The organism is Mobilisporobacter senegalensis (genome assembly GCF_003752155.1).
Lineage (GTDB): Bacteria > Bacillota > Clostridia > Lachnospirales > Lachnospiraceae > Mobilisporobacter > Mobilisporobacter senegalensis.
This window is the reverse complement of record NZ_RJVG01000002.1, coordinates 1-230686: the sequence shown is the minus strand read 5'-3', so window position 1 is coordinate 230686 and position 230686 is coordinate 1. Positions and strand designations below refer to the sequence as shown.

Genomic DNA, 230686 nt, shown 5'->3' with positions numbered 1-230686 from the left:
AAATCCATAAGTTAGAAATGAGAAATGAAGAAATTGACGAATTACTAACGCATGAGGATATTTATACCAATGTTTCTAAGCTCATGGAATTAAATAATGAGAAGAAATCCATAGAATCAAAACTGGAAGAACTATTTGAACTTTGGGAAAGTCTGGTGGAATAATTCCTGGTCTTCAAGTATGACGCCTTGCATATCATTCTATAGGAATAGAGTGGATAAGTATCTTTTTATGTCACACTTAAGGATTCTAGTGTTGCTAATACTTTTCGGCTTGCTTAATACTCTTTAGGGCATCCATTTGCAACTGTCATAGTTGTAGCTATGACGGTTGCAATTGCTACAATGGCTCCTACTCCGGAAGCTATGGCAACTACTGCTCCTACTACCTCTAATGTAACTAAGGCTACAGTAAGTACATCATCTATGATATATTTACCACCTTCGTATTTATACCAGTCTTTTATATTCTCAATTCCATCTGTAACTGCCACTTCTATGGTATCCCCGATATCTTTCAGGTATCTTCCAAGTGCACTTGAATTCCCGATTTCCGTTCCTATATAGTTAAACCACTTTGTTACTATATTTTCTTTGATTCCATATGTATTTTTAAAGTCTCCTGACAGAGACTCAATTGCGGTCTTTACATTATTGTCAGCTGTGACGCAACTGTTCTTAAAGATTTCAATATTAGCTGCCAATGTTTCAAAATCTGTTTGTTTCTGTCTTAACTGTACTAACTTATCTCTCATTAACTGAAATTAATGGAGAAATTATTATGAATATAAAAGGAGCCTCCTGGTAAAATAATTATTACGTTATCATAATAATTATTTTACCAGGAGACCCTGAAATATTTAAGGCAAAGCGCCTTATATCAATTACCCCTTAACTGCCCCGGCTGCAATACCGTTAATAAATTGCTTCTGTAATATGGCAAACAGTATAATTAAAGGAATCGCACATAGAATACAGGAAGCAAACAGGATATTCCACTGGGCCGGATTTTCTTTATCTCCCAGGAACTGCAGCATACCTACCGGTAAAGAATACTGGTTGGATTTTGAGATAAATACCATTGGGAAGAAATAATCATTCCAAATCCATAGGCCCTGAGTTATGACAACAGATACAGTTGCTGGTTTTAATAGTGGAAATACCATATTGAAATATCTTCTAAGCAATCCTGCACCATCAATGTATGCTGCCTCTTCAATTTCTACGGGTATGCTTTTCATAAATCCAGTATATAAGAATACTGAAAAAGGCAAACTACAAGTAATAAACATAATCATTGGTGTAAATCTCGTATTTGGAATATTTAAAGTTCGAAACATCTGGGCAATAGGAACGATTACCATCTGGGCCGGAATTACCAGACCAGAGATAAAGAAATAATATAATCCTTTACTGAATGGAGCTTTAATTCTTGAAATAGGATAAGCCGCCATTGTTGCTATGAATACTACTGCCAATACGGACCCGCCAGTAGTCATAATACTATTTAGCAGCAGATGAGGATAATTCATTTTGCTAAATGCTGTGGTGTAACTTTCTAATGTAAATTGATCAAATAATACCAAAGGGGATTTCATATTCCCAGGAGATCGAAATGAACTTGATAAAATGATTACAAGTGGTGCTACCATAATGATAACAAATGCTATCAATGCGGCATACAATAATAACTTTTTAAAGGAGAATTTATTCATGCCCTTTTTCATTATAAATCAACCTCCTTTTTATTTAAAAATATTAGCATAAAGATCGTAATTAAAATGATCACAAAAAATGACGCAACACTAAACGCACTTGCTTTACCCATCATCTGATCAGTAAATGCAATTCGATATATTGTAAACATTAATGTATTTGTCGATTTACCCGGACCACCATTTGTCATGATAAATGAATAATCAAAAGCCTTCAATCCGGCGATTACATTTAATATTACATTAATTGTTATTGTCGAAGTTATAAGTGGTAATTTTACTTTCCTTAGTAATTGCCAATCAGAACAGCCATCTATTCTTCCTGCTTCTAATAAACTTGTATCAATTGTTTGTAAACCGGCAAGATAAATGATCATTGTAGTACCGACATTTTTCCAGATATCCACGAAGGAAATTCCATATAATGCAGTCTTATAATTTCCTAACAAATTAAATTTGGAGCCATCCAGTCCAATGAAATTAAGTAATGTGGCTATCATACCTGATTCCGGCATATATACATAGGACCAGATAAAACCAACTACGATTGCACTAAAAAGTGCAGGTATGAAGGTCGCTGTCCTGAAAAAAGTTTTTCCTTTAATTTTTACATCTAGAGCCATGGCCATGGCAAGACCAATAATATTACTTCCAATTACTATGATTATTGCATAAACTAAAGTATTTTTAATTGAATTTGCTAAAGTGCCTTCTTTAAATAAACGGATATAATTGTCAAGCCCAACAAAATCATAATTATAATTAATTCCATTAAAATTCGTTATACTGTAATAAAACAATTGCAATACTGGAAATATCCAGAATATGAGGAATAATGCTATTGCAGGTACAATAAAAAAATACATTCTTTTAGGCATTACCAGGGAAATATCATTACCACCGCTTTTTTTCTTAATTCTACTCAACTTCCTATCTCCCTTCTCTGTCTCACTTTGAAGGTAATCGTAAAATTCATTCAATCTCTGAATTCCTCACTTACCTGTTTTGAAAAGCAATAGCATACAAGAATAATCATGCATGCTATTACTTATTAATTCATATTATTCTGTGTATAATTCTTCAAACTTCATTTGCATGCCATTTGTAATATCTGTTACTTTTGTTCCCTGGCCACCAATCATTTCACTAAATAATGCCTGCATTTCCGTTTCTACACCTGCTGGCCAAGCCTGGTTACACCAGTAGAAAGCTTTACCTTCGTTATATAGATCTAAGAAAGATGTAAATAATGGATTGTTTTTATCAGTGCCATAACCATAAGTCACAACAACTCTGCCAGAATCAGCATATGCTTTATAAAGGTCTGATTCTCCATCATACCAATAGTCTAAAATTGCTTTTACTTCATCAGGATATTTTGTTCCTGAATAAATTGCCGGACCGGCTCCTGGTGCTACAGATGCATAAACATCTTCTCCTGCAGCATTTCCTGGTAGTGGAAAGTATCCTCTTTCAAAGTCAATAGCACCTTTTGCAGTAATTGCATTTACATTAAAGCTTCCATCAAAAGTCATGGCAGCTTCTCCATCGACAAATTTTTGAATTGCCTGAGTTGCACCTAATCCTAGAGAAGATTCTATAATATAACCCTTTTCATATAAGGTGTTATACATTTCTAAGACTTTGTCCCAAGTCCCTTCATCTGTAAATTTTGTCTCTCCTTCACCTAATTGATCATCGTAAGATGAATTCTTTGGATATACTACATTTGCCGCAAGCTGGTATAGACCAAATTGTAATACATAGGAGTCTTTATCTCCCATGACGATAGGTTGGATTCCTGCATTTTTTAAAACTTCACAAACATTTAAGAATTCATCCCAATTTGTAGGTACTTCTAAGTTGTTTGCTGCAAAAATATCTTTATTATAATATGTTCCAAGCATTGTAGCACCACTGGCGATACCGTATACCTTACCGTCATAGCTAAATGATTCTGAAGCTGAATCTCCGGCAAGTTTAATAGCATTCATATCGCTAAGATCAAGTAAGTAACCTGCTTTTGCTAAACCAATTACTGAATTTGAACCTGCATTCTTAGGTTGTACAAGAATAATGTCAGGAGCTTCTCCAGATGCCAATTTTGTTTTCAAAGCGGTATAATATTGATCATCTGGTAATTTCGTCACTTCTAAAGTAATGTTAGGAAACTTCTCTTTTACCAGTTTCGGTAATACTTCTGTTTCAAAATCATTCTCCGTCTGTACTCCGGAATACATCATCGTTAATGTAATATTCTCCTCTGTTACCTTCCCATCTTCTTTTGTCCCACTCTTATCTGCAGTTGATCCATTTGACTTTGAACCACAACCTGTAAAAGCCGATACAGTTAACGTTAGAACTAATGCTAATGCTAAAAATTTCTTTCGTTTCATTACCCTACCTCCATTAAATAAAATTTATATAGCCATTAACTATGGTCTAATAATAACATAAAAAAAGTATACTTTAATTGGCTCTTATGGTATATTATTATTAGATTTTTACTGTTGTTTTAGCAATTTTTTAGAATTATTTAAGGTGGTATCATATTGAGTTTAAAAAGTAGATTTCAAATAATCTTTCTTGCTATATCTATTATCCCGGTCATTCTGCTTACTGTTTTTATGTATTATCGGTATTCCATGCTGATCAATGAACAGATGACTGATGTCGTTAATAATGTCAATGAAAATGCTGTTAATTATACCAATGAAATGTTAGTAGAAATTGATAATATGACCGAATCTTTCGTTCTGCTTACAGAAGGACAATCTTCTATATTAGACGATATTAAAAAATTTTCATCCAAAGAAAAAGACTATACTACTTATGATTTGTGGAAGACCCGTAACAATATGAAATCCATCTGTCAACAATTAATCTATTCCAATGATTTTGTAAATGGTATTTTTATATTTTTACCAAATGGAGAAAATATCGGTTACGGTTATGGTAATGGAATTGATATTAAAGTTGGTTATACTCCCGCCCATGATTCATGGTATGAGAAGACTTTGCAAAAACAAGGAGGTATTTATATCAGCAATATCTCCGAGAAAGACTTTATCCTTCATACAAAGCCTTCCATCTCTTTTTCAAGGGCATTATATGATATTTATACTGGTGAATTTTTAGGGGTATTGTATATTGACTGCAGCCCGAAGGTATTCGACTTAAGCAGTTCAAATACCTTACCCAACACTGCTCTTTTATCTGTTACCAATGAAGAGAATATGCTGCTTTATTCAAATATTAATGATATTTCTTATAAATTTACAATGCAAAATTCGAAAGATGTGAAAGTATTTAAGGAGACAAATGATAAATATAATGTGACAGTTACTTGTGCTATTAACTTATCCAAATTATCAGAACAATTTACATTTACTAAAATGTATTTAATACTTTTTGCGCTGTTTTGTGGTGTGACTGTTTTAATTATTACAATAATCCTATCCCATTATTTAACTTCTCCTATCACAGCATTAAGCCGATTTATGGGGAATCATAAGAATCATAAATTAATAACCACAGAAAAATACTTGAACCGCAATGATGAAATTGGTATTCTATATAACGAATATAACAACATGATCGAAGAGATCAATCTGCGTATTAAAAATGAATACCAAAATAAATTAATTACTTTAGATTCCCAGATGAAATCACTGGAAGCCCAGATTAATTCCCACTTTCTATTTAATACCTTAGAATCAATTAATAGTATTGCAGAAATTGAAGAGGTTCCAAGAATCTCTACCATGTCACTCGCTCTTGGAAATATGTTCCGATATAGTATTAAAACTGATAGTGAGCTCGTTTCATTAAGAGATGAAATTCATCATATCAATGACTATCTATCCATTCAAAAAATACGTTATCCAGATCGATTCGATGTGAACTATCATATACCTGATGATTTAAAAAACAAAAAAGTATTAAAGTTAATTCTTCAACCTCTCGTTGAAAATGCATTAAATCATGGCTTTAATAGATGCTCTGTTACAGGTACGATAGATATCTACGGGTATACAAAGGAAAATAATATTATCATAGAAGTTATTGACAATGGACTCGGAATGGATAGTGACAACTTAAAGAATATACAGACCCTTCTGGCAAAACCAATAGAATTTACAGAAATGGGGCGTAGGGATAAACAAAGTATCGGTATTAAAAATATTCATTCAAGAATTCAGTTATATTATGGCATTGGATATGGTTTAACCATAGAAAGTGAAGAAAATAAAGGAACAACAATAAGAATACAGATCCCAATGATAGAAAAGGATGATATCAATGTATAGATATATAATAATAGATGATGAAGTTTTAACACGTGAGGGTACTAAGAAAAAAATCGGCACTTTGGATGGAAAAGTAACGTGTATCGGGGAAGCCTCCAATGGATTAGAAGGCTTAAAGCTTTTAGATGAGCTAAATCCGGATATTATTATTACTGATATGTATATGCCCGTTCTTGATGGCAGCACATTTTTAGTAAGGGCCAGAGAAAAATATCCTGATACTCCCATTATAGTAATTAGCGGCTATAAAGACTTTGAATATGCAAGACAATCTATCTCTTCTAACGTATTAAACTATATACTAAAACCGTTTTCAAAAGAAGATATCATAAATGCAATGGAAGAAGCAATTAAAAACATTGAAAATAGCCGGAAGACTACTGAACAAATCAACGATATGCGAAAGGAAAAAGAATATATTCAATATGATTATGATTTACAAATGTTAAAGTCCCTGATCCTTGGCTATCAGGCAAATGATGCAAAACTCTCTTCTGAAAAGATTAGATTTTTATTGGATAATCATAATTTTATTCTTTTTACAATTACATCAAATACGCCTTTAGATGAAATATATTTAAGCAATTATGCTAAAGAGAACGGATATGGTGATTTGGGATTATATCTTAATCATCTCCATGATAAAAATATAGGATTTTATATCTTGTGCTTTCCAGATAAATCACCATTACAGCTATCCAATACAATTCATCAGATAAGCACTCAGTTTATAGGACGTCTGTCAGAATCAGGACATAATATTGCAATCGGTATTTCTACCTTAACCAATGACATCTTACAGCTGCATCAGGCCTATAAAGAAACCATAGATGCCTTAAATAGCAGTAAGATAACAGATAGCAATATGTACTATATCTTCAATAAAGATATAAATAAATTACAAACAGTTCTTTGGTCAGGGGTCGATGAATTATATTTTAGAGTGGAATCAGGTGAATCTGATAAAGTTCTTGATTTGTTAAACGATCTGTATTCTTATTGCTTAAATAAGAATGACCTCACTTTGTATGACATAAAATATTATTTTTCAGAATTAATTCAGAATCTGAAAGGAATCCTTAATAATTATTTCGGTTCAGACCTAAAAACTAATTCAAGCAGTTTACAAAATATTTTTAACTCCATTTTTTCTTTCGAAGATTTAAAATCATATATGCTTCAATTTTTACTGAATATCACAAATAATATGAAAGGAAACAATGTATATAATATTGATGATGTAATAGAAAAAATAAAAATTTATGTCCAAAGAAACTATAGCAATAATTTATCTCTGGATTTTATAGCATCCCTTTTCTACATGAATCGAAGCTATATCAGCTATTTATTCAAAGAAAAAACCGGTGAAAAATTTATCGATTATGTAACTCATACCCGGATTGAAAAAGCAAAGCAGCTTTTAGAAAATTCAGATAAAAAAATGTATCAGATTGCTAAAATATCAGGTTATGACAATGTAAAATATTTCTTTCGTATCTTTAAAAAAGAAGTGGGATTATCCCCTGAACAATATAGGATCAAGTATCAGTCCGGGCACAAAGGATATTAAATACCAGGAATATAATATAAAAACCTTCAAATATTTTGATTCATATTTGAAGGTTTTTTACTTATTAATGACTTTTTATATCATTTGATTCACACTTATATACTAATTTTTTACTGTAATAATTTCTTATAGTCTACTTCTATCCCGACGAATTTCATTAATGAACGAAGCACGATACTTCCAAATAATGATTCTTCACTTTTTAATTCTTTCACATCAAGCCCTCTGTCATTGAGTCCTTTAATAACTAATTGGTATACTTCACTTGAAGGATCTCCATTTAAGAGAATCTCACGTACTGTTGTATTCTCTGTGATCTTTTTAGGTATATCTACAGTTCCCTTTACGGTGATTTGTGTTTTCAATCTGATATCATCAGAAGAAGAACCTATGAGTATTTGAAAAGCTCCTGTTTCTACATGCCAGTCACTTATCTGGCGGTTATAATAAGCAAATGATCTTTTATCAAGAGTAAATTTAACTTCTTTTACTTCATCCGGCTCTAATTCAATTTTTTCAAAACCTTTAAGTTCTTTTTCCGGACGTATAACACTGCTTTCCATATCCCTGACATAAAGCTGAATAACTTCTTTCCCTTTTACTTTCCCTGTATTCTTAACTTTTAATGTTACCGCCAGTTCTTCTGTGTCCAGGATTTCATTCTTACTAACTGTAATATCCGAATATTCAAAAGTAGTATAGCTCAGACCATAACCAAATGGATATGCAGGAGCTATTTCCTTTTTGTTGTAATAACGATACCCAACAAATAATCCTTCTGCATAAACTACTCTGTCTTCTTCTCCTGGAAAATTAAGATACGATGGATTATCACTTAATTTTTCCGGAAATGTCTCAGCTAATTTACCACTAGGATTTATGCCCCCAAATAAAATCTCTGAAATAGCGCCAAATAGAGCCTGTCCTCCTAAATATCCTTCCAGAATTCCTTTTACATATTGTCTCCAAGGCATTTCAATAGGAGCTCCATTGCATAATACAGCAACAATATTGTTTTGTACTTTGGAAACTTCTTTAAGGAGCTCTACCTGATTGTGGGGAATCCTCATATGTTTACGGTCATATCCTTCTGATTCATAGCGTTCAGGTAACCCAATAAATATCACTGCGACATCACAATCTTTTGCTTTATTTACTGCTTCCTCCATTAGTTTATTATCGATCTCATCGGATTCCAAATCAAATCCCGGCGCAAATTCTATTTTGGATCCTGGCGCCACAGCTTTTATTTGATATAATAGCTCGTCTACTTTATAGGCATTTACATGGGAACTTCCACCCCCTTGAAAACGTGGATTTTCAGCAAATTCACCAAGTACTGCTACTTTCATATCCTTTTTAAGGGGAAGAATGCCATCTTCATTCTTTAATAGTACCATGGATTCTTCTGCCGCATGCTTTGCGATTTCGTGATGATACTCAAGTGAAACTGCTGTTTCTTTTTTAGTTTCTATCGCCTGATATATAATATTCAAAAGCCTCTCTGCTGTTGTATCAACAACTTCTTCCGGAAGTTCACCATTTTTCACAGCACTTACGATCTCTTTATCGGAAATCCCAAAACAGCTTGGCATTTCAAGGTCAAGTCCGGCTTTCATCCCTTTTACCCTATCATTTACGGCACCCCAGTCAGATATCACAATTCCTTCGTAGCCCCATTCATCTCTAAGGACTTTAGTCAATAAATAATCATTTTCACTTGCAAAATCCCCGTTTACTTGGTTATATGAACACATAACAGTCCAGGGCTTTCCTTGTTTTATTGCTTCTTCAAAACTTGCAAGATAGATTTCCCTTAACGTTCTCTCATCTACAATCGTATCAATAGACATTCTGTTATATTCCTGGTTATTGGCCGCAAAATGCTTTACTGAAGTTCCCACTCCTTCACTCTGTACACCTTTAATATAATTAACAGCCAACTGACTGGATAGATAAGGATCTTCCGACAGATATTCAAAATTTCTGCCGCAGAGCGGAGAACGTTTAATATTAATTGCAGGCCCAAGAAGTATATTTACTCCATGGTCTTTACTTTCTTTTCCTAAGGTTCTTCCAACTTTATTCATAAGATCCCGATCCCAGGAACAAGCCAGGGTAGCGCCGGATGGAAAACATGTAGCAGGTACGCTGTCATTGATGCCAAAATTATCTGCCTCTTCATCTTGATAGCGTAATCCATGAGGTCCATCCGACATGTTTATATTTGGTATGTTTAATCGATCAACAGGCTTTGTGCTCCAAAAATCCAGCCCTGAACACAGGCTTGCTTTTTCTTCCAATGTCATTTCATTGATTAAATTTCTTATTTTTTCTTTCATATAGGACCTCCATTTTTAATCTCAAAACATTATAGAATATACTAAACTTACATCAATCGAAACCTAATTCTGATGGGTTTTGGACCCTGTCTGATTTTTAGGATGAATACTTATTATAATTTACATACAACAAAATAAGTCCTATTCTTTGGTATCGTTACTTTAATTTCATACCCACCATCTAATTTCTCATATTCTTTACTGCTAATAATTTCTCCAGTTTCAGGGATATAAATCTCCGGTATATCTACAGACTCCACAAAAATTTTCAAATCTTCCTCTTTCTCATTATAGTTGGTGAAATTTAATATTCTGAATCCGTCTTTTAAATATCTGGTGACCCCAATTCCATAAAGGGTTTCACCGTCATGAATATATGGGTCAATTAGTCTTGCCGGATAGCTTGATTTTGTATGGACAACTTCGTCTACTCCACAGGTTATTTCAAATGGCAGATGTATTGAATTTTTGCATTCCTCCACAATATCCCCAATTTTCTTTGCAATAGTGATCTTAGAGGCATCTAATTTTGGCAGCTCTTCTTTTGTCATATGCTTACCATTTTTATTTACCACATATTTTACATCACTATAATAAGAAATGACTTTACCTCCTGCTGCAGTAAATTCATTTAAAAAGGCAACCATCTTATCGGTTAGAACTTCCACTAAAGGTAATACAAAAACAGTAAACGTCTCACCATTTAATCGATTCAGGATTTTGCCGTCTTTCACTTCAAAATTGTCAATGGCATCAGAGCCTAAGATGTTAAAATCATAATTCTTATCTACTAATTTGTTGCATACAAGCTGGAACTGATTATCAATAAATTTAGCTTTTTCATCTGTAATAAATGGCCCTTCTTCCCAGAATCCAGTCTTAATATCCAAATCCGGTTCGAAATAATTCCAGAAAGTTTCCATTGGACTATATACTAAAATCTCTGCTTCACTGCACCCATTGCTTAGCATTTCACTCATTCTGGCTGCCATTTTTGCATACATCGGCATATGATCCCAATATTTCCACTGGTAAAAATAAGATGGTGGAAAATCTTCACTTCTCTCATCCCTGATGGAATAATAGAACCCATGCATCCAAATCAGATTAATTCCCTGTTGGAATAACCAGTTAGATATTTTAACCATGGATTCAAAATCCATATCCCAGCCCGAAGCACCAAAGGCTTCACAACTGATTCTTGACCTGCCATAATTATGGCTTGCACTAACTGCAAATTTACCATCTAAACTTCCTATTCCATTTCCAAGATGATCAATCGCCGGTACATGTAAATATTTATACCCACGGACCATATCTCCTCCAAAATAGGATTGTGTAGCTAATGTTTCCTCTCCTAAAAAGTGTGCAGTTGTCATAAGATCATGAGCTTCACACCAGTCATATATTTGTTTAAAAGTAGCCTCTGTATACATATCAGAAATTACATCATAATAATCATAACGTACATAAACAGATTGTTCTGTGTTATGAATTAGCAATGGAAGGTATGGAATGATATCATATCCTTTCCGTTTCCTGAATTCTTCCGGCAGAGTTTTGGTCCATACAAAAGCATTACAAAATCTGGTCTCATCCATAAAAATACCCGTTATGATTTTGCCAAATTCACCTTTAAAATGATCCGCATATTTCTCATGGGTCGTCTCAATAAATTTGCCGATTGCCTCTTTGCTTAAATAATCTACACATAATTTACCTATTGGTTCATACTCATCCACTGCAATGTAAACTGCATAGATAACAACCGTTTCCTTTGAAATGTATTCAATTTTATCATAATGAGAACTTAGTAAATCGATTTTCCTCCCATTAGGATCGTAAGCAGTCACATTAATATATTGTTTCCTGGTCAGGTCCAAACTATATTTTTTACCTGCTTCTAATTCCTGCTTCTCAAATTGGAGGAAATGTTCTCTATACTCTTCATCCATAGTAATAGTCCAGTTACAGTTTCCACTTGGCCAATTGTTTTCATCATAAAGCCATATTCTCATATTTTTCTTGCGGCATTCATTTATCGTATGATCAATGCGATCAAACCAGTCCTCACTTAAATATTCATTTTGCAGCCCGAATCTGGCATGAAGAACAGGCTGGTCCGCATGGATGCCATTCATCATATTCAACTGTTCCGTCGTTTTATTATCGGTTATAATATCATTCCAAAACCAAAAACCCCCAATGGTATAGTCCGGATCTCCTGTTGGATCTCTAAAAAATTCTTTATTCATGAGTTCTCACCTTTCCTAATGTTAATGCAATACTTCATGTATTTACTGATTCCTATATCAAGATAAATATACGTTATCATACTCTTAGTACACATTTGTTGCATTTTAAAGTATATTTTTGTTTGATATCGCTATAAATGTAATAATATGTAGGTTTATAGTCTGATATCCCTATTGTATTTAAAGGGGTTTTCCACTATAATTTTATGTAAATAATTACTATGTTTAGTATTATTTGTATAATAGTGAAAGGGAGAGAAATATGCACAAATTCAAATTATTCCTAGGAATTTTAGCTGCTTGTTTTTGTATTAATGTTTTACCACAAAATGTAACAGCTGCAGAAGTTCCAGCTTCAACCCCTCAAGAGAATACTGCTATCCAGCCTGTATCACTCGTAACCGGTGAAGAAGACACAACAACTTTTCAAAGCTACGATCTTGTAGTACCTGTATCTACAAAAACATTAGTCGTACCAATTAACATGGACTATAAAGGATTATTAAGTATTAAATTAACAGGTAAGGTAATCCCAAGCGGCTTAGATATCGGTCTGTATAGTGATGAAGCTTGTACAAGCATTGTCGGATATGCAAGATATTTAAGCAGTTCTTCAATGGAAGGTGACCTTGAAGCAAAAGTTCCGGCAAAAGGAACCTATTATTTAAAGCTCTCATTATCCAGTTATGCTGAAGCAGATGCTTCACTTACAATTACTCCATATTCTTTTAGCAGTGAGACTAAAACATTAAAGAACAAAGAATGGATTGGCAGTTACCCAATGTCTTATGATAGTCAGATCAGTCATAAGATAACTATTAGTAAACCTGGGTATATTATGGTGGAAGGTGCTTCTTTAGGAGAATATTCATCCTCCATTTCTGTAACCTTATTAAACAGCAAGAAAGCGAAATTATCCGATCTTGAGTACTTAAGTAAGACCCAGGGATATGCCACTTATTTCGCTGTTAAAAAAGGAACTTACTACATTAATGCCAAATCATCTGATGTTTACAAATTACGCTATTCATTTGTTGCGGTTGCAGAAAAACCAGGTTCAACCAAAGCCAAGGCAGTCACTATCGGCAAAGGAAAAACAGTAAAAGGTCTGGTTCAGGCAACAGATAGTACTACAAAAGCAGATTGGTATAAAGTAAAATTAACAAGTAAAAGAAAATTAGCATTTGACATTTATGCCAAATCAAATGAATCTATTACATTTGAGATTATTCCTGCCAGCAAAAATGTAATATTGTGGGGAAGCACGATTACATTATACGATTTTGAAGGTGGAGAGTATTCTACCAAAGAAACTATGCCTGTTGGAACTTATTATATTAAAGTTATAAAAAGAGCCAAAACATCTTCAGGATACTACACAATTAAATTTAGATAATAAGACAGCATAAATAATTAATTTCATATAAGGGAAAAGAGAGCATTTTCTATATGCTCTCTTTTCAGCTTAAATTCAAGGATTAACTACTATAAAAATTTTTAATGTTTTATTATTTCAGCTTCATACTTTGTAATAAATCTTTCAGGATATCTGCCTGAGCCGTAAGCTGTTCACTTGCTGCCGCACTCTCCTGTGCTGTGGCTGAATTTCCATGAATAATATCTAACATCTCTTTAATATCAGTTGAGACATGCTCAATAGCTTGTTGCTGGTCTTTTGTTTTTTCCAGTATCCTATGTACGACATTAGCAACAACATCAATTTCTTTTACTGCCTCTCTTAAGACTTCTTTTGTTTCTTTTGCTTCTATATTACCTCTTTGTACTGCTTCCAAAGTCGCTTTTATCATCATCTCAGACTCTTTTGATGCCATAGAGCATCGATCTGCCAAATGGGCAACTTCATTGGCAACAACAACAAAACCTTTTCCTGCTTCTCCTGCTCTGGCTGCTTCAATTTGTGCGTTAAGTGCTAATAAATTAGTCTGTTCAGCAATATCATTAATACTTTGCAAAATGGTGGAAATTTTATTGCTGGTTTCATTCATTGATTCCATTGCCAGCACCATATTGTTCATTCTATTCATACCAGTTTCAGCACTTTGTTTTGTAGATTGAGAAAGTTTATCTGCTTCTGCACATAATTCTTCATTTGCTTTTGCATTACCCGTGACACTAATTAGTTCTTGTGATATTTCTTCAATTGCAAAATATTGCTTTCCTGTACCTTCTGCAAGATTCACGGCACTCTCTGCTACCTGGCCTGCGCCGGCAAATACTTCTACAGATGCTGCTCCAATCTGTCGAAAGACATCATTTAAGAAGTTAAAAATTTTATTTAGTGATTTCTGAATTGGTTTAAAATCACCATAATATTCCTGATCCATTTCAACAGTTAAATTATTCTCTGCTATACTATGTAATTTATTAGATATATCCACAATGTAATTATTTAGTGAATCCACTGTATTCATAAGGCTTTTTGCCAATTGGCCTATTTCATTATCACCTATTGCCTGGATATCTATATGCAGATTTCCTTTTGCTATCTCCTTGGAATCAGCCGTCAATTGTCCCAATGGTGTACAAATGCCGGCAATTGTTTTATTCACTCTTTTAAAGGCCATCCATATTATAAATATACCAAGAATAAGAGAAATTATAGTTATCAAAATACTTATTACTAACACCTGATTACTTAATATTGACCCCTTACTGCTCATATACGTATATAATTCCCGAATAGATATATCCATATTTTCTGCTATCTGTACTGCTTCATCATTATATAATTTCTTAGAATTATATTTACTTTGATTCTTTTCATATTGAAGTATGTTGTCCTTTATACTCATATATTCTTCTAATAATTTTGTTATTTGTCCATAACTTTCTTTACTTTCCCGATTGATCATAATCGTTTCCAAAGCATTAGAATCCTCAATTAAATCAGTTGACATATTCTCAATTTCATATATAACATCCGATTGATTATCTGAACCGGATTCATAAACTAAAAATCTTAGTTGTGAATGCAAGGCATTAAATTCAAGCTCAAGACTACCTACCGCTCCCTGTCCTGATCCATACACTTTAAAAACCGACTTATTAATAAATGTTATGGTCAATATAAGTATAAGAAGCAGACATAGAAGAATTATGAATGAACCTAATGATTTTTGAAATGTATCTTTTAGTTCTATACTTACACTACGAGACTTCAAACGTTTTTTTATCATATTTTCCTCCCATTATAGAAATGAGTACTTTATCATTCGTTCATAATCCGGTATATAATATCTGCTATCGCATCTTCATCATTGCTGGCACTTATGTGATCTGCCATATCTTTTAAACATGAGAGTGCATTCTCTGTTGCAATACCTACATCTGCCAGCTGAATCATCTCAATATCATTATTATAGTCACCAACTGCGTAAATTTTATAGTCATCACCTATAGTTTTCTTCAGGTTCTTTAACATACTGCCTTTTGAGACTCCCAAAGGTAATATTTCTAAATAGATATCACTTGTAAATACCCTGCTTACCTTATCTGCAATATCAAATTGAAACATCATTTTTTCTACCAGTTTTAAATCTTTTTCACTTCCGCTGAATAAAATCTTAATCCATGGCTCATGAATTATATCTTCTATTTGTATAAATTGACCAGGTTGATGTCCTGCAACAACTTCAGGATCAGCCAATGCTTCCTTAGATACAAAATAGCACATATCGGTGCTATATATTTGCACCATCACATTCTGTACCTCTCTTATACAATATTGAAGAAAATTTATCAGAACCCGTTCGGGTAATAGATTTAATGCTATAAAGTTATTAGCCGTAAAATCATATAATGCTCCACCATTATACAAAATACAAGGAGCGCTAATTGGAACTTCATCCAGAAAATTTACAGAGTTCAATTGACTTCTACCTGTTGCTATCCCAAATTTTCCACCGTTATTCACAAAAAATTTTATGGCTTCTTTATTCTTTGATGATACTCTGCTATTGGAATCCAATAAAGTTCCATCCATATCACTTAATAATATCCTATTTGTGTATTTCATAATATTACCTGCCTTTTTACACTTTTATTATCTTCTTTTCTTTATAAAGCATGTTGGTGACATCAATGTATATCTTTTGAAAACCGTACAAAAATGTTTATAATCACTAAACCCCACCATGTCAGATATTTCATATACACGGTACTTACCGGTGTTTAATAATTTAATAGCTTGTTGTACTCTATAGCTATTTAACAAATCTAAAAAAGTATGCTCCGTTATATCTTTAAATTTACGACTTAAATAACTTGAGCTTACACCAAGTTCAGCGGCGATTGATTCAATACTTATTTTATCAGCATAATTTTCTTTTATTTTTTGTATTGCCTGAGCCACATAGCAGTTTTCTGAATTGTCCAGCGTAATGTAATAATTAAGATCCATACAACTTCCATTTTTTGAAGTTTCCAATACAAACTCCACCTCTTTATGATTATCTATTTCATCATGAAGAGCTTCCATTATGTTCTTGATTTTTATTTCATCCACTGGTTTAACTAAATAGTCATATGCTTTTAATTCTATTGCTTTTTTTGCATAGTCAAATTCAGTATAACTGGTCAGAATAATACTCTTAAATTTTGCATGACATCTGGCCTGGCGAATCATCTCTATCCCATCTAACTTTGGCATTTTAATATCCGTTATAACTACATCCGGTTGAAATTCAATTATTTTTTCCAAACCCTCTTGTCCATCAGAAGCCTCAGCAACAATGATGCAATCCATACTCAGCCAGTCGATGGTAAATACTAATCCCTTTCGAATAATATCTTCATCTTCAACTATGATAATTTTCAACATCAAGGCCACCCCTATTATCCTCATATTTTATTGGCATTACAACTTTTAAATATGTGCCAGTTCCTTGTTTGCTTTCAATCTGGATACCATATTCGTCACCATATTTAAGCTGTACTCTTCTATGAATATTAAATAAACCAAAATGATTGCTTTTGTTAGTTTTTTGTAAAAGTAATTGCTTCATTTCCTCCAATTCCTTTTCACTCATTCCGGACCCATCATCCCAACATGTCATTATCAAATTATTTCCTTCCATATATGCACTGATTTTTACTGTTAGTTGTTCCTTTCCCTCGAAACCGTATTTGATAGAATTCTCAATTAAAGGCTGTAAAATAAGTTTCGGAATGATACAGGACATAACATCTGATGGAATATCCATCGTATAATGAAAACGGCGGTTAAATCGATACTTTAAAATACTCATATAGTTTTCAGTATAATGAACATCTTCTTTCACTGTAACTTCTTCTCTCGTATTGCTTATACTATAGCGTAACAAAGTTGACAGACTGAATATCATATCGCTTGCCAGAGTAGAATCCAGTTTGCACATAAATCTGATATTCTCCAGAGTATTATATAGAAAATGAGGATTAAATTGGGATTCCAGCTGTTTTGACTGGGAAGAGCTTACCAGTTTCCCCATTTCCTTGTTATTCTCGATTTGTTCTTTCAAACTATCAAGCATCAGATTATAAGATTCCCCTATTATTTTAAATTCATCATTGCCTGAGATTTCTATATAAGTGTCCAGGTTACCTTCTTTTACTTTCTCAAATGCCCTGATGATCTTATATAGATCTTTCGTTTTGGAAGCCGCCATCTTTTTTGTACTTATGAATACCAGCAGGGTTATCATAACAAATACAAATATCAGTATAACTATTATATATTTAAAAATAGAAGCTATATTACTTCTAGAGGAAATACTATAAATATGGATCCTGTTATCTAAGATAGAATTTGAAGTAATGAAATATTTACCAACCTCATTTTCAATATTTCCGTTTGCTTTTTGTCCTCTTAAATCAAATCTCTGCAGAGTATTTAAAAAATCATAATTATTAGAAACATAAACCCACCCGTATTCATCTGTAATCACTGTTTGGGATCCAAATTTCGATAATTTGATGGCAAATTGTTTACTATCCAGCACAAAGACTACATATCCTTTAATGGTATTTTTTCTTATAATTGGTTTACCTATTACTAATTGCACAGAATCAGATGCGGTATCTTCTACTAGTTTAAGGGCCACTCTATCCGGATTCTGATTCATATTTCGAAATACGCCCCAGTTAATAAAATAATCTCCATCAAGAAATTCCGGAAGGTCTTTTGTAGCAGATATTATTGAATTCAGATTGCGGTCAAAGATATATAAATTAGCTTTTCGATCTAATTTGTTTGAGATTCCATAGATTCTTTCAAAAATCTGGACTCTGGAACTAACATCAATTTTACCGTCAATAATATTTTCTTGTTGTATTAATTCGTCAATCACTTCTGTATAAGCCAGAATCGTTGTCTCCAGATCAGTTATTATATCTTTATTATTCGTTTTATTTGTTTTTTCCATGGAATAATGCCAAGTTTCCCAAAATATCACAACACAGACTAAAGATAAAAGAAAAACGGGGATAATCGCATAAAGGAAAAGCATTTTACGTATATCATCTTTAAAGTAACTATGCTTATTATTCTTCATATAATTATCCCTCCCTTTTCATCGTGTCATTATTCTATCTGTCTTTTCCTATAAACTAATTTCTTTTTTCCCTGATAACTTAAAGAATATCAGTAATGAGGCTATCGTAGTCAGAGTCAGTATACTTGCTAAAGCTGCCGCTGTACCATAACTTGCCCTGATAACTTCTGTATATATGGAAACTGACATTGTCCTTGTATCACCTGTATAAAGGATAACGGATGCACTCAATTCATTAATTATGGTAATCCAGCTTAGAATTGCACCAGATAAAACTCCCGGCAGCATCATAATTGCTGTTACCTTAAAAAATGTTTTTAAGGGAGAATCACCAAGGCTGATCGCTGCTTCTTCCATACTTGGACTTATTTGATACAATATGGCTGCACTGGATCTTAATGTATAAGGCAGACGTCTTACTACAAAAGCTACTATTATGATAACAGCAGTACCGCTTAATAACAACGGCTTTTTATTAAATGCCAGCAGCAGCGTAATACCTAATACTGAGCCTGGAATGATATATGGAAACATAGTCATTGAATCAATCATACCTGTAAGGGGGCTTTTTTTTCTCGTAGTAATATAGGCAATGAACATTGCTAAAAGTACAATTATAATAATTGCAGTGAAACCAAACTTATATGTATTCAAAATAGGTTTTCCTAAATTATGAAAAATCGATTTATAACTTTCGAGAGAAAAACCGTCCGTAAACATTGCACCATTCGTTGCTTTAAAAGAAGTGTAGAATACGATTGCCTGAGGTATAATGGATAAGAATACAATGAAATAGATTGGTATGTGTAATAGCAGATTCTTTCCTCCATGTAATTGTTTTGCCTGGATTGGCCTGAGTGAACTCATTGTAAATGATTTTTTATTAACAACATATTTCTGGCCTAAGAACATAAATCCTGTGATAATAACCAGTATAACAGCAAGGGCTGCTGCAAAATTGGCTTGACCTCCCATTTCACTAATAAACTCATTGTAGATTAGAACCGGCATTACAGTATATCCTTCCCCAATTAACATAGGGGTACCAAAATCAGCCAACGCATTCATAAATACTAATAATGATCCAGCCAATATAGTCGGTGTGATCAATGGTAATATTACTGTTGTTACTTTTCTTATAGGATTGCATCCAAGACTCTCTGCAGCTTCGCTTAAAGAGGAGTCTACTTTCTTTAAAGCACCTGTCGTATATAAATAGATATATGGATACAGTTTTAATGTTAACACAAGTAAGATACCCCCAAAACCATAGATGGACGGAGTTTCAATACCGAACACACTGGCAAAGAACTTAGTAATAACACCGCTTCGCCCTCCAAGGATTATCCACGAATATGCCCCGATGAAAGGTGGGGATAGCATGGATATAATGATCAAAATATCTATAAGACCTTTGCACTTTACTTTATAAACTGTCGTCAGATATGCCAGGGGGGCTCCAATAGCCACTGCCAATAATGTGGTACAGGTTGTTACAAGAAAGCTGTGGCCCAGAGTGCGATAATAATATTTTTTCTGAAAGAATTTAAGGAAATTATTCAAAGTAAAATTTTGCGTACCCGGATCTTTAAATCCACTTAAAAATAAGGAGAATAAAGGATACACTAAAAAAATCGCAAAAACAATTACAATGATCAAAGTAATGATCGACCAAAAATCCAGTTTAAAGTGTCTCTTTTTATTCATTTTATATCACATCCTTTATTAAGCTTTTCTTGCCATCCTGAGTAAAAACGTTAATCTTAAGAACATTTGGTTTTAATATTATTGTTTCACCCACTTCATAGATTCTGTTTGATTGGCCTAGATCTTGTGAATATTCAATGGATGCCTGACCTTCCATTATCATAGAAGTATTAAGTTCAAGTTCGTAGTTTGTATGTTTTCCAAGAAAAGTCCGGTTCTTTATCTTTACCTTTAATCCCTCATTACCTGCTAAGAATTCTTCAGGACGTACTGAAACAAGGACTTCCATTCCTTCCACACATTCATCTTTTAAATGATCCATATAAAGTTTATAGCCATCTTTAAACTCTATAAATTTTCCCTGATTATCTTTATGTACAATGGCCAGGAATAGATTAGAGTGACCGATGAAAGTCGAAACAAAAACATTATTGGGGCGGGTATAAATTGATTCTGGTGTTCCTATTTGCTGAATGATACCTTCGTTCATAACCGCAATTCGATCTGAAATTGCAAGGGCTTCTTCCTGATCATGTGTTACATATACCGTAGTGATTCCTACCTGTTTCTGAATATCCCGAATAGCGCTTCTCATCTCAATCCTTAATTTGGCATCCAGATTGGAAAGTGGCTCATCCATCAAAAGTACACTTGGGTGAATTACGATTGCTCTGGCAAGAGCCACTCTTTGCTGCTGTCCACCGGATAACCTCTCTGGAAGCCGGTCCTGATAATCCCTGATTTTTACTACTTCCAACATATGGTCCACTTTTTCTTTCATTTGGACCTTATTCATTTTTCTTAATTTTAGCCCGTATTCAACATTCTGCCTTACCGTTAAATGCGGAAAAATTGCATAATTTTGAAATACCATACCTATATTCCTTTTATGTGCAGAAATGTCATTAATCACTTTTTCATCAAATTTTATCTGTCCGCCTTCAATACTATTGAATCCTGCAATCATACGCAGTAAAGTTGTTTTACCACAGCCAGATGGTCCTAATAGTGTAAAGAATTCTCCATTTTTAATTTGAACTGAAAGATCTGGGATGATGGTCACAGCCCCATATCTCTTCACAACATTCTCAATATTAATTGAATTACTCATAATATTTCTCCTTTATTCAGGGATTCGTTGAAAGAAGAAGCCCACAACAGAGTTGTGAGCTTTATCCTTAATCTGTTTGTCTATGTCAGCCTTAATATTATTAGTGATATTTATATTAGTAGCTTGTAAAGATATCGTTGAATTTTTCTAACCATTCTTCTTTCTTTTCAACTACTAATTCTTCATCATCATAAATAATATTCATTTCATCCTTTTGTAATAAATAACCCGGCGCAGGTACATCGGTCCTAACGGAACGACGATTTAACTGTTCCACAATAATAGTCTGTGCATCTTTCCCTGTAATGAAATCAATGAATTTTTTAGCATTATCCATATTTTTGGCGTTCTTAATAATGTAAACACCATCCGGTTTAGAGATAACCCCTTCTTCCATATAGACTAATTTAACCGGTGCTCCATCGGCAACATACTTTGCTCCACCTTCTTCAAAAGTAAGTCCAACTACATATTCACCATCCGCAACACCTTTGTATACTGCAGAAGAGCCACTTAATAATTTACCGTCAAGATTCTCACATAACTTTCCAACATAATCCCATCCCCCATCCGGGTCGCCTTTTCCCATTGCATAAAGCATATTAATAAGATGTTCATAAGAAGATGATGATTTGGAAGGATCTGCATGTGCAATTTTCCCTTTCAATGCAGGATTTAATAAATCTTCATAACCATTCACTTCAATGTCTCCAATTAAATCTGTGTTTATCATCAATACACTTGGAATGTCAGTAAATCTGGTAAGTGGTCCTTCTACATTCTTCATGCCATCCTGAATATATTCTTCATTCACGGATTGATATGATTCAAAAAGATTCATTTGAGGTTTCATCGTTGATAAGGAACCGCCCCAGAAGATATCGCCTAATGGATTCTCTTGTTCTGACTCCACTCTTTTTAAAAGTTCGCCAGTACCCGCTGCAATTACTTCTACTTTAATACCTGACTGTGATTCAAATTCACTTACCAGCGGATTAATAAATTCTAAAGGATGAGGGCAATAAATTACTAAAGAACCGGATGCTGCCGCATCAGCTTTTGTCTCCTCTTTCGAGGTATCCGTTTCACCTTTTGCCTCTGTTGTTTCACTCTTCGCTGCCTCTTTTTTGGTTTCGGATTTACCGCAGGCAGCCAAGCTAAGTAACATACATAGTACCAAACAAATTGATATAATTTTTTTCATTTTTTGAATCCCCCTTCGTTTTTGTTTGTACCATTATCTTAATCCAAATATAATTTTGAAGAAACCTAATTTTTAGTACAATTGTCTTAAAAAATGAACTAATAGCAAAGTTATTTGTATATTCCATACAAAACCTTTTTAAAAGAGGTGAGGCAAAACCTGACCTGTTTTGCAACACCCCTATAATTTCCACTGTCTTGATTCTTATTCTCCACTTAAACTTTCAAAAGTACCATAAATATTGACCATTCCATATCCCCACTCCCGATTGGGATATTTTAAAGATGGATTTCTGGACACTCCACGGATTAAATACTTTTTAATCTGATAAGTATCCATGGATCGGTCATTTCCGTTTACAATTCCCCATTCCAGCACCATAGCGGTAACACCTGTGATCAATGCGGCAGCAGTACTGGTACCTGAGGCTGATCCATATTTCCCATCCGGTAAAGGAGAATAGATATCCACACCGGGTGCCGCCAGATCAGGACTAATTATGTCGTACCGGGTGTAGCCTCTGCTTGCATTAATATAAAGACTTTGATCTTTAGGATTATATGCTGTGGCTGTAATGGCATACACGTTATTTCCCGGTTCCGTTATTGTGGTATATTGATTTGGAAACAGAAATACGGTTTCTTCTGAAATAAATCCCCGCACAGGCAGCCATATATGGAATCCAGAAGTGATCTTTGATCCATAGACCCGGAATTTCCATATCCCTGGAGCCGGATTTCTAAAACGAATCAGAATCAGTTCATCACCAGTCTGAGCTTCCACAATAACATAATCAACATATATAGTGGTTAATTCAAAAATAAAACTTATATTTCTAAATTCACCTATCTTGGCAGGGATACGGGAGATATATTCTCCTGAGGGCGATATGATGTCAATAGAATAGGTGCCGGGAATATTCCCCCACAATTCCATGGAAAAATCCCCTTGATCTGCCCCAACCTTCAATTCTACCAGTGTATAGCCGATTGCATTATTAATTTCTCCATAAAAATGATGCCTGGCATTGCCTTCATTACCAGCAGCAATGACAATGGCAATACCCGCCTGATTCGAATACGTCGATATGAGATCATTTAAGGGACCCAATCCCTCATGGCTGCCCTGATTACTTCCTAATCCAATACATATGGCAATGGGGCGGTTCATTTTTCTGGCTGTATTTACTAAATATGCAAGTCCAAACATAATATCGCTTTCCGCATAGCAAATTGCATCATCAGGTACACCAAAATAATTTTTCAAATCTGCTTTAGCCCTTTTTAATTTTACAATAACATATTCCGATAATGGGGCCACTCCTGAAAATTCTCTCGATTCATTTGGCATTCCGCCTGCAAGCCCTGCTAAAGTTGTTCCATGTCCTAAATCATCCGTACTTGGAACGATATCAAATGGATTTTCATTTCTAAGGGCAAGATTGATCTGCTCCCTGGAATATTCCGTACCATAATAGAAGATATCGGGGGAAGCCTGCATATTTTCTATTGTCTGGTCCCATAAAGAGACAATTCTGGTAGTTTTGTCCCCATACTGGAACAAAGGATTTGTATAATCTATTCCCGTATCAATGAATCCTAATAATACTCCATTCCCCTGGAGAGATAAATAAGGTATTCTCTGGAGTTTTATTACGCCCATTTGTTCAAGACTGGAGGTATCTAACAAAGAATACAGCTTTGGTATGACTGAATAAGCAACGGAACCAATTAGTCTGTCAGGTACCCGTATACGAGGAGCATAGATCACCGCATATTTATCGTTGATATAATTAATGGTTTCCCCTGCATATCTTGCAAATTCTTCTGAGCTGATAGCATATTCCACAATGCCATCTGCATAATCACCACTGATTATTTTTCTTCTTTCTTCTTCATTCATTCTTAAATAACTCCCAGATATAATTTAAGATTTATTTTAATATATGAAAAGAAATAAAAAAAGAGCGCATTACGTCCTAACTCTAAAAAGTTGATTTTGTAATACGCCCTTACTTTCAATGATACACTATGAAATATTATCTTTATTGTCCGGTAATATACTAATGATGTTCTCTAAACCTTTTTCGCTTATATTCTTTATGGTATTCATCATATGTTCATGTGCTAAAAATTCAGCTCTGTCCTGATCTTTCTGCTTTAATGCTTCTACAATTGCCATATGCTCTGCATTAGAGTTTATCGCTCTCTCCATTGAAGAAAGCGTAACCTTTCGAACTCTTTGCACATAATGATGAAAGTCCGATAATACATGATCTAATATTTTGCTGTTAGACGCTTCATACAAGATTTCATGAAATCGATTATCTAATTCTAAGAGTTGATCACGGTGCTCCTTTTTTACGTGGAACTCAGATAAATATATGATTTCCTCCAACTCTTCTAACTGGTGCTTAGTAATATGTTCACAAGCCCATCTTGCACATAATCCCTCTAAATAGGAACGGATCATATAAATGTCCTGGATATCCTTCGTTGATATCCCGGTAACATATGCACCTTTGTTGGGGATGATATTAACCAGGCCTTCTAATTCAAGTTGTCTTAATGCTTCTCTCACAGGGGTGCGGCTGACTCCTAATTCATTACCTATTGAAGTCTCTTTTAACTCTTCGTTCTGATGATATTTACCTGATAGAATATCCTCACGAATCTTATTAAACACACGCCCCCTAAGGGAATATTTATCTGTGACTTCTTTTCCTACATCGAAACTTTCCAAGGATAATCCTCCTAGTTCATATTCTCGATAGTTTCCATAATATAGTCAGCAAATGCAGCACTTGTTGCACCTGTATCCCTGCCTGTAATAACTAATTTCTTCTCCGTTATAGTACAAATATCGAGTGCTTTATATAATTTGTCAGCTTCCTCATTGTGTCCAATATGTGCAAGTAACATCGCACCGGCACGAATTACACTGCAAGGATCTGCATAAATGTCTCTGCCTTCCGTCACCATACGTGGTGCTGAACCATGAATTGCTTCAAACATAGAATATCTCTTACCCAGATTCGCACTACCTGCAGTCCCAACACCACCCTGGAATTCAGCGGCTTCATCTGTAAGAATATCACCATATAAGTTTGGAAGAACCAGAACTTCAAAGTCTCTTCTTCTCTTCTCATCCACTAATTTAGCTGTCATAATGTCAATATACCAATCATCGGCAATAATATCCGGATATTCTTTCCCAATTTCTTTAAAGGTATCCAGGAATTTACCATCTGTTGTTTTAATAATATTGGCTTTCGTTACAGCAGTAACCCTCTTTTTACCATTTGATTTGGCAAACTCAAATGCTGCACGGATAATTCTTTCACAACCCTGGGTCGTAACAACAGTAAAGTCAACTCCAAGATTTTCATCCACATGAACACCTTTACTGCCGACTGCATATGCACCTTCTGTATTCTCTCTAAAGAAGGTCCAGTCAATTCCTTGTTCCGGAATTCGGACAGGTCTGACATTGGCAAATAAATCAAGCTCTTTTCTCATTGCTACATTAGCACTCTCTACATTAGGCCATTCATCACCTTTTCTTGGAGTTGTAGTAGGCCCTTTAAGAATAACATGGCATTCTTTAAGCTCATTAAGAACTGCAGGAGGAATTGCAGCCATTTCTGCTGCTCTTCTTTCAATTGTCAATCCATCAATTACTCTAAATTCAACTTTTCCTGAATCTACTTCCTTTTTCAATAAATATTCAAGAACTCTCTGGGCCTGACCTGTGATAGCCGGACCGATTCCATCTCCACCACATACACCGATGATAATTTTATCTAATTTTGTATAATCAATAAAATCACCTTGTGCTTTCATAGCTTCAACCCTGGCAAGCTGCTCTTCTAATAATTTGCCGAATTTCTCTTTTGCTGCTTCAATATTCTGCTTGTTCATTCTTATTCTCCTTACTGTAATGATTGATTTTTCTATTCATAAGATAGTTTATCATAAACATACATCTATTTCCATAGGATAAGCTATTAAAATCTTTTACCATAAAGAAATTTCAAGTTCATCGCACGCTCTTTGAATTATTTCAATTAATTCTTTATCTGTAATTACCGTCACACGTCCGCCTTCATATTCTTTATCAACCCATTCTTTTACTCTGTATACCACTGGACTATTCTTATCCACCGCTTTTTCATCTTTTAATTTGAAATAAGTATTGATCCAGTGTGCAATTCCTGCAAGTCCTGAAGTATTTGATACTGCTACTAATACCGGACGGTTTAAGAATTTTTCCGTATCAAAGATATTATAGATCTCTTCATTTTTAAGTAGTCCGTCAGCATGTATTCCTGCACGGGTAACATTAAAGTTCTTTCCAACAAATGGAGTTCTCGACGGAAGTTTATATCCTATTTCGTCTTTAAAATAATCTGCTAATTCAGTTATTACAGTAGTATCCATTCCATCTAATGTACCTTTTAATTGTGCATATTCAAAGACCATAGCTTCCAGAGGAGTGTTTCCTGTTCTTTCTCCGATACCGAATAAAGAACAGTTTACTGCAGAGGCACCATAGAGCCATGCAGTGGTGGAATTAGATACGGCTTTATAGAAATCATTATGTCCATGCCATTCTAACATTTCCGATGGTACACCGGCATGAGTAATAAGTCCATATATGATTCCCTGTACAGAACGTGGTATTACTGCTCCGGCGAAGTTGACCCCGTATCCCATAGTATCACATGCCCTGATCTTAACAGGCATGCCATATTCATCCCCTAATTTCATTAATTCTAAACAAAATGGAATTACAAATCCATAAATATCTGAGCGGGTAATATCTTCAAGATGGCATCTTGGTGCAACACCTGTTTCCAGACATTCACGGACAACACTCAGATAATGGTTCATTGCCTCTCTTCTTGTCATTTTCATCTTGTAGAAAATATGATAGTCAGAGCAGCTTACCAGAATTCCCGTTTCTTTCATACCTATTTCTTTTACTAATTCGAAATCTTTTTTACTTGCACGGATCCAGGAGGTGACTTCCGGAAATTCATATCCTCTTTCCATACATTTATATACGGCATCCCTGTCCTTTTTACTATATAAGAAAAATTCACTTTGCCTTATAAGTCCTTTAGGTCCGCCTAATTTATGTAAATAATCATATATTGTTACAATCTGTTCTGTGGTGTATGGCTCTCTGGATTGTTGTCCATCACGAAAAGTTGTATCTGTAATCCAAATTTCATCTGGAAAATTATGAGGTACAATTCTATCATTAAATGCAATTTTTGGCACTTCATCATATGGGAACAGATTCCGGAATACATTTGGTTTTTCCACATCTGCAAGAGGATACATATGTTCCTCTAACTCTAGTAAATTATTGTGCAAATTCTTAAAAACTCTACGATTTTCCATATTTCATTCTCCTTAACATGATTATTACGTATTATTATTCTTTTTTTATGTTTAAATATATAATTTCTTAGATTGTATACAATAATACTATCCTTGTCAAGTTGATTGCCATAAATAAAAATTTTTTTTATAAAAGCTTCAGGTACAGTGATACCATACCTGAAGCTCGTTCTATTTTATTATTTTTGAAATTGCCTTAAACGTTTCATTCCCAGCTTCTCTTGTTAATTCAAATAAAATGGATTCATAGGTTGCAAAAATTACTCCTTCCCCGGCAAATCTTTTCAGGGCGATCTCTTTATCATGAATCTTTCTGGAAGTTATACAATCTTCAACTATGATCACATTATAACCTGCCGCTACAAGATCGATTACTGTTTGCAGAACACAAACATGTGCCTCAATTCCACATACAACTATATTCTTTTTATTATAACTTTTAATTTGATCAGAGATCTCTGTATTATCCAGACAACTAAATGTTAATTTATCATAATATGAACACTCTTCACTAAGTGCATCTTTGATTGATTCTATAGTGTCACCAAGTCCCTTTGTATATTGCTGGGATACGACTAATGGAATTTGTAAAGTTTTAAGTCCCTTGATTAATTTAATGGTATTATAGATCAGCTCTTCTCTTTTATCCATAACCGGTATAATCCGGTCTTGATAGTCAATGATTAAACCGATTGTATCTTCTGCTAATATCCTCATAATTTTTCCTCCAATTAAAATTATTACTCAATATTCGATGTACAATAAGGGCATCGATTTGCCTTTGCTGCTATTTCGCTCTGACAGAATGGGCATTTTTTAGTTCCCTGAGCTTCTGCAACTTCTTCCTTTTTACTACTTAAAGTCATCTTATTTATTCCCTTTACCATGATAAAAATTACAAAAGCTACAATAAGGAAATCAATGATTGTACCAATAAATGAACCATAATTAAATGTTGTTACTCCTAATTTCTGTGCTATATCAATTGATGTTACTGCAGTTCTGTCAACATTCTCAGGAATCTTTAAGATCAAAAATTGTTCATTAAAATTTTCCCCGCCGGTAATCAGCCCAATAATTGGCATGATTAAGTCATTCACGAAAGACGTTACTATTTTTTGAAAAGCTGCGCCTATAATCACACCAACTGCAAGATCAATTACATTACCTCTCATTGCAAAAGTCTTGAATTCCTGTATGAATCCTTTTTTATTATGGGACATCTGCTCACTTCTTTCTCATGATAATATTCAGGCATTTTCCAAACTCCTGACTGTGGTTATGATTGTTCCAACACAGAAAAGGGTTCCCAATTACCCGGATAATAATATTATATAACATCATATCTGCCTAAAAGCAAGATTTTATTTCAATTATCCATAGTATATCCTGTCTAAATATATAGTAAATAAAGTCTTTTATATTACTAAATCCTCATCCACAGGGAAGTCACTTCTCATATATTGATAAATCCCTGCAATTTTAGTTTTATTGCAGAACTTACCAATATTATCTTTTTTTTAATATATTATTCCAATTTTCTTGCTGGAATGCTATAATTATACATATTGCTTAAGGGAGGGACTAAAAATTAATGAAAAAGATACATTTAATAAACGTTATAACAACATGGATTTGTTCTGTGTTACTACTTTGTATCACTCTTGGTGTCCGAGGGTTTAATTACAATTCCATAATCATTGGAGCATCTATGTTTTCTGCTTCGATTATTTCGACTATCCTTCTGTTTACAAAAATCAATGATACAATCAAAGGATCAAGTATCATAACCATAATAGGAATGGCAATACTTCTTTCTTCAATATTATTGGGAGGTTCCAATAGAACTTTTATTGTTAGTTTTTTAATTCTGGCAATGGCTACCCTGTATTTTAAATCAGCTATTATTATCTTCTACTCTGCTATTTATCTCATTGCCTGCGTTATTGCCCTATTTATAAATCCTGCCTACTTAGGTGGACAAGATTATGATATGGGAGGTATTATTATTGGATTATTTATTTATGCCGCCATGGCAGTTATGCTATATGTTGCAACGAAACGTGGAGAAACTTTATTACATAACAGTGAAGAAGCCTTAGATAAAGTTCAAAGTCAGCATGAGGAATTGGCTGCTACATCAGAAAAAATTCAAAATACAGTAAAAAATCTCCATGATGCTATATTAGTTAGTGAGAATTCCATTGCAGATATTGCGGCTTTATCAGATTCCATCTCTGAATCTTCCAGCCAGATGAACCACGTCGTGGAAGAATCAACCCAGGCTACAATTTTAATAAATGATAAGTTTGTTTATGCCAATAAGCAAATAGATAAAAATTATAAATATGCACATCAACTGGATGAGAGTTTTTCTAAAGTCATCCGCTCTGTGAGCGAAGGAAATAGCGGCATTAAGAATCTGAAGAATTCTATGGAAGATGTAGAATCGACGGTGACTTCTGCAAAAACAGCTACTGAATATCTCTTAAAGCAAATGGGACAAATTAATGTTATATTAGAGGAAATTGCATCAATAGCTGAACAAACCAATCTTTTATCTTTGAATGCATCAATTGAAGCAGCAAGGGCAGGAGAACATGGAAAAGGCTTTGCTGTTGTTGCGGATGAAATACGTAATTTAGCAAATCAAAGCAGCACTGCTTCTTCAAATATTCAGGATATCTTAAATAATCTTTCAGATACGACAATAGATGTATCAACAAAGATAGGCTCTGGATCAGAATCAGTAAATTTAGGGATGACAGAAGTTTCTAAATTAATAGCTTTCTTCCATGAAATAGATTCTTCCTCAAAGGAATCCAATACCCTGGTGCAGAAAGAATATACTGCTATTGAGAAGGTAAAGACTTCTTTCGATATTATTCAAGGTGAATTAGAAACAATTGTTGCAACTTCTGAAGAGAATTCTGCTATGATTGAAAATATATCTAATTCTCTTTACGAACAGAATCATTCGATTAAGGAATTGAATGGGAAATTACAGGAGATCGGTAAATTGTCTACTTCACTTGTGGAGTAGGGGTGGCCATAGCTATGACCCGCCAGATTACTAGCCTAAGACCGCCATAGAAAAAGGGAACATCCTTCGGATAAATCCGGGGATGTTCCCTTTTTCTATGGCGGTCTTAGGTCCAGTGAAACAGAACAGTCATAAATTACTTTTATTGCAGGGATAGACTTCGTCTACCCTACACTTCACAAAAGAGGCAGCTTGGTAAGCAAGCTACCAACTGCCTCTTTGTACGTTGCAGGCAAGCCTGCCTGCAGTAAAAATAATTTATTCTTATTGTCTCCTAAGCTGTTTTCTCCCATTGTGAATTATAGAGTTTTTCGTAAAAGCCCTTAGCAGCTAATAATTCTTCATGATTACCCTGTTCAATGATATCTCCGTCTTTCATTACCAGGATCAGGTCTGCATCTCTGATTGTTGAAAGTCTATGGGCAATGACAAAACTTGTTCTGCCCTTCATAAGGTTATCCATTGCTTTCTGGATTCTTATTTCAGTTCTGGTGTCTACAGAACTTGTGGCTTCATCCAGAATCAGAATCTTAGGATCTGCCAGGATAGCTCTTGCAATGGTTAATAATTGTTTCTGTCCTTGGGATACATTACTTGCTTCTTCATTTAGAATCATATTATATCCATCTGGCAATGTCTGTACAAAATGATGTACATGAGCCGCTTTTGCTGCCTCTATTACTTCTTCATCGGTAGCATTTAAGCGTCCGTATCTAATATTCTCCTTTATACTTCCATTGAATAACCAGGTATCCTGTAATACCATACCAAACATTTCACGAAGTTCATTACGATTAAAGTCCCTTATATCATGACCATCAATAAGAATCGCCCCTTCATTCACATCATAGAATCTCATAAGAAGTTTAATCATCGTAGTCTTACCGGCACCTGTAGGTCCAACAATGGCAACTTTTTGTCCAGGCTTTATTTTAGCACTAAAATCATTGATGATCGTATTGTCCGGGTTATAACCAAAGTGTACATTTCTAAATTCTACACTTCCTTCCAATCCTTCTATAGATACAGGATTCTCTACAATCTGATCTTCCTCTTCTTCACCTAAAAATTCAAAAACTCTCTCAGCAGCTGCTGCCATGGATTGAAATTGATTTGATATTTGTGCTATTTGTGATAAAGGCTGGTTAAAACTTCTTACATATTGGATAAATGACTGGATATCACCAACTTCAATTGTCTTCTTAATAGCTAAATAACCACCAAGAATGGATACAATCACATACCCGATATTTCCTATGAATCCCATGATAGGCTGCATTAAACCTGATAAAAATTGAGATTTCCAAGCGGAATTAAAAAGGCTCTCATTTGCTTTATCAAATTCTTTAATGACCTCTTCTTCCCCATTAAATACTTTCACAATATTCTGGCCTGAGTAGACCTCTTCTACCTGACCGTTGACTTTGCCAAGATATTCTTGTTGTGATACAAAGTATTTCTGGGATTTCTTAACGATAAACATAATCAAAAATGTAGATAGTGGCAAAGTCAGAATTGCCGTAATAGTCATCATGGCACTTATAGAAATCATCATATATAATACACCAATTACAGTTGTTATGGATGTAATCGTCTGTGTTATTGTTTGATTTAAACCTTGACTTAAAGTATCCACATCATTGGTTACTCTTGATAATACCTCACCATGGGTTTTGGAATCGAAGTATTTCATTGGCATGCGCTGAATCTTTTCAGACAGTTGATTTCTTAACTTATAAATTACTTTCTGTGCAATACCTGTCATAATAAATCCTTGTATCAGTGAAAATAATGTACTTACACCATATAAACCTAATAATATTAATAATGTATTTTTTATTCCATCAAAATCAATGGAGCCCGTACCGGATACTTTTGCCATTAAACCATTAAATAATTCTGTTGTAGCTGTACCTAATATTTTGGGTCCAATAATTCCAAAGACTGTACTTCCAATGGAAAAGACCAATACAAAAAATAATCCTAATTTATATTGTCCCATATAGGAACTAAGTTTTTTTATGGAACCTTTGAAATCTTTTGCTTTTTCCGCCGGGCCCATTCCACCGGGACCCATAGGTCCGCCTCCCTTAGGACGATGCTGTCTCTCATTACTCATTCTCTAGTTCCTCCTTTGATAATTGTGATAATGCAATCTGTTTATATACTTCACAAGTATTAAGAAGTTCCTTGTGTGTTCCCTTTCCTACAATTCTGCCTTCATCTAATACAAGGATCTGGTCTGCATTTAAAATCGTACTAATTCTTTGAGCTACGATAATTACTGTAGCGTCTTTTATTTCTTCTTTTAACGCTTTTCTAAGGGTAATATCTGTTTTATAGTCTAATGCTGAGAAGCTGTCATCAAAAATATAGATATCCGGATCCTTGGCAATGGCTCTGGCAATAGATAACCTTTGTTTTTGACCGCCTGATACATTTGTTCCTCCTTGGGAAATACTTTCATTATATTTTTCCGGTTTTTCGTCTATGAATTGGGCAGCCTGGGCAATTCTTGCAGCCTTTTCCAAATCTTGTTCTGTAGCATCCTGTTTTCCATAACGGATATTAGAATCAATGGTCCCGGAGAATAAAACACCTTTTTGGGGAACATAGCCTAATTTATCCCTTAAATCATGTAATGTAATATTTCGGATGTCTACACCCTCTACTTTTATCTCTCCATCGGTAACATCATAAAATCTCGGGATTAAATTAATTAAAGTACTTTTACCGCTTCCTGTACTTCCAATGATTGCTGTAGTTTCTCCAGGTTTTGCCGTAAAGGTAATATCTGACAGAACATCTTCCTCTGCATTAGGATATCGAAAATGTACATGATCAAATTCTACTACACCTTTTTTATCCATTACCGTTGGCTGTGTGCTCGTTGGGTCTTCAATGGTAGCTTTCATATCCAGTACTTCAACAATACGTACCGCAGAAACTGAAGCTCTAGGCAGCATAATTGAAACCATGGAAATCATAAAGAATGACATAATGATCTGCATAGTATACTGAATAAATGCCATAAGATCCCCAACCTGCATATTACCTGCATCCACACCATGTGCACCCTTCCACATAATAAGAACTGTAATTATATTCATAATCAACATCATAAGGGGCATCATAAATGTCATGGTTCGAAAGACGAATAAATTCGTTTTATTAAGATTTTTATTTGCTTCATCAAAACGGTTCACTTCATGTTTTTGTGTACTAAATGCCCGAATTACAGGCAATCCGGTCAGAATCTCACGTGTTACTAAGTTTAACTTATCTAGTAAATCCTGCATTTTTTTAAATTTTGGCATTGCAACTGCAAAAATCACAAGCACCAAAGTTAAAATAGACATAACAGCAACTGCGATAATCCACGCCATGGAGGTATTTGTATTTAGTGCTTTAATAATTCCGCCAACTCCCAGGATAGGTGCATAGAATATAATTCTGAGTAAAAATACCATCAATGTCTGAATCTGTTGGATATCATTTGTACTTCTGGTAATCAATGATGCCGTCGAGAAATGATCAAATTCATTATTTGAAAATGATACTACTTTGCGGAATACACGGCTTCTTAAATTTCTTCCTAAATTAGCCGCTACCCTTGCTGCAAAATATCCAACAATAACGGTTGCAATCATAGATAATAAAGCAAGGCCTAACATCTTTCCACCAGCTACCAGTATGAAATTCATCTGAAGTTTATCCATGTCAATTCCAATTGCAATGTATTCATTTTTCACTGCGGTAATTGCCATCTGATCCATAATAGAATCCGGCATTTGTTTAAACTGTTCTTCAAATTTATCTAATATACTATCTAACTGCTCCCCTGGCATCTGTGAAAGTATAACGAATATGTCCTGATCTGCCATCTCTTTTGGCAATCCTGCCTTAAAGCTTTCCTGAACTTTTATTGCTTGTTCACTATCCCCTTCAAAAAGTGAAAGTGGTAAATATGCTTTACTGATAATTTCTTTTAAATGATCGATGGTCTCATTATTTTTTGTGTTTAAAAGATATAAATCTTCCTTTTCTAGTGCGCTATATGATTTTAAATAAGATTTATAATCTTTGTCATTTAAAGTATCTTTACTTATACGTTTATAATTATCCTTCACGAAATCTTTGTCATTATCATCTACAAATAATAACAATTTATCTAATTGTGAGGCTCTAATAGCAGTTGGCAATGCCTGCTCAACGCCGCCTTGCTGTATACCTACATTTACTATTTTTGATGTGTATTCAGGCAATGACAAGTCACAATAAGATTGTAATACTAACAATACAATGATAATTAAGACCTGTATTGCAGATTGTTTCAAATATTTTAACAATTTTAGCATTTTTATGTCCCTTTCTATTTTGTATACTCTTCGCTTAAAATTTGATAAAGTTTATTAAAGATTCGTATTAATTCTGTGGCATCTTTCTCTCCCAGTTTTAAAAATATATTCTCTGCAAATTGGCCAAACTGAGCTTTCGTTTCCTCCAAAACCCTTGAACCTTCCTCCGTCATCCTTATATAAACCACTCTTTTATCCTTTTTAAACACTGTTCTTTGAATATAATTTTTGTCCTCTAAGCTGTTAAGCATTTTAGATGTGGCTGGTCTGGATGCTTTTGATAATTTATTAATCTGGGTCACACTTACGCCTAGAGCCATATCTTTTTCTTTTTTTTGTTTTTCCATAATCATTTCTATATGGGTCAACATCATAAATTCACCCTTGGAAATTTTTAGAACAGGTTTAGCCAGGTGTGTAATTCTATGGATCTTACCCATTATCTCAAAAACTTGTTTCCCATAATCTTCAGTCATGGTCGTCTCCTTTCTTGAATATCATTTTACACAAACCCACATATGCAGTTCCATCTCGTTCTTTCAACCAAATAAAAATAGTTAACCTGTTTAATATTTAACTTGGTTAACTATTTTCTATCATACACTATTATATTCTTTCATTCAGATTTGTCAATTATAAAATCAAATTTTATAATTATTTTATATTCATTATATTATTTTTATTTATCTGACGACTGCCAGCTCTATGCTCTTAAATAAGTAAAATTTAATTCACTACATTAATTGGATTTCCATTGATAAAATGTTTTATATTATCTGCTACAATTGTAATCAGCCTTTCCCTTGTCTGCTTTGGCGCCCATGCAATATGTGGCGTGATTACACAATTCTTTGCTGATTTTAACGGATTGTCATCTCTCATAGGTTCCCTTGATAATACATCAAGTCCTGCACCAGCTATAATATTATTATTGAGGGCATCCGTTAAGTCCTGTTCATTTATAATTGGTCCTCTTGCTGTATTGATCAGTATAGCGCTTGGTTTCATCATTTTTAATTTATCTTCATTAACAAGATTTCTTGTGGCATCTGTAAGTGGACAATGAATGCTTAATATGTCGCTGCGTTGAAACAATTCCTCTTCCGTCACAAATTCAATCCCTTCAAAATCTTTTAAGGTTCTTGTACAAACAATAATATTCATTCCAAATGCTTTTCCAATACTGGCAACTTTTTGCCCAATGCTGCCAAATCCCATGATACCCATAGTCATTCCTGATATTTCTGAGATTGGATATGGAAAATAAGAAAATGTTTCTGAGTTAATCCATCTTCCCTCATGAACAGATTCATTATAGGTACCTACTTTATTTACTAAATGTAATAATAATGCGAAGGTATGTTGTGCCACTGCATCTGTAGAATATGCAGGAGCATTGCAAACTGCAATTCCTTTCTTCTTTGCTGCTTCCAAGTCAATATTGTTATAACCTGTTGCAAATAATCCAATATATTTAAGATTCTTACACTGCTCAATAACCTCTGCATTTATAGGAACTTTATTGCATAAAACTATTTCAGCCTCTCCTATATGTTCTACGATTTCCTCTCTGGCTGTTAAATTGTAGGATTGTACTTCTCCCAGATCTTCTATCTCTTTTAATGAGATATCTCCTTCTGTCACTGTTTTCTTATCCAAAATTACAATCTTCATAATTTCCTCCCTATAGCTTAAATATATATTAATATTAGTATTGTTATTTTTAAATGTGATATACTACCATAATAAGAAGATTAATCCTCCCGTTGCATATGCAACATACTTTTTTGTCCAAAGATAATATAATAAGATAAAATAAAATTATAATTTACAAACGAAAGAAGGTATATTATGAGCAAAACTATTCTTAAAAACATTGAATTATCCACTGTATTACCATTACAGAACTTAGTTTCCTATCAGGATGGACAAATTGTAAGTAAAACCTTAGTTCAAAACTCAAATGTAAGTTTAACACTCTTTGCATTTGATAAGGGAGAAGAGATCAGTTCCCATTCTTCTAACGGTGATGCTATGATTTATGTTATAGATGGAACCGGTCAGATTACCATTGGTGATGAGACTTATATGGTTACTTCTGGTGAAACCATCGTAATGCCGGCAGGCATCCCACATGCAGTTTATGCTGCAGAGAAATTCAAAATGTTTCTAATCGTTGTATTTTAATTTATCTATTGTAATCCTTGTTACTATTCAGCCATGGAGAAAAAGCTATTTCTCCGTGGCTGAATAGTAACATTCTATCTATCTGCCGGAAAATGAATTCCTGTTTGTTCTCTTACTTCATCCATAATATTTAATTCAATCAAAGAATATTTGTTATAATCTTTTTCATAATTGGGATTCTCAATTAGACGTACCATCTCCATAGCTTCATAATACATATTGTTCTGTTTCTTATCTACCGAAATATTTTCTTTTCGTCCGTCCCTATAATATATTGTAATATCTTTTGGTTCACTTATCATATCAATGACCATTGTACCATCTTCTCCCTGAATTTCACTTGGAATATAGGAATCCGCAATTTTAGAATACATTAAATCTGCCTGCATTTCATCATATTTTGCAATGATAGTACCTGCTCCATCAATACCATTCTCTAATATTATACTTTGGGCTTTTACCTCATTAGGGGCCCCGAATAATCTGGCCAGAGCATGCACGCAGTAAACACCAATATCCATCAGGGCTCCATTAGATAATTCCGGTTTAAAAGCATTCTCTATGACTCCCTTTTTAAAATTATCATATCTTGAAGAATATTTACAATAATAAAAATTCGCTCTACGAATTTTGCCAAGCTTATTGAGATTTTTCTCAATTTCAAGAAATCCCGGGTCATAAACGGTCCTCATTGCTTCTAAAAGAATAGTATTATTATCAGATGCAGCTTTGATCATTTTCTTTAATTCTTTACTATTAGAAGCAATGGGCTTTTCACATAATACATGTTTTTTAGATTTAAGCATTAAAATACTTTGACTGCAATGAAAGCTATTCGGGCTCGCAATGTATACCATATCAATTTCATCACACTCAGCCAGATCATTTAGCTGATCAAAAACTAACTTAGCTCCGTTTTTATCCCCATATTCCCTGGCTCTATTAATATCTCTGGAATAGACACCGTGAAATTTAATATCATCACACTCTTTTGTAGCTTCAATAAATCTATCCGTTATAAAATTAGTCCCTATGACTGCATATCTTATCATATCATTGTCTCCTATTTTGACAGTTTATCCATAATAGCCATGATTTCCTGCATTTTTTCTGTTGCATCATTATTTTCCAGTGCTTCTTTTACGCAGCATTCTAAATGTCCATGAAGGACTTCTTTATTTACTTTTCGTAAAATAGCCTCTGTTGCCATCAGTTGGTTGGATATATCAATACAATATCTATCTTCTTCTACCATTTTAAGAAGGCCGTCTAATTGCCCCCTTGCCGTCTTTAAAAGACGGGTTACTTTTACTTTATCTGCGTGCATACTCTTCCTCCATTATCTTAGGCGGTTACATTCAAATCGATTTAATGTTAATAAACTATCTCTTAATATCTGATATCGTTCTTCTAAAGTTCCCTCTTCCAAAGTAATATCCATTGAAATGGCTATATCCTCTAAAAGCCTGTCATCCAATTTATTCTTAAGGCTTACTAAAACATTTAATTTGTCCTGATAAGTTCTGGCATCTAAAAAAGATATTAAATTAGGATTGAAACCAGATTCCTGATCCTCTGAATTTTTATGGATGACCGGACTGTTAATATCAACTTCTTCTCCATCAGTCTTTTCTAAATTATCTGCCTCTTTATTCATTTGAACATTATTCTGTTTTCCTGTCACTGACTCATGATCAGCCTTATCCTCATGGATATTCCCTGGCTCCATTATATATAATTCAAATCTATATTCCTGGGTGACGAATGGATATTTTTCCCGGTCCACCTTGCTGATAAACATCTCCAAGGGTCTGCAGTACGTCTTAAAGTCCCCATACAATGCCTGATAAACTACCATTGCTTCTCCAGTTTCAGAATGAATGGCAACTGTAATAATCTGATATAAATTACCTTTAAAATGCTTATAAAATTCACCTGGTCTTGGAATTCTTTCCTGTTCCATCTCTTTACCTCCAGTATTATGAATGAATGGAAACTCTTATCTACTTTTCATAATGACATTGTAACATACTAAGTATTTTATTTTCAATCACTGAACTTCTTTATTTATAAAAGAAATAATTAATGATATACTATCAGGGAGGTGATTTTGTGGAAATGAAGAAAAGGATAATATTTCATATTGATGTAAATAGCGCATTTTTATCCTGGGAAGCAATCTATCGGATAAAGGAATTAAAAGAAACCTTAGATCTTAGAACCATTCCTTCTGCTGTTGGAGGAGACATAGCAAAAAGGCGCGGTATTATTCTTGCAAAAAGTATCCCCGCCAAACAATTTAATATTAATACTGGCGAGCCCGTTGCTCAGGCTTTAAAGAAATGTCCTAATCTTACACTGGTACCACCTCGGTTTGATTATTTTGTGAAATGTTCCAATTCTATGATGAAAATATTTCAAGATTATACTCCTGATATTGAGAAATTTAGTATCGATGAAGCTTTTTTAGATATGACTGAAACGATACATCTTTTTGGATCTCCTGTTGATATTGCTGACCAGATACGGGAACGGATTTATAATGAATTAGGCTTTACTGTAAATATAGGAATTTCCACCAATAAATTATTAGCAAAGATGGCATCTGATTTTCGTAAACCAAACCTATGCCATACTTTATTTCCGGAAGAAATAGCAGAAAAGATGTGGCCATTACCGATCAGGGAACTTTACTTCGTGGGAAAAATGGCTGCACAGAAATGCCAGCAATTAGGAATTCAGACCATTGGTGATATTGCTAACTGTGATTTAGCTGTCTTACAATCCCATCTTGGTCAAAAATACGGAAAATTAATACATGACTATGCCAATGGTATTGATAGTTCTCCTGTTGGAGAAACAGATTCTCCCAATAAAGGGTATGGTAATAGTATTACCCTATCTAAAGATATTTCTGATTATGATTCAGCCAATCAGGTCCTTTTATCCCTTAGCGAAACCGTTGGCAGCAGGCTTAGGGATGCCAAAGTAAAATGCAATTGCATCACTGTTGAGATCAGAGATTATAATTTCAACCAAAAATCCCATCAGATTACTCTTGATACTCCTACAGATATTACTTCTGTTATTTATGAAACCTCTTGCAGACTTTTAAAAGAAATCTGGGATAATACTCCTCTGCGTCTTATGGGAATCCGGACCACTAAAATTACTGATGATGATTTTACCCAATTAAGTATATTTAATTCAGAAAAAAATGAAAAATTAGAAAAATTAGATGTAGCTGTAGATAAAATCCGTGATCGTTATGGCACCGATTCTATAAAAAGAGCCAGTTTCTTAACCCCCGAATCAATCTGTGAACATTCTGTCAATCGTCATAAAACACAAAAACCGTAAAAGTCTATTTTAAGACTTATTACGGTTTTATCTATAGGAAGCAAAGATTTACCAATTAAATCAGGATAGATAACAGTGGTATTGTTACCGTAGATAAAAGAGAGGTTAAAAAGATACCTTTACTTACAAACCCACTGTCTCCTCCATATTCATTACAAGCCATTACCACATTAGCTGCAATTGGCATACCGGAAAGTAATACAGCGACTCCAAGTAAAGTATCATTGGCAATGAAATTTTTTAGTAATAACCATATGATTACCGGATAAGCAATTAATCGAAGGAATGTAATAAGGTATATTTTCTTCTCTAAAAAAACTTCTTTCATTGGTACATTTGCGATCGTAGAGCCGATTACCAGCATGGCAAGTGGGGTTGTCACATCCCCTATCATACCAATGCTTCTGGAGAGAAGTGCCGGAAATGGAATCTCGAACACAAAGATAAAAACTGCCAGGATAGCAGATATTACTCCCGGATTAATAAGATTTTTAGGGTTAAATTTATCACCGTCATGCTTGCTTAAGGTTGCTATTCCATATGAGAAGAATGCAACATTAAAAACCAGCATGAATATGGATACATAAAAAATTGCATCGGAACCATAAATTCCTCCGATTACAGGTATTCCCATAAATCCCATATTAGGGAATACCAGCATGATCTCCAGTGCCCCTTTCGTCTTTTCCGGTACTTTTATTATCTTTACCATAAGCTTTGAAAGGAGCGGAAATAAAATGAAGGGAAGGATTGCCAGTAAAAATACAACAATAACTTCTAATTTATTTTCAATCTTATTACCTATGACCGAATCTATAACAATGGCCGGAGAAGTGATGTTAATTACCAGTTTTGAAATTTTCTTGTTGCTTTCTTCATCCATAATGTTTGTTCTATTTGCTATATAGCCGACCGCCATTAAAATAAAGAGCAAAAGCATCTGTTGCAGTATATTGTTCATTTTTGTTCTCTCTTTCTTAAAAAGCGGCTAGATAATATTTCTATTATTCTAGCCTCATAAGTATATTTTATTTATAAATCATAATATAGAATTCCCAAAGTATTTGGTCCACAATGACATGAAATAGTACATCCCGCTTTTGTAACAATGATTTCTTGAAAATATTCTTTTTGTTCTATAGCATTTTTCACCATTTCAACCATTTCATCACTGCAGCTGCTATGGGTAATAAATATTCTCTTTGGATGGATCTTATTTAAATCTGCCAGTTTATCATCTATATAAGATTTTAGAGTTCTTTCCAAATTACCACGATATTTCTTTGCTACTTTCATTTCCCCATCCACTACTTCAATACAGGGCTTTAATTGCAGTAAATTGGCGCCAAGTGCTGCAACAGAAGAACAGCGGCCTCCTTTATGTAGATAATTTAAAGTATCAATGACAAAACTTGCCTTCACCTTTGGAATGAAGTGAGATAGTTCTGTTAGAATTTCTTCCGGGCTCTTCCCGTCTCTTGCCATCTCCGCAGCTAACATGACCGTATGACCATAACCTGTAGATAAATTACCAGAATCAACCACCCTGACGTGTTCAAGCATATTAGATGCATTCACGGCTCCCTGATACGTAGAAGAAAATTTCGAACCTAAACTAATATGAACAATTTCATAGTTCTGTTCAATATATTTTTCAAAAAAGAGCTTATAGTCATATACAGGAATTGCAGATGTTTTTGCTAAAATTCCTTTTGTTTCAAAAGTAGTGAAAATTACATCTGGTTGAATATTTACTCCATCTTTATAGGATACCTCTTCAATATTAACATACATAGGGATAATTGGTATATTTAATCCCTGTAATATATCTGCCGTCAGATCACAAGTACTTTCTGCTGTTATAATTACTTTTCTATCCATACTTTCCATCACCTTAATCGCTTTTTTAATCCATACTATACATTATACACATTCTAAATAAAAAATCCATTTTTATCTTTGAAATAAAAAATCATTTACTAATATAGATAGATTCATAAATATGACAGCATTGAATAATTAATGATTGTCAATCTCTTTTATTAAATTGATCATCTCAATTGCAGAAAGAGCACAATCATATCCTTTGTTACCTGCTTTTGTTCCTGCCCTCTCGATTGCCTGTTCAATATTTTCAGTAGTAACAATACCGAAAAGTACAGGAATATTGCTATTTAAGGATACATGGGCAATTCCTTTGGATACCTCATTACATACATAATCATAGTGGCTGGTAGAACCACGAATTACAACACCAAGGCAGATTACTGCATCATATTTTCCTCCATTTGCCATCTTACTTGCAATTAATGGGATTTCAAATGCACCAGGTACCCAGGCAACATCGATTTCATTTTCATTAACTCCGTGTCTCTTCAATCCATCCATTGCACCACTTAATAATTTGGATGTAATAAATTCATTAAATCTGGATGCTATGATCCCTATTCTTATATTCTTTGCTACTAAATTTCCTTCATATACTTTCATACTTTATCCTCCTGATTATCCATTACTTTAATATTTTTAAAATATGCCCCATCTTTTCTTTTTTAATATGCATATAATGTTCTGATTCTTTTTTGTAGTCTGTTTCTATTGGAACTCTTTCAACAATTTTTAATCCAAATTTTTCAATACCAGATATCTTCTCCGGATTATTGGTCAGTAACCTTATTTCACTTATATTAAGGTCTTGTAATATTTCTGCACCAACAGTATAATCCCTAAGATCTGGAGAAAACCCCAATGCTACATTGGCCTCAACTGTATCCATACCTTTATCTTGAAGTGCATATGCTTTTATTTTATTGATTAATCCAATCCCCCTTCCCTCCTGCCTAAGGTAGACAAGCACACCTCTTCCTTCTTTTGCGATTGCATTCAATGATACTTCTAATTGATCTCCACAATCACATTTTGCAGATCCAAATACATCACCGGTAAGACACTCTGAATGAACTCTCACCAATACTGGCTTACCATCACCTACATTACCCATTACTAAAGCCACATGATGCTCACCATTATTCTTATTTACATAACCATGGATAATGAAATCACCATATTTTGTTGGTAAGTCCGCTTTTATTTCATGTTTCATAATCACATTATTTTTCATATAATGACCTCCTATTTTATTACAAGCTATTCACTTGTCTATATGTAACCAAATCTTTAATTGTTATAAATGTAAGACCATGCTCCTTAGCAAATAATTTTAATTCACTTGTCTGCATCATAGTCCCATCTTCTCTCATGATCTCACAACATATTCCGATTTCTTTAAGTCCTGCAAGTCTTACTAAATCTACAGTTGCTTCCGTATGTCCATTTCTTTCAAGTACACCATTTTCTTTCGCCTCCAATGGAAACATATGCCCTGGTCTTCTAAAATCTTCTGCTTTCACATTATCCCCTGCACTTTTCATTGCCGTAATGGATCGTTCTAATGCTGAGATGCCCGTTGCTGTGTCAACATGATCAATAGATACGGTAAATGCCGTAGAATGGTTATCTGAATTCTTCTCTACCATCTGAGGTAACTGTAACTTTTTAGTCATCTCTTTGCTCATTGGCATACATATTAAACCTTTTCCATAACTGGCCATAAAATTGATTACCCCTGGCGTTGCAAATTGGGCCCCACAGACTAAGTCTCCCTCATTCTCTCTATCCGGATCATCTGTTACAACAACCATTTTCCCTTTTTTAATATCTAATATTGCCTGTTCGATAATATTTTTATTATTCATTTTCATCCTCCTTAATAAAAACCATGCTCTGTCAAAAAATCTAAATTAATATTGCTTTTTTCTTTCTTTTCTTCCATTGGTTGTAATAACTTCTCAATATATTTTCCAACCATATCACACTCAAGATTTACTTTGCTCCCTACGGACTTTTTAAGTAGTGTGGTTTCATTTCCAGTATGGGGAATTAGTGAAACTTTGAAAATTTCGTTATCCACATATATTACTGTAAGGCTGATACCATCTATGGTTATGGAGCCTTTCTCAATAATGTAGCGAAGAATCTTTAAAGATGATCTTATTGATATTACTACTGCATTATTTTCCTTTTCTATAGAATCAATTTTACCCGTTCCATCGATATGACCCGATACAATATGACCTCCAAATCGTCCATTCATACTCATTGCCCGTTCCAGATTAACTTCATTCCCTATCTTTAATGCTCCAAGAGAGCTTCTTTTTAACGTTTCAGGCATAACCTCCGCTGAGAATGTAGTTTTAGTAATACTATTTGCTGTAAGACATACACCATTTACTGAAATACTATCTCCAATCTGGATATCATCCATAATCTTTTTTCCCTGAAAGGTGAGTAAATATGACTTATCTCCTTTTGAAATATTTGTTAATACTCCTATTTCTTCTACTAATCCTGTAAACATTTTTTTACCTCCACATCATATTGTAAGAGAATATCATCTCCAATCACTGAAATCTTATTACGCGTCAATAAATAGGCCTCCTCTATCTCTGATATTCCAGTTCCCTCAATTGGCGAAGGGCTGATTGTACCACCGAATATTTTAGGTGCAATGTAAACGTTTAAACGATTTACAATTCCACTGGAAAGTGCACTCTCATTTAATGTAGCTCCTCCTTCAAGCAATATGCTGTCAATTCCCATTGTCCCTAATTGTATCAACAGGTCATTCAAATCTATTCTTCCATTGGATTCCCTTACAGGAAGGACTTTTATATTAAAACCTTCTAAAATTTTTCTTTTATCATAATCTTTTGAGATGGTGGCCACTATCGTAGGGATATCCTTTGCTGTTTTTACTATCTTTGAATACAATGGGATTCGTAAATGACTATCACAGATAATTCTGATTGGATTTCTGCCTTCAGGAATTCTGCAGGTAAGCAATGGATCATCTGTTAACACAGTTTTTATTCCTACCATTATTCCAGATAGTTCATTTCTTAATTCATGAACATGTCTTCTTGCTTCTTCTCCTGTGATCCATTTTGAGTTACCAGTATTGGTCCCTATTTTTCCATCCACTGTCATTGCATATTTCATTAAGACGAATGGTGTTTTGGTCAATATGTAATGAAAAAATTTTTTATTTAACTCTAAGCACTCCTTTCCCAGAACACCAGTATCGACCTGTATCCCGTGACTTTTAAGAATTTCTATTCCTTTTCCTGACACCAATTCATTGGGATCTTTTATACCAATCACAACTCTTTTTATCTTACTTTTTATAATTGCGTCTGTACAAGGAGGCGTTTTCCCAAAGTGGCAGCAAGGTTCCAAAGTAACATATAAAGTAGAATCTTTTGGATCTTCATTACATTTATCCAGTGCCATTCTTTCTGCGTGTAAACAACCATATTTTTCGTGATAACCCTCTCCAATAATAACTCCATGTTTTACGATGACAGCTCCAACCATTGGATTGGGATTCACTTTTCCAATACCTTTCTTTGCTAATTCAATCGCTTTCTCCATGTAATATTGATCATTTTCCATTGTTAAGTTCCTTTCATAATTTAAACAGCAAAAAGCCCTAAGGAATCCTTAGGGCTTAAAATACAGCAGTAACGCAATAGTACCTTATTGATGTATCAAAAAAGCTCTGAAATACGTAAGTATCTCAGAGCCAATGATAGCAAAATAAGTATATAAATATACTGCAAATTTCTTCTTTCATCCAGACTTTACTGTCGGCCTCGGAATTACACCGAATCATGCCTTGCGGCTCGTGGGCTATACCACCGGTGGGGAATTGCACCCCGCCCTGAAGACTATTATTTAATTTATCATAGTATATCACCGGGTTGAACTACTGTCAACCAGTGAAAAATAATATTATAACCATTTCTATTTAATCTTGCATTTTTCCAGAAAAACCTCAATATTTTCCTTTTCTGTTTTTGGATCCGGATTTCCTCTTCCCATCCGATCACACCATCCAAGTAAGCCAATATCTTCAATATCCACTTCTTTTTTCATATCTTTTACCTGGGCAAACGGAAGATTATTTACTACAAATAATATCTGCATATGCCATCTGACTAATGCTGCCACTTCTTTGATGAACTCTTCATCTGATACAAATTCACCCAAAAAATCTTTTGCTATATCCGCTCCAACTTTCTCGTGATCATAGGATGTGATCTTACCTTTTCTTTCTCTTGTTGTATCAGGTTTCCCAATATCATGAAGAAGGGCTGCCCACATAAATGATCTTGGATTACTGCTTCTGTTTTTTACTTTAGCGGCTTCATCCAAAACCATCATCGTATGATTCCAAACATCTCCTTCCGGGTGATATTTGGGAGATTGTTTTATTCCCTTCAATTTTAGTAATAATTTAAAAGGATATTCTGTAAAAAATGGTTCTGACGTAATCTTATTGATATATCTTGATGGAACTTCATCCTCCATAAGATGCTTTTCCAGAGTTTGAAATATTTCTTTGTCCATCATTTTGGGTGTCCTGGTATTACCTTTGCTTTTTCATGTCCATTTTTTGCTTTTCCCTGGATTTCCGGAACAGGGCGCTGATCATTTTTCTTATGATGGGTTTTATGATTGCTTTCAGTTCCGTGTGGTTCACTGGGATCTGGTCTTCTCATACCTGCTTTTGCCATAATCTATCTCCTTTTTACATTTATTCCATAGATAATCCAGTATTCCAAATTGTATCATTAAAATAACAATTTGAATATCTAAATTATATAGAGATTAGTATAGCTTTGAATGATTTATATTATTCTTCTACAGACAAATCAAACAGAATTTGTAAAAGACCATAGCGATTTCGTATTTCTTTCCCATATTGGATACTATTAGCAAGCATTTCTGTTGTAATGCCAATTTGTTCAGGTTTCGTAGGTGCATTCATACTTTCCATAAGGTCAATTAATTCTTTGGATGAAGGTAAGTATCTACCTATTGTTCTTTGGATTTCTTCCCAATTCTTCTCTAAGAAATCAATTCTTTTTAAGACTTTTTCCCTTTTATTTTTTTGTACTTGTTCTTCAAATAAAATAATATCCTCACTTACCACCGGATATATACTTCTGATTTCTTTTTTCCATTCTTCTTCATTAAATTGTAATATCTTATCTTTCGCCTGATTGAAATCTATCGCCACTGTCCTTAATTTTTCATAGAGTTTTATTGCAACGATAGTTCCCACACCAACTTTGATTCCATGCAGAACTGGTTTCTTTCCTTCAAACAGGAACATCATCTCCCAAAAATGAGATAAATGATGTTCACTTCCAGACGCAGGTCTTGAATTACCTGCATAACTCATAGCTATTCCGGAAAGTACCAGACCTTCCATAATATATTTTATCGTTTCCGGATCACGGTCTTTTATTTTCTTTCCATTGGAAACAACGATCTGTAAAGATTTTCGTATCATTTCCTCTATATAGGAACAATGATATTCCCCTTCAACCATAGAAGCTATCTTCCAATCCAGAAGGCATACATATTTCCCAAGAATATCCCCTGCTCCTGCAATTATCATATCCATAGGAGCGTCCTTTAAAATATTAATGTCTCCTATGATTGCTTGTGGTACATGAGCTTCATAGGTAGTCTTTAGTTGGTTTATAATGAGAGCTGAAACATTAGAAGCAAACCCATCCATGGATGGAGCCGTTGCAACTGCAAAATATTCAATCTGTAACTTATAACTAATATATTTACATATATCATTTATGGTACCGGAACCAACAGCTATGATCAGATCACAATCTGGTTCTATTCCCACGATAACGTTGCCTAATGCTGTTTCATCAGGAACCAGATCATCTTGCCTTAATACAATACTGCAATTTTCAATATGTTCGGTTTTTAAGATGCTGATTACTTTCTTACCAGCTGCCTTGTATGTATTTTTGTCAGATATAACACATACATTTTTATAGTTATATTTAAAAATCAATTCTGGCAGTCTCTCTAATGCTCCTTCGGAAATTTCGATTTCTTTCAAGTTTGTTGAATGAATCTTATCACAGGAACATTTTAATTCATTATTTAAATAATTATGTAAGCTTAATTCTTCCATTATGATTTCTCCCAACTATAGATTTCTATTTATTTTTTATGTATAAATTATATTATATTCCCTTAACATAATAAATCAATATGCACAGATGAATTTATCAAAATTACCAAAAAAGCACAATTCTACTTTATAGAATTGTGCCCTTTACTTAAAAATAGTAACTTCTTTTGTCTTCTCTGTTTATTAATTTTGTCCGTAGTATGCGTTTTCTCCGTGCTTACGAAAGAAATGTTTGTTGGCAATATCCTTTGGTGCCGGTTTTACATTGGAATTGATACTTTCAGTATAATAAGCCATCTTTGCAACTTCTTCCAGAACTACTGAATTATGTACTGCTTCCAATGGTTCTTTTCCCCATGTAAATGCGCCATGATTGGTGCAAAGGATACCTGGCGTATACAAAGGATTCATTCCTTTTTTCCCCAGTGTTTCAATGATTGCCAGCCCCGTATTTTTTTCATACTCATTATTAATTTCATCATGAGTCAAGCTTCTTACACAAGGTATTTCACCGTAGAAATAATCTGCATGAGTAGTTCCATATAGTGGGATATCCCTTCCTGCCTGAGCCCATGAAGTTGCGAAAGAAGAATGAGTATGTACAATCCCACCGATGTCAGGATATTTCTTATAAAGTTCTATATGTGTCGGAGTATCAGAAGACGGTTTGTATTTTCCCTCTACTTTTTCTCCATTCAAATTCATCACTACCATATCTTCAGGCATCATGGAATCATAGTCAATACCACTTGGCTTTATTACAAAATATCCACTTTCTTTGTCAAAACCACTCACATTTCCCCAAGTATAAGTAATCAGTCCCCTTTTGGGAAGTTCCATATTGGCTTCATATACAATTTCTTTTAGTTCTTCTAACATGGCAGCTCCTTTCTTATTCGCTAATGAATATAATTGGGCATTTAATAATCACTCTTTCTGCCTGTTCTTTCATCCTGCTGAATTACTTGATGATTTCCTTACAATTGCTTTCATCTCTTTTAGACGCTTCATCACATCATTTTCTCCACGTCCAAAATAATCATGGAGCTTTTTATATTCAGTATATAACTGCTTATAAGCTGCAACATTTTCTGGAATTGGTATATATACTTTATCCTTTACTTTTCCCATAACCTTTGCTGCATCAAATATGGTTTCATATCCACCCTTTTCTTTTCCTGCTGCTACAGCACCAAACATAGCTGCACCAAGTGCCGGTGTCTGTTCAGATGCGGATATTTTAATTGGTCTATTCGTTACATCTGCATATATTTGCATCATCATTTTGTTCTTCCATGAGATACCCCCACATGCATACAATTCATTGATGGGAATTCCTGCCTCTTCAAAAGTTTCAATAATCATATTTTTCCCATATGCAGTCGCTTCAATTAATGCACGATATATTTCATGGGGTTTGGTAGTCAGAGTGATTCCCAAAATCATACCGGTCAAATCCACATCTACTAATACTGAACGGTTGCCATTCCACCAGTCAAGAGCAATTAATCCACTTTCTCCCACTTTTAACCGGGAAGCTTCCTCTGTTAAATACTGATGTATTCCCACACCTGTTTTTTCTGCTTCCTCATAGACATATTTAGGCAGACATTGTTCCACGAACCACTCAAAATGGTCACCTACACAGGACTGACCTGCCTCGTACCCATAAAATCCCGGCATGACTCCATCTTCTACTACTCCACACATGCCGGGAACTATTTTTTCTTCCGTTCCCAGTAAAATGTCACAAGTAGAAGTACCAATAATCATAAGCATCTTTCCTGCTTCTGTGATACCAACAGCAGGAACTGCTACATGAGCATCTACATTGGCAATACCCACTGCTGTTCCAGGCATAAGGCCAGTCATTTCAGCCATAGTTTCTGTCAATTCTCCAGCCTTTTGTCCCAATGGATAAATATCCTTACTTAACTTATCTTCTACCAGATTTTCAAGTCTTGAATCCAGGGCTTTAAAGAACTCCTTGGACGGATACCCCTTTTGTTTATGCCAAAGTGCTTTATATCCTGCGGTACAGCTATTTCTCTTTTCTTCTTTGCAAAGCATCATAGTAACCCAGTCGGTTGCTTCAATAAATCGATCTGTCATCCTGTAGATTTCCGGGGCTTCGTCTAATATCTGCATAATTTTTGGAATCATCCATTCAGAAGATATTTTTCCACCATAACGGGCCAGAAATTCTTCCCCTCTCTCTTTCGCTATCTGATTTAATTTATTTGCTTGTGGCTGGGCAGCGTGGTGTTTCCAGAGTTTCAGCCACGCATGTGGTACACCCTTTAATTCCTCACGAAAACAAAGAGGAATTCCTTCTTTATCAATAGGAAGCATTGTACAAGCTGTAAAATCAATTGCTAAACCAATCACATCTTCTTTCTTTATCCCGGTTTCCTTTAAGACCGCAGGAATCGTAGTCTCCAGTACTTCCAGATAATCCTTGGGATGTTCCAATGCCCAGTCAGGACCTAATTTCGTTCCATCCGGTAAAAATTCATCCATTACTCCGTGGGTATATTCTTTTACTGCCTGTGCTACAATTTCTCCAGTTGTAACATCAACTAATACTGCTCTACCAGATTGGGTTCCATAATCTACCCCAATTGAATATTTTTTCAATGATATCACCCCCACTTTATTTATAAGCGACCCAATTCCACCTTAATTCATTTTTCAAGTTTCTAATTGTTGTATCTTTATCAATATAAATTGCTTCGATTCCCATCGCTGCTGCCCAGTCACCCATTTGGTCTGAATTTAAGTCATAGCTAAATGCTGTATGATGAGCACCACCTGCTAAAATCCAACTCTCTGCACCAGTTGCCAGATTTGGTTCCGGTCTCCAGAATGCTGATGCTACTGGGAGATTTGGCATAGAAATGTCCTGAGATAAACATTCTACTTCATTAATAATCAAGCGGAAGCGATTCCCCATATCTATGAGTGAAGTTGCAATTCCCTTACCAGGTTTTGAGGTAAATACAAGACGTGCCGGATCTTCCCTGTTACCCATTGATAATGGGCAGACACGGATTCCAATTGGACCATCCCCTATTGTTGGACACACTTCCAACATATGTGCCTGTAGGATCCCTTCCTTGCCAGGAGTTAAATTATATGTATAATCTTCCATGAATGAAGTACCCTTTGCATCTTTTATTCCCTGAGTCATAATCTTCATTAAGCGGACCATGGCTGCTGTCTTCCAGTCACCTTCTCCACCAAAGCCATAACCTTTTTCCATTAATCTTTGGATTGCAAGACCCGGAAGCTGCTTTAATCCGGAAAGCATCTCGAAATTCGTAACAATGGCATGATAATTCTTTTCACTTAAGAATTTTTCAAAACCAAGTTCAATCTCTGCCTGAACTGCTACATGTTTCCTAAAATCTGCCGGTTCTCTTCCATCTAAGATAATCTCATATTTGCTGTAATATTCTTCTACTAATGCCTCTGTGTCTCCTTTTGAAACCTGGCTAACATATTCCGCAATATCCGTAATATTATAAGCATCTATTTCCCAGCCAAATTTAATCTGTGCCTCTACCTTATCCCCTTCTGTAACTGCAACATTTCTCATGTTATCACCTACACGAAGAACACGTATATGGCTGCTTTCCATAATACCAATTGCAGTTCTCATCCAATCAGCAATTCTTTCCTGCACACTTTTGTCATTCCAAAATCCTACTACCACTTTTCTCTCGATTCCCATACGGCTGACAATATGACCATATTCACGATCCCCATGGGCAGATTGATTCGTATTCATAAAGTCCATATCTATCGTACCATATGGTATTTCTCTGTTGAACTGTGTATGTAGGTGAAGAAGAGGCTTTCTATATTCCTGTAATCCTAAAATCCAGGATTTTGCCGGGGAAAATGTATGCATCCAGGTAATAACACCTGCACATTCTTCATCTCCATTCGCATCATTAAATGTCTTTCGAATAGACACATTATCAATTAGAGTAGGTTTATATACTACTTCAAAAGGCAGAATACCAGATTTGTTTAATCCATCTACAATAATTTTAGAATGTTCTGCTACCTCTTTTAAGCAATCGTCTCCATATAAAGCTTGAGATCCGGTAGCGAACCAGAATTTATATTCTTTGTTTTTTAACATACTTATCCTCCTTTAAATAAATTACAACATTGGGAAATCAATGAGACAAATAGCTATTACTGAATTTTAAACACCGAAACCGTATCTTCTAAATTTTTGGCATCAGATTTTAATCTTTCTGCAGCTACATTTAAAACTTCAACCGCTTCCAATTGTAATGAATTCGAAACTTTAACCGGTTACTTTTTTTATATTTAATTCTTTATCCCTATCTCTTTTTAATATTTTTACTTTTCCTGGTTTCTTAATGTCATTGTTTGATATATGTTTTTTTGTCATTTGCATGCCCCCCTAACATAGCCAAATGCCTCCACAAATATCATGAATTAATATTTATAATTTTTTCACAGAATTACGGATTGTTAGTGTCGGGGTAAAGTCATAGTTGGCATCGAATCTGTCATCCTCTATTAAATAAAGAAGATTTTGAGCTGATTTTTTCCCTAATTCTGTAATTGGATATGCGACTGAAGTCAATGGAACATCACACCTTGCAGCCATATCAGAATCATCTATACTAACAATGGATAATTGCTCCGGTATACTAATATTATTCTTTTTACATATTTCCACCACCGATACCGCAACTTCATCATTATAACAAACACATCCGGTACAGCCTTTTAATCTCTTTAGAATTCTTTGCTCATTATCTTCCATATGATTTGTATCTTCTGTATCAATCCAAACAATATTATCATCATGAATTTTTAAACCGGCATTTAATAATCCGTTTACGTATCCAGAATAACGAAAATGTCCTTGTCTGTCATCTGCTTTAAAGATACCCGCTATATTCGTATGCCCAAGTTCTATTAGATGATTTACTGCAATTAATCCAGCTTTGGTATCATCCATAGCTACATGGGGCAGGTCAAGATTTGGATAATAACTATTAATAAAAATAGTAGGAATCTTTCTATCTATAATTTCATGATATAACTCGATGTTAGGGTTAGGAATTCCACTCTTTGTTGGTTCTACAATAATTCCATCCACAATATTATTATTAAGGAACGTTTGTAATATTGAAGATTCCCTTTCAAGAGTGTTATAAGTAAAAGCTATCTGAGTAAAATACCCGGCCCCAGAGATTACTTTCTCCATTTCCTTTATTACGTTAGGAAAAATATATCGATCTACATAAGTAGTTACAACTGCAATATTTAATGTTTTGGGATTGTCATATTTAAATTTATTACAGATATAAGTACCGCTGCCTTGAATACGTTCAACAATTCCTTCCTGCTCTAACTTGCTTATACCATGACGTACCGTCTGTCTGCTCATGGAGAACATAGAACTTAATTCATTTTCAGAATATAATTTATCCCCTGATTTAAGCTCTTTTGCTTCCACTTTTTCTTTTACCCAATTCACCAATTCCATATACTTCGGTATATTTCCTGTCATTAATATTTCCTCCCACAAAACATCAAGTTTCTGTTCACTTAAGATTAATTATTTTTACGCTTTGAAACCAGATCCACAGTAACAGCACCTAAAAGAACACAGCCTTTTACCACTTTTTGAATATCTGTTGACCAGCCTATTAAGGACATACCATTATTTAAGATACCCATGATAAGAGCACCTACTACCGCTCCAATAATTGTTCCGATACCACCAGCAGTTGCTGCACCACCAATATAGCAAGCAGCAATCGCATCCATTTCAAACCCATCACCAGCTTTAGGAGTAGCAGATGCATTTCTGGCAGATAAAACGATACCTGCTATCGCACTAAGAAGTCCCATATTCGTATAAACCCAGAAAAAAACTTTCTTCGTGTTTATACCTGATAATCTTGCAGCCTTTGCATTACCACCTAATGCATATACCTGGCGCCCTGCTACTGTTTTACTTGTAATAAAGTGATAAATTCCAATCAGAACTGTTATTAGAACTAATACAATTGGCATTCCTCTATATGTTGCTAATTTTACCATAAAGAACCATAGGATTGCCATAATTATTATTAATTTAATGACCGTCTGCCACATTGGTATCGTGTCAAATCCATATTTCTTTTTTGTCTTAATAGATTTTAATTCAAAAAATATAATAAGTAATGTTGCAACTATGGCGACAATGATACTTAGCAGATCAATTGGAGCTTCCTTTGGACCAATACTAATTGCAGGCAGATACCCTGCACCAATCTGTGTATAAGAAGTTGGCAGTGGTCCTTTGGTTTGTGCTTTTAGTGCCACATATGTAAGACCACGTCCCATTAACATGGTTGCTAATGTTACGATAAAAGGCGGTATTCCAAGGGCTGCTATGAAAAATCCTGCGAACATACCTGTTAAGATACCAATTATAATTACAACAAGAAAAGCAAGAGGGATCGGCATACCGTAATCCAATACGAAAATTGCACAAATTCCACCAGTAAGAGCAACAACCGAACCAACTCCCAGATCAACATTACCCGTTAAAACACATAGCAACATACCAACTGCTAAAATTATCACATAACTATTTTGCATAATTAAGTTATTAATATTCATTGGCGTTGCATTTTTCCCTGCTGATAAAATATTAAATATAAAGAAGATGGCTATCATGGCAATAACCATGCCATATTGCTTCATATCTATATTAATCGTTTTCTTTTCCATTAGTTATTCTCCTTCCCATTATGTGTTACGATACACTTCATGATCTTCTCTTGGGATAAATCTTCCTTATCTAGTTCTCCCGCAATTTTTCCTTCATTCAGGACATATACCCTGTCGCACATGCCAATGATTTCTGGCATTTCTGATGAAATAAATATAATTGCTTTCCCAGCCTTTGCTAAATCATTGATGATACAATAGATTTCATATTTTGCACCTACATCAATACCCCTGGTTGGTTCATCCAAAATCAGAACATCAGGTTCAGTTATCATCCATTTAGCCAAAACTACCTTTTGCTGATTCCCACCAGATAGGGACCCTACTGTCTGTTCAATGGAATTGGCCTTTACATTGATTAATTTCTTAAATTTCTTTGCTGTAACAATCTCTTCATTTTTGTTCACAACGCCTTTTTTCGAGAAATATTCTCTTAATGCGGCTAATGTCATATTTTGTTTTATATCATCTATCAGAATTAATCCAAAATTCTTACGATCTTCAGAAACATATGCAATTTTATTCTTAATGGCTTCTCTAACATTATTTAAGTGAAGCACCTCTCCTTTTTTCTTAAATTCACCAGTTATTTTTTGACCATAAGCTTTACCAAACAAACTCATTGCCAGTTCTGTCCTTCCAGCTCCCATTAATCCGGCAAAACCAACAATTTCTCCTGCTCGAACCTGGAAAGAAACATTTTTGATTATTTGTCTGTGTTCATCGTCTGGATGATAAACATTCCAGTTGTTTACTTCAACCATAACATCACCTATGTTGCTTTCCCTTGCTGGGTAAAGATTGGTTAATTCCCTTCCAACCATACCCTTAATGATTCTGTCTTCCGTAAACTCATCTGTTTCTTTATTCATGGTTTCAATAGTCTTACCATCACGGATAACCGTAATAGAATCTGCAACATAACTTAACTCACTTAATTTATGGGATATGATAATACATGTAATCCCTTGTTTTTTAAGCTGTAGCATAATTTCTAACAATTGTTTGCTTTCTTCATCGTTAAGTGCTGCTGTTGGCTCATCTAATATTAATAGATCCACCTTCTTAGCAAGTGCCTTAACAATTTCTATTAATTGCTGCTTTCCAACTCCAAGAGAATTTACCGGAGTATTTATATTCTCATTCTCCAAACCCACTTTCGCCAACATTTCTTTTGCTTTCTGTCTTGTCTTGGTCCAGTCTATTACTCCTTTTGCCGAAGTAACCTCATTGCCTATGAAAATATTCTCAGCTATGGAAAGGTATGGACTTAGGGCTAACTCCTGATGAATTATTACGATTCCTTTACTTTCACTATCCTTTATAGAGTGAAACTGGCAGGCCTTTCCATTGTAAATAATATCTCCTGAATATGAACCATATGTATAAACTCCGGACAATACATTCATTAAAGTAGATTTACCGGCACCATTTTCTCCGCATAATGCATGAATTTCTCCCCGCTTTACTTTAAGATTTACATCATCGAGAGCTTTCACACCAGAGAATTCTTTTGTAATGTGGTTCATTTCCAAAATTATGTCAGACATTCTATTCAGCTCCTTTCATTTTTATCTAAGAAAGGTGACAAACAAGTTGCCACCTTTTCATTGCAAAATGCCAGTTGATTATTTTAAGTCTTCCGCTTTATAGTAACCAGAATCAACTAATTCTTTTTCATAATTATCTTTATCTACAGGAACAGGAGTACATAGATATGAAGGAACAGTAATAACGTTGTTATTATAAGTTGTTTCATCATTGATTTCAGGTGTCTTGCCTTCAAGAACTGCCTGAACCATTGTAACTGCTTTTTCTGCTAATACTCTTGTATCTTTAAAGATAGACATTGCCTGTGTTCCGGCAATGATGTTTTTCGTAGCCATAAGTTCTGCATCCTGTCCTGTAATTAGTGGCCATCCTTCTCCAGGAGCGTAACCAGCACCTGTTAATGCAGCTGCTACACCATAGCTTAAACCATCAAATGCGCTGGCTACAATATCAAGATGTTCTCCGTCTGCATAATATCCTGATAAAATATCTTCACAACGTTTTTGAGCAGTTTCCTGACTCCAGCGAAGTGTATTTGTTTTATCAAATGTTGTTTGTCCTGATTGACACTTTAAAACACCACTCTCTAAATATTTATCTAACACTTTATGTATACCATTATCCAGGAATACTGCATTATTATCATCTGGGGAACCCATGAAGAATTCTATATTATATGTTCTTCCTTCATCTTTTGCGGTAGCAAGCTGCATTTTTTCTTCAATATAAGTTGCGATTGCAACACCAACACCTTCATTATCAAATGTTGCGTAATAAGAAACAGCATCTGTATCCATTAATAAACGATCGTATGCAATAACCGGAATACCATTTGCTTTTGCCTCACCAAGTACATTTACCAATGCTGAGGAATCAACAGCTGCTACTACTAAACAATTTGCTCCGTTATTAATTAGGTTTTCTATCTGGGCAACCTGAGCTTGAACATCATCTTCTGCATATTGGAGATCCACTTCATATCCTAGTGCTTCCAATTGGGATTTCATGTTAGCACCATCCTGAATCCACCTCTGTGAAGATTGGGTAGGCATTGCAACACCCACTTTTTTACCATTACTTTCCGTCTTCTCTGCGGTATCTGCTGTATCCGTCTCTTGCTTGGTTTCTGCAGTACCTGACGTGTCCGTTGTAGGAGCATCTTGACTCTTACATCCAGCTAAAGAAAAAATCATTGTAGCTGCCAGCATTACACCCAGAACCTTTTTGATAGCTTTTTTCATTTTTGTTTCCTCCCTTTTAATTCGCGGCATTTCATCTCCATGTTCTACCGCCATAAGCAACTTGTATTTACAATTCATGCATCAAGCATGTAGTTGTACGTATTCACTAATTCGCCTACTGCAAACCCACTATTTATTGAAGTTTCATATATTATCCAATACATTTTGAGAAAATTATCAATTTTTATATGTGCATTTTAACATATTATTATAACTTTTTTCTCTTTTCTATAGTTATAATATATATTACAAATCCAAACTTGTCAACACATATTTTAGTTTTTTTTAATTTTATTCTCAAAACCTGTACATACATAATTATTTTATATGCATTATATACTATAATTCTTTATTTTCTATGAATATTTTGGTATATTTTCTTATCTCTTCAAAGTTGTACATATTAAGTTGTACATATGTATTTTTCTTCCTTCCACTGTAAAAGGTACTAAAAATGAGAGAGGGGTATTTCTTATAAGAAATACCCCTCTCTCATTATATGAGGATCAAAATTCATATAAACAAAAGCCAGTGTCTTTTATTATCGATTCCATTTACATAGTTTATCCGATGCATAATCTATCAAAGCAAATAAAGAAAAGCCCATAATTGAGATTGTAATGATTCCTATATACATATCAACATAATTAATTTTTGACCAGGCATCCTGAATATAATACCCTACTCCATAAGTGGTCCCATAACCTTCTACAAAGAAAAGAATGGAGACTGCTGCACCTAAGGAAACACGTACACTTGTAAGTAATTGAGGTAAAATTGCAGGTAATGTAACGTGCCATATCATCTGCCATCTGCTTGCTCCATTACTTTGAATCACCTGATATAAAACATTATCTATATTATATACACTATCTCTTACTGATACAATCACTTGAAATACTATCACCAAAAACATAATAACGATTTTGGACCCATCCCTCATTCCCAAGAGAAGCATCGCAATAGGCAATAATGCTGTTTTAGGAATTGGATAACCAAAATAAATAAATGGATATAATATCCTGTTTATTTTTTGTGAATATGCCATTAATATTCCAATTGGAATACCAACAAGCAGAGATAAGAGTAGTCCAATCCCAATTCTTTTTAAGCTATAAAGAATATGTATCATCATATGATCTGTTAATATATTTCCAAAATTCTTATATACATATATAGGGTTTGGAATTACCGTGGTATCAGATACCAGATAGCCAATGAACCATATTAAATTAATAGAAAGAAAACCTTGTATAAATAACTTAAGATTTCGAATTATTTTATTCAACTGTCTCCTTCCTTTCTTCTACCTTTAGCATATCTCTCAATAATCGTTTCGTATTCAAATAATTTGTATCATCCGGATAGGATTTTCCAAGGTAAGGATTATCCATGAAATATTTCATTTCTCCCTTTTCTGTTCCCATTACTGCAATTCTGTTTCCAAGATAAAGAGCTTCTTCTATACTATGAGTAACCAATATGGTTGTAGCTTTATTTTGATTCCAAACATTCAGAAATAATTCTCTCGCTTCTTCCCTGGTAATTGCATCCAGTGCTGAAAATGGTTCATCCATTAATAATAAATCCGGCTTCATTATAAACGCCCTTGCAATTGCCGCTCTTTGTACTTGTCCACCGCTAAGTTCTTTGGGATATTTATTTAATAAATGGGATATATTTAAAGCCTCATATATTTTTATTATCTCCTGCTTTTTCTTCTCATCCACTCTTTTATGATGAATCTTAAGAGGTAATAAACAGTTGTCTTTTACTGTTTTCCATGGTAATAGTCCACAGTTTTGAGGAATGAATCCAATGGTATGATTTTTTGGTGTTAAAGGTTTTCTATCATTATCTTTCACAAATTCTATATATCCGCTCTCAATGGGAATGGTACCCGCTAAAGCATTGATCAGGGTTGATTTCCCACATCCGGAGGAACCTAAAATAATCAAAGCCTCTCCTTGCTTTATTTGCAAAGAGAGGTTTTGAATTACCTCCCACGTTTCATTTTTAGTTTTATATTGAATATTTACATTATCCAAAAAAAGCATTCTTTTCACCACGTATTCAGCAAATCCTTTTAATAAACATCATAAGTCAAAAGATCATAAGTAAGTGTATCACTGCATAATCCTTTATCACTCGCCCATTTAATCGCATCTTCCACTTCTTCAACTGCTGGTAACTTACTTGTTCTAAAGGCTTTCACTTCTACCTTTCCAATCATCTCTTCCGGATATCCTACGGATTTTATTACAGTCTCTTCATATTCTTTAATTGGTGTGTTGTTCATATAGTCTACCGCTTCGTTATAAGCAATATATAAATTACGGATTGCCTCTTCTTTTTCATCAATAGCAGTCTTTGAAAACGCAGAAACTGCAGGATATAGACCAAATTCATTAGCACTTCCTAACTTAATTGCCCCATCATTAAGTGCCAGAGTAGCAAATGGTTCCGGCATTAATCCAAGATCAATTTTATCATTACGTAATAGTTCAAGCCTGTCTGGTATTCTTGGAATAATTTCTTTTACTACATCTTCACTATTCATATTATTATTTAATAAAATATGATCTAATGTGTAATCAATTAAAGTATTTTGTGATATGGCTATGCTTTTCCCAATAATATCATCTATATTATTAATTTCAGTATTTTTACCTGCCATCAGGATAAAGTCACCGTCAGTAATACCGGTTATACGAACATCAAAGCCTGCATTCTGATACATGCAGACACCGATATAATCCGTTAATACACCATCTAATTCACCAGTTTGGAAAGCTGCATCTCTTTCGCCTGCAGATGTAAATAGTTGCAGATCCAATTCAATATTATACTTATCGGCTAGTCCTTTTTCTTTTATAAGCACAAATGGGATAACATCTGAGGAAGACATCATACCGATACGGAGTACTTGTTTTGAAGTAGTTGAACCTTCAGTAAGTGCTGTTTTCTTCACATCGGCAGTTTCTTTATTGCCGCAGGCTGTAAATAAGAATGCTGCCACGATTAATATAAGTAAAATTCTAATTTTTTTCATTTTCAATTTCCTTTCAAGCGATTAATTAATATAGTATGTCAATTATAAAAATAAAGTATCTAATAAGCCAAATACTAATAATACAATACTCACAAGTTGATTTACACTATAGGAAGCAATATTAACATTGGTCAAATTCGTTGGCGAGATAATAATGTATTCTGTTGTGAATAATCCCGCAATTAATCCAATTCCTATATAATAGGTGATTCCCAGTTCTGGGGATAAAATCCCTATAATAACAAGACAGATTAATGTAATAATATGAAAAGCCATGGCAATATATAAAGCATTCTTCACTCCAAATTTTGAAGGAATAGAATAGATATTGTTGGCTTTATCAAACTCATAATCCTGAGATCCATAAATAATATCAAATCCGGCAACCCATAATGTATTTGCTGCACCCATAAACAATGGTATTAAGGTAAGTTCTCCGGTTATGGCAAGCCAGGCTCCTACTGGTGCACAGGCACAGGTGATTCCTAATACCAGATGGCACAAGTAAGTAAAACGTTTACAATAAGAATAAATAATCATCAAAAACAAAGCTATGGGTGATAATAAGAGACAGATTGTATTTAACTTGTATGCACCATATAACATAACTGCAAAACAAATCGATGTAAATATAACTACCTCTTTTTTCTTGACCTCACCTTTTGGAATCTGCCTGTTGGCAGTTCTGGGATTTTTGGCATCGATTTCTGCATCTATCACACGATTGATTGCATTTGCACCAGTTCTGGCACCCATAAAGCATACTAAAATCCATATAAGGGTGGATATTTTAGGCAATCCTTTTGCTGCCAATGTCATAGATACCAATGCAAAGCTAAAGGAGAATATAGTATGGGAAAACATGACAAGTTTACCGTATTCCTTTAATTTATCTAATACTTTCGTCAAAACCATATTCCTTCCACCTCTCACTTACCATCTGTTTTATCTTTTGTGACATAACAATATCATTTGGCCAATCCCTTGTTATTCCTTCTTCTTTCCATTTCTTTGTCGCATCAATTCCAATCTTATTCTCTAGCATAACAAGATCTCTTTTTGCATCAATATTATTGAATACTTTCCACATTACTGTAGATAAGTCATCCGGGCTCACATCATCATCCACAACAATTACAAATTTATCCGGATTAGATTTAAGGTAAAGTTCCAGCACTTCCATGCCCTGTCCCGGTCTTTCTTTATGAACTGTGAGAATGTGATAAGTATTTCCGACATTCTCTTCCTTATCTTTTATTCCGGTGGCATCTATACCAAGCCTGCTTCCATATAATGCCTTATTGGAAGAATGATCTAAGGCATCCAGAGGGCCTTCACAAATAAACAGGCTCTCCGTAGAGACATTGTTTAAAACAGCGTCACGAACCTGGGCTAAATCCTGTACATCCACTGTTTCATCTACCACAACAATTAATTTGGTGTACATCATCTGTCCCATTCCCCAGATACTGTTCATAATCTTATTCCCTATGCCTGGGTATCTTCCTCTGACAGAAACAATGGCACAGTTATGAAATACCCCTTCCAATGGCAGGTTCATATCAATGAGTTCCGGCATAATTAACCGTAACATCGGCAAAAAAATACGTTCTGTTGCTTTTGCCATATAACAATCCTCCATAGGAGGCTTTCCAACAATGGTTGCAGGATAAATGGCATTTTTTTTGTGAGTAATACATGTAACATGAAATCTGGGATAATAATCTGCAAGAGAATAATATCCGGTATGGTCTCCAAAAGGTCCTTCTAATACTAATTCCTCTGATGGATCCACATAACCTTCCAAAACAATTTCTGCATTGGCGGGAACATAAATATCATTGGTAATACATTTTACCATCTTAACATTTGATTTTCTAAGCCAGCCGGCTAACATCATCTCATCAATCATCTTTGGAAGAGGTGCCGTGGAAGCATAAGTAATTGCAGGATCACAGCCTAAGGCGACGGATACAGGCATCTTCATACCCCGTTCTTTATATCCTTTATAAATCTCTGATCCATCCTTATGTTTATGCCAATGCATTCCTGTTGTAGTTTTACTAAGAACCTGCATCCGGTACATTCCCACATTCTGCTGCTTCGTTTTATAATCTTTCGTAAATACTAACGGCAAGGTGAAAAATCTTCCGGCATCCTCCGGCCAGCACTTTAAAACAGGAAGAGTATCTAAATCAACATCCTTCTCGATCACTTGCTGACATTCCCCTTTAAATCTGCTTTTTACAGGGAATACATGAATTAGCCTTAATAATCTTGGAATACTTCTTACAAGTTTTTTAATTGACAGATAATTCCCCAGGTCAAGATATTCTTCTATCTGTGCTCCAATCTCATCCAGATCATGGGCACCAAGGCCCATACTCATGCGCTTATAGCTGCCCATTGCATTCATAAGTACAGGATATTTTGAGCCCTCAACATTTCGAAACAAAAGAGCCGGACCATGGGACTTAGATACCCGGTCTGTAATCTCTGTAATCTCAAGGTCCCTGGAAACTTTTGAGTTTATGACTTTCAGTTCTCCTTTTAAGTCTATCTCATCTATAAATGTATGTAAATCTTTTTTCGACATTTGGCACATCCTTCTATAAGGTGATAAAAATCACTTAATCTGTATATTGCATACAAATAATATTTTAATACATAGCCTTTTATTATACAATAGTTAAAACAAATAAAAAGACATATGTATTATTCCTTAACTTACCTAAAAGTTATGAGAACAATTCATATGTCTTTGATATTTAAATTACTTCTACACTTTTCTTTTTGCTAATAACTAAAGCAATGGCAAAAAAGGATATTGCAAATCCAAATTGTATTAACATATTTTGAAAAATCCCTGTATAATTTTCTAATGTATGATTCGTCAATTTCCCAACTGCTTCATTGGTCGTGGTATACCAGTAAGCAGGTGTAAATTTTGCGATATTTAAAACATTCTCTCCAAGAAGTTCCTTCGGTACAAATACGCCGCTGATAAAACAGCTTCCCATACCAATCACATTTGCAACACCATTAGAAGCTTCACGGCTTTTTACAAGAATTCCGACTAAGTAAGCAATACTAAGTGATACAATTGAAAATATAACTGCATTTAATATAAATAATAATGATTTTTGACTCACCAGTACTTTACCATTCAGGAAAAATCCAAAAAGGATCAAAATAACATCAAGCCCTAAAGTAAATGTAATATTACCAAGTATCTGCTGGAGATTAAAGCTGGTTATTGATAATGGAGTAACTATATTTCTTCTTCTGATATCAAGTTCTGTAAAAGATATCATGATAGCTCCGATTCCCAGTATTAAGGTCGAAAGCATGGCATAAACAATATAATTATAATAATTTATTAAAAAACTGCTATCCTCTTCTTTTGCTGTTTTTGAATAAAATTCCACTTCCACTTCGCTGGATAGGTCTTTCATAACACTCTTAACTATTTCATCTTCTGATAAACTTTGTGAGTGATTTATATACAATTTCACTTTATCAAAATAATTATTAATAGCCATATCAATAAAGACCGAATCTGTTGATTCAGGTACACTTAGTTTTTGTACCTTTACCTCTTCACCATCAAAAAATCGTTCGGTAAAATCTTTCGGTATTGTAACTATATAACTGACATTTCGAAAGAATAAGGCATCCTGGATTGCTTCTTTTGAATCCTCAATCTCTTTAAAATTACATCTTGAACCAAGATAATCTTTTAGTCCATCAATGAAAGCGCTGTTTTTATCATAATTAATAAAAGCAATATCAACTTTAGATTCTTTAAACATTTTTTCATTATTTTGTTTTGCATTTAAAGAGGAACCAACGACGATTACTAAAAATACAATTATATATATTACTATGGTCGGTAAAGACCTGTTTAATAGTTTAAAATACAGCCTAAATACTTGCATACTGTCTCCTCCTTGTTACAAGATAAGTAATAATACTAAAAATAACGGTATATCCTATCATAAGAACAATGTTTAGGCGGAATCTGTCCAGAGTATCATAGTAATATAAACTATAAAAAGCATCCGTGATTAAATGGGCCGGATTGATATATTGAATCAATGGTGCCTTCAGGGCAATAATATATTTCATTTGTACTATCATTAGTCCTGCTAAAAAACAACCTAACATAATCACTGCAGATGTGATGGCGCCCTTAAGAACTTCTTTTTTTCTTAAAATGGCGCTGATCATTCCACCGAAGGAAATTCCAAGTATACTTCCGGTTAAGCAAGTCAAAATAACATAATTAAAATTATCACTAAAATCTAATTTCAACCCATAAATATAATAGGAAAGCAACAACATAATTCCAATAGAATGGACTGTAAAAGCTGCTAACATATTGCATATGAGCAATTTCATTTTATGCATTGGTGAGATATTAATTCTTGCACCTTTCATAGAAAGATCTGCTTCGATCTCCGTAATCTCTTTATTTCCCCAGTTTGCTCCATAAAGACAGGCCATAGCAAGCAATGCATAATAATAATTAAGTGTCATATCAGGTGGATTGGAACCACTATTTGCTTCTGTATAATTTGAGGAATCACTTAAATCATCTATTATGTTTTCCAGTTGTCCCGGGTTATTTGATGCCAATGTAGTCACTGTATTGATATTTTCTTCAAAACTCTCTAAAAAGGATTTTGTTATAGTCTGATTTAATCCTGAAGTTTTTACAAAAAATTGAATCTTATCATCCATCTTAATATAACCATCTATTTTGTTCTCATCTAATAATTTTATAGCTTCTTCTTCACTGCTTTCTGTCACATGAAACAGCTTTGATCCATCCTTATCTTTGGACATACTTGCCTCTTTTAATGCTGACTTAAATTCTTCATTATTATCATAGGATTCATTTTTCACTACCCCTATTTTAATCGATTGAAAAGTTTCTGAAGTATAAAGATTAGAAAAAGCCATACTAAAGAAGGTTGATAAAATAATCGGAAATAAAAATGTCCAAAAAATATTTGCTCTATCCTTTAATAAACATTTAATCCTTATTATATACATTTGAACTGCCATACTACCACCCCTTCCTAGTCTCTTAATTCTTTACCGGTAATCTCAAGGAATACGTCATTGAGCGTAGGTAATTCAGTGTATACCTGACTGAATTTTATCTCCTTGGCACCTAAATACTCAAGAATTCTAACAAGATTATTCCTGCCTTTGGAGGATTTTATAGTTAATAGACTATTATCGTATTTTACAGACAATATACCTGAAAGTTCTCTAATCTCCTTCACTGCTTCTTCATTCATATTGTACACTTCTAATTTAATTTTTTCCCCCACAGAAATCATTTCTTTTAATTCTTCTTTCGTCCCGGTAGCAATTATCTTTCCTTTATCCATGATGGAGATTCGGCTGCAGATTTGCTCTACTTCCTCCATATAATGAGTTGTATAGATGATGGTTGCCCCCTGTTTATTAAGTTCTTTGATTCCTTCTAAGATTTTATTACGGCTTTGTGGGTCTACTGCTACCGTAGGTTCATCCAAAATGATCAGTTTTGGTTTATGGGCGATTCCACATGCTATATTCAGTCTCCTCAGTAAACCGCCGCTTAATTTCTTAGGATAGAACTTGGTGAATTCCTCCAGTGATACAAATTTTATCGCTTCTTCCGTTAATCTTTTCACTTCTTTCCTGTCTTTCACATACAAACTGCAAAAGTAAGAGATATTTTCATAAACAGTTAATTCATCAAATACTGCAACATTTTGAAAGATCACTCCAATATCTTTCTTAATGTCATATGCATCCGGCTTCATCGGTTTATTAAATATCTCTATAGAGCCCTTATCATACTTTAGTAAAGATAGAATGCAATTAATTGTAGTGGATTTTCCAGAACCATTTGGCCCTAATAGTCCAAATATCTCTCCCTCTTCTATCTCTAAGTTAAGGTGGTCTATGGCTACTATTTTATCAAAACGTTTGACTAAATTTTTAACACTTACAATCATTTTAATTCTCCTTTCAAATATCCTCTAAAGAAACTATATCATGAACAAGTTCATGATCCCGTTATAATTTCACCCTTGCGAGCAAGTGAAATTATTTATCGTTATTATATTTTAAAATATAAATAAAACGTAGTGTGTAAAATCACAATATTTTAATGACATATGTCATATTTCATTTGAAAAGAGTTGTTGTTTTACAAAAAAAATGTTATATTCAAGAAAATATGAGATTAAGGAGTTAATATGTTCGAAATATTTGATAAAATAATTATTTTCATAAGCTGCTTTCTATTTTATCTATTTACCCTAAAAGATACTTATGCAATCGTACCTTTAATCATTGTGATAACCTTCAGCTGTATCAGTACATATATTGAAAATACTAAGGTAGATCTGGGAATTACCCTTTTATTTGCCATATTATGTTGTTTCTATCCTAATTTCCTATACTATCTTCCATTAATTATATATGATATTATGATTGAGGATAATTTCAAATACGGAACTATCTTTTTAATACCTTTCTATATTCATATGGATAAATTAGATGTACCTGTCCTTTCCTTTTTAGGTTTGTTCATTCTGCTATCTGCCTTGGCAAAATATAAGACGACAGAGATTACCAAACTTTCAAGAGAATATTATTTACTTCGTGATACTTCTAAAGAGTTTGAAATACTCCTGCAAGAGAAAAATAAAAGCCTGATTGAAAATCAGGACTATGAGATCAATGTTGCAACATTAAATGAAAGAAACAGGATAGCAAAAGAAATTCATGATAATATTGGTCATATTCTTTCAAGATCTTTAATACAAATAGGTGCCTTACTTACAATAACCAAAGAAGCACTTACCAAAGAAGGGCTGACTTCATTAAAAGATTCCATCTCTGAAGGAATGGATAGTATTCGTAATAGTATTCACAATATCCATGATGAATCTGTTGATTTATACACAAATATAAATACTTTAGTGAAAAATTTTTCTTTCTGTCCAGTGATTCTGGATTATAACATCAATACCCCGCCTCCTTTAAAGTTAAAATACTGTTTTATAGCAATTGTAAAAGAAGCATTAGCTAATATAATGAAGCATTCCAATGCAACTAAAGTTACCATTGTTCTAATGGAACATCCAATTATGTATCAGCTTATCATTTCTGATAATGGTTCCATAGACAGCTATACTTCTGAACTTATTCAAAACTTATCCAATATGCCGTCGGAAGGAATGGGGATTCAAAATATCATTGAACGTGTTCGGGGATTTGAAGGTATCATAAATATTACAACTGAGAATGGATTTCAGATTTTTATTACTATCCCCAAGAAATAATGGGTGAAAGAACATTTTGAATCACTGAGTTCTCAAGAAAATCATCAGGAGGTTTTTATGAAAGTATTGATTATAGACGACGATAAATTAGTATGTTCTTCCTTAAAAATTATTTTAGATGCAGAGCCGGATATATCCGTTACAGGAATTGGTAATGACGGAGAATCTGCAATTGCTATGTATCACTCCTTACTTCCAGATGTCTTGCTTATGGATATCCGTATGAATGGCATATCTGGTCTTGAAGCAGGAGAAATAATACTTAAAAAGCATACTTCGGCCAAGATATTGTATCTGACCACCTTTTTAGATGATGATTATATTATTAAAGCTTTAAATATCGGCGCTAAGGGATACATGCTAAAGCAGAACTTTGAAAGTATCGTTCCTTCTATCAAAGCAGTATATGCCGGTCAAAATGTTTATGGTAATGAAATTGTAACCAAACTCCCTAAACTAATGACACCTGCAAAAAAATCCCATACCTATTTGGAAGATGGGATTACAGAAAAAGAATACTCTATTATCATTCAGATAGCCGAAGGTTTATCTAATAAGGAAATTGCTGAACTTTTATTTTTAAGCGAAGGAACTGTGAGAAATTATATAAGTACAATATTAGAAAAATTAGACCTTAGGGACCGGACTCAGATAGCAATTTATTATTATAAAAATTGGAAAGATTAATATTAAAAAGCTGCATATTTTGAGAAATATGCAGCCTTTTAAATTATGAATTATTTATTTTTATCAGCCTATTTTGTGGAGTTCATAGTTTCATTGATGATATTTTCCATAATATCCTTTGTAAGTTTACCCGGAGCATAACCATAAACATTTCCTTCTTTATCAATCATGAAAGTTGTTGGAAATGAATTAATGTAATAGCTTTGAAATACTTCTCCTGTCTCGTCAAATACTACAGGAAAAGTAAGTTCTTCATCTTCCAGGAATTTTTTAACCGTAGCCATATCTTCATCTGCATTGTTTGGATATTGATTACTTCTTGGATTTGCAACACCAATAATCACCACATCTTCCTGATTATAATTATATTCTTTATATAGTTCCTCAATATGCGGCATTTCTTCTCTACAAGGTCCACACCAGGATGCCCAGAAATTTAAGAAAACTACTTTTCCTTTATAATCAGAAAGGGTATGCTCTTTTCCATATTGATCTTTTAGTGTAAAATCAATTGCAGGTATCTTTTCTTTATCCAGCCTGTTTTCATCCTCTTGTACATTTTCATCTGTTTGGTCTTCTTTAGAAGAAGTATCTTCTTTGGTATTATCATCATCTTCTACAATAATATCTTTAGAATCCTTTTTGGATTCACTGTCTATCTTCTCTTGCCCTGTTGAATTACCATAATTGTTCAGATATCCTGATATCCCGTTCATCCATCCGGTAAATGTCATGATTCCCATGATGATTAAGATAATTCCGCCTGTTTTAATAGCATAGCGGACCAATTTCTTATTCTTTTTAATAAAGTTTAAAGCCTGTGTAGTAAACAGACCTAATGCTAAAAATGGAATAATAAATCCTATGGTATATAATAGGACAAGAAGATAGCCAAGTTCAGAACTTTTCGCCCCAGAAGCCAATATTAAAACAGAGGATAACGCCGGACCGACACAAGGAGTCCATGCAAAACTAAATGTAAAGCCCATAATAAAGGCTATGAAAGGATTCACCTCTTTTTCACTAAGAGGAAGATGTATTCTTCTCTCTCTTTGCAAAAATTTGAAATCAAAAACTCCCAGCTGAAATAACCCCAGTATAAGTATCAAGATTCCTCCTGCTTTAGTAAAAATCATCTGATTGCGATTAAAAAATGTGCCTAAAGCTGAAAAAGTCATTCCAAGTATGAAAAAAGCAAAGGAAATACCTAGAACAAAACATACTGTATGTAGGAATACTTTCTTTCTGGAATATGAAATACTGCCATCTTCCCCCTCTGATCTGGTATTCCCAGCCAAATAACTTATATAAACTGGTATTAGTGGTATCACACATGGCGAAAAAAAGGAAATTACCCCCTCCAAAAAGACCAGAATAAAACTCACTCCATTTAATGATATTATATTTTCAAACATATTGACTCCTTTCATATGAACTATAGTCATTAATGATATATAGTTTATTATACGCTATATTTCATTCATTAATAATAAAATACTTCTTTAATTTAACATTCTGATTTTTAAAGGTCAAGTAATACATATGAAAAAAGCTGGTGCAATAGAGTTAAGGATCAACTTTGCACCAGTTCTTTTTCTAATTTAAAATTATTACATTAAATTCACCAAACTAAAATCTTTGTTCAAAGATCTGTATATTATTCATATTAACTTCATATGTACCCGTATCTGTATATTTTTTAACTTCTTTTCCATCAAAAATGTTCCCAAGAAGTTCCAGTGTCACAGATCCCCATGCAAATGGACGTTGGGCAATGGCAGCAGTGATTTTACCCTTCTTCATATATTTTGCAACATCTTTTGTGAAGTCTATTGTAACAACTTTAATATCTTTTGGATGTTTTTCAAAATATTTGCCATAGGCAAGACCCCAGCCAACATTTGTTGCGTATACCAGATCTGTATCAGGATGATCTTTTAACATCTTGCTAATAATTCTCTCAGCATCTTCCTCACTTGGTTCTCCCACAACATCAACTAAATTGATTTTGATATTATGCTCAGACTTTATTTCATTAATAAATCCTTCTGCACGTTTTTCAATACTGTCCAGTTTATTATCTGCCCACATACCAACAATAATTTCGCCTTTATTATCTAATAACTGTTTCGCAGTCTTTCCGGCATTCACACCACATTGAATTGAATTTGTACCTACTAACGCTTCATATGGTACTCCGTCTACTGTTGATAAAATAAATATAATCTTAATTCCCTGATCAGCTGCCTTTTTCAATCTGTCTGCTACTTTTAAGTCATCAATTGGAGAAATGACAATCGCATCATAATCGGAGGATAAAATCTGGTCCAAATGTTCAATCATCTGAGCTGTACCAGCATTTCCTCTGACCTTAGGAGCGAATATAGTTATATCATATCCAAGAACTTTTGCAGTTTTATTGGCTTCTTTCGTAGCCGGTTCCCAGAAAGGATCATCCAGATCCCAGATCATTGCCACCTTTTTCTTCTTTATATGTATGGATGCTGTATGAATTTGTTTCGAGTTTTTATCGATAAATTCAACCTTACCACATAAGTCACGAGCCATCTTAACTAATAAACCGGCATTACTATCCTGGGTAATAGTCAAACTTGCAACTTCCTCTGTTGTGGCAGAAGCTTCCTGTACAACAGATGCTATACTGCTTATGGAAGTAATTAGTCTTTCTTTATCTCCCGATAATTCTTCTACGTCTTTATTAAATTCTTTCTGTCTTTCAATAAATTGATCAACGGATGTACTGACACCTTCCATTGTCTTAGTAACTTTTTCTACTGCCTGTGTCTGTTCCTCAAAAGTCGTTCCTGACATATCAATTGTCTGCTTTAAGTTATCTAATTCTTTAGTAATATCTGAAATGGAATCATTAATATGTTCACTTGCTAATCTGCTTTCTTCGGAAAGTTTTCTGACTTCGTCGGCAACGACTGCAAATCCCTTCCCTGCCTCCCCAGCTCTTGCTGCTTCTATTGAGGCATTCAATGCCAAAAGATTCGTTTGGGATGCTATCGTATATAACACTTGGGTTACTTCATTGATTTTCTTTGTCTTATCTAATAAAAGGTAAATCTCTTCTGTAATTGATTTAATTACTTTTTGGTTCTTTTCCTGATTTAATGTAAGGTTATCAATCGCTTCCTTGCCGCTTGAATTTTCTTCATTCATTTCATGGGCTAATTGAATTAATTCTTTGGATTTATTATCCATACTATTAATTTTATCTGCCAGATTATCCGCCACGTTCATACAATGGCCAACATCTTCTGCCTGGCTTTGGGACCCCTGTGCAATATATTCTGCCGACATTCTGACACTGCGGGATGCCTCTACCATCCCTTCAATTACACCTTCCAATTGGCTGGAAATATCTCTTACATTATCAAAATCATTCTTAAATTGTGTAAAATATGCTTTGTAGTTATTATAAGCCAAATCCTGTTTTTTATTACCTGGATTTTCAAAGGAATCCTCCCTGAAATCCCAACTTAATAATTTGTCTAGACTATCCCCGGTACTTTTCTTTTCATTCGCAACTTTTTTACCTTTTCTCCACATAGAATAACCTCCAATGTTTAGTGTTATTCCTAAATTATAACACTTTATTCTATGATTTGTAAACGCTAAAACTCGTCATTGTTCTCTTTATTATTACTTATTTATCTTTTTAGGGGAAATTATAAAAGGAGCTCTTTAAGCTCCTTTCATTTATTTTACATATTCTATGATTGCCTTTCCAAATTCTCTGCATTCATCTTCGTTTCCAAATGGATCTTCCAGTAAGATAAGGCTGTTCACAATGATATCTGCACCATAGGATTTCATCTTATCTTCCCAGTCCTCCATCCATTCACCCTGCCCCCAGCTATAGGATCCGAACAAAGCAACTTTTTTGCCGTTGATCTCTCCTTCCAGAGAATCGATCAGGGGCTCCATAACTGTTTCCTCTATGGATTCCACTCCACACGCCGGAGAACCCAGAATCAACACCTCTTCTTTTAGCAGTTCTTCCTTCGTAATATTTGACACCTCTACTAATTCCACATCGGAGCCACTAAGTTGAACTCCCTCTCCGATTAATTTTGCCATTTTTTCAGTATTACCTGTTCCACTATAATAAACTATTTTCATAATATGCCCTCCAGACCAAGCAAAATATTTTTGTCTTGTATTGTTTAAACATATTATACTAAGAGTTCAAGGATGAAAAAATGATTCAAATCACATTTATTTCATGATTTCCAGTTCTTTCACAAATTCATTATTTAATATGATAAATCCAATATTATGAATATCATCCTGTATATTATAAGCTATATCTTCTTTTAAAGAGGACACCATACAGGATTCTAACGGGTCATATCCGGCGTCTTTCATATATCTTAAGAAAATCTTTTTATTCCTGTTGTCTAATTCCTCTTCACAGCCATCGCCATTAAAAACCTTAAAAAACATATTATTATCTTCCATAATCGGTCCATATAATATACCTGCGGCTCCAAATCCTAAATTACTTTTTTTAATTGCTTTTGCCCTATTTAAATCTAAATCCATTTTATTTTTAACTGGATCCCAAATGAGAAAATCATTACCGTATCCACGATACTTTTCCATTACAATCTTCATTATAATTTCCTCCGAGAATTATTCTATCTTTACTATATTGTATTACACATTTTTTTCAATGTACATCCTATAAAATGCTCGAAATATTGCATATAATGCTTTTCACACAAAAAGCACCAAATTTCTCTTTTCATGGAGACTTGGTGCTTTTGTTCCTATTTTGATTCTTTTTCTTTGTCTGCAATATTTTCAAGTGATTTTACAAAAGATTTCAAAGTCTTATCTTTTTCCATAGCTTTGTTTAATCTTGTATTCACGTCCAGAATTAAACCGGCAATTTCTTCATCCTTAGTTAATTCATTAATATATTCATTTAATTGGTTATCCTCCGGCCGATCTAATATAGCATATTCATTATTCTCATCTTTTGCCACATAGAGAACGCTCATTCCTGGGGCAAGTGTCTTGATGCTGTGAAATTTCATCTCATAGGTTGTATATACTACATATGTACTTTCTTCTAATCCTGGTCTAACATATGTTTTTATATTTTTATAGGATTCAATTCCTTCCCTTTTCTCATTGATCTCCTTCACAGTCTGACTGTTATCTTTGGTAGAATCACTTTCAATGAGTTTTTCATCCACTTTTTTTGATACATCATAATAATTCTCTATTAACTTTTCAATCTCAAATTGGATTTCTTCCGTAATTGGAGCTTCTGTTTCTTCTGCAAGTAAAGAATTATTCTCACTTTCACTTATCATTGCAGTATTAGCGATTTCCTCATTATTGGCAGACTCCTTAGTATTGTCCTTTTTTCCATTAATATTTGAAAGTATCACCAATACTATCATTACTACTGCTGATGCTGACAACACCAGATATTTCATATTCTTTTTATTCATTTTGTATTCCTTCATTTCTAATTAATATAGCTTACAGCTTTATAAGGTTGTCTGTATGTATAATTTGAAATTTTAATTCCTGTTTTTCGGCTGCTGGCATGAACTACTTGTCCATTTCCAATATACATTGCAACATGGTTAATAGATCCGCCGCTTGTATAGAATATTAAATCACCTGGTTGAATATCACTTAAAGATACCGTTCTTCCTGCATATGCTTGTTCTCTTGATACTCTTGGAATACTTATTCCAAAATTTCTTAAGACTGATTGAGTGAACCCTGAACAATCGGCACCATTTGTTAAACTTGTTCCACCCCAGACATATGGATTCCCTACAAATTTTAACGCATAATTTACAATGGCCTGTCTATTTCCTGATGTACTGGTATTAGACGGAATAGAATAACTTGCTTTACTTACCTTTTTCGTTGCCCTTTTTGTATTGGATGTTGTTGCATTCGTATTATATGTATTGGCTGTTTCTCGTGAGTTTCCTGCTTCCTGATTTTGTCTTGCAGCCTCTTCCGCTTTTAATCTGGCCTTTTCTTCTGCTATGGATTCTGCTTCCTTATATTCTGTTCTGACCTTTATATAGTCTGAAGAAACATAACCTATAACATCTGAATCTAAAGATACTTTCGCCCATCCATCTACTTCCTTCACCACTTCAAGTTCTTCATCAATTGGTATCAAAGTAACAACTGGAGCTTTTAGGCTGGCTTTTTCTCTTACCTTTAAAGTTGTAGTTGTAACTGTAGCAATTCTTTCACCTACTTTTTTTGCAAGCTTTTCTACTTTTTCTCCAGTTACCAGATATTCTCCTTTTATGTACCCAGTTACACTTCCTGATTTTACTTTATACCAGTCACCTTTTTTGTCAACGATAGTTGCTGCTGAATTGCTATACAGCTTTCCTACCACCTTACTTTTTTCACTGGCTTTTTTTCGGATGTTAACATAGTTCACAACCTTAGATATTGCCAAGTTTTGATACTCTGAATTTACTGGTTCTAATAAATTAGTAATATTCCCATTCTCATCATTAGCCGTTAAATAAAAATCATTTAGTACGACATCAATTCCTGCTACCGGCAATTCAGCTGCCTTCGTAACAAGTGTTTTCCCTGAAAAGAAAACTGTTCCAATCAAACAATATGTAGCTACCTTTTTTATATTTTTCGTCATAAGTGCCTCCGTGATATGTAAACAAATTACTTGTTACAAATATATTAAATATATATTACAGAGTTATTATAGCACAATGTGACAAACTTGCAACGGTTAATATATGGTAATGCCACTAAACTATAGAATTCAACTGAATTTAGCCGGGTTTTATACAAATAATAATATAATACAAGTGTGTAATAAACTCTATACCAAAAAATTAGCAGTAATTCCAAATAATTGGATTTATTGCTAATTTTAATAGGATTTTAACTATAATGAGCATTTACTGTTTATCTTCTACTATTGTAGATTAAATGGTTTGAGAAATTTATCGACTTCTATATCTTTTCCATTCATATCCATAACCTCAACTTTTGCAAAAACCCATCCATCCACTTTTTCTGGATCTACACCAGCATTTATAAATATTTCCGGATTTAATGCAAATACAATATCTTTATCGTTTTTGTCCATATCTTTTGCCCACTCAAAAACATTTCCATTAGATAAACTGATGCCATAATGGTCTAATGCCTTATGATAAGTAACAGAATCCCGTTTTAAATCAACGATTTTTTTGTATGATTCCAAAGGTGTGGCTTCCCCGTCATAAGTTAAACTTTCATCTCCAAGATCTGCTCCGATTAATATTTTATCTTCATTTATCATACCTTCTGGCAATTTAGTTACATCCAGACCTGCATCAATAAATGGCTTTGCATCAAATTCAATCATGGCATCGTACATGGAACTACTGCTAAAATCTTTGCTCCAAATAAACCTTGCACTTTCATCCGGTGCGCGAAGTGACCATCCATTGTTATCGTTATCTGCCGTTATACTATCTGGAACTGCATTTAAAACCTTTTGAAAGGAATTGATCGATTCTTTTCCCACAACATCTGTCTGTTTACATGCCGTCAGTGAAATTATTGATGCAACTACTAACGTTGATAAAATTAATTTTTTCTTCATAATATTTTACCTATCCTTTTTTATTCTTTATTTTTAATGACATGATACCCCATCACCTACAAAATTATTAAGAAAATCCTGGTCCGTTGGTTCGTAATTTTTTACTTCTTCCTTAATTGCTTCAATATCAATATTGCTAATATCATCTACTACCTTTACATATGCAGAAAAAGAAGCATCTATTGCTGAAAAATCAAAATCTACATCCGGAATCAAAGAAATTGGATTTTCACCTTCTTTCATATTAATCTGTGCATAATAAATCGGGAAACCCAAAATGCTATTGCTTTCACTTATTTTTGTTGCATTGATGGTCATTGTTGTTTCTATGCCAGCTTGTAAAACAACAATGGCAGGTTGGAATCCCGTATCATCCATATCAATCTTTACCGTTTGAATCCCATCATTTATCTGTGCTATTGCTACATTATCCGTTGGAATTTTATAACTTTCTGATATGTCTGTATCTGGAGCAGTATTAGATTCTGTAACGTCAATATCATTAATATCATCTACAACTGTAATACTGCTTCGAATCATACCCATCCAGCAGCTATAGGGAATCGTTCCACTTTCTGCTGGTGTAAATTCAATTACATTATCTCCTGGATTTAACTGATACTGTTGGTCTAATTTTGGTATTACAATACTATAATTACATCCATTGATATCTCTTTCTTCCGCTTTAATGGTCCACTTTACCGGAATACCTTTTTGTACAGTAATTGGTTCATATCTGCCAGATGCAAGAGATGATGTTACCTCCTGAACTCCGTCGACTATACGGGCAACATTACTACCGGCACTATTACTGTTACTATTATTCCCTTTTGCTACTCCTGAAATGGACGGAAGTGAAATTCCAGATAAATTCATTCCATTGCCAAACATAAATACACCTAATATTACAACCAATACCGCACTCACTTTAATCATTTTATGAGTGAATTTCTGACTTAAAAAGGAGCTAAGAGCACCAAACCCAAACATTAATGGCACTGTCCCTAAACTAAATAAAAACATAGATGCAGCTCCTTCAATAAGGCTGCCGGTAGATAACGCATATATTTGCATTGCCTGGAGAGGTCCGCATGGCATAAGACCATTTAATAAACCTATATATAAAGGTCCATTATTCTTCTTACCTTCATTAATTTTTTCAGCAAATATCTTTGGCATATGTGGATTTAATTTTCTAAGCCACGGAAAAATATTTAGCATATTCAGCCCCATGATCATCATGAATAATCCGGCAACTAATTGCACAATCCCTTTGGCCGCCCCTGAAAAACTGATAACAGATCCTAATGCTCCAACAATTCCTCCCACAACCGTATAAGATATTACTCTTCCCAGATTATAAAGAAACGTCGGACGAAGTGTTTGGAATTTACTTTTATTCCCACCGGTCGTTGCGTTATGGGGAACACATTGAGAAAGGCTGATTCCACCACACATTGCTACACAATGAACTGAAGTGAGCAACCCTATAACAAATAACATGGCATATCCCATACCTTCTTTAGCTACTGGGAATGCGTTGATAATATTAAATCCTCCTAATCGGTTTATAATCGTATATAACGAGAATAAAATTATAGCGGCTGGGATAATCTGCAATATAGTATTTTCATTCTTTACTGTTCGATTACCCCTTACTACTTTATAATCCAATCCTTCGATGATACTTCTGATTTCTTCTAATGTAATTTCCTCATAATTAAAACAGATTTTTGCTTTTCCTGTTTTATAATTCACATCTGCATCTACTATTCCTTTTGTATTCTTTAATTTTTTCTCAATCCTATTTTCGCAGCTAATACATGTCATTCCATCTATTTCTAATATTCTGATGACGTTTTTCTCACTCATAGGTACCTCCTTACCAATCCATCAACTTTTAACATCTTATCAATTGTTTGTGGAGATTTTATGGAGTTATGAAATAAAAATAACGGAGCTGTCCCGCTAACGATTGAAAAGTGCGGCAGCCCCGTCAAAAAACTACGTTTTTTATTCAGTTATAATATATTTTCCAACCAAAGAGAACATAAATTCATTGCTCCTCTAAATCCTACATATGGAGGTTCATATTTATTAAAATTTTTGTTGTCCAGACTCCTGTTGATGATAGGTCCCATATTTCTGCCTGCCATTTGATAAGCTGACTTATCTGCCATTAAGATCCCATCCAGATCTTTTGTAATATACTTTGTCAGTTCTTCTTCTGTCTGATAAGGTATGGAATCATCTCCGTAATCAGCTGCATCACACCAGATATATTTTTTCTCCAGTCCCACTTCCCTGGCTGCAAAGTCCAGAATCCCCTTTACCACATCATAATTTCCTCCTATAGAAATTCCTGCTTTATGGGGATTAATAGACGCGGCCTGTCTGCAATAGTCAAAGCCATAACTGCCCTCATGTAATTCCCTTTCAATAAATTCTTCATTTAAAGCCAGGTCAAGCTTGTCCCCAATCTGTTTCAACCATCTCACAGTACCCTGATATCCATAAGGCCTTCCGTACACATAATCCGTATGGAATTTTTCTTTCAGTTCTTTTGCAGCCTTTATTCCTTCTCTTCTTATAACCAGATTAATATGTGCTCCTCCCATTTTCTTTATCTGGGAGATGGAAGTATCAGAGGTCAATATACAGGCCGCTTCCATACCAAGGCAGTCTTTTAATATCCGCTTCATTTCATATATATCTGTTTCAAATTTTGCCAGATCAATGCAGGATCCAATCAGATTGTAAGTTACTGCTTCTGTCCTGTTTACCGATTCTTTTTCAACCAGCTCTTTTACCAGACAGTATAATCCTTCCTCTATCCCATGATGGAGTTTCTCATGGAAACTTCCCTTTTTAAGCATAATAATCTGTTTCCCAAATTCATTCTCTGCTTCCTCGCACAGAACATCCATATCAACTCCTGTGATTGCTGGTACGGTGGAAGGCAGAACAAAGATAACTTCAGGATTTTCTTTTTCAATGATTTCCTCAACTGCAAGGGAAAAGCGTTTTGTAATTCCCAGTGCAATATCTTTTTCATCCAGATGGGTGGTGTACAGCTTACTTGCCATATCAGGGTTTGACTGCCATAACCATCTCTGTGCATAAAGCATATGCCCCATGGAGCCAAATTCCAGGATGGCTGCTCCTTTTATCATTCCAAGTGTCCATAATAACCCCATTCTTCCTGAAGGTCTCGGTGCATATCTATAAAGTCCCATGTAAATTTCCTTTCTTCTCTTTCCATTACCTATTTTTTAGAATCAAGTCTAAAAGTGCCTGACTTCTCTCAAAACCCCATAAAGAAGACATGCGAGCTAACTCAGAATCTGATATGATATTATCTCTCTCTAGCCCCTGGCAGTTACCTAAAGAGAGAGTAACAGGCTCTTCAAAAGCCTCCAGGATCTCCTCCTTATTGGTTATATAGGCTATGTAAGGATCTCTTCCCAATGCATTTATTCCTTCTTTATAAGGAAGGCTGTCTTCATTGAACTCTTCCACATGAAGTAGTTCCGGTACCATCCCAAGACTGGATAAAAACATGGCAACAGGCAGGATATCAAGTTCCGGATAGGTTGCAATATAGGATATATTTAAAAATTTTTCTTTTGATCCCTGAATAAGCTTCTCTAAAAGTTTTCTTCCTTTAAGGAGTTCACTGTAGTTCGTAATAGAAAGAAGGCAAAATATTTCTTCATATCCTCCTGCAATGTCATCTCCAGTATATCTATCTGCCATACAGACATATGGTATCCCTTGTATTTCTTTTAATGTTCTTCCTGCTTTTAACATCTTGCGGTCCAGAATAATACTCAGTGCACTTTCCCTGGAGCGGTATAAATCATCCATAGAAAATCCCCTGGCATATTCACTTACTTCATAACCATTCTGTATAATCATATCTTTTAATAATTTAAATTCTCCTCCTCTGGCCCCGCCAAAAAAGTTAACTCTTTTCCTTTTCTCTGTCCTTTCCTTGCCCATAGTTCGGACCAGCTGATCTAAAGTATCGGAAAACCCTGACTGATATCCATTCCTTTTAAAATGTGCACTGTCAATAAATACTGCTTTCTCATTCATAAGGGGATTGACTTCCTCAAGTATGGATTCCATATCCTCCCCGATAAGCGCAGGAACACAAGTCATGATTACCAGAATTACTTTGGCTCCTTCTCTGTCCATTTCCAGAAGTGCCTTTTTTACTCCTTTTCTGCAGCCAAATACCACTTCATTGGAATCCAGTTCATAAACATAATGCAATTCTTTATATTCACCATAAGGAGAACATGCTACAAATCTACTGTAATAACCACATTCCGCCATCCCCACCACCAGACTGGAAACTCCTTTTATACTTCTAATTGTTGCAAGAGCCATATGCATGGGACAATGGCTTCCCGGAGCTGCCGCCCTATGTAAAAACTTAATTCCCATATTATTATTAATGTCTGACAGTCGGTTCAAAAATTTAAAATCTTCTTTTATCATAAAACTCCTTATCTTTTAAAATCTAACCAAACAATAGATCCGCCAGCTTTCTATACTCTTTGGCCATATCACTTTCCGGGAAGGCAGAAACAACTGTTTTGCCTGCATCCTCTGCCTTCTGGACCAAAGGATTTCTTTCTATTTTGTGAATAATATTGGTTTCTATTTCTTTTGCAGCATTGGTTACAAGTTCCTCTTCATTCTCAATATTCTTGGCATTGAATATAAGTCCCTTTAAAGAAGCATATCCCCTCTTACCAAAACTTTTTACTGCATAAGCTATATTACTTGCTGCATATAAGGACATCATTTCCCCAGAGGTCACAATACATACCTCCTCTGCATATCCTCCCCTTATAGGCATTGCAAAACCACCGCATACTACATCTCCTAATACGTCATAGATTACAATATCCGGTTTATGGATTTCATAGGCATGGAGTTCTTCCAATTTCTCAAATGCAGTTATGATCCCTCTGCCTGCACATCCTACTCCTGGAACCGGACCTCCCGCTTCCACACATAAGACACCAAGATCCCCTTGTGTTACAATGTCTTTTAGTTCTACTTTATCTTTCTCCCTCAATACATCAAGAACCGTGGGAATTTTGACCCCTTGGGTCAGATTTCTTGTGGAATCTGCTTTTGGGTCACATCCTATCTGCATTACCTTTTTTCCTTTACTGGCTAAAGCTGCCGAAAGATTAGACACAGTTGTGGATTTCCCAATACCGCCTTTTCCGTATATGGCTATTTTCTTCAATTAAGCACCTCTTCTAACTAATTTTTTATTTCTTTCTTTATTTAACAGACCATAGGACATGCAGATAGGACATCCTGTATCAGGATCTTTTATTATATTGGCCTGTATCCGATAAACTGCCTTTAATACTTCGGTAGTCATAACTTCAGTGAGATATCCTGCCTTTATTATTTTCCCGGAGCCCATTGCGATTATGAAATCCGAAAATCTGGAAGCCAGATTAATATCGTGGAGTACCATAATAATCGTACATTTATAATCTTTATTCAATTCCTCAAGTAATTCCAATACCTCAAGCTGATAAGCCATATCTAAATAGGTCGTTGGCTCATCCAGTAAAATCACATCTGTTTCCTGGGCTAAAGCCATTGCGATCCAGACTCTCTGTCTCTGGCCTCCTGACAGGTTATCAACCGCCTCATATCTTAATTCTTCCAGATTGGTTGCAGCCAAAGCCCAAGTTATGATTTTTTTATCTTCTTCATTTAACTTTCCCAATCCTTTCTGATATGGATATCTACCGTAAGAAATCAGTTCTTCCACAGTCAGTCCTTCTGGTGCTGTAGGTGACTGGGGCAGGATTGCAAGTTTAGTGGCAAGTTCTTTGGTAGGCATTCCATGGATTTCTTTCCCATTCAAATATATAGCTCCTTTTTTAATATTTAAGATTCGTCCCAAAGATTTTAATAAAGTAGACTTGCCACAGCCATTGGGTCCAATAATGGCAGTCGTCTTACCTAAAGGTATATCAATAGTCAAATCTTCAATAACGACTTTTTCACTATACCCTGCCTTGATTCCGTTTATCCTGATATTCTCCATTCTGATTCCTCCTCGCTATTATTCCTTTTCTTATATTTTTATTTTAATTTTTATTTATTTCCTGCTGCTTTTCGGTTTTTCACTAAAAGAAAAATGAAATATGGGGCTCCAATAACGGAAACTACAATTCCTGTAGGAATCTCCGCCGGTTCCATCACCGTCCTTGCAATGATATCTGCTACTAATACCAATATAGCCCCTACCAGGGCACAGACGGGAAGGAGTATTTTATGTCTTGCTCCTACCAGCCTCCTGGATAAATGGGGAGCAATCAATCCCACAAAATTAATATTGCCGCTGATTGCAACACAAGCTGCCGCAAGGGCTACCGCCAGAAAAAGCAGTTTTCTTTTTTCTTTTATAACTGCTACTCCCAGTCCTTTGGATAATTCATCTCCCATTACTAATACATCCATTTTTCTAGCCATAAAAATGAGAATAAGAAATCCGACTAATATCCATGGAAATAAGGCGATCATAGACTTCCATGTTGAGTTCCATATACTTCCTGACTGCCAGGCTGTCAAAAATTCCGCCTGGGTATCATCCAGCTTCAATATTAATAAAGTCATGGCAGCATTAATTCCTGCCTGTATGGCCACACCATTTAAAACAAGTCTTATAGGTGAGATTCCGTAAGATTTTCTGTTGGATAGTATATAAATCATACTTCCTGTTATTAAAGCCCCAATCAAAGAAAAAATTGGAAGAGATATCATTTTTCCCATTATCATGGTTCCGCTTAATGTCATAAAAATTAATACAACAATACCTGCTCCTGCATTAATTCCCATTAAGCCCGGATCTGCCAGAGGATTTTTGGTAAGCCCTTGTAAGATACATCCTGACAAAGAAAAGCCTGCACCTACGAGCATTGCAATGATAATTCTTGGTAACCGGAACTGGAATACAACAATATTATCTTTTATAGAACCCCTACCTGCCAAAATATGTAATATTTCTGAAAACCCTATCCGGGTATATCCTGCATTCATACTGATGAAAAACAATATAGGAAGAAGAAGGACAAGAGCAATCAATATTTTATAATGTGTTTTTATGATTTTATTCTTCAACTATAAATCCCCCTTTTGTTTTCTTGCAAAATATAAAAATACAGGAACCCCAAGGAGGGCAATGACTGCACCCACAGGTAATTCCGTAGGAGGACTGAAGGTTTTTGAGAATAAATCTGCTGTTACTAACAACAATGCTCCCAATACAGCACTGACCGGAATAATCAATCGATAATCAGGCCCCACTAAAAATCGTGAAAAATGTGGGATTATCATTCCTATAAATGTAACTGCTCCGGCTATTGCAACGGAAGTTCCTGCTAATAGAACCACAAACATGGTTCCCAAAAATTTTATCAGCTTGATTTTAACCCCCAGACCTAAAGCCACTTCTTCTCCCATGCTTATAGCAGAAACTCCTCTGGAGATCACAACCGAGCCAATAAATGCCGTCACGATCACAGGCAGAGCCAGTTTTATCTGATTCCAATTCGTTCCTGCCACAGAACCCATAGTCCAGAAAGTGACATTTAATGCAACATTGCTGTTTAATGCAATCCCCTGGCTGAGAGCAGATAAAAGAGTGCTGACGGTTGCACCGGCAAGTACAAGTTTCATGGGATGATTGTTCCCTGGAACCAGGTTACTGATGATGTAAACCATAGCTGCTCCTATAGCCGCTCCTAAAAAAGAAACCAAAACAATTTGAAAGTAAGATGCTCCTTTGAAATAAGCAAAACAGATAGCAACTGCCAAACCTGCCCCAGAATTAAGTCCCATAATTCCAGTATCTGCAAGAGGATTCCTTGTCATTCCCTGCATGAGGGCACCAGCTACCGCTAACCCACTACCCACAAAGGCTGCACCGATTATTCTTGGCAGACGCATATCCATTACCAATAGATGACTGGAATTATCCCTGTCAAAATTAGTAAATGCCTCTATTACTGTAGATAACGGAATCGCTGCAGCTCCCTGTGTAATGGATATTAACATAAAAATGAAAAGCAGTATGAATCCGGCTATAAGTATAACCGTTGTGATCAGGCTTCTGCTTTTATTGATTTTCTTGGCTTTGACTTTATTTTTCATTTATACATACTGCTCCTAAATACTTTTCTTTTCATTCATCCTAAGTTAAATTTAGAAAAGGGTCTGCCGTAAATAACCTGACAACCACCAGCTACAGAATCAAATCCTGTCCCCAGATAAATCAAGTTATTTTCAGCAGCCCTATTCCCCCAAATTATTCTGCTAAAAGTGTATCAACTATCCTATCAATCGTATACTGTGTTGCCAATCCACTATTTGCATGCCCTGAGCCATCAAGTTTTACAACATTTCCTTCCTGCACCGCTTTTAAAGACTGCCATACAGAATTTCCTGTCATTTCCTCATAAATTGCTTCATCTCCATCAAAAACGTTTACAAAAATATAATCCGGATTCATGGAAACAATGGCTTCCATAGATACCTGTTCATAGTTCTCTGAAGTTGTGTAACCTTCCGGTGCTGATAAACCAAGTCCGGCTTCCTTATCATATAAAACAGGGCGATAAGCACAATAATATTGGTCAGCAGACATTAAAGACATCTGAAGCACTGTTTGTCCGTTGTACTTTTCCTGTAATTTGCCGCGTGCATCTGCTATCTTTTTATCAAATTCAGCAATTACTTCTTCTGCTTTTTCTTCTTTTCCCACGAGCTTACTTACTTCACGAAGGCTTAATCTCCAATCCATTTTTGTCTCAGGTCCAAACACTGCTACAGGTGAAATAGCCTCAAAATTGGTAACATCAATATTTCCGGGATCAGATACCTGATGTAAAAAAAGATCCGGCTCAATCTCCAGTAAAAGTTCCAGGTTCACTTCTGAAGTACCAAGATCAATTACCTCTTCCATATCTATACCTTGAAAAGCATCCCAGGTTGCAAGGTAATTTTGGGCACCGGATGCTGCAACCGGCGTAATATCCAGGAGAAGTAAAGTTTCCCAAAGAGGCAGGTAATCCACTGCTATATTTACAGGTTCTTTTTCAATAACAACTTCTCTTCCTGCAACATCAACATATGTATATGGATATTCTTTTTGGGAACCGGAAGATTCTTCTTCAACAGTAGAATCTTCAACAACAGTTCCTTCCGTGGAAGAGACCTCTGTCCCAGTTTCTCCGTTATTGTCATTTTCTTTTGTACATCCAACTGCAAAGACTGCAGCTATGGCTGTTATCATAAATAATCTGATTATTTTTTTCATCTTATTCCTCCATATGTTCTTATAATCACATTGACTTGATTATGATTATCATTCTCAATTGACTTGTAAACTATACCACACCTAAGGTAATTAGGAAATGGCATTTTTTCAAATCCTCCATGGATTTTTTTCAAAATTGCTCCGATATAAATTAGGGGATATTCCCATGTTCTTTTTAAAAATACGGCTAAAATGAAGAGGATCTTCGTATCCGACCATATCAGATATTCTGGATATGGAATAATTTTCATTTTCTAAAAGCTCTTTTGCACGTTTTATCTTACATCGTATTAAATATTTTTTAGGAGAGATACCCATTCTTTTTAAAAACAGATAATGTAATTGCCTGGAATCCATACCTACTTTTTCAGCCAATTGGAATACGGTCAGGCTTTTATCTAAATTATCTTGTATGTAATCTATAAGAAACTCGATAGATTCTTCCTTTGAATCTAACATGGTTTCCCTCGCTGATTGAAGCAGTTCTTCCAATATAGCATATAAAAGAGCTTTGCATTTTAAGCTCTTCATTGGAACACTCTCCTTCTCAAGCCTTAGCAGTCTCTGTAATAACAGGTCCAGTTCCAGACTCCCTCCGGCACTGATATTTAAGATAAAATTCTTTGTTTCCAAATATTTTTTAATATTTTCGTCCCCCGCTATTTTATAATGAAGGAGGATAAATTCCCATTCAGAATTTCCCAATACCTCTTTATAAAGTTCCATTCCGGAACCTGCATGTAATATAACCCCTCTTTCTAATTCAACCGGCCATTTATCTATGATAAACCTGGCCTTTCCCTTTACGGGTATCACAATTCCACAAACACCCGGCGAAGTAGTACTGTTTAAAGATTTTCCTCCAGGTGGAATTGTAATTAAATATATATCACTAAATTCAATATTAGCTTTTGTAAAAGATTGTATTAATTCATTGAAATCCAAACTCATAAATAATCCTTTCTTCCATTAATGGCAGAATGCATGGTTAGCAATAGCTAACTTGTAATAAATGGTATCACGGAAGAACAAAATTGACAAGCCACAAATAAAAAAACATCAACCATTCTCTCTGGAATGATTGATGTTAATCATTTTTATACATTTCTTTTACTGAAAGCATTTATTATCAGCAATAGAATGACAGATCCAATAATTGAAACCACCAGGCTCCAAATATTAAAGCCAGTTATTCCAACTCCTCCGATAAGGTTCATGACAAAACCGCCGATAAATGATCCAACGATTCCTACAAGGATATTTTTCCCTGCACCCATTTTTGCATTGTTTCCAGTAATCATACTTGCCAGCCACCCTGCAAGAGCTCCAATAATAATCCAACTTATAATTCCCATTCTAACACCTACAATCTATATTTTAATATTTGTTGATGCTTTTATTATTTTCATTTTTTTAAAATATATACTGTTATTTATATAATGTTAGAAATTATCCCATTCTTTTGTCTGATCCAAATTGCTTCTGAATTTATTATATATATTATTCAATAATATTTTCCTTATCACAGCAATTTGATTTTTTCTGACTCTTAAACATCATGAATACCATGCCGCCCATCATTAAAGGACAGATGAAAGGTGCAATAAATCCAAGTACCGTTGCAACCGCCGGACTAAACCCCGCAACAAATGGGAGCATCATAATTATTAATATGTAGATTTTATGGATTTTTTTTATTATTCATGTTCTCTGAATTATTTCTGTTAATCTTACAGCAATCAAGTCCTCCCTTGCCGTAGACCTTCTGATTTTCTCTTGCCAGATCTTCTAAGAATTTTTCAATTACTTTCTTCATCTTTTGAAACATTCTTTCACCTCTTACCATTCTTTTGAAATATTATGACTCCTTGAAAAAGGAGACTGTATGACAGCTACAGTCCCCTTAATTGTTAAATAACCTGTATTTCTACGACTTCATAACCAACTTCATCAATTGCTGATTTAATATCTTCATCTTTGATATCCTCAGAAGATTCAAGCACTGCTGACTTAGTATCTAAATCAACATCAACCTTAGTTACTCCATTTAGTTCTTCCAAAGATTCTTTCACATGGTTTACACAGTGACTACAGCTCATTCCTTCAATTGATATTTTCTTAGTCATATATTTCCTCCTAAATGATTAATTATAAATTTATTTATAATTATATAGTATTTTTTATTTTTGTGATAGAGAATCAAAATCTCTTATAACTCACTCATTACTTTGCCGGTTTAAATCTCTTAAGTCTAAGAGCATTGGTTAATACGGACACTGAACTTAAGCTCATTGCAGCTGCCGCTATCATTGGATTTAATAATGGACCTCCAAAAACATGAAGTAATCCCATGGCAACTGGTATACCCAGGGTATTGTAACCAAATGCCCAGAAAAGATTCTCCTTAATATTAGTAATGGTACTCTTTGATAATTGAATCGCAGTTGGAACGTCCATTAAATCACTTCTCATAAGAACGATATCTGCAGATTCCATAGCAACATCTGTTCCTGATCCTATGGCTATACCAATATCTGCCTGAGCTAATGCTGGGGCATCATTAATACCATCTCCTACCATTGCGACCTTCTTACCTTCTCCTTGAAGCTTTTTCACTTCATTCGCTTTATCCTGTGGCAGAACTTCTGCTAAAATTCTATCAATACCCACTTGCTTTGCAATTGCCTCTGCGGTTCTCTTGTTATCACCTGTTATCATAGCAACCTGAATGCCCATATGATGCAATCTTTCAATTGCTTTCTTACTGTTTTCTTTTACTGTATCTGCAACCGCCACAATTCCTGCAATTTTATTATCAATTGCAATATACATAGGTGTCTTGCCTTCACTTGCCAATCTGTCTGAAGTTGTTTCAAGGTCTTCCAATGAAATATTACGTTCATTCATCAGCTTTCTATTTCCTGCTAAAATCTCTTTGTTTTCAATTTCTACCTCAATTCCATGTCCTGGAATTGCTTTAAAAGAATCGAGCTTTTTAAACTCTAAGCCTTTTTCTTCTGCTCCTTTTACGATCGCCTCACCAAGAGGATGCTCTGAACCTTTTTCTGCTGATGCTGCAAGTTGCAACAAATCTGTTTCTGTAATTCCATTTGCTACTACAATATCAGTAACCTTAGGTTTCCCTTCCGTTATAGTTCCAGTCTTATCAAATACAATAGTCTGAACTTTATGTGCAGATTCAAGGGCTACACCACTCTTAATCAGCACACCATGTTCTGCTCCTTTACCGGTACCAACCATAATTGCAGTAGGTGTTGCCAGACCGAGAGCACAAGGGCAGGCAATAACTAATACTGAGATAAATATAGTAAGTGCAAATACTGTGGATTCACCGCCGATAAAGAACCACCCCAAAGCTGAAATGACAGCTAAAATAATAACGATTGGAACGAAGTATCCGGATATAATATCTGCAAGTTTTGCAATTGGAGCTTTAGATCCTTGTGCATCTTCTACTAATTTAATAATTTGAGCTAATGCAGTATCTTTCCCAACTTTTGTTGCCTTATATTTAATGCTTCCATTTTTATTAATACTTGCACCAATAATTAGGTCTCCCATATTTTTTTCTACAGGAATACTTTCACCTGTTAACATGGATTCATCCACTGAAGTTGTTCCTTCTACTACTTCACCATCAACGGGCATTTTCTCTCCTGGTTTTACAACAAGAATGTCTCCAACTTCCACATCATCGATAGAGATCTCCATTTCTTTACCATCTTTAACTACAATTGCAGTTTTAGGAGCAAGACCCATTAATTTCTTAATAGCTTCTGACGTTTTCCCTTTTGTTACTGCTTCCAGATATTTACCGAGCATAATAAGCGTTATAATAGTACCTGCTGCTTCAAAATATAAATCATCTACATAGTGGAATTTACCGTTAAATATCTCAATAATCGCATAAATCCCATAAAGAAATGCTGCAGATGTACCGATTGCAATTAACGAATCCATATTGGGACTTCTTCTAAATAAAGAAGAGAATCCAACTGTATAAAATTTATATCCGGCTATCATAGATGGAACTACCAAAAGAACCTGCAGCAAGGCAAAGTTCGCAGGATACATCTCTGGATGTAAAATATCCGGAAGTGGAAATCCCAGCATATGTCCCATTGCCATATATAGTAATGGTATTGTAAATATTGCAGATATTACAAATCTTCTCCATAATACCTTAATCTCTTTTTCTTTTCTTTCTCTGTCTGTATCTACTGTAGTATCTTCCTCGATTGCTTTATATCCGGCTTTCTCGATAGCATGCTTAATATCAGAGATTTTCACTAATGCAGGATCATAACTGATATTTAATTTTTCTGTAGCTAAATTCACACTGGATTCTACTACGCCATTTATCTTTCTGGTGGCCCTTTCCACTGCTTTCGCGCAAGACGCACAAGTCATTCCTTCTATCTTCATTGTACGATTTGCCGCATCTGTCAGTGCTTTATACCCCGCCTTTTCAATTGCCGCCTGTATATCTACAGTAGAAATAATTGCTTCATCAAAATCTATTTTTAATTTCTCTGTAGCCAGATTTACATTGGATTCTGAAACACCTGACAGCTTTTTCGTAACTCTCTCTACTGTTTTCGCACAAGCTGCACAAGTCATTCCCTCTATCTTAAAAGATTTCTGAGTCATCTTAATCCTCCTTGTCATATTTTACCTTGTTCATCCCCACCCCTGTGGGGTATATACTTATAATAAACGTAATTTTTAAATTCGTCAATAGTTTCATTGAATTAATTTATAAATAATTATATCGATATGATATAATGAAAATAATGAGCCAAGCGCAAAGCATTTGGCGAATGTAACAAGATCATGAACTTGTTCATGATATATTATTATTCAATATAAGCAAGATATACGTTGCTATAGATACAAAGTAGGATTAAAGTTTAACTCAATATAATTTATAATGGCTTCACATATTTTACATTAAAATATTTACATATAGCAACGCAGGTTGCTTCCGCGTCTTTCTTCTGGAAGGCGGGATCCAACATTGTTTTTGCTTCTTCTAAATTATCCATAAAACCACTCTCCGTCAAAATCGCTGGCATTTTAGTATTTCTTAATACTGCAATATTAAACCCAGAGCTTTCAATATCTGTTTTAACTCCCCGATCCCTTCGCTTATGCGCCTTTACCAGTTCTTTTTGAACAAGCTTTGCTAATCGTTTTGTTTTATCACTGGCATACTGAGAGATAATCGTTTCAATTCCATTTTCATCTCCCCATTTATTATCCTGAGAATTATAATGTTTGGAAACAAAAATATCTGCATTCACATTGTTTGCCTTAGTATAACGTTCCTTTAATGAGATATCTACCGTTCCGGGCGATACATTAATCGTATCAAACCCACAACGTTTTAGGGCTTCTATCAGGAATTCAGCTGTTGGTTTGTTAAATTCTTTTTCATGGATAATACTCCCCTTTTTTTTGCCAAACCATACTTTTGGAATTGCCGGTGTCCTTTTCCCTGCCGTCTGCATTCCATGCCCACTATCAACTGCTATAAGATATTTACTCATACTAATCACCTCCATTCCTCTCTACTATAAATTATTTAGTAATTGAAAAATGTTTCTGCATAAAACTAATTTTTTAACTAAAAAAGATCTGAATCCATCAAGAATTCAGATCTTTATAATTAAATATTTACTTCTTCATTAAAATCTTCTTCTAACTCTAATGATACTGCATCTTCTGTTTTTTCATCTATCTCTTTAATATGATTTGCCACATCTTCCATACTCTTAGCAGTATTTATAAAACTTTCGCTGATTCCTCTGAATTCATCTAATGTATTTTCGAAAGCCATACTTAATAAAGAAGCTTGTTCATTCACATATTCTGTTTGTTCTGTTACGGTTGATACATTCTCACGAATATTGTCAAATAGATTACTTACAGAATCTGTATTATTCTTGCAGTCTTCAACAATCCTTTTCTGCGCCAGAACTTCTTCTGTCACTCCATTGATCTTGCCTAATATTTCCCCTAATATTTCATTGATCTGGTTAGTAAAATTCTTAGAATTTTCAGCAAGTTTTCTTATTTCTTCAGCCACAACTGCAAAGCCTCGTCCATTTGCCCCGGCTCTGGCTGCTTCAATGGAAGCATTTAATGATAATAGATTCGTCTTACTTGTAATTTTATTTAAAGTTGTTAAGATATCAAATATTTTCGTACTTTGATCACTGAGATCATGCATGGAATCCACTGTATGAAGCATCTTATCATTTACATCTGTCATCTCTTCAGATAATTTCTCTACTATCTGGAATCCATCGGATACAACTTGATCTGTGGACTTGGAAGATTCCTTCATATTACTACTCGCTGACGCGACTTCTTTCATCTGCTGCACACTATCTTCCAGGATATAAGTTAATCCTTCCATTGTACCTGCATCTTCAGCAGCTTTTTTGGCAACAGAATCTGTCGTATTCATAATCTGAATTAGACTCTCTTTAAAATTCTTATCTTGACTCATTCTATTATCTCCCATAATTTCATCCTTCCTTTTGTACTATGCAATATTAAAGCATATTACTATCTCCCAGTTCAATATTATATCTTTCCAAAAAAAACCACCCTTTATCAAAATAGTCAAAGAACTATCTTATTAAAGTTGGTTTTAAGTACATAGTAACTATACCTTAGTATATTTTTAGACAATTATAATAGGCATAATAAACAACTTTTCTATGAAATTATACTAACACAATTTATTTTCTTCGTCAATGCATTTATCAAATACTGTAAAATATAAGATTTATTTTGGATATCCAGTCATTTTAAGTATTATCTGACAGAATAAAGTTCCGGATTGCCAGGTCAATGCACTGCCTGAAAGTACACATGATCGATATTATATGCCATAAACGTACATTTCTTGTTCGCCTCCGGCATATAACATCAACAACATTTCTTTCAAACAGTACCTTGTAAATTCAAATCATAAACCTTAATGAATCTTAAATATGTTAGCCGTTTCCTGAAGATTATTGGCATCTTCACTAAGCCTTACAGCTGCCAGGTTCAGCATTTCCACTGCCTTTAACTGGCTTTCTGCAGAAATTCCAAGTTGTGTAGAAGCTGCGGCAGTTTCTTCCGATGTGGCTGAAATACTTTCTACCGCACCTAAAGTATCATTTTTCGCTTGTTCTATCTTTTCGATACCCTTAGATATTTCAGATAAATTACCTGTTAATTTTTCGACCTGTTTATTAATCACCTGGAATACAGTAATTGTATCTGCCAAAGTATTCTCCTGTTTTCCAACGATTTCCCCTGCCTGCTTTGCTGCTTCTACGGTCTTGCCGGTCTTATTCCCAATTTGTTCTATAATCGTTCCGATCTGTGATGCAGCCTGGGCAGACTGTACTGCTAATTTTCTGATCTCATCAGCAACAACGGCAAATCCACGTCCAGCTTCTCCTGCTCTGGCTGCTTCAATGGAAGCATTTAGTGACAATAAATTCGTTTGTTCTGCAATATCATTAATAGAGCCAATAATTCCTGCAATTGCTTTTGATTCTATATTTAATTCCTGAATGTTTTTAATTACTAATTGGGTAATATTAGAGGTATCTTTTGCATTTGCACTTAAAGTATCTATGATAATGATTCCATCATTCACACTTTTTCTTGTATTATTGGCACTTTCTCCGATTTCATTGGTATTCTCATAAACACTGTTAATCTGCTGTGCAAGCCCTGACATTTGAATTAAACAGTTTTCTGCATCATTGGCCTGCTGATGTACCCCTTCTTCAATATCTGCAACTGCCATTGCAATATTTTCAGAAGTTTTTAACAATGTACCCGATGCTTCCGATACTTCATTTGCAGAATTCGTGGTAGTATTGCTTACACTGATCATTTTATTGATCAGGATTTTCATACTGGAGAACATATTATTAATACTCTTTCCCAAGATATTAAATTCATCTTTTCTCTTAATCTTAATGTCTACCGTAAGATCTCCATCAGCAACTAACTTAAGTTTTTCGTTTGCCATCTTAATTGTCCTGCTGATTCCTGAGGCCATGAAAGTACCGATTCCCAGAGCAATAATAACCCCTAATGCTACCAGTATCAGCGTAATTATTTTTACAGATTCCGCTTGTTTTAATACTTCTGTTTCAGGAATTAAAGAGCAGATCATAGTATTGCCAGTTTCCATCTTCTTAAAAATAAACAGATAACTCTTATTATTAAATTTTACATACTCAAGACCACTTGTGTCAGCGCTTTTCTGTGCTTCAATATAAAAACTCTGGCTTGCAAAAGAATACTCCTGTGGATAATTACCTTTTAATACTTCTTTTCCATCCTGAGTAATTACACCACTGATACTTCCTTGACCGAAATCTGTTTTATCCAATAATTTTAATATTGCATCATTACTGATATCTATAACTATATAGCCAAGTTCTTTTCCTGTCACAGAGAACCTGCGAACTAATGACATGAAGTAATCTTTCGATGTTTTAGTAACACTTGCATCAATACTCTTATGTTCACCTAACCAGATTTCTCCCTGGTTTAATTCCATAAAAGTTTTTCCTTCCGTGGAATCAATAAATTCCTTATATATGGCCGATTTAAAATTAGAATTCGCTGACATCGACTTTCCATAGGAACCGATCACATAAATATCATTTATAAATTCCTCTGATACTGCAGCGGTTACAACCATATTTTTACCTGTTTTATACTGATTCTCTTCTGCCATGGAATTATTCTTAAAATCACCGGAATAATAATCCTGCAATGTTTCACTGTTATTTAATTGTACTGCATTGCTTGTTACTCCTTTGAATCCCAATTCATAATATTCACTCATCATATCAAGTGTCATTAAACTTGAATTTTCAAAATTACTGATCATACCATCGGATGCTTTTGTGTAAGAAACAATACCTAAAGCTATAATAAGAATGACTGGTATTAAAAATGAACCAATCAATTCTATCCGAATACTGGCAAATTTAAAAGTTTCTTTAAAATTCTTTTTAGAACCATTCTTCTTGATTTTAGGAAAGACTTTACTTTTGTCCTTTGTTTTTTTTAATCTCATCTTCATATTATACCCCTCTTCACATTCTTATTGTCTCTGAATTTTTAGTCTATGAAACCCCTCTATTTCACTTTTGGAACATATGTCTTAAGTTCTGTGGAAGCCATAATGACTTCTTTTGCCCTTGCTATATGACCAATTTCTCCTAAGGCAATTAATTGTGTTGCAATATTTCCAAGTACAGTTGCTTCTACTGGTCCGGCAATAACGGTCCTGTTACAAATATCAGCTGTCAGCTGACAAAGCAGCTCACTTTGTGTTCCGCCGCCTACGATATAAATCGTGTCATAAGTTTTATGTGTGCACTCTTCAATTTCTTCAATAGACTGTTTATATTTTAATGCCAGACTTTCATTAATACATCGGACAATCTCACCAATTGATTCCGGTACTTTTTGCCCCGTCCTTCTGCAATATTCTTTTATTCTCTCAGGTATGTTTCCCGGTGGTACGAATTCAGGTGCATCCGGATCAATGATACTTCCTGATGACTGGGTTTTATTCGCCATGTCCTCCAGTTCTTTAAAGCTATATTCTTTCCCTTCACGAATCCATTGCCTGCGGCTTTCCTGTATCAACCATAAACCAATAATATTTTTTAAAAATGTAGCCTTATTCCCATAACCACCTTCATTAGTTATATTATATTTCGCAGATTTTTTATTAATCAATGGCTCATTCAATTCTGTTCCCACGAGAGACCACGTACCACAACTAATGAATAAGAAATCTTCATCTTTCGCTGGTACTGCAACAAGTGCACTTTGGGTATCATGGGCTGCCACAGATATAATGTCAGCCTTTCCTACTCCAATTTCCTCGCAGATTTCATCCCGGATCTGACCTATGATAGTTCCACTTGGGACTATTTTGGTAAATATCTTCTTGGGAAGTCCCAAAGAAGATATTACTTTCTCAGACCATTCTCTTTTTTGGGCATCTAAAAGTTGTGTAGTAGATGCTATGGAGTATTCCGTACTTTTAACACCACTTAAAAAATAATTAAATAAATCCGGAGTTAAAAGCATCGTTTCAGCTCTGTCCAATATATCCGGTCTATGTATATGTAAAGACAATAATTGAAATGCTGTATTTATTTCCATAAACTGATTGCCGGTAATTTTATAAAATTCATCCTGGGGTATTAATTTTAAACTTTCCTCTAACATACCTTGTGTTCTGCTATCCCGGTAATGAATTGGATTCTCAAGGAGATTGCCTTGTTTATCAAGAAGTCCAAAATCAACTCCCCAGGTATCGATGCCAACACTATCAAAACCACCTGAATGATTTGCCTTAATCAATCCTTGTTTAATTTCATGAAATAATCTTAAAATATCCCAGTACATTGTGTTTCCCACAATAACCGGATCATTTGAAAAACGATGTACTTCCTCTAAAGTTATTTTTTCTCCATTAAATATTCCAATCATTGCTCTACCACTGGAACCACCGAAGTCAAATGCTAAAATACGCTTTTCTTTCATTGATACAACACCTTCCTTAAACTTAATTAATTACTAATATATAAAGTCCTATTATTCTTACATAAGATTTTTATCATTGGTTTTGATTGAATATGAGCATTTTAAATATGCTCAATTCTGCAGTATTGATAAATATATTTTATTATAATACTCATTTTTTGTCTATATTTGTCCATAATGTTGAAGAATCACTTATTGTATGATATAATTTCAATCAAATCCAATCAAAAACAATCATTTTATTATAAGGAGTTTGTTATGTTATCATATGAGCGTCAAAATCAGATACTGGATCTGCTAAAGGAGCATCAGTATGTTACTGTTCCATTTTTATGTAAGAGATTATATGCCAGTTCGGCAACTATCCGTCGCGACTTATCTAATATGAGCAGCAAAGGACTTTTGACCAGAATCCGGGGTGGAGCGACCTTAATGGATGGAGCCAATCATGATGCTCCTCTTTTTGTCAGGACCAATACCAACTGTGATAAGAAAAAGATTATCGCTGATCTGGCATTGGAATACATTGGTGATTCCAAGACATTTTTTATGGATTCCAGCTCCACTATTACATATCTTGCAACCAGATTAGATTCCTATCATAATATTACTGTTATCACTAACGGGATTGAGACGAGTAATGTTCTCAATGATCATACTTCAGCTAAAATTTTTCTTATTGGAGGATTAATCAAAAACAATTCTTCTACCATAGGACAAATTGCAATTGAAGCAATACAGAATTTTCACAGTGATAAACTCTTTTTTTCCTGTTGCGGTATTTCTGCCAAAGCAGGTGTTACAGAAGCAATTGAAGATAATGTCGCTATCAAAAGACAAATGTGTAGGAATGCAAAAGAGAAAATTCTATTAGTAGACAGCACTAAATTCTCTCAGGAATTTCTATGCAAAAGCTGTAGTCTGTCGGACATAGATGTTATCATTACTGACGAAAAACCAGATGATTATTTTATGGATAATTTACCGGACCATGTAAAAATTATTTATCCATAATTACATTGTGTGCTCAAATAAGACGCAAAAAACGCACCCATTGTTATATCAATGAGTGCGTCCATCTAATATACCTATACTTTAAAATGTTTCAGCGTCTCTTCCAGGTTCTTGGAGTAATCATTAAGTCTTACTGCCATTTTCGTAAGCTCTTCCAATGTATTTAATTGTTCCTGGGTTGAAGCCGACACTTCTTCTGAGGATGCTGCTGCCACCTCAGAAACTGCTGCAATATTATTGATGCTGTTAAGAACGCTGTCCTTATCCTGATCGATCTTATGAATCGCACCATTAATTCTGTTAATATTCTGTAACAGTTCAGTCACTGCCGTATCGATCTTACCAAAGTATTCCGCCGAATCCTTTGCTGATTCCGCCTGTTCCTTAATCACATCCTTGGCTTTCATCACAAACTCGGTTGAATCCTTTGTCTGTAACATAAGCTGCCTTACCAGTGTCTCTATTTTAGTTGTCTGCCCACCAGATTGTTCCGCAAGTTTTCTGATTTCTTCCGCTACGACCGTAAATCCTTTTCCGTATTCACCTGCTCTTGCTGCTTCGATAGATGCATTTAATGACAATAATTTTGTCTGCTCTGAAATCTCATTTAGAATCTTTGTAAATTCGCTGATAATTGTTATACTTTGTGCAAGTCCCGATATCTGTTCTACAACCTCTGCCGTAATTGATATAACTTCTAATGCTTTCCCATCAAGGGTTTTGGCTGTTTGAATTCCCTGAGCGGTATAATTCTTAACATTCCTGGCCTCGGATACCATAACATTCGTACTGATTACTGCATTTTTGATTTCCTCAGCCAATCCCTGAAAGGTACGTACACTCATATCAACTTCTTCACTCTGCTGTCCGGCACCGTTTGCAACATCATTAATTGCATCGGATATCTCTTTTGCAGTACAGGAGGATGAATCTGATATCCTGGAGAGTGATTCTGCTGTTTCACTTACCTCCCTGGACACCTCTTTACTTTGTATAAGCAGTGTTCTGATACTCTTTACCATTGAATTAAAGGAATCAGCAACTTTTCCAATCTCATCGGTTCGCTTCGTTCGCGCTGTGACAGTCAAATCACCTTTTGCAGAGACAAACATTATCTTCTCTACGTCTTTTAAGTCTTTTGCCATATTAAGTGAAAAGTATAAGCCACCGCAGACAGCTATTACAGAGAAAATAAGACCTACTAAAAAAATCGAATTTCTTATTTTATCAGAGCCCTGAAATACTTCAGCTTTCGGTATAACAATCATATAAATGAGACCTGATATATCACATTTGTTATAAGTCACAATCGAACTCACACCATTTACATTCATCGTAAAGGTATCTGCAGCAGTTTCAGCCGCTCTTGCTGCAACTTCAGCAAATACAGGTTCATTTTCCATTTGTACAGTCTCTTCATAGGAAAGTGATGAAATCAGGCTGCCGTTGGTGGCTATGAGATATGACATATCGTTTTCACCAATTTTTATCTTCGATAACATAGACTGAAATGCACCGTAATTTAATTCTATCATAATGACTGCAACCGGTTCTGAATCGGAATAATAAAAACTCCTGACTGATTTTCCTACCGTCAGATATGGACTATCCACAGACATGTCTGCTTCGGCTTTATTAAGCCAAACCATATCATTACTGTTGATCAGCTTTTGATATACTTTCGTTTCACGGACATCATCCGTCTTTTCCGGTAATTTCCTAGCCGGTCCCACTATATCACCTGTTACATACATTAAAGACATACTGGTGATATATTTGTTTGAAATTGTAATGCTTTGAATATCTTTATCAAGAACCTGGAGATACTTCATTCTGCTTAAATTCCATTCCGCCATTTCCTTGCCGCTTAGACCTTTCCTGGGCTCCAGATTCTTAACAACTTCCTGGAATGCAGTACCTGTGGAAACCTGTAAAAACATTTGATTGATCCGTTCCATCTCCTGGTCAATCATACTGGCAGTTTGTGAGGCTATTGCTGCTTTTGAATTTTCAGACTGGTTCTCAAGAGCAGTTTTTGATATGTTTGTAGTGATAATTCCAATAATTAATATTGGTACAATCACAACAGTTAATATGATCGCAACCATTTTTTGTAACAGGCTCATATTCTTAGTGAGTTTTCTCATTAGTATAACCTCCATGAATTATAATACTGCTGCTATTTATATCAGTATAAAGCATTCTGCTAAACAAAAATATTCTACATTCATACTAATAATTCAAAAAATATACTAATTTCTTAATATCTTTCATGGCCTGTATCCATATATTACGGTTTCACTTCCCGTCTTCCCTGATTCCGGTATTCTTTTGGTGTCAAAGCAACATATTTTTTAAATTGGACAGAGAAATATTTATAATCGCTATAACCAATCAATTCCGCTACTTTATAAACTTTATAGTTAGTATTAACCAGTAATTTTTTTGCTTCCTGCATACGAAGTTTCTGAATATAGTCTATATAAGTGACCCCTGTAATCTTTTTGAACAGAAAGCTGAAATAAGTTTCAGACAGATACACATTTTCACTGATCATTTTTAAAGTGATTTTTTCGCTTAAGTGTGCAGCAATATATGCTTTTGCTTTATCAATCACCTTATGCTGCTCTTTGATCTCAAGAGGATCCACCGTTTGATCGATTTCTTTCGCCAGTGCCACCATAACATTGACGATATAAGCTTCAAGTTCTTTGACATTTAAAGCTTCTTTCACAAAATCATTATACTCATCACCAATGATCTTCTCCAAAACTTCATAACTGTTTGTTATCTTGGACTGAACCATTAGTTTAAGAGCAACACAATAATTTTTAACAATTTCCGGAAGCAGGTTCTGTTCTATGAGCATCTGGAACATGGAGGTCAGATATTTTTTCGTATCTGCATAACTTCCGTTACTGATCGAGGCAACAACAAGCTCCATTTCTTCCGGATAAAACCGGATAAAATTTTGTTCGTACTTTGACTCATTATTATCCTGATAGATCTGTACCCTTTGATTCCCAAGATAAAAATTATTCTGAATCGACCTTTTTGCCTGATTGTATGATTTTGCAATATGGTGAATGGAAGGATAACTTAGACCAATCCCTATGGTATAAGGCACTGTTACATACTTAAACAGACAATTATGAATATTTTCACTGATACTTTCCAGGCATGGAATCATCTGTGCATTTTGTTCCTCCATTGATGAAAAACAAAAGATAAAATCAATGGTATCATAATCTTTTACCATATAATAAGCATTATCAATGTTACTTAATTCTTCTTTTAGAATATTTCTATAGGAGAAAGTAAGCAGCCTTTTGTCTGTTGCCCAGGACGATTCCAATTCTTTAAAAATACTCTTTCTGTCAAATTTTATTGTAGCTGCAGTAAAATAATGTCCTGAAAAATCCAATTCCAAAGATGTGATTTTCTCATCAAAATCATTGAAAAGGCTGGTATCACCTTCTAACATGGACTGGAGAAATTCATTACGCATGGTTTCATAACCGGCACTGATATATAAATTGCTATAAAATACTTCTTCTCTCATCTCCCGTTTTTGATCCATACTTTCTTTCAATTCAGCGAAAGTGTCCAGCAGTTTTTTCTTATTGGTAGGTTTCAACAAATAATCGAAAGCTCTGAAACCAATTGCCTGACGTGCATATTCAAATTCAGCAAATCCGCTTAAGATAATAATTTCAATGTCAGGATATAACTGCCTTGTTTTTTTGGACAGTTCCGTCCCCCCCATAATAGGCATTTTTATATCTGTCAGTAAAACATCCACCGGATTTTTCTCCAGTTGTTCCAAGGCGTCTTTTCCATTTGCGCTTTCTGCTACGACTGTGAATCCTAAAGACTGCCAGGGAATGCTGTTTACTATACCTTTACGTATCATATCTTCATCTTCTACGACCATCAATCTATACATATATTACTCCTTAACCGGGATACACAGACTCACTGTAGTACCTTCCCTTATTTGTGATTTAATATTTATACCATAAGGTTCGCCAAAGTATATCTTTATCCTCTGATTCACATTTCTCATACCAATACTATCCCCTATTCCCAGAATAGTGCTATTCATCTTTTGCCTTATCTTCTCACAAACATCCATTTCCATACCTTTGCCATTATCCTTTATCTCAAAGACAATAGTATTCTCTTCTTTTTTTCCGGTAATATTGATGATACCTCCTCCCTCAATTCCCTCAAAACCATGAACGATGCAATTTTCAATAATAGGCTGAAGAATAAGCTTAACTGTTTTATACCGTACAATTTCAGGATCTATGTCCCACTGTTCAATGAATTGATTCTTATGCATGATTTTTTGCAGGCATACATAACTTTTCACATTTTCAATTTCGGTACTGATCGTAACAAATGCACCTTTTTCTGATACACTCGTCTTAAAGAATTCACCAAGTGCTGATACCATTTCTCCAATTTCCTCATAATTTTTCATTTGTGCCATCCAAAAAACATTATCCAGCAGATTATATAAAAAATGAGGATTAATCCGCTGCTGCAGGGCCACTAACTCCAGCTCTTTTATTCTGGTCCTCAGTTCGGTTTCATTAATTTTTGTTATATAAGTTTCTTCCAATACTTCATTTAATCTATTAAGCATTGAAGTAAATACGTCATTTAAAATCTCATGTTCATCTTTTGATTCCGTATTAATACTTTCCTCTTTTCTGACAAACACATCGTCTTCGTTGATCTGCTCTATTCGGTCAAGTAACCGGGTCAGAGGAATTTTTATACTTTCATTTACCAGATAAATGACGGTACCGGATGTTATCAATACCAGGAAAAAAAGCAGAATTGTGGTAATCAGCCCACGTAAGTCATATTTCTTACCGGTAAAAGAGTTCACTACGTTAAGTCCAGTATCTGAGATTGGTACAATCACTTCATAGACCAGATCTGATTCTCTAAACTGTGAACCGGCAACAGTTCTTCCTTTGTTATCGGTAATAGCAATTTTTTGATTTGTAGATCCTACCGCATTATTCAGTATATTTTCGATTTCTTCAAGATCGATCAGAACAACGTACCGTGCTTTAAGACCGCTTGTATAATCGATTTCAATATTCTCAGTACGGCATAGCACCGTTTTTTTACCATAATCAAGATAATACCACCCTAGATCATCTTTTAACTGACTTCTGATTTTCTCCATATCTATAGGCATCTTACTGTATAAAAACGAAGTACCGTCCTCCAAAAAAATAGATGTGTAATCTATCTCACTCTGATTGGACATAATGCTTGCAATCGTATTCTCTATCCGGTTGGTTACCCCTTCCGTTTGATATTTCGATGATGTTGCATACAAATACAGGTCTGTTAAGATATCATTATTCTCTTTCAAGTACTTAAATTTCAATTCCAATTGCTCAAACATGTCATTCACACTGATATTGGATTCATAGGCAAAGTTTTCATAATTATTTTTTAGATTACCGTTAGAATACAGGAATTCAACAATCGCACTGATAATTATCATAATAGAAATGGGAATAATGCAAAGAATGAGAAATGCATAGTTAAGGCGTCTGCGTATAGAAATTCTTCTTAATGTTTTTACAAATTTATCCATATCACTTTTTACCTTCACTTCCATTGTCTTTATATACTGGCATTGTTACCCTGATTTCCCAGGACCCATTATCCAGAACAACGCCGAAAGCATCACCGTAGTAAAGGGTCAGCCTTTCATTCACACTGTTTATCCCTCTTATATCCAGGTCAAAGTTATCTGCTAAACTTAAGAAATATTCTACTGCCTGGCCTGTCATAACCACTCTGATTGTATCCGATTCTGCGACAATTGATATGTTTATATTAATCTGGCTTTCAATGTCATCCAAATTCGTAGAGATAACATCTTCCACTATAGGATGTATCGCTAACTTTATGATTTTCGTATGCCGCAAGGATAAAGATACATCCCAGCTATTGATAATCCGGTTGCCAAAGCGCTTGTTTTGTAAAAAAATATAATTATTAACGCTCTCAACTTCATTCTCAATGGTGACATATTCTCTTCCTTTTACGATGATTACTCTTAAATAATTACCAAGTGCACTGACAATTTCACTGATTTCTTCGTCGCCTTCCAGCTGACCGTTCCAGTAGATGGATTCTAAAGTATTATAAAGAAAGTGAGGATTTATCTGCTGCTGCAGAGCAGAAAGCTCAGCTTCTTTTCTAAGTTCTCTTAATTTTGTTTCCTGTAGTTTTATATTATATTGTCGTTTCATGGCTTCCACAAGATTACGGCTCATTTTATTAAAGCCCTCTATGACGGTATGATATTCATCATCTCCATCGTCTTCAACAAATTTCTCTACATCTGTCTTTTTCATTTCCTCCATCAAACGGTTTATAGGTCCGGTTATACTCTTTGCGAATAATATTGCAAAGATGAAAGCCAATACTGCGAACAGTACTGCTGTAAATAAAGTAATCGCAAACTGTATTAAAGCTGACTTAAGTAGAGTTTGTAGAGCTATATGATTGACAATGGTCAGATTTGTATTTGAAATCGACTTTGAAATGGATATAGAGAGCATTTTGTCTCCGTTAAAAGTCGATCCTACCTGGTCTTCATTGGAAGCACTGATAATAATATTGTTCTCATCGATAATCATTACTTCGTTTAAAAGATTCGTAACATTTTCATAACATACCTTATTAAAATACGACAAATCTAAGGCTGCAACAATATTTCCTACACAGGTGTAGGTGTCCTTGTCGCTGTATATTCCTCTCGTCAATATAACATAACTGTTCCTGTCACTGGGGACCTCCTTAGGACTTACCGTCATACGTACTTGTCTTGCCCCTTTAGATAATAACTTACTGGTAGTAAAATTACCATTTGACACGGGTGATGGATGATAGAAATAAGAATTGTTAAGAGAAATCATCTCACAGGCATTGATAGCACCGCTTGCCCTGAATGTGCTGCCAAGAACCAGCCGTATATGGTTTTCAATATCACTTTTTTTGTTCCAGTCCACATGATTATATATCATAAGATCATTGATAATCTCAGGATTTGTTGCAACCTCTTCCAGTAAATTCACATGAGAAAACATATAATAAGAAATATTATTGGCAATCTGTGCCGATGATTCTTCCAAAAAAGTTTTTGCTTCACGCTCATTTTTTGAAAAGGAATACACGGCATTATAACCGCCAATCAATAGTATGGGTAAAACAAACACATAAATAAAGCACCAGATCAGGCGTCTGTAAATACTGTATTTATAGAGTTTATTCAAGCTCAATTTTTTTATCTTGCCTAGGTATCTGCTAATCATTCTATTCCTCGCCTACTTGTTATATTGGAACCCCCATACCTTTTCTGCAATGTATGCCCAATGTCTGTGATCACTGCTGTTATCAGCATTAACGATATACGGCGGAATCGTTACTTTTGCCTGGTTGTCTGTAATGCTGATATCACAGTCCTGCCAATAGGTATCCTCACTATAATATTTACCTTCTGGAATAGCTTTCTCTGCCAAAATATAGGATGCAAGCAAATCCACCGTTATATTGCCATAAGCTATTACATCTTGTGCAACTGCACAATCTGCGTACCCTTTATTGATCAGATTCACAAAATAGGGTTCTGCATCTATTGTTACAAGAATGATATGCCCGTCCTCCCAGAAGGGAACCCAATGATTTGATTCCTGAAGAGCCTCCACTAACCCCCTGCCCGGGTGCTCGCTGGAAGCATGAACCGCATCTATTTTTATCCCTGATTCAAAGGTTTTTAAAAGTTCTTCCTTGACCAGCTCTGGCCTTCCTTCCGTTGCTTTTGCCAGATAGGTTATACCCTGATACTTATTTATTATAGATTCAAAACCTTCTTTTCGAAGGCGCCAGGCATTACTGCTTAATTCACCATAAGCATTAAAAACGGTGCCTTTTGCTTCTCCATATTTTTTTATCAGCTGTGCAACAATGGCTTGCGCTGCCATTTGCCCGGCTTTATAATTATCAAAACTAACATCAATAGCCAATTTACCGCCAACCGCATTGGTATCAATGGTACACATTGGAATACCCGCATCATTGCCCCGGTGGATCACTTCTTCTATGGAAATACTGTCAATCGCGGTAGTAATAATCGCATCCGGAGACTGTTTAATAAAATTCACGATCTGTTGATTTTGCCTCATGGGGTCATAATCGGCAACAGAACTCTCGAAAACCCAACCCCGTTCCTCAACGGCTTTCTTGACCGCTTCGTTCATAATGGTATAAAAATAAGAATTAAAACTCTTATGGGCAAATGCTATCACAACAGGTTTTTCATTTACAGCAGTATCATTTTTATGAACTTTGCTGCCAGAATTGAGCCTGGTACATGATGAAACAAAAATCAAACATAATATCATACATATAATTATCCTACTACGCAGCATTTTATCCCCTTCCATCAGCGGCTTTTTCATTCTGTTCCTGTAATTATCTTATTGCTTTTATTATACCATATCCACTAAATTCGAAAACACCTTATTAAGTGGATAGGTATATATTCTCACTAAGCTCGAAAGCACCTCGCTAAGTGTTCATATTATATCATATTAATGCAGATTAGTAGTTCAAAAATAAAATTTTCTCCCTTACGTTGCATTCATCCAGATATCTTTTATGAAATTGGGATGCCCAATTTCCATGGGGCATCCCAATTCTTTACTTTTTGGCCTTCATTGCATAGCTCTTAATGACTTTGAGCCGTTTCATAACATCATTTTCACCTTTTCCAAAATAATCATGTAAAATCTTATATTCTTTAAACAGCATATTATATCTTTTCACATGATCAGCATTTGGCGTATAAATCTTATCCTGCAGCCTTGACATATGTTTTGATGCTTCTTCAATGGTGTCATAGCCGCCTCTTGCAGCACCTGCTGCAACAGCTCCAAACAATGCGGCTCCAAGAGCAGGTGCCTGCTTTGAGGAAGAAATACGGATTTCCTTATTGGTCACATCCGCATAAATCTGCATCATCATCGCATTTTTCTGGGCAATACCTCCAGCTGCATAAAGCTCTTCAATAGGAACACCGCCTTCTTCAAAAGCTTCTATAATGATCCTTGTGCCAAAAGCAGTTGCTTCAATCAAAGCACGGTAGATTTCTTCCGGTTTTGTATGTAAGGTCGCTCCTAACAACATTCCACTCAAATCTGCATCAGTTAAAATACTGCGGTTTCCATTCCACCAGTCCAGAGCAATAAGCCCGCTTTCTCCCGGAAGCTGTCCTTTTACCTTTTCCTCAAGAAGCCTATGGATACTGATACCTTTATTTTCCGCTTCTTTCTCGTAATCACCCGGCACACAGTTTTTAACAAACCAGTCAAAGTGGTCACCAACACAGGCCTGACCTGCTTCATAAGCATAGTAACCAGGAACCACACCGTCTTCTACAACACCACCGACACCCGGGATAAAATGTTCTTCGTTGCTCATCATGATATGACAGGTACTGGTACCCATAATCATAAGCATTTTTCCAGGTTCTGTGATTCTAACGGCAGGCAGGGCCACATGGGCATCAACATTTGCCACTGCCACTGGAGTTCCTTCTAAAAGTCCGGTTAATTCTGCCCCATTTCTGCTAAGATATCCGGCACAATCTGTAGTTGCATAGATATCTCCACTTAATTTTTCCTCAACAAAGTCTGTCATTCTTGGATCTAAAGCAGTAAAGAATTCCTTATCAGGATATCCCTCCTTCTTAGACCACACTGCTTTATAACCAGCCTGACATAAACTGCGTTTTTCTTCTCCCGTAAGCATCCACACAATCCAGTCCCCTGCCTCTATGAAGCGGTCCATTACACGATAGATTTCTTCATCTTCCTGGAGTATCTGCATTGCTTTTGGAACCACCCACTCTGAAGACATTCTGTCACCGTAACGTCCCATAAACTTCTCTTTTCTTTGATGGGCCACTTCATTGAACCAGTCTGCCTGTCCTTGGGCAGCATGATGCTTCCATAATTTCACATATGCATGGGGTCTGTTCTTATACTCTTCCAAAAAGCACAATGGTGTGCCGTTTTTGTCTACCGGCAGTACAGTACAGGATGTAAAATCAACGCCGATTCCGATTATCTGCTCTTTGGTAACATTAGCCATCCTTAGCACTTCAGGCACTGTTGTTCTTAATACCTCCAGGTAATCTTCGGGATGCTGTAATGCTGTTTCAGGAGCCAGACGCTCTAAGGAATCCGGTAAATATTCATCAATCACTCCGTGTTTATATTCTGCCACAGAAAAGCAAATCTCCTCACCGTTCTCAACATCCACCAATACTGCACGCCCGGATAAGGTGCCATAATCAATACCAATAGTATATTTTTTCATCACGATCCTCCTCGATTCAAAACATAACGCTTTTTCTTTCTAATTTTATCCTGTCATTTTTAGAAACAGCTGAAAGCTCCGTCAATAACAAAGTCGGATCCGGTTGTAAAGTCACTGGTATCCCCTGCTAAATAAACAGCAATTGCCTGAAGTTCATCAGGACGGCCCATTCTTCCAAGAGGTGCCATATCATTCCATTTCGCAATTAAAGGCTTAAGGCTTGGAGAATTCAGCGTAAGCTCTGTTCCGATATATCCAGGACTGATACTGTTAACTCTGACACCTCGTTTTGCAAATTCTATTGCCATGGATTTAGTCAATTGTATCACACCAGCTTTTGATGCATTATATGAGCATTGAGGCTGAGGCACATTTACTATATGACCTGACATGGAAGCTGTATTAATAATGGATCCTTTTCCTGCCTTTAGCATTACTTTAGCTGCTGCCTGGGAAGTTAAGAATACACCTGTTAAGTTAATATCGATAACTTTCTTAAACTCAGTAACAGTCATCTCTTCTGCCGGAATATTCATACATATACCTGCATTACAAAAGGCAACGTCCAATTTACCGAACTTATCCAAAATAGTATCTATCATGTAATCCACATCTGCCTGATCAGTAACATCTGTTTTTATGGCAATTGTGGTGACACCTGTTAAATCTGTAATTTCCTCAGCTGTTTTTTTTGCTTCCTCAATATCAACATCAACTATTGCTACATGACTTCCAGCCTCAGCAATTGCCATGGCTATGGCTTTACCTATCCCTCTCGCTCCGCCAGTGACAAATGATACTTTACCATCCAATCTCATTCTTTCCATGATTCCCATAATTATATCCTCCTTTTCATACTATACAATTTTTTCTTTTTATATTAACTATCTTGTTATACATCAATCAATACCTTCATTGTTGTTTCATGATGATCTTCAATATATTTATAGGCTTCCTTGTAATCCTTGAAAGGAAAATGCTTACTCATTAATGGCTTTAGCTGTATTTTGCCTTCTTCAACAAAACGAATTGCATCTAAATAGTCTTCATGTCTATACATCATTGATGTATATAAGTCCAATTCCGAATCATTTAATTTTGCAAGATCAACTTTCGCCAGATCTGCGAACACAGCTACCAAAACGATGACACTTCCTTTTCTTGCATTAGAAATTGCCTGCCCCATTGTTATGTCATTTCCTGCACAATCATAAATCACATCGGCTTTATCTTCTCCAAAGCATTCCACCACTACATTGGCAAAATCAACTTTTTTTGTATTGTAGACATAATCTGCCCCACAACTTTTAGCCAGTTCCAAACGATAATCAGAAACATCCGTCATCATCACCTGAGCTGCACCAAAAGCTTTCAAGGCTTGGCATAACAATATTCCAATCGGTCCTGCACCAAGTACGGCTACTTTCTTGCCACGAACATCACCATAACGCTTACAGGCATGAACCGCAACAGCAAGAGGTTCAATCATGGCCCCTTCATCATAAGTCATGCTGTCTGGTAAAGGTGTTACCTTTGAAGCATCCACAGCAAAATATTCACTGGAAGCCCCCACGGTCTGAAAGCCCATTACCTGTAAATTTTCACATAGATTATATTTACCGTGTGTACATGGATAGCAATGATTACAATAAACTTGCGGTTCTATGGTCACCTTCTGTCCTATTACCAGTCCGGTAACCTCCTCACTCAAAGATACAACTTCTCCGGATACCTCATGTCCCTGAGTCAGGGGATATGTGACATATGGGTGTTTTCCATGGTAAACATGGATATCGCTTCCACATACGCCAATTCTCTTTATTCTTACTAATACCTGCCCCGGTTCCACCTTGGGGATAGGTATTTCTTTAAATTGGATTTCATAGGGTGCTGCCATTATTTCCTGGAGCATTTTTTCTTCCATGGATATCCTCCTTTACTTTTAATTCTCATATATCAAATAAAAGAATATACCTAAAATCTATTAATAAATACGTTGGGGTTATAAAGTGAAACTTATTAACTGAGCGCCCGTTTCTTCTGTAAACTGTCAAATCCTACTGCCAATGCAAGCACGATACCTTTGACGATCATTTGCATATATGTACTTACATTCAGAAGTACCATACCATTCGAAAGTATTCCAATAATCAATACACCGGCAACAACGTTTGACATTTTACCAAAACCACCGGCAACTGAAACGCCACCTAATACAACACAAGTGATTACATCAAATTCATATCCCATACCTGCCGTAGGCTGGGCAGAGTTTGTACGGGATAACATTACAATACCTGCAAGCCCTGCAAATAGGCCGGATAATGCATAAACCAAATACTTCGTATGTCCTACTCTGATTCCTGAAAGCTTAGAAGCTTCTTCATTACCGCCAACCGCATAGAAATAACGACCAAAGTAACTTTTATTCAAAATGAATGAACCAAGAGCAAAACAAACAATCATGATAATTACCGGAACTGGTACCGGTCCAATATAGCCCTGCCCTATAACTTTGAATCTTTCATCAAATCCATAAATCGGTGTACCACCGCAAATAAGATAGGATGCGCCTTCAAAAACAATTTGTGTTGCAAAGGTTGCAATAATCGCAGGTATTCCAATGGTAGATATCAGGAAGCCATTTAAAACGCCGACTAATACAGCCAATACTAATGCTAAAATAACAGCACTTGCCATACTAAATCCACTGTTTACCATTAAATAAGCAGCTACGATATTAACGAGAGTGATTACTGAACCCACTGAGAGGTCAATACCGGCTATCAATATAACAAATGTCATACCTATCGATGCAATCCCCAGCATGGATACCTGGCGTGCAATTGTAAATAAATTATTTGATGAAAGAAATCTGGGATTTGATAGCGAAAATCCTATAAATAGGACTACAAATACAACCCAGATTGCCTTTTCTTTAAATATATTAAGAATCGTGCTTTTCATTTTTTACCTCCTAAACGGCAGATGCTAATTTCATTATAGTCTGTTGATTAAATTCTTCTTTATTTAGTTCACCGGTAATCCTGCCCTCCGCCAGAACTATTATTCTATCTGACATGCCCATTAATTCTTCCATTTCTGATGATATTAAAAGAATTGTTTTGCCATGTTCGATCAATTCATTCATCAATTTATAGATTTCAGCTTTGGCACCTACATCAATTCCACGTGTTGGTTCATCAAAAATAATTAATTCTGAATTTGCAGCGAGCCATTTACCGACAATTACCTTCTGTTGGTTTCCACCGCTTAAATTTTTAACTAATTGATTTAGTGTTGGAGTCTTAATCAATAATTCCTGCTCATATTTTTTTGCATTTTCCAATTCTTTTTTAGAATTGATTACAGAAGCTTTGGATATTTTTTTGTATATTGGCATATTTATATTATTTTTAATGGATACTCCAAGCAGGGCACCATGACGTTTCCGATCTTCCGGCACAAGAGCGATACCAAGATCAATTGCCTCTCTTGGTGATTTTGGATTGATTTCTTTTCCTCTAAATACTATCTTGCCTTCCGTCTTTTTTACTGCACCGAAAATCATTTGGGAAAGCTCTGTACGACCGGCTCCTACCAAACCTCCAAGACCAAGGATTTCACCTTTTCTAAGCTTGAAATTTATATCCTTATCTCCATTTCCGCTTACATTCTGTAACTCTAAAATAATTTCGTCTTTCTTATAACTTTCATCTCTCGGAGGATATGTCTCATTTAAGTCACGCCCTACCATTAAATGAATTAACTCATCAACATGAGAATCTTTCGTTATCAGTGTTTTAATATATTCACCGTCACGTAATACTACAATTCGATCCGATAGCCTGTATATTTCTTCAAGCCTGTGGGATATGTATATTATGGACACACCCTTTTCTTTCAATAATTCACAGACTTTAAACATGCTTTCAACTTCAGCATTGGTAAGAGGTGCAGAAGGTTCATCCATAATCAGTACTTTAGCATCCTGTAAAATAGCTTTTGCAATCTCTACCATCTGTTGGTAACCGACAGTAAGGTCTCCAATCAGTGTCTTTGGATTAATCTTGATATTTAATTGTGCAAACGCTTTTTCCGCTTCCTTCTCCATTGCCTTTTTATCAATAACAATACCTTTTCGGATCGGATTGCCCAGAAACAGATTCTCGGCAGCTGAAAGACCTTTCACATTATTAAATTCCTGATAAATAATTGCTATTCCATTTTCTGCTGCAAGCTGGGGTGACATATGAGTAAATTCCTTGCCCTCAATAATTATTTTACCGGATGTTGGGATAACGGCGCCTGAACATGTTTTGATCAACGTGGATTTTCCGGCACCATTTTCCCCAATTAACGCAAGAATCTCACCTTTTTTTACCTGTAAGGAAACATCTTTCAATGCAACTACACCGGGATATTCTTTTCTGATATTTTGTAATTCTAAAATATAATCATTATTCATTGTTTACACCACGCATTCTAGTTTTATTGAATAGAGCTGCTGTAAGTCATAACTTCTATTTTTACAGCAGCCCATCCACATCAGTCTACATTTTTCGAATTATTTATAATCTGCTAGGAAATCTGCTGCATTAGAACTGTCAATAACAGTAAGTGGTCTTACTAAGTTCTGTTCATCGAATGTTTCGCCATTCATCAATCTTTCATATAGATCAACAACTGCTGCAGCTGTTTTCTTATTAGATCCTTCAAATCCTACGGATGCTCTTGTTGCTTCCCCGTTAACGATTGCTTCTAATTGTTGTTGTGTCGCATCTGCAGAGAAAATACCCATGTCGTCCGGAATCTTGCCTTCTGTTTTCGTCATAAATGCTTCGTTCGCACCTATATCTCCGCCTGCACCAATGGAACAAACAATTTTTGTATCAGGACTTGCCTGAAGAATCGTTTCCATGTTTGTTAATGCTGTTTGAGCATCAAGTGCCGGTTGTTGGGCAACAACCTTATATTTACCTTTAGCGATTTCTTCAAGTGCATTTAAAATACCTGTTTCTCTTTCAAGAAGGATTGGTGTCTGAGGATAATTCATAATAGCCACTTCTGCCACTTTATCAGCTGTATAATGATCATTTATGAAGTTTGCTGCCTCCTGGCCAATTGCATATCCTAATTTAGTATTATCAAGAATCCAGTTAAGGTCTGTATTGGTCATTGCATCATCCCAGCTCATTACTTTGATTCCTGCATCTCTTGCTTGTTTCAAATAATCTTCTATCGCATTCGGATCAGAAGGATGAACCATGATAAGATCAACTTTATTTGTTACAAAGTTTTCAATTTGTTGAATTTGCGTAGCTGAATTATCATTACATGCAAGGATTGTATACTCCCATCCTTTTTCTTTTATGAGTTTTTCTACTTCTCCGAAAACTCCTGCCCAATAACTGTTCTCTAGTGACTGGATGGTAATGCCGACTTTAAAATTTGCATCTGTTTTACCGGCATCCTCCTCTTTTGTTGAATCCTCGGTTGAAGCCTTGTCTTCTGTTACAGTTGTATCTTTCCCTGTATCAGCGTTCTTTGTACCGCAACCTACCAATCCTGTTAAAACCATTGCCCCAATAAGTAATAGACTAATAACTCTTTTTTTCATTTACTTTCCTCCTATATAGTTTTTTTATATAAACAGCATTAAGCTGTCTATTTCATAGTAAGATAGTTATTTCTCCGTCTGTCCGCTGGATACTCATGTATCATTAATACAATATTAGATTACATGAATTTCAAACAGATTAATATCCTAATAGATTTCTAAATATCTAAGTATCTTATGTATTTGTCCTATTGCAGAACAAATAACTTCTATTGGAAATAAAAAAATACCTTTACGCTTCATTTGAAACGTAAAGGTACTTTTTTCAAAAATATTCTTTTAATTTTCTTAACTATTCACTTACCCCACTAACATATTTAGGAACAAAATTTATAGAGTCTCGATAAATCTGAAAAACCCTCCCATACCTTCCTTGGTTCTTTTAAAAACTCCTGCATGTTCTAAAACTTTTAAGAATTCGCTGCCAATCTCATTTCGGATAATTTTATTAATATTGCTTTCATTAATATTAGAATACCTGCCCTTAAAGTTTTCCACCCATTTATGATGTTTTGCTATTAATTCATTGGTACTAATATCTTTTTCAGATAAAATATATTCTTCTAATAATTTCATCTCTTCTTTTAGTCTGGATGGGAGTATGGCAAGCCCCATTACTTCAATGAGTCCAATATTCTCTCTTTTAATATGATGCAGTTCTTCATGAGGATGGAATACCCCTAAAGGATGTTCCTTTGTTGTGATATTATTGCGTAATACCAGATCAAGTTCATACATATCATTCACTTTTCTGGCGATTGGCGTTATTGTATTATGAGGCTCTCCATTGGTGTTGTCATAAATATATACAGATGGATCCGAATAATTTCGCCATTTATTTAATATGTAATCCCCCAATTCGACTAATCTTTTCTCATCTTTTGACCTTGTTCTTATAACTGACATAGGCCATTTTACAATTCCAAGTTCTACATCTTCATATCCTTTAATAAGGAAAGATTTCTCTATCTTTGCTTTAGCCATGGCAAATTCATAATTACCCCCTTGAAAATGGTCGTGAGATAAAATAGAACCTCCAACGATTGGCAGATCTGCGTTAGAACCTACAAAATAATGCGGGAATAACTTTACAAAATCAAATAACTTACCAAATGAATATTTATCAATTTTCATGGGGGTGTGTTCACTATGAAATACAATACAATGCTCATTATAATAAACATAGGGCGAATATTGAAATCCCCACTCTTGACCACATATTTGGACTGGGATAATTCGATGATTCTGCCTTGCCGGATGATTCGTTCTTCCTGCATAACCTACATTTTCTTTACATAATAAACACTTGGGATAATCACTTTGTTTTGCCAGTTTTGCAGCAGCTATCTCTTTTGGATCTTTTTCCGGCTTGGATAAGTTGATTGTAACATCCAGATCACCGTATTCTGTTCCAGTCTTCCATCTGATATCTTTTTCTATACGATATCTCCTGATATAATCAGAATCCATAGATAATTGGTAATAATAATCTGTTGCCTGTTTTGGGGATTCTTTATAAATCTCATTAAATTTATTAATTATCTGACTTGGCCTTGGCACTAAGATACCCATAATCTTCGTATCAAACAGATCTCGATGGATTGTTGAATTTTCTTTTATAATTCCTTTTTCTATGGCATAATCAAGCATTTCATTTAATACATCTTCCAAACAAATTTCTTCATATACCTCATCCGTATCAACATATTCATCCATCTGAAATAGTTCTAATAAAGCATTAGTAATATATACGGTATCTTTCTTATCTATCAGGCCTTTCATTATTCCATACTGAACTAGTTTTTTTATTGCTGTATACATTTAATAGCCCCTCCATATAATTGTAATTCGTTAGATCCTTTCTGGCCCATTACCTATCTCAACAACATAAAAATCAGCTTTATATCCTATCTTATCAAAATATATCCTGCCTACCTCAGAAATAAAATCCTCAACATTTTCTTCTCTGACAATACTTACAGTACATCCACCAAAACCGGCACCAGTCATTCTTGATCCAATAACCCCTTCTTGCTTCCAGGATGCTTCCACTAAAGTATCTAATTCTATTCCGGTAACTTCATAATCATCACGTAAGGAAACATGAGATTCATTCATCAATATACCAAATTCTTCAATTCTATTATTTTTTAAAGCTTCCGCTCCTTTGATCGTTCTTTGATTTTCATAAACTGCATGTCTTGCCCTTTTAATACGTATATCATCTTTTATGGCACCTTTTATTTCTTCAAATTCCTCTGGGAAGAGTTCACCAAGGGAATGAATGTCCTTTACTGATTGAAGTTCTTTTAGAGCGGTCTCACATTCAGTTCTTCTTTCATTATATTTTGAATCACCAAGACCACGTTTTTTATTACTACTTGCAATAACTATCTTTGCATGATCGAGTTTTATTGGAGCATATTCATATTTTAAATTACTGGTATCAAGAAAAATTGCATGGTCTTTCTTCCCCATGGCAATTGAAAATTGATCCATAATTCCACAATTAACACCGATAAATTTATTCTCTGCATACTGGCTGATCAAGGAGGCCTCTATCATCGTAATATCTAAATTAAAAAGATCCTTTAAGATATAGCTTGTTAATACTTCAAGAGATGCAGAAGATGAAAGTCCTGATGAATTTGGAATATTGCCATAATAAAGTACATCCATACCAGAGGAGATTTTATGACCTTTTTCACCAAATGCCCATATTACTCCCTTGGGATAATTCACCCAGTTATCTTCTTTTTTATAAATCAGATCATCAACAGAAGATGTAATGATGCCTAAATCTTCGAAATTCATAGAATAAAATCTTAAAGTATTATCATTATTTTTCCTTGCTACCCCATATGTACCAATAGTTAAAGCGCACGGGAAAACATGTCCTCCATTGTAATCTGTATGTTCACCAATTAAATTAACACGTCCTGGTGCAAAGTATGTATTGATTTCTCCTTCATTGCCAAATAAATCCCCAAATTTCTTTAATAATTTTTCCTTAATCATTTAGAACTCCTTTCTGGACTTAAATCAGATGATTAATAACATGATTTATGTTTTTAAACAATTTTTTCGTTTGTATAGATAATACTCCATCAGGACTGATTTGTAAATATAAATTTGCCGTAACTCCCTATAAACACCTTATATAATCATCAGGCAAAAAGGTAAGTTTCATAATAATATTTTGATTATAATCTCCGAAACTGTCTCCAAAAATATTAATCCCACCTGAATTCTTTGCGTCCTCTTTTATTCCTATTTTTACAGATATATACTCTTTCTCATATAGTTTATATTCTCCAATAGAACGTTTATTGATTCTATCTCCATCAATAAACGTACCATTTTCATTGATGATCCAAGTCTTCAACATACCATACTGGGTATTTTTATCTGGCCACCAGTCTGGATTTAAAATTCCTCTTCTCCCCCCAAAATCACTAGGACAAATAAAGGTTCCAGCTTCTATATCGTTAATCCAAACAGTAATATCCGATGGCCATTCCATATTATATTCGTGGTCTTCTGAACATAATTCCGCTGATATTTCTAGTTGTTTCTCTTTACGATTCTTTAAGCTATGATTCGGAAAACGATATTCTACATATCCCTTTTGAAACCATAATAGTTTCGTTGCAAACCGTTCTGGGCTGTAAAAACTCCTTGGTTCATCTTCTTCTCCAATAGGTCCTTTCGTCCCTGCAAGACCGCAAGTAGGTACTACTTTATAATCTACATAACTTCCAATCGGCATGTGAATCACTTCTGTATTTTGTCCTATATTATTTGATGTATTTACATCAAGATAAATATGATCTAATACAATGTGACACATCTTCATAGAGCCACGAATTCCAGGTTGTAATGTCGTCTTAATTACTCCTGCCTTCTCTAATATCTTCACATGGGCTGCTGCAGAAGACGCAGGTATGGACAGAGTTTCTGCAATTTCATTAATGTTCATATCTTTATGACGCAGATACTTTAATATATCAATTCTTATTCCTACTGCAAATGCTTTAGCAACAGTTGTCAGATGCTTGGTATCGTCTAAATTCATCTTAATGGTTTGTATCATAATTACCTCCGAGTTTTCGAATATTTATCAAGTGAAACTTAATCATACTCAGTACCATTCAAATATCAATTCGATTTTTTGATATAATACAAATTTTGTGTTATTAATATTGTAGCATATTCATAATTATGAGACAAGTATTGTAACCTTCTTTAACTTAAATAGGGTTGCTGCATAATATAGTATTTTGCAACAACCCCATGAAATAGCTTCATAAGTATATCTATTCATAATATATTAGAATGGCTGGAATCTTTAAAAGTAACAAAAGATAATATCTCCACTCTATTCTATTAACTCCCAATACAAGGCGTCGATCCCGCATAACTATTTTTTTGAGAATCTATTCCCCTAAACCACTATTGATTAGATCAATAATGACTTTTAAATCTTCTTTCTCACTGTTCCCAGTACATTCAACTACTACCTCTGTGTCTTTCTTAATCGCTGCTGCCATTAAGTTAATAACACTTTTCGGATTTACATTTCTTTCTCCCACTTTGATTACAATATCAGAGTCACACTTCATTGCTGTTTTTGCCAGTATACTTGCTGGTCTTGCATGCACTCCTGATTCATTGATTATTTTAACCTTTTGACTAACCATAACAACTACCTCCCAAAGTTAATGATAATTAAATACTAATTTACCCCAAAATGTTCAAAAAGAATTTTCTCAGCTTCACTATTCCATAATCCTTTGTGACGTTTACAAGAATCAGAAAGTTTCTGATATAATGAATCTGTTTTTCCTAATTCTTCAAAATCATCAATTGCTGTTAATGGCATATCAAATTGAGTATATGTTAATTTCTTACCACCTGGGATATTTGGTAAATTCAATGTTGCTTCAGCAATGCTATCAATACCGCCGATATGAGTAACCATAACTGCCGGCTCAATTAATTTCTTGGAAGCTAGATCTATTGCTTCAATCAAATCATCTGTATTGCCACCAGTTGTTCCTAAAAGATGAGTACTGGTGTAATGTGTATTATATAGATTAATTTCTGCTTTAAACTGATTATCTGTTGGTCCGGCAAAGAAGTTCATACAGCCATCAAATGCAAGCAGGGCATCTCCCATTTCAGCTACTTGTTTAATTGGAACATATACGAATACATCGTCATAACCATGGTCATCTGTAATCGCCATAAGTTCTGCAATTGGGTCTTTCATTGTAGCAGTATTCACATAATGTAATTCTACACCTGCTTTTGCTGCTGTTTCTTCAGAGATGACCTCTCTTGCTCTATTAATTCTATCATCACTGATATCCGTAACCACTAATCTCTTTGGTTTGTTCTCAATGCATAAGCCATAGCTTACAGCTCCAAGACCCATTGGTCCACAGCCACCCATTACTAAAACATTACCATCTGTTTTTGTTCCCATAGCGTGATTGTAGTTTTGCTTATTTGTATGATAATTTGCATGGTAACCACCAATAATACAACTCATTGGTTCACCTAAGGATGCTTCAAAATAGCTCTCACCATCATAGTTAAGTAAACATCCAAGTTCCATTACTTCTTGTGGAATAATGCAATAAGTACAAGCTCCGCCAAAGAATTCATAAGAATATCCTGGAGATGCTAAACTACCTTTATAATTAAGCGCTGGTTGTAGTGCAAATTTTTGACCCGGTTTAAATTGATCCGCCCATTTGGAACCTACTTTAACAATGTCTCCTGCAAATTCGTGTCCAATGATAATTGGATTGGTATCTATATTTTGAGGAGCTCTCTTATGCTTCTTACCTTGTTTTGCCAGCTTATAAGTGGACATACAAATACTATCACTTATAACCTTCACTAAAATTTCATCATCTTTAATTTCAGGTAATTCAAATTCCTCTAATCTTAAGTCGTCTGCTCCGTACATTCTAACTGCTCTTGATTTCATTTTCTTCCTCCATATATTCTTGTTATACTGTCTGTCATTACACTATCAAATAAATCTTAAATATTAACAGCCGTAACCTGTGCCTTTAATTTATCAACCAGATCTCTTGATGGCGGCTTTGTGCCTTTTGTAGTAACTGCACCAGCTGAAGTTGCAATACCAAGTTTTACGCTTTCTTCAAAGTCATAGCCTTTATCAATGCTATAAGAAAGAGCTGCAACCATAGCATCTCCTGCTCCAACAGTTGAATGAGCTTCCACTTTAAGTCCTGGGCATCTTATGCTCTGATCCTTTGATAAGAATAACGCACCCATTTGTCCAAGAGAAATCGCTACCATACCAATTCCTTTGTCTAAAAGTTTATTACCCATTTTGATTAATTCTTCTTCATTTGCTCTATAATCCATTGAAAAATATTCTTCTAATTCACTTCGATTCGGCTTGATGATATCTGGTTTCGCTTCAAGGGAATTAACAAATAGATCTCCATCTGCATCCAGAAATACTTTCGCACCTTTTTCTTTTAGTTTAATAATAAGTTCTTTGTAAATGTTTTTATCAACACCATTTGGAATACTGCCTGCGATGACAAATAAAGTATCAGCACCTGCATATCCTAATAATTTTTCAGTTAATAGATCAATCTCCTCTTGTTTAATTACAGGACCAGGTTCATTGAGTTCAGTCACAAAGCCGTTTTGTTCAACGACTTTAAGGTTTGTTCTCGTTTCTCCGCTTACCTGAACAAAATCTGATTTAATTCCCTGTTCTTTTAATACTTTCTCTATTAGAACTCCACCACTGCCACCAATAAATCCGGTAGCGATTGTTTCTCCACCAAGTTCCTTTATTGTCTTAGAAACATTAATTCCTTTTCCACCAGCATCAATAATCACATTAGTCAATCGATTTAAACTTCCATGTTCAAAATGAACAAGATCCACTGTTTTATCAATTGCTGGATTCATAGTTACAGTAATAATCACTCCTATCGCCCCTCTCCAGTAAATGTTGAATATATTGTATCTACATCACTATGAATTAATTCCTGCACAGCTTCAGGTGTAGATAATTTTTCTGCTATATTTGCCAGAATGTCAAGATGTTCATCTCCAAGTCCGGCAATACCGATAACTACATTTACAGGTTCATCATTCCACATAGTACCTTCTGGAAATATCATTACTGCAATTCCAGATCTTTTAATGTTTTTCTTAGCTTCCTCTACGCCATGAGGTATTGCTATGCCATTTCCTATATTTGTAGCAAATGATTCTTCACGTTTTATCATAGCCTCAATATAGCTTGAATCCACATAGCCGCTATCACATAAAAGGCCGCCTACTGTACGTATAACTTCTTCTTTTGGTTTGGCGTTACAATTTAAAATAATATTTTTTCTCTGAAGCAATTCCACGTTATTTGGTTCCACTCCTTTTCTTTTAAAAAACATTTTTATTCTCCTAATTCGTCTTTATTCTATGTTTATATTATAGTCCTTAAATACTGTCCAATTCAATTGAAACAAAAGTGAGTTTGACATCATCTAATAGCGACAATCCTAAAGAAGAAATCTTCACTTATATAGTATCTATGAATTGATTGAAAAAATTCTTTAATAATTTTGTTAGAAAACTAAGTATCTCTTCCTTATCTCCAGTAAAAATAGTTGGTAAAAAATCATTGTTTTCTACAAGACTGCTGCTTAAATATCCGAGTATCTCCCGATTTAAATCCACATTCTCATCATCAGGTAAAAGCATGACAATAATAGCATGGATAGATTTAAAATAAGGATCATAAAAAGCTTCCAGATCTTTTGTAATACAAATTGAAAAACTTGGCTTTATAACACCTTTTGTCTTGGAATGCAAGAGAGCAAAGTCAAATTCCGGTATGATCTGGGTAGCAATCTTCTCCCTCTTTTTAATATCCTCCTGAATAATAATACGTTTATCATTGTAAGGAGATAATTTTTCTGTCAGGGCAACTAATAGCTCCTCAAATGTAATATCATTATTGACCTTTATACACTCAAATTCATTTATCATATTCTTAATCTGGGATACAATAAAATTTACCTGCTCTAACTGTCTTGAAAAATCATTTTCCACCATCTTTTTCTTTGGAGTTTTGGAATATATTCGCACCTTTGTATCAATTTGTTCTAAATCGTGTTCAATTAGCAGCGGGCTCACCCTAATAATATCAGCATCAATTTCATCCAAATTAATACTGGAGATTAAGAAGTCAATCTTACTAAGTACGTTATGTGTTAAATCCTCTTTTCCATAAGTAAAAACTTCTGCCCTGTCTTTTAAGAATTTTGTTAGTTTGTTTAACATTAATCTTGAGATTCCAATTCCACTGGCACAGACAATGCCAATCAGAACCCTTCGTTTACTTTCTCTTTGATTTTCAAGACGTACTGTGGCTGCACCAAAATGCATGGCTAGAAAACCAATTTCTGCTTCTGGTACATTACAGTCAAATCTTTCTTCAATCAATTTTCCTACTTTTAAACATTTCTCATAAATGTCATAGTAATTTTCTTTAATTTGGTCCAATAATGGGTTCGATATATTCATATGGTTTCTTAATCGAATAAAAGTAGGCTGAAGATGAGCCAGTAATCCGACGATAAATTCTTCATCCTGCTTAAGTTCATATGCTAATTCCTCATCATACACATCAATCATACGATTAATAAACTCTAATATTTCTTCCCGGTGAATTGGTCCATCTATTTCTATTCTTTCTTCAGATACATATTGTAATTTAGATCCCTTAATGTGCAGACAAATATATGCTATTTCAATATCTGGGATCTCAATTTGGAATTCCTCTTCTAAAGAATTGACAATATGAAGGGCTAAATTATATTCTTCATCATTTTTTAATTTCTTCTGTAACTCATCATTCGGTTCAATAATTTCCTTCTGAAAGATACGGTTAATTGCAATTGCAACATGGAGTATCAAACCTATATATGAGTTTTCAGTTAATCTTTGTAACCTTTTATCTTTAATACTGTGAAAACATGTTATAACCTGTTTTAATATATCATTATTCAAAAGATTATATATGTTTTGTCCATCTTTGCTGCCAATAATATCATATACGGTACGCTCTTTTTCATTAAAAAGATTCTTAATAATTTGACTGTCAATATTCTCATCAATGAATTTTCTTAAGGCAAATCTATAATTCTTTTCACTGCCTTCTAATGCAACACCATAACCTTGCTTTCTCTTAATTGTCAAATCAAACTGATGAAACCAGTTTTCAATCACTTCCATATCATTACTGATCGTTGCTTCACTTACACCGAAAATATTTCCGTAATAGTATAATTTCTTTGGGGTCCGGTCTTTGAGTATCTCGAGGATGAGCCTTTTTCTTCTCTCCTCTTTATCGCCTGAATCGATTACATCTTCCTCTTGTAATACGGTAAGTAACTTTTTTTTGTCTTCTTCACTACCGTCTAACCAGATGCCAATTCCTGTCTTGGTTTGCAAAGATACCCCATATTTCTTTAGGGAAGAATCCGTATATTCCAGTTCACGTTGTACAGTCCTCTTACTGACTTTTATCTCGTCTGCAAGTTTCTTTACAGGAATCACTTGCTCTTCTTGCAACAAAATAAGTAATACTTGTCTAAGACGCGGCGAAAAATTCATATACTCACTCTCCCTTTCTTCCATTAAAATTGTTTTTAGTTATAATTCTATTTAACACTATTTCTTTACTATATACAAGCAAATTATTCCTGATATATAATCAGGAATTTACTATATATCTTACTTAATTTTTATCGTTTAATTACCTAGGGAGAGGATTTCTCCTCTCCCTTTTATCAGGTACTTATTTTAATTCTTCTACCAACTCATCATATTCCGGAGCTGCTAAGAAATTCTTTATTAATACAAGTTTTGCATTTGGATTACTATGAGCTGCTCTCTCTCCTAAATCTGTATGCGTTACCACAACCTGAGCATCTGCTGGTATAGATGAAACTGGGGAATGTACTACTGTTATATGGCCCAGACCTGCTTCTTTTAGCTTTTTACGAAGTACTGTTGCACCCATTGCACTGGAACCCATACCTGCATCACATGCAAATACGATTTTTTCAACTTTGCCTACTGCAACTGTAACTGCTGCTTCTTTATTTACCAGACCTTTAGATGCTGCCTTCATATCTTTTATTTTATCTTTTGCAGTATCAAGATCTTCTTCTTTACCAAATATCTTAAGTAATGGAGTTGCTACAACACAAGATACCGCTGTTGAAACGATAACTCCTGCTACGATTGGGAACCAGCCACCCTTTGGAGTCATCATTAAAATAGCAAAAATACTTCCAGGAGATGCCGGTGCGATTAATCCGCCGCCTAATAAATTAAGTGTAAAAATACCACTCGCTCCACCTGCCATTGCAGCTAAAACAAGAACTGGATTCATTAAGATATATGGGAAATAAATTTCATGGATACCACCTAGGAAGTGGATAATAATTGCTCCGGGAGCTGAACTCTTAGCCATACCTTTACCTGCGATACAATAAGCTAACAAGATACCTAATCCAGGACCAGGATTTGCTTCAACTAAGAAGAAGATTGACTTACCAAGTTCTTCTACTTGTTCAAGACCCATTGGTGATAAAATACCATGATTGATTGCATTGTTTAAGAATAATACTTTTGCCGGTTCAACAAATATACTTGCTAATGGAAGTAAACCATTATCAACGAAGAAACCAACACCAGCTGCTAATGCAGTATTAAGTCCTACAACTACTGGTGCTATACCTTTTAATGCAAGAACTGCTAAAATTGCACCAATAATACCAATTGAGAAGTTATTTACTAACATCTCAAAACCTGCTGGAATCTTACCGTCTACAGCTTTGTCAAATTTCTTGATAATCCACGCACTGACTGGACCCATAATCATGGCACCAAGGAACATTGGGATGTCTGCACCTACAATAATACCCATTGTTGCAATAACACCAATAACTCCACCTCTGGTACCAGCTACTACATTACCACCTGTATAAGCAATTAACAAAGGAAGTAAATAGGATATCATAGGACCTACCAATGTTGCTAAGCCCTCATTAGGAATCCATCCTGTAGGAATAAATAATGCTGTGATGAGTCCCCAAGCGATAAATGCACCAATATTCGGTAATACCATACCACTAAAGAATCTTCCAAACACTTGAACTTTCTCTTTCATCTCTTTACCCTCTCTCTTTAAAAAAAATTAGAAACATCATTTTTGAAGATAGGATTGGCCAATCGTCTTCTTTTTGATACTCTTATTATAATTGGTATCTACCTAAATTAGCAACTTGAACAAACATCATTTTGGCGCTATTGAATAATGACATGATTGAAAAGTGATATTTTTTCGTTAATGTAACTAATCCCCAAATGACTTTAACTAAGTAATTTTCGAATATTTAACAAACCCCACCCTTGTTTGCTCCATGGAAATCCTAAATCTGTTGCACTATTTCTTAATTTAACTTTTACCTCTTTGTTTGTCATTTCAGGGTAAGCAGATAAAAGAAGAGCGATTGCACCAGATACAATAGGTGTAGCCATTGAAGTACCGCTTTTTGTTGTATACATATTGGTAAAGCGCTCCGGTCTTTGAAGTAAACTCTCTTTACTTGGTTGATTTCTCACTAAATTGCAGGATACAATATTACTGCCCGGTGCAACAATGTCAGGTTTTCGAATACATGCATTGGTCGGTCCTCTGCCTGAATAATTCATTGTAGTACTTCCTAAAAGCTCTACTGCAATATTATCATCAGACGCTCCCACTGTTATTACTTTTCGGCTAATACCGGGCAAAGAGATGGATTTCGGCTTTGGTCCATTATTGCCTGCAGCCACTACCACTATGATTCCACTATCCCAGACAGCATTTACCCCTTGTACCAGCCTTGAATTTTCATCTACATTTTTTTCTACTGTTGCTCCAACTGAAATATTCACTACCCGTATGTTATACTTCTCTTTATTCTCAATAATCCATTGAAGTCCCTTTAATACATCTGGAACATTCCCATTTCCTTTATAATTTAATACTTTTACACCAATAATATTACACCTGGGTGCGATTCCCATATAATAACCCCGGGAAGCGGTCCCATCTCCACCTATGATTCCGGATACATGTGTCCCATGTCCGTTATCATCATATATCCTCTCTCTTCCATTTATAAAATCTTTAAACGCTATGATTCGATTACCATTACCTACTAAGTCAATGTGCCCGCTCACTCCTGTATCAACAACGGCAACTCCAATTCCTTCGCCGAAGATTCTTCTGCTATGAGCCCACTGGACTTCAACTATTTCTCTGGTTCTATTCATCTATTATCCCCCAAAATACTTATCCTTATATCATATTCAGATTGATATAAGTTATTAACTATTTTATATACATACGTTTATATAAAAAATAAGTTACTAAAATCAAACAAAGAAAAAATCTAAAAAAGAACTATCACATATGAATGCTGTTCTCCATGCAGATCCGGCCCTACCTGGCTTGAAGGGCCAATTATAAAATTTTTATTAAGTAAACAAAAAGGAGATAATTATTTGTTCCTGTTTATGGTATACTACTCGCTATAGTATTTATATAAAGTTAATACCAGAGAGGAATATGTAATGAGTTCATATGTTGAATTAAAAAATGTTGTAAAAGAGTATAAAATGGGTGAAGTTATAATAAAGGCCACAGATGGGGTCACATTTCAAATAGAAAAAGGTGAGTTTGTAGTGATTGTCGGGCCAAGCGGAGCCGGAAAAACGACAGTCCTTAATATTCTTGGAGGTATGGATATATTAACATCCGGTGAAGTTATTGTAGATGGTATAGATATTAGCAAATATAACAGCAGGCAGCTCACAACTTACCGAAGACATGATATCGGATTTGTATTTCAATTCTATAATTTGGTTCAAAATCTAACTGCTCTTGAAAATGTGGAATTATCCATTCAGATCTGTAAAGATCCCCTGGATCCGTCCACAGTTCTGAATGAAGTCGGACTGAAAGACAGACAGAATAATTTCCCTGCCGGATTATCCGGAGGAGAGCAACAAAGGGTTGCCATTGCAAGGGCGCTGGCTAAAAATCCTAAGCTCTTGCTTTGTGACGAACCTACAGGAGCTCTTGATTATAATACCGGTAAATCTATATTAAAACTATTACAGGATACTTGCAGGGAGAAAGGGATGACCGTAGTCGTTATTACACATAACTCAGCGATTGCCCCTATGGCAGACCGGGTGATTTCAATTAAAAATGGAAAGGTCAGCAAAATGACCCAAAATGACAACCCAGTATCTGTTGAGACAATTGAGTGGTAACGAGAGGGATTGGTAATGAAGAAAAAAGCACTTAGAAAAGATTTTTATATTGAAATTGTTAAAACAAGAGGAAGATTTATCTCCATTTTCTTTATTGTCGCATTGGGTGTGGCATTTTTCACTGGAATCCGTTCAACACAGCCGGATATGAAATTATCTGCAGATCAAACCTATAATAAAAGTAACTTAATGGATATACAGATAATCAGCACCCTGGGATTAACAGCGGATGATATTGAGGCTATAAGCAGAGTGACCGGGGTAAAAGAATGTGTTGGAACTTATTCAAAAGATGCCCTGGTGACAGAGGATGATGAACAATATGTGGTAAAGTTACTATCCTATGAATCCTCCATAAATCAACCCGTTATTAAAGAAGGAAGAATACCTGAAAATGATAAGGAATGTTTTGTGGATACACATTTCTTAACATCTTCGGGACATAAAATAGGCGATAAAATTTATATAGAATCGGGAACCAATGATGATATTCTTGAAACCTTGAAATACAAAGAATATACTATCGTTGGCTCCGGCAGCTCTCCCTATTATTTATCCAGAGATAAAGGTACCAGTTCCATAGGCAATGGAAACATTAACAGCTTTATTATCCTTTCAAAAGATGCATTTGAATCAGAGGCATATACAGAAATTTATGCAACTATAAATAATGAGAAAGAATCTATAGCTTTTAGTGATAGTTATGATGACACAGTAGATCAAGTCATTGATAGAATTGAGAAAGAAATCAAAGCGGAACGAATTGAAGCCAGGTATCTTGAAATCACTGCCGAAGCAAAAGAAGAATTAAAGGATGCAAAAGCAGAATTTCAAGATGAAAAAGGGAACGCAGAACGTGAGTTGTTAAAAGCTAAGAAGAAACTGGATGATGCTAAGATAGATATTGAGAATGGAAAATCCGAAATAAAAAAACAGGAAAAAGAAATCGCAAAAGGCTGGCAGGATATTGAAGCTTCATCGGTCAAACTGGAAGATGGGAAGAAGCAGTTAAGTGATGGTAAGAAAAAATTAGATGCTTCAAAAAAGGAATTGGAAAAAGGAAAAATTGCATATAATCAAGGCTTAAAAGAATATAATGCTGCTATTTTAGATTTAAATCAAGGAAAAGCACAAGTAAAACAAATTGAAGAACAATTAGCCTACATGGAGAACCCAGAGGAAAAAGCCATGATAGAAACTGCTTTGGAGACCCAGAAACAAGAAATAGCCAAAGCAGAATTAATACTTGAAAAGACAAAGGTGCAGCTGGATAAGTCTAAATTAGATTTATCTAATGGTGAAAAAGAACTTAATAGAGCAACTTTAGAATATAATAAATCAAATTTAGAGCTTTCAAATAATGAAAGAAAATTACATGATGGAAAGAAGAAATTAGAATCAGGTGAAAAAGAGATTCTTAAAGCCAAACAAGATTTAGCAAAAGGTGAGAAAGATTACAAAAGTGGGCTGGACGAATATAATCAGAAAAAAGAAAAAGCCGACAAAGAACTTGGGGATGCAGAAAAAGATCTGTCTGATGCAGAATCTGATATTGTCAAGATAAAAAAACCAAAATGGTATGTATTAGATAGAAATTCCATTCCTTCTTACGCCTCATATGGGCAGGATGCAGATCGTATTGGTGCAATTGGTGAAGTTTTCCCTGCTATTTTTTTCTTGGTTGCGGCTCTGGTGAGTTTAACAACTATGACAAGAATGGTCGAAGAGCAAAGAACCCAGATAGGTACCCTAAAGGCTTTGGGTTACAGTAAATTCTCCATAGCTTCTAAATATATTATGTATGCCTTACTGGCAACCTTAGGTGGAAGTATCCTTGGAGGAATCGCAGGTTCTCTCATTCTTCCATATGTTATCATATCGGCCTATCAGATCATGTATGAAAATCTTAGTACGATTACTACGCCTTTAAATATGGAGATCATGATATGGGCTACACTCATTGCTGTGGTATGTGTTGTCATGGCAACATTTTTGGCCTGCTTCAAAGAATTAGCAGCAACTCCTGCCAATTTAATGAGACCGTCTGCTCCTAAATTGGGAAAACGTGTTTTTTTAGAAAGAATTCCATTTCTTTGGAAACGCCTTAATTTTACTGAAAAATCAACCATACGTAATTTAATCCGGTACAAAAAAAGGTTCTTTATGACTATTTTGGGAATTGGCGCATGTATGGCGTTACTTTTGGTTGGATATGGAATTAAAGATTCCATCTTTTCCATAACTAACATACAATATAATGAAATCCATGTTTATGATGGAATTATCACTTTGGATACTGCTGCAAAGAATAAGGAATTAGAGGAAGCCAAAAATTATATAGAACACAATGATTATATCCAAAGCAGTGCCATGATCCATGAAAGTATCATTGAAGCAGAATCCGGAAGCGAATCAAAAGATGTTTATCTAACTGTATTAGAGAATACTGTACCTGTAGATGATTTCTATCATTTTAGAAATAGAGTGACGAAAGAGGTCTATTCCCTAAATGATGATGGTGTAATTATTACTGAAAAATTGTCCAAACTATTAAAATTAGATGTGGGAGATACCTTAATATTAAAGAACGGAGATTTTGATCCTGTTGAGGTTACCATAGGTGCTGTGTCTGAGAATTATGTGATGCATTATATATTTATGACCAATAATTTATATGAAGAGTTATATAACGAATCTCCTGAATATAATGAAATTCTTTATATTGCACCTGATATTGAACCAGATATGGAAGAAGATTTCACAGAAGATATTTTAACCAATGAAGCTATCGTAAGTAATATTTTCGCAAGAAATATAAGCACAGATTTTGAAGATACTCTGGATAATCTGGATGTTGTAATCCTTGTTCTTATTTTTGCTGCAGGAGGCCTTGCCTTTGTGGTTTTATATAATCTGAATAATATAAATATCAGTGAGCGAAAGCGTGAACTTGCGACTTTAAAAGTATTAGGTTTTTACGATATTGAAGTTTCAGAATATGTATTTCGTGAGAATGTACTATTAACAATCATAGGTACTCTTACCGGCATTTTATTAGGTATCCTGCTTCACCAGTATGTGATCAAAACTGTTGAGATAGACATGATAATGTTTGGCAGAAATATTCTTCTCTTTAGTTATATTAAAAGTATATTACTTACCTTCTTATTCTCTATTATCATTAATTTTTCAATGCATTTTAAGTTAAAGAAGGTAGATATGGCAACTTCTTTAAAAAGTGTAGAATAAATAAAAAAATATTTTTATTGACAATACGTAACTGGTTACATATAATTTATGTAACTGGTTACGTATTTTTTTGATAAAGGAGGTTTATAATGAAAAATCCAGAAGAAAAGGCTTATATATTTGGTTCCATCTTCACCTTATCCAATCGTCTGCAAATATTAGGAGACAAATTTGATGAGAATATAACCATTAAGCAATGGCTATTATTAGCTGCTATATTTAAAAATAATAGTCCATCTCCTACAATAAGTGAGGTAGCAGATATTATAGGTAACTCAAGACAGAATGTTAAGAAGATGTCCCTTATTCTTGAAAAAGACGGATTCTTAGAAATGAATAAGGATAAGAACGATAAAAGAATAATAAGGATTCGTTTGACCCAAAAATGTCTTGATTATTTTAAGGGCAGGGAAAAAAGAGAGAATGAATTTATTGAGCAGTTATTTCAAGATTTTGATGTAAAGGAAATCCATTCCATGAAAATGACAATGATGAAATTAGCTAAGAATATTTCAAAAATGGAGTCTATTATCAATGAATAAAAGGAGGAGAAAACCCTTGTTACTGATCCCATATGTTTTAGTTATACTTATTATTGCAATCTTAATATTTTTACTTATTCCTTATTCAAAGACCAGATCTGAATTTAATAATATAATTCTTAATAATACTAAAAGCACTTCCAAGAGTACTGAAAATTTTACTTTAGATGATATAAAAGATCTGCCAGGGCCTGTAGCAAAACACTTTTTGTATTGCGGACTAATAGGAACGCCAAAGATGTCTTATATGAAAGCTGCTTTTCAAAATGTAAATCTGATATCTGCCAATAAAATTCTTAAAGTGAATTATACTCAGTACAATTTTGTAGAAAAGCCAGAACGTTTTGCATATATTGAATCCTCTTTGTTCGGGATACCATTTGAAGGTTTTGATTCATATAAGGATGGAACTGGCAGTATGAAAGGGGTCATTGCCAAGCTATTCCCTATCTTTGATCAAAGAGGTCCTAAAATGGATAAAGCATGTCTTGTGACCATTCTTGCAGAATCCCTCTTTATACCAAATATAGCCTTGCAGGATTATATTATTTGGGAGGAAATTGATGATACTCATGCCAAAGCCACTATTACCTGCTATGGCATATCTGCCAGTGGTATCTTCACTTTTAATAAAGACGGTGCTATGATAGCTTTTCGCACTGATGATCGAATAGCCACAGATATGGATGGCTCAGAAAGGGAAGCCGAATGGTCCGCTATTATTGAGGACTATCAAACAATAGATGGAATAAAATTACCAAAAACCCTAAAAGCAGTATGGCATTTTCCAGAAGGTGACCAAATTTATTTTAATGAGAACGGTTCCATTGTAGAGATTACTTATTATTAAATAATAATAGAGGCATATATCTACTTGAAGATATATGCCTCTATCCGGATTAATAATTATTTCCCAGTTCCTCTGTTGATTCATCATTTGTAATATACGATGTCTCTTCTGTTGTCACTGCTGCCTGATTTTCGAAGGCTATTCTTTTAAATTGTTCGAAATCCTTTTTAAATAATTTCTTAAGGTCTTCACTGAAACCAACCAGGATATTCGGATGATTTTTAGAATATTCACCCAGTATTGTATAAATATCATTCACATTTCTCATTGTATAAGTATATTTCTTCCTGTCATTCGTATAAAGTACAATAATTCTTATTACTCCGGCTTTAATTCCATAAACTTTTTGGGTAGTTTCCTGAAGATACGCCCATACAATGTCATCATTTTTTATAATTTGAATTTTATTTCCTTTAAAATAATATGTCCATTTCTGACCTATTCTGACCGTTCCTATTGAAGCTGCATTCATGAAATCGGCTTCTATTTGTTCCAGCGAGACGCTGGATTCATTTCTTTGAACATATTTTTTGATTGGTGCTATGTATAAACCAGATAATCCTTTTATTGCTATTATCACACTATAAATAAATCCTAAAATAATCAAGGCTAATACACCATATACAATGTAACCATCCACAAAACCAATATAATCCACCTGAATAATATATGGAAGTGCAACCCTGTTGATCTCCTCTTCTGTTGGCTCTCCTAAGAATCCTGATGTTTGAAACCAGTCTTCATAGTATTCATACACTTCATCGGGCATCTTATTAATTGTTCCCTTTAATTTTATCCCAGTAGGAGGAGTATCTGTATTTCCCATAATATATTCATATGTCTCATTGCATATTCTTTCAGATTCTGCAGCATTACCAGTATCTATTTCCAATGCCATATACTCTTCTTCACCCACAGGAATAATATAATAATTCTCTGTCACACTCTCTTTTCCACTTTCATTTTCAATATAATATTGGGCAAAATTATCGATCAAAAAATAAAATTCACCCTTTATATATGAATTCGGAAGTTCCTCTATAGACAGAGTGTTAAAATCTCTGGGTCCCTCCATCAGATTCAGGAAGCATCTGTGAAATATTCCAATAAGTACGATACAGATTCCAAGATATAGCAAAATCTTTGTCCTAACCTTTTTTAGTGACTCCTTTTTTAATTGTTCCAGCATATTCTTTCTCCCTTCAAGACAATATCACCTTGTTTTCTATTATACGTATTACTATGGTAATATACCATTATTACCCATAAATGTATATAGTATTATTATCTTAAATAGTTTTCAAACCCCATCAAGAATATGCTATTTTATTCCATTTTCATATTCTACGATCACTTTTCTGTCACCCTGGGCAACTGCTGGATCACCGGTATTATTGATGACATGAGAGATCCCGGGATTACCTGTGATCATTACAGAACATATATTGAAATGACAGGTATCCATAATTTCTTTTGCTTCTTTCTCATATTATATCAGATCCGTTCTTTTTCCCCATATGGATATTTTTTCGATATTCTGTTGGAGATACTCCGCATACACTTTTAAATATCTTCATAAAATGTTTTTCATTATCATATCCCACCGCCTGGCTGATATCCAAGACTTTTTCTTCTGTTTCCTGAAGTAATTTCTTTGCTTCATCAATTCTGATTTTTTTCAAATAGTTCACAAAATTCATTCCTGTATATTCTTTAAAATTAAGTGAAAATAAAGAATAATTCATAGAAATATGATTCGAGACTACAGCCATGTTTAAATTTTTTGAAAAGTTTTCATGAATATACCGAATGGCTGTATTGATTTTTTCTTTATTCTTATAATCATTAAATTCTTCCAGAATGACTTGCTGCATTTGTCGTATCCACCCAAAAAATATAGTGTAATATTCATTTGCACTCTTATAACGTAGTGGATCTTTTAATTTATTAAATTCCTGCATATCAAATTCAATGATTCTTTCGTAGGTTTCAATTAATTTTATTAGAATCTGTTCTGTTACTTCTAATAACTTTTCAGGGGATATTTTATTATTTTTTGCCTTAAACTGAATTCCTGACAATTTAGATAAGCTTCCATCAATTTTTGCTGTTCCAAACAGCTGTACAAATTGGTCAGCAAAGTCATCGGGAACTGTTTCATATTCGTAAGCAACCTCTTGATAATAGCAAAATGGCACACATTTTACAAAAGCTTCTTTTCTCGCCTGGATTGCTTCTAAATATGCATTTCTCAACTCACGGATTCCTTCATGTACCTTACTGATGCCTACAGAATAATTCTTTAATTCACCATTGATTAAAGGAGAAATTTCTCCTTCTTCTGCAATAATCACACAGTAATCATCCACATCATTTAATACAAGTACATTTTTATTTTGAATCGTTAAGTCCATAATACAATTGCACTGGCACACAACATACCTCTCCCGGAAAAAAAGCGTACTGAATTGTTCCTCGATCATACGTATTTCTTCATCACTGATCTTTTGATTCAGTAAAAGATATTTGAACTGCTGGTTTCCTATTTGTTTAATCACAGAAGTCTTAGCCTTTTTATCTTCCAGTTCCTCATCTATCTTTACTAAGATGGAGTTTATTTTTTCACGTTCTATGGGCTTTAATATATAGTCACGAACACCTTGCCTTAAAGCCTCAACTGCATAATTAAAATCGTCATATCCACTTACAACAATGATTTGAGGTTTCTCATCTAAACTTTGAATTTTCTTTACTAATTCAATCCCATCCATTTTAGGCATACGGATATCCGTAATCATCACGTCAATTTTTACGTCAGTTAATATCTGAAAAGCCTCTTCCCCATTCTTACACTCAAGAATCTCTTCAATATTCACGTCAGACCGCTTAACCATTACTTTAATTCCCTGACGTATCATCTTCTCATCTTCAACAATCAACAGTCTCTTCAACTTTATACACCTCACTATGAGTTATCGGCAGTTTTATAATAACCTTCGTATAACAATTTAATTTTGAGACAACACTAATGCCATATTTCATGCCAAATGCAATCTGTATACGGTCTTGTACATTCTTAAGTCCAATACCATTACCGGAACCACCGCCCACATCAATTTCACCACATATCTTCTTCTGTAATTCTTCTACTTCTTCCTCTGACATACCTCTGCCGGAGTCAGTAATCTCGATTACATAATCGCTGTCTTCAATAATCGCTTTAATATAAATACTGGAATCCTCAGCCAATTCTTCAATTCCATGATAAATAGCATTCTCAACAATAGGCTGTAATGACATTTTAGGTATTTGCTGTGCATAAATAATATTTGGAATTGTTAATGCAAGGTTAATCTGATAATCAAATCGTAAATTAATCAGGTCTAAATAATTCTTTATATAATCAATCTCCTGGCCAACGGTTACATTCTTTGTGCTCCATTTCATTCCATACCTTAGTAATTTCCCTAAGGACGTTACTGCATCTGAGATTTCATATTTTTCGTCAATCTCAGCCATCATTTTAATAGACTCTAAAACATTATAAATGAAATGGGCATTGATTTGATTCTGAAGAGCCCTGATTTCTGAATTCTTCATTAATAATTCCCGGTTGATATTCTCTTCCATTAACCGTTGTATCGTATCTAACATCAGATTTATATTAATACCTAATTCGCCCATTTCATCTGTTCCGGGATGCTCCACCCTTGCTTCAAGATCACCATCCTGAATCTTACGGATAGTACTAAGAGTTTTATAAAAACGATATAGCAAAGCCTTTACTATTATGTTTATAAAAAAACCCAAAACTATAAAAGCAATGGTTAATCCCGAAAAATAAAGATTTCTTTCTCTGGTTAAATTATCTAACCGTTCTTCCATACTTACTAAGCGGATGGTATAACCAGAAAGTTCCTTCATAGGCATAATGCCAATAACAACCCTCTCTCCAGCTATTTTAGTACTAATATAAGTCTCTTCTTGTTTTGCATATTCCAATTGGTATACAATATCACCTTTTAACTTCTCCCATGTATTTTTACCCTTTTCACTCTGTGAGTAAATTTTTCCATTCTTATCCACAAAGCAGCCCCACTCATTATCACTGGTCTGGAAGATTTCCGGGAATATGGTATCCATACGTACAGCCACTTCAATAGTCCCTATGTTCCCTCTTTCATAATTCTCAATTGAAGTGACAAGGGCCATCGTATGATCTGAAGAATTTACTGTTCCCGAAAACAGCTCATCTTTGTAATCAAACTGCCATTCCCCTGAGGAATATTCCTTTGCCCACTTAAGCTGCTGCATTCTTTCATTTCGATATAAAATTGGCATCATTTCAGAGAATGAATTGTTATTGGCATAAACCCTTATTTGATAGAGATATGGATTACTATTAACTAACCTTTCCAACATTCCAATGTCATCTTTGTAAAACGCTACCAATTCAGAGGTTTCTACTTCGACTCCATCCTCTAATTTAATAAGGAATTCATTCAGATTTTGATAATTAAGAAAAACCTGTGTTGACATATTACACAAATCAACAGTTTTTTGTACTACTGAATAATTCTGATTCATATTATATTTCAGATTACTAAGCTCCTGACTAATAATATTATTCTTCATATTCTGGAATAAAATTAAAAATATAATACTGACAGGAATAACTACAATGATCCCAATGATAAATGTAAATTTAATATTTAGTTTTTGCTTTAAAAACCATAATTTACGTTCTTTCATAGACTCTCCTGTAGTATGCACCTTTTTCATTCCATGCCAAGTTTTTTCTTAGTCTCATTCATCTGTTTCGTAGATTCCTCCAGGATTTTATCATATCCTAAATCAATTCTTTTCTTTTTAAATTTTTCCAGGATAATATCAAATTCTTTCTCTGAATCTGCCAATAGCAGCCTAGGTAATGTCTTCCCCCATTCCTGCTGTATCTGAGAGTAAGCATTGGATATGTCCGTTCCATTTTCAAATATTACATCGTATTGAGCTGTATAAGCAGCATAAGGATAAGTCCATTCTTTCAGCTGTGCCATTGGTTCCCCTTCATTAGTTCCCCACTTAGACTGCATTACATTATCCTGCAGCATCCAAAATGCATTATCTGCTCCATAAATTTCATCAAATTTCTTCCGGTCTGTATTTAATAAAGCCTTAATCTTAGGTTTCATTACTGGTTTGCCATCAACATCATCATAAGTTACACCTTCTATCCCAAGGTATGTCATTTTTTGTCCACGTTCACTAATAAAGTAACTTAAAAATTCAATTGCTCTGTCTGGGTATTTACAGTTTTTCGAGATAAATGTTACTGTCCATCCATTTAGACCGGCGCTGGGAAGTGTTGGATCTTCACCTTTTGAATTCTTAGGTCCGTCTACTGCAATATATATTTTATCCGGATCCTTTGCATATAAAGTTTTTTGAGGTGTTTGAATATCACTGCCCTGATAAAGAAGGCAAAAATATCTTCCTTCCGCCATTTTTTCTTCCAATTGCATTCTTTTGTCAATAAAAATTTCATCATGAATATATCCCATCTCGTTTAACTTACGAAATGTCTTTAACCACCTTATATATTCCGGATCTGTGTATCTATCATAATACTCTCCATTCATTTCATATGGTATGGACAAGAAATTATGCAGATATTTATCAAATGAATTACATCCATGAATCGTAAATTCATCAGACCCAATGGGAATAAGTGGCTTATTATCCACCTCAGGGAAATAAGCCACTGCCTTTTCACACGCGGCTATAAAACCTTCAGGAGTCGTCATATCAGGACTTCCGATGGCTTCATAGATATCTTTTCTTACTAAAAAATTTTGATTCGATCCAATTTTTTTATTGTTTTTATAATCATCCGGACTAAAGGAGGAACTTGGATAACAGTAGAAATTGCCATCTCCATTCTTATACCAGTCAATGATCTGACCATCTGCTACTTTATAAAAATATGGATCATACTCATCCGCTAATTTATTTAATGCATATACTAAATTTTTCTTTGGTAATTCTTGTGCCTGCATATCCCACCAGCCTAAAGTAATGAGATCAGGTAATGTATCAGAGGCGATCATAGAGTTTAATTTTTCCATCTCATTTCCTGTTGGCACTATGAAGTTAATGTCTACACCTGTCTCTTCTGTAATTGCTTTAGAGATCAGATTCTCCCCCCAGGTGGTCGTATACCAAGAGAAATTAATATACCAGTCTAATGTGACTTTATTAAGCGCATTCTTTTTCCAACCGGGTTCATTTGCCGTTTCAGCAGGTTCTTCCACTCTCTTAGATTCCTCTGTTTTATCAGCAGTCTTTTGACACCCTGTCAACCAAACAATACTTATGATAAGAATTATGTAAAAAAAGTAAGACTTTCTTCGATTCATTCTATTAACCTCTCTTTTATCATTCCTATTAGTCCTATTATAACAAATAATTGGAAAAATAAATAGTATTGTAACTAAGGTTATTCTTTAATCCCACCTGCCGAAATACCACTAATAATATATTTGGAACAAAATGCAAATGCTATCATAATAGGTAATACTGAGATTGCAACAGTTAAATAAATTGCACCCTGATTACTGGTAATATCCTGTGACGCTTTCATAGAACCCATCATAATCGGCAATGTAAATTTCTTAGGGCTATATAATAAAATCAATGGAGTTAAATAATTATTCCAGGAACCAATAAATGTTCCTATAGACATGGTAGCGATTCCGGGAGCCATGATAGGCAACACAATTTTATGAAAAATTCGGATTTCGTTTGCACCATCAATTCTTGCTGCCTCAAGTAAAGCCTTCGGTAAAGTAGCCAATGTATATTGTCTTAAGAAAAATACCGTAGCAGGACTTGCAATAGCAGGAATAATCAAAGGTATATAATTATCCGTTAAAGTCATTGCATTTACTAAATCATAGAAACCAAGTAAACCTAATTGAGCCGGTATCATCATAAATATAAGAATACTAATAAAGATGATTTTCATTCCTCTAAATTTATAGATTGCTAATGCATACGCCGTCAAAGCTGAAAAATATGCAGTTAATATCGTACAGCATACAGCAATAAACAAACTATTTAAAAGACCACGAAAGATATTAAAATATCCTGACATAGTATTCCAGTTATCTTTTATATTATTACCTGGAATTAATGTAAACGATGTCATAATCTCACGTCCACTTCTGGTCGCATTTACCATCATAAGCAGGAATGGGCATAAGCATATAACACTAAGGATGATAATTGCTATATATAATATGGTTTTTTTCACTTTAGTCGACATATTAATCCTCCTTCTTATGATACATAATCTTATACTCAATACCTGAAGCAATGGCAATTATTATAAATAAGAAATATGCAATTGAACTTGCATAACCAACATTGTTATAATTAAATGCTGTATTATATAAATACATTACTGCTGTATTAAGAGAGCCATTAGGTTTGCCTATTCCATCTGTAATCAAGAAAGGTATGTCAAATATCTGAAGGCCGCCAATTAATGAGGTGATTGCTACATACAATAGAATTGGTTTTAATAATGGAAGTGTAATACTGCCAAATACTTTCCATCTGCCTGCTCCATCAATAGCAGCGGCTTCAAAATAGTCTTTAGAAATCCCTTGCACACCGGCCATTAACATAATAAATGAATTGCCAAACCACATCCATGCTCCGATTATAGCCACAGCCAGCTGTGCTGTTCCTGGTTGACCCAGCCAATCAATACCTACTTTTACTACTTTCGCATCAATCAATATCTGATTTAAAGTTCCAAATTGCCAATCTAATAACGCTGCAAAGAGAAATGCAACCGATGCAGGTGCAATTAGGTTAGGCAGATAGAATAACGCTCTAAAAATACCAACACCTTTCATACGATACTTTAAATCGCTAAATATAATTGTAAGTAGAAATGCCAAGCCTAACTGAACTACTATATTTACACTCCAAATTTTTAAGGTATTCAATAATGCACGCCAGAACATAGCATCTTTTATAACTCTCTTATAATTATCAATCCCTATCAGTACAGGTTCACCATAACCTTTATACTGGGTAAAACTCAAATATAATGTTCTAATTACTGGATAAATACTAAATATTAAAAATATAATAACAAATGGTAAAACAAAAAGATATCCGGTATTATTTACATTCTTTCTTCTACGAGTTCCCAGATTACCAGGTATTCTCATTCTTTTCACCTCTCCGGTCTATTTTAAAAGTTATGGGGTGGATAATTCAACCAAATGAACCCCACCCCATAAGATATTATTTCGTTATTTCGAGTTCAGGATAAATAGATTGAACATTTGTATAGAATTCATCTATTGCTTGTTCCTTCGTCTTATCACCCTTTTGAACAGCCTCAATTGCTGCTCCCCAATAATTTCCGATTTGAGTATCATACCTAGTAATTAATGAATAATCAATATTTTGTGCTTCATTTAAGAAATATGCATATGTTTTTTGTTTACCATATGTCTCATTTTCAACATCTTTTACTGATTCAAGAACAGATTTCATAGATACGATATCACCTTTAGATACATCAGTCCACCACTTAGCAGTCTCTTCATCCAATGTAGTAAACTTAACAAATTCCCATGCAAGTTCTTTTCTTTCACTATGAGAACTAATACCAACAAATGTTCCGCCACCAAAGAATGAGCATGGACCAGACGCTACACCGAAGCTGCCTGCATTATCTCCTGCATTATCCCTAACGATCAATGAACCCCAAGATGGAAGTGCATAAGCAAATACTTCTGTCTTATCTCCACCAAGTCCTTCAAGGTCTTCTGCTGCTGCCCATTCTGCATTCACAGGAATTGGACCTGACATTGATGCATACCATGCTGCTGACCATTCTGGTGAGAAAGCTACTAATTTATCCTGATACAATTTTACTGCTGCATCCATATAGTCAAGTCTATCTTGTGATAATACCAGTTTATTATCTTGAACCCATGCTCCACCGCCATTTGGGAACCATCTTAAGTTACCGGTATCACCAAAGATTCTGTAACCTGCATTTTTTACTTCAACTGCAGTAGCAGCAATTGTGTTATAGTCTTTAAATTTTTCTGATACAAAAGCTGGGTCTTCATTACCCCAGATCTTCTGTGCAATATCTCTACGGTAATAGATTCCACCAGGAGTAGCCTGATAACTTAGTGCTCTTACTTTTCCTTCAGAATCTCTACCTGCTTCATATATGTAATCAACGATTAAGTCTTTATATTGTTCCGCGCCATATGGTTCTTGTGATAGATCTTCAAAGAAACCTGCCTCAAAGAAATCTGGAAGCATCTGTGGTTCACCAACGATAATATCAGGTTCTTTTGCCTTACCTCTTAATGCTGCTGTAAGTTTTGTTGGATAATCAGCTGGTGCAATAACAACTGTTTCTACCTCAACTCCAGGATTTTTTTCCATGAACTTATCAGCGAATGCCTTTAAATCTTCTGCAAGTGTCCATATTACAAGTTTTCCCTCTAATTTAGCTGGTTCATCAGAAGCAGTATCCTCTGTTTTAACTTCCTCTTTAGAAGCAGCTGGTTCATCTGTTTTGCCGTCAGTCTTGCCACATGCAGCTAGCGATAATGCCATAATACCTGCAAGTAACAAAGCAGTAACTTTTCTTAATTTCATACCATTTCCTCCTTTAAATGTTTTTCATCACAATACTATTGTAACTTTTCTTATTTCTAAGTTTAATTGCCCTTTTTTTGAAATGGTGTCATTTTTTTATTAGTGATTCTTTTGTCAAAAGCCAGATTTATATTTTGAAAAATAAGGATGTGTATATATTCATTTGGCTGCTTATCTTTCAGCCGGTCGACGCCAAACTAAATATATACACATCCTTATTCAAATATAGTTTGCTAAGGCTTTTGACAATGTAGCAACGCGAAATCGAGCTTAGGGCTGAACTATAACCACTATAATCATTAATAAGAATAAATAATCGTAGCTATTGTATGCGGTTGTAATATAATATCCTTACCAATAGAACCCTCTCTCACCGTAACATTCATTGTATTGTCTGTTCCATTCATTAAGATGATGACTCTTTCATCGTCCGGATTTAGGAATGCACAAGCATCCAATCTGGTAGTGTATCTTGTTATGCCAATACAATAGGCTCCTTCTTTTATATATTTACTGAAATGGCCTATATAATAGTAGCTTAATCTTTTTTCAATTCCTTTTTCATCTTCCGTACACATAATTGGTGCTGCACAGAAATTCTTCACATGATTTGGTCCGCCAAAAGCATCTAATAACAAATTCCAATCGAAAAAAGCACTTACTCCATGGGTGAAATTACCAATCATATCATGAGCATACATCTCTGCTCTCGCTACTTCATTGGAATCCATGAACCGGCTGTATTCCACACAGCCTTCGGTAAAAAAGATTTCCTTCGTCGGGTATTTTTCCTTTGTCAGCCTAAGACCTTCAAAATGATCTCCTGTATACCAATGAACTGCAATCCCATAAATATATTTTGCAGCTTCCTTATCTTCGAGTATTGCTTTGGCCCGGTCATATACAATTTCTTTATTGTGATCCCAAACTAATATTTTGACTTCCTTTAATCCTTCTTTCTCTAAAACAGGTCCTAAAAAGTCTCTTACGAATTCCATCTCTTCTTCTGCAGAATATAAACAGGAATCCCAGGTCTGGGTAGCTTCTGGCTCATTTTGAACACTTAAATACTCTACATCGACTCCCTTCACTTTTATCTCTTTTATATATTTTGCAAGGTAATTCGCCCATGCCATGTAATATTCTTTTTTTAGCTTTCCACCGTTATTCATATCATGATTCGTCTTCATAAAAGCAGGTGGACTCCATGGAGAGAGAAGAAATTTTATACCATTATTACTTACTTTTAAAGCATCGCTGATAAGTGGTAATATATATTCCTCTTCCCTGTTAAGATTAAAAGTATCAAATGAACCATCTTCTTTATCTGTCACTGCAGCATAGTTAGAAAGTGCAAAATCACAGCTATTTATATGGGTACGTCCAAGAATATAGGCTAAGCCTTCTTTAGAAAAATAGGCATTTACAAAATCGTTTTTTGCTTCCTTAGATAGCTTTGAATAGTTATATCCTGCTGCTTCTGTAAATGCGCCGCCAAATCCTTTCATTTGCTGCATTTTATATTCAGGATATATATTAATTACATTCATACATCCTACCTCATTAAGCTTTTCTTCGGTTTCCACCCAAAACTTCTTCTGATTATAATCTGTTGTTATTATCTTCATAATACCCTCCATTCTTATGATAAGATTACCCGTATCGTATGCTCTCTTCCCTCTTCTAATTCAATAATATCTTTTCTGGATATTTTGGCAGTCTCTTCTGAGGTCGTATATAACTTATTATCTAAATAAATTTCATCAATTTCATAATCGCCAATTTCCTTTAAATTCTTATTCACATAAAGTACGGTAATATTCTTATCTGCAAAAAAGGTCTGAATAGAAGTACTACCTTGTTCATCAAACTGTTCAGCCACTAATTTAGGATCTAATACTAAATCTCCATATTCTCCTCTTACACCATACATCTGCGTCAGCATTGTCAGCATGAACCAGCTGGCTGAACCGGTAAGATAATGATACATTCCTCTGCCTCTTTTGTTAAAATACTCAGGAATTCCCGGATACATTCTGCTGACTTTAAAATCCATTGCATGGAGATAAAGAGATTTTAGAACTTTATATCCTTCTGTCACAAAGCGTCTGGAATAAAGGGAATAAGCATACATTACGGCCATATGGCTGAACACTGAACCATTCTCTTTATTTCCATATGCAAATCCAAACATTCTGCCTAAATCTGTTTTTACTTCTTCAAAATTTGTATTTAATCGATAACCGCCAACAGAAATATCGTATAAATAATAATCCATGGTATTGACTATCTTTGATACTTGTTCATCCGTAGCGGTTTTTGACATAATAGTAAAAACCTGACTTGTTAACAGAACTCTTGCTTTATCTTTGTATACCCCTTCCACCTGTTCTTTATGATTGTCATAATATCCATTAAACCAATGATTCCCTTCCTCATCAGCAATATATTCCAAGCTGCGGATATGTTTTTTTATCCATTCCGATTTCCCATTCAGCTTACTTATTAGATCAACTACTTTTATCTTTGCTTTTTTCCCGGATATATAACTGGTACATAAATTACAGTAATGTTCTAACACTTTCCTCTTTTCTAATGGTGAACTATATACACTCTCGGATTGGAATAATAATGTAACCAGTTCTTCTGCAATTTCAACTTCAACTATATTCTTTTTTTCTAAGATCCAGGTAAGAAGTTCTGAAAGTGTGGCCAGATTTCCTGCATATGCTGCTGTGAAAGCGACACTTTCACCATTCTCTTTTGCCATATCCAAAGCATCATTCCAGTCTCCACCTTTTAACTTCATATGATTATGCTCTCCTACATCGTAAAATGCAGTAAGGTGCTGTACTAAAATATGCTCCAAGATAGTTCCATTATAGATTTCATTGGAATAAGTTCTTAATTGACTTGTCTGTCCATCCCATAATCCATCCCTGCCTTCTCCCCTATTGCTGATGGAATCTTTAAAATATGTGTTCTCTTCAAACAAAATATCTCCATCACCAGTTTGATGAATATATAAGTTAGTGGTAATTAATGGCCATAGCCCATGATCCATCCATACTCTTACAATAGAATTCCTGTCAGCTATAAATTCACCTGGTACCAGACCAATGATGGTAGCATTACTCCCATCAATGCGGACTCCGCCATAATAACTAACTAATCTGTTCCTAACGCCCTTGGCGTCATTTAGTAAAAGCGCCAGGCTATCCTGCCATAAATCTCTCCAGCCCCGTCCCCCTCTTCCATAATCATGATGAGGTAAAAATGAGCATCCGTAAATCCTTCGTAATGTTGGCTGAATACCAACCCATCCTGCAAAATAATCAAATGTATCATCCGATGTTTTGCATTGAATCGTAGATTGCTTTTTCCAATAATCCTTCATTTCCTGAAAAGCAATTCCTTCCTCAAATTCATCTAAATATTTTAACCCTTCCCCATTATAACTAAGAACAATATAATATGTCTTAGATTCCTCAGTCTCTAAATAAATCTGTTCAAAGCGGATTCCTCCCATTGCTTCCATTCCTTCTATGCAGGTTCCTGTTTTACATAATGGAATGTCATCACAAACTACTGCCCTTGGCCAGCTAAGTCTTCCTCCCTCTCCAATGAAATCCTCTAATATCGGATAGAATCCTACAGGTTTATGCTTATTATCTTCTCTTGCATATACGCCATAGGATACTTCATTTTTCTTATGACCATGTTCATTAAAGGATAATGTAGGTGTCACGACAACCCCATCTTCTTCTACTCTTATCCTGTGTAAAAGAGAGGTAACATGTCTATGATCTCTTAAATTATCCGCACTTCTTCCATAGATAGGGACTGCCACCGTTGGAACAAGATTCATCCTCTGATGCCCTATATTTTTAAAGGTCACCTTCATTATTTCAACTTTCTCTTTTGTTGCGGGACAATAATTTAATACATCTGACTGAATCCCAATCCTTTCGTTTCTTCTTTGAACAAGGTGCCACAGTTTTCCTCCAGTCACTGTTACTTCCTCTCTACCCTTTTCAAATTGATGGATCTGCTGTTCTCCTGAAGTTCCTGCGATCGACCAGATAATGGATCCGTTGATCTTCACCCACATATTCCGCCCCATATTACTGGAATGAAGATTTTCTATACTCACCGGTTCAAGTAAAAAAGCATTCTGCCCGATTTTACTGTCTCCATTTAAGTTAGGTGTAATGCTCCCCATAACACCCCCTTCATTTCCAATGGGAAAATATAAATAACTTGTTTCGTCTGCTGCAGTTAGTGAGAAATCTCCCTGCCTATTTAAGAATTGAATACTCATATTTTGTCCTCCAAACCAAGCAAACTCAAGATGTTATTGTTACAAATTATGTTCACTTTTTAGTTTAATTTAAATAATGCGATTGCCTGCTCTAATTCTTTCATTTGTATCCTAAGCTCTTCCGTTATTATATTAAGGCTTTGGGTACACTCTGCCTGATTCGCCAAAGAGTTTTTTACCATACCTGTTGTTTCCACTGATTTCTCCGAAAGGAGATGAATATTCTTAATGGAATCCAAAACGTTTTTACGTTCCCCATTTATATCATCAATACTTCCCGCTACTTCTTCCATATTTGATACGAATTGTTCAACATATTCACTTATCTTCATAAAAATATCAGCTGTATTTTTAACGACTGCTTCTTGTTTATTTACTATATCTTCTGCATATTGTACGGTATTAACTGTAGTGCCGGTATAAGACTTTACTTCTTTTACAAGATTACCTATATCTATAGCGGTCTTTGCCGAATCCTCAGACAATTTTCTGATTTCTTCAGCCACAACACTAAATCCCTTGCCGCTTTGTCCTGCTCTCGCTGCTTCAATAGATGCGTTTAATGATAAAAGATTGGTCTGTGATGCAATATTCGTTATATCATCTACAAATTGAACTATGGACTCTAATTTAGTTCCAAGCATATTAACATTATCTTTCACTTCTCTTGTTACCTGATATGTAGCTTTTGATTGTTCTGTCATCATATCCATTGCATGGATTCCATCTGCAATTACATCTTTTGTATATTGAATATAATTCACAACTTCAGAAGTATTTTCATCAACAATCTTTATTTTATGGGATAACTCCTCCATTTGATTATGACAGCCATTTACTTCATCTGCTTCTTGGCTTATGTTTTCATTGATTCCTTCTATACTTGCTGACACTGTATCTGTCATATTATTAAGTTCTGATGTAAGCTCACCTACCTCTTCCGTAGATGCAGACACTTTACTCATGCTCTGCATTACCATTTCGATTAATTTCCTTGTATTTTGAATTGTTTCCGTGATTGCAACCTGGACCTTTCCAAATTCATTTCTTCTTATCTTATCTTTCGTTATACTTAAATTACCTCTTGCTACTTCATTCAATCGATTTACACTCATTTGAATGTTCCTGGTAATATTCATAATGATGATCGTTCCGATCAGAAAAGCAATGATACATGATAAGGCAATCATGATCAGTGTAATATTTTTAATCTCATCCGCTTCGTAGGTTATAACATCTTTAGGAACCATAACCGTTAATATTCCGCCTGTTACTTCACTGCGGCAGGCTATGAAAAAATAACTTTTCCCATTGTAATCAACATAGGTAGAAATTGGCTTACTACCTTCATAATTTAACTTTTGAAAAAAAGGTAATTCTGATATTTTAACATCATTATTTAACCCGATCTCTCTCCCATTGGATGCAACAAATGATACGATACTTCCGTCTCCGAAATTTAGCTGTTTCATCAAATCTGTAATTGCTTCTTTGTTTATATCTACAACAATTACTCCGGACTTTTCACTGTTTCCTAATCTATTACTGCAATACATTCCATATTCTTCTCCGTTTAGCCCTAATTTTTCATCTATTAATATATGTGTTCCTCCCCAATAGATACTTGCATCATTAAACATATCCGGCTCTGCATCTTTTAATTGTGTAGCGAAACTTTTCATTTTGGATGTGCTTAAAGTGGCTGTAGATATGATCCATCCAGTATCCTGAGGTATAATATGTATATTATTAATAAAACTATCCGCAGTCTGCATTACAAGTATATTATTGGATATACTATCGCTAATTTTTGTTTTGGCCGTTATATCATTTTCATAAGCTCCCATTGCATAGGAGACTAAATTCTTATCCTGTGCTAACATCAGTGTATTAGATATAATAGGTTTAATACCTTGATCCAAACTCTCTACTGCCATTCCCATGGCACTCTGTGTAGAACTTTCATAATTCTTTATCATACCAACAGAAGCTCTTGAATAGGAAACGGTACCCACAATAATTAAAAATAAAATAGGAACGAAAAAACCAATGATAAGCTGGAATTTAATACTGAGTTGAGGAATAAATTTAATTTTTAATTTTTTCTCTTTCTTTTGTATCTCTTTCCCTTTTATTATTCTTGAGAAGTTTAGCATTTTTGCTGTTGTTGATTTTTTTGTTAATTTCATCACATTTCTCATTTGTATTTCCTTTCTTTCTCTCATTTTTAAAGGTATCTTACTAAACTCTTTGGTATATGGGATTTCCCATCTTCTTAAAATAATTTTATTAAATGTAAATGTAAATTTCAGTACACTAATTCATAATGTAGTGTGATATTTTTATGTTAAGCACAAAAACAGCACATACCTTTTTATGTATGTGCTGAATATTAATGTATAATACTTAATAAAGAAAATGCTTATTAGATACGGCTTAATGCCTTATCTGATTTTGCCTTCTTCAGTCTCTACCTTATTCACAAAGTCCATATTATAACGTACAGCACCGTGGTCTTTAATCACCGTGCCTCTTGTGATTCGGATTGCCAGAATAATGCAGTTTTCATCCTGTTCATTGTTTGCGTCGTCGTACCATTGGGAAAATGCTTCACGAAGTTTAGTCCTTAGCTCAGCGTTTTTCGGGTCTAAAACCCATCCGAGGTTTTCTCCAATTCCATTTCCGGAAAACCATTCGAAGCAAACCGCAAACGCAACCTCTTTGTTTTGAGCTATCTGCTGCATTTTAGTTGATTTCGCCCAAGTAGTAACATAAAACACGCCGTCTTCATAATAAGCGTCCACATCACGGACATAAGGACGGGGTTTTCCGTCAGCATTCGGTTCCATTGCGATGGTTGAGAGAGAGATAACATTATCTTTTCCGTTGCCGCACCTTTCCTCGATTAACTTTATTCCTTCTTCGTACCTGCTCATTTTTAACTCCTCCTACTAAATTCTTCATTATTGTAGTATAGTAAATTATTTAATCATTCCATTATATGAATTTCAACATCTATAGATTGAACAGCACCGGATCTTACATCTTCTGCAGCTTTACCCACCAAAGAATTGTCATTCACTGTTTGAATTGTTCCATCCTGATAGCTTAACTTATAGTTATAAATATTGTAACGTCCAGGAATGAGCTCATCTTCTTTATCCAGATGATAAGTGACTGGAATATTCCCCAGGAAAGTACATTGTATTTCTTTATTATCATCAATCAAATACTTTGGAATTCCTGGCTCAAATTTTAAAATCAACTCCTCTTTATCCATGGAAAATGGAGCATTTCCAAACATCATTATCTGCCACATATGGATAAATTCTGCTGTTGAACCACTTAATCTTGCAACGAAACCTTTTCCATGAATCTTTTCATCAGGGTTAACACTGCTGGCAATAAAGGACGAATTTTCAAGGGGACTGCGGCCATATACATCCCCATCTAAAAATGGAATACATGCTTTATAAAAATCTTTGTAAAATTCTTCATATAAGCCTGACTTTAAAACCTCAAGGAGATATTTGTATTCCATATGTAACCAGATAGATTCATTTTCAAGCCAGCCCGGAGTAAATGCCTTAGCTCTCCCAATTTCAAAAGATGCATTATAAAGTGATTCATTTACTTTATACATGCCTAACTTCTCATCGTATAATGGACTTTGGATAACTTTTTCGTACATTTCCTTTTTGATATCAGATCCATAGTTCATTTTTAAGAACCTTACCGGCCCTTCAAGAAAACGGGGCATGACTATAACTTTAAATTTTTTCGGGATAATAACATCTTCTATCTTATCATAATCTGTTACTGAATAAGCAAAGTATGTAGGGCAGATTCCTTCCCCATATTGGATAGCCATTTGTATCCCTTCCCGGATGAATTGGTTCCAGTTTTCTAAAGTCTGAATCAAATAATTATGGTCAAGAGTATGTTCTGTTCCTTCAATTCCCCATTTTGTTGCAACCCTATAGTTTTCTTTCACTTCATTTGTTTTATTCCAATAGGTAAAATGATCACTCTTCCCTGAAATATATTCTTCTAAATTTAAATTGATCAAATAAATAAAGTTTTTTATTTCATGAGGGACTTTAATATCCAGAGAATACTGTTTTAGTTTTAAAACCATATACTCCAGCATTCTGGCCAACTCATAAGTTTCTGCCATTGATGATCCGAAAAGTCCTGGCAGACCATTTAGTGCATCATACCAGCCAGGTTTTCCCCCTTCCATCTCTATTCCCATACCATATGGATCCAGAGCTGCAAATTTATTTGCTGCCAGGATCATTAATTTAGTCATTAAATTCGTTTGATAAATGTCACCTTTTCCATAATCTGTTCTGACCTTGGTATGTTTTACATCTTTTTTTGTTTCATGATCAACCGCATTATATTGTCTGATCCCGTTATCCGTTAGAACATATCTCTCACTCCGTGGTCGAATGAGTGCTTTTGATTCAAAATATTCATATGTAAAATCATTAAATAGAAGTTCTTTCTCTTTATCAGGATAGACAGATGTATAATTTTCAATTAAATCAAGATTATAAGTCCAATGATCTGACCAATATCCTTCACCAAAATCTGCATTGACACTACCCGTTGAATATTCAACCGCCATATTCATAAATTCTTCATAGGAAATGGTAAGTTGCAGCTGGTTCTTCATAAGAAAGCGGAATAAGCTCCCTGGTGTATATTCTTTAGAAAAGAAATCTTTTAATAAAAGTTTTTCCTCATCTTTAACGTAAGTAAGAATCCTATCCTCTTTTTCATTCTTTAAGGTATATGATATTTCCTGTACAGAAAGTGGATTATAACCATCTAATTGGATAAGATTATAGAACGTCTTAATGTTAAAATCTTTCACATAAGGTGTAAATAATGTATCACATCTTCGGTTTTGGTTCACATCCCTAAAGTTCCCATTTCCCTGGGAATAGAATTCCGGCAGCATCCGAAAGAAATTATAATCTCTTTCAATATCTCCATGCTTTCTGGAATATAGATAAAAAATATGATTCTTTCCCAGCTCAATTGGAAATCCGCCCCTTAATACATTGTCTAAATAAGTTTGCTTACAATAAGCATCAAACACTCTGGAAGCTGTCTTAGTCTGAATTACACTCGTAATTTCTTTCGTTAATTTGATTGCTTCCTCATATTTTTGTTCGTAAAAGTCTCTATTAGTACATTTCTCTAACAATTTATATAATATATCTTTACTTTCTGTCTGCCCAATGAAACCATATACTGTATAGCTTTCACCCGGCTTTAAGGAAATACTCTTTCCAAAGAAGCCGCACGGCATATTATTCTGCTTTACCTGAGGTTTTAAGAATAGTTCGTTTAAACCGTCACGTACAAAAGAAGTTGGTATGGTCATTGCCGAATTATATTCAAACACTGCCTCCGGATCAACGATCGCCGGCAGTTTATTTCCCTCTTCATCAATGGTAATATAAAAATTACCCCCTTCCACCTGGCTTACCTTTGCAGTATCTTCCATACTCACACGTACACGATAATATGGTATCCTATTCTCTGCATCTTCCACCTGCATCCATGCTTTTACAGTCTGTCCCATTGTTTTTATGGCATTTAAATCAACTCCATATGGGATGATTGCCGGCATACCGTCTAACAGCTCAATATTCTGAATCTGATTACTATGATTTATGATACTGACCTTTCTCACAAGACCGCCCAGTTCTTCTCCCGGCAAAGTAAAATATAATATATTAGTTTGTACCTTATGTTCTTCTGAATAATCTTCTATTTCTAATTCATTCATCCCTATATACATTTTCCTGGATTCTGTTTCACCATGAAATGGTTCATAATATTTCTCATTTATTTTCAAGAATGTACGGAAGCCAAGTGTTGAAGTTAATTGATATGATTGATGAGCCGGATAAAATTCCATAATGGAATGATTTTTATCCATAACACCAAAACTTGTGATCCCCTGACCTCGGTTTACATAAAAACACCAGATTGGAATTCCTAATTTTCCGCTGATTCCTGGTAAAAAACTGGAAAATGTGGATTTCTGATTGTAATTCTCTAGAATATAACGACCTTTTTTATCAAACATAGTTCTCCTCCTATTAATGCAATGCTATATTGATTATATTTATTCTATCGGATTCCCATTTTTATTTACATTCAAATATTTTTGTTTTTAGTATCTTTTTTTTATTAATAATTCAGCCATCCAGCAAAGTGAAATCGAACTTATGGCTGAACTATAACTTTTTTATCCACCATATTTCTCAATATTTGACTATATAAGTAATTCTTATTATAATTGAATTATATATGCCATAACATAATATTTTAGGAGGGTACCATGAATTATAGAAAAACTTGTTCCAGTTTTAAAAGCAGTAATAAAGTGAATGATATAGCATATTACATTTATGAACCACTATGTGATATAAGAGGTATCCTTCAAATCTCTCATGGTATGTGCGAATACATAGAGCGATACGAAGAGTTTATTGATTATATGGCATCTCAAGGGATACTGGTCTGTGGAAATGATCATTTAGGACATGGAAATAGTATTCGTTCAGAAGATGACCTGGGTTATTTTGCACCTGAGAATGGTTGGAAACACCTGGTGAAAGATTTAAAATGTCTTACTGACCTGGTAAAAGAAAAATATCCCTTTGTACCCTATTTTATCTTGGGACACAGTATGGGTTCCTTCCTTTTAAGAGCTTATATCATGGAATATGGTTCTGAATTAAGGGGAGTGATTATAAGTGGTACAGGCGGACCAAATCCATTAGCCGGATTTGGAGAGTATCTGTCCAAATTTATGATTAAGAGGAAAGGTCAAAGATATCGGAGTAAATTATTTAATAAAATATTCTTTCATGGTTTTAATAAAGGAATCCGGGAAGATTTATCAACATTTTCCTGGTTGACTCACGATACATCCATTGTTACTCAATACACAAATAATTTAAAATGCAATTATATCTTTACCCTTAATGGTTTTCATAATTTAATTAAAGTCCAGAGACTTACCACTAACAGAGCCTGGGCCAATAGCATTCCTAAAGATATCCCTAAGTTGATAATATCCGGTGACAAGGACCCGGTAGGCAATTGGGGCAAAGGTATAAACTACACTTATAATAGCCTGTTAAAAGCCAACGTCGTCGATGTGACCCTGAAATTATATAAAGATGGAAGACATGAAATGCTTAATGAAATCAACCGTTATGAAGTTTATGATGATATATGGAAATGGATGAAGCAATATATATCACCACTTTGATCCAGGTAAAAGAAAAACTCTTCTCCAAATAAATTGTTTCATACTGTAAAACAATTTATTTGGAGAAGAGTTTTTCTTACATATTAACTTTACTGTAGTTTTAAATCTTTATCTTTTTTGATTTATATTTCCAATTGCTTCTGCTCTCACATTATGTCCCTGATTTTGATTTTCTACTTTATTTTTCACCGTTGTGTTATTAAATTTATCCTGTTCTTTTTTCTGCTGCAGTTTTTCCTTTTTTTCTTTATTCAAATAAATCACCTCTGTATTAGTATGATTTATATTTTAAAAAGTATGTATATCATTTTCTTACTATATCGAAAAGGAAATAATACAAAAATCTATGCTCTCCCTATAATTCACTGTTTGAAGGGAGAGCATAGATCTTATTGTAGTTAATTATTATTATGGATATCTTATTTCAACTAATCTTCGGATTCTTCATCATCCTCAGATTCTGTCTTCTTTTTATCTTCAATTGTTAATTGAATTCGTTCAATACGCTTATCTTTAATTTCTTCTATTTTAAATGTCAAATTATCAATATTTACAACCCGGTTATCTCCTTCATCAGGTATGATACCTATCATATCGATCAATAACCCGGAAATAGTGTCATGATTTTCAGATACAATGTCTAAATCCAGCTCATCATTAAGGTCAGCAATTGTTACCAGACCATTTAAAAGAAAAGATTTACTGTCTAGTTTTTCGATATAAGGTTCTTCTTCGTCACCTGTATCATCAATTGATCCCATGACTTCTTCCACTAAATCTTCTACTGTTACTATACCGGCAAAACCGCCATATTCATCAATCAGTACAGCAATATATTGTTTTGACTCCTGTAATTCTTTAAAGAGTTCATCTATATTCTTACTCTCAGGAACAAAATATGGTTTATGAAGAATGGACTTAATATTAACCTTTTCAAATCCAACCTTTCTTGCTTCCACGATAAAATCCTTCACATATAAAATACCAATAATATTATCGATTTCATCATCATAAACTGGTATTCTTGAATGTCTGGTTTCCAGTAATTCATCAATATAATCTGCAACTGGCTCATTTATATCTATGGCATATACATTCGTTCTGGAAGTCATAATTTCCCTTGCTAATTTATCATCAAATTCAAAAATTGATTCTATCATGCTCTTTTCGTATTCATTGAATACTCCATTCTCTTGACCAGTTTCAATTAATGAACGTATCTCTTCTTCAGATACTCGCTCTTCTAAATCTTCATTATGCATTCCTAATAATTTTAATACAATACTTGTTGATATCGATAAAAACTTTACAAATGGTGAGGCAATTTTAGAAAAAACGTGAACAGGCTTAACAATTGCCAAGCTGATACCTTCTGATTTCTGTAATGCAACTCTCTTTGGAACCAATTCTCCAAATACCAACGTAAAATAGGATAATATAATGGTTACAACAATAAGTGAAATCTGACTTGCATATGGTATATGTAACTTTAAGAATAAAGCACCTAAAGGTTTTGATATACCAGTAGCAGCGGATGCACTGGCAAAGAAGCTGGATAACGTAATCGCTACTTGAATGGTTGATAAAAATTTCGTTGGCTCTTTTAACAAACGCTGTAACATCTTAGCCTTTTTATTATTATCATCTGCCATCATATTGATCTTGTTTTTATTGACTGATACAATTGCCATCTCAGCAGCTGCGAAGAAAGCATTCACCGCTGTTAAGCAAAGAAGCAATACTAATTGCATTAAAATATTATTCCCGACCGGGTCTGAATCCATTGTAAAAATCCTCCTAATAAATATATTTAAGATATGTTACCATATTTTTATCTATTTGACAAGTTCTAGCCCACTCTTCGTATAATTATTACTTCCATTCCATAAAATCCATTCTTCATAACCGGCATCATAAACCGCTTTAATTTGTTCTTTAATTTCTTTTCCATTATATGATTTATGATTTTTTAACCAGGATGCAGTAAAATCCTGAAGCCAAGGCCTTACAATTGCCCTGCCCTCTTCCTGTGGAATATTACTTAAAGCACTCTTAGATGCTTCCATGGATTTTAATATTAATTTATATGGCTCTAAATCAGGATATGGAATACCATAGGATCCATCTGCATAATGAGAAGGATATACCATTGGAGATATGTAATCCAGATGTTTTGACATTTCTACATAGTTTTGACCGACTATCTTTGCATCAATTTCGCTATCTATAATCGCACCGTAGACATCTGCTGAAATATAGGCACCTAAAGGTCTTAGGGTTTCACTTGCATATTTTGTAAATTCCGCTATAATTTCAAGCTTTGATTTATTCTTTGCTTCTTTTCCAAAATTGACAGTCTTCATACCTTTATCGGTAGAAAAACGAATATAATCAAACTGTATTTCGTCAAATCCTAAATTCACAGCTTCCTTACTAACACCCATTAAATAATCCCATACGTCTTTTTTATATGGATTTACCCATGCCAGCCCGGATTTATCACGAAAAATACTACCATTTGCATTCCTGATACTAAGGTCCGGTCTTTTTTCGGCAAGAATAGGATCTTTAAATGCAACAACCCTTCCAATTAGATAAATATCTTTCTCTTTCAGTATCTGAACCAGCTTCTTCATATCACTGATATAATTCCTATTGGCACCAATCTCCTGAACCATTGGCAGCTCCATATTGTAAGTTATCTCACCAGAATCATTCTTAATATCAATGACCATAGTATTTAATTCTGTAGTATCTACAAGATTCACTAATTCATCCAGATATTTGCTGGAACCGGCTTTTGGCCCGGTTACATAGATACCTTTTACTTTAGTCGGTATTCTGGTTGTTTCTTCCACTGATTCGTTTACCGGATCTTCCCTATGTTCTTTTTTTATTTCATTGGCAATCAATTCTCCAACAGTAAGTCTGACTTGATTTGTATCTGTTTCAGCATTCATGGAATCATTCCCAGAATATGATTTATCATCATTTACTTCTAAGCCTATATCTTCATTGGAAAATTCCCCGCTATCTATTAAATCCTGATTTCCTTTATCATTATTATTTCCCGTTGATAAATCTTGATTCGTTTCTGTATTATCTTTTTGCTCACTCATAGTTATTTTTGTTTTTTCTTTTCCCTCTATGAAAGGCTTTGTAATTAAAAATAAACCATAACCTGCTCCAATAGATACTGCAATAATTAATAAACCAATTAAAAATTTTCCTGGTTTGAATCTATTCTTATTGTCGTTTTTCATTCTATCACCCCATAAACTATTTATCACCCGATTTTAACCTTAAAGTCTTTGTATCCTCTTTTTTCTCCAAATTAATATAAGTTGATAAATAATTTCTTCCTTTGTTTGTATATTTACCTGCCATCTCTTTAATACTTTTTCTCCAGCCCTGGTTCTTTTCATATTGTCACCGTTTCCATCCAGTTTAATAAACCTCCTTTTACTCCTATAAAATATGCTGGAAATCCTATAATAATGTTAACAATAAGATACTTTAATGTCAACGGTGTGAAAGATAAAAAACACGATTGAAACAGAAGTTTCAATCGTGTTTTCATGATATAAAATATCTTAAATTCTATTGATTTATTCCACAACATTTTTTATATTTCTTGCCACTTCCACATGGGCATGGATCATTTCTTCCAACCTTTTTCTCTTTTCTTACTGTTCCGGAAGCTTTTTGTTCGCGATACAACTCTTTTCTTTTTTCTTCTGTAAGAAGGTTGTCCCAGACTTCAAGATTATACAACCAATCTGCCTTTGCTTCAACCATGTTAAAATATAGTTTTTCAAGATCAATATCTAAAGAAACTTTGGTATCAGCTTCCATTTCTTCAATTGGATTAGGCTTTTTTAAACTGTCATTAATGCCGTCCAGAAATCCAACAAAAATCATTAATGTAGTATTATATTCCGCAGCAAGCTTTTCTACCGTACCGGTTACAACTTTAGCAGGGTTGGCAAGAAGTTGCTCATATATTCCTTTTTCAATTGCAAAATAATTATTCCAAAAAAGTTCTTCCGCTTTAGGGTTCTCTTGAGAGTATGCTGTATCTCTCCACTCTTGTAATAAACTCATATTGTCCATCCTTTTGTCTTAATTTCTCTATGGCGTAACCTGCACCATACTTTTTATAGTATATCATAATTACAGTTATTTTCAAGTAGTAAGAATTTTTTACATAATTTGTGTTACAGTCCAGCCATGCAAATCTTCAATAAATTATGATGGAAAAGCTTGCTTTTGTAAGCATAATTTATTGAAGATTTATATGGCGCTCTGACTAAGCGAGAAGCAGCAAAGTGAATTCGAGCTGTATGGCTGGACTGTAACTATTTATAATATTGCACTAAAGACATTGATAATTTTTTAAATATCTTTAAAATATACCGAAATATTCGCAAATATATGTATAAAACATTATAAATTGTTTCATACTATAATTAATCTAATAAATATATTAGATTTTACCAAACGCATATGCTCTAGATACATTGGACCCCCCCTCCAATACAATGAAGCAGAGTACAAAAGAAGAATTAAATACTTATCCTCCCCTTTTAAAGCAGGTTATGACGTAGTGACTCATGACCTGCTTTTTATGTCTTGGAAAGGGTTGATTTTATTGAGGTTATGGCTAATATTCTCTATGGTTCTCAAAGATAATTTAAATTAATTATCTTATTTGCCCCAATACATAAAAAAAGTACGGCAGTTACCGTACTTTCACAAGCCTTATATCTTAAATCAAAATAATGATTTTACATTATATTACAAAATACAAAGTAAGTCAGTATAGAAGAAACCTTCACATTCCTGTAATACGGTGCACCAAATATTAATTACAATAATACAAAATTGTTATCAGTACTTTTCTGATACTGGCAGCCACAATTCCATATAGGAACCTTCAAGTGAACTGTTGTAGTACATTTCAGGAGAATAAACATCCATAGTCAATCCATGTCTTTCAAGCCAAAGTCCACTATATTTTACAGCTTTATTGATGGCTACGGTTACGAGCTGTTCAAAATTTTCTGCTTCAAATCCGCAAACAATATATTCTCTGGCAGGTAGCTCCCATTTAACGAAGCGACTATCTTTTGTTCCCTGGGCTACTTCCGCACCAGCAAAGTAAGTGAAATAGCCTTCAGGTACATTGCCAAGATAAGCAACTCCCAGTTCACGTCCTCCCTTTATCCGAGGAATAAGCTGTTTTTCCTGGTGGAATTTTTCCCATACTTGACCAGGCATATCTACGCCTGTAGCTTCGCCAAGTGGCATTTGCCCCTCAATAGGAATGATACCTGTCACACCCAAAAAAAGAATTGGTTGCAGGTTTTTTTTACGGTTAAACTCCAATACAATCCCATCACTGATAAGTGGGACACCTTCGTCAATCACTGTGTAGTTTAGCAATAAATCGGGCTTATCAAACTGATTAAGCATTACCGGTCGTTCACGATATTCTTCCGGTGTCATTTTATAGGCTTCTTTGAATGCCCTTGTAAATGTTTCGTGGCTTCCAAAGCCGCAATCCAGCGCAATATCTAAAATGCGGTGCTGTTTATTAGCAAGCGATTCACAGGCGTAAGCTAATCGTCGCAGTTTAATGTATTCCCGGACTGGTTTTTTAACAAGCCGAGAGAATAACCTTTGATAATAAAAAAGAGATAATGCCGATTCTTTTGCAAGCTGTTCAATATCAATTTCTTCACTGATATTTGTTTCAATAAAATCCAACGTTTTTTGTATGGCTTCCCATGCGTGCATGATATGCACCTCCTTTAATAGATAGCATATCACTACAACGATTTATTCGCTTGACCTGCTCTGCTCTTAAATATGAATTTGTTGAGCTTTACATTATACTTATTGACTATTCTTCAACTACTTCATCCAACTATCTCAAACGCAAACACACAGGGGTTCTTTATACTTTTTTTGATCCCGGTCACGTCCACGTTTTTGATTTTGAGGTTTATGCCTAATGCAAGCTGAAGCTCATATAAACGTCCACCCGCACATTGCCCAAAATATGCTTCAAGGGACGTTGAAATCCCCTTTTCCAGATGCATTAAGCCGTGCTTGCAGGCGAAACTTATGGTAATGGTTTTAATTTTCTCGTCTAAAACAATGTCATTAGGATTAGATTTATAACCACTTCCTATGGTATTCACAAATATATCAAATCTTTCACTAAGGGGTTTATTACTGTGTTCCGCTGCAAAAGCCTTACGATCCTTATCGAACTTCGTGCCGCGACACGCACCGTTTTGAGCCCATATTGTGAAACATTGCTCCTTAGTAAGACATTCCTCCATGGCGTTTATGAATTTAGTATCCCGTTCGTTCCTATCATTTATAAGCATTATATCTTCAAATACGGGCAGGCAGCTTTCAGGAATATGATTTTTCTTCTTCTTCATTTCATTTAGCATTGTTTTCATCTAAATACACCTCCAAAATAAATATGAATAATTTACAGTTACAGCCTCTAAACTAAATTTAAATATGTATAACCAGACTATAGTGAAGGTAAGGAATTCTGGAAAGTGAAACGAACTATATTTTAGTATAAATTAATTCCGCAAATTGTCCGTATTTTTTTACTTCTTTCAAACAAAATCGCTTCAACACTTCTTTTTGAGAAAATAATGGTATTCCCATCCCTAATAATACTGGGGCAATCTGTATTATCATATTATCCACCATATCATTATCTAACAGAGGGGCTAATATTGTGTTTCCTCCAATAATCCAAACGTTTTTGTCCCTCTCTATTTGTTTCACAAATTCAACAACATCACAATTCATAGGAATAAATCCCCTGACTGATAAGCTTTCGGCATGTGTAAAAACATAATTTTGGGTAGTTGGATAAAGACTGTGGATATTCTCAATATTTTCGATTTCATTAAATGTTCTTTTGCCCATTATAGTAATATTCATGCTTTTATAGAAGCTTTCATAACCAGTTTCTTCTATTTCGCCAGTTTGATAAAGCCAGTCCAGGTTATGGTTTTTGTCAGCAAGATAGCCGTCCATAGTAATGCAGCCATAAAAAAATACACTCATTTTTTTAACCCTCCTTTGATAAATTCTTGCTTATCTGTTACTTTTTAAATGTTCATTTTAGCGGTATGGTTGCTATCAATTCCCGGTATAGCTGCTCCGTACTTTCGCTGTTGCGGAAACTTATATATACATCTTTTTTGTCAGTTCGTTCAATCTTTATTGTAGGAGATGACTTTGATTGAACAAAGAGTACAGTTTCACCAAGGGTATCTGATTTGAAATGTCCTTTCAGGGCTTCTCCCATACCGCCATAACCATTCGTCCTTGCACCAATACCAATATCGCTCATGCTTTTCTCTATAAGAGATATATCAGCAATTTCAGAGAAGTCAATGTTGAATCCATACATAGCTTTTATTTGTATGCTGTTATCAAGTATGCTTGTGACAGGGTCTTTTTCACCATAAAAAAACAACGCACCTACTATAATAAGAATTATTGCAGAAATTGAAGCTATAGCGATAATAACTGCTTTTGGCATCTTTGATTTTGAATCAACAGTTCTATAAGTAACCGATGTGCTTTTGTATTTGTTATAAATCCGATTATATACAACAACTAAGACAACAATGCCGGGAACGCACATAATTCCTAACAAAATAGTACCTATTATAATACTGAAAAGTGACAATATACCTGTTACAGCCATACAAACGGTGTAAATTGCCCACATCAAACCGTTCGCACGGTTATATGAGGAAATATCCCCTATTTCTTCAGGACTTACGGTACTTCCTGACCAAAAGTGCATCGGGTCTTTACGTTTGAACGCCCAAAGAGCGATTACCCCAAAAATCAATGAGCATAGCCAACATATAGCGGCAAATATGATATTCTCAAACGACATTACTGTTGCCTCCTTGCATCTCTAAAAATACAAATAATCCGAACTACAAATTCCTATTTGTCTAAATATCATATAAATAATCTATGGTTCACATTGTTTTTAAAATGACTGCTTATAAATAGAGTACAGATTCATCTCATTTGCTTACCCATTCATTCCATTGTATGGATTTACTTCAAACCACATATCTCCATCAAGACTACCAGCATTCAATTCTGTCACATAACCTTGAGCCCAATTATTTGTGCTTCTTTTATCCAGCCAATTCAAACTGATACATTCAGTTTCATATATAACTGCAAAATAATACTGGCATAATAATTGTCCCGTTTGTATGTAATTTTTTATTTTTAGTATATCATTTTTAATTGCATTTTCTGTTCCAATAGAATTTCCACCATCATATTTCAACTCCATTACGGCAATAACATCAACTATCTTATCACGTAAATATGATTTATCTATAGTAGTATCAATTTGAACAATTGCAATATCTGCAAAATAACGGAGATCTGAGAAATAATATTCTGGATAAATTCTTAAGTTATTTTCTTTAAGTAATTTTTTAAGTTTAGTTCTTAAATGAAAATATAGACTGCATTTTAAACTATCTTCTTTCAATAAATATCCATTATAATAATCATTTACAATTTCGTTTTCCCAAGTTTCTTTAATACCCCTATCAATTTCTTCAATTACATATTTATCTATCATGGTACATCCTCCACCCTATTTTAGGTGTTTTTATCTGCAATTTCTAACATTATGACTTGATTAATTGCTATTATACTACAATATGATTTTTGCATCTACCACACATATCCATAAATCCAATGATAATGAAGAAAAAGATTTTATTTAAAATTGTAAATGGAAAATTTCAAGCCTACCCTGAATGATATCTTTCAATATTACTCAATTACCCAAAAAAAAGATAAAGAAATCCTGTAACACAGCCGACTATGATAGCTTGTTAATGTATCTTCTACTGTACTTGGAATAAACGCTACCAGTGAAGCAAAGATTTGAGGTAAAAACCAGAATTTACACCATTTATAAGAAAACTTCAAACTGACCCGAAATTCCTCCCAAACAAGAAAGCATCAAAAGGATTGTCTCTCCCCTTGACGCCTTCTTGCTCATCAAATACCATGAAATAACCTATTATCTTCTTACTCCTAGCATAAACAAAATACTTCCAAACACAATGTAATAGCTTATGTATATAATAACTCTTACCTTAATTGCAATCCCCTTTCCTATGAGGTTGTCAATATGTCCACATATTGAATTGAGTGGCAAAGTAATAATATATGTAGCAACTAAACTGCTTATTAACACACCCGCTATTATGCTTTGTGTGAGCATTCCAATAATCCAAATTCCCATCATACCCATGAAAATCATAGGTATACTAATTACTAGACTAATCACAAGCAAATACCATTTTTCTTTGAAAATGTTTAGCACCTTATTCATTACTAACCCTCCTATTGTATAATATCTATACTAGAATATTTTAAATTAGAGTCATAGTGCCATAGTTTAATACCATGAACCTTGGTCATTTCATATATCCAATCATTGATAGGAATGGCGTTACCATTCTTATCCTTTGCAATCCACGGTCCAAAGTCCTTCCCTGCGCGAACAAACGTTCCAGATGGATTCGCACCCAATGACTGTCCAACCAGGTCTCCCTTATAATAATAATTATGTAGTTTATCCTTATATTGACGCAAGATATCGTTTTCTAAGGTCTTATATACCAATCTATTATAACCTAGTCCATTGAAAGTAGCTGAATGTATTGGTTCTTTAATATTGGCTTTATTCAGCACCCCTAAAAAGCCTTCATTACTATTATAAACTTTATAAATAACATCCTGTGTTAATCTACCCCCTAATGAATGCCCGCTAATAAAATAATCCCTGTTTTTATTAGCTGCGAGAGATTTATATTCTCCAAATACAACATCTGATTGTGCCGAACTCCAACCTAAACCTAATACAAGGTCAGTTAATGCATCATTAGTTGTGTCCTTTCCAGGTTCTGTACCACGTAAACCATAAATAATAGCATCGTTCTTACCAGGTCTAGAAATTTGTACTACTACACTACCTAAACCACGGTCTCCAAAGTCTCCCCACCAACCAATACCAGACTCATTACTATATATAATCTTGGCATCTCTTATTTCTGCTGCATATTCATTTTCTAAATTTTCAAAAGTAACTCCTGAGTCAATAAGTTCTCCAATTGTTTTGCCAGTCTTATTTGATAAGTTCGAATAACTTAATCCCGCAACTAACGCAAGTGTTCTATCTGTAACATTAAAGCAAATCTTTTCTGGATCTATAGCATCTCCAATACCATCTCCATCACTATCCTTCTTTGTTGGATCACTTAATAACTTATAATAACGAATTGTTTTTACACCATTAAGTATTTGATATACTGGATAAATCTCTTGCCCATCTAATAATCTATCTCCATCTGTATCTGGATTGTACATATTAGTATTTCTATAGGTCCCATTGAATATTCTAATTCTTTGTTCATGATAATCACTTAGACCGTCTTCATCGGTATCCGTTATAAGGTCTACAGTAATATCTTTTATTTTTTCAAATTCTTCTCTTAATCCTTCAGCATTCTCTGAGATAAAATACTCTCCACCTGTGGCTGAACTTATTCTTCTTAATAACATTTCATCAACAGCTGTAAGCCCAACTGTGTGAATGATAACATCATTACTTACTGCCATATTAATAATAGTATTATAATTTCCTGAATCTGTGTCTTCACCATCAGTTAATGCTACAATAATTTTGTAGGCATTATCATCACTTGTTGCAAATTGACTTAAGGCAGTATCTAACCCTCTATGTAGCGCAGTACCCGCATCACTACCATATCCATTATTATTGACAATAGAATCAATCGCTACACATGCTGTTAACTTATTAGTCGTTAGGCTACATAAATTATAAGCGTATTTTGAAAAACTCACTACACCTACTCTATCCTCCACTGCTAAAGAAGAAATGAGCTTTTTAGATACTTCTTTTCTAATATTATTAGCATCATTCCATTCCATACTATATGAACGGTCAATTACAAAAATAATATCTAAGCTCTTAGGTCCTGTTGGAAGCTTAATGTCATTTTTAAAACCTTTTTCAAAATCTGTCTTATTAAGTAGAATATATTTTGAAAAATGATTAATTTTAGTGGTTACACTACCCTCTCTTAAATCAACCTCTTGATTTTCTAATAGAACCATTTCCTGATTTTCTTCATCACAATAATAAATTGCTGGCTCAAACCCTGGTATATCCAAAAACTCTTCATTAAATTTAAAGGTAAGTTCAGCCTCCTCAAAGTTTCCCCCGAGCTTAAATTCATAACCTGCTCCAATATACCCTGGCATTTCTTTAGGTAAATACCAGTTATCACCATTTACTTTACTTATTTCTAGTGTATCAATTAGCTCTCCTGGTAAATCTATTTTAATCGTTGGAACTATATTCTCATCTGTTTCTTCCCTTGATGGGCTTTTAGTTATCTCAAATATTTCATCACCATCTAAAATACCATTTCCATTTGTATCTGGATTAAGTGGATCTACACCTAATTCCATTTCTTTTCCATCTTCAAGACCATCAAAATCTGTATCTCTCTCATCTAATTTAGTACCTAACAAATGCTCTTCATAGTCATCTGATCTATCCAAATCAGTATCTGCTATAAAAGGATTTCCGTTTAATAAATACTCTTGAAGATTATTTAGACCATCTCCATCAAAATCCTCATCTCCGTCAATTACACCATTAAAGTCACTATCTTTTTCTAATGGATTAGTCCCTATAGTATAAAACTCATAACCATCTGGCAATCCATCACCGTCTGTATCTGAATTCTCACTATCAGTCCCAATTTTTTCTTCTAAATAGTTAGTTAATCCATCTTGATCTGTATCTTTGAGATAATCAATTTCCTTTTCTACTTTATGACTAACCTGGCTCAGCCTATACTCTGTTGGTTCGTTATCTACTTTCCCAGGATTACCAGCAAAGCCTAATTTAATTGTTTGACCAGGCTTTATATTTGCATTATACCCTGCATTCTTTATTATGTAATGATTGTCTTCATGTTCTACAATTTCTGCAGTCCAAAATCTTTCTATATTTCTATTAAAATCAAATTCCAGTATCCAATCTTCTATTGTTTCCTCTGTATTATTTGTAATGCTAATTTCTCCATTAAAAGCTTGTCCCCAGTCGCTTGTCACTTTAAACTTGATTGTATAATCAACTTCTTCTACCTCTTGCTTAGCAATAAGTAAATTATAATTTTGTGGTGGTACAATGCTATCCTCCCACTTAGCAGTAAAACCAATACATACATTTTTACCTGGTGCTATATCTTGATTCCACTCTAGGTTTTTTAGAATATAGCTACCATTTTCACGAGACATTATCTGAGCATTCCATATATTACTTATTTCATGAGCAAAGTCAAACTGCAGTGTCCAATTCTCTAACGTCTTTTCCCCTGTATTCGTTAATCTTAATTCTCCGTTGAAATTCCCAGGCCATTTACTATTTACCTTAAACTCTACTTCATAACCATCACCTATGTATTTATTTGGTACAATTTGAATAGCTGCTGGCGTAGTTATTTCATTTTCTAACATCTGTATTTGAAGTAACTCTTTTTCTGTTGTTTGGCCCGCAAAAGTTTGAACTGGTAACATTGACATTATAAGTGTAAATACAAGTAAAAATGATATTATCTTTCTTTTCAATTTTATATCCCCCTTGGCATAAATTGACAAAATAATAGTAACATTTCATTTCGACCCTTGTCAAACATTATTTTCCATTTAATCTTTTTAATATAACATACTGTCGTCATTTGTAAAATTAAAATAGCTAGCTCCTTTCCTACGTAATAATTCTACTTTGTCGTTACATTTAACAATTGATTTGGCATATTTTAAATAGTTCAATTCTATTAAACTTTTTTAAATTCAATTATACAATTATTATCAGCTTCATTATAAGATTCACCATTTTTATTTATATAAGATTATTTTTAATCATTAAAGTTGAATCAACTGAAGAATTTCTATATTGGCCAATATTTTATACTCAGCTATTTTCCCTAGATAATAATCATTAAAAAATTATTAACATATATGGTATTACTTTGAAAATTAAATACTACCTATTTGATACTTTTTGGCAGAACGATACTAGCTATATTGATATCAATTTAATCAATCCATATATCATTATTAATAATTTATATATATTTCATTGGAAATGAAAAACCTATCACCCGAATATTAATAGTTGATAGGTTTATATTTATTTCTATTGTTCTAATTACCAGATATGACTGTCTTTTCGTAAAATCAAACAAAAATTCCTGCAAAAGCAAGTATAAGAAATAACAATGCTGCTCCCGACCATCTTCCGCTTCTAGATAATATCGTCAATGGGCTCTCCTGTCCTTGTGATTTCATAAGAAGTTCAAATACTTTGTGAACTAAATTTTCACCCAAAAACATCCAATTAAAATTTTAAAACAATGCTCATAATCTGACACAAAATCATATATATGAAGGCTATTTCGTACAAGTTGCATATAAGAATCTTCCATAACCTATTTCCGCTACATTTTTCATTAGTTCCCCATTCAACCATAATGCAATGTCCGAAAAACTCCTGCCTTCAAATGGCCATTTGGCATACTGATTAGATAGATAATCTTCGTCCGATAAATTGTTTAATTCAGAGACCCATTTATCATGCAGTAAGTTTATTGTTGCTTTTGCTTTTTCAGCACTTCCCGGCCAAGGAACATCTTCCTTTCTTAATGTGCCATCTCCAAAATTGTAATCCAATGCTGTACTCCACCAATATATAATATGCCACATAGTCCATGCAATATTGGGCGGTCCAATCTCGTAACTTTCAGTCTCAGGCCAATCTATACACCAACTATCTTCCTGCTTGTGCACTTGCAGTCCCGTGGGGCTGAATGCCCATAATACCTCCGTGTCCTCAAGATTGTCTATATGATAAAGATAAAGTTTCCAGCACATGTCTAGCTGGAATAGTATACTCTCTTTTATTTCAGAATTTTTCATAATTGTATTTCTCCTTCTATATCACAAGTTTACTCTGGTTAATATATTAGTATTTCACATTGTCCTATAATAGCTGTTTAATAAACTTAATGCTATTGAATAAACAGGTAGATTCTGTTTCATTAATATACAATTATTGTATCATATCAACTTACAAAAATATAGCAATGAATATTGTTGTAATATTCATTGCTATATCAAAAATCTAATTAATCTACAGTTTCAAATTAAAATAAACCAGCTATTTTTCTTTTCATCTGCTCTGGCATCTAGCAGTAGGTGAGCAGCTAGCCCCTCATTATGCCTTGAGTAGTCAATAAAATAACGACTTAGTTCTTGCCCCCATAGCCCTTATATGTAGCGTAAACTGCATCTGCATATTGATTTGCAAGAATAGGACGGCCATAAGAATCTGTAGCTCCCGGATACCAGTAATCTCCTCCGTTATAGTGCAATAAACCGTTATATATGTTGCCGAATTTAGCAATCTTTTCATCTAAAATCATTGCTCCCATGCATACCTGATCTTGTTCACTGCTGTGATTATAGGCACGGCCAAATTTTGAGCTGAATTGAGATAAATAAGCGTTACGTGTGTTTGGTTCCACCTGCATTAATCCGTCACCGGCTGATGGACTGCCTGGTAATCCTGCTCCAAAGCTGCTTTCTTTCTTGATGACAGCACACAATAATAGAGCAAAATCTCCGCCTTTACCAAACTTATTATCCACATTCATTGTATACGTCCATATGCTGCTTGGAACTTCGGAAGGCTTTGTTACTGAAGGAGTTGGTGAACCGGTATAAATTTTAACCGATGACATTTTATCATTGACAGTGCTGCCAACCCAGGAAGAACTTGAAGTATAGGTCCATTTTGTTCCTCCAAAATTATCATGCTCATATACTTCAACAGTCCATCCGCCAGGAACCTTGAGAGAGGACATCCAGTCATTTGGAATTCCTTTTGCGTTCAGCTGAGACAGTGTATAATTACCTACTCCCAGTGTTATTGCTGTTCCACCATAGTTTATATCTGCATAGAATATCACTCCGTTTGTTGGTGGGGTTGTTGGCGGTGGTGTAGTTCCACCCCCTCCTTTTTCCCATAAAGCCGGAACATTGGATGGCTCCCAACCTACGAGGGAAGTATGTGCCTGGCGGCAAGTATAAGTACTTCCACTATATGTTACTGTATCAGTCACTGCATATGCAGTATTTGGAGCCCATGCTCCTCTGGCAGCCGCGCTTGCAGGTATCCCTGTAAACAAGTTACAGAATAATAAAGCAAGCATTACTACTAATGCCAGTGATTTTGTTAAAGATTTCTTTAAAGAATGCATAGTATATCCCCCTTATCTTATTTGTTTAAAAATTTTTTACAAGTTCTATAAGTTTCCAGATCCGTGATGTTCATCCCAACCATCTTTTTGTTCCTGCTGTTGACCTGGCGGATGAACATGATTTTCCTCCTTATATGGTAATTTTATGCTATTTTTCTTTATATGTCAATAATTTCCTTTGTAAAATTTTACTTTTTATTACTGATTGTGACAAAAATGCTATCGGCCTAGATACATAATTTGTGTGAACAATAAAAAATAGAAATTCAGAATAGGAAATTACAATATTCCCAATAATAGAAATGTAAAAGAATTGAAAGGAGAAAAAATCACATGACAAATTTAAATCAGATGGAATTACAGAACTTAAGGCACTTAATCGGTGCACACGGAACTATAGCTAATAAATTAGATGATATGGCACAACAATGCCAAGATCCTAATATTAGCCAAATGCTAAAAACAGATGCTAATGATGCAAGACAAAGCAAACAGAAACTAATGACATTTTTACAATAAGGAGGTAATTTTTATATTATGACTGAAAAAGATATTATGAATGATTATTTGTCTATGATTAAGGGAAGTTTGACAGGTTATGCCGCAGTCATTTCTGAAACCGACAATCCTCAATTACGCCAAACATTCCAGGAAATGAGGAATATGGATGAACAACGGCAGTATAAAGTTTACCAGACAGCTAAACAAAAGGGATATTATCAACCAGCCCAACCTGCTACTGCTAATGACATAACCTTGATTAAAAATCAATTATCACAAGGATAGTACAAAAAAATTGCCTCTAGTAAATATTTTGAGGCAATTTTTTATTATCTGTTTCTACTATTATAAAGTATAAGGCTAATTTCACTCATCTTATTTTCTTAATAAATCAGCAATTTCTTTATAATTATATTTTACCGCATATAAATAAGCTGTATATTGACTTTCATCCTTGAGGTCTGGATTGGCACCTGCTTCCAGTAGGGCTTTCACTGCTTCGATACTTTCATAAGACACAGCATTCATCAAAGGAGTCCATCCGGTTGAGTCAGCCAAATCAGGGTCAGCACCAGCCAGTATCAAAGTATTTATGATCTCTACATTATTCTGGTATATGGCAAAATCCAAAGCTGTTTCTTCATTATAATTCAATTTACCAGGATCAGCACCGGCTTCTAATAATTTTTGAATCATCTGTATATCAGAATTTTGGGCCGCCCACATTAAGGGTGTCCATCCTTCTATATCTGCTATATCAGGATCAGTACCAGCATTCAATAGCTCATCTACCATTATCTCATCTCCTGCTGCAACCGCATCAATCATATCCATCCCATCCTCATCCGAGGCAGTACTAAAATTGAAGATATCATCTATATATGGAATATTAGCCATTAAATCATCACCAAACAAAAAGCCAACCCCTGCTAAAGAAATTGCGAAGGTCGTAAGTCCTGCCAAAATTTTAATTGCTATCTTAGGTCGTACTGTGACAGAAGCAGGTGAAGGACTGAAAAACTGTTGAATTTCCTCAATCCGTTTGGGTAAAGACGGATGAGTAGAGTTTTTCTCAGCCAACATCACAAAAAGCCCCTTTTCTATGTTCCTTTGCAACAGATATTCGTTTCTGTTAACTCTCTTAAACAGTTTTTTCCCCACTGCCAAAATAGTAAGGCCATTCACTGCTGCTTCTATATTATTAGTATAATTAGCCGCAAACCTGTCACAGGTATATTCACAGCTCCTGGAATAAGCCTTACCAAGAGAAGGAAATAGCATAGCCGGTAAAATAAACATTTGTTTGACTACATGTCTGCGTTTGATATGAGCGAGCTCATGGGCAATAACAAATGATAAAGCTTCTTTATCATCCGTATCGATTAAATCAAATATTTCAGAATATATAACAATCATATTTTTACCAGAAAACTTTGTCGCAAATGCATTTAAAACGCCACCCGATTCAATTACATATACATCAGGAACTTTATGTATTTCCATTGCCCTGCATAGTTTTTCAACCTCTTCATATACCCCAGGCATTTGCTGTGGGCTGATTCGCACACCGTTCAAACGTATTTGTGCCATCATAATTCCATTAGTAAAAGCCAAAATTACTGTAAAAAACACAAGAAAAATAAATGCTTCAATGTTAAATAATATCAGCCCATAAATAATAATGCTTGCAATGAAAGAAAGAATAAAATATTTCTTCTCATCTTTATGAATTAACTGTTTTGTTTTGTCCCTTTGCTCCATGTTATCTCCCTAATCTAGTATATTTAAATTCTTTTAATGACCAAAACCAACAACATGATTATCATTGGATTTTTGGCTCTCTTAAAATATGATTATATCATTGATTTACTTTCCCTTGTATCGGTAATAGTTTACATTCCTGTATAAAAAGGCCAATTGGAATAGTACTCCCAATCAGCCTTTATGATAATACATTATATTTTCATTTACTTTCCCCCAGCATAATCAACTTTTTCGTTCAACCGTGAATTAATCCTCTATTTTACTATATACCCATTCCTCTAATACTTTTTTACTAAATATATAATTATCTCCGATTTTAGTAAAAGGAATTCCTTCTAATTTCCCGTTTTCTATATCTTGAATTAGAGTATCTGGATCATAACCCAGTATAATCCCAGCTCCATAGGGCATCAGAATATCACTATCTATACCAGAATAGCCAGCCATATTAAAGGAACCAGTTAATGAACCAGTCAACTGGTTTCCTTGTTTGATAGATGCTGATAAAATAAGAGAACTAATTATCATTGAAGCTCCTAAAAACAACATACCTATAAATAATAAATTCTTTTTCATGTTTCTTCCCCTTCTACAATGCTGTGTTTAATAGTGAAACTTAGAACTTTACAATTTCTAATATTAAAACTTAATTAATTGCTATTATACTACAATATCATTTTTGCATCTACTATATATTTCCAGTATGATGTAAAAAATCGTCAGAGCCTTTTTAAGAAAAGGTTTCTGACGATTTTTATTAATTATAAGATGAAATGTCTTACCTAAATAACCCACTGCACATATCCATGAATCCATGAAATAACGTGCCAGTCACAATAGAATTAAATTTTTTATATAGGAAGGTAAATACAATATGCCACACTATCAATATAAGCAATGTAATCACATTATTATATATATATTGAAATGTACTCATACCCACCAAAGCCATTTGAAAAGGTATATGCATCAGAGAAAATAGAATACCAGCAATTACTGTTACTCCAATCTCATTATGTATCAGTCCATGAAGTCTTGTCTGAATAAAGCCTCTAAAAATCAATTCTTCAACAAATCCAATGATAATAAAGAAGAAAAAGATTTTATTTAAAATTGTGAGTGGTGAATTCCAATCCCTACCCTGAATAATACCTGGCAATATTGCTCCAAAGAACAGATAAAGAAATCCTGTGATACAGCCCATTATGATAGCTTGTTTTAGCATATATTTCGTGATGCCAATACTACTGAGTTTCTGTTTTCTCAACTTTACAATCCAAATTGTTATCAATACTAAAGTCATGTTAAGAATTTCACCCAGATAGATGTTCCTGGTCAAATACAGATATCCCATAAAATAATATAGAACATAGTGAAATAAAAATAAAACAATAGCCAGAATGCCATCTATCATGTTATATTGTTTTATTTCTTCATAGTAATTTTTATTTCCTCTAAATATCGTACTCATTTTTTCCTTCATACTTATTTCTCTCATTTCCCAGAATCAGAATTAATTTAGCCAATTAACAGCTTGCAATTTATCTAATTATATCACCCATATTTTAGCAAATCAACCCTTGGGCTTTTTATGGAGTTATGGAGGATTCCTCTATTCACTCTGTAATTATACGATCTCAATATCATCCTCACGGAACATTCTGTCTGCCAAAGCATATAGAAGTGCTGCACATTCATCCGTAGTCGTATCTGACAGCTCAATTAAGACTGTGTGCCTTAGCAAACCAGTCAGATGTCCAATCATTTTATTCTGTTTAAGAATCATGATCTCTCGATTATCAAGCTGCTTCATTGTGATTTCCATCCCTTTCCAATATAAACACAAACGTTCTGCCCGAGGAGGCTGAATCAGCAAAGATGTTTTTGATAAATAGATTTTCCCTTCTCCATTGCCTGCGCCTCCCCGCACTGTCAGATGAAGGGATTCTTTTTCTGTAATTGTCCACAGCAATTTGCCGTCCATATCCCTAATGAAACAACTGCCTTTCCTGTATTGAATTACAGCCACGACAGTATCATCCATATGATATAATCTGCTTTTTAAGATGCCTTTCTTAATTTTCCAAATCATTTAGGAATTCCCCCCATTAATAAATTCAGACCAAGTCCAACCACCCCACAAAGGCTCATAACCAATATTGGATTCCATTTCCACTTACGCAGGACAATAAATGCTACGATAAAAGTACCGATTCCAATCCAATCAACAGAACTGAGTTGAATGTGGTTTCCGTTAAACACAACCGTGCCAAGAATTGAAAACCCAGCTGAAGCAATTAGGGCAACAATAGCAGGTCGCAGGCAGGCTAAAATATTCTGAAGTGCAGATACCTGCTTGTATCTGCCATAAATATAAGCAAGTAATGAGACAATGAAGCAGGAAGGCAGAATACAGGCAAAAGTTGCAATAATCGCCCCTCCCATTCCTGCAATGCGGGTTCCTACAAATGATGCAGCATTTACTCCAATGGGGCCGGGCGTCATTTCGGCAATAGTAATGAGATTAATAAATTCATTCATGGACAACCATCCATGTGTTTCTACCACCTGGCTTTGGATTAAAGGCATTGCAGCATATCCTCCTCCAATACTGAATAAGCCAACTTGCAAAAAGCTAATAAAAAGTTGAATATAAATCAAGATTTGACCCCCTGTCTTCTCGGTAAAATGGCCTTGCATATCCCTATCATGCTGGCTGCTAAAATGATGTAAATAACATTTATATCAAATACGAAAGCAGCAACAAACCCTGTTAGCATTATTATAATACTAAGTTTACTTCTTTCTTTAATCACATTTCCTCCAAGTCCCCACACCACATCCAGAATCACTGCTGCCACACCGGCCTGCATTCCTTTCAATAAAAGTGCTACATAACCATTACCGGCAAAAGCCGTGTAGAAAAAAGAGAGGACAGCAAGAATAACCATTGGTGGAAGAATGGTACCGATGACAGCAACGATCATACCGGGAAAACCACATATCTTCCATCCAATCAGAATTGCAGCATTCACTGCAATTGCTCCCGGTGAAGATTGTGCCAAAGCGGACATATCTAACATTTCCTGCTCATTGATCCATTTCAGGTCATCTACAAATTTACGTTTCATAAACGTGATAATTACAAATCCTCCTCCAAATGTAAAGGTGCTGATATACAAGGTATTTAAGAACAAGGTTATCAATAGTTTCCCTCTATGTTCTTTTTTGGCATCTGTCCTTTTGTGTGTTTCTACCTCTTTTTCTCCTATGTCACTTTGCAGTTCTATATCCTTTTCCAGTTCCATATCACTTCCTCCTTCATATCTATCATACCCCTTGCAGTTATATGTGTAAAATGCTATTATTTTATATAAACAATAGCATTTTAGTTATAACAGAAAGTGGGTGCCAATATGACAATTCGCCACATGAAAATATTTTTAGAAGTATATCGCCTGGAGAACATTACGAAAGCTGCGGAGCATCTGCACATGACGCAGCCTGCCGTCACCCGTGTCATCCAGGAAATTGAACAATACTATGGAGTACGCCTGTTTGAACGGTTTAACCGGCGGCTTTCTGTTACGGAAAGCGGAAAAATGCTATATGCACAGGCATTACATATTGTAGACTCCTTTGACACGGTGGAGAAAGGACTGCGTAATTGGGATACCTTTGGTATCCTGCGTATAGGGGCGAGTATCACTCTGGGGAACTACTTTCTTCCTGAATTTATATGCCATTTTCGCTCATTACATCCTAACATAAGGGTGGAAGTGACTGTCTCCAATGGAGGTAACTTACAACAGGCACTGTTAGAAAATAAACTTGATCTGGCATTAATTGAAGGTGGTATCAGTGAATCCGGACTGATTATGGAAGCATTCACAGGTGACTGTCTTAAGCTCATCCTTCCACCTCAACATCCTCTGCTTTCAAAACAACAGGTTTTTCTTAATGACCTGGTCCAATACGATTTCCTTTTACGTGAAAAAGACAGTGCAGGACGTACTTTTCTGGATAATGTATTTGCTATCCATGGTCTTAAAGTACGTCCCCTTTGGGAAAGCGCCAGCACACAGGTCATTATAAAAGCTGTAAGTCAGGGAATTGGTATTTCCATTCTGCCGGAAATACTAGTCCAGCAGGATATTGCATCCCAAACTGTATTTACTCGGGAAATCACTGATGAAAGTTTTAATCGGAAACATTATATCGTCTGGCATAAAAATAAGTATTTGACTCAGGCCGCAAAAGATCTAATCGCTTTATGTAAAGAGTCAGCTCTAAAGAGTCCTGCTTTGTAATTGACTGAGGCATATTTCTGTCCCAACCTTAAATACACCTTCCAATTCCTTGCAGAGCCATTTCCAATACAAAAAATCGTCAGAACCTTTTTAACAAAGAAGTTCTAACGATTTTTATAAAATACAGTTCTATAATAAATATTGGGGTATATGAGTAATCATTTATTCAACATTTATTTTTTGTATTAAAATACATCTATACGAAATCCTCAAATCATATTTGCCCGTGTCGTGTAAATACTGATTATGGATTTATGATTTTGGGGTCTCGTAAATAATGACACAATCCAGTCATAACCTCCCGAATACGATATAACTCACTTTCTCTATTTCTCCCACGCCATAGCTCTTCATATTTTATCTGCCATTTTTCCAATTGGGCGGCTAAATTATCAGCTTTTCTCCTTAGTTTCTCATCATCCAGATTATTATTATCTCTATCAAAATAAAAAGCCTTTATCATGTACCCAACATGCTGCCACAATCTAACCAACTTAGCCATATGGACAGCTTCATTGAAGTCACGTTTTCTGGAAATATCTAATTTACTGTATACTTTGCTCTGACAGCCTTCCAGTTCTTCAATTAAAATATCTAATTTTGCCATGGTTTCTTTATAAAAAGTATATTCCGAGTCTTCAATAGATTCATGAGTACTACCATAGGATACCTCACCAAAAGATACATGAAAATACCATTTCATCAGATGTTCCCATGTTATATGCATATTATTTGATATCTCTGCCAGTAAGGGCAATGGATTTAGATGCTCCATACCATCAAATCCTAAAAAGCTTATAATTTCGTTGTTGTATTCCTCCAGAGTTAAAGAGTCCTCCTTGGAAGGATTCCATGCCATGGCAGCTCCCAGTATGAAACCGGGGAGTGAGGTACTTAGTAAATTAATATTGCCAAAGTCTCCCCATTCTGTAATCAATACACCGTCTGCCTTATATTTCTGCCCATACCGGATCAATCTGGTAATATTTAAAAAGGCTCCCTCATAATCATTAAGTGCCCTATTCCATCCTAATGTACCAGGACATACATATTGTTTTACCAAAGCTTTACTAAAGGCAGATGTAGCGTCCTCTGTAACATCAGGCTCATAATTCCAGTTCATGCAAACGATATCTTTTGGAAGTTCCTGCAGATATTCAGGATGCTCTATAATCATATCCCCAAAGAACATAACCTTTTTCCCCATACCTTCAATAATTTCCATAATGCTTTTTATAAAATCTATATATAATTTAGTAGCACCTACTTGTTTTGCTAAATCCTTATTCTTGCCTTTTCCAATATCAAAAGTCTCATCTCCACAAATATTTACAAGAGGTGAGCGAAACAATGGAACAAAATGATGCAGTACTTTTTTTATAAATTCCAGAGATCCTGGATTCGTACAATCAAGGGTATGATGTAATTGACGTTTCATCCAATTATAAGGCTCATTAGGGAAATTCTCATATTCGCATAAATGCTTATAGGAATCACTTTTTAATATTTCATATAAATGACCAAAGGTCGCAATGCAAGGCACTAATTGTATCATATGCTCCTTACAATAATGATCTAATATTAGGATATCTTCTGCCTTTAGGCCATCTTTCCCAAGATTGATCTCTGAAGTAAAATCAAACATAAAGGTATGTTCTATATATAGTTGGAGCATATTAATCTTAAAATCCGATGCAATATCTACAATCTCCATAAGGTATTCCATTTTGGGAACTCTGCCTCTCGATATATCAATCATCCACCCCCTGTTAGGAAATGCCGGTTCATCTTTCATTTTCATCGCCGGCAGCTTGTTTTTATATCTTGTGATCAGTTGCCTTAACGTTTTTAAACCATAATATATACCTTCCTCTTGTCCTTTTAAGACAATACTATGCTCATTGATCTCTAATTCATAAGCTTCCTTTGATTCACTACTTATTTCTTTAGCCTCTAACATTACCAGATTGCCATCCACTACAGGTTTGGTACCAACTTGTACTAAGATGCCAATCTCATTCCCAATGTGTTTTTGCAAATCCATAAGCCATTTTTTATAAATCAATGTTTCATTGAGAATAAGAACAGTACTTTCCCTTATCCTAAAGAAACCATTCAAAAATTCAAATTTATGTGGGTGTGGAAATAATCCAATGTTATCCATTCTCCTTAACATCCTTTCCTTTGGTCAATTATCAGTCCGATTGCTCCCATTACCGGACTCTTAGTTGGAAATACCGGGTATGCAAAGGGGGCTGTTTGAAGCACTTCCTTCATATAGGCATTGATGAATAACGGTTCACCTGTTTTAAAAAGACTTCCAATTAAAACCATTGGTATTTTCTCATCTTCCAGGTGAAGTCGCTTTATAACTCCCGAAGCATATTGTCCTAATGTCTGCCCCATTTCTTCAAGGAGCATTACAGCCACCGGATCCCTTTTTCTGGCAGTCTGAAAGACAGCAATAGGGATTTGATATCTATGTTCATCAGACATCTCTTCATTTCGGATGATATAACAAATATCATCCATTGTTTTTGCTTTAAATATTTTCTTCATCTCATCTTCTAAAGAAGTTTTTAAATATGTTCCCTCATTAGAACGAAAAGCATAGTGAAGAGCGCTACTCACAAGGTCTCCTCCCCCTCCACGGTTACCAAGCTCATAATCTAAATTTCTTAATATAAGAGATTCTCCTTTTTTATTTCGCCCGGCATGTGCTGCTCCTGTACCACAGATGGATACAATCCCAATATTGTCATCAGCACCAGATCGCAAACCAATCCAAGTGTCATTTACAACATCCACGGGAACATCCCCCATAATACTATGGGCTAAAGGATTTAATATGTCCAGGTCCATTTCATCATCAGCCCCTGCCATTCCAAAAACAGCGTGGCAGATATTCTTTTTTTCTAATACAGACTGATTAAGCGCTTCATCAATAGCTTTTAATATGGATTCTTTTGTTTTTTCAATTCCGCAGACCTGGTAATTACCAGCTCCCCCAAAACCTTCTGCTACTATGCTACCTTTATCGTCGGTAATTACGCAATGGGTTTTCGTTCCACCTGCATCCAGTCCTAAAAGCCACATGTTTATTTCCTCCCCATTTTATCTTTGTAGAAATTATCAAGTAAATCTTTATGGGCATCCAGTAAATCATTCAGTATATTCTTAGCATCCATAACGTCATGTATTAATGGGTTATTTAGGAGTGCTAATAACGCTGTTGTTCTATCACCGGTTACCGCTGCTTTAATAGTTAAAGTCTCATACATTTTAACCTGTTCTACCAAACCTCTTATAGTAGTCGGAAGACTTCCAATATGAATTGGTGTCGCCCCTTGCTTATTTATAATGCAATTAACTTCAACAGCACTATCCTGTGGCAGTTCAGGGATAGTTCCATGATTTATTACATTTACTACATGTAATTCATTACTGTCATTATATATACTATTTATAAGTGAAATAGCTGCCTCAGAATAACGGGCACCTCCCCGCTTGGAAAGTGCTTCTGGTTTTATATTTAATTCTGTATTCTTATATAACTCAAATAATCCTTTTTCTACCTCTAAAACTTCATCTGACCGTGTCCCTTTTGCTGAATGTAAATTCTCAAGTTCTTCCTGAATCATAGATTTTTCAAAATAGAAATACTGTAAATAAGGAGATAGCATGAAACCTAATTGATTTGCAATAATGTCCATCTCTTCTATTTTATTAATATTTTCCACGATTCCTTCTTCCACGTCTATACCAAGGATCTCCGGTAATCGGTCTGCACCATTATAATATGCATGAGTCATAAAACTCAAGTGATTTAAACCGGTAAATTCGCAGTAAAGGTCTTTCGGATTCACGCCTAATCTTTCTGCTGCATCATAATGCATATTAATAGGCACATTACATAATCCGATGCACTTTACCTTACTATATTTATGTATCGCCTCTGTAACTATCCCCGATGGGTTTGTAAAATTAATTAACCAGGCATCCGGGCAGATATTCTCCATATCCCGGCAGATTTCTAACATTACTGGTATGGTTCGAATTGCTTTTGCAAATCCTCCCGGACCAGTTGTTTCCTGTCCAATCACACCATACTGTAAAGGAATCCGTTCATCCTTTCTACGAGCATCTAAACCTCCGACTCTCAACTGAGTTAATACAAAATCGGCACCATTTAAAGCTTCTCTTCTATTAAGGGTATAACTTACATCCACATTCATTTCTGCATTTATAAACATTCTTTTCGCTAAGTCAGTAATAATATTTACTTTTTCTTCTCCCATTAATACATCAACTAAGATTAACTCCTTTACCGGCAAGGTAGTCCTATGTAAAATAATACCCTCCACAAGTTCTGGGGTATAACTGCTACCCCCGCCAATTACAACAATTTTTAATGGTTTCATACGTCCTCCATTTGAGAAGGGGCTATTGCAAAATGCATATATTTAAATTTGCTTTGCAACAGCCCATCTTTATTCATTATTTTTTATTCCAAAGATTAATTTTTCCCTGTATCAATTTATTAAATTCTTCTTCCAATTGCTCTATTCCTATAGCCCTTAATTCTTCCTGATATTCATCCCACAATTTATCAAAGTCTTTTGGCTCTGCAAGTACTGCTGCCGGTATACGTTTCGCTGTAATTTCATCATATTTTTGCATGATGACAGTTGCATCCGTGTCCGAAGGAATATTAATCTGCCATAATACACCATAAGGACTTTCTTCAAATTCCTCTTCCTGAGGATAAATATCTTTCCATGTTTCTGCCCCATAAGCTTCTAATGTTTCCTTTTCAGGTTCTGTGTAAGTATCAATAATACTTTGTTTATAAACAGGACTATAATAGTCTCCGTTTGCATCAACTGCTCCCTGACCATATCCAGGCCATGGCCAGGAATAGATGCCAATACCTGTTCTTGTTGCAAAATCAACATCCTGTGACCATGATTTAAAAGTTTCATCATTAAACTTACGTTTTCCATCCACTATATCATAATGTATACCTTCAATCCCCCAACGAGCTAACACCTGAGCTTCATCAGAGCACATCCAGTCTAAGAATTTAATAGCTGCAACAGGATCTTTACAGCTGGTACTAATACCAACACCGTACCCTCCAGTATATCCCACTGGTCTAAAATCGGCATAAGTATAGGAATCATTTAACACAAGTGGAAACATTCCATATCCTCTTTCTGCTTTTCCTGCTGCAACAAGTGCCTGTTCTGCATCAACATATTCCCATTTTGCATCTGCCAATGCCAGCACCCGCCCTTCCGCTATTTTAGCCTGATATTGATCATATTTCTGGAAGAAACTTTCTGGATCGAGAAGTCCCACGTCATTCATATGATTGAGCCACCGGAAATATTCTTTCTCATCAGAGCGGGTTAAATGAATCTGAGCTTTACTGGCATTTTTATCATAATACCACTCTCCATCATCCGGCCCACCAGTTGCAAAAACAGCAGGATTTGTAACAGATATTTTAATGCGCCAATCATCCGCCAATAAGGATAATCCAACGGTTGGCTTACCGTCAATAGTTGGATATTTTTCCATATACGTTTTTATGGCATCTTCATAATCCTGTAATGTTTCCATCTTAGGATAACCTAATTCTTTTAAAACAGCATATTGAAGTTGAAAACCTGTTTCTGGTTCATATTTCACTTGATTCACTGTTGGCAGACCTAAGAAATAAATGGAAGGATCTTTTTCACTGTATTTTAAACGAGTCAGGTCATCCCCATATAATTTCTTAATATTAGGCCCATATTCTTCAATTAAATCATCAAGTTTTAGAAATCCTCCTGCATCTACTATAATATTGGAATACTCCAGTGCATATATAAAGTCTGGATACTCTCCGCTGGCTGCCATAAAAGACAATTTTTCTCTGGGATCTCCGATTGCAAATTCTTTCTCTAAGGTTACCCCAGTTAGTTCCTTAATTTTTTGTGATACAGGGCTTTTATATCCATCATCCAACTGCCCTGCTGTGGTATCTGCACTCCAATACGTAAATGTAATAGGAGTGTTTTCATCTGTCCCGCCTACTTCTGATATAACATTCTTATCCTTACTACACCCACTAATAAGTGCTGTAAATATCATAAGACAAAGACTGAGTGTGAAAACTTTTTTCATAAATCCTGACATGATCCTTCCCTCCATTATACTACACATTTTATACAATCAATCTTTCACTGCTCCTAAAGTCATGCCCTGTACAAAATACTTTTGTACAAAGGGGTATACTACCAAAATAGGAACAGTAGCAACGATTGTGATTGCCATACGAATAGATTGTGGTGATATTGCATGAACTGTTTGAGCCTGTTGCTTCATTCTTAACATCTGACCCGAGGCTGCTGTATTGGAATTATTCAGTACTTTCATTAATTCATATTGAAGCGTCGTAAGATTTGAATCACTACTATTATATATATAAGTATCGAACCAGGAATTCCAATGGGATACTGCATAATATAACCCAATGGTAGCCATTACAGGTTTACACAGAGGAAGTATAATACGGGTAAATATCTGTAAGTCATTGGCGCCATCAATGCATGCAGCTTCCTGTAAAGCAGAAGGCAAACCGTCTATAAAGGACCTTACGATATAAATATAATATACTCCAATAATTCCTGGTAATATGTATACGGTAAATGAATTAATCATCCCCATCTCTTTCATAAGTAGAAATTCCGGAATCATACCTCCGCTAATATACATAGTAACTGCAAATATATTTGCTACAACTTTCCTTGCAAAAAAGTCTTTTCTGCTGATGACATAGGAAACCATCATGGTACTAATCACTCCAAGGCCTGCCCCTAAAATTGTCCGAATCACAGAATTTATAAATGCAGTAATTAAAATAGGATCTTTAAAAACCTCTTCATAATTTCTTAATGTAAAGACTCTTGGAAAGATATGAATGCCGCCTTTTATAGTGTCATTGGCATCATTAAAAGAGATCGCTAATACATTTAAAAAAGGATAAATCGTAACGATAACAATCAAAAGGAGAACACATATAATGAGCCCATCCACTACTCTGTCTTTTATACTCTTTTTTCTTTTTCGAAATAACATATTATTCACTCCCCTTCATAGATTATATAACCGTTTGGCCATTCCACCTTTTTGCCAATTGATTGGCAAAAAAAAGCAGTATAATACTAACCACTGATTTAAAGATTCCTATGGCTGTTCCAAAGGAATACCGCCCTAATTTAATCCCATAATCAAGGATATATAGATCTAGTACTTTAGAATAATCCTGCACAATAGAATTTCCCAATAAATATTGTTTTTCAAATCCAATGCTAATAATCCAACCAATATCAAGAACCAGAATAACAAGTATTGTACTAATAATTCCCGGAATGGTAATATGTTTTATAGATTGCCACCTGCTTGCCCCGTCTACCTTTGCTGCTTCATAAAGAGTAGGATCGATACCCGCAATTGCAGCTAGAAAAATAATTGAATTCCATCCTAGTTCTTTCCAGATCTCGGCACTGGTACAAATTCCCCAAAACCATCTGGGCAATGCCAAAAATGATATTGGTTCTTTTATTGCTCCAATCAATAGAAGCATCTCATTAACAATTCCGTCCCTTGCTAAAAGAGTTGTAAATAGACCTGCTACTATAACCCATGATACAAAATGAGGTAAATAGGTACTTGTCTGAACTAATTTTTTAAACTTGATACTCTTTACTTCATTTAATAAAATCGCAAAAAGTATGGGTAAGGGAAACCCAAAAATTAATTGCATAAAACTCATTGCAAGAGTATTGCCCATTACATTATAAAACATTGGATCTTGAAATAATGCTATAAAATGTTTTAGCCCTACAAATGGATAGTCAAAGATTCCCATACCTGCTTTGGGTCTATAATCCTGAAAAGCCATTAACCATCCCCATAGTGGTAAATACTTAAAAATAATAATCCATATGAGAAAGGGTAATACCATTAATATTAGATACCTCTGTTTTACAATTGTCTTAATAAATGTTTTTTTATGTATTTTATATCCTGGATGATTCATTATTAAGCTCCCCCATTTCTTCCTTCTTTCATTCATTATTATAGAAAATCAGGTGTCTAAAGGACACCTGATTAATTCGCTATATACTCCCTAAAAATAAGTCATAATAAACTAAGATTTAAATATTCTGTATTCTTTAGGTGATATTCCCATATGTTTTTTAAATTTCGCTGCAAAGTAATCCGGATCGTGAAAACCTGTTATTTGAGCTATTTCATATATTTTTAATTTCGAATTTCCTAATAATTTTTCTGCTTCTTTTATTCGCAAGTCATCTAAAAAAGAATTGAAAGACTTCCCTGTCTCCTTTTTAAACTGTTTTCCCAAATAATTGCTGCTATAATGAAAAATTTTACTCAATGTCTCAATTTTTAGATCTTCCTTATAGTGATGCTCTATGTAATCAATTACCTTACCTAATGTATTTTGGGGTTTCATCTCATCAATATATTCACAAATAGTAAGAAACTGAAATTTTATAAATCCATGAAGTTTAAAAAGATTCGATTGATGATAAAATTCTTCAAATACTTTAGGATTTAAAAATTCCCTCTCCAATAAACCATGCTGATGTTCCACTAAAGAAGTCATAACACCTACATAAACATTTAAATAAAATGCTTTAATTCTCTCAGAATCCCAACCACTTGTTTCCATGTAACCTCGCATACCTTCTAAAAGATCATTGACCTCATCTTGTTGATTGGTACATACCGCCTGATATAATTTCATTTCCCCATTCTCTGCATATGATGTATTTTGTTCTGCATTGTTATGTTTTAAGGTCATCTGCTTATGTAAAATGTTCTGATCCTCGTATAGGAAACGACGATCAATAAGATATTTTGCAAAAGCAAAGGATTGGCCTACTTCATCTAAACTATCAACAGTAATACCCACTGCTATAAGTACCTCTTTACGAATCAGCTTGTTTATTCTCTCTCTTAAAAAAAACAGGCTGCCATAGTTATTACTATAATTTTTGTTTTTTACCAGAATTCCTATCAGTCCCTCTGATTCAAAAGAAAGTCTATAATCACCCAGCTGTGCTAATGCCTTTTTAATCAAATGTCTTTCTTTAAAATCCAAACCACAAATTCCATCTAATAAGAGAATCGTATAAAATTTCCATGGCAAATCCAGTTCATACCATCTATTTAATTCTTCATAATTCATATCAGTCATATATGATTCCACATCTTCATGACCCAATGCAATATATTTAATCATCTGTTCTTTTGAAAGTTGACATTGGCGCTTTAAAGCAAGTTCATTCATCTTTTTATTTTTCCAGACTGTGTAAATATCAATCACTTTATGTTCTAATAAATCTTCATCAATTGGTTTTAAGATATAATGATTCACACCACATTCCATTGCCCTTTTGGCATATCCAAAATCTTGATATCCACTTAATACAATAAACTCAGTCTCTATTTCCTTCCTGGTTAATCTTTCTATCAGTTCTATACCGTCAATTTCTGGCATTTTTATATCCACGATTACTAAATCAGGATGAAGTAATAAGATTTTTTCAAGGCCTTCTTCACCATTTTCTGCTTCTCCAACCAAAATACATTGAAGGCGTTCCCAATCAATTAGAGTTTTAAGACCTTCACGAATATTAGGTTCATCATCAATTACCAATACTTTCATCTTCCATATCATATGAAATCTCCTTGTTCTTCATTTTTATGATAGGCATAATAAGGTGAACAATTGTCCCTCTGGGATGATTCTTTTCTACTGTCAAACCATAAGCCTTTCCAAATTTAATACGTATCCTTTGATATATATTTAAAATACCGATTCTTTTTTCTTCCTCAGTTTTTATATTACTATTAAGTAAATTTTGTATTTTATTTATATCAATTCCCTTTCCATCATCTATAACAGTAATGATAAGTTTTCCATTGGTTATTTTTCCAATAATTGTTACGGTACCTGCTTCTTTTACCCCTTCTAGCCCATGAATAATAGAATTTTCCACAATTGGCTGTATTGTAAGTGGCAATATTGTCAATTCTAATAATTCATCGCTGAAATGAATATTGCTATGTATTTTGTTTCCAAACCTGAAATTTTGAACCAATAAATAATCCTCAACAAATGACAATTCTTCCCTTAATGTAATATAGTCATTTGACATTTCCAGATTTCTTCGTATTAAGGCTCCCATCTTCTTTACAATCGTTGCAATCTCATTCTCTCCCTTTAAATGAGCTTTCATTCTTATAGATTCCAATACATTAAATAAAAAATGTGGATTTACCTGGCTTGCCAAAACTTGAAACTTCATTTGCTCCTTATACAATAAATAATATTGCTCCTGTTGATGAGATGCTAAACTTGACAGACCAAATATTAAAGCCAGTCCTCCTATCAAACTTAAACAGACGACCCATATTCCAAAGATGGCTGCCGCTTTTGAAGTTGCTACCATTTGATCAATTGGAATTACTGATACCAAATAAAGAGGTGTAGAAAGCATACTTTGATCTATGGTTTTTATTATGAATTGTGACTTTTTACCTGAAAAATCATCTGTCCACATCGTTTGTCCGTCAAGAATTTTATTACTTTCTAATTCTTTTATTTTTTGTCCATTCTTTATATGACCTTTTGATGTAAGTACTCTGTATTCTGAATCCAGCAGAAATAAATTAAATGATTCTGATTGAATTACATTACTAATTCTTCTTAGATCTACCAGAATCATCATAACACCACTTTTGTCTTTTTTTAAATGAAAAGAACGGCTAATCATAAAATAATCTTTATTTATAATAGGCCCTTCTCTATAATATTCCCCAAAAGATTTTCCTTTTAGATTGATTGCTTTTTGATACCAGCTCATTTGTTTAATTTCAGAAGTTGCCCTCATATAATCCATGTTATCTAATAAAGTCTCATTCTCTACATAAATTCGTATATCGGCTATATCTGAATATGTCAGTTCATATTTCTTTAAGAAATTATTTTCGGAATAACTGTTAAATACTTCAAGTGGTGAGTGAAAATCTGTTTGTATCACTGATTTAATTTTTGCATCTGAGATAGTAGCATTCTCAATGGTATGTATAAATTGAAGAGTTTCTTCCATTCTGCTCTCCACACGGGAAATCTCAGCCTTTGCTTCTTTTAATGACTGATCAAATGCCATTTTACGCATACGAATTGTTAAGAATATACCTATAAATAATATGGGTAACAGACTTGCCGTCCCAAAGACAAATAAAATATTGCGCCCTGTTTTTTTCACACTCATCACCTCCGATTTGTATATTACATACATTATATTCCATAAACAATTAAAAATAAATGCAAATCTCCGGACTATGTTTTAAAAAAACTCAATAGCAAAGCGAGATACCATTTTGTACAGTGAAATCCAATGTTGTATTTTCATTAGCAGATGAAGTACAATTAAGAATACTAGCTGGTTCAATCACGATTTCACTTTCTTTTATATTGTATTATATTATTCTGTTCTATTCCATATTAAAGTATTATATGAAAAATAATAGGACAATCTATTTGGGATATTCTATTTTAATGATTTTTATTGTTATCATTACATATTTTATAGGTTATTTTTTTAGTATCATTAAAAATGCTAATTTCTTCTCCGAAGAAAAACAGGTTCTTACATTCATTCACTGTTACACGAATCAACAACTATAAACCTCAAATAAAAGCCTTTACATTTATCCATGAAAAAAGCAGTCTTTGCATTTGCAATGACCGCTTTTTCTTACATATAACCTCTATTTTAAATATATATCATAGGATATATATATTGCATATAGCTATTATTGTACTTCTGTGGTTGCGTATACTATTCCTGAATATTCGCTGGTTTCTCCATCATCATAAGACTTTAATTTATAATAGTAAGTAGTACCTCTCCATAAATTATCATCTGTATAAACAGTATCTGTTACGGTAGCTATCTTGCTGAACATTCCATCATTCGTACTGGACCGATACACAAAATAATATTCTGCATTGTCTGCCTTATCCCATTTCAGCGTAATTTTATCATCACTTATTTCAGTAATTTTAAGATTCACCGGAGGAACTAATGGTGTTTCATTTTTGGTCGTAGCTGATATAACGGCAGAATAATCACTGGTTTTTCCCTCATCATAAGCTTTCACTTTATAATAATAAGTAGTATTTTGAGACAGTTTTTCATCCATATAATCAGTATCGTCAACAGTGGCTATCTTACTATAGGACCCAGTTTTTGAGCTCGACCTATATATGAAATAATAATCTGCATTATTGACTTTATTCCATTTAAAAGTTATTTCATCATCACTTATATTAGTAATTTGAAGGTTCACTGGAGCTGGTATGTTTTTAATTTCATAAGTTGTAGCCTGAACCACTAAAGAATAACTGCCGGTAATCTTCCCATCATAAGCCTGGACTTTATAATAGTAAGTAGTATTTTGATTTAAGCTTTTATCGGTATAAGTTGTTCCATTTACAGCAGCTATTTTATTATAATTCCCGGAAACAGAAGTTGCTCTATATATATAATAACTTGATGCATTTTTTACAGAATTCCAGCGAAGTGATATTTGGGAATCATTTATTGTTTTGGCTTCAAAACCACCTGGAGCACTCAGATTACTGTATTTATTCCCAACAGTAGCTTTTATGGTGTATGAATAAGGGCTTATTTCATATCTGTTAGCAGCTCTTACTTTGTAATAATAAGTGCTTCCTTTTCTTAATTTCTTATCTGTATAATTTCCCGTTTTAACAGTGGCAATTTTTCTATATGAACCATTTACTGATGTTGCTCTATAAATATAATAATAGGTTACTTTTGGAACAGAACTCCAGGTTAATGTAATACTTGACTTGCTTTTTGATATTGCAGTAACGCTCTCTGGTGCTGATAAAGCATTACTTGAACTTGTATATTTATTTTCCACTAATAATTTTAACATTGATCTTAAATAAGATCTTAAATTATTCGCCTGAGTTTGAGTAATTGTCCCATCTTTTAAAGCCTCATAAAGAATTTCATCAATTCTCTCTTCAAGTTGATCTAACAATGTGGATTGGCTTACATTGTAACTTTCAGCAATTGCACCTAAACTCATACCGCTTTTCACTTTATCCATGATGACCTGTTCATTAACTCCCAGTATATTGGCTACTTCAGAAAAAATATTAAATATTGATTGCTTCTTTTGATTCGAATCATTACCCCATTTTTGTGAATTCTTATTCAAAGCAGCATTTGCTATGATAGGACTTGTAATTAAATTTGAACCGACCAGATGAATCATAACTAAAATAATAATGAATGTTTTTACAAATTTTTTGAACATGTTACCTCCTTTTAATTAGAGTACCCTGACATATTAACAGTACAAGAACTCTTATTATTGTTTTCCATATTTTTACTTTTATTCTAGAAAGTAATTATGTGATTTTTGTGTCAGAACAATAAATATTTTTAATATTTTAAAGTTTTATCCATTTCCAATTCCACAATTTTTTCTTTCTTCCAATTAAGCCATAAATAGATATAATACAATTTAAATCAACAATAAATTTAATAGAATCTATCAAATATTGTCACTTCCTATCTGATTTTGAATATAATGTACTATAAATATTAAAGGAGGAGCTAATATGAGTGATAAACATTTATCATGTCATTTAAGCAGATATATAGGCGAAACTGTAACCATTTTCACAACCAGTGGCGGCATGTCCGGATGTGGATTTACAGGTTTACTTTTAGAAGTAAATTGCAATTATGTCAGGTTACTTACAGAGAGAGGATCCGCACCAGCTAATCCATTAAGTCAAGATATTTGTCCTGAGATGGAATCATATTCTTTTAGCAGATATAGCAGATATACCTTAGGTTCCGTCTGTGATATCCCTACTTGTTCCATTGCATCATTTTGCCATAACGCAGTTTAATGTCTGAAATTTATTTTAGTCTGTCAAAAATTTTAAAGTTGAAAGAAAGGTGGAATATATAATGTCATCAAGATGTAATAGTAATTCTGGCAATAGCCATTCAAATGATCAGCGTTTTGAAAATCATCTATCTAAATTTATTGGTGAAACAGTTACAATCTTTACAACCAGCGGAGGAGCTTCTGGTTGCGGCTTTACAGGTCTTCTTATTGGCGTAAATTGTGATTATGTCAGATTATCTACAGAACAAGGATCCGCTCCTGCGAACCCATTGAGTGAAAGTATCTGCAGCAATGGCGGTTGCGTAGACACTTATAGCTGTGGCGGCAGTTATTCAGACTTCACCGTTGGTTCTGTATGTGACATACCTATCTGTCGAATTGCTGCTTTCTGCCACAATGCAGTATAATATTATAGATTTATATACAGTATTATATAATTTCATATAAATAGCAGGGAACTAACTACTCATACGGTAACAGTTCCCTGCTAAATTTTTTGTGCAGGTAATAAAAAATCCAGATGCTCCGGCTATAAAACGGATTACATCTGGATTTTTATAATGATAGAAAGGAGAACCCTTTCTAATGTAAAAAAGAGTTATGCAGTTGGGCCATCTGCAAATCTTATAATACGAATTGATGCGGCACTATTGATGAAATTCGGATTGTTCTCTAATACTATATCAGCATTACTGAAATTTTGAAGATTTATATTAAAAGGAACAGCCGTTACGTTAATTAATGCTCCTGAAGAAAGATTTCCAACAGTTGCGGAATTTGCCGCAGCAGATCCAGGTCCGCCGTTTTCCAGTAATCCAAAACAGGAAACAGGATTGCCCGGTGCTAAGTTAAGACTCCATTCTACAAGATAAAGACCTATATCATTTATTATAAAGTTTCCGCTAGGTGGTGCAAAAGAAATATTGCCACCAATATTATCTACTATATCAAAAATAACCTGACCTCCATTAGGAACTGTCTGGGTATTACCTAGTGCTTCCAGATAGCTCGATAAGAAAGGACCTGGTTCTCCCTGAGGACCCGCTGGACCGATTGGCCCCTGGGCTCCTGCTGGACCTTGTGGACCTGTTGGGCCGATTGGTCCCTGTACTCCTTGCGGACCTTGAGCTCCTTCTGCTCCTGCTGGACCTACTGGTCCCTGAGGACCTGCTGGACCGATTGGTCCTTGGGATCCTGTTGGTCCTACTTCACCTTGTGGTCCTGCTGGGCCTTGGGCTCCCACTGCTCCTGCTGGGCCTTGGGCTCCTGTTGGACCTTGGGCTCCTGTTGGACCGATTGGTCCTTGGGATCCCACTGCTCCTGCTGGGCCTACCGGACCCTGTATTCCTTGTGGGCCGATGGATCCTGTTGGTCCCGTTGGTCCCTGGGCTCCTGTTGGACCCGTTGGTCCCTGTATTCCTTGTGGGCCCCCGGCTCCTGTTGGACCTTGGGCTCCCGCTGGACCTACTGGACCTTGTGGACCTACTGCTCCTGCCGGACCGGTTGCCCCTTGGGCTCCTGCCGGACCTGCTGGACCTTGGACTCCCGCTGGACCTGCTGGTCCCTGGGCTCCTGTTGGTCCTTGGGCCCCCATTGGACCTGCTGGACCTTGTGGGCCCTGGGTTCCTGCTGGACCTACTGCTCCCGCGGCTCCTGTTGGACCTGCTGGTCCCTGGGCTCCTGTTGGTCCTTGTTCTCCCTGTGGGCCTGCTGGACCTTGGGCCCCCGTTGGACCTACTGGGCCCTGGGTTCCTGCCGGACCTTGCTCTCCCTGTGGACCTACTGCTCCCTGGGCTCCTGTTGGTCCTACTGGACCTTGTAATCCTTGTGGTCCCTGGGCTCCCGTTGGACCTACTTCACCTTGTGGGCCTGCTGGGCCTTGGGCTCCCACTGCTCCTGCTGGTCCCTGGGCTCCTGTTGGTCCTTGGGCTCCTGTTGGACCTGCCGGACCTTGCAGTCCCTGAATTCCGGTTGGACCTTGCTCTCCCTGTGGACCTGCTGGACCGATTGGTCCTTGGGCTCCTGTCGGACCCGTTGGTCCCACTGCTCCTGCTGGACCTGCTGGACCTTGTGGGCCCTCTGCTCCTGTTGAACCTGTTGGACCTTGTGGTCCCTGAGCTCCTGCTGGACCCTGTGGACCTTGCAGTCCTGTTGGACCTACCGGACCTTGAGCTCCTGCCGGACCGATTGGTCCCTGTGGGCCTACTGAACCTTGTGGTCCCTGGGCTCCCGTTGGACCTATTTCACCTTGTGGTCCCTGCATTCCTTGTGGACCGGTTGGACCTGCCGGACCCTGTGGACCTGCTGGTCCTTGGGCTCCCACCGGACCAGTTGGTCCGGTTATTCCCCGTTCTCCCATTGGTCCCATCGGTCCCCTTGCTCCTGTCGGACCCGTTGGTCCAGTACAACAGCAGCAATATGATGGTTTAGGCGGGTGGCATCCACGTGGATTATAGTTACATGTATTTATATCCATCTCAGGAAATTCCTTCTCATAATCTTTCATATTGTTTCCTCCAGTTAAACTTGATATTTATAGGGCAATACCCCTATAATAATATATGCTAACATTGGATTTATGTTAATATTCGACATCCGTATCAAATGACTTTTCCTGCTTAATTAACACTTGTTTCTCATATTCCTCAAATAAGAAGCATATATATCTTTGTAATGATTATAAACAATTGACAAGATTGACAACTTTTGCTATTGTTATTTTATTAACAGCTATCAACAGCTCATAAAAGGGGGATATTAAAATGAACCAAAAAAGAAACCAAAAGAAATGGATGAAATTAACTGCCTGGATTGCATTATTTTCTATGATTTTTTCTCTATTTTCACCAGCAACTAGTATATCTAAAGCAGCATTAAGTCCATTGAAGTATTATCAGCAAGTCGAAAAAGCAAATATAAACAAGCAGATTGACTCTCTCACGAAAGGATACTCCTCTTATATTTCTGCATATCAGGAAGCTTTAAAACAAGAGTCAGGTGCGGAGGTCACATTAAAAGCAACCTTGGATCCAACCTTTGCTAATGGCTTGGGATTGGAAGGATTAACAAGTTTAAAGGCATCTGTCATTAGTATGGTTAAAGGGACAAAGACCAAGTCTGCTATGAACTTCTACGCAAATGATAAACAGCTTACTTCTGTTGAAACATACGCAGATTTAAATGGATTATACTACTATTTAATCCCTGATTTAAGCAAATCATTCCTTAAAGTATCATTAAAAGATTTATATGCTAATGCTCCTTCTGCTAACCTTCAGGAAGAAATGTTGAATTATTTTAACGCTCCAATACCAGCAGATGTGCTTAATAAAATTCTAAAAAAATATTCTGCAATAGCAATTAATAAAGTATCTAATGTAACAATGAAAAAAGATGAAACTGTCACTGTAGATAAGGTAAGTTCTAAATATACAAGATTGACGGTACGCATTAATGAAAGAACTGGTTTAAATATCGCTAATGATATTCTAAAATCAGCACAAGCGGATACAAGCCTTAGAGATACTTTAATTGACCTTAATATTTGTACAAAAACAGAATACAACAATAGTATTAAAAAAGCTATGAAAGATATCGCCAGTGATCTTAAAGCACTGAAGAAATCAAATGGTTCAACAGTTCTTACCATGTCTATCTGGGTTGACAAAAATGACAATATTGTAGGACGTAGCATTATCGTTAATACTGATAAAGAATATTTAAAACTTGGTTACAAAACAGTAAGAAAAGGTACAACTGTTGGTCTTGATGCCTGGATTAGTGAAAAAGATTATGATATTCTCCGTGGTACAGGAAGTTTTACCGCTAAATTAAGCGGAGCTACAGGTACTGTTAAGATCTCCATGCAAGAATCAAGTAAAAAGTCTCCAGAAGTAATTAATGTCAATTTTAAAGATGTTAAATATACACAAAAAGATAATACTGGTTTTATAAATGGTGAATTTGATGTTACAAGTAAACTATTCAATGGCCTGAATATTAAAGTAAAATGCAATGGAGATTCTAACAAACAGGATTTCATCTTTGATATATTACAAAGCGGAAAATCACTTGTTAATATAGCTTTAACTGCAAAAGAAGTACCTTATCAGGATTTCAGCCTTCCAACTTCAGCAGATAAATCATATGATATGATGACTCAGTTAAATAATTATCTGCTAGATGCTGATATGAAAGGGTTCTTACAAAAAATTAAAGACAGATCCGATGTAAAGGTAATTGATGATTATATTGATGCAATACTTAAAACATATGTGGAATAATTAATTAACACCACCCGCTGTGAATACAATCCTATTAGAAAGCTCTAATAAGAAAAGTAATCACAGCGGGTGGTTTATAATTTAAGGTCTATTCAGTTTTTTATCAAGTGAAACTTAATTCAATCTTTTTACAGTAAGTGTTGCATTCACTCCAGTACCTAAAGTTAAACTAGCTGCAAGTAAGGTACGAACTGTCATATCTATAACTGCTCCGGCCGGAAGATCAACAATTACACTGCCGTTAAAGATTGATTCTGTATTTACAGCAAGTAACCTGGTTATCTCTGCTGATGGAATAATAACTCCATTCACCCGAACTGCCAGGGAAAGTGCTACTGCAACAGAAATTGAACTGATAAGATTATAATTAATCTCATAAGTTCCTGCCTGAGCTACAGTTAAGCTATTCGCTGGTGTAGCTGCCACATTCAGAAGTGGCATAACAGAAGGTAATGGTATCTGAGTACTAACTCCTATTGCAAGAAGGAGAATCTGAGGTGTGTTATTATAGAGTCCTCCGTAGGCATTCAGGCCATTAGCTGCTCCAGTTGGACCGGTTGGACCGGTTGCTCCAGTTGGACCTGCTGGGCCCTGTGGACCTTGTGGACCTTGTGGACCGGTTGCTCCTGCTGGGCCTGCTGGGCCCTGCGGACCTTGTGGACCTTGCGGACCGGTTGCTCCTGCTGGACCTGCTGGTCCCTGTGGACCTTGTGGACCGGTTGCTCCTGCTGGGCCCTGTGGGCCTTGTGCACCGGTTGCTCCTGCTGGACCTTGTGGGCCTTGTGGGCCTGCTGGGCCTGCTGGACCTGCCGGACCCTGTGGTCCCTGTGGGCCGGTTGCTCCCGCTGGTCCCTGTGGGCCTTGTGGACCTTGTGGTCCCTGTGGGCCTTGTGGACCTTGTGGGCCTTGTGGACCGGTTGCTCCTCGTGGACCTTGTGGACCAGTTGGACCTATACAGCAAGGTGTACACGGTGGTCTGGATGAATGACATCTACGTGAACCGTTATCCCATGAACTGATAGTTACATCAGGAAAATCTTTATTATAATCATCCATATGAATTCCTCCAGTTACAAATCATATTGGGAAAAGATACTCCCTCTATAATATATGCTAGTACTGGATTTATGTTACTGATTAAGCCCCAAATGGATTCTCCGTTTTATATAACATTGACTTTGGCTGATTAAATCCTAATTCTTCTACTCCCAGATATTTAAATATTTCGAATAGTATTTTACCAAAATGTCCAAATGCAACTGCTCCATGGTGTGGATAATTCTTTTCAATTAACACATGTCTGTAGAATCTTCCCATTTCCGGAATAGCGAATACACCGATTGCACCAAATGATCTTGTAGCCACTGGTAATACTTCGCCTTCTGCTACATATGCGGTCAATTCAGCATCTGCTGTACTTTGTAAACGGAAGAATGTAATTTTTCCAGGAATGATATCCCCTTCTAAAGTACCTCTTGTAATATTTGGTTCTTGATCTGGTTCTAATGCTCTCGCCATAATCTTTTGATTCTTCATTTCACAGAAGGAGAGTTTAGACGCCGCTGTATTACCACAATGGAATCCCATGAATGTATCTTTATGAGTGTAATCAAATCTGCCTTTAATCTCTTCATTATACATATCAGCTGGAACTGAATTGTTAATGTCTAATAAAGTAACTACATCATCACTTACTACTGTTCCAATATATTCACTTAATGCACCGTAGATATCTACTTCACAAGATACTGGTATGCCCATGGCTGTTAAACGGCTGTTTACATAGCAAGGAACGAAACCAAATTGTGTTTGGAATGATGGCCAGCATTTATTAGCAAATACAACAAATTCTCTGGAACCTTTATGTTGTTTGGCCCAATCTAATAATGTTAATTCATATTGAGCTAACTTTGGTAAGATTCCTGGCATTTTATTGCCATCACCAAGTTCTGCTTCCATACTCTTCATCACTTCTGGAATACGAGGATCATCCTTGTGATCATTAAAAGCAGCAAATAAGTCTAATTCTGAATTCTCTTCGATTTCAACACCTAAATTATATAATTGTTTGATTGGTGCATTACAAGCCAGAAAATCCTGTGGGCGTGGTCCAAAGGATATTATCTTTAAATTTTCAATGCCAATTACTGATTTTGCAATTGGTACAAACTCTTCGATCATATCTGCTACTTCTTTTGCTGTCCCAACTGGATATTCTGGTATATATGCTTTAATATTACGCAGCTTTAAATTATAGCTGGCATTTAACATGCCACAATAAGCATCTCCACGATCATCTAAAAGTTTGTCTCCTGCTTCTTCTGCTGCCGCCACAAACATAACTGGTCCATTAAATTCTTTGGCTAATAACGTCTCTGATGTTTCAGGTCCAAAGTTACCAAGAAACACTACTAATGCATTACATCCGGCATTATTAACTTCTTCAAGGGCTTTACGCATATGTACCTCATTCTCAACAGTTGTCAGGCATTCAAAAATATCCAGACCTTTCTTAGTATATTCAGCTACAACTGCCTTTCTTCTATTCGCTGAAAGACTCATTGGAAAACAATCCCTGCTTACAGCTACAATTCCTAATTTTAAAACTGGTATATTATTCATATCATTACCTCCATTATGTTTATATGTGATTTATTAATCCTTTTAAATTAATTGATATCATTCCGTATGAGAAATGCTTTCTACACACTTAAATTTTCTCCAATCAAACCAATAAATGCTCCCACAGACTCTAATCCGGAATCTTTGTGACCTATTAACCATTTGTTCTTTGCAAATAATAAAGCTTCTTCTCCTGTTTTTACAGGTTGAGTACTTAAATCAGTATTGGTCCCTTTAGGAAGAATTACAATTCCTTTAAATCCTTTTCCCTCCACACCACATGGTGCATAATGCAGTGTAGTTGCATAAAGTTCAACTACTGTTCCGGCTGGTACAAGAAAAGCTTCCATTTTATTTGTTTCATATGTAAAATCATCATTAATCTCCTGTTGTATTCCAAGGATTAATATCATATCAGTAACAGCTATATTAATTTCTGAATTTCTGTGATATTCCACTGCATTTAATAAATGATTATGTCCATTACAGTATCCGATCTGGATTGGTAATCCACCATACATTCCGTCTTCAAATTGTTTTGATACTGGAAATGCTTCTAATTCTTCTACAGATGGAACATAAATTACATCTTCTGGTAGTGGAGTAGAATCCATAACCTTTAATAAAGGTGTCACATCATATTCTGTTATAATCCTTCCATATTTTCGAAAGCTATCGTCTTCAACCTTTTTAATTTGTAAACTCATGCATACCCTTCTTTCCTACTGCCTGATCAGTTGGAGATGAACTCCAACTGAAACAACCAGATTCTAAATTTCTCATTATATTGTTGCTAATTGTTTAAAAGTATCTTTTAAGTCAAGATATAATTTCTTATAAACTTCATATAGCTGTTCATACTTCTCTATATTCTCATGAATTGGAGTATTATTCTTATCCTCGGTTATTAATGAATCACATGCTTTTTCAACACTTTCAAAAACGCCAGTACCTACACCTGCCAGTATTGCTACTCCAAGGGCTGGTCCTTCTTCCTGTTTTACAGTCTTAACCTGACACTGATACATATCAGCTAACATCTGTCTCCAGATAGGGCTCTTACCTCCTCCTCCGCAAGCCATCATGTGTTCTACATGAATCCCCATCTCCTGCAGGATATGATTACAATCATTTAATGAAAAAGATACACCCTCCATAATGGAACGAATCATATCCGGTTTTGTATGAATTGCTGAAAGCCCAAAGAATACCCCTCTGCAATCCGGGTCCAAATGTGGGGTCCTCTCTCCCATCAGATATGGAAGATATAATAATTTATTGCTGCCAATTTCTTGCTCAGCCACATCTTTATTAATTAGATCATATACATCTACACCTTGTTTTTCTGCTTCCCACACATAATCCTGACAGAAATTATCTTTGAACCATTTTAATGATAACCCGGCTCCTTGAGTAACTCCCATAACATGCCATGCACCTGGAACAGCGCTGCAGCAGGTATGGACTCTTCCCTTAGGATCTATCGTTATCTTACTGCTGTGAGCATAAACAACGCCGGATGTACCTATTGTAGTAAATGCAGTTCCATCTCTTACTATCCCTGTGCCAACAGCCGCTGCTGCATTATCACCGGCACCGCCAACCACCGCTGTGTTTTTTGTAAGGCCTGTTATTTCTCCCACTTCTGGTAATACATAACCTGTTACTTCAAATGATTCATATACTTTTGCAAGTAAGGATTTATCAATATCAAGTTTTTCCAAGACTTCATCGGACCAGCAACGATTTGGAACATCTAAAAGCTGCATTCCACTTGCATCAGATACTTCTGTTGCAAATTCACCGGTTAATACATATCTGATATAATCTTTTGGCAATAAAATGTGTTTACATTTTTTATAGTTCTCAGGTTCATTCTTCTTTACCCATAGTATCTTTGCAGCAGTCCACCCAGTCAGGGCAGGATTTGCAGTAATTTCAATTAAACGTTCCCTGCCGATCAGACGGTTCATATCCTCCACTTCCGCTCTGGTTCTTTGATCGCACCAGATAATAGAAGGGCGGATTACTTCACCTTTTTCATCAAGCATTACAAGTCCATGCATTTGACCAGATAAACCAATCCCCTTAATATCTCCAGCCTTTATCCCTGATGTACTTGTCACCTTTTTTAAGGTTTCAAGTGTGGCATCCTTCCAATCCTCTGGATTCTGTTCTGCCCAACCATTTCTTGGCTGATATAAAGGATATTCTTTTGATGCAGATGCGATCACAGAACCCTTTTCATCAAATAGAACTGTTTTTGTAGCTGATGTTCCTACATCAATACCGATTAAATAGTTCATAATTTACCTCCTTAAATATTCATTCATACATAAATGATTCGTTTTTCATATTTGGCACAAGTTTTAGATCTGCAAGTTTTCAATTTCATATTTAATAATGGTTAAATCTTGACATCAAACACATAACCTTGGGTTTAAACAGTTTCTTACCAATTCATTATGTAAGCTTATTATATAATATTATTATTAGTTTTTCATCCTTAAACTTATCATATCAATGTCACTTTCTTGTCAATTTTTGTTGTCCATAACAAAACACTCCCGCTCCTGTTCGGACGAGAGTGCCTTAATCTGTAAAGTCTGATCAGCGAAATTTTATAGTTTAAATTTAGATACTTCTTCTTCCAGATAATCAGCTAATTCACGAAGCTTTGATGTAGTATTTGTCATCTCTTTCATATAGATGGCTTCTGCATTTACGCTTTCACTAATATCAGTAGTTGCAGCAACATTCTCATCCGTCGCCTCACCAATTAGTTTCATACTATCTGATACTTTATGAATGATGCTGGTTAATTTATGTATACCTTCCAGTATCTCTTTCACATCATCATTCACTATTTTTGTATCAGCTTTTATCATATCAAAATTATTCTTTGTCTGTTTTGCAAGTTCATTTCCTTTTAAAAGCTGCTCCAAACCCTCTTCCATTTTAATACTCATATCGGAAGCTTCAAATTGAACTTCTCCAATAATGGAGCCAATCTTTTCTACTGCCTTTTGAGAATCTTCCGCTAATTTTCTTATTTCTGTTGCAACTACAGTAAATCCCCTCCCAGCTTCTCCTGCCCTCGCAGCTTCGATAGAAGCATTCAGAGAAAGGAGATTCGTTTGTTCTGCTATCTCTGAGATCGAGCTAAGTATCTGATTCATCTCCTGAGTACGGGATGTCAATGTTCTGGAAGTTTCTGTGGTCTTTTTCATTACCTGATTTACATTAGATAACTGTTTTACAAAGATAGAGATACTTTCATCTCCGCCCATGGCACTCTCCAAAGATTTCTTTGCGCTACCGGAAATATGGTTCGCACTTTCATCAATTTCCTTGGAAATACTCTCCATTACCACAATTTGCTCCATTGTATTTTTCGTCTCTTCATTTTGTCTATTCATAGATTTTGACATATTGTCAATATCATGTGCTACCTGTATACCATTTTCACTGTTTCGTTCCACACTTTTTCCTACGACTCTGGAAGCATCTTCAATCTGTTCTGTCACACTGCTTACTTTTCCTACGATTTGAGTAATACTTCCCTTCATAATATTAAATGCTTCTGCTAATACTTTAATTTCATCCTTCGTTTTTACAATAACTTTTTCCCCTGTTAGATCTCCACTTGCCATAGTCTCCAAGCCATTTGTTAAGATTGTAAGGGGTTTTGATATTTTCCTTGATATTATTAAAGTTAATATAAAAAACAGTCCTGCACAAAATATTATAATTACAATAATACCAGTAATAAGAGTTGTAAATTCTTTGGATATGGTTTCTTTCAGTTTCATACTTCTTGAAAGTTCAAGATTCATTAAAGTGTCTGCATTCAGATTAACCATGCTGCCTGCTAATTCTAATTTAGATACTTCTTGCTGACCTGCTGCTGAAAACTCTCCATTGGTCACTTTTACATATTCATCAAAAATTCCCCTGAATTGACCTAATTGATTTTCGACCTGAGTTGCCTGGGATAAAGTAGATGCAAATACTCCATCTTTATCAACACTATTTTTAACACTTTCCATATTTTGAACCATGGTATCAATGATGTCTGGATACTCACTTTCCTCAATAAGTCCACCAGTAATGCTTTCAGACTTAATTGCTTTTGGAATGGAGACGGATTGCACCTTAATATATTGTATTTTATTAATGTTCTCCAGTACACTGGAATACTGAATATTATAATCCAACGCTTTATATGCTAAAAATATAATGATTACAGTCATTACAACAATAATAACAGTTGCAAATATATTAATCTTCTTGCCGATACTAAGAGCAACTTTTTTCTTCTTCTCTTTCGTCATACACAGCTACCTCATTATTATAGGCTTTCACTAGAATATTATTCAAAAGGTAATTATTTATTGCCTTCTCTCTTAGATACAACGTCAAATATAACTGCCGCTAATAATACAAGACCTTTTACAACTTTTTGATAATTGGCATCAACCCCCATAATACTCATACCTAAGTTGATAACACCCATTAAAATAGCACCAATTACAACTCCCGGAATGGTACCAATACCACCATAAGCAGATGCCCCCCCAATGAAGCAGGAACCAATCGCATCCATTTCATAGTTTGTACCTGCTGTTGGATTTGCAGAATTCAAACGTGCGATTGTAACCATACCTGCAACGGCTGCTAAAAATGCCATGTTGATATATGCAATAAAATAAACTCTGTTCGTATTAATCCCTGATAACTTTGTTGCTTTTTCATTACCGCCTACAGCATAGAAATAACGTCCAATTGTAGTTTTAGAAGTAATGTAAGCATAAATTGCGATAACTGCTCCAACCCAGATCAATACTGTTGGAATACCTTTATATTGTGCCAGTCTAAATGTAAATGCAAGAAGTGCGAAACAGATCACCGTGCATTTTACTATTACACCAGATAGTTTTTCCATTTCATAACCTTTTCTAGCTCTGCTAAGACGTCCTCTAATTACCACTGCAACATAGATGACACATCCCAAAATACCTATGACCATACTTGTCAGATTAAAAGCAGGGTTTCCACCAAATACATCTGGTATGTAGCTGTTGAAAAGATTTAAGTAGTTGTCCGGCATAGGCGCAATTGTCATACCTTCCAAAACAACATTTGACAGGCCACGAAATACAAACATACCTGCTAATGTTACGATAAATGGGGGAATTCTAACGTATGCTATCCAGAACCCTTGCCAAGCACCAATTGCAAGCCCTACTATTATCATAATAAGTATAGCAGCAAAAATGTTCCATCCGCCTTTTACCATTAACATACCACCAATAGCTCCTACAAAGCATACTATTGAACCAACAGAAAGGTCAATATTACCACCCGTTAAGATACATAGCAGCATACCGGCAGCCAATATAAATACATATGCATTCTGTGCGATTAAGTTATTCACATTTTGAGGTAATAGCATTTTACCTCCCGTCATCCATGTGAAAAATAATGTAACTAATATTAATACAAATACCATGGTGTTTTTTTTCAAAATATTTTTTGCACTATCCATCTCTTATTCTCCTTTACCTGATTTTAAAATATATGTCATTATCAATTCTTGAGATGCTTCTTCTCCACTAAGTTCGCCTGCTATTTTACCTTCGTTCATAATGTAGATACGATCACACATGCCTAATACTTCTGGTAATTCAGAAGAAATCATAATAACGGATTTTCCTTCAGCTACCAGATTATTGATAATACAATAAATTTCATATTTTGCACCAACATCAATACCACGTGTTGGTTCATCAAGTATTAAAATATCTGGATCTGCAAACATCCATTTACTGAGTAAAACTTTTTGCTGATTACCTCCACTTAGATTACCAACATTCTGTTCTACTGTAGGACATTTCGTTTTAAGTTTCTCTTTGTACTCTACAGCCACCTGATACTCTTTATCTTTATCAATAATAAAGTTATTACTTACTCCCTGTAGATTTGCAAGAGTCGTATTAATTTTAATTGGATTACTTAAGATTAAACCATTTCCTTTTCTATCTTCTGTAACATAAGCTAACTTTTTATCAATAGCATCTTTTACAGAATTTAATTTAACTTCCTGGCCATTGAGCTTTAATGTACCAGAAATATTCGTTCCATAACTTTTTCCGAATATACTCATGGCAAGTTCAGTTCTTCCTGCACCCATAAGTCCGGAGATACCTACAACTTCACCTTTACGTACATTCATAGAAACATTATCTACTACTTTACGTTCTGTATATAATGGGTGATATACGCTCCAATTGGAAACTTCCATTTTAATATCACCAATATTTTTATTCTCTCTTTTTGGGAAACGATCAGATAGTTCACGGCCAACCATTCCCTTAATAATTCTTACCTCGCTTATATCATCAGCCTTTTTGTCTAATGTTTCAATTGTAGATCCATCACGGATTACTGTGATTTTATCTGCAACATAAGAAATCTCATTTAACTTATGAGATATGATGATCGAAGTCATTCCTTTTTTCTTAAATTCCAATAATAAATCTAATAATGCTTTTGAATCGGATTCATTTAAGGAAGCAGTAGGTTCGTCAAGAATTAAAAGTTTGGCATTCTTAGCAAGTGCCTTTGCTATTTCAACTAATTGTTGTTTACCTACACCAATATCTTTGATTAATGTTCTGGAAGACTCTTTTAATCCTACTGTACGGAGTAGTCCGTCCGCTTTTCCATAAGTTTCATTCCAGTCGATTGCAGCTTTTGCGCCTCTTTCATTACCAAGAAACATATTTTCACCGATAGACATATAGGGAATCAGAGCAAGTTCTTGATGAATAATAACAATTCCTTTATCTTCGCTATTCTTAATATGGGAAAACTTACAAGTTTCTCCATCAAAGATAATATCGCCTTCATAAGAACCATATGGATAAATTCCGCTCAGAACATTCATTAGTGTCGATTTCCCAGCACCATTTTCACCTACAAGGGCATGAATTTCACCCTTTTCAACTTTTAAATTAACATTGTCTAAAGCTTTAACGCCGGGAAAGGTTTTAGTAATATTTTTCATTTCCAGAAGTATGTTGTTCAATTGATTCCCTCCCAATCATAATATTACAGGCGAGAAATTGTCTCGCCTGTGAAATCTTCAAATAATAACTGATCCTATATGCTATTGTAAATCTGCTTCTTTATAATAGCCGGAATCAATTAATAATTCTTTGTAGTTATTAGCATCTGCAAATACTGGTTCACAAAGATATGTTGGAATGATACCAGTTCCATTATCGTAAGATTTTGTATCATTGATTGGTGCTTCTCCACCTTGCATGATAGCATCTACCATTTTAACAGTTTGAGCTGCTAACTCACGAGTGTCTTTAAAGATTGACATAGATTGTTTTCCAGCGATCATATTTTTAACGTTAGCAATATCACAATCCTGACCAGTAATAACCGGATATTTACCTGTATAAGATGCTGCTAAAGCATTTGTAACACCAAGTGCCGTAGAATCATTTGAGCAAAGTACAGCGTCGATTACTTTTCCGTCTCCGTAGTTAGAAGCAATGATAGCATCCATTCTGTTTTGAGCATTTTCTGAGGACCAGTTCGCAGTTGCAACAGCTTCAAAATCTTTTTGTCCAGATTGAACCACTAGTTTGCCTGATTCGATATATGGATTAAGAACGTCCATAGCACCGCCATAGAAGAATTTTGCATTATTATCACCTGGATCACCAGTAAAGATTTCTAAGTTAAATGGACCATCAGCATTTTCTAAATCAAGAGCGTCCACAATATATTCACCTTGTTTTGTACCTACCATGTAGTTATCAAATGTTGCATAGTAAGTCACAGCATCTGAGTTCATAATTAAACGGTCATAAGCAATAACTGGGATTTTAGCATCTTTTGCCTGTGCTAAAACTGTCCCTAATGAATCACCATCAATAGAAGCGATAACTAATAATTTAACGCCATTTGCAATCATATTCTCGATTTGAGAAACTTGAGTTGCAATATCATTACTTGCATATTGTAAATCAACCTCATAACCAGCTTCTTTTAATTGTTTTTCCATATTAGAACCATCCTGGTTCCAGCGTTGCAGGTCTTTTGTAGGCATTGATACACCAACTAAACCACCTTCTCCTGTAGCTGCAGTGTCATCTGCAGGAGTCTCTGTTTCAGCTGTATCAGCAGGTGCAGTTGTATCTTTTGTACCACCACATCCAACCAATAAGGATGCTACTAAAGCCACACTAAGTAATGCGCTAAGTAATTTTTTCTTCATAAATAAATTCCTCCCGTTTTTCATGTAATTTATACATGTATTTTTGCTACACATAGAATATATCATAGAATAAATAGCATTGTTTTTTTATCCTCTTCATATTTTTTACTGGACAAATTATTCATACTGTCCTATAACTATTAAAAACTCCGGTTCTTAGCACTTTTTTGCTGCTAAGAACCGGAGTTTGAATTTGTCCTATATTAGGTTATTCTCCTTTGGGAATATTAAGATAAACATCTTCTTCCAGATGATACTCCCCTACGATTACTTCATCAATATTTTCTTTTGTCACTGAAATGGGTTCTAATTTTTCATATGGTACATTATTTATGCCATCAAAAAAAGTTTCTGCTGTTTTAACTTCTTCCCCTTTTGCCATATTAACAGCAAACTCAGCCGCAAGACTTGCCAATCTTTCTACCGGTTTATACACTGTCATATCCTGGGTACCTTCCACAATTCTTTGACACGCATCTAAATCTGCATCCTGCCCTACCACGCAGATCTTGCCTGCCAGGCGGCGTTCTGCCAATGCTTTGATTGCCTGACCTGCTAAATTATCATTCCCACACATAATTCCATCGATGTCATTTATCATTAAGTATTCATTCGTAACTGAGAATGCGGTTTCAGCATGCCAGCCGGATGCATGTTCAATCCCTATGATATTAATATCCGTTTTCTCTATTTCACTTTGAAAACCTGCCATAACAAGGGGTACATTATTATCTGCCAATGGTCCATTAATCATCAGAATCTTTCCCTTATCTCCTAAATGCTCTCTCATATGTCTGGCCATTAAGGTACCTACTTTTTCGTTATCAAAAGAAATATAAAGGTCTACTCCGGCATTTTGAATTAATCGATCATAGGCTATTACTTTAATCCCTTCTTTCTTTGCTTTGTTCACCACATCTGTAATTCCTTTTGAATCAATGGCTATTATAACGATAACATCCATTTTCTTACCAATAAAGTATTCAATCTGGGATATTTGTTCCTTTAAATCGCCATTGGCATTTTGAACATTCACCTCTGCTCCTAATTCTTTTGCTTTCGAAACAAAAATATCCCTATCCCTCTGCCAGCGTTCTAATATAAACGAGTCAAATGTCATGCCAATCTTAATACTGTCTGATTTTTCTTTTTCTTCCAATACAGGAGCCTGATTTTGTTTCGTACATCCTCCTGACATGATAGCTGTTAATATAATTAGTGCTATACATTGGAATACTTTTTTTCTCATTTCCCCATTCCCTCCTTAAATTCGGTAGGAGTTTTTCCAGTGGATTTTTTAAATATACGGCTAAAATAATTGGGGTCATTATATCCTACCTGTACACAGATTTCTTTCATACTCATTTCTGAATTAATTAGTAACTCCTTCGCCTTCTCTATCCTGACATTTGTAAGATATTCTACAAAATTAATTCCAGTTACATCTTTAAATAGCTTACTAAAATAATATGGACTAATATCTAATTCCCTGGATATACCATCCAGAGAAATATCTTTTTTATAATATTGCAAAATATATTCCTGAGCTCTTTTTATAATCCCATTGGTGTTTTCTTCTTTCTTTACAACTACATTATGACACACCTCTGTCAGCTTTGAAATAAGCCAGCTTTGCAGTTCTTTATTATCATTTATATTTATAATCGTGGATAAGTAATCTGCTCTGTCTGTAAAGTGGTATGTCATACCACCACTTAAGAATACTTCATGATCGGCAAATAATACCAGCTCCAGAATTTTTAATTTTACATTCATATCCCCATCTGGATAATTTTCTGTCATCCAGCCAAAAAATAAATTGGTTACTCGAATGCACTCTGAAGCATTCCCTTCACGAATACTGTTAAGGATTGCTTTTTCTATGTCAATAGGGTATCCTACTTCATAATTGCTTCTTATTGGAAGATCATCCACATGTGCAACTGTTCCTGTTGTATTTATTAAAGACTTTAAAGATTCATTATAGGATTCCATGGACTCATTTAAAGCTTTTATAGAACCAATTCCAATTCGAAAGGAGATTCCCATATTATGTTTTAATTTTCGTACAAGCCCTCTTGATTTTTCAATTAACTCAATACGTTCATTATATTCCATTATCTTATTATTACACGGAATAAAAACAGATACTTTATTGGACATCACCGAGCCAATCACACAATCAAATTCTTCTTTTACTAACTCCCGAACCTTAGTGTAATTCATCTGTGTACGTATGCTTGAGCCTACTGCATTGGTCATATAATTTCCTTTTTGAGTTTCTCCGAACACTAATGTGAGTATATATCCATATTCCTGATTAATCCCTAACATATTTTTGTAATTTTCAATATCCTCAGTGAAATGCTCTGAAGTCATAATGGAATAAATGAACCCATTTTCTATAATAGGTATTACTGTTTCTAATTTTTCCTTAATTAATAAATCATTGCTTCTTTTTTCTCTCTTTTCATTCACTAACCCTATTGCCCTGCTTAACACTTCTACTATTATTTTCTGGTTTACAGGTTTATTCAAATATTCAAGAACCCCTAAATTAATGGCCTCTTTTGCATAATCAAATTTGTCATATGCAGATAACACGATAAATATAATATTCGGATTTGTTTTAATAATTTCTTTCATGGAATCAATTCCGTTAATCCCTGGCATTTGAATATCCATAAAAGCAATATCAGGGCGAAAATGTTCTGCAAGTTCAATGACACTGCGCCCGGTTTTTGCAAACTCAACGATACATTGTTCCTTGAAATTCTTTTCAATGATGAACTTTAGAGAATCAATCACAATTCCTTCATCATCTGCTAACATCACTTTATACATAAGTTACCTCCCAATCTGAAGCCCATTCTATACCGGAATATAAATTATTACTTCAGTTCCTTTATCCTTACCTTCACTCTTAATTTCCAGGACATCATTACGATTAAAATACATTTGCAGTCGATTTATTACATTACCAAGCCCCACTCCATTGGAATTACGTTCTAAATCTGCCTCTGGTATTTCACCTCTCATAATTTCATCTATCTTTCCCCCTGTCATTCCAATTCCATTATCCTTTATACTAAGACAGATGTTATGATCCTTTCGATAAAGAGAAAATTTAATAAAACCATCCCAATGAATTCCGTGAATTCCATAATTCACTGCATTTTCTACAATTGGTTGTAGAACCATTGCCGGCAGCCTGGTATCCAGGTATTCTTCATCAATTTCTTTCACAAAATGAATATCTCCCGAAAAACGTACATTTAAAATATATATATAACTATCAACCAAACGCAGCTCATCTGCAATTGTTACATCCTGGTCTGATTTTTTTATATTGTAGCGGAAGAAATCAGCCATATGTTCTATAAATAAACAAGTTTTATCTGCACCTTCCATCATGGCAAGCTGAGCCCCTGCATTTAAAGTATTAAATAAGAAGTGGGGATTGATTTGAGCCTGAAGGTATTTTAGCTTTGCATCTTTTAAATGCCCTTCCATCATTAATTCCTTCTCTTTTAATGCTCGCTCTTTCTCCATATTTTCACGAATTTGTTCTATATAAACTCTGATATTCAATATCATTTTATTAAATGCTTTCGATACGATACCAACTTCATCTTCTGATTCTACTTCAACTTCAATATCTAATTTCCCTTTAGAAACATCATTGGCGAACTTGGCCAGGTTATTCAAAGGTCTTGTGATCGTTCTTGTGAGTAATATGATCAAACCTATATTAATAAAAATAAGTAATATCAAAATTGCAGTACTTATTGCTTCCATATAACGCAAGGAATTCAATAATAATTCATAGCTCTTAGAATTGTATTTAAATTGTTCATTATTTAAACTATAGATAAAAGCATGGATATCTTTAAATTCTTCATTGGCGATTTCATAATAATCTTTATACCTTTCTACATTACGTCCCCTTTTTGCCTGCACTGTTTTAAATGCCATATCCAGATAATTTTCAGACATGCTCTTAATATTCTTCTCCATTAATAACATCTCATTATCCGTAATTGTCGTATTCAAATTTAGTAATAATTTTTGATAATTTTGCTCACTGCGATAATATGCATCAATAGCATCGGAGCTCTTTGTATTTAAATATTGTGTCATACTGCTTTGGACATTATCTAAGGAATCCGATAGCTCATTTAAATTAACATTACTGATATATACCTGATCGATTTTCCCCATCATTTTATTAATACTAAGAAACATAATCAAATTAACGATTAATATAATGACAGATGTAAATATGAATGCGACCGTTAGTTTCCACTGAAGGGAAAGTTTATTCCATTTCTTCTCAAGTATTAATTTCCTTTTTCTCATGTAAATCGCTCCCTTGGATTACTATCATTCTTCCCTGATATACTCTTTTACGTTATCTGGTGTAATCATCTTAGTATCTACGGGAAGATATTCACTGACATGGCCTGTTAATTCAAATTCTTCTAATGCAGTAACACAAAGATTACCCATCTGTTTCGTGTCCACAGAAATAGTAGAATATATGATTCCTTTTTTAATAGCATTCAGTATATTATCTGAATCATAGTAACCAAGTATATTAATTTCTCCAACTTTATTATGATCAACGACAGATTGGTATGCGCATTGTGTATAGGTAGCATTCATACATATCATAACATCAGGTACATTTTCAGAATCCATTATAATATCCCTAATTGCTTCTTCTGAACTAAAAGCATTCTCATTATCCACCACAACTGCCTCAATATCTAAACCATGATCTTTCCCTAACTCTTTCTCTATGGTCTCCCTTATTGCTAATAGAATGATATTCTTACTACTATCTTCATTTTTTTCATCTACTAAAACAAAAACACGTTTGATATCCTTGTCCTTCATTTTTAATAATTGTTTCCCATATTCCTGCCCTAAATTATAACTGTTTATTCCAACATAACATTGTCGCAGGCTTCTGCTGGAATCCTTTAACACAGTTATTACCGGAATTCCTTTATTAACGGCAGAATTGATCAATTCTTCTGTTTCCGGATCTGCATCACCTTCAAAGATAATTCCATCTACCCCTCCATTAATTGCCATTCTTAATATTTCATTCTTATTGTAATCTTCAAAAAGATATTTCCCAAATCGTTCTACATATATATTTTGACTTTTACCCTTATCAAAAGCTCCGCTATATACCTCATTCCAGAAATCCTGATCTACATTATCTGTAATAAATGCATAATGTTTATCATAGGAGGAATACAGGTTATCTTTTGACAATCCAGTAGCATGTAATTTATTTTGAAAATATACGATACCCATAATCGTTATAATTAACACTATAATAACACTTCCTATAATGATTAAAGAAGAAAAAGTGTATTTCCCTGGGAAACCGTTTTCTCTGTCCTGTTTCATATCTATCTCCCTTTATCAAAAGAGCTGCTGCAGAATTTAATCTATAGCACTTATTGTCAAGAATAAACCTTCTAATGTCTATTCTTTTTAAGTAGTATAGTTTAAGTTCGTGCAACAGCCCCTTTTACTTAACCTTGAATTATTATTTACAATCAAAAATAATTTTATCAAATATTACAAGTTTTCTCTACCAAAAAATTATCTAATCTATGTCACTTTCTTGTCATTTTGCTAAACTTATTCTCTTTTCGATATTCACTTGGAAGTTTCCCATATCTTTTTTTAAATTCTTTCGAAAAAGCTTTACTATTTGGAAATCCATGATTCATGGCAATATCACTAATAGATAAATCTGTATTTACCAACTCCCGATACCCATATTCAACACGGATATTTTGCAGATATGATTTATAATTCACTTTTCCGTACATCTTAAATAACTTTGATAAATAAGTAGGTGAAAAACCAAATATCTCAGCAATGCTTTCCAGGGAAATTTCCTGATTGTAATTCTCCTTAATATAGTTTGTGATCTTTGATAATCGATTTAGATTTTTATTCTGCCTCAAAACTTCCTTGTCCAGATCATTTTCTTTATATCCTGTAAGCAAAATATGTAAGAGTTCATAAAAATGGCTCTTTACGATTAACTCATATCCATATTCCTTCTTCTCGTATATCTTCCACATATTAGAAACAAGGTCTACAATTCTATTATCCTGTTCTGAATTACTTCTTTTAAAGCTGATATACTGATCTTCTTCCCAATATGCTTCAAAAGTCTTTATTGGAATCTGCAAGACAATCGTTGTATTAGGATCTGGCACATCAATAGAATGGATTTCATTAGAATTGACCAATGTAAATTTATTCTTTTCTAATGGAAAAAATGTAGAATTAATATAAAAATCAATTTTTCCTTCTAATACTAAAAATATTTCTACGGATCTGTGCCAATGTTTTATTACCTTATAATTACCGTTATACCCTTCAAAGAGAAACATGCGGAAAGGTAAATCCTCATTCGGTAGTACAATTTCATGCTTAAAATCCATCTCTATCTCACCTGCCTTCATCAATCTTCCCATTTTAATCTACTTCATTGCCTTGTAAAAATCTCTTAAATTTATTTTATCCCCTTCTGATAAATCATGCCATCTTATTCCCTGTATTGCACCTTCCAAAGCACAGAGCCTGTTAATACAAGCAGAATCATCAATTTCTTTGATCTTTAGCCAGGCTTGTCTACTTCCCGTTTCCTTCAATTTGTCATAAGATTCAATTCCTATTTCTAATAATTGTTCTTCCAATCTTTCTCCAATGTTCGGTAATTTTGATAATTCACCCATACTAATAGCTCCCTTCTTTCAGCTTCGCCAAATGCTTCGCGCTTGGCTCATTATTTTGATTATATCATAATTGTGATAACTGCACAATTATAACGGAATTACGCCTATTATATTTTAAGTTGCAAGAAAAAGTTGTTCAAGCTATAATGAATTATTGGATAAGATAGAAAGGTTGAAATATAATGAAGAAAACAAAACAGACTCTCGCAATTTTAATGATCGTATTTTTAGTTGGATTATACATTGTCACATTAATCGCTGCTATTACAAGTACTCCTGCTACCGCTGGTTTATTTAAAGCATCCCTCTTTGCCACTATGGTACTTCCAATTATGTTTTATATCTACCAGATGATTTATAAGACTTTTAAGAAAAATAACGAAGACGAGAATAAAAAATAGTTTTTAAACTTATACACTTTCAACTTAGGTAAGCATTTTCCCCTTTGGAAGTATTGAAAAACTCAGATAGACTTGGGGTTATGCCTCAAAATCTTATCTGAGTTTTTATTGACTATATTTATTTATAATATATTCCATCACAAGTAGTTTTCTATTATCCTATTAAGTTATTTGTGATTTTTAATAACTCATTCTTTTCTTCAACGCTAAGATATTTCTTAGGAATGATATAGGCTGATACCGTATTTACGTAAATAAATAAGTGTTTTTCTGTTTCTGCCACTTTTTCTATAATATTATACTTACTTTCACTATTTTCACTTTTTTCAATAATAGATTCTTCAGTGATAAACAGACAATGATGTCCTAAAATATCATTATTTTTCCCTTCATTTACCACCTTTGACATTAATCTTAAATAACAATTCTTATTACTAACAATCTATCTTTATAAAACCAATTATTGATCTGATAACTAGCAGCTAAATTACAATTTATCTATTAATGTATTCCATGTAAGTTCAAGAACGCCTGTCATATTATGCTGTTCATTTGAAACATAAGTTACTATTGCATTCTTATCTGGTATCATTACCACATATTGACCATACAATCCATCCATACGATAAGAATTAGGATATGAATTCATCCATATTTGATACCCATAGCCCTGATGATGGTCTGCCGTAGCAAAGTATGGATTAAAATCATCCGTTTCTATTTGTACCCTGGTTGCCTGTTCTATATATTTCGCAGGAATCAGCTGCTGCTTATCTTTGTAAATCCCCTTATCAAGAATTAATTGTCCAAATTTGGATAAATCCATTGCAGTTAAATGCAAGCCGGCAAATCCTTGTGGAATGTTTTTGGGGCATGTATCCCATAAAGGCTTGGATATATCCAAATACTTAAATATCTTTTCATATAAATAGTCATCTAAATTAATACCTGTAGTGATACTTATAATTTTTGAAAGCATATAAGTTGCAGAATTATCATAGGTAAAATGAGTTCCTGGTTCATAAATAATTGGCTCCTCAAAGAATAATCGGGAAATATCCCAATCCTTCTTACTCTCCCAGTCAGCCTTAATTACTGGACATTCTTTATGCCCGGAACCCATACAAAGCAAATCATGTATCGTTATCTTTCTATGTAATTCACTAATGTCTGAATACGATACACCAGTGAAAAAACCTGCAATGGAATCTTCCAATTTAATATAGCCCTCATTAATAGCAATCCCCACTGCCATTGATGTAAAAGTTTTGCTGACCGACCATAAAGGATTTGGCTTATCTTCTATAAAATCATGCCTTCCAATAATATTGCCATCTTGTCTGACAATAACATTTAATACATTAAGTTTTTGCTTTTTTACTGACAATACCAAATCATTTAATATATCCTTATTCATTAATATCATTCCCCTATTTATCTGATTGCTATTTAGCTGTAACACTCCCACTTTAGAAGTGGAACTAAATTATAATAAAGTTTTAAATTCAAGTTTACATAAGTTATTCAGCTTTTCCATAGTCTCAGCATTAAAAAAGCCTATCAAACATGATTGATCTAAAACTGCAACTGTAAACTTCTTATCATATTCTGACTGTGTAATCAGCCCATTAAGTTTTTGTATTAAAGTCATATCAAACCAATCATTATCAACTTTCAAATCCCATTTATAAGCTTGTTCATTATATTCAAAAGACACCCATGCTATGTTATTCTCAACATCAACAAAATCATTTATATCATCCAATTTTAAGAATTCTTTGGTCATTTTTGAAAGCCTTTTCACTATTTCTATATATGCTCCATTGTCTTCAATACATTCCGTATCAAAATGCCAAATATCATTGGATAATGGCAGCCATTGATTCTTTGAACATTCCATCTCGCCACCCATAGCCATTAGCAGAAGTATATAAGGTTTGCTCTCAATTTCCTTTCGGTCAAAAATTTGCAGAATCTCATTAATGGTAATTCCAGCATTGAGACGAATACCCATATTATCTAATACATTAATTTGTTGTTCTAATGTCTCTTTTCTCTTCCTTAGCAAATCCAAAAACATAACCTTCTCCAGTCTGACTTTTCTTATTAATTTTCTGCCTCCATTTTGATCTTCTTAAAATACTCCTGAATCTGTTTTTCATACCCATTCTCTGAAGGCTGGTAGAAAACTCTATCCTTTAATTCATCCGGAAGATACTGTTGATTCACATAATGATTTTTATAATTATGGGCATACTTATAACCAATTCCATGTCCTAATTGAGAAGCTCCTTTATAATGAGCATCCATTAGATGGGCCGGAACCGGAGGTGTTTTCTGATTCTTTATTATATTATAGGCTTCATCAATAGCACAAATGGCAGAATTACTTTTTGGCGCACAGGCTACATAGGCTGCTGCCTGGGCTAATATGATTCTTGCTTCAGGCATTCCGATTCTCTCAACTGCCATCGTTGCAGAAGTGGCGACTACCAATGCATTGGGATCTGCATTGGATACATCCTCCGCAGCACAGATCATAATTCTTCTGGAAATAAACTTAATATCTTCTCCTGCATATAGCATCTTAGCAAGGTAGTAGATTGCAGCATCTGGATCAGATCCCCTCATACTTTTAATGAATGCCGATATGGTATCATAATGGTTATCACCTGTCTTATCATATCGAACTACTCTTTTCTGAATACATTCACTGGCAACATCCAGTGTAATATGAATCTTTCCATCTTCTGCTTTTTCAGTAGTTAAAACGCCTAGCTCAATTGCATTTAAAGCTGATCTTGCATCTCCGCCTGAAATATCTGATAAAAATTCAAGAGCATCGTCCTCAATGACTGCATGATAGATACCAAGTCCTCTTTCTTCATCCGTTAGAGCCCGGCAAATTAATGTTTTAATATCATCTTTCTCAAGAGGTTTTAATTCAAATATGATCGATCTTGATATTAACGCGCCATTAACTTCAAAGTAGGGATTTTCTGTAGTTGCTCCGATCAATATAATAGTTCCATCCTCCACGAATGGAAGGAGATAATCCTGCTGCCCTTTATTAAAACGATGAATTTCATCTATAAATAAAATGGTTTTTTTACCGTACATTCCAAGGCTGTTCTTTGCTTCATTTACTACCTCTTCCATATCTTTTTTCCCTGCAGATGTGGCATTTATCTGCTTGAATTCTGCACTTGTTGTAGCTGCAATTACTTTAGCCAATGTGGTCTTTCCTGTTCCAGGAGGTCCATAAAAGATGATTGAACTGATCTTATCTGCCTTAATAGCTCTATATAGCAATTTGTCTTTTCCGATGATATGGGTTTGCCCAACGACCTCATCAAGGGATCTTGGTCTAAGTCTTGAAGCCAATGGAGATTCTTTCTCCATTGTATTATTTCTCATATATTCAAATAAATCCATTTTATTACCTCCAATGAAGGAATCTTTTTATCTGTATTTCTGGTGCTGAAATTCAGATGTAGCTCAGACCACATCTGAATTAAGCTTCATCTCATTCATTCTAACATGATTATTGTATTGAAACAATTACCAATATTACTTTCCGGTTCACAGGATAATAAAGTCTTTCTTACAGAAACTATAAATAATATCTGGATACATTCATAGTTTGAAAGGAGACAAAAAATATGCCAGGATTTACAACTCATCATATATTTGGTATCTTAACATATAAAAAATTGAACTCTAAATATATAAAGGATATTATAGCCAATAATATATCTGCATATAAATTAGGACTTCAAGGTCCGGACATATTCTTTTATTATCTTCCAAATGTTATTAAAAATCCGGAACATTCACTTGGAAAGATTATGCATGAGGTGAATACGAACACTTTTTTTAAGAACTATTTTAATGAAATAAATCATTATCAGGAGCATATGTTAGACGCTGCCTATGCATATATTTCTGGATTCTTATGCCACTATTGTCTTGATACCATATGCCATCCATATATTTATGCAAGAACAAATTACAATCCTTTGCCAGTGAAAAATAAAGATAATGGAAAAAATATTTATAGTGCTCATCATAGAAGTTTTGAAACATTAATAGACAGTATCCTTCTGGATAGATATACTCATAAAAAACATCCTCAGTTTCTTAAAGAGAATACGATTTATCTCGATCAATCTACAAAGAAGATAATTACTCCATTGTTAGCCACATGTATCAATAAAACTTATTCCGGCTATATTAAGCTAAAACCGGGTTTTATATCCAGATCAATCCGATTTCTTCAAATTGAGTCTAAAATTTTATCCGGGCTTGCACATAACCGGAAGCATTACGTAGAACAATTAGAGAACCGCTTTTTTAAATATAATTTGCTTTCTAGTCTAATCCCTGATAACGTTCATACGGACACTCTGGATGCCCTCAATCTTTCTCATAATATCTGGCATTCTCCATGGGAAGTAAGTATTTCAAGAAATGACTCCTTTTTAAATTTAATGGAAAATGCATATAAAAAATGCACGATACTCCTTAATCTGGTTGACTCCTTGCTACACTATAGAAAGGATAGTCAAAACAGATTTGAGTATACGTGCACAGATCTATCTCAAATATTAAATGAAATAGGTAATTTATCTTATCACAGTGGTTTATTAATTGATTAAGCTTTTTTCCAGGAATTAACATTTAGCATAAGTAGTACTGGAAATATCTCAAGTCGTCCAATTAACATACAAAGAGACAGTACTATTTTACTAAAGTCTGAGAAAAAAGCAAAATTGCCAAGTGGGCCTGCTTCTCCAAAAGCAGGTCCTACATTACTTATAGCAGTCAGAACTGCTGTAAATGTAGTTTCAAAATCATGGTTATCAAAAGATACAAGGATGATGGCAATTCCAAAAATCAGAAAATATGCAAAGCAAAATAATCCAATGCTGCTTACTTGATCCTCATCCACATTTTTTCCATCTGCTTTAATCGGTATTACCGATCTTGGATGGATTAACTTTTTCACCATTCTTCTTATTGCTTTTAACATAATGGCAATACGAATCTGTTTTAATCCACCTGCAGTAGACCCGGCACAGCTTCCGGTAAACATTACTGCAATTAATATCATCTTACTAAGAAGCGGCCACATATTATAATCATAAGTAGTGTAACCAGTCGTTGAAATCAGGGATGATACCTGGAAAAAGGCCTGATAGAACGATTCCCAATAAGATTCAAACATACTACGGGTATTAAAGGTAATAATAGCTACTGCTCCAATGACTATGACCAGAAATAATTTTAGTTCTGTATTTTTTTTAATATCTGTAAAATTACGCTTTATGGCGTAAAAATAAATAGTAAAGTTCACACCAAAGATTATCATAAAAACAGAAAGTATATTATAAATCAATGGGCTGTTATAATATGCCATACTATTATTCTTGATTCCAAATCCACCTGTACCGGCGGTTCCAAGAGCATGTACGATGGAATCATATACCGGCATGCCGGCAAATATAAGACACAGCGTACAAATTACCGTCAGAACAAAATAAATCCCATAGAGGATTTTAGAAGTATCCCTTATTTTTGGTACTAACTTCCCGGGAGTTGGCCCCGGTGATTCTGCACGTAATATATGTAGTGTACTTCCGCTCATAGATGGTAATAAAGCAAGGAAGAAAACTAATACGCCCATACCCCCAAACCAATGGGTAAAACTTCTCCAGAATAATAAACCTTTTGGCATTACTTCCACATCAGTCAGAATACTGGAACCAGTTGTTGTAAAACCTGAAACACTCTCAAATATACAGTCTATATAAGATGGTATTGCACCATGAATAAAAAAAGGTAAGCCACCAAATAAAGCGAGAGATACCCAGGCCAATGATACAATCATCATACCATCTCTTGCAAGCAATTTTTTCTTCTTTGGTTTTATCAATAAAAATAAACCACCGAGTGCTACTAATATAGCCATTGTTATTAAGAAAGAAGATAAATCTCCTTCTCCATAGATAAGTGAAACTATGACAGAAGGGATCATCAACGCAGCTTCTAAAACAAATACCTTACCAAGTATATTTGCCACTAATCTATAATTCATGTCAATTCCCCTATTCTAAGATATCATTTAAATCTTTAATAATATGATGATTCTTAGTAACGACTAAGACTTTATCACCAACTGTAATACTCTCATTACCATGAGGAATTGTAACAACACTCCTATGTAAAATACAAGCAATTACAAGTTCTTTCTTAAGTGACAAATTCTTAATAGGAATATTTAAAAAGCTGGTAGTTTCATTGGCAATAAAACTGATTACTTCTACTTTTCCATCCATGATCTTATATAAAGCTTCCACAATGCTTCCTTTTGTATTCTGCATTCCTCTGACATATCCGGTAATATAACTTGCAGTAATTATCTTAGGATCTATAATACTGTCTAAACCTAACTTATTTATCACATTTGGAAGATTCATTCGGGTAGTCATTGCAATTACCTTATCCACTCCCTTTTCAACCGCATACATGGCTGTAATCAGATTTTCTTCATCCCTGCCTGTCATTGCAATAAATGCATCAATTTCTTCAAGGTTTTCTGAATCTAATACATCCTGATTCGTACCATCTCCTTCTATGATAATAGCTTCTTCAACAGTGTCAGCTAAATGCAGGCATTTCTTAGAATCTATTTCGATAATTTTCACTGACATTCCAAGTCTTGATATGATCTTAGTCAGATAATAAGAAGTTCTGCCTCCGCCAATCATTAATACCGTATTGATCTTTTCCACATATCTTCCTAACATTTTAAATAAATTGGTGATTCCAGTTATCTGCCCCATAATATAAACTCTGTCATTTACCCGGAATTCAAAATCTCCGTTAGGAATATATGCCTCTCCACCTCTCTCCACTGCTACAAATAACATATTTTGAGGGATTTTGCTGCTTATTTTTGATAATTTGGCACCTACTAACAGATCTCCTTCCATTACTTTAAATTCAACCAGTCTTTCTTTTCCCCCAAAGAATATCTCTATATTCATTGCAGAAGGAAATTGAAGTATATTAGCAATCTCTTGGGCTGCAGTGAATTCTGGATTGATAACCATATCAACCCCCATTTGATGTCTTAGGGTTGTAAATTCTTCATAATATTCCGGATCCCGTATTCTTGCAATTGTTTTTACATTTTCAGCTACTTTTTTCGCCATAAAACAAGTAAGCATATTCAGCTCATCTCTTGAAGTTGCTGCAATAACTAAATCTGCTTCCTCAATTCCCGCTTCAATTAATATACTGGCTCTGGCACCATTGCCTTTCACACACATAACATCTAATGTATCATCTGCCTTGCGAAGCGCTTCTTCATTCTTATCAATGATAGTAATGTTATGATCCTCTTTCGTGAGATAGCCTGCGATTGTATAACCAACTTTGCCATCTCCAACTATAATGATATTCATTTTTACCAAATCTCCTGTTTATATAGTTATAATAATAAAATTCAAACTATATGATAGCACCTTTTCATATAAAATTCTACATAATAATTTTATATGATGGATAGCTGAAATAAAGTGCCGCTATTACCCGTAAATACAATATAAGAACCATAGGGTAATGTAATCTCATCTTTACCATCCAGATACGAATAGTTAATACATATACCATTGCTATTATACACTGCAAATGCTCCTTGCCCAGAAATTTTTACATGTATTTTCTTATCTGCTAGGTTCTTATCAATTTTATACCATTTCCCATGACCATCTTCGTCAATCGAAAATATAGTTTGAGAATTTGATAGAGTGGGAATATCATCCTCTGCCAAATATAAATAGCTTCCGGTCTTAAGATAATCTTTTCCGTCTATTTCCATAAAACTATAATCACTTGAATCCCTGCCATAGGCCACGGGAATTTCTAATATACTTTTGCTTATATTATCATCCAGAATAACAGTATTACCAAAATAACCTGGAATATCTTCTACTATGTTAAGTTTTAATATAACAGAGGATGCCATATAAGATTGGGATGTATATTTCTCATTTACCAGGAAATATTTCTGATTCTTTCGTTCATTCCATTTATTTTGGAGTTCGTCTCCAATCACATTCCATGGTAATTTCTGTGCCATATAAGAAATTTCTGCAGTTTGACCTAATTCAGGTATATAGTGGTATTGCTGCTTTTGAATATAGATATTTCCATTCTCTTCTTTCACAAATTTTAGCCCTTCGTAATCATACCCCCAGGAAATCACGAATAATCCATCTTTTGTATAAGTATATTTCTCTGCAAGAAAGCCAGGATGGGAAGTGTTACTTAGGATGAGATTATCATCTTCATCAAACTTGACCATAAGTAATCCATCCATTGTTCCATATAAACCTTCATATTTTTTCATAGCCTCTGGAATCGCTTCTGCAATGGGTTTATAAAAAAAACGATCCTTCTTGATCTCTTTTATTATCCCCTTCTCTTTTAAGGCACTAAGCAGGATCTCCTGACCGATGATCTGATTATATGTACTATCCCCTTCTGAAGATAAGACAGTAGCCGCTATATTGTATTCCGGCAATACGATAAGGCTGCTATGATATAATAACGTATCCCCATTTTTCAAAAGGGCTTTTATCCCATATTGATTAAAGGGATACATATTTACACAATCCCATCCAAGACCATAGGCAGTTGTCGTATCCCCTTCCTCCGGCCAGATTCCTTTTAAATATTCCCTCTCTTCCATTGCTTTCTTGGATTTATCAGTGAGAATATTCTTAGAATTTTTCATAAAAATTTGTGAAAATCTGCATACGTCCTCTGCCGTTGAATAAATTCCGCCGGCACCAATAGCATTATAGCTATCTGCTTTCACTGGTTTTGCAAACCCCGGATAATACACCTTGGCTAACTGCTCCAGGGAAAATACATCTTTAGGAGTTTTTGTATTATTCATATTAAGTGTTATTGTAAAGTAACTCCTGATATACTGAGTAAAACTCAAGCCGCTTACCCGCTCGATCAATATTTCAGCAAGACTGAAGCCATCATTACAATAAACAGAAAAGGTCCCTGGATCTGCTTTCAATCTCTGACCTTGTAATTGTTCTAATAATTTATCATGAGCAGATGTATCATTGTCCCCAATCAGAACTGTATTGTTAAATGTACTTCCCATAAGACCCGAAGAATGATTGAGCAGCATTCGTACCGTTATCTGTACATATCTGGGGTCGTTCATTTTAAAATCTTTAATATATTCTACTAAAGGGGTGTCCAGATCCACTTTCCCCTCTTCTACCAGCCTTAATACCGCCACGGTCGTGAATATCTTGCTAATAGAACCAATTCCATACATATGCTCTTTGGTTAATTGATTATTCTCTGATTTACTATAAACTCCGGTCTGGCCTGATATCTTAATTTCTCCATCGTCAATAAGAGCATACTGCACACTTGTATAACCATAGTTTTTTACCAACTCATTTGCTTTCTCACTGGCTGCTTCTTTCGTAGTCTCATATTCATTATCCTCATTAAAATTTGCCTCAGAGGATGCTTCTATTGCAGTAATCGGAGTAAATGCAATGATAAGTGATAGAAAAGCGGTTAAACTGCTTTTAACAAATTGATGCTTCATACTTTTTCCTCAATCTTTCCCATTTTTGGTAAACATTCTTTTCCTTATCGAACGTACTTTTCTTCTTCTTACCCTTATGATACAATGAGTTAAAAATAAAAAATAAGGAGACATCTTATGTTATTACCAAAAGATCCCGTTATATTATTAAGCTATGTTAATACACAATTACGAGATTTCTACGAGAATCTTGAGGACTTTTGTAAAACGAATGGTATTAATCAAGAAGATCTTGAAAATACCTTAAAAAGTATAAATTATAGCTATGACATACAAAATAATCAGTTTAAATAATTAATAATAAATTAATCTACTATATTTAAAATTACTTCTGCACCCTTTCTCTTTGGCATGACTGGTTCTTCGTCCGGATAACCTAGGGCGATTATTGAGATAACTTCTTCGGTCTCAGGAACCCCTATTGCCTGAGAAACTTTTTCTTCATCATAATAGCCCATAATTACAGTTCCAAGACCTAGTTCTTTTGCTTTTAGACAAAAAAGCATATTAGATAATCCACAATCATACATCTGCCATCCTTTTCCCTTTGGAGTATCCGTTTCACCTTCCCGGTTATAACCTGAACGCATTTTTATAACAGTAGATACCATAACCACCGGGGCTGTGCTGGTTGCTTCTTTATTAAAATCGGGTACACATTCAACAATTTTATTCTTCATTTCTTCCCCAGAAATTGCATAATATCTTGTAACCTGAGTATTCTTCCATGACGGAGCATATTTTGCAGCTTCGGCAATTTCTGCCAGCGTTTCATTTGACACTTTGTCCAATTTAAATTTCCTGACACTTCTTCTTTCTTTAATGCATTCTAACAATTCCATATTATTTCCTCCAGTTGATTAATCAAAATATTGCACCTTTCCTTAAAACACTGTAAATTAGTTTAAGCAGGATAAGTATACTATAGGGATTGGTGTTCTTCAATATTAGCAACAATATATATTTTTGACTTTTATTTATATCTGTTATATCATAAATAAAAAACATATTTATGATCCCGTTATAATTTCACCCTTGCAAGCAAGTGAAATTATTTATCGTTATTATATTATTATGACAGATTAGGATGTTAAACTAAATATTCTAAGGAGTTTTTTATGAAAGAAGAATATAAAGTAATTTATCAAGGTAGTGAAAGTGAAATTTCAGAGAAAAAATCCAGATTTATAGCATCTATTGGACCTGTAGATTCCGAAGAAGATGCAAATATTTTTATAGAAAAGATTAAAAAAAATCATTGGAATGCGACTCATAACTGCTTTGCATATACAATAGGAATGAATCATGAATTAACACGCTGCAGTGATGATGGAGAACCTAGCGGCACCGCTGGTAAACCTATGTTGGATATCTTACTTGGTGAAGATATTCATAATATAGTAGTTGTAGTTACCAGATATTTTGGTGGAACATTGCTTGGGACCGGCGGGCTTATCAGGGCCTATCAGGGTGCTGTTAAGGAAGGATTGACCCATGCTTTAATTGTTAATAAAATGCTGGGCAATAAGCTTCTTATCTGCACAAATTATAATGAAATAGGAAAGTTGCAATATATATCATCCCAGATGGAATTATATATCCTTGATACTGACTATGCTGATATGGTCCATGTTACATTACTTGTCCCAGACAATAAGTTAACAGCTTTTATTAAAAAATGGACTACAGTAACGAATGGCAAAGAACAAATTACAAATCAGGGAAAAGTATATTTTACAATCGTAGAGAAAGAAGTTATTGTTTTTGATCTTCAAGAAGCAACCTCGAAGACCATATAATTGGTCTTCGAGGTCATGTATTTGGGGAAGCGGAAAGCTTCCTGTTTCCTCTCTTTTGATTAGATTATACTAACTGCATAACTTTTCAGTCATGATATCATCTATAATATATAACATAGTTATGGGTGTTACTGTACCCTCCATCATTTTATGTATCATCTGCAACACAAATTCTTTTGAATAAGAAATACACCCTGAGTTCTCAATCTCCACTTTTTCCCCATCTTTTTTCTGGATTTGAATACCGTATAGAGTTTCCTGATTATCTTTTTTTCTACATTCCATCAGATAATATGATAGTTCGATTTCATTCTCATTTTCAAGCTTTAAATTTTTTGTACCTTCTAAATATAACTTACTCATTTTGAATCCTCCCATTCCATACCTTCTATACTTTTGAATTATACAAGGATAATATTCATTCGAAAAGCAAAAAATATCGCAAATTTCGATAGCAATTTCAAATTTATACTATAACTCTTTAAAATAGACACCGATTTCTGAAAAGAAAAAGGAAAATTGCACATATTCTGTCACAATGTATACAAGAATAATTTTCTTGCCCTAAAATATAAAACTTTATTTAACTGCATATTTTTGATATAATAAGATGGGTAAAGGAGGTTTATTATGAACTTTAGTAAAAAAGGAACAGTTGACAAGCAAAAGCAAATTAGATCTACGTCTAAGAAGCTGGTTACAAAAATAGGCGTTTCTTTCTTTCGTACTTTTCTGATCTGCTTACTTGTTATTGCAATCGTTGGAAGTTTTGCTGGGTATGGAATCCTTCGGGGAATCATTGATAGTGCACCAAGCATTGACTCCATCAGTGTTGCGCCAACTGGCTTTTCCACTACTATATATGATCAAGATGGGAATGAACTAACTAAATTAGTTGGATCTGATGCAAATAGAATCTATGCTGAGATTGGCCAGATTCCAGAGCATGTCCAAAATGCTTTCATTGCAATTGAAGATGAACGTTTCTGGAAACATAATGGAATTGATGTTCAAGGTATTGTCAGAGTAATCTTTTTAGGTGTCTCCAATGGCAGATTCAGTCAAGGTGCCAGTACATTAACCCAGCAATTACTTAAAAATCAGGTTTTTGAAGGTGGTAATGAAGATGACTTTGTTGAAAAATTCGAGCGTAAACTTCAGGAACAATTTCTGGCAATTCAATTAGAAGAAAAACTTAGTAAGAAACAAATTCTTGAATATTATTTAAACACTATTAACTTAGGACAGAATACATTAGGTGTACAAGCAGCATCCAATCGTTATTTTGATAAAGATGTAAGTAAATTGACAATCTCCGAAGCGGCTGTAATTGCTGCTATTACTCAGAATCCTGCATATAATAACCCGATCTCATATCCTGAAAACAATTCGGACAGAAGAATTGCCATATTAGGAAATATGAAAAATCAAGGTTATATTTCACAAACTGAGTATGATGAAGCTATGGAAGACAATGTTTATGAACGTATTCAAACAGTTAATAAGGAACTTGGAGAATCATCTGTATATTCCTATTTTGTAGATGAAATGATCAATCAGGTAGTGAAGGATCTTCAAGAAAAGAAAGGTTATACCCAGGCCCAGGCGAATAATGCAATATATCGTGGTGGTTTAAGTATTTATACGACCCAGGATTCAAAACTTCAGAATATCTGTGATGAAACACTTTCCAATGATGATTTTTATCCTGATAATTCAAAATGGGAACTTAATTATCAATTATCCATAGAGAAAAAAGATGGTACGACTAATAATTATTCTGCCGGTCACATAAAAAATTATGTTTCAAAAGGAAATCCTAATTTTTCTCTTCTTTTTGCGGATAAGAAAGATGCGGATAAATATATTGAACAATTTAAGGCATCTGTAATTGAAGATGGTGATATAATTACAGGCGAAAATATTTCTTTCTCCATACAGCCTCAGATATCTTTTGTTTTAATGGATCAAAAAAACGGTCAGGTAAAAGCTATTGTAGGCGGCCGTGGTGAGAAAAAAGCAAGCCGGACCCTAAACCGTGCTTCTTCCACTGTGAGACAACCTGGTTCTACATTTAAGGTAATATCCACATTTTTACCAGCCTTAGATAGTGCTGGAATGACTTTAGCAAATGTCCAGGATGATGCTCCTTATCAATATCCAAACGGCACAAAAGTAAATAATTACTATAGCGGCTATAAAGGACTTAGTACCTTAAGAGATGCCATCGTACATTCCATGAATATTGTTACAGTAAAGACATTAGAACAGGTGACTCCTCAGATTGCATATGATTATTTATTAAAATTAGGTTTTACAACTATTGTTGATAGTCGTACTGATGAATCCGGACGTGTATTATCCGATATCAATCTGCCTATGGCTCTTGGTGGCTTAACAGATGGTATCACTAATCTGGAATTAACTGCGGCATTTGCAGCAATAGCTAATAATGGAGCATATATTGAACCAACTTTTTATACTAAAATTGTAGACCACGATGGTAAAGTTTTACTGGAGAATAAACCTGAGACACGTCAGGTAATAAAGGAATCTACCGCATGGTTACTTACAAGCGCCATGGAGGATGTTGTAAAAAGAGGTACCGGTACAAGACTTCGTTTAACAAATACGAGTATGCCTGTTGCTGGTAAAACTGGTACAACTACTAATGATAACGACTCTTGGTTTTCAGGATATACTCCATATTATACTGCATCTATCTGGTCTGGATACGATAATAATGGCAGCCTTTCAAATACAAGCTATACAAAAGATTTATGGCGGACAATTATGGAAAAGGTTAATGGAGATTTAAAAGTTAAATCCTTTAAGATGCCAAATTCTGTTGTTTCAGCTAAGATATGTACCAAATCCGGTAAACTCGCTGTAGATGGTGTATGTGACCATGCACAAGGTGGTTCTACCGTACGTACGGAGTATTTTGCCAAAGGAACTGCTCCAAAAGAAAAATGTGATATCCATGTGAAATTAAGTGTATGTACAGAATCCCATAAACTGGCTACTGAATATTGCCCTAAGAGCCAGGTAAAAGATATTGTTTATCTAATTAAAGAAGAAACTGCAAAAACAGCCGATACTCCTAACCTTTTACCAAAGGGATTGGAAGATTCTATATGTAACATACACAAATCATTTATTATTGATGATCATTGGGGCAATGATACCGATGATGATAACAATAATGACGGTACCGTAACAGATCCGGGAGATGATGGTACAATACCAGATCCTAGCGCTGGTCAGACTGGTAATTCCAATGGCAATTCAAATGAGAATTCCAATGGTAATTCCAATGACGGAAATAAAAAAAATAACGGTTTGTTTAATTGGTTCAATTAAGCATCAGGAAGCATAAAAAATGGCTTATCTCTAATAATGAGATAAGCCATTCTTATAAGCTTAATGATGATGATCTGCCTTTAGGACATCCTTTGATAAACGTATAATATCTTCTATTTCTTCTTTGGTGACATTCATATATTTTGCCATTTCCAAAATATCAGGAATTCTTCCCAGTTCATCTTCCAGTTCCTTTGCTGCTTTACTAAGTCGGTTTACTTTGATCAATGCTTCCTGTGTGACATTAGCTTCACTGTTTTGTTCCATAATAGCATTTTCTATAGATCCACGGATCTCTTTTTCAAGATATTCCTTCACATTACTCCAGTCATTCTCAACTAAAGTGGCTACAGCATTCATTAATCCCATATTTCCCTCTTGGATCAAATCTCCAATAATCATTCCTTTTCCACGGTATTCTTTGGAAATAGATACCACAAATTTTAGACTTCCTTCTATCATTCTTGTTTTCGCTGCTTCTTCGCCCAACTTTATCTTCTCATAAAGATTCCCCAGTTCACTGGCATCACATTCCGGGATTGCATCAAGGTCATCAAGATACATCTGAAGGTATGCAGATTCGGCAGATTCCTCTTTAGATTCCTCTTCCACATTTGTATTTTTCTCCTGCATTGGAATATAATTTTTTATTGTGATTTTATTCTCAGCAAGATAAGCATAAATAGGTTCAAACTTATCTTCTCCCAGATCAGCATCTTTGAATGCCTTTTTAATTTCATCCATGGTAATCGTTCTATTATTGGTTTCAGCCAGATTTACCAGTTCATCCAGCGTTTCCAAAAAACTTTCTCTATCCTGCATTTTAAGACTCCTTTAAAAAATAATTAGATTCAGATGTGGTAAAAACCACACCTGAATTAAGTTCCACTTTATCCTACTCCTACTTCATCATCAAACATGTAGATTAAAAGACCATATGGTATTTCATAATCTTTATATTTATCATTAGATTTTACCATGATATAATAGGTTCCAGCCGGCAAAGATACGCTACCATAGTATCCCATATAATAATCGTCATATTCCATAGTATACCCAGAAATTGGTTCCCCATTATGATCTACTATATTGAAAGATATATTCTTCTGATCTCCTTCTTTAATGGTAAGTGGTAGACCTGCAAATCCTATCTCTCTTGTTATTGATAAGGTGAATTTATAGTAATCTGTTTCATCCGGCTTCATAGTCCCATATACTTTATTTTCAAAACCAAATTCCTGACTGGTACTAATCTTGGAGCTTAATGATTCATCTTCCATCACAAATAAATTACTATATTCTGAGATAGATTTCTTCCAGAATTCAATTTCTGTTAATGATTTCTTTGTGCTTACTTTATTAATCTGGTTGATATTAATAGCAAAATTCAGATTCTGTCCATCCTGATACTGCATGGAGTTAATTCCTATCACTTCACCGTAAGAATTTAAAAGAGGTCCTCCACTATTTCCGGAAGATAATGCCGCATTGGTTTGTATGTAATTTACATTTTCAATTTTTCGATTTATACTTGCAATGATCCCATTGGTAAATGTATTGGAAAACCCTTTAGAACTTCCAATCGTATAAACTGTTTCACCAACTTTAATTCCGTGGCTGTTTAACTTTAATACCTTATTCTTTGATGAAATCTTTAAAACAGCTATATCAAGAGCTTCATCATAGCCTAATATAGTTACCTTTTCATAAATTTTACCACTTAATGTCTGCACATTAATATTGGAAGCACCAGCAATTACATGGTAGTTTGTTACTATCTTACCTTGATCTATAAAAAAACCGGTTCCCAATCCATCACTGGTATTTATCTGAACCGTTGCCGCTACACATTGCTCATAAACTTTTTCTGCAGTTAATTTTTTATCTTTCACCGTAACATTACAGTAGATCTGTCTGGAACCAATGGTAGCTGTTATTTTAGCAGTTCCGCTTTTTATACCTGTAACAACTCCTTGGGAAGATACCTTCGCAACCTTCCCATTACTTGATTTCCAAGTTACTTTACTATTTGTAGTATTCACTTTGAGTGTATCAGTTTTTCCTACATATAAAGTAATTTTTGTTTTATTTAATTTTATAGAAGCTGCTTCTATCTGATCATAATTAGCTATCGGTGAGGATATTGGCACACAATTTAATGTAACAATGAATAACAGCGATATGATCAGTCTTTTAATATGCTTCATACAATTCCCCTTTCATGGTAAATATAATAAATATTATGTTACAGTTCAGCTATGATTTTGAGGCTCTGTATGGTCAAACTGTAACAATATTATATACTACAACAATTCAATAAACAACAGATATAATTTAAAAGGGGCTGTAAAAAAACTCCCCTAAAAGAAAAATCGCTGAAGTCGTGAGACTACAGCGATTTTTTGGTATAATTAATTATGCGACTAACTAACAATACCAATGATAATTATACTCCACGCCAGCTGAAATTACCATTGGATATCGAAAAATTAATTGATATTTCTGATCCAGTATACACTTTCTGTGAGGTGATGGATCACATCGACCTATCAAAATATTTTGTAGAGAAAGGATACAAAACAGGTCGCCCAAGATGTGATGAACAGAAACTCCTTAAAGTTACACTCTTTGCTTTCATGGAACACGGAATTAGTTCTCTGCGTGAAATAGAAAAACTCTGTAGGAATGATATACGATATATGTATCTTCTTGATGATATGAAGGCGCCTTCTTTTGCAACTTTTGGCAATCTTATACGCAATGAACTAACGGATTCTATAGAACAGATTTTTATCGACGTAAACAGTTACATTTTTGAAAAGGATCATGTGGATCTGGAGCATACTTACATCGATGGAACAAAAATAGAAGCAAATGCTAACCGTTACACCTGGGTATGGAAAAAATCATGCCTTCGAAACCGTGATAAGGTTTTCGAAAAGCTTTCTGTATTGATTGATTCCATGAACACAAGTGTACTAAACTATCTGGGAATAAAACTGGAGAAACGAAATGAATACGCAATTGATTATGTCACAGAATTACTCGAAAGCTATAAAACTGCAACTGCTCTGGATATTACAAAGTTTGTATCGGGAATCGGACATCGAAAAAGTATGGAACAGCGTCAATATCAGGAAATGCAAGATTATTTGGAACGTCTAAAATCATATGCAAAGCATATCGAAGTATGTGGAGAGAAAAGAAACAGCTATTCTAAAACTGATCACGATGCTACTTTCATGAGAATCAAACGGGATTATATGGGAAATGACCAGCTTTTGCCAGCATACAACCTACAGGTTGCGATATGTGATGAATACATAGCAGTGGTTGATGTGAAACCCTATGCCTCTGACATGGAATGCTTTGTGCCGCTTATGGAAAAATTCAACCGTATCTATAATCATTATCCGAAATACCCGGTTGCGGACGCCGGATATGGTTCCTATAATAATTATCTTTATTGCGAGGAACATGGCATGGAGAAATTCATGAAATATACCATGTTTGAAAAAGAAACAAAGAATGAAAAATA

At 34.7% G+C, this 230686-nt stretch carries 188 protein-coding genes, 1 pseudogene and 1 riboswitch (1 of these 190 cut by a window edge); of the genes and pseudogenes, 27 read left to right on the top strand and 162 right to left on the bottom strand.

The genetic code is table 11. From position 1 onward, the window contains the following. Positions 1–164: the 3' end of a ribosomal protection-like ABC-F family protein gene (gene abc-f / locus EDD66_RS03815; protein WP_123608237.1), read on the top strand. Its footprint begins 1756 nt before the window's first position; only the last 164 of its 1920 coding nucleotides appear in the window; its start codon lies off the left edge, out of view; its stop codon occupies positions 162–164. Positions 165–277: 113 nt separating this feature from the next. Here abc-f and EDD66_RS03810 read toward each other — a convergent pair whose 3' ends face one another. From EDD66_RS03810 to EDD66_RS03795, 4 genes are all read right to left on the bottom strand, one after another. Continuing rightward, on the bottom strand, positions 278–754 hold the full coding sequence (locus EDD66_RS03810; RefSeq protein ID WP_123608236.1) for a hypothetical protein: 477 nt from the start codon (positions 752–754) through the stop codon (positions 278–280). A 129-nt stretch (positions 755–883) separates the two neighbouring features. Beyond that, entirely contained in the window at positions 884–1726 is an 843-nt protein-coding gene (locus EDD66_RS03805; protein ID WP_123608235.1) for a carbohydrate ABC transporter permease, read from the bottom strand. After that, the gene (locus EDD66_RS03800) at positions 1726–2640 is read right to left on the bottom strand and encodes a carbohydrate ABC transporter permease (RefSeq protein WP_207667744.1); all 915 of its coding nucleotides are present in this window, start codon (positions 2638–2640) and stop codon (positions 1726–1728) included. Before EDD66_RS03800 ends, EDD66_RS03805 begins: the two co-directional genes overlap by 1 nt. 135 nt (positions 2641–2775) lie before the next feature. Further along, entirely contained in the window at positions 2776–4110 is a 1335-nt protein-coding gene (locus EDD66_RS03795) for an ABC transporter substrate-binding protein (RefSeq protein WP_123608234.1), read from the bottom strand. A 156-nt stretch (positions 4111–4266) separates the two neighbouring features. Between EDD66_RS03795 and EDD66_RS03790 the strand changes: the two genes are divergently transcribed. Continuing rightward, positions 4267–6024, top strand: coding sequence for a sensor histidine kinase (locus EDD66_RS03790; protein ID WP_123608233.1), 1758 nt, complete (start codon positions 4267–4269; stop codon positions 6022–6024). Next, complete coding sequence (locus EDD66_RS03785) at positions 6017–7594, top strand: response regulator transcription factor (RefSeq protein WP_170164242.1); 1578 nt, start codon at positions 6017–6019, stop codon at positions 7592–7594. The genes EDD66_RS03790 and EDD66_RS03785 overlap by 8 nt, the downstream gene beginning before the upstream one ends. Before the next feature lie 110 nt (positions 7595–7704). Here the strand turns inward: EDD66_RS03785 and EDD66_RS03780 are convergent, their stop codons facing one another. Beyond that, entirely contained in the window at positions 7705–9936 is a 2232-nt protein-coding gene (locus tag EDD66_RS03780; protein ID WP_123608231.1) for a glycoside hydrolase family 3 C-terminal domain-containing protein, read from the bottom strand. A gap of 113 nt (positions 9937–10049) precedes the next feature. Then, a complete protein-coding gene (locus EDD66_RS03775) occupies positions 10050–12191 on the bottom strand; it encodes a glycosyl hydrolase (RefSeq protein WP_123608230.1) in 2142 nt (713 codons plus the stop codon). Between the two features lie 262 nt (positions 12192–12453). Here EDD66_RS03775 and EDD66_RS03770 point away from each other — a divergent pair, with 262 nt between their 5' ends. After that, a complete protein-coding gene (locus EDD66_RS03770) occupies positions 12454–13587 on the top strand; it encodes a hypothetical protein (protein ID WP_123608229.1) in 1134 nt (377 codons plus the stop codon). 112 nt (positions 13588–13699) lie between these two features. Here the strand turns inward: EDD66_RS03770 and EDD66_RS03765 are convergent, their stop codons facing one another. The 13 genes from EDD66_RS03765 to mscL all read right to left on the bottom strand — a co-directional run bounded on the left by EDD66_RS03765 (position 13700) and on the right by mscL (position 29395). Then, on the bottom strand, positions 13700–15388 hold the full coding sequence (locus tag EDD66_RS03765; RefSeq protein ID WP_123608228.1) for a methyl-accepting chemotaxis protein: 1689 nt from the start codon (positions 15386–15388) through the stop codon (positions 13700–13702). Between the two features lie 32 nt (positions 15389–15420). Then, on the bottom strand, positions 15421–16227 hold the full coding sequence (locus EDD66_RS03760) for a Cof-type HAD-IIB family hydrolase (protein WP_123608227.1): 807 nt from the start codon (positions 16225–16227) through the stop codon (positions 15421–15423). 27 nt (positions 16228–16254) lie between these two features. Further along, positions 16255–17031, bottom strand: coding sequence for a response regulator transcription factor (locus EDD66_RS03755; RefSeq protein ID WP_123608226.1), 777 nt, complete (start codon positions 17029–17031; stop codon positions 16255–16257). Continuing rightward, positions 17009–18742 (bottom strand): sensor histidine kinase, encoded by a 1734-nt coding sequence (locus EDD66_RS03750; protein WP_123608225.1) that lies wholly within the window; start codon positions 18740–18742, stop codon positions 17009–17011. Before EDD66_RS03750 ends, EDD66_RS03755 begins: the two co-directional genes overlap by 23 nt. Positions 18743–18790: 48 nt before the next feature. Beyond that, positions 18791–20449, bottom strand: a complete 1659-nt coding sequence (locus tag EDD66_RS03745; RefSeq protein WP_123608224.1) for an ABC transporter permease — start codon at positions 20447–20449, stop codon at positions 18791–18793. A 1-nt stretch (position 20450) separates the two neighbouring features. Next, on the bottom strand, positions 20451–21560 hold the full coding sequence (locus EDD66_RS03740) for an ABC transporter ATP-binding protein (RefSeq protein ID WP_123608223.1): 1110 nt from the start codon (positions 21558–21560) through the stop codon (positions 20451–20453). A gap of 115 nt (positions 21561–21675) precedes the next feature. Then, the gene (locus EDD66_RS03735; protein WP_123608222.1) at positions 21676–22764 is read right to left on the bottom strand and encodes an ABC transporter substrate-binding protein; all 1089 of its coding nucleotides are present in this window, start codon (positions 22762–22764) and stop codon (positions 21676–21678) included. A gap of 204 nt (positions 22765–22968) precedes the next feature. Further along, the gene (locus EDD66_RS03725; RefSeq protein ID WP_123608220.1) at positions 22969–24666 is read right to left on the bottom strand and encodes a S8 family peptidase; all 1698 of its coding nucleotides are present in this window, start codon (positions 24664–24666) and stop codon (positions 22969–22971) included. A 126-nt stretch (positions 24667–24792) separates the two neighbouring features. After that, a complete protein-coding gene (locus EDD66_RS03720; RefSeq protein WP_123608219.1) occupies positions 24793–25506 on the bottom strand; it encodes a GntR family transcriptional regulator in 714 nt (237 codons plus the stop codon). An 11-nt stretch (positions 25507–25517) separates the two neighbouring features. Then, on the bottom strand, positions 25518–26684 hold the full coding sequence (locus EDD66_RS03715) for an isocitrate/isopropylmalate family dehydrogenase (protein ID WP_123608218.1): 1167 nt from the start codon (positions 26682–26684) through the stop codon (positions 25518–25520). Between the two features lie 96 nt (positions 26685–26780). Beyond that, the gene (locus EDD66_RS03710) at positions 26781–28172 is read right to left on the bottom strand and encodes a beta/alpha barrel domain-containing protein (protein ID WP_123608217.1); all 1392 of its coding nucleotides are present in this window, start codon (positions 28170–28172) and stop codon (positions 26781–26783) included. 171 nt (positions 28173–28343) lie between these two features. Then, positions 28344–28889 (bottom strand): isochorismatase family protein, encoded by a 546-nt coding sequence (locus tag EDD66_RS03705; RefSeq protein WP_123608216.1) that lies wholly within the window; start codon positions 28887–28889, stop codon positions 28344–28346. A gap of 23 nt (positions 28890–28912) precedes the next feature. Beyond that, positions 28913–29395, bottom strand: coding sequence for a large conductance mechanosensitive channel protein MscL (gene mscL / locus EDD66_RS03700; protein ID WP_123608215.1), 483 nt, complete (start codon positions 29393–29395; stop codon positions 28913–28915). A 371-nt stretch (positions 29396–29766) separates the two neighbouring features. Here mscL and EDD66_RS03695 point away from each other — a divergent pair, with 371 nt between their 5' ends. Then, positions 29767–31215, top strand: a complete 1449-nt coding sequence (locus EDD66_RS03695; protein WP_123608214.1) for a methyl-accepting chemotaxis protein — start codon at positions 29767–29769, stop codon at positions 31213–31215. A gap of 274 nt (positions 31216–31489) precedes the next feature. Here EDD66_RS03695 and EDD66_RS03690 read toward each other — a convergent pair whose 3' ends face one another. From EDD66_RS03690 to EDD66_RS03675, 4 genes are all read right to left on the bottom strand, one after another. Then, positions 31490–33334, bottom strand: a complete 1845-nt coding sequence (locus EDD66_RS03690) for an ABC transporter ATP-binding protein (RefSeq protein WP_123608213.1) — start codon at positions 33332–33334, stop codon at positions 31490–31492. After that, a complete protein-coding gene (locus tag EDD66_RS03685) occupies positions 33327–35573 on the bottom strand; it encodes an ABC transporter ATP-binding protein (protein WP_123608212.1) in 2247 nt (748 codons plus the stop codon). The genes EDD66_RS03690 and EDD66_RS03685 overlap by 8 nt, the downstream gene beginning before the upstream one ends. Before the next feature lie 14 nt (positions 35574–35587). Further along, entirely contained in the window at positions 35588–36049 is a 462-nt protein-coding gene (locus tag EDD66_RS03680) for a MarR family winged helix-turn-helix transcriptional regulator (protein WP_123608211.1), read from the bottom strand. A gap of 250 nt (positions 36050–36299) precedes the next feature. Next, positions 36300–37247, bottom strand: coding sequence for a D-2-hydroxyacid dehydrogenase (locus tag EDD66_RS03675; RefSeq protein ID WP_123608210.1), 948 nt, complete (start codon positions 37245–37247; stop codon positions 36300–36302). Between the two features lie 177 nt (positions 37248–37424). Here EDD66_RS03675 and EDD66_RS03670 point away from each other — a divergent pair, with 177 nt between their 5' ends. Next, on the top strand, positions 37425–37760 hold the full coding sequence (locus EDD66_RS03670) for a cupin domain-containing protein (protein WP_123608209.1): 336 nt from the start codon (positions 37425–37427) through the stop codon (positions 37758–37760). A 74-nt stretch (positions 37761–37834) separates the two neighbouring features. Here EDD66_RS03670 and EDD66_RS03665 read toward each other — a convergent pair whose 3' ends face one another. From EDD66_RS03665 to EDD66_RS03655, 3 genes are read right to left on the bottom strand one after another with little or no spacing between them, the layout of a single operon-like run. Continuing rightward, positions 37835–38812, bottom strand: coding sequence for a Gfo/Idh/MocA family protein (locus tag EDD66_RS03665; protein WP_123608208.1), 978 nt, complete (start codon positions 38810–38812; stop codon positions 37835–37837). Between the two features lie 11 nt (positions 38813–38823). Next, positions 38824–39087: a metal-sensing transcriptional repressor gene (locus tag EDD66_RS03660; protein WP_123608207.1), complete on the bottom strand. Its 264-nt coding sequence runs from the start codon at positions 39085–39087 to the stop codon at positions 38824–38826. Between the two features lie 12 nt (positions 39088–39099). Further along, complete coding sequence (locus tag EDD66_RS03655; RefSeq protein ID WP_123608206.1) at positions 39100–39723, bottom strand: DUF1653 domain-containing protein; 624 nt, start codon at positions 39721–39723, stop codon at positions 39100–39102. A 155-nt stretch (positions 39724–39878) separates the two neighbouring features. Between EDD66_RS03655 and EDD66_RS03650 the strand changes: the two genes are divergently transcribed. Beyond that, complete coding sequence (locus EDD66_RS03650; protein WP_123608516.1) at positions 39879–41120, top strand: DNA polymerase Y family protein; 1242 nt, start codon at positions 39879–39881, stop codon at positions 41118–41120. A gap of 55 nt (positions 41121–41175) precedes the next feature. Here EDD66_RS03650 and EDD66_RS03645 read toward each other — a convergent pair whose 3' ends face one another. From EDD66_RS03645 to EDD66_RS03535, 24 genes and pseudogenes are all read right to left on the bottom strand, one after another. Then, complete coding sequence (locus EDD66_RS03645; protein ID WP_123608205.1) at positions 41176–42081, bottom strand: AEC family transporter; 906 nt, start codon at positions 42079–42081, stop codon at positions 41176–41178. A gap of 71 nt (positions 42082–42152) precedes the next feature. Beyond that, on the bottom strand, positions 42153–43001 hold the full coding sequence (locus EDD66_RS03640; protein WP_123608204.1) for a DegV family protein: 849 nt from the start codon (positions 42999–43001) through the stop codon (positions 42153–42155). A 138-nt stretch (positions 43002–43139) separates the two neighbouring features. Next, entirely contained in the window at positions 43140–43610 is a 471-nt protein-coding gene (gene ribH / locus EDD66_RS03635) for a 6,7-dimethyl-8-ribityllumazine synthase (protein WP_123608203.1), read from the bottom strand. Between the two features lie 22 nt (positions 43611–43632). Beyond that, a pseudogene (locus tag EDD66_RS18990) lies at positions 43633–44875 on the bottom strand (bifunctional 3,4-dihydroxy-2-butanone-4-phosphate synthase/GTP cyclohydrolase II). An 11-nt stretch (positions 44876–44886) separates the two neighbouring features. Next, on the bottom strand, positions 44887–45537 hold the full coding sequence (ribE, locus tag EDD66_RS03625) for a riboflavin synthase (protein ID WP_123608202.1): 651 nt from the start codon (positions 45535–45537) through the stop codon (positions 44887–44889). After that, positions 45522–46631 (bottom strand): bifunctional diaminohydroxyphosphoribosylaminopyrimidine deaminase/5-amino-6-(5-phosphoribosylamino)uracil reductase RibD, encoded by a 1110-nt coding sequence (ribD, locus tag EDD66_RS03620; protein WP_123608201.1) that lies wholly within the window; start codon positions 46629–46631, stop codon positions 45522–45524. The genes ribE and ribD overlap by 16 nt, the downstream gene beginning before the upstream one ends. A 165-nt stretch (positions 46632–46796) precedes the next feature. After that, positions 46797–46911, bottom strand: a riboswitch (FMN riboswitch). A gap of 71 nt (positions 46912–46982) precedes the next feature. After that, positions 46983–47591: an HDIG domain-containing metalloprotein gene (locus EDD66_RS03615; RefSeq protein WP_123608200.1), complete on the bottom strand. Its 609-nt coding sequence runs from the start codon at positions 47589–47591 to the stop codon at positions 46983–46985. Continuing rightward, positions 47588–47755: a hypothetical protein gene (locus EDD66_RS18370; protein ID WP_170164241.1), complete on the bottom strand. Its 168-nt coding sequence runs from the start codon at positions 47753–47755 to the stop codon at positions 47588–47590. The genes EDD66_RS03615 and EDD66_RS18370 overlap by 4 nt, the downstream gene beginning before the upstream one ends. Positions 47756–47874: 119 nt before the next feature. Continuing rightward, positions 47875–49188, bottom strand: a complete 1314-nt coding sequence (locus EDD66_RS03610) for a sn-glycerol-1-phosphate dehydrogenase (RefSeq protein WP_123608199.1) — start codon at positions 49186–49188, stop codon at positions 47875–47877. A 183-nt stretch (positions 49189–49371) separates the two neighbouring features. Continuing rightward, entirely contained in the window at positions 49372–50067 is a 696-nt protein-coding gene (locus tag EDD66_RS03605) for an L-ribulose-5-phosphate 4-epimerase (RefSeq protein ID WP_123608198.1), read from the bottom strand. A gap of 69 nt (positions 50068–50136) precedes the next feature. After that, positions 50137–51834 carry a ribulokinase gene (gene araB, locus EDD66_RS03600; RefSeq protein ID WP_334295105.1) on the bottom strand — a complete coding sequence of 566 codons (1698 nt, stop codon included), beginning with the start codon at positions 51832–51834 and terminating at the stop codon, positions 50137–50139. A gap of 7 nt (positions 51835–51841) precedes the next feature. Then, positions 51842–53338 (bottom strand): L-arabinose isomerase, encoded by a 1497-nt coding sequence (gene araA / locus EDD66_RS03595; protein WP_123608196.1) that lies wholly within the window; start codon positions 53336–53338, stop codon positions 51842–51844. A 333-nt stretch (positions 53339–53671) separates the two neighbouring features. Further along, the gene (locus tag EDD66_RS03590; RefSeq protein ID WP_123608195.1) at positions 53672–54751 is read right to left on the bottom strand and encodes a GntR family transcriptional regulator; all 1080 of its coding nucleotides are present in this window, start codon (positions 54749–54751) and stop codon (positions 53672–53674) included. A 44-nt stretch (positions 54752–54795) separates the two neighbouring features. Then, the gene (gene mmsB / locus EDD66_RS03585; RefSeq protein WP_123608194.1) at positions 54796–55962 is read right to left on the bottom strand and encodes a multiple monosaccharide ABC transporter permease; all 1167 of its coding nucleotides are present in this window, start codon (positions 55960–55962) and stop codon (positions 54796–54798) included. After that, a complete protein-coding gene (gene mmsA / locus EDD66_RS03580; protein WP_123608193.1) occupies positions 55962–57512 on the bottom strand; it encodes a multiple monosaccharide ABC transporter ATP-binding protein in 1551 nt (516 codons plus the stop codon). Before mmsA (EDD66_RS03580) ends, mmsB (EDD66_RS03585) begins: the two co-directional genes overlap by 1 nt. A 78-nt stretch (positions 57513–57590) precedes the next feature. Next, complete coding sequence (chvE, locus tag EDD66_RS03575) at positions 57591–58754, bottom strand: multiple monosaccharide ABC transporter substrate-binding protein (protein WP_123608192.1); 1164 nt, start codon at positions 58752–58754, stop codon at positions 57591–57593. Positions 58755–59295: 541 nt separating this feature from the next. Next, entirely contained in the window at positions 59296–60042 is a 747-nt protein-coding gene (locus tag EDD66_RS03570; RefSeq protein ID WP_243115289.1) for an ABC transporter permease, read from the bottom strand. After that, the gene (locus tag EDD66_RS03565; protein ID WP_123608191.1) at positions 60035–60811 is read right to left on the bottom strand and encodes an ABC transporter ATP-binding protein; all 777 of its coding nucleotides are present in this window, start codon (positions 60809–60811) and stop codon (positions 60035–60037) included. Before EDD66_RS03565 ends, EDD66_RS03570 begins: the two co-directional genes overlap by 8 nt. 29 nt (positions 60812–60840) lie before the next feature. Beyond that, positions 60841–61806 carry an ABC transporter substrate-binding protein gene (locus EDD66_RS03560; RefSeq protein WP_123608190.1) on the bottom strand — a complete coding sequence of 322 codons (966 nt, stop codon included), beginning with the start codon at positions 61804–61806 and terminating at the stop codon, positions 60841–60843. 42 nt (positions 61807–61848) lie between these two features. Beyond that, positions 61849–62721 carry a UbiA-like polyprenyltransferase gene (locus tag EDD66_RS03555; protein ID WP_123608189.1) on the bottom strand — a complete coding sequence of 291 codons (873 nt, stop codon included), beginning with the start codon at positions 62719–62721 and terminating at the stop codon, positions 61849–61851. Next, complete coding sequence (locus tag EDD66_RS03550; RefSeq protein WP_123608188.1) at positions 62696–64402, bottom strand: menaquinone biosynthesis decarboxylase; 1707 nt, start codon at positions 64400–64402, stop codon at positions 62696–62698. The genes EDD66_RS03555 and EDD66_RS03550 overlap by 26 nt, the downstream gene beginning before the upstream one ends. A gap of 172 nt (positions 64403–64574) precedes the next feature. Beyond that, on the bottom strand, positions 64575–65744 hold the full coding sequence (locus EDD66_RS03545) for an ABC transporter permease (RefSeq protein WP_123608187.1): 1170 nt from the start codon (positions 65742–65744) through the stop codon (positions 64575–64577). Continuing rightward, positions 65731–66876 carry an ABC transporter permease gene (locus tag EDD66_RS03540; RefSeq protein WP_123608186.1) on the bottom strand — a complete coding sequence of 382 codons (1146 nt, stop codon included), beginning with the start codon at positions 66874–66876 and terminating at the stop codon, positions 65731–65733. The genes EDD66_RS03545 and EDD66_RS03540 overlap by 14 nt, the downstream gene beginning before the upstream one ends. Before the next feature lie 14 nt (positions 66877–66890). Beyond that, positions 66891–67823, bottom strand: a complete 933-nt coding sequence (locus EDD66_RS03535; RefSeq protein ID WP_123608185.1) for an ABC transporter ATP-binding protein — start codon at positions 67821–67823, stop codon at positions 66891–66893. 243 nt (positions 67824–68066) lie between these two features. On the opposite strand from EDD66_RS03535, the gene EDD66_RS03530 reads away from it, so the two are divergent. Together EDD66_RS03530 and EDD66_RS03525 are read left to right on the top strand one after the other, a co-directional pair. Continuing rightward, positions 68067–69158 (top strand): sensor histidine kinase, encoded by a 1092-nt coding sequence (locus tag EDD66_RS03530; protein WP_123608184.1) that lies wholly within the window; start codon positions 68067–68069, stop codon positions 69156–69158. Between the two features lie 57 nt (positions 69159–69215). Then, a complete protein-coding gene (locus tag EDD66_RS03525) occupies positions 69216–69845 on the top strand; it encodes a response regulator transcription factor (protein ID WP_123608183.1) in 630 nt (209 codons plus the stop codon). Between the two features lie 68 nt (positions 69846–69913). Here the strand turns inward: EDD66_RS03525 and EDD66_RS03520 are convergent, their stop codons facing one another. From EDD66_RS03520 to EDD66_RS03410, 24 genes are all read right to left on the bottom strand, one after another. Beyond that, on the bottom strand, positions 69914–71260 hold the full coding sequence (locus EDD66_RS03520; RefSeq protein ID WP_123608182.1) for a cytochrome c biogenesis protein/redoxin: 1347 nt from the start codon (positions 71258–71260) through the stop codon (positions 69914–69916). 214 nt (positions 71261–71474) lie between these two features. Beyond that, the gene (locus tag EDD66_RS03515; protein WP_123608181.1) at positions 71475–73421 is read right to left on the bottom strand and encodes a substrate-binding domain-containing protein; all 1947 of its coding nucleotides are present in this window, start codon (positions 73419–73421) and stop codon (positions 71475–71477) included. Positions 73422–73571: 150 nt separating this feature from the next. Then, positions 73572–73994, bottom strand: coding sequence for a flavodoxin (locus tag EDD66_RS03510; protein ID WP_123608180.1), 423 nt, complete (start codon positions 73992–73994; stop codon positions 73572–73574). A 96-nt stretch (positions 73995–74090) separates the two neighbouring features. Next, complete coding sequence (locus EDD66_RS03505; RefSeq protein WP_123608179.1) at positions 74091–74489, bottom strand: hypothetical protein; 399 nt, start codon at positions 74487–74489, stop codon at positions 74091–74093. A gap of 155 nt (positions 74490–74644) precedes the next feature. Further along, entirely contained in the window at positions 74645–75337 is a 693-nt protein-coding gene (locus EDD66_RS03500) for a hypothetical protein (protein WP_123608178.1), read from the bottom strand. 17 nt (positions 75338–75354) lie between these two features. Beyond that, positions 75355–76524 (bottom strand): C40 family peptidase, encoded by a 1170-nt coding sequence (locus EDD66_RS03495; RefSeq protein ID WP_123608177.1) that lies wholly within the window; start codon positions 76522–76524, stop codon positions 75355–75357. A gap of 285 nt (positions 76525–76809) precedes the next feature. Then, positions 76810–77484 (bottom strand): hypothetical protein, encoded by a 675-nt coding sequence (locus EDD66_RS03490; RefSeq protein ID WP_123608176.1) that lies wholly within the window; start codon positions 77482–77484, stop codon positions 76810–76812. 33 nt (positions 77485–77517) lie between these two features. Continuing rightward, positions 77518–79356, bottom strand: coding sequence for an urease accessory protein UreH domain-containing protein (locus tag EDD66_RS03485; RefSeq protein ID WP_123608175.1), 1839 nt, complete (start codon positions 79354–79356; stop codon positions 77518–77520). Between the two features lie 149 nt (positions 79357–79505). Then, a complete protein-coding gene (locus EDD66_RS03480) occupies positions 79506–80720 on the bottom strand; it encodes a nitrogenase component 1 (protein ID WP_123608174.1) in 1215 nt (404 codons plus the stop codon). A gap of 25 nt (positions 80721–80745) precedes the next feature. Next, positions 80746–81990: a nitrogenase component 1 gene (locus tag EDD66_RS03475; protein ID WP_123608173.1), complete on the bottom strand. Its 1245-nt coding sequence runs from the start codon at positions 81988–81990 to the stop codon at positions 80746–80748. 22 nt (positions 81991–82012) lie between these two features. Next, positions 82013–82753 carry a nucleotide-binding protein gene (locus EDD66_RS03470; protein ID WP_123608172.1) on the bottom strand — a complete coding sequence of 247 codons (741 nt, stop codon included), beginning with the start codon at positions 82751–82753 and terminating at the stop codon, positions 82013–82015. Continuing rightward, positions 82754–83575 carry an ABC transporter ATP-binding protein gene (locus EDD66_RS03465; RefSeq protein ID WP_123608171.1) on the bottom strand — a complete coding sequence of 274 codons (822 nt, stop codon included), beginning with the start codon at positions 83573–83575 and terminating at the stop codon, positions 82754–82756. It abuts the gene before it with no gap. A gap of 50 nt (positions 83576–83625) precedes the next feature. Next, a complete protein-coding gene (locus EDD66_RS18365; protein WP_243115288.1) occupies positions 83626–84651 on the bottom strand; it encodes a FecCD family ABC transporter permease in 1026 nt (341 codons plus the stop codon). Beyond that, positions 84652–85683, bottom strand: coding sequence for a FecCD family ABC transporter permease (locus EDD66_RS18640; protein WP_170164239.1), 1032 nt, complete (start codon positions 85681–85683; stop codon positions 84652–84654). It abuts the gene before it with no gap. A gap of 154 nt (positions 85684–85837) precedes the next feature. After that, positions 85838–86848, bottom strand: coding sequence for an ABC transporter substrate-binding protein (locus tag EDD66_RS03455; protein ID WP_123608170.1), 1011 nt, complete (start codon positions 86846–86848; stop codon positions 85838–85840). Positions 86849–86956: 108 nt separating this feature from the next. Continuing rightward, positions 86957–87799 carry a helix-turn-helix domain-containing protein gene (locus EDD66_RS03450; RefSeq protein WP_123608169.1) on the bottom strand — a complete coding sequence of 281 codons (843 nt, stop codon included), beginning with the start codon at positions 87797–87799 and terminating at the stop codon, positions 86957–86959. Between the two features lie 146 nt (positions 87800–87945). Next, positions 87946–88203, bottom strand: a complete 258-nt coding sequence (locus EDD66_RS03445) for a GlsB/YeaQ/YmgE family stress response membrane protein (RefSeq protein ID WP_123608168.1) — start codon at positions 88201–88203, stop codon at positions 87946–87948. A 326-nt stretch (positions 88204–88529) separates the two neighbouring features. Continuing rightward, a complete protein-coding gene (locus tag EDD66_RS18635) occupies positions 88530–88676 on the bottom strand; it encodes an LDCC motif putative metal-binding protein (protein ID WP_243115287.1) in 147 nt (48 codons plus the stop codon). An 82-nt stretch (positions 88677–88758) separates the two neighbouring features. Beyond that, the gene (locus EDD66_RS03435; protein WP_123608167.1) at positions 88759–88974 is read right to left on the bottom strand and encodes a heavy-metal-associated domain-containing protein; all 216 of its coding nucleotides are present in this window, start codon (positions 88972–88974) and stop codon (positions 88759–88761) included. A 97-nt stretch (positions 88975–89071) separates the two neighbouring features. Next, positions 89072–91519, bottom strand: coding sequence for a heavy metal translocating P-type ATPase (locus tag EDD66_RS03430; RefSeq protein ID WP_123608166.1), 2448 nt, complete (start codon positions 91517–91519; stop codon positions 89072–89074). A 275-nt stretch (positions 91520–91794) separates the two neighbouring features. Continuing rightward, on the bottom strand, positions 91795–92418 hold the full coding sequence (locus EDD66_RS03425; protein ID WP_123608165.1) for an N-acetylmuramoyl-L-alanine amidase family protein: 624 nt from the start codon (positions 92416–92418) through the stop codon (positions 91795–91797). Between the two features lie 119 nt (positions 92419–92537). After that, on the bottom strand, positions 92538–93383 hold the full coding sequence (locus EDD66_RS03420; protein WP_170164238.1) for a methyl-accepting chemotaxis protein: 846 nt from the start codon (positions 93381–93383) through the stop codon (positions 92538–92540). 474 nt (positions 93384–93857) lie between these two features. Further along, the gene (locus EDD66_RS03415; RefSeq protein WP_123608163.1) at positions 93858–95981 is read right to left on the bottom strand and encodes a methyl-accepting chemotaxis protein; all 2124 of its coding nucleotides are present in this window, start codon (positions 95979–95981) and stop codon (positions 93858–93860) included. A 56-nt stretch (positions 95982–96037) separates the two neighbouring features. Continuing rightward, a complete protein-coding gene (locus tag EDD66_RS03410) occupies positions 96038–97462 on the bottom strand; it encodes a rhamnulokinase (protein WP_123608162.1) in 1425 nt (474 codons plus the stop codon). Positions 97463–97720: 258 nt separating this feature from the next. Between EDD66_RS03410 and EDD66_RS03405 the strand changes: the two genes are divergently transcribed. Then, a complete protein-coding gene (locus EDD66_RS03405) occupies positions 97721–98476 on the top strand; it encodes a DeoR/GlpR family DNA-binding transcription regulator (RefSeq protein WP_170164237.1) in 756 nt (251 codons plus the stop codon). A 74-nt stretch (positions 98477–98550) separates the two neighbouring features. Here the strand turns inward: EDD66_RS03405 and EDD66_RS03400 are convergent, their stop codons facing one another. The 21 genes from EDD66_RS03400 to EDD66_RS03300 form a co-directional block, all read right to left on the bottom strand. Beyond that, complete coding sequence (locus EDD66_RS03400) at positions 98551–100623, bottom strand: methyl-accepting chemotaxis protein (RefSeq protein WP_170164236.1); 2073 nt, start codon at positions 100621–100623, stop codon at positions 98551–98553. Positions 100624–100766: 143 nt separating this feature from the next. Next, on the bottom strand, positions 100767–102422 hold the full coding sequence (locus EDD66_RS03395; protein ID WP_123608159.1) for a response regulator transcription factor: 1656 nt from the start codon (positions 102420–102422) through the stop codon (positions 100767–100769). A gap of 3 nt (positions 102423–102425) precedes the next feature. Next, positions 102426–104102, bottom strand: a complete 1677-nt coding sequence (locus EDD66_RS03390; protein ID WP_170164235.1) for a sensor histidine kinase — start codon at positions 104100–104102, stop codon at positions 102426–102428. 1 nt (position 104103) lies between these two features. After that, positions 104104–105831, bottom strand: coding sequence for a cache domain-containing sensor histidine kinase (locus tag EDD66_RS03385; RefSeq protein ID WP_123608157.1), 1728 nt, complete (start codon positions 105829–105831; stop codon positions 104104–104106). Positions 105832–105843: 12 nt separating this feature from the next. Then, positions 105844–106920, bottom strand: coding sequence for a sugar ABC transporter substrate-binding protein (locus tag EDD66_RS03380; RefSeq protein WP_170164234.1), 1077 nt, complete (start codon positions 106918–106920; stop codon positions 105844–105846). Positions 106921–107218: 298 nt separating this feature from the next. Beyond that, a complete protein-coding gene (locus EDD66_RS03375; protein WP_123608155.1) occupies positions 107219–108898 on the bottom strand; it encodes a ribulokinase in 1680 nt (559 codons plus the stop codon). Between the two features lie 59 nt (positions 108899–108957). Beyond that, complete coding sequence (locus EDD66_RS03370) at positions 108958–109734, bottom strand: SDR family oxidoreductase (RefSeq protein ID WP_123608154.1); 777 nt, start codon at positions 109732–109734, stop codon at positions 108958–108960. A 56-nt stretch (positions 109735–109790) separates the two neighbouring features. Beyond that, entirely contained in the window at positions 109791–110810 is a 1020-nt protein-coding gene (locus tag EDD66_RS03365) for a zinc-dependent alcohol dehydrogenase (RefSeq protein WP_123608514.1), read from the bottom strand. 107 nt (positions 110811–110917) lie between these two features. After that, on the bottom strand, positions 110918–111865 hold the full coding sequence (locus EDD66_RS03360) for an ABC transporter permease (RefSeq protein ID WP_123608153.1): 948 nt from the start codon (positions 111863–111865) through the stop codon (positions 110918–110920). 10 nt (positions 111866–111875) lie between these two features. After that, entirely contained in the window at positions 111876–113366 is a 1491-nt protein-coding gene (locus tag EDD66_RS03355) for a sugar ABC transporter ATP-binding protein (RefSeq protein ID WP_123608152.1), read from the bottom strand. A gap of 99 nt (positions 113367–113465) precedes the next feature. Next, positions 113466–114518, bottom strand: a complete 1053-nt coding sequence (locus tag EDD66_RS03350; RefSeq protein ID WP_123608151.1) for a sugar ABC transporter substrate-binding protein — start codon at positions 114516–114518, stop codon at positions 113466–113468. Between the two features lie 330 nt (positions 114519–114848). Further along, positions 114849–116339 carry a UDP-glucose--hexose-1-phosphate uridylyltransferase gene (galT, locus tag EDD66_RS03345; protein WP_123608150.1) on the bottom strand — a complete coding sequence of 497 codons (1491 nt, stop codon included), beginning with the start codon at positions 116337–116339 and terminating at the stop codon, positions 114849–114851. A 30-nt stretch (positions 116340–116369) separates the two neighbouring features. Beyond that, positions 116370–117536, bottom strand: coding sequence for a galactokinase (locus EDD66_RS03340; protein WP_123608149.1), 1167 nt, complete (start codon positions 117534–117536; stop codon positions 116370–116372). Positions 117537–117663: 127 nt separating this feature from the next. Then, the gene (locus tag EDD66_RS03335; RefSeq protein WP_123608148.1) at positions 117664–118611 is read right to left on the bottom strand and encodes an ArsR/SmtB family transcription factor; all 948 of its coding nucleotides are present in this window, start codon (positions 118609–118611) and stop codon (positions 117664–117666) included. 343 nt (positions 118612–118954) lie between these two features. Next, on the bottom strand, positions 118955–119218 hold the full coding sequence (locus tag EDD66_RS03330) for an HPr family phosphocarrier protein (RefSeq protein WP_123608147.1): 264 nt from the start codon (positions 119216–119218) through the stop codon (positions 118955–118957). Positions 119219–119253: 35 nt separating this feature from the next. Beyond that, the gene (locus EDD66_RS03325; protein ID WP_123608146.1) at positions 119254–120516 is read right to left on the bottom strand and encodes a zinc-binding dehydrogenase; all 1263 of its coding nucleotides are present in this window, start codon (positions 120514–120516) and stop codon (positions 119254–119256) included. A gap of 56 nt (positions 120517–120572) precedes the next feature. Continuing rightward, a complete protein-coding gene (pfkB, locus tag EDD66_RS03320; RefSeq protein ID WP_123608145.1) occupies positions 120573–121502 on the bottom strand; it encodes a 1-phosphofructokinase in 930 nt (309 codons plus the stop codon). A gap of 2 nt (positions 121503–121504) precedes the next feature. Then, the gene (locus EDD66_RS03315) at positions 121505–121969 is read right to left on the bottom strand and encodes a PTS sugar transporter subunit IIA (RefSeq protein WP_123608144.1); all 465 of its coding nucleotides are present in this window, start codon (positions 121967–121969) and stop codon (positions 121505–121507) included. Between the two features lie 127 nt (positions 121970–122096). Beyond that, the gene (locus EDD66_RS03310; protein WP_123608143.1) at positions 122097–124196 is read right to left on the bottom strand and encodes a BglG family transcription antiterminator; all 2100 of its coding nucleotides are present in this window, start codon (positions 124194–124196) and stop codon (positions 122097–122099) included. Between the two features lie 184 nt (positions 124197–124380). After that, positions 124381–125760, bottom strand: a complete 1380-nt coding sequence (locus EDD66_RS03305) for a PTS mannitol transporter subunit IICB (RefSeq protein WP_123608142.1) — start codon at positions 125758–125760, stop codon at positions 124381–124383. Between the two features lie 203 nt (positions 125761–125963). Further along, positions 125964–126911: a S8 family peptidase gene (locus EDD66_RS03300; protein WP_123608141.1), complete on the bottom strand. Its 948-nt coding sequence runs from the start codon at positions 126909–126911 to the stop codon at positions 125964–125966. A gap of 300 nt (positions 126912–127211) precedes the next feature. Between EDD66_RS03300 and EDD66_RS03295 the strand changes: the two genes are divergently transcribed. The 4 genes from EDD66_RS03295 to EDD66_RS03280 all read left to right on the top strand — a co-directional run bounded on the left by EDD66_RS03295 (position 127212) and on the right by EDD66_RS03280 (position 132557). Beyond that, positions 127212–127916 (top strand): ABC transporter ATP-binding protein, encoded by a 705-nt coding sequence (locus tag EDD66_RS03295; RefSeq protein ID WP_123608140.1) that lies wholly within the window; start codon positions 127212–127214, stop codon positions 127914–127916. Positions 127917–127931: 15 nt separating this feature from the next. Continuing rightward, positions 127932–131165: an ABC transporter permease gene (locus EDD66_RS03290; protein WP_123608139.1), complete on the top strand. Its 3234-nt coding sequence runs from the start codon at positions 127932–127934 to the stop codon at positions 131163–131165. Positions 131166–131254: 89 nt separating this feature from the next. Next, the gene (locus EDD66_RS03285; RefSeq protein WP_123608138.1) at positions 131255–131707 is read left to right on the top strand and encodes a MarR family winged helix-turn-helix transcriptional regulator; all 453 of its coding nucleotides are present in this window, start codon (positions 131255–131257) and stop codon (positions 131705–131707) included. Positions 131708–131723: 16 nt separating this feature from the next. Beyond that, complete coding sequence (locus EDD66_RS03280; protein WP_243115286.1) at positions 131724–132557, top strand: DUF6544 family protein; 834 nt, start codon at positions 131724–131726, stop codon at positions 132555–132557. Positions 132558–132606: 49 nt separating this feature from the next. On the opposite strand, the gene EDD66_RS03275 is transcribed toward EDD66_RS03280, so the two are convergent. The 13 genes from EDD66_RS03275 to EDD66_RS03220 form a co-directional block, all read right to left on the bottom strand. Further along, positions 132607–133746: a DUF6709 family protein gene (locus EDD66_RS03275; protein ID WP_123608136.1), complete on the bottom strand. Its 1140-nt coding sequence runs from the start codon at positions 133744–133746 to the stop codon at positions 132607–132609. Between the two features lie 132 nt (positions 133747–133878). After that, positions 133879–134022, bottom strand: coding sequence for a hypothetical protein (locus EDD66_RS18355; RefSeq protein WP_170164233.1), 144 nt, complete (start codon positions 134020–134022; stop codon positions 133879–133881). A gap of 19 nt (positions 134023–134041) precedes the next feature. Beyond that, entirely contained in the window at positions 134042–135508 is a 1467-nt protein-coding gene (locus EDD66_RS03270) for a response regulator transcription factor (protein ID WP_123608135.1), read from the bottom strand. Beyond that, on the bottom strand, positions 135486–137309 hold the full coding sequence (locus tag EDD66_RS03265; RefSeq protein ID WP_123608134.1) for a sensor histidine kinase: 1824 nt from the start codon (positions 137307–137309) through the stop codon (positions 135486–135488). Before EDD66_RS03265 ends, EDD66_RS03270 begins: the two co-directional genes overlap by 23 nt. A gap of 26 nt (positions 137310–137335) precedes the next feature. Next, on the bottom strand, positions 137336–138973 hold the full coding sequence (locus EDD66_RS03260; protein ID WP_123608133.1) for a type 2 periplasmic-binding domain-containing protein: 1638 nt from the start codon (positions 138971–138973) through the stop codon (positions 137336–137338). A gap of 80 nt (positions 138974–139053) precedes the next feature. After that, a complete protein-coding gene (locus EDD66_RS03255; RefSeq protein WP_123608132.1) occupies positions 139054–139881 on the bottom strand; it encodes a carbohydrate ABC transporter permease in 828 nt (275 codons plus the stop codon). Position 139882: 1 nt separating this feature from the next. After that, on the bottom strand, positions 139883–140800 hold the full coding sequence (locus EDD66_RS03250; RefSeq protein WP_123608131.1) for a carbohydrate ABC transporter permease: 918 nt from the start codon (positions 140798–140800) through the stop codon (positions 139883–139885). A 76-nt stretch (positions 140801–140876) separates the two neighbouring features. After that, positions 140877–142259 (bottom strand): ABC transporter substrate-binding protein, encoded by a 1383-nt coding sequence (locus tag EDD66_RS03245; RefSeq protein ID WP_123608130.1) that lies wholly within the window; start codon positions 142257–142259, stop codon positions 140877–140879. A gap of 299 nt (positions 142260–142558) precedes the next feature. Further along, a complete protein-coding gene (locus tag EDD66_RS03240) occupies positions 142559–143887 on the bottom strand; it encodes a glycoside hydrolase family 30 protein (RefSeq protein WP_123608129.1) in 1329 nt (442 codons plus the stop codon). Between the two features lie 14 nt (positions 143888–143901). After that, a complete protein-coding gene (locus tag EDD66_RS03235; RefSeq protein WP_123608128.1) occupies positions 143902–146580 on the bottom strand; it encodes a GH36-type glycosyl hydrolase domain-containing protein in 2679 nt (892 codons plus the stop codon). Between the two features lie 59 nt (positions 146581–146639). Next, positions 146640–148769, bottom strand: coding sequence for a methyl-accepting chemotaxis protein (locus EDD66_RS03230; RefSeq protein WP_170164232.1), 2130 nt, complete (start codon positions 148767–148769; stop codon positions 146640–146642). 255 nt (positions 148770–149024) lie between these two features. Further along, entirely contained in the window at positions 149025–149516 is a 492-nt protein-coding gene (locus EDD66_RS03225) for a pyridoxamine 5'-phosphate oxidase family protein (protein WP_123608126.1), read from the bottom strand. A gap of 53 nt (positions 149517–149569) precedes the next feature. Further along, entirely contained in the window at positions 149570–152689 is a 3120-nt protein-coding gene (locus EDD66_RS03220) for a hypothetical protein (RefSeq protein WP_123608125.1), read from the bottom strand. 255 nt (positions 152690–152944) lie between these two features. Here EDD66_RS03220 and EDD66_RS03215 point away from each other — a divergent pair, with 255 nt between their 5' ends. Next, on the top strand, positions 152945–153883 hold the full coding sequence (locus EDD66_RS03215; RefSeq protein ID WP_123608124.1) for an alpha/beta fold hydrolase: 939 nt from the start codon (positions 152945–152947) through the stop codon (positions 153881–153883). 108 nt (positions 153884–153991) lie between these two features. On the opposite strand, the gene EDD66_RS18350 is transcribed toward EDD66_RS03215, so the two are convergent. From EDD66_RS18350 to EDD66_RS18630, 13 genes are all read right to left on the bottom strand, one after another. Then, the gene (locus EDD66_RS18350) at positions 153992–154138 is read right to left on the bottom strand and encodes a hypothetical protein (protein WP_170164231.1); all 147 of its coding nucleotides are present in this window, start codon (positions 154136–154138) and stop codon (positions 153992–153994) included. Between the two features lie 173 nt (positions 154139–154311). Continuing rightward, positions 154312–155667: a hemolysin family protein gene (locus tag EDD66_RS03210; protein WP_123608123.1), complete on the bottom strand. Its 1356-nt coding sequence runs from the start codon at positions 155665–155667 to the stop codon at positions 154312–154314. Positions 155668–155718: 51 nt separating this feature from the next. Beyond that, positions 155719–157146 carry a putative glycoside hydrolase gene (locus EDD66_RS03205; RefSeq protein ID WP_123608122.1) on the bottom strand — a complete coding sequence of 476 codons (1428 nt, stop codon included), beginning with the start codon at positions 157144–157146 and terminating at the stop codon, positions 155719–155721. Positions 157147–157483: 337 nt separating this feature from the next. Continuing rightward, the gene (locus EDD66_RS03195; RefSeq protein WP_123608120.1) at positions 157484–157987 is read right to left on the bottom strand and encodes an SEC-C metal-binding domain-containing protein; all 504 of its coding nucleotides are present in this window, start codon (positions 157985–157987) and stop codon (positions 157484–157486) included. Positions 157988–158773: 786 nt separating this feature from the next. After that, entirely contained in the window at positions 158774–159682 is a 909-nt protein-coding gene (locus EDD66_RS03190) for an AraC family transcriptional regulator (protein ID WP_123608119.1), read from the bottom strand. Between the two features lie 122 nt (positions 159683–159804). After that, positions 159805–160359, bottom strand: coding sequence for a hypothetical protein (locus EDD66_RS03185; RefSeq protein ID WP_123608118.1), 555 nt, complete (start codon positions 160357–160359; stop codon positions 159805–159807). Between the two features lie 115 nt (positions 160360–160474). After that, positions 160475–160987: a dihydrofolate reductase family protein gene (locus EDD66_RS03180; RefSeq protein WP_123608117.1), complete on the bottom strand. Its 513-nt coding sequence runs from the start codon at positions 160985–160987 to the stop codon at positions 160475–160477. Between the two features lie 52 nt (positions 160988–161039). Next, positions 161040–161834: a hypothetical protein gene (locus EDD66_RS03175; RefSeq protein WP_123608116.1), complete on the bottom strand. Its 795-nt coding sequence runs from the start codon at positions 161832–161834 to the stop codon at positions 161040–161042. Between the two features lie 144 nt (positions 161835–161978). Further along, positions 161979–162548, bottom strand: a complete 570-nt coding sequence (locus tag EDD66_RS03170) for a hypothetical protein (RefSeq protein WP_123608115.1) — start codon at positions 162546–162548, stop codon at positions 161979–161981. 450 nt (positions 162549–162998) lie between these two features. Further along, complete coding sequence (locus tag EDD66_RS03165; protein WP_123608114.1) at positions 162999–163313, bottom strand: hypothetical protein; 315 nt, start codon at positions 163311–163313, stop codon at positions 162999–163001. 11 nt (positions 163314–163324) lie between these two features. Then, a complete protein-coding gene (locus EDD66_RS03160) occupies positions 163325–166645 on the bottom strand; it encodes a cellulose binding domain-containing protein (protein WP_123608113.1) in 3321 nt (1106 codons plus the stop codon). An 825-nt stretch (positions 166646–167470) separates the two neighbouring features. Continuing rightward, the gene (locus tag EDD66_RS03155) at positions 167471–167995 is read right to left on the bottom strand and encodes a DinB family protein (RefSeq protein WP_170164230.1); all 525 of its coding nucleotides are present in this window, start codon (positions 167993–167995) and stop codon (positions 167471–167473) included. Between the two features lie 329 nt (positions 167996–168324). Next, the gene (locus tag EDD66_RS18630; RefSeq protein ID WP_123608112.1) at positions 168325–169338 is read right to left on the bottom strand and encodes a carbohydrate-binding protein; all 1014 of its coding nucleotides are present in this window, start codon (positions 169336–169338) and stop codon (positions 168325–168327) included. Positions 169339–169671: 333 nt separating this feature from the next. On the opposite strand from EDD66_RS18630, the gene EDD66_RS03145 reads away from it, so the two are divergent. Continuing rightward, positions 169672–169857 carry a hypothetical protein gene (locus EDD66_RS03145; RefSeq protein ID WP_123608111.1) on the top strand — a complete coding sequence of 62 codons (186 nt, stop codon included), beginning with the start codon at positions 169672–169674 and terminating at the stop codon, positions 169855–169857. An 18-nt stretch (positions 169858–169875) separates the two neighbouring features. Next, on the top strand, positions 169876–170124 hold the full coding sequence (locus EDD66_RS03140) for a spore coat protein (protein ID WP_123608110.1): 249 nt from the start codon (positions 169876–169878) through the stop codon (positions 170122–170124). A gap of 90 nt (positions 170125–170214) precedes the next feature. On the opposite strand, the gene EDD66_RS03135 is transcribed toward EDD66_RS03140, so the two are convergent. From EDD66_RS03135 to EDD66_RS03110, 6 genes are all read right to left on the bottom strand, one after another. Then, positions 170215–171600, bottom strand: coding sequence for a M48 family metallopeptidase (locus EDD66_RS03135; protein WP_123608109.1), 1386 nt, complete (start codon positions 171598–171600; stop codon positions 170215–170217). 249 nt (positions 171601–171849) lie between these two features. After that, entirely contained in the window at positions 171850–172179 is a 330-nt protein-coding gene (locus tag EDD66_RS03130; RefSeq protein ID WP_123608108.1) for a MerR family transcriptional regulator, read from the bottom strand. Positions 172180–172381: 202 nt separating this feature from the next. Further along, on the bottom strand, positions 172382–173086 hold the full coding sequence (locus EDD66_RS03125; RefSeq protein ID WP_170164229.1) for a CPBP family intramembrane glutamic endopeptidase: 705 nt from the start codon (positions 173084–173086) through the stop codon (positions 172382–172384). A 144-nt stretch (positions 173087–173230) separates the two neighbouring features. Beyond that, complete coding sequence (locus EDD66_RS03120; protein ID WP_123608106.1) at positions 173231–173695, bottom strand: hypothetical protein; 465 nt, start codon at positions 173693–173695, stop codon at positions 173231–173233. Continuing rightward, positions 173692–174264 carry a chromate transporter gene (locus tag EDD66_RS03115; RefSeq protein WP_123608105.1) on the bottom strand — a complete coding sequence of 191 codons (573 nt, stop codon included), beginning with the start codon at positions 174262–174264 and terminating at the stop codon, positions 173692–173694. Before EDD66_RS03115 ends, EDD66_RS03120 begins: the two co-directional genes overlap by 4 nt. Continuing rightward, a complete protein-coding gene (locus EDD66_RS03110; protein ID WP_123608104.1) occupies positions 174261–174911 on the bottom strand; it encodes a chromate transporter in 651 nt (216 codons plus the stop codon). The genes EDD66_RS03115 and EDD66_RS03110 overlap by 4 nt, the downstream gene beginning before the upstream one ends. A 108-nt stretch (positions 174912–175019) precedes the next feature. Here EDD66_RS03110 and EDD66_RS03105 point away from each other — a divergent pair, with 108 nt between their 5' ends. Next, complete coding sequence (locus tag EDD66_RS03105; RefSeq protein WP_123608103.1) at positions 175020–175913, top strand: LysR family transcriptional regulator; 894 nt, start codon at positions 175020–175022, stop codon at positions 175911–175913. 244 nt (positions 175914–176157) lie between these two features. Here the strand turns inward: EDD66_RS03105 and EDD66_RS03100 are convergent, their stop codons facing one another. From EDD66_RS03100 to EDD66_RS03060, 9 genes are all read right to left on the bottom strand, one after another. Further along, positions 176158–178077, bottom strand: a complete 1920-nt coding sequence (locus EDD66_RS03100) for a beta-N-acetylhexosaminidase (protein ID WP_170164228.1) — start codon at positions 178075–178077, stop codon at positions 176158–176160. A 5-nt stretch (positions 178078–178082) separates the two neighbouring features. Continuing rightward, positions 178083–179009, bottom strand: a complete 927-nt coding sequence (locus EDD66_RS03095) for a BadF/BadG/BcrA/BcrD ATPase family protein (RefSeq protein WP_123608101.1) — start codon at positions 179007–179009, stop codon at positions 178083–178085. Between the two features lie 2 nt (positions 179010–179011). Beyond that, complete coding sequence (locus EDD66_RS03090) at positions 179012–180334, bottom strand: 6-phospho-beta-glucosidase (RefSeq protein WP_123608100.1); 1323 nt, start codon at positions 180332–180334, stop codon at positions 179012–179014. Between the two features lie 76 nt (positions 180335–180410). Next, the gene (locus tag EDD66_RS03085; protein ID WP_207667743.1) at positions 180411–182096 is read right to left on the bottom strand and encodes an ABC transporter substrate-binding protein; all 1686 of its coding nucleotides are present in this window, start codon (positions 182094–182096) and stop codon (positions 180411–180413) included. A gap of 36 nt (positions 182097–182132) precedes the next feature. Continuing rightward, positions 182133–183038 (bottom strand): carbohydrate ABC transporter permease, encoded by a 906-nt coding sequence (locus EDD66_RS03080; RefSeq protein ID WP_123608099.1) that lies wholly within the window; start codon positions 183036–183038, stop codon positions 182133–182135. A gap of 22 nt (positions 183039–183060) precedes the next feature. Next, on the bottom strand, positions 183061–183864 hold the full coding sequence (locus EDD66_RS03075; protein WP_243115285.1) for an ABC transporter permease: 804 nt from the start codon (positions 183862–183864) through the stop codon (positions 183061–183063). Between the two features lie 249 nt (positions 183865–184113). Further along, positions 184114–185670 (bottom strand): response regulator, encoded by a 1557-nt coding sequence (locus EDD66_RS03070; protein WP_123608097.1) that lies wholly within the window; start codon positions 185668–185670, stop codon positions 184114–184116. Further along, a complete protein-coding gene (locus EDD66_RS03065; protein WP_170164227.1) occupies positions 185639–187264 on the bottom strand; it encodes a sensor histidine kinase in 1626 nt (541 codons plus the stop codon). The genes EDD66_RS03070 and EDD66_RS03065 overlap by 32 nt, the downstream gene beginning before the upstream one ends. Before the next feature lie 550 nt (positions 187265–187814). Then, positions 187815–189353, bottom strand: coding sequence for a fibronectin type III domain-containing protein (locus tag EDD66_RS03060; protein WP_123608095.1), 1539 nt, complete (start codon positions 189351–189353; stop codon positions 187815–187817). 307 nt (positions 189354–189660) lie between these two features. Here EDD66_RS03060 and EDD66_RS03055 point away from each other — a divergent pair, with 307 nt between their 5' ends. After that, the gene (locus EDD66_RS03055; protein WP_123608094.1) at positions 189661–189957 is read left to right on the top strand and encodes a hypothetical protein; all 297 of its coding nucleotides are present in this window, start codon (positions 189661–189663) and stop codon (positions 189955–189957) included. 61 nt (positions 189958–190018) lie between these two features. Further along, positions 190019–190366: a hypothetical protein gene (locus EDD66_RS03050; protein ID WP_123608093.1), complete on the top strand. Its 348-nt coding sequence runs from the start codon at positions 190019–190021 to the stop codon at positions 190364–190366. Positions 190367–190557: 191 nt separating this feature from the next. On the opposite strand, the gene EDD66_RS18800 is transcribed toward EDD66_RS03050, so the two are convergent. Next, positions 190558–192465 carry a collagen-like protein gene (locus EDD66_RS18800; RefSeq protein ID WP_123608092.1) on the bottom strand — a complete coding sequence of 636 codons (1908 nt, stop codon included), beginning with the start codon at positions 192463–192465 and terminating at the stop codon, positions 190558–190560. Between the two features lie 256 nt (positions 192466–192721). Between EDD66_RS18800 and EDD66_RS03040 the strand changes: the two genes are divergently transcribed. Then, positions 192722–194242 carry a hypothetical protein gene (locus tag EDD66_RS03040; RefSeq protein ID WP_123608091.1) on the top strand — a complete coding sequence of 507 codons (1521 nt, stop codon included), beginning with the start codon at positions 192722–192724 and terminating at the stop codon, positions 194240–194242. A gap of 114 nt (positions 194243–194356) precedes the next feature. On the opposite strand, the gene EDD66_RS18795 is transcribed toward EDD66_RS03040, so the two are convergent. The 14 genes from EDD66_RS18795 to EDD66_RS02970 form a co-directional block, all read right to left on the bottom strand. Then, a complete protein-coding gene (locus EDD66_RS18795) occupies positions 194357–195298 on the bottom strand; it encodes a BclA C-terminal domain-containing protein (protein ID WP_123608090.1) in 942 nt (313 codons plus the stop codon). A gap of 81 nt (positions 195299–195379) precedes the next feature. Further along, the gene (locus tag EDD66_RS03030; protein WP_123608089.1) at positions 195380–196864 is read right to left on the bottom strand and encodes an L-fucose/L-arabinose isomerase family protein; all 1485 of its coding nucleotides are present in this window, start codon (positions 196862–196864) and stop codon (positions 195380–195382) included. Positions 196865–196944: 80 nt separating this feature from the next. Next, positions 196945–197571, bottom strand: coding sequence for a DUF4867 family protein (locus EDD66_RS03025; protein WP_123608088.1), 627 nt, complete (start codon positions 197569–197571; stop codon positions 196945–196947). A 75-nt stretch (positions 197572–197646) separates the two neighbouring features. Then, positions 197647–199170, bottom strand: a complete 1524-nt coding sequence (gene xylB, locus EDD66_RS03020; protein ID WP_123608087.1) for a xylulokinase — start codon at positions 199168–199170, stop codon at positions 197647–197649. A gap of 315 nt (positions 199171–199485) precedes the next feature. Next, positions 199486–201198 (bottom strand): methyl-accepting chemotaxis protein, encoded by a 1713-nt coding sequence (locus EDD66_RS03015; RefSeq protein WP_123608086.1) that lies wholly within the window; start codon positions 201196–201198, stop codon positions 199486–199488. A 53-nt stretch (positions 201199–201251) separates the two neighbouring features. After that, positions 201252–202412, bottom strand: coding sequence for a multiple monosaccharide ABC transporter permease (gene mmsB, locus EDD66_RS03010; RefSeq protein ID WP_123608085.1), 1161 nt, complete (start codon positions 202410–202412; stop codon positions 201252–201254). A gap of 3 nt (positions 202413–202415) precedes the next feature. Next, the gene (mmsA, locus tag EDD66_RS03005; RefSeq protein WP_123608084.1) at positions 202416–203954 is read right to left on the bottom strand and encodes a multiple monosaccharide ABC transporter ATP-binding protein; all 1539 of its coding nucleotides are present in this window, start codon (positions 203952–203954) and stop codon (positions 202416–202418) included. 81 nt (positions 203955–204035) lie between these two features. Further along, positions 204036–205160: a multiple monosaccharide ABC transporter substrate-binding protein gene (gene chvE, locus EDD66_RS03000; protein ID WP_123608083.1), complete on the bottom strand. Its 1125-nt coding sequence runs from the start codon at positions 205158–205160 to the stop codon at positions 204036–204038. Positions 205161–205368: 208 nt separating this feature from the next. Next, the gene (locus EDD66_RS02995) at positions 205369–206409 is read right to left on the bottom strand and encodes a substrate-binding domain-containing protein (protein ID WP_123608082.1); all 1041 of its coding nucleotides are present in this window, start codon (positions 206407–206409) and stop codon (positions 205369–205371) included. Beyond that, positions 206406–208004 carry a response regulator transcription factor gene (locus EDD66_RS02990; protein ID WP_123608081.1) on the bottom strand — a complete coding sequence of 533 codons (1599 nt, stop codon included), beginning with the start codon at positions 208002–208004 and terminating at the stop codon, positions 206406–206408. The genes EDD66_RS02995 and EDD66_RS02990 overlap by 4 nt, the downstream gene beginning before the upstream one ends. 27 nt (positions 208005–208031) lie before the next feature. Beyond that, positions 208032–209519, bottom strand: a complete 1488-nt coding sequence (locus tag EDD66_RS02985) for a sensor histidine kinase (protein WP_123608080.1) — start codon at positions 209517–209519, stop codon at positions 208032–208034. A gap of 24 nt (positions 209520–209543) precedes the next feature. After that, a complete protein-coding gene (locus tag EDD66_RS02980; RefSeq protein WP_123608079.1) occupies positions 209544–210584 on the bottom strand; it encodes a substrate-binding domain-containing protein in 1041 nt (346 codons plus the stop codon). Positions 210585–210796: 212 nt separating this feature from the next. After that, positions 210797–211672 (bottom strand): AraC family transcriptional regulator, encoded by an 876-nt coding sequence (locus EDD66_RS02975; protein ID WP_243115284.1) that lies wholly within the window; start codon positions 211670–211672, stop codon positions 210797–210799. 6 nt (positions 211673–211678) lie between these two features. Then, positions 211679–211933: a TfoX/Sxy family protein gene (locus EDD66_RS02970; RefSeq protein WP_123608078.1), complete on the bottom strand. Its 255-nt coding sequence runs from the start codon at positions 211931–211933 to the stop codon at positions 211679–211681. Positions 211934–212115: 182 nt separating this feature from the next. Here EDD66_RS02970 and EDD66_RS02965 point away from each other — a divergent pair, with 182 nt between their 5' ends. Beyond that, complete coding sequence (locus EDD66_RS02965; RefSeq protein ID WP_123608077.1) at positions 212116–212334, top strand: hypothetical protein; 219 nt, start codon at positions 212116–212118, stop codon at positions 212332–212334. Positions 212335–212488: 154 nt separating this feature from the next. Here EDD66_RS02965 and EDD66_RS02960 read toward each other — a convergent pair whose 3' ends face one another. The 4 genes from EDD66_RS02960 to EDD66_RS02945 all read right to left on the bottom strand — a co-directional run bounded on the left by EDD66_RS02960 (position 212489) and on the right by EDD66_RS02945 (position 215769). After that, positions 212489–212743 (bottom strand): YcxB family protein, encoded by a 255-nt coding sequence (locus EDD66_RS02960; RefSeq protein WP_123608076.1) that lies wholly within the window; start codon positions 212741–212743, stop codon positions 212489–212491. A gap of 78 nt (positions 212744–212821) precedes the next feature. Beyond that, positions 212822–213751 carry a serine hydrolase domain-containing protein gene (locus EDD66_RS02955; RefSeq protein WP_123608075.1) on the bottom strand — a complete coding sequence of 310 codons (930 nt, stop codon included), beginning with the start codon at positions 213749–213751 and terminating at the stop codon, positions 212822–212824. A gap of 69 nt (positions 213752–213820) precedes the next feature. Then, the gene (locus EDD66_RS02950) at positions 213821–214414 is read right to left on the bottom strand and encodes a hypothetical protein (protein ID WP_123608074.1); all 594 of its coding nucleotides are present in this window, start codon (positions 214412–214414) and stop codon (positions 213821–213823) included. A gap of 26 nt (positions 214415–214440) precedes the next feature. Continuing rightward, on the bottom strand, positions 214441–215769 hold the full coding sequence (locus EDD66_RS02945; protein ID WP_123608073.1) for a replication-associated recombination protein A: 1329 nt from the start codon (positions 215767–215769) through the stop codon (positions 214441–214443). A gap of 227 nt (positions 215770–215996) precedes the next feature. Here EDD66_RS02945 and EDD66_RS02940 point away from each other — a divergent pair, with 227 nt between their 5' ends. Further along, positions 215997–216992, top strand: a complete 996-nt coding sequence (locus tag EDD66_RS02940; protein WP_123608072.1) for a zinc dependent phospholipase C family protein — start codon at positions 215997–215999, stop codon at positions 216990–216992. Here the strand turns inward: EDD66_RS02940 and EDD66_RS02935 are convergent. From EDD66_RS02935 to EDD66_RS02925, 3 genes are all read right to left on the bottom strand, one after another. Further along, complete coding sequence (locus tag EDD66_RS02935) at positions 216989–218431, bottom strand: TrkH family potassium uptake protein (protein WP_123608071.1); 1443 nt, start codon at positions 218429–218431, stop codon at positions 216989–216991. The genes EDD66_RS02940 and EDD66_RS02935 overlap by 4 nt on opposite strands. A 10-nt stretch (positions 218432–218441) precedes the next feature. Next, positions 218442–219803 (bottom strand): Trk system potassium transporter TrkA, encoded by a 1362-nt coding sequence (gene trkA, locus EDD66_RS02930; RefSeq protein WP_123608070.1) that lies wholly within the window; start codon positions 219801–219803, stop codon positions 218442–218444. Positions 219804–219892: 89 nt separating this feature from the next. Beyond that, complete coding sequence (locus EDD66_RS02925) at positions 219893–221986, bottom strand: serine hydrolase domain-containing protein (RefSeq protein ID WP_123608069.1); 2094 nt, start codon at positions 221984–221986, stop codon at positions 219893–219895. A gap of 117 nt (positions 221987–222103) precedes the next feature. Here EDD66_RS02925 and EDD66_RS02920 point away from each other — a divergent pair, with 117 nt between their 5' ends. Beyond that, positions 222104–222280 (top strand): DUF4250 domain-containing protein, encoded by a 177-nt coding sequence (locus EDD66_RS02920; RefSeq protein ID WP_123608068.1) that lies wholly within the window; start codon positions 222104–222106, stop codon positions 222278–222280. 11 nt (positions 222281–222291) lie between these two features. Here EDD66_RS02920 and EDD66_RS02915 read toward each other — a convergent pair whose 3' ends face one another. Next, positions 222292–222828: a nitroreductase family protein gene (locus tag EDD66_RS02915; RefSeq protein ID WP_123608067.1), complete on the bottom strand. Its 537-nt coding sequence runs from the start codon at positions 222826–222828 to the stop codon at positions 222292–222294. A 276-nt stretch (positions 222829–223104) separates the two neighbouring features. Here EDD66_RS02915 and EDD66_RS02910 point away from each other — a divergent pair, with 276 nt between their 5' ends. Further along, a complete protein-coding gene (locus EDD66_RS02910; protein WP_123608066.1) occupies positions 223105–223785 on the top strand; it encodes a YigZ family protein in 681 nt (226 codons plus the stop codon). A gap of 69 nt (positions 223786–223854) precedes the next feature. On the opposite strand, the gene EDD66_RS02905 is transcribed toward EDD66_RS02910, so the two are convergent. After that, a complete protein-coding gene (locus EDD66_RS02905) occupies positions 223855–224148 on the bottom strand; it encodes a DUF6514 family protein (RefSeq protein WP_123608065.1) in 294 nt (97 codons plus the stop codon). A gap of 267 nt (positions 224149–224415) precedes the next feature. On the opposite strand from EDD66_RS02905, the gene EDD66_RS02900 reads away from it, so the two are divergent. Then, positions 224416–227148 carry a PBP1A family penicillin-binding protein gene (locus EDD66_RS02900; protein ID WP_123608064.1) on the top strand — a complete coding sequence of 911 codons (2733 nt, stop codon included), beginning with the start codon at positions 224416–224418 and terminating at the stop codon, positions 227146–227148. 60 nt (positions 227149–227208) lie between these two features. Here EDD66_RS02900 and EDD66_RS02895 read toward each other — a convergent pair whose 3' ends face one another. After that, on the bottom strand, positions 227209–227970 hold the full coding sequence (locus EDD66_RS02895) for a sigma-70 domain-containing protein (protein ID WP_123608063.1): 762 nt from the start codon (positions 227968–227970) through the stop codon (positions 227209–227211). A gap of 68 nt (positions 227971–228038) precedes the next feature. Then, entirely contained in the window at positions 228039–229355 is a 1317-nt protein-coding gene (locus tag EDD66_RS02890; RefSeq protein ID WP_123608062.1) for a trypsin-like peptidase domain-containing protein, read from the bottom strand. Between the two features lie 210 nt (positions 229356–229565). Here EDD66_RS02890 and EDD66_RS02885 point away from each other — a divergent pair. Beyond that, positions 229566–230686 (top strand): transposase (locus EDD66_RS02885; protein WP_123608061.1); only part of this gene is annotated, 1121 nt, incomplete at its 3' end.

Bases quoted from the DNA above. Each gene is read 5' to 3' on its own strand.
- EDD66_RS03810 (WP_123608236.1), bottom strand. From the start codon at position 754: ATGAGAGATAAGTTAGTACAGTTAAGACAGAAACAAACAGATTTTGAA.
- EDD66_RS03805 (WP_123608235.1), bottom strand. From the start codon at position 1,726: ATGAAAAAGGGCATGAATAAATTCTCCTTTAAAAAGTTATTATTGTAT.
- EDD66_RS03795 (WP_123608234.1), bottom strand. From the start codon at position 4,110: ATGAAACGAAAGAAATTTTTAGCATTAGCATTAGTTCTAACGTTAACT.
- EDD66_RS03785 (WP_170164242.1), top strand. From the start codon at position 6,017: ATGTATAGATATATAATAATAGATGATGAAGTTTTAACACGTGAGGGT.
- EDD66_RS03780 (WP_123608231.1), bottom strand. From the start codon at position 9,936: ATGAAAGAAAAAATAAGAAATTTAATCAATGAAATGACATTGGAAGAA.
- EDD66_RS03775 (WP_123608230.1), bottom strand. From the start codon at position 12,191: ATGAATAAAGAATTTTTTAGAGATCCAACAGGAGATCCGGACTATACC.
- EDD66_RS03770 (WP_123608229.1), top strand. From the start codon at position 12,454: ATGCACAAATTCAAATTATTCCTAGGAATTTTAGCTGCTTGTTTTTGT.
- EDD66_RS03765 (WP_123608228.1), bottom strand. From the start codon at position 15,388: ATGATAAAAAAACGTTTGAAGTCTCGTAGTGTAAGTATAGAACTAAAA.
- EDD66_RS03760 (WP_123608227.1), bottom strand. From the start codon at position 16,227: ATGAAATACACAAATAGGATATTATTAAGTGATATGGATGGAACTTTA.
- EDD66_RS03755 (WP_123608226.1), bottom strand. From the start codon at position 17,031: ATGTTGAAAATTATCATAGTTGAAGATGAAGATATTATTCGAAAGGGA.
- EDD66_RS03750 (WP_123608225.1), bottom strand. From the start codon at position 18,742: ATGAAGAATAATAAGCATAGTTACTTTAAAGATGATATACGTAAAATG.
- EDD66_RS03745 (WP_123608224.1), bottom strand. From the start codon at position 20,449: ATGAATAAAAAGAGACACTTTAAACTGGATTTTTGGTCGATCATTACT.
- EDD66_RS03740 (WP_123608223.1), bottom strand. From the start codon at position 21,560: ATGAGTAATTCAATTAATATTGAGAATGTTGTGAAGAGATATGGGGCT.
- EDD66_RS03735 (WP_123608222.1), bottom strand. From the start codon at position 22,764: ATGAAAAAAATTATATCAATTTGTTTGGTACTATGTATGTTACTTAGC.
- EDD66_RS03725 (WP_123608220.1), bottom strand. From the start codon at position 24,666: ATGAATGAAGAAGAAAGAAGAAAAATAATCAGTGGTGATTATGCAGAT.
- EDD66_RS03715 (WP_123608218.1), bottom strand. From the start codon at position 26,684: ATGAACAAGCAGAATATTGAAGCAGCAAAAGAGAAATTCGGCAAATTA.
- EDD66_RS03710 (WP_123608217.1), bottom strand. From the start codon at position 28,172: ATGGAAAATCGTAGAGTTTTTAAGAATTTGCACAATAATTTACTAGAG.
- EDD66_RS03705 (WP_123608216.1), bottom strand. From the start codon at position 28,889: ATGAGGATATTAGCAGAAGATACAATCGGTTTAATCATTGACTATCAA.
- mscL (WP_123608215.1), bottom strand. From the start codon at position 29,395: ATGTCCCATAATAAAAAAGGATTCATACAGGAATTCAAGACTTTTGCA.
- EDD66_RS03695 (WP_123608214.1), top strand. From the start codon at position 29,767: ATGAAAAAGATACATTTAATAAACGTTATAACAACATGGATTTGTTCT.
- EDD66_RS03690 (WP_123608213.1), bottom strand. From the start codon at position 33,334: ATGAGTAATGAGAGACAGCATCGTCCTAAGGGAGGCGGACCTATGGGT.
- EDD66_RS03685 (WP_123608212.1), bottom strand. From the start codon at position 35,573: ATGCTAAAATTGTTAAAATATTTGAAACAATCTGCAATACAGGTCTTA.
- EDD66_RS03680 (WP_123608211.1), bottom strand. From the start codon at position 36,049: ATGACTGAAGATTATGGGAAACAAGTTTTTGAGATAATGGGTAAGATC.
- EDD66_RS03675 (WP_123608210.1), bottom strand. From the start codon at position 37,247: ATGAAGATTGTAATTTTGGATAAGAAAACAGTGACAGAAGGAGATATC.
- EDD66_RS03670 (WP_123608209.1), top strand. From the start codon at position 37,425: ATGAGCAAAACTATTCTTAAAAACATTGAATTATCCACTGTATTACCA.
- EDD66_RS03665 (WP_123608208.1), bottom strand. From the start codon at position 38,812: ATGATAAGATATGCAGTCATAGGGACTAATTTTATAACGGATAGATTT.
- EDD66_RS03660 (WP_123608207.1), bottom strand. From the start codon at position 39,087: ATGCACGCAGATAAAGTAAAAGTAACCCGTCTTTTAAAGACGGCAAGG.
- EDD66_RS03655 (WP_123608206.1), bottom strand. From the start codon at position 39,723: ATGGAACAGGAAAGAATTCCAAGACCAGGTGAATTTTATAAGCATTTT.
- EDD66_RS03650 (WP_123608516.1), top strand. From the start codon at position 39,879: ATGAAGAAAAGGATAATATTTCATATTGATGTAAATAGCGCATTTTTA.
- EDD66_RS03645 (WP_123608205.1), bottom strand. From the start codon at position 42,081: ATGAACAATATACTGCAACAGATGCTTTTGCTCTTTATTTTAATGGCG.
- EDD66_RS03640 (WP_123608204.1), bottom strand. From the start codon at position 43,001: ATGGATAGAAAAGTAATTATAACAGCAGAAAGTACTTGTGATCTGACG.
- ribH (WP_123608203.1), bottom strand. From the start codon at position 43,610: ATGAAAGTATATGAAGGAAATTTAGTAGCAAAGAATATAAGAATAGGG.
- ribE (WP_123608202.1), bottom strand. From the start codon at position 45,537: ATGTTTACAGGATTAGTAGAAGAAATAGGAGTATTAACAAATATTTCA.
- ribD (WP_123608201.1), bottom strand. From the start codon at position 46,631: ATGGAAAATGATCAATATTACATGGAGAAAGCGATTGAATTAGCAAAG.
- EDD66_RS03615 (WP_123608200.1), bottom strand. From the start codon at position 47,591: ATGATGGACAAAGAAATATTTCAAACTCTGGAAAAGCATCTTATGGAG.
- EDD66_RS18370 (WP_170164241.1), bottom strand. From the start codon at position 47,755: ATGGCAAAAGCAGGTATGAGAAGACCAGATCCCAGTGAACCACACGGA.
- EDD66_RS03610 (WP_123608199.1), bottom strand. From the start codon at position 49,188: ATGGAAGAATTAAGCTTACATAATTATTTAAATAATGAATTAAAATGT.
- EDD66_RS03605 (WP_123608198.1), bottom strand. From the start codon at position 50,067: ATGTTAGAAGAACTAAAAGAAATTGTATATGAAGCCAATATGGAACTT.
- araA (WP_123608196.1), bottom strand. From the start codon at position 53,338: ATGTTAAAAAACAAAGAATATAAATTCTGGTTCGCTACCGGATCTCAA.
- EDD66_RS03590 (WP_123608195.1), bottom strand. From the start codon at position 54,751: ATGACAGGAAATATACCGAAGTATATGGAATTGGTGAATTGGGTAAAA.
- mmsB (WP_123608194.1), bottom strand. From the start codon at position 55,962: ATGGAAAAGAAAACGATTAATATAGATATGAAGCAATATGGCATGGTT.
- mmsA (WP_123608193.1), bottom strand. From the start codon at position 57,512: ATGTCTGACATAATTTTGGAAATGAACCACATTACAAAAGAATTCTCT.
- chvE (WP_123608192.1), bottom strand. From the start codon at position 58,754: ATGAAAAAAGCTATCAAAAAGGTTCTGGGTGTAATGCTGGCAGCTACA.
- EDD66_RS03565 (WP_123608191.1), bottom strand. From the start codon at position 60,811: ATGCTTTTTTTGGATAATGTAAATATTCAATATAAAACTAAAAATGAA.
- EDD66_RS03560 (WP_123608190.1), bottom strand. From the start codon at position 61,806: ATGAAAAAAATTAGAATTTTACTTATATTAATCGTGGCAGCATTCTTA.
- EDD66_RS03555 (WP_123608189.1), bottom strand. From the start codon at position 62,721: ATGGTTTTGACGAAAGTATTAGATAAATTAAAGGAATACGGTAAACTT.
- EDD66_RS03550 (WP_123608188.1), bottom strand. From the start codon at position 64,402: ATGTCGAAAAAAGATTTACATACATTTATAGATGAGATAGACTTAAAA.
- EDD66_RS03545 (WP_123608187.1), bottom strand. From the start codon at position 65,744: ATGCAAGTATTTAGGCTGTATTTTAAACTATTAAACAGGTCTTTACCG.
- EDD66_RS03540 (WP_123608186.1), bottom strand. From the start codon at position 66,876: ATGGCAGTTCAAATGTATATAATAAGGATTAAATGTTTATTAAAGGAT.
- EDD66_RS03535 (WP_123608185.1), bottom strand. From the start codon at position 67,823: ATGATTGTAAGTGTTAAAAATTTAGTCAAACGTTTTGATAAAATAGTA.
- EDD66_RS03530 (WP_123608184.1), top strand. From the start codon at position 68,067: ATGTTCGAAATATTTGATAAAATAATTATTTTCATAAGCTGCTTTCTA.
- EDD66_RS03525 (WP_123608183.1), top strand. From the start codon at position 69,216: ATGAAAGTATTGATTATAGACGACGATAAATTAGTATGTTCTTCCTTA.
- EDD66_RS03520 (WP_123608182.1), bottom strand. From the start codon at position 71,260: ATGTTTGAAAATATAATATCATTAAATGGAGTGAGTTTTATTCTGGTC.
- EDD66_RS03515 (WP_123608181.1), bottom strand. From the start codon at position 73,421: ATGTGGAGAAAAGGTAAAAAAGTTGCGAATGAAAAGAAAAGTACCGGG.
- EDD66_RS03510 (WP_123608180.1), bottom strand. From the start codon at position 73,994: ATGAAAATAGTTTATTATAGTGGAACAGGTAATACTGAAAAAATGGCA.
- EDD66_RS03505 (WP_123608179.1), bottom strand. From the start codon at position 74,489: ATGAAGATTGTAATGGAAAAGTATCGTGGATACGGTAATGATTTTCTC.
- EDD66_RS03500 (WP_123608178.1), bottom strand. From the start codon at position 75,337: ATGAATAAAAAGAATATGAAATATCTGGTGTTGTCAGCATCAGCAGTA.
- EDD66_RS03495 (WP_123608177.1), bottom strand. From the start codon at position 76,524: ATGACGAAAAATATAAAAAAGGTAGCTACATATTGTTTGATTGGAACA.
- EDD66_RS03490 (WP_123608176.1), bottom strand. From the start codon at position 77,484: ATGAAGAAAAAATTAATTTTATCAACGTTAGTAGTTGCATCAATAATT.
- EDD66_RS03485 (WP_123608175.1), bottom strand. From the start codon at position 79,356: ATGAGTGAGAAAAACGTCATCAGAATATTAGAAATAGATGGAATGACA.
- EDD66_RS03480 (WP_123608174.1), bottom strand. From the start codon at position 80,720: ATGGGACTTTATAGATATGCACCGAGACCTTCAGGAAGAATGGGGTTA.
- EDD66_RS03475 (WP_123608173.1), bottom strand. From the start codon at position 81,990: ATGATAAAAGAAGATTTTAAATTTTTGAACCGACTGTCAGACATTAAT.
- EDD66_RS03465 (WP_123608171.1), bottom strand. From the start codon at position 83,575: ATGGAGAATATCAGGATAAACGGAATCAAGGCAGGGTATAGTGAAAAA.
- EDD66_RS18640 (WP_170164239.1), bottom strand. From the start codon at position 85,683: ATGAAAAATAAAGTCAAAGCCAAGAAAATCAATAAAAGCAGAAGCCTG.
- EDD66_RS03455 (WP_123608170.1), bottom strand. From the start codon at position 86,848: ATGAAAAAAATAATCAGATTATTTATGATAACAGCCATAGCTGCAGTC.
- EDD66_RS03450 (WP_123608169.1), bottom strand. From the start codon at position 87,799: ATGAGTTTGGATTTCAATGAATTAATACAATCTTTTACAAAAGCTAAT.
- EDD66_RS03445 (WP_123608168.1), bottom strand. From the start codon at position 88,203: ATGGGAATTATAAGTTGGATTATTATTGGAGCTCTTGCAGGGTGGCTG.
- EDD66_RS18635 (WP_243115287.1), bottom strand. From the start codon at position 88,676: ATGTTTCAAAAGATGAAGAAAGTAATTGAAAAATTCTTAGAAGATCTG.
- EDD66_RS03435 (WP_123608167.1), bottom strand. From the start codon at position 88,974: ATGACTAAGAAAATATCAATTGAAGGAATGAGCTGTAGTCACTGTGTA.
- EDD66_RS03430 (WP_123608166.1), bottom strand. From the start codon at position 91,519: ATGACTCAGAAATCTTTTAAGATAGAGGGAATGACTTGTGCAGCTTGT.
- EDD66_RS03425 (WP_123608165.1), bottom strand. From the start codon at position 92,418: ATGAGTAAATATCTTATAGCAGTTGATAGTGGGCATGGAATGCAGACG.
- EDD66_RS03420 (WP_170164238.1), bottom strand. From the start codon at position 93,383: ATGAGTCAAGATAAGAATTTTAAAGAGAGTCTAATTCAGATTATGAAT.
- EDD66_RS03415 (WP_123608163.1), bottom strand. From the start codon at position 95,981: ATGAAGATGAGATTAAAAAAAACAAAGGACAAAAGTAAAGTCTTTCCT.
- EDD66_RS03410 (WP_123608162.1), bottom strand. From the start codon at position 97,462: ATGAAAGAAAAGCGTATTTTAGCATTTGACTTCGGTGGTTCCAGTGGT.
- EDD66_RS03405 (WP_170164237.1), top strand. From the start codon at position 97,721: ATGTTATCATATGAGCGTCAAAATCAGATACTGGATCTGCTAAAGGAG.
- EDD66_RS03400 (WP_170164236.1), bottom strand. From the start codon at position 100,623: ATGAGAAAACTCACTAAGAATATGAGCCTGTTACAAAAAATGGTTGCG.
- EDD66_RS03395 (WP_123608159.1), bottom strand. From the start codon at position 102,422: ATGTATAGATTGATGGTCGTAGAAGATGAAGATATGATACGTAAAGGT.
- EDD66_RS03390 (WP_170164235.1), bottom strand. From the start codon at position 104,102: ATGGATAAATTTGTAAAAACATTAAGAAGAATTTCTATACGCAGACGC.
- EDD66_RS03385 (WP_123608157.1), bottom strand. From the start codon at position 105,831: ATGATTAGCAGATACCTAGGCAAGATAAAAAAATTGAGCTTGAATAAA.
- EDD66_RS03380 (WP_170164234.1), bottom strand. From the start codon at position 106,920: ATGATATTATGTTTGATTTTTGTTTCATCATGTACCAGGCTCAATTCT.
- EDD66_RS03375 (WP_123608155.1), bottom strand. From the start codon at position 108,898: ATGAAAAAATATACTATTGGTATTGATTATGGCACCTTATCCGGGCGT.
- EDD66_RS03370 (WP_123608154.1), bottom strand. From the start codon at position 109,734: ATGGGAATCATGGAAAGAATGAGATTGGATGGTAAAGTATCATTTGTC.
- EDD66_RS03365 (WP_123608514.1), bottom strand. From the start codon at position 110,810: ATGCTCCAGGAAATAATGGCAGCACCCTATGAAATCCAATTTAAAGAA.
- EDD66_RS03360 (WP_123608153.1), bottom strand. From the start codon at position 111,865: ATGAAAAGCACGATTCTTAATATATTTAAAGAAAAGGCAATCTGGGTT.
- EDD66_RS03355 (WP_123608152.1), bottom strand. From the start codon at position 113,366: ATGAATAATGATTATATTTTAGAATTACAAAATATCAGAAAAGAATAT.
- EDD66_RS03350 (WP_123608151.1), bottom strand. From the start codon at position 114,518: ATGAAAAAAAGAGTTATTAGTCTATTACTTATTGGGGCAATGGTTTTA.
- galT (WP_123608150.1), bottom strand. From the start codon at position 116,339: ATGTATACAGCAATAAAAAAACTAGTTCAGTATGGAATAATGAAAGGC.
- EDD66_RS03340 (WP_123608149.1), bottom strand. From the start codon at position 117,536: ATGATTAAGGAAAAATTATTAAAGAAATTTGGGGATTTATTTGGCAAT.
- EDD66_RS03335 (WP_123608148.1), bottom strand. From the start codon at position 118,611: ATGATACAAACCATTAAGATGAATTTAGACGATACCAAGCATCTGACA.
- EDD66_RS03330 (WP_123608147.1), bottom strand. From the start codon at position 119,218: ATGGTTAGTCAAAAGGTTAAAATAATCAATGAATCAGGAGTGCATGCA.
- EDD66_RS03325 (WP_123608146.1), bottom strand. From the start codon at position 120,516: ATGAAATCAAGAGCAGTTAGAATGTACGGAGCAGACGACTTAAGATTA.
- EDD66_RS03315 (WP_123608144.1), bottom strand. From the start codon at position 121,969: ATGTTTTTTAAAAGAAAAGGAGTGGAACCAAATAACGTGGAATTGCTT.
- EDD66_RS03310 (WP_123608143.1), bottom strand. From the start codon at position 124,196: ATGAATTTTTCGCCGCGTCTTAGACAAGTATTACTTATTTTGTTGCAA.
- EDD66_RS03305 (WP_123608142.1), bottom strand. From the start codon at position 125,760: ATGAAAGAGAAAGTTCAAGTGTTTGGAAGATTCTTTAGTGGTATGGTA.
- EDD66_RS03300 (WP_123608141.1), bottom strand. From the start codon at position 126,911: ATGAATAGAACCAGAGAAATAGTTGAAGTCCAGTGGGCTCATAGCAGA.
- EDD66_RS03295 (WP_123608140.1), top strand. From the start codon at position 127,212: ATGAGTTCATATGTTGAATTAAAAAATGTTGTAAAAGAGTATAAAATG.
- EDD66_RS03290 (WP_123608139.1), top strand. From the start codon at position 127,932: ATGAAGAAAAAAGCACTTAGAAAAGATTTTTATATTGAAATTGTTAAA.
- EDD66_RS03285 (WP_123608138.1), top strand. From the start codon at position 131,255: ATGAAAAATCCAGAAGAAAAGGCTTATATATTTGGTTCCATCTTCACC.
- EDD66_RS03275 (WP_123608136.1), bottom strand. From the start codon at position 133,746: ATGCTGGAACAATTAAAAAAGGAGTCACTAAAAAAGGTTAGGACAAAG.
- EDD66_RS18355 (WP_170164233.1), bottom strand. From the start codon at position 134,022: ATGGATACCTGTCATTTCAATATATGTTCTGTAATGATCACAGGTAAT.
- EDD66_RS03265 (WP_123608134.1), bottom strand. From the start codon at position 137,309: ATGAAAGAACGTAAATTATGGTTTTTAAAGCAAAAACTAAATATTAAA.
- EDD66_RS03260 (WP_123608133.1), bottom strand. From the start codon at position 138,973: ATGAATCGAAGAAAGTCTTACTTTTTTTACATAATTCTTATCATAAGT.
- EDD66_RS03255 (WP_123608132.1), bottom strand. From the start codon at position 139,881: ATGTCGACTAAAGTGAAAAAAACCATATTATATATAGCAATTATCATC.
- EDD66_RS03250 (WP_123608131.1), bottom strand. From the start codon at position 140,800: ATGAGAATACCTGGTAATCTGGGAACTCGTAGAAGAAAGAATGTAAAT.
- EDD66_RS03245 (WP_123608130.1), bottom strand. From the start codon at position 142,259: ATGAAATTAAGAAAAGTTACTGCTTTGTTACTTGCAGGTATTATGGCA.
- EDD66_RS03240 (WP_123608129.1), bottom strand. From the start codon at position 143,887: ATGAAGATAATAACAACAGATTATAATCAGAAGAAGTTTTGGGTGGAA.
- EDD66_RS03235 (WP_123608128.1), bottom strand. From the start codon at position 146,580: ATGAGTATTCAATTCTTAAATAGGCAGGGAGATTTCTCACTAACTGCA.
- EDD66_RS03230 (WP_170164232.1), bottom strand. From the start codon at position 148,769: ATGAAATTAACAAAAAAATCAACAACAGCAAAAATGCTAAACTTCTCA.
- EDD66_RS03225 (WP_123608126.1), bottom strand. From the start codon at position 149,516: ATGAGCAGGTACGAAGAAGGAATAAAGTTAATCGAGGAAAGGTGCGGC.
- EDD66_RS03220 (WP_123608125.1), bottom strand. From the start codon at position 152,689: ATGTTTGATAAAAAAGGTCGTTATATTCTAGAGAATTACAATCAGAAA.
- EDD66_RS03215 (WP_123608124.1), top strand. From the start codon at position 152,945: ATGAATTATAGAAAAACTTGTTCCAGTTTTAAAAGCAGTAATAAAGTG.
- EDD66_RS03210 (WP_123608123.1), bottom strand. From the start codon at position 155,667: ATGGATTCAGACCCGGTCGGGAATAATATTTTAATGCAATTAGTATTG.
- EDD66_RS03205 (WP_123608122.1), bottom strand. From the start codon at position 157,146: ATGAAAAACGACAATAAGAATAGATTCAAACCAGGAAAATTTTTAATT.
- EDD66_RS03195 (WP_123608120.1), bottom strand. From the start codon at position 157,987: ATGAGTTTATTACAAGAGTGGAGAGATACAGCATACTCTCAAGAGAAC.
- EDD66_RS03190 (WP_123608119.1), bottom strand. From the start codon at position 159,682: ATGCACGCATGGGAAGCCATACAAAAAACGTTGGATTTTATTGAAACA.
- EDD66_RS03185 (WP_123608118.1), bottom strand. From the start codon at position 160,359: ATGAAAACAATGCTAAATGAAATGAAGAAGAAGAAAAATCATATTCCT.
- EDD66_RS03180 (WP_123608117.1), bottom strand. From the start codon at position 160,987: ATGAGTGTATTTTTTTATGGCTGCATTACTATGGACGGCTATCTTGCT.
- EDD66_RS03175 (WP_123608116.1), bottom strand. From the start codon at position 161,834: ATGTCGTTTGAGAATATCATATTTGCCGCTATATGTTGGCTATGCTCA.
- EDD66_RS03170 (WP_123608115.1), bottom strand. From the start codon at position 162,548: ATGATAGATAAATATGTAATTGAAGAAATTGATAGGGGTATTAAAGAA.
- EDD66_RS03165 (WP_123608114.1), bottom strand. From the start codon at position 163,313: ATGAATAAGGTGCTAAACATTTTCAAAGAAAAATGGTATTTGCTTGTG.
- EDD66_RS03155 (WP_170164230.1), bottom strand. From the start codon at position 167,995: ATGAAAAATTCTGAAATAAAAGAGAGTATACTATTCCAGCTAGACATG.
- EDD66_RS18630 (WP_123608112.1), bottom strand. From the start codon at position 169,338: ATGCATTCTTTAAAGAAATCTTTAACAAAATCACTGGCATTAGTAGTA.
- EDD66_RS03145 (WP_123608111.1), top strand. From the start codon at position 169,672: ATGACAAATTTAAATCAGATGGAATTACAGAACTTAAGGCACTTAATC.
- EDD66_RS03140 (WP_123608110.1), top strand. From the start codon at position 169,876: ATGACTGAAAAAGATATTATGAATGATTATTTGTCTATGATTAAGGGA.
- EDD66_RS03135 (WP_123608109.1), bottom strand. From the start codon at position 171,600: ATGGAGCAAAGGGACAAAACAAAACAGTTAATTCATAAAGATGAGAAG.
- EDD66_RS03130 (WP_123608108.1), bottom strand. From the start codon at position 172,179: ATGAAAAAGAATTTATTATTTATAGGTATGTTGTTTTTAGGAGCTTCA.
- EDD66_RS03125 (WP_170164229.1), bottom strand. From the start codon at position 173,086: ATGAAGGAAAAAATGAGTACGATATTTAGAGGAAATAAAAATTACTAT.
- EDD66_RS03120 (WP_123608106.1), bottom strand. From the start codon at position 173,695: ATGATTTGGAAAATTAAGAAAGGCATCTTAAAAAGCAGATTATATCAT.
- EDD66_RS03110 (WP_123608104.1), bottom strand. From the start codon at position 174,911: ATGGAACTGGAAAAGGATATAGAACTGCAAAGTGACATAGGAGAAAAA.
- EDD66_RS03105 (WP_123608103.1), top strand. From the start codon at position 175,020: ATGACAATTCGCCACATGAAAATATTTTTAGAAGTATATCGCCTGGAG.
- EDD66_RS03100 (WP_170164228.1), bottom strand. From the start codon at position 178,077: ATGGATAACATTGGATTATTTCCACACCCACATAAATTTGAATTTTTG.
- EDD66_RS03095 (WP_123608101.1), bottom strand. From the start codon at position 179,009: ATGTGGCTTTTAGGACTGGATGCAGGTGGAACGAAAACCCATTGCGTA.
- EDD66_RS03090 (WP_123608100.1), bottom strand. From the start codon at position 180,334: ATGAAACCATTAAAAATTGTTGTAATTGGCGGGGGTAGCAGTTATACC.
- EDD66_RS03085 (WP_207667743.1), bottom strand. From the start codon at position 182,096: ATGTCAGGATTTATGAAAAAAGTTTTCACACTCAGTCTTTGTCTTATG.
- EDD66_RS03080 (WP_123608099.1), bottom strand. From the start codon at position 183,038: ATGTTATTTCGAAAAAGAAAAAAGAGTATAAAAGACAGAGTAGTGGAT.
- EDD66_RS03075 (WP_243115285.1), bottom strand. From the start codon at position 183,864: ATGGCTTTTCAGGATTATAGACCCAAAGCAGGTATGGGAATCTTTGAC.
- EDD66_RS03070 (WP_123608097.1), bottom strand. From the start codon at position 185,670: ATGATATGGAAGATGAAAGTATTGGTAATTGATGATGAACCTAATATT.
- EDD66_RS03060 (WP_123608095.1), bottom strand. From the start codon at position 189,353: ATGTTCAAAAAATTTGTAAAAACATTCATTATTATTTTAGTTATGATT.
- EDD66_RS03055 (WP_123608094.1), top strand. From the start codon at position 189,661: ATGAGTGATAAACATTTATCATGTCATTTAAGCAGATATATAGGCGAA.
- EDD66_RS03050 (WP_123608093.1), top strand. From the start codon at position 190,019: ATGTCATCAAGATGTAATAGTAATTCTGGCAATAGCCATTCAAATGAT.
- EDD66_RS18800 (WP_123608092.1), bottom strand. From the start codon at position 192,465: ATGAAAGATTATGAGAAGGAATTTCCTGAGATGGATATAAATACATGT.
- EDD66_RS03040 (WP_123608091.1), top strand. From the start codon at position 192,722: ATGAACCAAAAAAGAAACCAAAAGAAATGGATGAAATTAACTGCCTGG.
- EDD66_RS18795 (WP_123608090.1), bottom strand. From the start codon at position 195,298: ATGGATGATTATAATAAAGATTTTCCTGATGTAACTATCAGTTCATGG.
- EDD66_RS03030 (WP_123608089.1), bottom strand. From the start codon at position 196,864: ATGAATAATATACCAGTTTTAAAATTAGGAATTGTAGCTGTAAGCAGG.
- EDD66_RS03025 (WP_123608088.1), bottom strand. From the start codon at position 197,571: ATGAGTTTACAAATTAAAAAGGTTGAAGACGATAGCTTTCGAAAATAT.
- xylB (WP_123608087.1), bottom strand. From the start codon at position 199,170: ATGAACTATTTAATCGGTATTGATGTAGGAACATCAGCTACAAAAACA.
- EDD66_RS03015 (WP_123608086.1), bottom strand. From the start codon at position 201,198: ATGACGAAAGAGAAGAAGAAAAAAGTTGCTCTTAGTATCGGCAAGAAG.
- mmsB (WP_123608085.1), bottom strand. From the start codon at position 202,412: ATGGATAGTGCAAAAAATATTTTGAAAAAAAACACCATGGTATTTGTA.
- chvE (WP_123608083.1), bottom strand. From the start codon at position 205,160: ATGAAGAAAAAATTACTTAGCGCATTACTTAGTGTGGCTTTAGTAGCA.
- EDD66_RS02995 (WP_123608082.1), bottom strand. From the start codon at position 206,409: ATGAGAAAAAAAGTATTCCAATGTATAGCACTAATTATATTAACAGCT.
- EDD66_RS02990 (WP_123608081.1), bottom strand. From the start codon at position 208,004: ATGTATAAAGTGATGTTAGCAGATGATGAAGGAATTGTGATTGATTCT.
- EDD66_RS02985 (WP_123608080.1), bottom strand. From the start codon at position 209,519: ATGAGAAAAAGGAAATTAATACTTGAGAAGAAATGGAATAAACTTTCC.
- EDD66_RS02980 (WP_123608079.1), bottom strand. From the start codon at position 210,584: ATGAAACAGGACAGAGAAAACGGTTTCCCAGGGAAATACACTTTTTCT.
- EDD66_RS02975 (WP_243115284.1), bottom strand. From the start codon at position 211,672: ATGGGAAGATTGATGAAGGCAGGTGAGATAGAGATGGATTTTAAGCAT.
- EDD66_RS02970 (WP_123608078.1), bottom strand. From the start codon at position 211,933: ATGGGTGAATTATCAAAATTACCGAACATTGGAGAAAGATTGGAAGAA.
- EDD66_RS02965 (WP_123608077.1), top strand. From the start codon at position 212,116: ATGAAGAAAACAAAACAGACTCTCGCAATTTTAATGATCGTATTTTTA.
- EDD66_RS02960 (WP_123608076.1), bottom strand. From the start codon at position 212,743: ATGTCAAAGGTGGTAAATGAAGGGAAAAATAATGATATTTTAGGACAT.
- EDD66_RS02955 (WP_123608075.1), bottom strand. From the start codon at position 213,751: ATGAATAAGGATATATTAAATGATTTGGTATTGTCAGTAAAAAAGCAA.
- EDD66_RS02950 (WP_123608074.1), bottom strand. From the start codon at position 214,414: ATGTTTTTGGATTTGCTAAGGAAGAGAAAAGAGACATTAGAACAACAA.
- EDD66_RS02945 (WP_123608073.1), bottom strand. From the start codon at position 215,769: ATGGATTTATTTGAATATATGAGAAATAATACAATGGAGAAAGAATCT.
- EDD66_RS02940 (WP_123608072.1), top strand. From the start codon at position 215,997: ATGCCAGGATTTACAACTCATCATATATTTGGTATCTTAACATATAAA.
- EDD66_RS02935 (WP_123608071.1), bottom strand. From the start codon at position 218,431: ATGAATTATAGATTAGTGGCAAATATACTTGGTAAGGTATTTGTTTTA.
- trkA (WP_123608070.1), bottom strand. From the start codon at position 219,803: ATGAATATCATTATAGTTGGAGATGGCAAAGTTGGTTATACAATCGCA.
- EDD66_RS02925 (WP_123608069.1), bottom strand. From the start codon at position 221,986: ATGAAGCATCAATTTGTTAAAAGCAGTTTAACCGCTTTTCTATCACTT.
- EDD66_RS02920 (WP_123608068.1), top strand. From the start codon at position 222,104: ATGTTATTACCAAAAGATCCCGTTATATTATTAAGCTATGTTAATACA.
- EDD66_RS02915 (WP_123608067.1), bottom strand. From the start codon at position 222,828: ATGGAATTGTTAGAATGCATTAAAGAAAGAAGAAGTGTCAGGAAATTT.
- EDD66_RS02910 (WP_123608066.1), top strand. From the start codon at position 223,105: ATGAAAGAAGAATATAAAGTAATTTATCAAGGTAGTGAAAGTGAAATT.
- EDD66_RS02905 (WP_123608065.1), bottom strand. From the start codon at position 224,148: ATGAGTAAGTTATATTTAGAAGGTACAAAAAATTTAAAGCTTGAAAAT.
- EDD66_RS02900 (WP_123608064.1), top strand. From the start codon at position 224,416: ATGAACTTTAGTAAAAAAGGAACAGTTGACAAGCAAAAGCAAATTAGA.
- EDD66_RS02895 (WP_123608063.1), bottom strand. From the start codon at position 227,970: ATGCAGGATAGAGAAAGTTTTTTGGAAACGCTGGATGAACTGGTAAAT.
- EDD66_RS02890 (WP_123608062.1), bottom strand. From the start codon at position 229,355: ATGAAGCATATTAAAAGACTGATCATATCGCTGTTATTCATTGTTACA.